General features: G+C 61.7%; 204 protein-coding genes, 1 other RNA gene and 1 pseudogene (2 of these 206 running past the window's edge). 130 read left to right on the top strand and 76 right to left on the bottom strand.

The genetic code is table 11. The features are described from left to right. On the top strand, positions 1–1,125 hold the 3' end of the coding sequence (gene ppk1, locus OZ911_RS27875; RefSeq protein WP_016489759.1) for a polyphosphate kinase 1. The gene continues 1,137 nt to the left of window position 1, outside the view; 1,125 of the gene's 2,262 nt are visible here — the last part of the coding sequence; its start codon lies off the left edge, out of view; its stop codon occupies positions 1,123–1,125. On the opposite strand, the gene ppx is transcribed toward ppk1, so the two are convergent. Then, entirely contained in the window at positions 1,112–2,614 is a 1,503-nt protein-coding gene (gene ppx, locus OZ911_RS27870) for an exopolyphosphatase (RefSeq protein WP_016489758.1), read from the bottom strand. The genes ppk1 and ppx overlap by 14 nt on opposite strands. Before the next feature lie 254 nt (positions 2,615–2,868). Between ppx and trxA the strand changes: the two genes are divergently transcribed. The 7 genes from trxA to OZ911_RS27835 all read left to right on the top strand — a co-directional run bounded on the left by trxA (position 2,869) and on the right by OZ911_RS27835 (position 8,985). Continuing rightward, on the top strand, positions 2,869–3,198 hold the full coding sequence (gene trxA / locus OZ911_RS27865; protein WP_016489757.1) for a thioredoxin TrxA: 330 nt from the start codon (positions 2,869–2,871) through the stop codon (positions 3,196–3,198). Positions 3,199–3,425: 227 nt separating this feature from the next. Beyond that, entirely contained in the window at positions 3,426–4,685 is a 1,260-nt protein-coding gene (gene rho / locus OZ911_RS27860) for a transcription termination factor Rho (protein WP_003253661.1), read from the top strand. Positions 4,686–4,898: 213 nt separating this feature from the next. Next, complete coding sequence (locus tag OZ911_RS29145; RefSeq protein ID WP_023048872.1) at positions 4,899–5,093, top strand: type II toxin-antitoxin system RelE/ParE family toxin; 195 nt, start codon at positions 4,899–4,901, stop codon at positions 5,091–5,093. A gap of 122 nt (positions 5,094–5,215) precedes the next feature. Next, positions 5,216–5,530 carry an addiction module antidote protein gene (locus tag OZ911_RS27850; RefSeq protein WP_023048873.1) on the top strand — a complete coding sequence of 105 codons (315 nt, stop codon included), beginning with the start codon at positions 5,216–5,218 and terminating at the stop codon, positions 5,528–5,530. A gap of 123 nt (positions 5,531–5,653) precedes the next feature. Further along, the gene (gene ubiD / locus OZ911_RS27845) at positions 5,654–7,120 is read left to right on the top strand and encodes a 4-hydroxy-3-polyprenylbenzoate decarboxylase (protein WP_016489755.1); all 1,467 of its coding nucleotides are present in this window, start codon (positions 5,654–5,656) and stop codon (positions 7,118–7,120) included. Further along, entirely contained in the window at positions 7,120–8,088 is a 969-nt protein-coding gene (locus tag OZ911_RS27840) for a CDP-6-deoxy-delta-3,4-glucoseen reductase (RefSeq protein WP_016489754.1), read from the top strand. The genes ubiD and OZ911_RS27840 overlap by 1 nt, the downstream gene beginning before the upstream one ends. 246 nt (positions 8,089–8,334) lie before the next feature. Beyond that, a complete protein-coding gene (locus OZ911_RS27835; protein WP_016489753.1) occupies positions 8,335–8,985 on the top strand; it encodes a gamma-glutamylcyclotransferase in 651 nt (216 codons plus the stop codon). Between the two features lie 33 nt (positions 8,986–9,018). Here OZ911_RS27835 and OZ911_RS27830 read toward each other — a convergent pair whose 3' ends face one another. Beyond that, a complete protein-coding gene (locus tag OZ911_RS27830; protein WP_023048874.1) occupies positions 9,019–9,996 on the bottom strand; it encodes an NADPH:quinone oxidoreductase family protein in 978 nt (325 codons plus the stop codon). A 157-nt stretch (positions 9,997–10,153) separates the two neighbouring features. Between OZ911_RS27830 and OZ911_RS27825 the strand changes: the two genes are divergently transcribed. After that, positions 10,154–10,558, top strand: coding sequence for a flagellar basal body-associated protein FliL (locus OZ911_RS27825; RefSeq protein ID WP_016489751.1), 405 nt, complete (start codon positions 10,154–10,156; stop codon positions 10,556–10,558). Positions 10,559–10,672: 114 nt separating this feature from the next. Here the strand turns inward: OZ911_RS27825 and OZ911_RS27820 are convergent, their stop codons facing one another. The 4 genes from OZ911_RS27820 to OZ911_RS27805 form a co-directional block, all read right to left on the bottom strand. Further along, positions 10,673–11,785 (bottom strand): ABC transporter permease, encoded by a 1,113-nt coding sequence (locus OZ911_RS27820; protein WP_023048875.1) that lies wholly within the window; start codon positions 11,783–11,785, stop codon positions 10,673–10,675. 1 nt (position 11,786) lies between these two features. After that, positions 11,787–14,507: a ribosome-associated ATPase/putative transporter RbbA gene (gene rbbA / locus OZ911_RS27815; RefSeq protein WP_023048876.1), complete on the bottom strand. Its 2,721-nt coding sequence runs from the start codon at positions 14,505–14,507 to the stop codon at positions 11,787–11,789. Further along, positions 14,504–15,463 carry an HlyD family secretion protein gene (locus OZ911_RS27810; RefSeq protein WP_016489749.1) on the bottom strand — a complete coding sequence of 320 codons (960 nt, stop codon included), beginning with the start codon at positions 15,461–15,463 and terminating at the stop codon, positions 14,504–14,506. The genes rbbA and OZ911_RS27810 overlap by 4 nt, the downstream gene beginning before the upstream one ends. A 95-nt stretch (positions 15,464–15,558) precedes the next feature. Then, positions 15,559–16,008 (bottom strand): EVE domain-containing protein, encoded by a 450-nt coding sequence (locus tag OZ911_RS27805; protein WP_016489748.1) that lies wholly within the window; start codon positions 16,006–16,008, stop codon positions 15,559–15,561. Between the two features lie 179 nt (positions 16,009–16,187). Between OZ911_RS27805 and OZ911_RS27800 the strand changes: the two genes are divergently transcribed. Further along, positions 16,188–16,340 (top strand): hypothetical protein, encoded by a 153-nt coding sequence (locus OZ911_RS27800; protein WP_016489747.1) that lies wholly within the window; start codon positions 16,188–16,190, stop codon positions 16,338–16,340. Between the two features lie 19 nt (positions 16,341–16,359). Here OZ911_RS27800 and OZ911_RS27795 read toward each other — a convergent pair whose 3' ends face one another. From OZ911_RS27795 to OZ911_RS27780, 4 genes are all read right to left on the bottom strand, one after another. Beyond that, the gene (locus OZ911_RS27795; protein ID WP_024718086.1) at positions 16,360–16,968 is read right to left on the bottom strand and encodes a 5-formyltetrahydrofolate cyclo-ligase; all 609 of its coding nucleotides are present in this window, start codon (positions 16,966–16,968) and stop codon (positions 16,360–16,362) included. A gap of 86 nt (positions 16,969–17,054) precedes the next feature. Next, a non-coding RNA gene (ssrS, locus tag OZ911_RS27790) (6S RNA) lies at positions 17,055–17,234 on the bottom strand. Positions 17,235–17,251: 17 nt separating this feature from the next. After that, positions 17,252–17,572, bottom strand: coding sequence for a cell division protein ZapA (locus OZ911_RS27785; protein WP_016489745.1), 321 nt, complete (start codon positions 17,570–17,572; stop codon positions 17,252–17,254). Next, the gene (locus tag OZ911_RS27780; RefSeq protein WP_029886233.1) at positions 17,569–17,751 is read right to left on the bottom strand and encodes a TIGR02449 family protein; all 183 of its coding nucleotides are present in this window, start codon (positions 17,749–17,751) and stop codon (positions 17,569–17,571) included. The genes OZ911_RS27785 and OZ911_RS27780 overlap by 4 nt, the downstream gene beginning before the upstream one ends. A gap of 181 nt (positions 17,752–17,932) precedes the next feature. On the opposite strand from OZ911_RS27780, the gene OZ911_RS27775 reads away from it, so the two are divergent. From OZ911_RS27775 to gcvP, 10 genes are all read left to right on the top strand, one after another. Next, the gene (locus OZ911_RS27775) at positions 17,933–18,487 is read left to right on the top strand and encodes a YecA/YgfB family protein (protein ID WP_016489744.1); all 555 of its coding nucleotides are present in this window, start codon (positions 17,933–17,935) and stop codon (positions 18,485–18,487) included. Between the two features lie 21 nt (positions 18,488–18,508). Further along, the gene (gene pepP, locus OZ911_RS27770; protein ID WP_016489743.1) at positions 18,509–19,843 is read left to right on the top strand and encodes a Xaa-Pro aminopeptidase; all 1,335 of its coding nucleotides are present in this window, start codon (positions 18,509–18,511) and stop codon (positions 19,841–19,843) included. Further along, entirely contained in the window at positions 19,840–21,039 is a 1,200-nt protein-coding gene (gene ubiH, locus OZ911_RS27765; RefSeq protein ID WP_070086380.1) for a 2-octaprenyl-6-methoxyphenyl hydroxylase, read from the top strand. The genes pepP and ubiH overlap by 4 nt, the downstream gene beginning before the upstream one ends. Further along, on the top strand, positions 21,036–21,518 hold the full coding sequence (locus OZ911_RS27760) for a DUF4442 domain-containing protein (protein WP_016489741.1): 483 nt from the start codon (positions 21,036–21,038) through the stop codon (positions 21,516–21,518). Before ubiH ends, OZ911_RS27760 begins: the two co-directional genes overlap by 4 nt. A 3-nt stretch (positions 21,519–21,521) precedes the next feature. Beyond that, positions 21,522–22,745 (top strand): 2-octaprenyl-3-methyl-6-methoxy-1,4-benzoquinol hydroxylase, encoded by a 1,224-nt coding sequence (locus OZ911_RS27755; RefSeq protein WP_016489740.1) that lies wholly within the window; start codon positions 21,522–21,524, stop codon positions 22,743–22,745. Positions 22,746–22,865: 120 nt separating this feature from the next. Further along, a complete protein-coding gene (locus OZ911_RS27750) occupies positions 22,866–23,867 on the top strand; it encodes an extracellular solute-binding protein (RefSeq protein ID WP_016489739.1) in 1,002 nt (333 codons plus the stop codon). Between the two features lie 162 nt (positions 23,868–24,029). After that, the gene (locus OZ911_RS27745) at positions 24,030–25,652 is read left to right on the top strand and encodes an ABC transporter permease (RefSeq protein ID WP_070086388.1); all 1,623 of its coding nucleotides are present in this window, start codon (positions 24,030–24,032) and stop codon (positions 25,650–25,652) included. Between the two features lie 123 nt (positions 25,653–25,775). Beyond that, complete coding sequence (gcvT, locus tag OZ911_RS27740; RefSeq protein ID WP_016489737.1) at positions 25,776–26,858, top strand: glycine cleavage system aminomethyltransferase GcvT; 1,083 nt, start codon at positions 25,776–25,778, stop codon at positions 26,856–26,858. Between the two features lie 51 nt (positions 26,859–26,909). After that, positions 26,910–27,293, top strand: a complete 384-nt coding sequence (gene gcvH / locus OZ911_RS27735; protein ID WP_016489736.1) for a glycine cleavage system protein GcvH — start codon at positions 26,910–26,912, stop codon at positions 27,291–27,293. Positions 27,294–27,422: 129 nt separating this feature from the next. Next, positions 27,423–30,296, top strand: a complete 2,874-nt coding sequence (gene gcvP, locus OZ911_RS27730; RefSeq protein ID WP_268968535.1) for an aminomethyl-transferring glycine dehydrogenase — start codon at positions 27,423–27,425, stop codon at positions 30,294–30,296. Positions 30,297–30,406: 110 nt separating this feature from the next. On the opposite strand, the gene OZ911_RS27725 is transcribed toward gcvP, so the two are convergent. The 3 genes from OZ911_RS27725 to OZ911_RS27715 all read right to left on the bottom strand — a co-directional run bounded on the left by OZ911_RS27725 (position 30,407) and on the right by OZ911_RS27715 (position 32,910). Continuing rightward, the gene (locus OZ911_RS27725) at positions 30,407–30,721 is read right to left on the bottom strand and encodes a DUF2388 domain-containing protein (RefSeq protein WP_024718088.1); all 315 of its coding nucleotides are present in this window, start codon (positions 30,719–30,721) and stop codon (positions 30,407–30,409) included. Positions 30,722–30,809: 88 nt separating this feature from the next. Next, positions 30,810–32,483 carry a GspE/PulE family protein gene (locus tag OZ911_RS27720; RefSeq protein WP_070086381.1) on the bottom strand — a complete coding sequence of 558 codons (1,674 nt, stop codon included), beginning with the start codon at positions 32,481–32,483 and terminating at the stop codon, positions 30,810–30,812. A gap of 121 nt (positions 32,484–32,604) precedes the next feature. Further along, a complete protein-coding gene (locus OZ911_RS27715; RefSeq protein WP_016489732.1) occupies positions 32,605–32,910 on the bottom strand; it encodes an ACT-like domain-containing protein in 306 nt (101 codons plus the stop codon). A 126-nt stretch (positions 32,911–33,036) separates the two neighbouring features. Between OZ911_RS27715 and OZ911_RS27710 the strand changes: the two genes are divergently transcribed. Further along, positions 33,037–33,507, top strand: coding sequence for an Lrp/AsnC family transcriptional regulator (locus OZ911_RS27710; RefSeq protein ID WP_003253717.1), 471 nt, complete (start codon positions 33,037–33,039; stop codon positions 33,505–33,507). A 43-nt stretch (positions 33,508–33,550) separates the two neighbouring features. On the opposite strand, the gene OZ911_RS27705 is transcribed toward OZ911_RS27710, so the two are convergent. Continuing rightward, positions 33,551–34,918, bottom strand: coding sequence for a CYTH domain-containing protein (locus tag OZ911_RS27705; protein WP_070086382.1), 1,368 nt, complete (start codon positions 34,916–34,918; stop codon positions 33,551–33,553). 115 nt (positions 34,919–35,033) lie between these two features. Between OZ911_RS27705 and argE the strand changes: the two genes are divergently transcribed. Both argE and argA read left to right on the top strand, forming a co-directional pair. After that, complete coding sequence (argE, locus tag OZ911_RS27700) at positions 35,034–36,176, top strand: acetylornithine deacetylase (RefSeq protein WP_016489730.1); 1,143 nt, start codon at positions 35,034–35,036, stop codon at positions 36,174–36,176. Positions 36,177–36,300: 124 nt separating this feature from the next. Beyond that, the gene (gene argA, locus OZ911_RS27695) at positions 36,301–37,599 is read left to right on the top strand and encodes an amino-acid N-acetyltransferase (protein WP_060516824.1); all 1,299 of its coding nucleotides are present in this window, start codon (positions 36,301–36,303) and stop codon (positions 37,597–37,599) included. A 136-nt stretch (positions 37,600–37,735) separates the two neighbouring features. On the opposite strand, the gene OZ911_RS27690 is transcribed toward argA, so the two are convergent. Beyond that, positions 37,736–39,112, bottom strand: coding sequence for a glutamine synthetase family protein (locus OZ911_RS27690; RefSeq protein ID WP_016489728.1), 1,377 nt, complete (start codon positions 39,110–39,112; stop codon positions 37,736–37,738). Positions 39,113–39,686: 574 nt separating this feature from the next. Here OZ911_RS27690 and OZ911_RS27685 point away from each other — a divergent pair. The 7 genes from OZ911_RS27685 to OZ911_RS27655 all read left to right on the top strand — a co-directional run bounded on the left by OZ911_RS27685 (position 39,687) and on the right by OZ911_RS27655 (position 47,984). Further along, the gene (locus OZ911_RS27685) at positions 39,687–41,045 is read left to right on the top strand and encodes a glutamine synthetase family protein (RefSeq protein ID WP_016489727.1); all 1,359 of its coding nucleotides are present in this window, start codon (positions 39,687–39,689) and stop codon (positions 41,043–41,045) included. A 48-nt stretch (positions 41,046–41,093) separates the two neighbouring features. Beyond that, positions 41,094–42,455: an aspartate aminotransferase family protein gene (locus tag OZ911_RS27680; RefSeq protein ID WP_016489726.1), complete on the top strand. Its 1,362-nt coding sequence runs from the start codon at positions 41,094–41,096 to the stop codon at positions 42,453–42,455. 169 nt (positions 42,456–42,624) lie between these two features. Then, positions 42,625–43,722 carry a polyamine ABC transporter substrate-binding protein gene (locus tag OZ911_RS27675; RefSeq protein ID WP_016489725.1) on the top strand — a complete coding sequence of 366 codons (1,098 nt, stop codon included), beginning with the start codon at positions 42,625–42,627 and terminating at the stop codon, positions 43,720–43,722. 158 nt (positions 43,723–43,880) lie between these two features. Beyond that, on the top strand, positions 43,881–44,975 hold the full coding sequence (locus OZ911_RS27670) for a polyamine ABC transporter substrate-binding protein (protein ID WP_016489724.1): 1,095 nt from the start codon (positions 43,881–43,883) through the stop codon (positions 44,973–44,975). A 59-nt stretch (positions 44,976–45,034) separates the two neighbouring features. Beyond that, positions 45,035–46,177, top strand: coding sequence for a polyamine ABC transporter ATP-binding protein (gene potA / locus OZ911_RS27665; RefSeq protein ID WP_016489723.1), 1,143 nt, complete (start codon positions 45,035–45,037; stop codon positions 46,175–46,177). After that, complete coding sequence (locus OZ911_RS27660; RefSeq protein WP_016489722.1) at positions 46,174–47,094, top strand: ABC transporter permease subunit; 921 nt, start codon at positions 46,174–46,176, stop codon at positions 47,092–47,094. Before potA ends, OZ911_RS27660 begins: the two co-directional genes overlap by 4 nt. Further along, positions 47,091–47,984 carry an ABC transporter permease subunit gene (locus OZ911_RS27655; protein WP_016489721.1) on the top strand — a complete coding sequence of 298 codons (894 nt, stop codon included), beginning with the start codon at positions 47,091–47,093 and terminating at the stop codon, positions 47,982–47,984. Before OZ911_RS27660 ends, OZ911_RS27655 begins: the two co-directional genes overlap by 4 nt. A 64-nt stretch (positions 47,985–48,048) precedes the next feature. On the opposite strand, the gene OZ911_RS27650 is transcribed toward OZ911_RS27655, so the two are convergent. After that, a complete protein-coding gene (locus OZ911_RS27650; protein ID WP_023047984.1) occupies positions 48,049–48,504 on the bottom strand; it encodes an REP-associated tyrosine transposase in 456 nt (151 codons plus the stop codon). A 297-nt stretch (positions 48,505–48,801) separates the two neighbouring features. On the opposite strand from OZ911_RS27650, the gene OZ911_RS27645 reads away from it, so the two are divergent. The 18 genes from OZ911_RS27645 to OZ911_RS27560 all read left to right on the top strand — a co-directional run bounded on the left by OZ911_RS27645 (position 48,802) and on the right by OZ911_RS27560 (position 66,617). Then, on the top strand, positions 48,802–49,890 hold the full coding sequence (locus OZ911_RS27645; RefSeq protein WP_016489719.1) for an efflux RND transporter periplasmic adaptor subunit: 1,089 nt from the start codon (positions 48,802–48,804) through the stop codon (positions 49,888–49,890). Continuing rightward, positions 49,887–50,954 carry an efflux RND transporter periplasmic adaptor subunit gene (locus OZ911_RS27640; protein ID WP_070086383.1) on the top strand — a complete coding sequence of 356 codons (1,068 nt, stop codon included), beginning with the start codon at positions 49,887–49,889 and terminating at the stop codon, positions 50,952–50,954. The genes OZ911_RS27645 and OZ911_RS27640 overlap by 4 nt, the downstream gene beginning before the upstream one ends. Then, positions 50,951–54,004: an efflux RND transporter permease subunit gene (locus OZ911_RS27635; RefSeq protein ID WP_023047983.1), complete on the top strand. Its 3,054-nt coding sequence runs from the start codon at positions 50,951–50,953 to the stop codon at positions 54,002–54,004. Before OZ911_RS27640 ends, OZ911_RS27635 begins: the two co-directional genes overlap by 4 nt. A 249-nt stretch (positions 54,005–54,253) precedes the next feature. Beyond that, the gene (oscA, locus tag OZ911_RS27630; RefSeq protein ID WP_016489716.1) at positions 54,254–54,436 is read left to right on the top strand and encodes a sulfur starvation response protein OscA; all 183 of its coding nucleotides are present in this window, start codon (positions 54,254–54,256) and stop codon (positions 54,434–54,436) included. Between the two features lie 48 nt (positions 54,437–54,484). Continuing rightward, positions 54,485–55,492 carry a sulfate ABC transporter substrate-binding protein gene (locus OZ911_RS27625; RefSeq protein ID WP_016489715.1) on the top strand — a complete coding sequence of 336 codons (1,008 nt, stop codon included), beginning with the start codon at positions 54,485–54,487 and terminating at the stop codon, positions 55,490–55,492. Positions 55,493–55,695: 203 nt separating this feature from the next. Then, on the top strand, positions 55,696–56,514 hold the full coding sequence (gene cysT / locus OZ911_RS27620) for a sulfate ABC transporter permease subunit CysT (protein WP_012274724.1): 819 nt from the start codon (positions 55,696–55,698) through the stop codon (positions 56,512–56,514). 11 nt (positions 56,515–56,525) lie between these two features. Continuing rightward, a complete protein-coding gene (cysW, locus tag OZ911_RS27615; protein WP_023047982.1) occupies positions 56,526–57,398 on the top strand; it encodes a sulfate ABC transporter permease subunit CysW in 873 nt (290 codons plus the stop codon). 3 nt (positions 57,399–57,401) lie between these two features. Continuing rightward, entirely contained in the window at positions 57,402–58,391 is a 990-nt protein-coding gene (locus OZ911_RS27610; RefSeq protein ID WP_016489713.1) for a sulfate/molybdate ABC transporter ATP-binding protein, read from the top strand. A 383-nt stretch (positions 58,392–58,774) separates the two neighbouring features. Then, positions 58,775–59,575 (top strand): energy transducer TonB, encoded by an 801-nt coding sequence (locus OZ911_RS27605; protein ID WP_070086384.1) that lies wholly within the window; start codon positions 58,775–58,777, stop codon positions 59,573–59,575. 30 nt (positions 59,576–59,605) lie between these two features. Beyond that, positions 59,606–60,325 (top strand): MotA/TolQ/ExbB proton channel family protein, encoded by a 720-nt coding sequence (locus OZ911_RS27600; protein ID WP_016489712.1) that lies wholly within the window; start codon positions 59,606–59,608, stop codon positions 60,323–60,325. A 1-nt stretch (position 60,326) separates the two neighbouring features. Then, positions 60,327–60,728, top strand: coding sequence for an ExbD/TolR family protein (locus OZ911_RS27595; RefSeq protein WP_016489711.1), 402 nt, complete (start codon positions 60,327–60,329; stop codon positions 60,726–60,728). A 295-nt stretch (positions 60,729–61,023) separates the two neighbouring features. Continuing rightward, positions 61,024–61,605 carry an alpha/beta hydrolase gene (locus tag OZ911_RS27590; RefSeq protein ID WP_016489710.1) on the top strand — a complete coding sequence of 194 codons (582 nt, stop codon included), beginning with the start codon at positions 61,024–61,026 and terminating at the stop codon, positions 61,603–61,605. Positions 61,606–61,669: 64 nt separating this feature from the next. After that, positions 61,670–62,500, top strand: a complete 831-nt coding sequence (locus OZ911_RS27585; RefSeq protein ID WP_268968534.1) for a sigma 54-interacting transcriptional regulator — start codon at positions 61,670–61,672, stop codon at positions 62,498–62,500. Positions 62,501–62,675: 175 nt separating this feature from the next. Beyond that, on the top strand, positions 62,676–63,461 hold the full coding sequence (locus OZ911_RS27580) for a MetQ/NlpA family ABC transporter substrate-binding protein (RefSeq protein ID WP_016489708.1): 786 nt from the start codon (positions 62,676–62,678) through the stop codon (positions 63,459–63,461). Between the two features lie 211 nt (positions 63,462–63,672). Next, a complete protein-coding gene (locus OZ911_RS27575; protein ID WP_016489707.1) occupies positions 63,673–64,338 on the top strand; it encodes an amino acid ABC transporter permease in 666 nt (221 codons plus the stop codon). Next, positions 64,319–64,978: an amino acid ABC transporter permease gene (locus tag OZ911_RS27570; RefSeq protein ID WP_016489706.1), complete on the top strand. Its 660-nt coding sequence runs from the start codon at positions 64,319–64,321 to the stop codon at positions 64,976–64,978. Before OZ911_RS27575 ends, OZ911_RS27570 begins: the two co-directional genes overlap by 20 nt. After that, a complete protein-coding gene (locus tag OZ911_RS27565; protein WP_016489705.1) occupies positions 64,975–65,748 on the top strand; it encodes an amino acid ABC transporter ATP-binding protein in 774 nt (257 codons plus the stop codon). Before OZ911_RS27570 ends, OZ911_RS27565 begins: the two co-directional genes overlap by 4 nt. Beyond that, a complete protein-coding gene (locus OZ911_RS27560) occupies positions 65,745–66,617 on the top strand; it encodes a transporter substrate-binding domain-containing protein (RefSeq protein WP_023049187.1) in 873 nt (290 codons plus the stop codon). The genes OZ911_RS27565 and OZ911_RS27560 overlap by 4 nt, the downstream gene beginning before the upstream one ends. Positions 66,618–66,651: 34 nt before the next feature. Here OZ911_RS27560 and OZ911_RS27555 read toward each other — a convergent pair whose 3' ends face one another. Beyond that, on the bottom strand, positions 66,652–69,015 hold the full coding sequence (locus OZ911_RS27555; RefSeq protein WP_023049186.1) for a penicillin acylase family protein: 2,364 nt from the start codon (positions 69,013–69,015) through the stop codon (positions 66,652–66,654). Between the two features lie 87 nt (positions 69,016–69,102). On the opposite strand from OZ911_RS27555, the gene OZ911_RS27550 reads away from it, so the two are divergent. After that, complete coding sequence (locus tag OZ911_RS27550; RefSeq protein WP_023049185.1) at positions 69,103–69,669, top strand: sugar O-acetyltransferase; 567 nt, start codon at positions 69,103–69,105, stop codon at positions 69,667–69,669. On the opposite strand, the gene OZ911_RS27545 is transcribed toward OZ911_RS27550, so the two are convergent. Continuing rightward, positions 69,648–70,217: a DUF6436 domain-containing protein gene (locus tag OZ911_RS27545; RefSeq protein WP_070086385.1), complete on the bottom strand. Its 570-nt coding sequence runs from the start codon at positions 70,215–70,217 to the stop codon at positions 69,648–69,650. The two genes, OZ911_RS27550 and OZ911_RS27545, sit on opposite strands and share 22 nt — an antisense overlap. Positions 70,218–70,446: 229 nt before the next feature. On the opposite strand from OZ911_RS27545, the gene bipL reads away from it, so the two are divergent. Beyond that, a complete protein-coding gene (gene bipL, locus OZ911_RS27540; RefSeq protein WP_060516813.1) occupies positions 70,447–71,373 on the top strand; it encodes a phospholipase BipL in 927 nt (308 codons plus the stop codon). Here the strand turns inward: bipL and OZ911_RS27535 are convergent, their stop codons facing one another. Further along, positions 71,374–72,126: a DUF2059 domain-containing protein gene (locus tag OZ911_RS27535; protein WP_023047251.1), complete on the bottom strand. Its 753-nt coding sequence runs from the start codon at positions 72,124–72,126 to the stop codon at positions 71,374–71,376. It abuts the gene before it with no gap. A 113-nt stretch (positions 72,127–72,239) separates the two neighbouring features. On the opposite strand from OZ911_RS27535, the gene OZ911_RS27530 reads away from it, so the two are divergent. Together OZ911_RS27530 and OZ911_RS27525 are read left to right on the top strand one after the other, a co-directional pair. Continuing rightward, a complete protein-coding gene (locus OZ911_RS27530) occupies positions 72,240–72,872 on the top strand; it encodes a 2OG-Fe(II) oxygenase (RefSeq protein ID WP_024718090.1) in 633 nt (210 codons plus the stop codon). Next, positions 72,859–73,350 (top strand): 2-thiouracil desulfurase family protein, encoded by a 492-nt coding sequence (locus OZ911_RS27525; RefSeq protein WP_023047250.1) that lies wholly within the window; start codon positions 72,859–72,861, stop codon positions 73,348–73,350. Before OZ911_RS27530 ends, OZ911_RS27525 begins: the two co-directional genes overlap by 14 nt. Before the next feature lie 50 nt (positions 73,351–73,400). On the opposite strand, the gene OZ911_RS27520 is transcribed toward OZ911_RS27525, so the two are convergent. Then, complete coding sequence (locus tag OZ911_RS27520) at positions 73,401–73,889, bottom strand: transporter substrate-binding domain-containing protein (protein WP_016489696.1); 489 nt, start codon at positions 73,887–73,889, stop codon at positions 73,401–73,403. A 223-nt stretch (positions 73,890–74,112) separates the two neighbouring features. On the opposite strand from OZ911_RS27520, the gene OZ911_RS27515 reads away from it, so the two are divergent. Beyond that, positions 74,113–74,589 carry a DUF4399 domain-containing protein gene (locus OZ911_RS27515; RefSeq protein WP_016489695.1) on the top strand — a complete coding sequence of 159 codons (477 nt, stop codon included), beginning with the start codon at positions 74,113–74,115 and terminating at the stop codon, positions 74,587–74,589. Between the two features lie 50 nt (positions 74,590–74,639). Here the strand turns inward: OZ911_RS27515 and serA are convergent, their stop codons facing one another. Further along, positions 74,640–75,869, bottom strand: coding sequence for a phosphoglycerate dehydrogenase (gene serA / locus OZ911_RS27510; protein WP_016489694.1), 1,230 nt, complete (start codon positions 75,867–75,869; stop codon positions 74,640–74,642). Positions 75,870–76,040: 171 nt separating this feature from the next. Here serA and OZ911_RS27505 point away from each other — a divergent pair, with 171 nt between their 5' ends. From OZ911_RS27505 to OZ911_RS27490, 4 genes are all read left to right on the top strand, one after another. Continuing rightward, positions 76,041–77,438 carry a D-2-hydroxyglutarate dehydrogenase gene (locus OZ911_RS27505; protein ID WP_023047249.1) on the top strand — a complete coding sequence of 466 codons (1,398 nt, stop codon included), beginning with the start codon at positions 76,041–76,043 and terminating at the stop codon, positions 77,436–77,438. Positions 77,439–77,463: 25 nt separating this feature from the next. Next, positions 77,464–78,129 (top strand): fumarylacetoacetate hydrolase family protein, encoded by a 666-nt coding sequence (locus OZ911_RS27500; protein ID WP_023047248.1) that lies wholly within the window; start codon positions 77,464–77,466, stop codon positions 78,127–78,129. A 180-nt stretch (positions 78,130–78,309) separates the two neighbouring features. Then, on the top strand, positions 78,310–79,230 hold the full coding sequence (locus tag OZ911_RS27495) for an SdiA-regulated domain-containing protein (RefSeq protein WP_016489691.1): 921 nt from the start codon (positions 78,310–78,312) through the stop codon (positions 79,228–79,230). Positions 79,231–79,319: 89 nt separating this feature from the next. Continuing rightward, positions 79,320–80,222, top strand: coding sequence for an SdiA-regulated domain-containing protein (locus OZ911_RS27490; RefSeq protein ID WP_070086386.1), 903 nt, complete (start codon positions 79,320–79,322; stop codon positions 80,220–80,222). A 115-nt stretch (positions 80,223–80,337) separates the two neighbouring features. On the opposite strand, the gene rpiA is transcribed toward OZ911_RS27490, so the two are convergent. Then, a complete protein-coding gene (gene rpiA, locus OZ911_RS27485; RefSeq protein ID WP_012274697.1) occupies positions 80,338–81,012 on the bottom strand; it encodes a ribose-5-phosphate isomerase RpiA in 675 nt (224 codons plus the stop codon). A gap of 134 nt (positions 81,013–81,146) precedes the next feature. Here rpiA and ilvA point away from each other — a divergent pair, with 134 nt between their 5' ends. After that, positions 81,147–82,661, top strand: coding sequence for a threonine ammonia-lyase, biosynthetic (gene ilvA, locus OZ911_RS27480; RefSeq protein ID WP_268968533.1), 1,515 nt, complete (start codon positions 81,147–81,149; stop codon positions 82,659–82,661). A 38-nt stretch (positions 82,662–82,699) separates the two neighbouring features. Then, positions 82,700–83,125, top strand: a complete 426-nt coding sequence (locus OZ911_RS27475) for a DUF2269 domain-containing protein (RefSeq protein WP_023047245.1) — start codon at positions 82,700–82,702, stop codon at positions 83,123–83,125. A 129-nt stretch (positions 83,126–83,254) separates the two neighbouring features. Here OZ911_RS27475 and OZ911_RS27470 read toward each other — a convergent pair whose 3' ends face one another. Beyond that, the gene (locus OZ911_RS27470; RefSeq protein ID WP_016489686.1) at positions 83,255–83,911 is read right to left on the bottom strand and encodes a histidinol-phosphatase; all 657 of its coding nucleotides are present in this window, start codon (positions 83,909–83,911) and stop codon (positions 83,255–83,257) included. Positions 83,912–84,052: 141 nt separating this feature from the next. Here OZ911_RS27470 and OZ911_RS27465 point away from each other — a divergent pair, with 141 nt between their 5' ends. Further along, positions 84,053–84,532, top strand: a complete 480-nt coding sequence (locus OZ911_RS27465) for an RNA pyrophosphohydrolase (protein ID WP_003249017.1) — start codon at positions 84,053–84,055, stop codon at positions 84,530–84,532. A 22-nt stretch (positions 84,533–84,554) separates the two neighbouring features. Beyond that, positions 84,555–86,834, top strand: coding sequence for a phosphoenolpyruvate--protein phosphotransferase (gene ptsP / locus OZ911_RS27460; protein WP_016489684.1), 2,280 nt, complete (start codon positions 84,555–84,557; stop codon positions 86,832–86,834). 368 nt (positions 86,835–87,202) lie between these two features. Here ptsP and OZ911_RS27455 read toward each other — a convergent pair whose 3' ends face one another. Continuing rightward, positions 87,203–87,949 (bottom strand): NRDE family protein, encoded by a 747-nt coding sequence (locus OZ911_RS27455; RefSeq protein ID WP_023047243.1) that lies wholly within the window; start codon positions 87,947–87,949, stop codon positions 87,203–87,205. A gap of 129 nt (positions 87,950–88,078) precedes the next feature. Here OZ911_RS27455 and OZ911_RS27450 point away from each other — a divergent pair, with 129 nt between their 5' ends. The 8 genes and pseudogenes from OZ911_RS27450 to OZ911_RS27415 all read left to right on the top strand — a co-directional run bounded on the left by OZ911_RS27450 (position 88,079) and on the right by OZ911_RS27415 (position 97,588). Continuing rightward, complete coding sequence (locus tag OZ911_RS27450) at positions 88,079–88,861, top strand: sulfite exporter TauE/SafE family protein (RefSeq protein WP_016489682.1); 783 nt, start codon at positions 88,079–88,081, stop codon at positions 88,859–88,861. Between the two features lie 16 nt (positions 88,862–88,877). After that, positions 88,878–89,687, top strand: a complete 810-nt coding sequence (gene lgt, locus OZ911_RS27445; protein ID WP_016489681.1) for a prolipoprotein diacylglyceryl transferase — start codon at positions 88,878–88,880, stop codon at positions 89,685–89,687. A 48-nt stretch (positions 89,688–89,735) separates the two neighbouring features. Beyond that, positions 89,736–90,395: pseudogene (locus OZ911_RS27440) on the top strand (thymidylate synthase); the annotation flags it as partial. A gap of 133 nt (positions 90,396–90,528) precedes the next feature. Further along, positions 90,529–91,314 (top strand): site-specific integrase, encoded by a 786-nt coding sequence (locus OZ911_RS27435; RefSeq protein ID WP_256549396.1) that lies wholly within the window; start codon positions 90,529–90,531, stop codon positions 91,312–91,314. 446 nt (positions 91,315–91,760) lie between these two features. After that, positions 91,761–94,154, top strand: a complete 2,394-nt coding sequence (locus OZ911_RS27430) for a tyrosine-type recombinase/integrase (RefSeq protein ID WP_268968532.1) — start codon at positions 91,761–91,763, stop codon at positions 94,152–94,154. Positions 94,155–94,157: 3 nt separating this feature from the next. After that, positions 94,158–96,245 (top strand): site-specific integrase, encoded by a 2,088-nt coding sequence (locus OZ911_RS27425; protein WP_023047239.1) that lies wholly within the window; start codon positions 94,158–94,160, stop codon positions 96,243–96,245. Further along, positions 96,246–96,758: a helix-turn-helix domain-containing protein gene (locus OZ911_RS27420; protein WP_023047238.1), complete on the top strand. Its 513-nt coding sequence runs from the start codon at positions 96,246–96,248 to the stop codon at positions 96,756–96,758. After that, positions 96,755–97,588: a thymidylate synthase gene (locus OZ911_RS27415; RefSeq protein WP_023047237.1), complete on the top strand. Its 834-nt coding sequence runs from the start codon at positions 96,755–96,757 to the stop codon at positions 97,586–97,588. Before OZ911_RS27420 ends, OZ911_RS27415 begins: the two co-directional genes overlap by 4 nt. A 106-nt stretch (positions 97,589–97,694) precedes the next feature. Here the strand turns inward: OZ911_RS27415 and OZ911_RS27410 are convergent, their stop codons facing one another. Continuing rightward, positions 97,695–98,180 carry a helix-turn-helix domain-containing protein gene (locus tag OZ911_RS27410; protein ID WP_031311738.1) on the bottom strand — a complete coding sequence of 162 codons (486 nt, stop codon included), beginning with the start codon at positions 98,178–98,180 and terminating at the stop codon, positions 97,695–97,697. Positions 98,181–98,406: 226 nt separating this feature from the next. Between OZ911_RS27410 and OZ911_RS27405 the strand changes: the two genes are divergently transcribed. From OZ911_RS27405 to OZ911_RS27370, 8 genes are all read left to right on the top strand, one after another. Next, a complete protein-coding gene (locus tag OZ911_RS27405; RefSeq protein ID WP_023047235.1) occupies positions 98,407–98,784 on the top strand; it encodes a hypothetical protein in 378 nt (125 codons plus the stop codon). A 224-nt stretch (positions 98,785–99,008) separates the two neighbouring features. Beyond that, the gene (locus OZ911_RS27400) at positions 99,009–99,572 is read left to right on the top strand and encodes a hypothetical protein (RefSeq protein ID WP_023047234.1); all 564 of its coding nucleotides are present in this window, start codon (positions 99,009–99,011) and stop codon (positions 99,570–99,572) included. A gap of 59 nt (positions 99,573–99,631) precedes the next feature. After that, positions 99,632–99,871 (top strand): antitoxin VbhA family protein, encoded by a 240-nt coding sequence (locus OZ911_RS27395; protein WP_023047233.1) that lies wholly within the window; start codon positions 99,632–99,634, stop codon positions 99,869–99,871. 125 nt (positions 99,872–99,996) lie between these two features. Continuing rightward, the gene (locus tag OZ911_RS27390) at positions 99,997–100,725 is read left to right on the top strand and encodes a metallophosphoesterase (RefSeq protein WP_023047232.1); all 729 of its coding nucleotides are present in this window, start codon (positions 99,997–99,999) and stop codon (positions 100,723–100,725) included. Between the two features lie 758 nt (positions 100,726–101,483). Continuing rightward, a complete protein-coding gene (locus OZ911_RS27385) occupies positions 101,484–102,494 on the top strand; it encodes a type II toxin-antitoxin system PemK/MazF family toxin (protein ID WP_031311736.1) in 1,011 nt (336 codons plus the stop codon). A gap of 1,243 nt (positions 102,495–103,737) precedes the next feature. Continuing rightward, complete coding sequence (locus OZ911_RS27380; RefSeq protein WP_175444038.1) at positions 103,738–104,424, top strand: hypothetical protein; 687 nt, start codon at positions 103,738–103,740, stop codon at positions 104,422–104,424. 473 nt (positions 104,425–104,897) lie between these two features. Further along, complete coding sequence (locus OZ911_RS27375; protein WP_023047225.1) at positions 104,898–105,770, top strand: restriction endonuclease; 873 nt, start codon at positions 104,898–104,900, stop codon at positions 105,768–105,770. Between the two features lie 78 nt (positions 105,771–105,848). Continuing rightward, positions 105,849–106,214: a histone-like nucleoid-structuring protein, MvaT/MvaU family gene (locus OZ911_RS27370; protein WP_023047224.1), complete on the top strand. Its 366-nt coding sequence runs from the start codon at positions 105,849–105,851 to the stop codon at positions 106,212–106,214. A gap of 70 nt (positions 106,215–106,284) precedes the next feature. Here OZ911_RS27370 and OZ911_RS27365 read toward each other — a convergent pair whose 3' ends face one another. Then, positions 106,285–107,121, bottom strand: coding sequence for a hypothetical protein (locus tag OZ911_RS27365; protein WP_158002879.1), 837 nt, complete (start codon positions 107,119–107,121; stop codon positions 106,285–106,287). 763 nt (positions 107,122–107,884) lie between these two features. On the opposite strand from OZ911_RS27365, the gene OZ911_RS27355 reads away from it, so the two are divergent. Continuing rightward, positions 107,885–108,340: a hypothetical protein gene (locus OZ911_RS27355; protein WP_134792746.1), complete on the top strand. Its 456-nt coding sequence runs from the start codon at positions 107,885–107,887 to the stop codon at positions 108,338–108,340. Positions 108,341–108,575: 235 nt separating this feature from the next. Further along, the gene (locus OZ911_RS27350; protein WP_023047220.1) at positions 108,576–109,067 is read left to right on the top strand and encodes a GIY-YIG nuclease family protein; all 492 of its coding nucleotides are present in this window, start codon (positions 108,576–108,578) and stop codon (positions 109,065–109,067) included. Between the two features lie 260 nt (positions 109,068–109,327). Here the strand turns inward: OZ911_RS27350 and OZ911_RS27345 are convergent, their stop codons facing one another. Beyond that, positions 109,328–110,194 (bottom strand): DNA adenine methylase, encoded by an 867-nt coding sequence (locus OZ911_RS27345; RefSeq protein WP_070086859.1) that lies wholly within the window; start codon positions 110,192–110,194, stop codon positions 109,328–109,330. A 62-nt stretch (positions 110,195–110,256) separates the two neighbouring features. Next, positions 110,257–111,945, bottom strand: coding sequence for a hypothetical protein (locus tag OZ911_RS27340; RefSeq protein WP_139138822.1), 1,689 nt, complete (start codon positions 111,943–111,945; stop codon positions 110,257–110,259). A 147-nt stretch (positions 111,946–112,092) separates the two neighbouring features. Between OZ911_RS27340 and OZ911_RS27335 the strand changes: the two genes are divergently transcribed. Continuing rightward, complete coding sequence (locus OZ911_RS27335) at positions 112,093–112,491, top strand: thymidylate synthase (protein ID WP_256550266.1); 399 nt, start codon at positions 112,093–112,095, stop codon at positions 112,489–112,491. Between the two features lie 56 nt (positions 112,492–112,547). On the opposite strand, the gene cadR is transcribed toward OZ911_RS27335, so the two are convergent. Further along, positions 112,548–112,991 (bottom strand): cadmium resistance transcriptional regulator CadR, encoded by a 444-nt coding sequence (cadR, locus tag OZ911_RS27330; protein WP_023047216.1) that lies wholly within the window; start codon positions 112,989–112,991, stop codon positions 112,548–112,550. Positions 112,992–113,074: 83 nt separating this feature from the next. Here cadR and OZ911_RS27325 point away from each other — a divergent pair, with 83 nt between their 5' ends. The 5 genes from OZ911_RS27325 (at position 113,075) to OZ911_RS27305 (ending at position 120,191) form a co-directional block, all read left to right on the top strand. After that, positions 113,075–115,327: a heavy metal translocating P-type ATPase gene (locus OZ911_RS27325; protein WP_070086860.1), complete on the top strand. Its 2,253-nt coding sequence runs from the start codon at positions 113,075–113,077 to the stop codon at positions 115,325–115,327. Positions 115,328–115,336: 9 nt separating this feature from the next. Then, entirely contained in the window at positions 115,337–116,206 is an 870-nt protein-coding gene (locus tag OZ911_RS27320) for a LysR family transcriptional regulator (RefSeq protein WP_023047215.1), read from the top strand. 156 nt (positions 116,207–116,362) lie between these two features. Next, positions 116,363–117,421: a putative 2-aminoethylphosphonate ABC transporter ATP-binding protein gene (locus tag OZ911_RS27315; RefSeq protein ID WP_023047214.1), complete on the top strand. Its 1,059-nt coding sequence runs from the start codon at positions 116,363–116,365 to the stop codon at positions 117,419–117,421. 1 nt (position 117,422) lies between these two features. Then, the gene (locus OZ911_RS27310; RefSeq protein WP_023047213.1) at positions 117,423–119,147 is read left to right on the top strand and encodes a putative 2-aminoethylphosphonate ABC transporter permease subunit; all 1,725 of its coding nucleotides are present in this window, start codon (positions 117,423–117,425) and stop codon (positions 119,145–119,147) included. An 18-nt stretch (positions 119,148–119,165) separates the two neighbouring features. Then, positions 119,166–120,191: a putative 2-aminoethylphosphonate ABC transporter substrate-binding protein gene (locus OZ911_RS27305; RefSeq protein WP_023047212.1), complete on the top strand. Its 1,026-nt coding sequence runs from the start codon at positions 119,166–119,168 to the stop codon at positions 120,189–120,191. Between the two features lie 456 nt (positions 120,192–120,647). Here the strand turns inward: OZ911_RS27305 and OZ911_RS27300 are convergent, their stop codons facing one another. Further along, a complete protein-coding gene (locus OZ911_RS27300; protein ID WP_070086925.1) occupies positions 120,648–122,012 on the bottom strand; it encodes a GTPase/DUF3482 domain-containing protein in 1,365 nt (454 codons plus the stop codon). Then, positions 122,005–123,396, bottom strand: coding sequence for a DUF2868 domain-containing protein (locus OZ911_RS27295; RefSeq protein ID WP_070086926.1), 1,392 nt, complete (start codon positions 123,394–123,396; stop codon positions 122,005–122,007). The genes OZ911_RS27300 and OZ911_RS27295 overlap by 8 nt, the downstream gene beginning before the upstream one ends. Positions 123,397–123,449: 53 nt before the next feature. On the opposite strand from OZ911_RS27295, the gene OZ911_RS27290 reads away from it, so the two are divergent. Further along, the gene (locus OZ911_RS27290) at positions 123,450–123,965 is read left to right on the top strand and encodes a dihydrofolate reductase (protein WP_023048386.1); all 516 of its coding nucleotides are present in this window, start codon (positions 123,450–123,452) and stop codon (positions 123,963–123,965) included. Positions 123,966–123,999: 34 nt separating this feature from the next. On the opposite strand, the gene OZ911_RS27285 is transcribed toward OZ911_RS27290, so the two are convergent. Continuing rightward, a complete protein-coding gene (locus tag OZ911_RS27285) occupies positions 124,000–125,391 on the bottom strand; it encodes an L-cystine transporter (protein ID WP_023048385.1) in 1,392 nt (463 codons plus the stop codon). 245 nt (positions 125,392–125,636) lie between these two features. Here OZ911_RS27285 and OZ911_RS27280 point away from each other — a divergent pair, with 245 nt between their 5' ends. Beyond that, positions 125,637–126,692 (top strand): HAD family hydrolase, encoded by a 1,056-nt coding sequence (locus OZ911_RS27280; protein ID WP_016489669.1) that lies wholly within the window; start codon positions 125,637–125,639, stop codon positions 126,690–126,692. 111 nt (positions 126,693–126,803) lie between these two features. Here OZ911_RS27280 and ilvD read toward each other — a convergent pair whose 3' ends face one another. The 3 genes from ilvD to OZ911_RS27265 form a co-directional block, all read right to left on the bottom strand. After that, positions 126,804–128,645 (bottom strand): dihydroxy-acid dehydratase, encoded by a 1,842-nt coding sequence (ilvD, locus tag OZ911_RS27275; RefSeq protein WP_016489668.1) that lies wholly within the window; start codon positions 128,643–128,645, stop codon positions 126,804–126,806. A gap of 371 nt (positions 128,646–129,016) precedes the next feature. Then, on the bottom strand, positions 129,017–130,009 hold the full coding sequence (locus OZ911_RS27270) for a hypothetical protein (protein WP_023048383.1): 993 nt from the start codon (positions 130,007–130,009) through the stop codon (positions 129,017–129,019). Positions 130,010–130,203: 194 nt separating this feature from the next. Then, positions 130,204–131,400 (bottom strand): class I SAM-dependent rRNA methyltransferase, encoded by a 1,197-nt coding sequence (locus tag OZ911_RS27265; RefSeq protein ID WP_016489666.1) that lies wholly within the window; start codon positions 131,398–131,400, stop codon positions 130,204–130,206. Positions 131,401–131,633: 233 nt separating this feature from the next. Here OZ911_RS27265 and OZ911_RS27260 point away from each other — a divergent pair, with 233 nt between their 5' ends. Continuing rightward, the gene (locus OZ911_RS27260) at positions 131,634–132,452 is read left to right on the top strand and encodes an HDOD domain-containing protein (RefSeq protein WP_172455958.1); all 819 of its coding nucleotides are present in this window, start codon (positions 131,634–131,636) and stop codon (positions 132,450–132,452) included. Positions 132,453–132,455: 3 nt separating this feature from the next. After that, positions 132,456–133,268 carry a bifunctional DNA-formamidopyrimidine glycosylase/DNA-(apurinic or apyrimidinic site) lyase gene (mutM, locus tag OZ911_RS27255; RefSeq protein WP_016489664.1) on the top strand — a complete coding sequence of 271 codons (813 nt, stop codon included), beginning with the start codon at positions 132,456–132,458 and terminating at the stop codon, positions 133,266–133,268. A 161-nt stretch (positions 133,269–133,429) separates the two neighbouring features. On the opposite strand, the gene OZ911_RS27250 is transcribed toward mutM, so the two are convergent. The 3 genes from OZ911_RS27250 to OZ911_RS27240 form a co-directional block, all read right to left on the bottom strand. Further along, the gene (locus OZ911_RS27250) at positions 133,430–133,681 is read right to left on the bottom strand and encodes a YfhL family 4Fe-4S dicluster ferredoxin (protein ID WP_016489663.1); all 252 of its coding nucleotides are present in this window, start codon (positions 133,679–133,681) and stop codon (positions 133,430–133,432) included. Positions 133,682–133,789: 108 nt separating this feature from the next. After that, positions 133,790–134,269 carry a pantetheine-phosphate adenylyltransferase gene (coaD, locus tag OZ911_RS27245; RefSeq protein WP_016489662.1) on the bottom strand — a complete coding sequence of 160 codons (480 nt, stop codon included), beginning with the start codon at positions 134,267–134,269 and terminating at the stop codon, positions 133,790–133,792. A gap of 189 nt (positions 134,270–134,458) precedes the next feature. Further along, positions 134,459–135,889 (bottom strand): coniferyl aldehyde dehydrogenase, encoded by a 1,431-nt coding sequence (locus OZ911_RS27240; protein ID WP_070086927.1) that lies wholly within the window; start codon positions 135,887–135,889, stop codon positions 134,459–134,461. Between the two features lie 150 nt (positions 135,890–136,039). Between OZ911_RS27240 and OZ911_RS27235 the strand changes: the two genes are divergently transcribed. Further along, positions 136,040–136,705 carry a TetR/AcrR family transcriptional regulator gene (locus tag OZ911_RS27235; RefSeq protein WP_016489660.1) on the top strand — a complete coding sequence of 222 codons (666 nt, stop codon included), beginning with the start codon at positions 136,040–136,042 and terminating at the stop codon, positions 136,703–136,705. Between the two features lie 35 nt (positions 136,706–136,740). Further along, complete coding sequence (locus OZ911_RS27230; protein ID WP_268968531.1) at positions 136,741–137,595, top strand: sulfurtransferase; 855 nt, start codon at positions 136,741–136,743, stop codon at positions 137,593–137,595. A 46-nt stretch (positions 137,596–137,641) separates the two neighbouring features. Here OZ911_RS27230 and OZ911_RS27225 read toward each other — a convergent pair whose 3' ends face one another. The 6 genes from OZ911_RS27225 to OZ911_RS27200 form a co-directional block, all read right to left on the bottom strand. After that, a complete protein-coding gene (locus OZ911_RS27225; RefSeq protein WP_023048382.1) occupies positions 137,642–138,634 on the bottom strand; it encodes a hydrolase in 993 nt (330 codons plus the stop codon). A 60-nt stretch (positions 138,635–138,694) separates the two neighbouring features. Then, entirely contained in the window at positions 138,695–140,068 is a 1,374-nt protein-coding gene (locus OZ911_RS27220; protein ID WP_268968530.1) for a M16 family metallopeptidase, read from the bottom strand. After that, on the bottom strand, positions 140,061–141,362 hold the full coding sequence (locus tag OZ911_RS27215) for a M16 family metallopeptidase (RefSeq protein WP_016489656.1): 1,302 nt from the start codon (positions 141,360–141,362) through the stop codon (positions 140,061–140,063). The genes OZ911_RS27220 and OZ911_RS27215 overlap by 8 nt, the downstream gene beginning before the upstream one ends. A 94-nt stretch (positions 141,363–141,456) precedes the next feature. Continuing rightward, positions 141,457–142,059, bottom strand: a complete 603-nt coding sequence (gene rsmD, locus OZ911_RS27210; protein WP_016489655.1) for a 16S rRNA (guanine(966)-N(2))-methyltransferase RsmD — start codon at positions 142,057–142,059, stop codon at positions 141,457–141,459. Beyond that, on the bottom strand, positions 142,059–143,549 hold the full coding sequence (locus tag OZ911_RS27205) for a M16 family metallopeptidase (protein WP_016489654.1): 1,491 nt from the start codon (positions 143,547–143,549) through the stop codon (positions 142,059–142,061). Before OZ911_RS27205 ends, rsmD begins: the two co-directional genes overlap by 1 nt. Then, positions 143,542–144,897, bottom strand: coding sequence for a M16 family metallopeptidase (locus tag OZ911_RS27200; protein WP_023048333.1), 1,356 nt, complete (start codon positions 144,895–144,897; stop codon positions 143,542–143,544). Before OZ911_RS27200 ends, OZ911_RS27205 begins: the two co-directional genes overlap by 8 nt. 231 nt (positions 144,898–145,128) lie before the next feature. On the opposite strand from OZ911_RS27200, the gene ftsY reads away from it, so the two are divergent. The 4 genes from ftsY (at position 145,129) to rpoH (ending at position 149,335) form a co-directional block, all read left to right on the top strand. Continuing rightward, on the top strand, positions 145,129–146,673 hold the full coding sequence (gene ftsY / locus OZ911_RS27195) for a signal recognition particle-docking protein FtsY (RefSeq protein WP_023048332.1): 1,545 nt from the start codon (positions 145,129–145,131) through the stop codon (positions 146,671–146,673). Between the two features lie 2 nt (positions 146,674–146,675). Continuing rightward, on the top strand, positions 146,676–147,347 hold the full coding sequence (gene ftsE, locus OZ911_RS27190) for a cell division ATP-binding protein FtsE (RefSeq protein ID WP_009684915.1): 672 nt from the start codon (positions 146,676–146,678) through the stop codon (positions 147,345–147,347). After that, positions 147,344–148,369: a permease-like cell division protein FtsX gene (gene ftsX / locus OZ911_RS27185; protein WP_016489651.1), complete on the top strand. Its 1,026-nt coding sequence runs from the start codon at positions 147,344–147,346 to the stop codon at positions 148,367–148,369. Before ftsE ends, ftsX begins: the two co-directional genes overlap by 4 nt. A 111-nt stretch (positions 148,370–148,480) precedes the next feature. After that, positions 148,481–149,335, top strand: coding sequence for an RNA polymerase sigma factor RpoH (gene rpoH, locus OZ911_RS27180; protein ID WP_003249083.1), 855 nt, complete (start codon positions 148,481–148,483; stop codon positions 149,333–149,335). Between the two features lie 134 nt (positions 149,336–149,469). Here rpoH and mtgA read toward each other — a convergent pair whose 3' ends face one another. Continuing rightward, positions 149,470–150,180: a monofunctional biosynthetic peptidoglycan transglycosylase gene (gene mtgA / locus OZ911_RS27175; RefSeq protein WP_024717568.1), complete on the bottom strand. Its 711-nt coding sequence runs from the start codon at positions 150,178–150,180 to the stop codon at positions 149,470–149,472. A gap of 64 nt (positions 150,181–150,244) precedes the next feature. On the opposite strand from mtgA, the gene OZ911_RS27170 reads away from it, so the two are divergent. From OZ911_RS27170 to trmB, 4 genes are all read left to right on the top strand, one after another. Further along, entirely contained in the window at positions 150,245–150,616 is a 372-nt protein-coding gene (locus tag OZ911_RS27170) for a DUF423 domain-containing protein (protein ID WP_016489649.1), read from the top strand. 102 nt (positions 150,617–150,718) lie between these two features. Then, positions 150,719–150,919, top strand: a complete 201-nt coding sequence (thiS, locus tag OZ911_RS27165; RefSeq protein ID WP_012274654.1) for a sulfur carrier protein ThiS — start codon at positions 150,719–150,721, stop codon at positions 150,917–150,919. Positions 150,920–150,973: 54 nt separating this feature from the next. Beyond that, positions 150,974–151,786 (top strand): thiazole synthase, encoded by an 813-nt coding sequence (locus OZ911_RS27160; RefSeq protein ID WP_016489647.1) that lies wholly within the window; start codon positions 150,974–150,976, stop codon positions 151,784–151,786. A 9-nt stretch (positions 151,787–151,795) separates the two neighbouring features. After that, on the top strand, positions 151,796–152,518 hold the full coding sequence (gene trmB / locus OZ911_RS27155; protein ID WP_060516925.1) for a tRNA (guanosine(46)-N7)-methyltransferase TrmB: 723 nt from the start codon (positions 151,796–151,798) through the stop codon (positions 152,516–152,518). A gap of 204 nt (positions 152,519–152,722) precedes the next feature. Here the strand turns inward: trmB and OZ911_RS27150 are convergent, their stop codons facing one another. From OZ911_RS27150 to OZ911_RS27110, 9 genes are all read right to left on the bottom strand, one after another. After that, on the bottom strand, positions 152,723–153,049 hold the full coding sequence (locus tag OZ911_RS27150) for a DUF3392 family protein (RefSeq protein WP_016489645.1): 327 nt from the start codon (positions 153,047–153,049) through the stop codon (positions 152,723–152,725). A 9-nt stretch (positions 153,050–153,058) separates the two neighbouring features. Then, the gene (gene hemW, locus OZ911_RS27145) at positions 153,059–154,234 is read right to left on the bottom strand and encodes a radical SAM family heme chaperone HemW (RefSeq protein ID WP_016489644.1); all 1,176 of its coding nucleotides are present in this window, start codon (positions 154,232–154,234) and stop codon (positions 153,059–153,061) included. Further along, positions 154,231–154,827 carry an RdgB/HAM1 family non-canonical purine NTP pyrophosphatase gene (rdgB, locus tag OZ911_RS27140; protein ID WP_019097207.1) on the bottom strand — a complete coding sequence of 199 codons (597 nt, stop codon included), beginning with the start codon at positions 154,825–154,827 and terminating at the stop codon, positions 154,231–154,233. Before rdgB ends, hemW begins: the two co-directional genes overlap by 4 nt. Next, a complete protein-coding gene (locus OZ911_RS27135; RefSeq protein WP_016489642.1) occupies positions 154,824–155,258 on the bottom strand; it encodes a DUF4426 domain-containing protein in 435 nt (144 codons plus the stop codon). Before OZ911_RS27135 ends, rdgB begins: the two co-directional genes overlap by 4 nt. Positions 155,259–155,280: 22 nt before the next feature. Then, positions 155,281–155,901: a methionine biosynthesis protein MetW gene (metW, locus tag OZ911_RS27130; protein ID WP_016489641.1), complete on the bottom strand. Its 621-nt coding sequence runs from the start codon at positions 155,899–155,901 to the stop codon at positions 155,281–155,283. A 7-nt stretch (positions 155,902–155,908) separates the two neighbouring features. Further along, positions 155,909–157,048: a homoserine O-succinyltransferase MetX gene (gene metX / locus OZ911_RS27125; RefSeq protein ID WP_016489640.1), complete on the bottom strand. Its 1,140-nt coding sequence runs from the start codon at positions 157,046–157,048 to the stop codon at positions 155,909–155,911. 88 nt (positions 157,049–157,136) lie between these two features. Next, the gene (locus OZ911_RS27120; RefSeq protein WP_016489639.1) at positions 157,137–157,727 is read right to left on the bottom strand and encodes a YggT family protein; all 591 of its coding nucleotides are present in this window, start codon (positions 157,725–157,727) and stop codon (positions 157,137–157,139) included. A 10-nt stretch (positions 157,728–157,737) separates the two neighbouring features. Continuing rightward, entirely contained in the window at positions 157,738–158,556 is an 819-nt protein-coding gene (gene proC / locus OZ911_RS27115; protein WP_016489638.1) for a pyrroline-5-carboxylate reductase, read from the bottom strand. A gap of 38 nt (positions 158,557–158,594) precedes the next feature. Next, complete coding sequence (locus OZ911_RS27110) at positions 158,595–159,281, bottom strand: YggS family pyridoxal phosphate-dependent enzyme (RefSeq protein ID WP_070086783.1); 687 nt, start codon at positions 159,279–159,281, stop codon at positions 158,595–158,597. A gap of 65 nt (positions 159,282–159,346) precedes the next feature. Between OZ911_RS27110 and OZ911_RS27105 the strand changes: the two genes are divergently transcribed. Beyond that, entirely contained in the window at positions 159,347–160,342 is a 996-nt protein-coding gene (locus OZ911_RS27105) for a type IV pilus twitching motility protein PilT (protein ID WP_016489636.1), read from the top strand. A gap of 53 nt (positions 160,343–160,395) precedes the next feature. On the opposite strand, the gene OZ911_RS27100 is transcribed toward OZ911_RS27105, so the two are convergent. Continuing rightward, positions 160,396–161,022, bottom strand: coding sequence for a C40 family peptidase (locus OZ911_RS27100; protein ID WP_016489635.1), 627 nt, complete (start codon positions 161,020–161,022; stop codon positions 160,396–160,398). 166 nt (positions 161,023–161,188) lie between these two features. On the opposite strand from OZ911_RS27100, the gene OZ911_RS27095 reads away from it, so the two are divergent. Then, positions 161,189–161,605, top strand: a complete 417-nt coding sequence (locus OZ911_RS27095) for an NINE protein (RefSeq protein WP_016489634.1) — start codon at positions 161,189–161,191, stop codon at positions 161,603–161,605. 66 nt (positions 161,606–161,671) lie between these two features. Here OZ911_RS27095 and OZ911_RS27090 read toward each other — a convergent pair whose 3' ends face one another. The 3 genes from OZ911_RS27090 to OZ911_RS27080 all read right to left on the bottom strand — a co-directional run bounded on the left by OZ911_RS27090 (position 161,672) and on the right by OZ911_RS27080 (position 166,448). Further along, positions 161,672–162,370 (bottom strand): SPOR domain-containing protein, encoded by a 699-nt coding sequence (locus OZ911_RS27090; RefSeq protein WP_016489633.1) that lies wholly within the window; start codon positions 162,368–162,370, stop codon positions 161,672–161,674. 1 nt (position 162,371) lies between these two features. Continuing rightward, positions 162,372–164,108, bottom strand: coding sequence for an arginine--tRNA ligase (gene argS / locus OZ911_RS27085; RefSeq protein ID WP_016489632.1), 1,737 nt, complete (start codon positions 164,106–164,108; stop codon positions 162,372–162,374). 120 nt (positions 164,109–164,228) lie between these two features. Next, entirely contained in the window at positions 164,229–166,448 is a 2,220-nt protein-coding gene (locus tag OZ911_RS27080) for a primosomal protein N' (protein WP_070086782.1), read from the bottom strand. A 167-nt stretch (positions 166,449–166,615) separates the two neighbouring features. On the opposite strand from OZ911_RS27080, the gene rpmE reads away from it, so the two are divergent. The 3 genes from rpmE (at position 166,616) to OZ911_RS27065 (ending at position 169,102) form a co-directional block, all read left to right on the top strand. After that, on the top strand, positions 166,616–166,831 hold the full coding sequence (gene rpmE / locus OZ911_RS27075) for a 50S ribosomal protein L31 (protein ID WP_016489630.1): 216 nt from the start codon (positions 166,616–166,618) through the stop codon (positions 166,829–166,831). Positions 166,832–166,833: 2 nt separating this feature from the next. Next, positions 166,834–167,655, top strand: coding sequence for a thermonuclease family protein (locus tag OZ911_RS27070; RefSeq protein WP_023048610.1), 822 nt, complete (start codon positions 166,834–166,836; stop codon positions 167,653–167,655). Positions 167,656–167,833: 178 nt separating this feature from the next. Further along, entirely contained in the window at positions 167,834–169,102 is a 1,269-nt protein-coding gene (locus OZ911_RS27065) for a malic enzyme-like NAD(P)-binding protein (protein ID WP_024717569.1), read from the top strand. Positions 169,103–169,511: 409 nt separating this feature from the next. On the opposite strand, the gene OZ911_RS27060 is transcribed toward OZ911_RS27065, so the two are convergent. After that, positions 169,512–171,962 carry a penicillin-binding protein 1A gene (locus tag OZ911_RS27060; RefSeq protein WP_371918298.1) on the bottom strand — a complete coding sequence of 817 codons (2,451 nt, stop codon included), beginning with the start codon at positions 171,960–171,962 and terminating at the stop codon, positions 169,512–169,514. Positions 171,963–172,156: 194 nt separating this feature from the next. Here OZ911_RS27060 and pilM point away from each other — a divergent pair, with 194 nt between their 5' ends. The 12 genes from pilM to OZ911_RS27000 all read left to right on the top strand — a co-directional run bounded on the left by pilM (position 172,157) and on the right by OZ911_RS27000 (position 187,190). Next, positions 172,157–173,038, top strand: a complete 882-nt coding sequence (pilM, locus tag OZ911_RS27055) for a type IV pilus biogenesis protein PilM (protein ID WP_023048611.1) — start codon at positions 172,157–172,159, stop codon at positions 173,036–173,038. Beyond that, a complete protein-coding gene (locus OZ911_RS27050) occupies positions 173,035–173,571 on the top strand; it encodes a PilN domain-containing protein (protein WP_016489625.1) in 537 nt (178 codons plus the stop codon). Before pilM ends, OZ911_RS27050 begins: the two co-directional genes overlap by 4 nt. Continuing rightward, positions 173,568–174,584 (top strand): pilus assembly protein PilP, encoded by a 1,017-nt coding sequence (locus OZ911_RS27045; protein WP_070086874.1) that lies wholly within the window; start codon positions 173,568–173,570, stop codon positions 174,582–174,584. Before OZ911_RS27050 ends, OZ911_RS27045 begins: the two co-directional genes overlap by 4 nt. Continuing rightward, on the top strand, positions 174,508–175,770 hold the full coding sequence (locus tag OZ911_RS27040; RefSeq protein WP_016489623.1) for a type IV pilus secretin PilQ: 1,263 nt from the start codon (positions 174,508–174,510) through the stop codon (positions 175,768–175,770). Before OZ911_RS27045 ends, OZ911_RS27040 begins: the two co-directional genes overlap by 77 nt. 4 nt (positions 175,771–175,774) lie before the next feature. Then, on the top strand, positions 175,775–176,293 hold the full coding sequence (gene aroK, locus OZ911_RS27035; RefSeq protein ID WP_024717571.1) for a shikimate kinase AroK: 519 nt from the start codon (positions 175,775–175,777) through the stop codon (positions 176,291–176,293). A 96-nt stretch (positions 176,294–176,389) separates the two neighbouring features. Next, positions 176,390–177,487 (top strand): 3-dehydroquinate synthase, encoded by a 1,098-nt coding sequence (gene aroB, locus OZ911_RS27030; RefSeq protein ID WP_070086873.1) that lies wholly within the window; start codon positions 176,390–176,392, stop codon positions 177,485–177,487. A 15-nt stretch (positions 177,488–177,502) separates the two neighbouring features. Continuing rightward, positions 177,503–179,107 (top strand): SPOR domain-containing protein, encoded by a 1,605-nt coding sequence (locus tag OZ911_RS27025; RefSeq protein ID WP_060516914.1) that lies wholly within the window; start codon positions 177,503–177,505, stop codon positions 179,105–179,107. Between the two features lie 129 nt (positions 179,108–179,236). Further along, a complete protein-coding gene (locus OZ911_RS27020) occupies positions 179,237–179,461 on the top strand; it encodes a hypothetical protein (protein WP_132844974.1) in 225 nt (74 codons plus the stop codon). Positions 179,462–179,480: 19 nt separating this feature from the next. After that, positions 179,481–183,926: a glutamate synthase large subunit gene (gene gltB / locus OZ911_RS27015; RefSeq protein ID WP_016489619.1), complete on the top strand. Its 4,446-nt coding sequence runs from the start codon at positions 179,481–179,483 to the stop codon at positions 183,924–183,926. 123 nt (positions 183,927–184,049) lie between these two features. Beyond that, the gene (locus OZ911_RS27010) at positions 184,050–185,468 is read left to right on the top strand and encodes a glutamate synthase small subunit GltD family protein (protein ID WP_016489618.1); all 1,419 of its coding nucleotides are present in this window, start codon (positions 184,050–184,052) and stop codon (positions 185,466–185,468) included. Between the two features lie 194 nt (positions 185,469–185,662). Next, on the top strand, positions 185,663–186,727 hold the full coding sequence (gene hemE / locus OZ911_RS27005) for a uroporphyrinogen decarboxylase (protein WP_016489617.1): 1,065 nt from the start codon (positions 185,663–185,665) through the stop codon (positions 186,725–186,727). Positions 186,728–186,842: 115 nt separating this feature from the next. Further along, positions 186,843–187,190 carry a YgiW/YdeI family stress tolerance OB fold protein gene (locus OZ911_RS27000; protein ID WP_016489616.1) on the top strand — a complete coding sequence of 116 codons (348 nt, stop codon included), beginning with the start codon at positions 186,843–186,845 and terminating at the stop codon, positions 187,188–187,190. A gap of 81 nt (positions 187,191–187,271) precedes the next feature. Here OZ911_RS27000 and OZ911_RS26995 read toward each other — a convergent pair whose 3' ends face one another. Beyond that, on the bottom strand, positions 187,272–188,459 hold the full coding sequence (locus tag OZ911_RS26995; protein ID WP_224372599.1) for an MFS transporter: 1,188 nt from the start codon (positions 188,457–188,459) through the stop codon (positions 187,272–187,274). Between the two features lie 165 nt (positions 188,460–188,624). Here OZ911_RS26995 and OZ911_RS26990 point away from each other — a divergent pair, with 165 nt between their 5' ends. Then, positions 188,625–189,524 carry a LysR family transcriptional regulator gene (locus tag OZ911_RS26990; RefSeq protein ID WP_016489614.1) on the top strand — a complete coding sequence of 300 codons (900 nt, stop codon included), beginning with the start codon at positions 188,625–188,627 and terminating at the stop codon, positions 189,522–189,524. Between the two features lie 76 nt (positions 189,525–189,600). Then, entirely contained in the window at positions 189,601–190,374 is a 774-nt protein-coding gene (locus OZ911_RS26985; protein ID WP_016489613.1) for a ParA family protein, read from the top strand. A gap of 353 nt (positions 190,375–190,727) precedes the next feature. Here OZ911_RS26985 and trxC read toward each other — a convergent pair whose 3' ends face one another. From trxC to OZ911_RS26965, 4 genes are all read right to left on the bottom strand, one after another. Continuing rightward, positions 190,728–191,162, bottom strand: coding sequence for a thioredoxin TrxC (gene trxC / locus OZ911_RS26980; RefSeq protein WP_016489611.1), 435 nt, complete (start codon positions 191,160–191,162; stop codon positions 190,728–190,730). 136 nt (positions 191,163–191,298) lie between these two features. After that, positions 191,299–192,759 (bottom strand): protein adenylyltransferase SelO, encoded by a 1,461-nt coding sequence (gene selO, locus OZ911_RS26975; protein ID WP_023046998.1) that lies wholly within the window; start codon positions 192,757–192,759, stop codon positions 191,299–191,301. 45 nt (positions 192,760–192,804) lie between these two features. Further along, positions 192,805–196,113: a mechanosensitive channel MscK gene (mscK, locus tag OZ911_RS26970; RefSeq protein WP_023046999.1), complete on the bottom strand. Its 3,309-nt coding sequence runs from the start codon at positions 196,111–196,113 to the stop codon at positions 192,805–192,807. 35 nt (positions 196,114–196,148) lie between these two features. Further along, complete coding sequence (locus OZ911_RS26965) at positions 196,149–197,891, bottom strand: potassium/proton antiporter (RefSeq protein WP_016489608.1); 1,743 nt, start codon at positions 197,889–197,891, stop codon at positions 196,149–196,151. A gap of 179 nt (positions 197,892–198,070) precedes the next feature. Here OZ911_RS26965 and OZ911_RS26960 point away from each other — a divergent pair, with 179 nt between their 5' ends. Further along, positions 198,071–200,221 carry a dermonecrotic toxin domain-containing protein gene (locus tag OZ911_RS26960; protein WP_268968528.1) on the top strand — a complete coding sequence of 717 codons (2,151 nt, stop codon included), beginning with the start codon at positions 198,071–198,073 and terminating at the stop codon, positions 200,219–200,221. A gap of 45 nt (positions 200,222–200,266) precedes the next feature. Here OZ911_RS26960 and betA read toward each other — a convergent pair whose 3' ends face one another. The 3 genes from betA to betI all read right to left on the bottom strand — a co-directional run bounded on the left by betA (position 200,267) and on the right by betI (position 204,210). Next, a complete protein-coding gene (gene betA / locus OZ911_RS26955; protein WP_016489606.1) occupies positions 200,267–201,964 on the bottom strand; it encodes a choline dehydrogenase in 1,698 nt (565 codons plus the stop codon). 77 nt (positions 201,965–202,041) lie between these two features. Further along, a complete protein-coding gene (gene betB / locus OZ911_RS26950; protein WP_016489605.1) occupies positions 202,042–203,514 on the bottom strand; it encodes a betaine-aldehyde dehydrogenase in 1,473 nt (490 codons plus the stop codon). A 39-nt stretch (positions 203,515–203,553) separates the two neighbouring features. Next, the gene (betI, locus tag OZ911_RS26945) at positions 203,554–204,210 is read right to left on the bottom strand and encodes a transcriptional regulator BetI (RefSeq protein WP_016489604.1); all 657 of its coding nucleotides are present in this window, start codon (positions 204,208–204,210) and stop codon (positions 203,554–203,556) included. A gap of 531 nt (positions 204,211–204,741) precedes the next feature. Between betI and OZ911_RS26940 the strand changes: the two genes are divergently transcribed. Further along, positions 204,742–206,688 carry a BCCT family transporter gene (locus OZ911_RS26940; protein ID WP_224372596.1) on the top strand — a complete coding sequence of 649 codons (1,947 nt, stop codon included), beginning with the start codon at positions 204,742–204,744 and terminating at the stop codon, positions 206,686–206,688. A 111-nt stretch (positions 206,689–206,799) separates the two neighbouring features. Here OZ911_RS26940 and OZ911_RS26935 read toward each other — a convergent pair whose 3' ends face one another. From OZ911_RS26935 to gpmI, 4 genes are all read right to left on the bottom strand, one after another. Then, positions 206,800–207,567 (bottom strand): divergent polysaccharide deacetylase family protein, encoded by a 768-nt coding sequence (locus OZ911_RS26935; protein ID WP_268968527.1) that lies wholly within the window; start codon positions 207,565–207,567, stop codon positions 206,800–206,802. An 8-nt stretch (positions 207,568–207,575) separates the two neighbouring features. After that, the gene (locus OZ911_RS26930; protein WP_070087043.1) at positions 207,576–208,892 is read right to left on the bottom strand and encodes a S41 family peptidase; all 1,317 of its coding nucleotides are present in this window, start codon (positions 208,890–208,892) and stop codon (positions 207,576–207,578) included. A gap of 78 nt (positions 208,893–208,970) precedes the next feature. Further along, positions 208,971–210,278, bottom strand: a complete 1,308-nt coding sequence (locus tag OZ911_RS26925) for a murein hydrolase activator EnvC family protein (protein ID WP_016489600.1) — start codon at positions 210,276–210,278, stop codon at positions 208,971–208,973. Positions 210,279–210,486: 208 nt separating this feature from the next. Further along, entirely contained in the window at positions 210,487–212,022 is a 1,536-nt protein-coding gene (gpmI, locus tag OZ911_RS26920; RefSeq protein WP_060516906.1) for a 2,3-bisphosphoglycerate-independent phosphoglycerate mutase, read from the bottom strand. 206 nt (positions 212,023–212,228) lie between these two features. Between gpmI and OZ911_RS26915 the strand changes: the two genes are divergently transcribed. From OZ911_RS26915 to secB, 3 genes are read left to right on the top strand one after another with little or no spacing between them, the layout of a single operon-like run. Next, a complete protein-coding gene (locus OZ911_RS26915) occupies positions 212,229–212,642 on the top strand; it encodes a rhodanese-like domain-containing protein (RefSeq protein WP_016489598.1) in 414 nt (137 codons plus the stop codon). Between the two features lies 1 nt (position 212,643). Continuing rightward, positions 212,644–212,898, top strand: a complete 255-nt coding sequence (gene grxC / locus OZ911_RS26910; RefSeq protein WP_016489597.1) for a glutaredoxin 3 — start codon at positions 212,644–212,646, stop codon at positions 212,896–212,898. A 39-nt stretch (positions 212,899–212,937) separates the two neighbouring features. Continuing rightward, on the top strand, positions 212,938–213,423 hold the full coding sequence (gene secB, locus OZ911_RS26905) for a protein-export chaperone SecB (RefSeq protein ID WP_016489596.1): 486 nt from the start codon (positions 212,938–212,940) through the stop codon (positions 213,421–213,423). Positions 213,424–213,578: 155 nt separating this feature from the next. Here secB and trmL read toward each other — a convergent pair whose 3' ends face one another. Then, a complete protein-coding gene (gene trmL, locus OZ911_RS26900) occupies positions 213,579–214,040 on the bottom strand; it encodes a tRNA (uridine(34)/cytosine(34)/5-carboxymethylaminomethyluridine(34)-2'-O)-methyltransferase TrmL (RefSeq protein ID WP_023048246.1) in 462 nt (153 codons plus the stop codon). Between trmL and OZ911_RS26895 the strand changes: the two genes are divergently transcribed. Continuing rightward, positions 214,039–214,476 (top strand): hypothetical protein, encoded by a 438-nt coding sequence (locus OZ911_RS26895; protein ID WP_016489595.1) that lies wholly within the window; start codon positions 214,039–214,041, stop codon positions 214,474–214,476. The two genes, trmL and OZ911_RS26895, sit on opposite strands and share 2 nt — an antisense overlap. A 442-nt stretch (positions 214,477–214,918) precedes the next feature. Here the strand turns inward: OZ911_RS26895 and ntrC are convergent, their stop codons facing one another. The 3 genes from ntrC to glnA form a co-directional block, all read right to left on the bottom strand. After that, positions 214,919–216,355 carry a nitrogen regulation protein NR(I) gene (gene ntrC / locus OZ911_RS26890; RefSeq protein WP_016489594.1) on the bottom strand — a complete coding sequence of 479 codons (1,437 nt, stop codon included), beginning with the start codon at positions 216,353–216,355 and terminating at the stop codon, positions 214,919–214,921. Then, positions 216,352–217,437, bottom strand: coding sequence for a nitrogen regulation protein NR(II) (gene glnL / locus OZ911_RS26885; protein WP_016489593.1), 1,086 nt, complete (start codon positions 217,435–217,437; stop codon positions 216,352–216,354). The genes ntrC and glnL overlap by 4 nt, the downstream gene beginning before the upstream one ends. A 356-nt stretch (positions 217,438–217,793) precedes the next feature. After that, on the bottom strand, positions 217,794–219,200 hold the full coding sequence (glnA, locus tag OZ911_RS26880) for a type I glutamate--ammonia ligase (protein ID WP_016489592.1): 1,407 nt from the start codon (positions 219,198–219,200) through the stop codon (positions 217,794–217,796). Positions 219,201–219,669: 469 nt separating this feature from the next. On the opposite strand from glnA, the gene thiI reads away from it, so the two are divergent. Both thiI and typA read left to right on the top strand, forming a co-directional pair. After that, positions 219,670–221,124, top strand: a complete 1,455-nt coding sequence (gene thiI, locus OZ911_RS26875; protein WP_016489591.1) for a tRNA uracil 4-sulfurtransferase ThiI — start codon at positions 219,670–219,672, stop codon at positions 221,122–221,124. Positions 221,125–221,252: 128 nt separating this feature from the next. Next, on the top strand, positions 221,253–223,076 hold the full coding sequence (gene typA, locus OZ911_RS26870; RefSeq protein ID WP_016489590.1) for a translational GTPase TypA: 1,824 nt from the start codon (positions 221,253–221,255) through the stop codon (positions 223,074–223,076). Positions 223,077–223,198: 122 nt separating this feature from the next. Here typA and OZ911_RS26865 read toward each other — a convergent pair whose 3' ends face one another. Continuing rightward, on the bottom strand, positions 223,199–223,603 hold the full coding sequence (locus tag OZ911_RS26865) for a YkgJ family cysteine cluster protein (RefSeq protein ID WP_049870388.1): 405 nt from the start codon (positions 223,601–223,603) through the stop codon (positions 223,199–223,201). A 184-nt stretch (positions 223,604–223,787) separates the two neighbouring features. On the opposite strand from OZ911_RS26865, the gene OZ911_RS26860 reads away from it, so the two are divergent. From OZ911_RS26860 to bamE, 4 genes are all read left to right on the top strand, one after another. Further along, positions 223,788–226,238: a glycogen/starch/alpha-glucan phosphorylase gene (locus tag OZ911_RS26860; RefSeq protein ID WP_016489588.1), complete on the top strand. Its 2,451-nt coding sequence runs from the start codon at positions 223,788–223,790 to the stop codon at positions 226,236–226,238. Positions 226,239–226,507: 269 nt separating this feature from the next. After that, entirely contained in the window at positions 226,508–227,518 is a 1,011-nt protein-coding gene (locus tag OZ911_RS26855) for a class 1 fructose-bisphosphatase (protein ID WP_012274595.1), read from the top strand. A gap of 3 nt (positions 227,519–227,521) precedes the next feature. Continuing rightward, positions 227,522–228,118 carry a DUF924 family protein gene (locus OZ911_RS26850; RefSeq protein ID WP_016489587.1) on the top strand — a complete coding sequence of 199 codons (597 nt, stop codon included), beginning with the start codon at positions 227,522–227,524 and terminating at the stop codon, positions 228,116–228,118. A 227-nt stretch (positions 228,119–228,345) separates the two neighbouring features. Beyond that, on the top strand, positions 228,346–228,505 hold the 5' portion of the coding sequence (gene bamE, locus OZ911_RS26845) for an outer membrane protein assembly factor BamE domain-containing protein (RefSeq protein ID WP_003249234.1). Its footprint extends 95 nt past the window's final position; the window shows 160 of its 255 coding nt (coding positions 1–160); the start codon lies at positions 228,346–228,348; its stop codon lies beyond the right edge, outside the window.

Genomic DNA, 228,505 nt, shown 5'->3' with positions numbered 1-228,505 from the left:
CCGTTCACCCCGGCGATCCCCAAGCTGCTGGTGAACGCCGACAACATTTTCAGCGTGATCAGCAAGCAGGACATCCTGCTGATGCACCCGTTCGAGTCCTTCACCCCGGTGGTCGACCTGCTGCGCCAGGCCGCCAAGGACCCGCATGTGCTTGCCGTGCGCCAGACGTTGTACCGTTCCGGGGCCAACTCGGAAATTGTCGATGCCCTGGTGGACGCGGCGCGTAACGGCAAGGAGGTCACTGCGGTGATCGAATTGCGCGCGCGCTTCGACGAAGAGTCCAACCTGCAGATGGCCAGCCGCCTGCAAGCGGCCGGTGCGGTGGTGATCTACGGCGTGGTCGGCTTCAAGACCCACGCCAAGATGATGTTGATCCTGCGCCGCGAGCAGGGCGAAATCGTGCGTTATGCCCACCTGGGCACTGGCAACTACCACGCCGGCAACGCCCGCCTGTACACCGACTACAGCCTGCTGACCTCTGACGACGCTCTTACCGAGGACGTGGGCAAGCTGTTCAGCCAGCTGATCGGGATGGGCAAGACGCTGCGCATGAAAAAGCTGCTGCACGCGCCGTTCACCCTGAAGAAGGGCATGCTCGACATGATCGCGCGGGAAACCCAGTTCGCCCTCGAAGGCAAGCCGGCGCACATCATTGCCAAGTTCAACTCGCTGACCGACGCCAAGGTCATCAAGGCGCTGTACAAGGCCAGCCAATCGGGTGTGAAAATCGACCTGGTGGTGCGTGGCATGTGCTGCCTGCGCCCAGGTATTCCGGGGGTTTCACACAATATCCAGGTGCGCTCGATCATTGGCCGCTTCCTTGAGCACACGCGGGTGTTCTACTTCCTCAACGGCGGCGAGGAGCAGATTTATCTGTCCAGTGCCGACTGGATGGAGCGCAACCTCGACAAGCGCGTCGAGACCTGCTTCCCGGTGGAAGGCAAGAAGTTGTTGCTGCGGGTGAAGAAGGAGCTGGAAAGCTACCTGACCGACAACACCCACGCCTGGACCTTGCAGCCAGACGGGCGCTACGTGCGCAGCACCCCTACCGGCAACCAGAACCCGCGCAGTGCCCAGGCGACCCTGCTGGAGCGCCTGAGCAACCCGGTCCTCAACGTACGCTGAGGACGAAGCCGACCCGGGCCAGCCACTCCGCCTCGTTGGCGAAGTCGGCCTGGGTCAGCTGGTTCTGCTCCAGCCAGCCCTCAGGGAAGGCGACATCCAGGCTGTTGTCCCCACCGTTCAGTACCACCTTCGGCATCTGCTGGTTGCCCCGGATATGGTGGAACAGAATGGCGAAGCGCAGCAGCACGCACAGGCGCAGCAGCTTGATACCCTCTTCACCCAGCTCGGCGAACTTGTCCTTGGGGATGTTGCGGCGATGGCCGCGCACCAGCAGGGCCATCATCTGCTGGTCTTCGCGAGAGAAGCCCGACAGGTCGGAGTGCTCGATCAGGTAGGCGCCGTGCTTGTGGTAGTGGTAATGGGCGATATCGAGGCCGACTTCGTGCACTTTCGCCGCCCAACCCAGCAGATCGCGCCAGTTTCCATCTTTCAGCTCCCAGGCGTCGGCCACTTGGTCGAAGGCATGCAGTGCCTTGCGTTCCACGCGTGCAGCCTGGCCCTGGTCCACGTGGTAACGCTCCATCAGCGAATTGAGGGTGCGCTCACGTACGTCTTCGTGGTGGTGGCGGCCAAGCAGGTCGAACAGCACGCCTTCACGCAGGGCGCCGTCACAGTGGTCCATGCGCTGCAGTTCCAGCGCGTCGAAGATCGCTTCGAGAATGGCCATGCCCGCCGGGAAGATGGTGCGCCGGTCCGGCTTGATGCCGTCGAAGTCGATCTTGTCGACTTCGCCCAGCTTGAACAGCTTGCGCTTGACCCAGGCCAGGCCCTCGGCGTTGACCTCGCCATTGCCCAAGCCGCCGGCCTTGATGGCGGCGCCGATGGCGCGGATGGTGCCGGACGAGCCAATGGCCTCGTCCCAGGTCAGGCGATGCAGGGCATGCTCGATGCTCATCAGTTCCAGGCGCGCGGCGGTGTAGGCCTGGGCGTAGCGGGCCGGGGTAATCTTGCCGTCACGGAAGTAGCGCTGGGTGAAGCTGACGCAGCCCATTTGCAGGCTTTCGCGCAGCAGCGGCTCGAAGCGCTGGCCGATGATGAACTCGGTACTGCCGCCGCCGATGTCCGCCACCAGGCGCTTGCCGGGTGTGTCGGCCAGGGTGTGCGACACGCCCAGGTAAATGAGGCGCGCCTCTTCACGGCCGGAGATGACCTCCACCGGGTGGCCGAGGATGGCTTCGGCGCGCTGGATGAACTCGTTACGGTTGCGCGCTTCGCGCAAGGCGTTGGTACCGACGATACGCACGGAGCCTGCCGGCATGCCGTTGATCAGCTGGGAAAAGCGCTTGAGGCAATCCAGGCCTCGTTCCATTGCCTCTTCACTGAGCTTGCGCTCTTCGTCGATGCCGGCGGCAAGCTGAACCTTCTCGCCGAGCCGCTCGAGAATGCGGATTTCTGTATGGTGGGCCTTGGCCACGACCATGTGAAAACTGTTGGAGCCAAGGTCGATGGCGGCGATCAGGGACAGGTTCTTCGCGATGGTATGCGGCATGATCTGGTTGTTCTCGGTCGTTAACCCGGCAATCGTGCCACGATAGCAGGCTGTCGCCAACGCGTGACACGCAGCCGATGTGCTGGCCTTGATGCAAGGCAATGTGCCATTCGATTCTATGACGGCTGTATGACAGTTTCGATTCGCGGCGTCTTGCACAACTATAGTTACACTCAATCGTCCGCGGCTTCCTGTAGGCGGCGGGTGCGGCTATGATGGGCAACGTTTTTTTGCTTACGACCCTGGAGATATCCATGAGCAGCGATCTGATCAAACATGTCACCGACGCCACCTTCGAGGCCGAAGTCCTGAAAGCCCAAGGCCCGGTGCTGGTCGACTACTGGGCTGAATGGTGCGGCCCATGCAAGATGATCGCGCCAGTCCTGGACGACATCGCTACCACCTACGATGGCAAGCTGACCGTCGCCAAGCTGAACATCGACGAAAACCAGGAAACCCCGGCCAAGCACGGCGTGCGTGGTATCCCGACGCTGATGCTGTTCAAGAACGGCAACGTCGAAGCCACCAAGGTGGGCGCTCTGTCCAAGTCGCAGCTGGCCGCGTTCCTCGACGCTCACCTGTGATGTGAAAAAGCCCCGCAATTGCGGGGTTTTTCTTTTTCAGAGCACTAGACGCAGAAAAAAGCAAGTGTTACATTCGGCCTCGCACTGCTTTTTCAGTGCCCTCTACATGCCGTCGCCGAAGCATCCCTAATTCGAATCAGTACGCGATCCTGTCGCCATCTAGCGGCGCGGCCTCATTAAGCCAGAAGCTTAATTCTCCCTTCTTACATGATTACGTCACTCCCCTTATGAACCTGACTGAACTCAAGCAAAAGCCGATTACCGATCTTTTGGAAATGGCCGAACAGATGGGCATCGAGAACATGGCCCGTTCGCGCAAACAGGACGTGATTTTCGCCCTGCTGAAGAAGCATGCGAAGAGCGGCGAAGAGATTTCGGGTGACGGCGTGCTGGAGATTCTCCAGGATGGTTTCGGTTTCCTGCGCTCGGCTGATGCGTCCTACCTGGCCGGCCCGGACGATATCTACGTCTCGCCCAGCCAGATCCGCCGTTTCAACCTGCGTACCGGCGACACCATCGTCGGCAAGATCCGCCCGCCAAAGGAAGGGGAGCGTTACTTCGCTCTGCTGAAGGTTGATACCATCAACTTCGACCGTCCGGAAAACGCGAAGAACAAGATCCTGTTCGAAAACCTGACGCCGCTGTTCCCGAACAAGCGCCTGAAGATGGAAGCTGGTAACGGCTCCACCGAGGACTTGACCGGTCGCGTCATCGACCTGTGCGCCCCGATCGGCAAAGGCCAGCGTGGCCTGATCGTCGCCCCGCCAAAAGCGGGCAAGACCATCATGCTGCAGAACATCGCGGCCAACATCACCCGTAACAACCCCGAGTGCCATCTGATCGTCCTGCTGATCGACGAGCGCCCGGAAGAAGTAACCGAAATGCAGCGCACCGTGCGCGGCGAAGTGGTTGCCTCCACCTTCGACGAGCCGCCAACCCGCCACGTGCAGGTTGCCGAAATGGTGATCGAGAAGGCCAAGCGCCTGGTCGAGCACAAGAAGGACGTGGTCATCCTGCTGGACTCCATCACCCGCCTGGCGCGTGCCTACAACACCGTGATCCCGAGCTCCGGCAAGGTGCTGACCGGTGGTGTTGACGCCCATGCCCTGGAGAAGCCAAAGCGCTTCTTCGGCGCCGCGCGTAACATCGAAGAGGGCGGTTCGCTGACCATCATCGCCACCGCGCTGGTCGAAACCGGCTCGAAGATGGACGAAGTGATCTACGAAGAGTTCAAGGGCACCGGCAACATGGAGCTGCCACTGGACCGCCGCATCGCTGAGAAGCGCGTGTTCCCGGCCATCAACATCAACCGTTCCGGTACCCGCCGCGAAGAGCTGCTGACCGCCGACGACGAACTGCAGCGCATGTGGATCTTGCGCAAGCTGCTGCACCCGATGGACGAAATCGCCGCCATCGAGTTCCTGGTCGACAAGCTCAAGCAGACCAAGACCAACGACGAGTTCTTCTTGTCGATGAAGCGCAAGTAAGCTTCGCAGGCATCACGCAAAAGCCGGGGAAACCCGGCTTTTTGCTGTTTGTCATAAAAGACCGTTCGCCAGCACGCCGAACGAAGGCCAACATGCTGCTTGTGGCGTGGGGGCCTGCCTGATCCAGGCATTTGCCTCCTGCCTCCCGAAGACCAGCGAAGCCGGGCTGGTTGATGAATCGTCACATGGATGTCTCTTATAAGGTACACTTGGATGTACGCAGTTCATCACGTTCTATCCGCTAATGATGTGGATGTTTACCAGGCATGGCTGAACACCATTCGTGACACAAGGGTGAAGGCGCGAATCACTACAAGGGTCGACCGGGCGGCGCAGGGCCATTTTGGCGTGACCGAGCCAGTGGGTGATGGCGTGTTCGAGATGAAACTGGACTTCGGGCCAGGCTAGCGCGTCTATTACGCCATCTCCGGGCGGAAGATCATTTTCCTGCTCGGAGGTGGCACGAAAGACCGGCAGCAGGCGGATATTGATCAAGCCAGATCTCTGTGGCAGAGGCACAAGGTAGCGCTATGACCGGCACACGCTCGCATGAAGAAAGTGTTCTCGAAATGCTCCGCAAGGATGAGTCTTTCGCCATCGATTATCTTGCCGTTGCGCTTGAAGAAATAGATGAGCCTGTTGGCGCCGCAGGTTTTCTGACGGCGGTTCGACGCGTAGCGGAAGCGCGTGGTGGGATGGGTAATCTGTCCCAGGCCACGGGGCTTGCGCGTCCAAACCTCTATCGAGCCTTGGCTGCTGATGGGGACCCAAGATTATCGACTGTATTGAAGGTGCTGCAGGCCCTTGGAATCGGGTTGTCAAAGGTTGTATCGCATAATCGGTGAGGCGCAAGGTAAGCGTCCCGACCAAGGCGTGAAGCGGCCACCAATGCATTTTTGCCCCCAAACAATGCCCGAACGGCGCTACACTCTGCACCCCGACCGATACGGCCAACACGAGGCTTTTGCATGCAGTATCGCGACTTGCGCGACTTCATCCGTGGCCTGGAACAGCGCGGCGAGCTCAAGCGCATCCAGGTTCCGATCTCCCCCGTCCTGGAAATGACCGAGGTCTGCGACCGCACCCTGCGTGCGAAGGGCCCGGCATTGCTGTTCGAAAAGCCCACCGGCTTCGACATCCCGGTGCTGGGCAACCTGTTCGGCACCCCTGAGCGCGTGGCCATGGGCATGGGCGCCGAGTCGGTCGATGAACTGCGCGAAATCGGCAAGCTGCTGGCCTTCCTCAAGGAGCCCGAGCCCCCCAAGGGCCTGAAGGACGCCTGGTCGAAGCTGCCGATCTTCAAGAAAGTCGTGTCGATGGCGCCGAAAGTGGTCAAGGACGCGGTGTGCCAGGAAGTGGTGGTCGAGGGTGACGATGTCGACCTCGGCGCACTGCCGATCCAGCACTGCTGGCCAGGCGACGTGGCGCCGCTGATCACCTGGGGCCTTACCGTTACCCGTGGCCCGAACAAGGACCGCCAGAACCTGGGCATCTACCGCCAGCAGGTCATCGGCCGCAACAAGGTCATCATGCGCTGGCTCAGCCACCGTGGTGGTGCCCTCGATTACCGTGAGTGGTGCGAGAAAAACCCCGGCCAGCCGTTCCCGGTTGCCGTGGCCCTGGGGGCTGACCCGGCGACCATCCTGGGTGCCGTGACCCCGGTGCCGGACACCCTCTCCGAGTATGCCTTCGCCGGCCTGCTGCGCGGCAACCGCACCGAGCTGGTCAAGTGCCGTGGCAGCAACCTGCAAGTACCGGCCACCGCCGAGATCATCCTGGAAGGGGTGATCCACCCGGGCGAAATGGCACCGGAAGGCCCGTACGGCGACCACACGGGCTACTACAACGAGGTGGACAGCTTCCCGGTGTTCACCGTCGAGCGCATCACCCACCGGCAGAAGCCGATCTACCACAGCACCTATACCGGCCGCCCGCCTGATGAGCCTGCCATTCTCGGTGTGGCGCTGAACGAAGTGTTCGTGCCGATCTTGCAGAAGCAGTTCCCGGAAATCACCGACTTCTACCTGCCGCCTGAAGGCTGCTCGTACCGCATGGCGGTGGTGACCATGAAGAAGCAGTACCCAGGTCACGCAAAGCGCGTGATGCTGGGTGTATGGTCGTTCCTGCGACAGTTCATGTACACCAAGTTCGTTATTGTCACCGATGACGATATCAACGCCCGTGACTGGAACGATGTGATCTGGGCCATCACCACGCGCATGGACCCCAAGCGTGATACGGTGATGATCGACAACACGCCGATCGACTACCTGGACTTCGCGTCGCCGGTATCGGGGCTGGGGTCGAAGATGGGCCTGGATGCCACGCACAAGTGGCCGGGCGAGACTACACGCGAATGGGGACGGGTCATCGTCAAGGATGAAGCCGTCACCCGCCGTATCGATGAGCTGTGGGATCAGTTGGGAATAGATTGATGCAGGTAACGTTGCAGCCGTCCGGGGCGGTGCTGGCGCTGGAACCCGGGGAACGGATCCTGGATGGAGCGCGGCGGTTGGGCTATGACTGCCCGAATAGCTGCCGCAATGGCAATTGCCATGTCTGCGCCGCGTTGTTGGTCGAAGGGCGGGTACGCCAGGGCGGCGAAGTCCGTGACCATGGCGAGCTGTTTACCTGTATTGCCGAGCCGCTGGAGGACTGTGTGTTGCTCTGGGATGGTGTGCTCGCCTTGGGCGAGCTGCCGGTGCGCAAACTGGCGTGCAGCGTCACTGAATGCGTCGAGGTGGGTGGCGATGTCTGGCGGGTGCGCCTGCGTGCGCCTGCTGGCAAGCCCTTGCGTTACCACGCCGGGCAGTACCTGATGATCGAGCGCGAGGGCGGCAAGCCTGCCGCGTTCTCGCTGGCCTCAGCACCTCACGCCGGCCGTGAGCTGGAGCTGCACGTGCTGGCGCGGGAACCCAGCGCATTGCAACTGATCGAGCAGCTCAGGCGTGACGGGCTGGCGCGCATCGAAATGCCGTTTGGCGACACCCACCTGGCTGAGCTGCCCGACGGCCCGTTGGTCTTGATTGCCGCCGGCACCGGCATGGGCCAGATGCACAGCCTGCTCGAGCACTGCCGAGCCAACGGTTTCAAGCACCCGGTACACCTGTACTGGGGGGTGCGCCGGCCCGAAGACTTCTACCAGATCGAGCACTGGGACGAATGGCAGCGCTTGCCCAACCTGTTCCTGCACCAGGTCGTCAGTGACCTGTGCGGTTGGGAGGGGCGCTGCGGCATGTTGCATGAGGCGGTCTGCGAGGACATCGCCGACCTCAACACCGTGCATGTCTATGCGAGCGGCTCACCGAACATGATCTACGCCACCCTCGACGCCCTGGTCGACGCCGGCATGGATGCACATCGCATGCGTGCGGATGTGTTTGCCTACGCGCCACGCGGTTAATAACCGAAGTTGGAACAAGTGGGTATAAGGCGGTAATTGTTACCGCCTTGGCCAATAACTTTCACCGTTGCTGAAACAGTACTTACCCAGTCGTCGGAACCGCGCATTAAAGTCTTGCTCAAGGGCTTGAGTATTCCTCTATTTCTGTCCTATGGTTAGTGCAAGGCCCTTGGCACAAGGCTTGGGGCCGCACCTTGATCGCACCTCGCTACATCCGTAGTTCACAGGGATAAATGGCGGCAGCTTATGTCGGCACTTGAAAGTATGTCTTGGCAAGTTTCGTATCCTCCGGCACTCGACTTCGGTCAGCAACATACTCGCGACCAGTTGTTCAACTCCATGAAGACGACCATGTCTCGGCATCAGGGCGGGCCGGTGTGGCTGTTTGCCTATGGTTCGCTGATCTGGCGCCCGGAGTGCAATTCAGTGGAGCGCCAGCGTGCACGGGTGCATGGCTATCACCGTGGCTTGTACCTGTGGTCGCACGAACATCGCGGTACACCGGAAACCCCCGGCCTGGTGTTTGGCCTGGACCGCGGTGGTTCCTGCAGCGGTTTTGCCTACCGGCTGGATGAGAGCAACCTGGACGATTCGCTGATGGCCCTGTGGCAACGCGAGATGCCGTACCCGGCCTATCGGCCGCACTGGCTCAATTGCCGGCTGGGCGACGGCAGCAAGGTGCAGGCCTTGGGCTTTGTGCTGGAACGGCATTTGCCGTGCTATGCCGGCAACCTGCCGGACACCTTGCTCAGCCAGATCCTGGCCAGTGCCAAAGGGCGTTATGGCACCACCCGCGACTATGTCGAGCAGACCTTGAACGCATTGCGCAGCCACCAGATGCCTGATCGCAACCTGGAGGCGCGGTTCAGGCGTTGCCATAACCTGCGTGAAGTTTGAATTTTTGGGGCCGCTGTGCGGCCCCAGAAAAAATCAATGCATCAGCACCACCAACTTACCCACAGCCTGCCGCTGCCCCAGTTTCTCGATGGCAGCCCCAGCCTCGGCCAGTGGATAAGTCTGCGACACCAGCGGCTTCAACTTACCTTCGGCATGCCAGGCAAACAGCTGCTTGAAATTGGCCGCATTATCCTCGGGCTGGCGCTGTGCGAACGCGCCCCAGAACACCCCCAGCACCGCCGCGCCTTTGAGCAGCACCAGGTTGGTCGCCAGTTGTGGAATGCTGCCGCTGGCAAACCCCACCACCAGCAGCCGGCCATTCCATGCCAGCCCGCGCACTGCCTGTTCGAACAGCTCGCCGCCGACCGGGTCGTAGATCACGTCCACACCCTGGCCGCCGGTCAGGCGCTTGATTTCCTCGCGCAGGCTGGCCTGGCTGTAATCGATCAGTTCATCTGCCCCGGCAGCCTTGGCCACGGCCAATTTTTCGGCACTGCTGGCCGCCGCGATCACCCGCGCACCCATGGCCTTGCCGATTTCCACCGCCGCCAGACCGACCCCGCCGGATGCGCCCAGTACCAGCAGCGTCTCGCCTGCTTGCAGTTGGCCGCGCTGGCGCAGGGCGTGCATCGAGGTGCCATAAGTCATGCCAAACGCCGCAGCGGTGGTGAAGTCCATGCTCGCCGGGATCGGCAGCACGTTGTAGAACGGTACTGCCACCTGCTCGGCGAACGAACCCCAGCCGGTGAGTGCCATGACCCGGTCGCCGACCTTGAACGCGCCGGCTTTTTCGCCCACTGCTGCCACCACGCCCGCAGCTTCGCCGCCGGGGGAAAACGGTAGCGGTGGCTGAAATTGGTATTTGCCCTCGATGATCAGGGTGTCGGGAAAGTTGACACCGGCGGCCTGCACATCCAGCAGGATCTCGGTTTTCTTCGGCAGCGGGCTGGCCACGTCTTCCAGTACCAGATCGCGCGCCGGACCCAGGGTTTTGCACAACACAGCTTTCATCGGGGCTATTCCTTTGCGGGTAGTGGCCGATAAGTGTAGGAGGGCCGCTTGCCGGGTCAACGAGCATGGCCCGCCCTGATGAGCCGGCATAAGCCCGGGCTTGGGTTTGAGCGGCGTGCTGGGTAAGCTGGCGCCAACTGTATTGAGGAGCGAATTCGTGAAAGCGTGGATCTTGATGGTGCTGGCGCTGCTGTTGCCGGCTGCGGCCATGGCCGAAGAAGCCAAGGAAGGGGCGCCCAAGGTTGCCTACATCAGCCTGAGCCCACCCTTTGTGGGCAACTATGCCCTCGACGGCGGCCCACGGCTGCGCGTGTACAAGGCCGATGTGGCCCTGCGCGTGACCGGCGACGAAGCGGCCAAGGCGGTAAAGCACCACGAACCGCTGATCCGCAACCAGCTGGTGGCACTGTTCACCCAGCAGACCGTGGACAACATGAGCAATGTCGAGGCCAAGGAACACCTTCGCCAGGAGGCGCTGAAGCAGGTGCAGCAGGTGCTGGAAGCGGAAGAAGGCAAGCCGATCGTCGAGGACCTGCTGTTCAACAACCTGATCGTGCAGTGATCAATGTGGGAGCGGGCGAGCCCGCGAAGCAGGCGGCGCGGTGAATGGCACCGGCTTCGCCGGTGTTCGCGGGCTTGCCCGCTCCCACAGTTGCCGACCATAGATCCTGAGGTGTCATGAGGCCAGGCTACGGCGAAACCGCGCCAGGGCGACGCTGAAAAACACCAGGCCTATCAGCGCCAGCGCCAGGATATCCGGCCACACGACTGTCCACCCGGCATCCCGGAACAGGATCGCGGTACCCAGGCTGACGAAGTGCGTCGACGGCGACCCCTGCATCACCCATTGCAACCACTGCGGCATGCTGTCCAGGGGTGTGCTGCCGCCAGACAACAACAGCATCGGGATGATCACCGGGATCGCCAGCAGGCCGAACTGCGGCGTCGAGCGTGCCAGGGTGGCCAGGAAGATGCCCAGCGCGGTACTGGCAAACAGGTAAAGCGTAGTCACGGCCAGGAACAGCCCCATCGAGCCGGACAGTGGCACGCCCAGTGCGCCTTTCACCACCACCACCAGCGAAACCCACGTGCAGATCACCACCACCAGCGCGTTGCTGCCGATCTTCGCCAGCATGATTTCCAGTGCGGTGAGCGGCAGCACCAGCAGGTGGTCGAGGGTGCCATGTTCACGCTCGCGCAGCAGTGCGGTGCCAGTGAGGATGATCGCCAGGATGGTGATGTTGTTGACGATCTGGATCACCGCCAGGAACCAGCCCCCCTCAAGGTTGGGGTTGAACAGCGCCTTGGGGTTGATCAGCACCGGGCTTTGCACGTTGCCACGCTGGGTGTAGTCGAGCAGTTCACGCTCGAAGATGCGCCCGATGTAGCCGGCGCCCATGAATGCCTGGCTCATGGCCGTGGCGTCGACGTTGATCTGCAGCTCCGGCGAGCGCCCGGCCAGCAGGTCGCTCTGGAAGTTCACCGGCACATTGATCACGAAGGTGTACTCGCCGCTGTCCATGGCCTGGTCCAGGCGTTCTGCGGGCAGCGGTACGGCGGGCTGGAACTCGGGCGGTTGCAGGGCTTCGGCCAGTTTGCGCGACAGCTGGCTGTGGTCTTCGTCGACGACCGCTACGCTGGCGTTGTGTACGCCAATCACCGAGCCGGCCGCCGGCATGTAGATCGCCACGCTAAAGGCATACAGCAGGAACAGCAGCAGTACGCTGTCATGGCGCAGGCTGGTCAGTTCTTTCAGGCCCAGGCGCAGGGTGTGGTTCAGGCGCGACATGTCAGGCCTCCTGCTTCTTCAGCATGGCCAGGCTCAGGCCGGTAAACACCGCGAAGAAGCCCAGCAGGATCAGGCACTGCGGCCATAGCTCGCGCAGCCCCAGCGCCTTGGTGAAGGTGCCGACCGCGATATCGAGAAAGTAGCCCGCCGGGAACAGCTGACCCATCACCGCCGCTGCGCCGTCCAGTGACGAGCGCGGCACGATCAGCCCGGAAAACTGGATGGTCGGCAGGCTGGTGATGATCATGGTGCCCAGGATGGCTGCGATCTGGGTGCGGGTGAAGGCCGAGATCAGCAGGCCCAGGCTGGTGGTGGCCAGCAGGTAGGCCACGCCACCACAGGCCAGGGCCAGCACACTGCCTTTGAGCGGCACGGCGAACAGCCAGCGGTTCATTGCCACCAACAGCGCCAGGTTGACCAGGCTCACGGCCAGGTAAGGCACCTGCTTGCCAAGCAGGAACTCCAGGCGGGTGAGGGGTGTGGCGTAGAAGTTGGTGATGGAGCCGAGTTCTTTTTCGCGGACAATGCCCAGCGCGGTGAGCATGGCCGGAATAAAGGCCAAAATCAGCGCCATCACGCCCGGGCCGATGGCATTTACGCTGACCACGTCCTGGTTGTAGCGAAAACGCGTTTCCAGGCGCACCAGGTCCTGGCGCGGCTGCGGCTGGGGGCTGGCCTTTGCCAGTTGCTCAAGGTTGGCCTGGTGCACGGCTTCCACGTAGTTGCGGCTGGTTTCTGCACGGAACGGCATGCCGCCGTCGAGCCAGGCCGCCACCACCGGTTGGCGCCCGGCGTACAGGTCGCGGCCAAAGCCGGGCGGGATCTCCAGCGCCAGTTTGATTTCCGAACGTTGCAGGCGTTGATGCATCTCGCGGCTGTCACGAATCGGCGCCTGTTCGGCAAAATAGCGTGAGCCACGGAAAGCTTCGAGGTAGGCCCGGCTTTGTGGGCTCTGGTCCTGATCGTGCACGGCGAAGGCAAGGTTTTCCACATCCAGCGAAATGCCGTAGCCGAAGATCACCATCATGAACAGCGCGCCCAGCAGGGCGAAGGCCAGGCGCACCTTGTCACGCAGCAGCTCCTTGCCCTCACGGCTGGCCACCGCCAGCAGGCGGCGCAGGCTGAAGCCCTGACGCAGTGGCGGGGCGGCCGTGGCTGCCTGCTCCAGCACGGCGTTATCTGCGGCTTGCGGCACGAGCTCCTGGGCCTGCTCCAGGCAGCGCACGAACGCATCCTCCAGGGTGTCGCCCTGGTACTGGCGCTGCAGGGCATCGGGCGTGTCGCAGGCCAGTACCCGGCCGGCATGCATCAACGAGATGCGGTCGCAGCGCTGGGCTTCGTTCATGAAATGGGTTGAGAGGAAAATGGTTACGCCCTGTTCGCGTGATAGTTCAACCAGCAGGCGCCAGAAGTCGTCCCGAGCGGCGGGATCGACGCCGGAGGTTGGTTCGTCGAGAATCAACACTTCCGGGCGGTGCAGCACCGCCACCGCCAACGACAGGCGCTGGCGCAGGCCAAGGGGCAGGGCGCCGGAAGGTTGATCAGCGATAGCAGCGAGGTCGAAGCGCGCGATCAGCTCATCGATGCGCGGGGTGCTCTCGGCTTTGGGCAAGTCGAACAGGCGGGCATGCAGGGCCAGGTTCTGTCGGGTGCTGAGCTCGCCATAAAGCGAGAAACTCTGCGACATGAAACCGACCCGCTTACGCGTGGCCAGGTCACTGGCGTCCACCGGGCGCCCCAGCAGGCTGGCGCTGCCCTCGCTGGCCGGCATCAAGCCGGTGAGCACCTTCATGGTGGTGGTCTTGCCGCAGCCGTTGGAACCGAGAAAGCCGAAGATCTCGCCACGGCCAATGGCGAAACTGACCTTGTCTACCGCCGTGAAATCGCCAAAGCGCAGGGTCAGGTCGTGGGCCTCGATGGCGACCGGGCTGTCTGTGGCCGGGCGCGGTGGGATGCGCAAAGGTTGATGCTGCGCCTTGCCCGCGCCCTGGTAGTGGGTGAAGGCGTCGTCCAGCTTGCCGCTTGGGGTGACGGCAGCCAGTTCGTGGCTCGGGCCTGCGGCCAGCAGGTGGCCGCCATCGAGCATCAGGCAATGCTCGAACTGTTCGGCCTCTTCCATGTAGGCGGTAGCCACCAGCAGGGTCAGCTGCGGGCGCTGTGCGCGAACCTGTTCGACCAGCTCCCAGAAGCGCCGACGCGACAGCGGGTCCACGCCGGTGGTGGGTTCGTCGAGGATCAGCAGGTCCGGCTCGTGGATCAGCGCGCAGCACAGCCCCAGCTTCTGCTTCATGCCACCCGACAGCTTGCCGGCCGGCCGCTTGGCAAAGCGTTGCAGGTCGGTGGCCTGCAGCAGGTTGGCCATGCGCTGTTCGCACTCGCGGCGGCCCAGCCCGAACAGGGTGGCGAAAAAGCGAATGTTCTCGCTGATCGACAGCTCCGGGTACAAATTGTTACCCAGCCCCTGTGGCATGAACGCCACTTTCGGGTACAGCGCCGCGCGATGACGCTGCTGGCGGATCGAGCCACCCAGCACCTGCAGTTCGCCCTGTTGCAGGCGTTTGACGCCTGCAATCAACCCCAGCAAGGTTGATTTACCGGCGCCATCAGGGCCGATAAGCGCGCAGCGGGTGCCTGCAGGCAGGCTGAAATCGAGGGTGTGCAGGGCCACCAGGTCGCCGTAGCGGTGGCTGATGCCCTCGGCCAGCAGTGCCGGGGCGTTCATTGCAGGTTGGCCGGCCAGTCCACCTCAGCCGTGCGCACATACCCAGCGCCGGGCATGCCCGGTTTGGCCTGCGGCACGGCGCCTGGGTCGGTCAGGCGAAGCTTGACCCGGAACACCAGCTTTTGCCGCTCGTCGCGGGTTTCTACCTGTTTGGGGGTGAACTGGGCCTTGGCGGCGACAAAGGCCACCTTGGCCGGCAAGGCACGTTCGGGCAGGGCGTCCAGCACGATGCGCGCCTGGTCACCTACGGTCAGCTGGCCGCTGGTGGACGCTGGGAGGTACAGGTTCATGTACTGGTCGCTGGGGTCGATCAGCATCAGCACGCGGCCGCCGGCACCCAGCACTTCACCGGGCTCGGCCAGGCGCAGCTGGATAATGCCGTTGATGGGCGCACGCAAGCTGCTGTCGTCGATTTCGCTGGTGAGCTGCGCCACCTGTGCCTCGGCGGCACCGATGGCAGCCTTGATCGCTGCCAGTTGGGCGCGGGCGGCGACCACGGCGGCGTTGGCAGTGTCAAAGCGTGCCTGTTGCTGGTCGAGTAACTGCTGGCTCGCGTATTTGCGCTGGAAAATTTCGCGCACGCGCTTGAGCTCCTGGCTGGCCAGCAACAGCTCGCTTTGACGCAGTTGCACGCTGGCCTGGGCGGCGGCGTAGTTTTCCCGGGCGCGCAGCACTTCGGCTTCGGCCTGGCTGCGCTGGGCTTGCATGGTGCGGGTGTCGATGCGCGCCAGCAACTGGCCGCGGGTAACCTTGTCACCTTCGTCGACCAGCACTTCTGCCAGGCGACCGGGGACTTTACTGGCAATCTGGACTTCGGTGGCTTCGAGGCGGCCGTTGCCCATACTCAGTCCTTCGGGCAACTGGTCGTGGAGCGACTTCCAGTACCCCAGCCCTCCGGCTGCAGCGAGCAGGGCGATCAGCGCGGTGGCGAAGATTCTGGGGGCGTATCGGTTCATCGTTCTGCATCCTTGCGCTCATGCACACCACATCATGGCGCGGGGCCACGCGTGGCGTGTTGATATCGGTCAAACCCTTGACCTTAGCCACGGATTCAACGAAGCGCGACAATTACCGCCCATTGTTCGGGGGTTACCGGCATGACCGACAGCCGGCTGCCCTTTTGTACTAGCGGCAACTCGGCCAGACCGGACTGCTGCTTCAGCCTGCCCAGTTCCAGTACCCGCGGCAGGGTTTGCACATGGGCCACATCCACTGCACTCCATGGGTTCTTGTCGGCCGTGGCCTTGGCGTCGTAGTAGTGGCTTTGTGGGTCCAGCGCGGTGGGGTCGGGATAAGCCGCGCGGATGATTCTGGCAATGCCGGCAATGCCCGGTTGCGGGCAACTGGAGTGGTAGAAGAAAAATTCGTCACCTACGTTCATGGCCCGCAGGAAATTCCGCGCTTGATAATTGCGCACGCCGTCCCAGCGCGCTTCGCCCAGGCGGCCCAAGCCTTCGATGGACAGTTCGTCGGGCTCGGATTTCATCAGCCAGTAGGCCATGGATACTGCTCCTGAAAAGGTTTGAAATAACCTGTTGCACGAAACCGACAGCCGGTTGGCGTCAAGGTTTGCTTGCGGACGCAGGTTGTCGGAAAATGCGCCCCGTTTAAAGCGCGATCCGCTGGCGATACTCAGAAAATCGCCAAGCACTGAACAGTTTGCCTGGGGGGCAATCTTCGATGAATCAACGCAAAAAGCCGGATCTGCTGTGGATTCTGGTGTTCATTTTTGGCCTGGGTGTGGTCACTACCGGTTATGCGCAGGGTTTGTGGGAGCGCAAGCTGGACAGCGCCTATCAAATGCCGGTTGACGCCAGCCAGCCACAACGTTGATGCCCTCCGCTGGCGCCGCTCAACGCGGCGCCAGGTACCAGTCACGGTCCGAGACCGTCCCTTGCAGCGGTACATCCCAACTGGCTTGCGCCAGCCGCTCGACCTTCTGGCATTCGTGCGCCAGCCCCAGCAGCAATGGTTTTTTCCAGGTTTGCCGACGTGCCTGGTAGGCCAGGCTGCGATCATAGAACCCACCCCCCATGCCCAGGCGCCCGCCCACTTCGTCAAAACCGACCAGCGGTAGCAGGATCAGGTCCAGCGCCCAGACCGGCCGCTGGCGCCTGCGGTCCGTGAGCGGCTCGGGAATGCGGAAACGATTGGGCTTGAGCTTTTCGCCCTGCTCGAACCGTTGGAACACCATGCGCGTGCGCGGCCAGGCGTGCAGCACCGGCAGGTAGGTGCGTTTGCCGCGACGCTGGGCTTCGCGCATCAACAGGCAAGGGTCGATTTCGCCGTCGTTGGGCAGATACAAGGCAATGTGCCGGGCCCGGCGGAACAACGGATGCTGTGCCAGCTGGCGATACAGGCCGAGGGTGGCCTGGCGTTGCTGGGCAGGGGTGAGGGCACGGCGGGCATTGCGAAGCAGGCGACGGAGCTGGGGGCGGGTGAGCGGCGCGGTGTCGGTCATGGCACGAGCGATCCCAGGAGGGCTGGCCGACACTGCAAGGTCGACCAAAGCGAATCGCCCGCCTTGAGAGGCGGGCAACAGAATTCAGGCTCCCCGGTCAGACCGCTGTCGGTGTAGCCCTTGAACCCGAAAGTTCAAGGTGGAGATTGCAGGGGGCGTTAAGGCTTTCCGTCGGGCGGACATGCACACCGGCCCCAGCGTGCAACCCCCGTGGTTGTGCGTATCGGCTCAGGGACATAACCGACTGGCGCATCCACCAGGGAGTGGCGCCAGTATACCAATCTCAACCGATTTTGGTATCCGTGTCGTCGGACAATGCCTTATCTACCCGATCCAGCAGGTCGCGCACCTGTTCGCGATTGGTGCTGCTGGCCGGGGCTTCGGTGCGGTCTTCCTGGCGGTGCAGCATTTCGTGGGTAATGTTCAATGCCGCCATGACCGCGATGCGGTCGGCGCCAATCACCTTGCCGCTGCTGCGGATCTCGCGCATCTTGCCGTCCAGGTAGCGCGCGGCGCTGACCAGGTTGTTGCGCTCTTCCGGCGGGCAGATGATCGAGTATTCTTTGTCGAGGATCTGCACGGTGACGCTATTGCTTGAACTCATGAGTCTTGCTCCAGAGCCTTGAGGCGTAAGATCATCGACTCGACCTTGCGCTTGGCGATCTCGTTCTTTTCGATGAGGTGGGCGCGCTCTTCGCGCCAGGATTTTTCCTGAGCTACTAGGAGTGCATTTTGCCGTTTTAGTTGCTCGACGCGTTCGATCAGCAACTCGAATCGGCTCATCAGTGCCTGAAGGTCGTTCTCTTGCGTGGGTTGCACTCGATTCGCTCCGTCGTTGAGTCACCTGGCGATGATGCCTCTCCCTGGGCGGCGACGGCCAGTGCCGATGGTCTTGGCGCGCCTGCCGGTGCTAGGATACAAGGCCTCCATTCTAGTCATTGCGCCGTCTGGCGCCTAGCTGCCCATGCCCAATACCCAATCGCCTTACATCGCCTTCGCCATGCTGCTCTCGAGCAATGGTCATCCTGTCACCCCGGCCGAACTGCACGGCCTGCTGATCGGCCGCAGCTGCGCCGGTGCCGGTTTCGATGCCGATGCCTGGCTGGCCGATGCCGCCCAGTTGCTGGAAACCGAGCCCGGTGACACCGTGCGCAACGCCCTGATCGGCCTGCAGGAAATGGTCAAGGGTGAGCTGACCAGCGACGATATGGCCATCGTCCTGCTGCTGCCTTCCGACGACGCCGCCCTCAGCGACCGCGCCACCGCGCTGGGCCAGTGGTGCCAAGGGTTCATTACCGGTTTCGGCCTGAATGCCGGGGGCAAGGACCTGTCCGACGAAGCCAAGGATGTGCTGCAGGACCTGGTGGCCATTTCCCAGGTACAGGAAGCCCTCGAAGAGTCTGAAGACGGCGAGAGCGACTACATGGAAGTCATGGAATACCTGCGCGTGGCGCCTCTGCTGCTGTTCTCGGAGCTGGCCAAGCCGGCCGCACCCGCGCCCAAGCCATCGCTGCACTGATCAACCGGGGGTAGTCTGCCCATGAGCCACATTCCCAAGGCCGAGTATGCCCGCCGGCGCAAGGCGCTGATGGCGCAGATGGTCCCCAACAGCATCGCCATCCTGCCTGCCGCCGCAGTTGCCATCCGCAACCGCGACGTCGAGCACGTATACCGCCAGGACAGCGACTTTCAGTACCTCAGCGGCTTTCCGGAGCCTGAGGCGGTCATTGCGCTGATCCCGGGGCGTGAGCATGGCGAGTACGTGCTGTTCTGCCGTGAGCGTAACCCGGAGCGCGAGCTGTGGGACGGGCTTCGGGCCGGCCAGGAAGGCGCAGTGCGCGATTTCGGCGCCGACGATGCCTTCCCCATCACTGACATCGACGAGATCCTGCCGGGCCTGATCGAAGGCCGCGAGCGGGTATACAGCGCCATGGGCAGCAACCCCGAGTTCGACCGGCGGCTGATGGACTGGATCAACGTGATCCGCTCCAAGGCCCGCCTGGGCGCGCAGCCGCCGAACGAGTTCGTTGCGCTGGATCATCTGCTGCACGACATGCGCCTGTATAAATCGGCTGCGGAAGTGAAGGTGATGCGGGCTGCCGCAGCCATCTCGGCGCGGGCACATGTGCGTGCCATGCAGGCCTGCCGGGCCGGGCTGCACGAATACAGCCTGGAAGCCGAACTGGATTACGAGTTCCGCAAGGGCGGCGCGAAGATGCCTGCCTACGGCTCGATTGTCGCGGCCGGGCGTAATGGCTGCATCCTGCACTATCAGCAGAATGACGCCCTGCTCAAGGATGGCGACCTGGTGCTGATCGACGCCGGTTGCGAAATCGACTGCTACGCCAGCGACATCACCCGCACCTTCCCGGTCAGCGGGCGCTTTTCGCCCGAGCAGAAGGCCATTTACGAGCTGGTGCTCAAGGCACAGGCCGCGGCGTTTGCCGAAATCGCCCCGGGCAAGCACTGGAACCACGCCCACGAGGCGACCGTGAAGGTCATTACCGAAGGCCTGGTGGAGCTGGGCCTGCTCACCGGCGAGGTGCAGGCGCTGATCGACAGCGAGGCCTATCGCGCCTTCTACATGCACCGTGCCGGCCATTGGCTGGGAATGGATGTGCACGATGTGGGCGAGTACAAGGTGGGCGGCGAATGGCGTGTGCTGGAACCCGGCATGGCGCTGACCGTCGAGCCGGGCATCTACATAGGTGCCGACAATCAGGCAGTGGCCAAAAAATGGCGCGGCATTGGTGTAAGGATCGAGGACGACGTGGTGGTGACCAGGCAAGGTTGTGAAATCCTGACTTCAGGCGTGCCGCGTACGGTTGCCGAGATCGAGGCGCTGATGCAGGCCGCCCGCAAGGACGCCGCATGAGCCGCGTGAACCTGGCAATCATTGGCGGTGGCCTGGTGGGCGCAAGCCTGGCGTTGACCCTGCAGGCCGGGGCCAAGGCGCGCGGCTGGAAGATCCTCCTGATCGAGCCGTTCGCACCCGGCGACAGCTTCCAGCCCAGCTACGATGCGCGCTCTTCGGCGTTGTCGTTCGGTACTCAGCAGATCTACCAGCAGCAGGGCCTTTGGCAGGCCATTGGCCGGCGTGCCGAGCCCATCCGGCAAATTCACGTGTCTGACCGTGGCCGCTTCGGCGCCACCCGCCTGGATGCCCAGGAAGAGGGTGTGCCGGCACTGGGCTACGTGGTGGAAAACGCCTGGCTTGGCCAATGCCTGTGGCAAGGGCTGGACAGCGACGTGGTGAGTTGGCGCTGCCCGGCAGAAGTGACCTCGATGCAGGCGATCGAAGGCGGTTACCGCCTGGGGTTGAATGACGACACCCAGCTGGAATGCGACCTGGCGGTACTGGCTGACGGCGGCCGTTCCGGGCTGCGCGAGCAGTTGGGTATTCACGTGCGTCATACGCCGTACCAGCAGAGCGCATTGATCGCCAACATCACCCCGGGTGAGGCCCACGGCGGCCAGGCGTTCGAGCGCTTCACCGAAGAAGGCCCCATGGCCCTGCTGCCGCTGCCGGAAAACCGCTGTGCACTGGTGTGGACACGCCAGGGCATGGATGCGCGGCGCCTGGCCGACATCGACGAGCGCAGCTTCCTGCGCGAGCTGCAAGGCGTGTTTGGCTATCGTCTGGGCACGCTGCGCCAGGTCGGCGCACGGCACCTTTACCCCCTGTCACTGATCGAGGCCCAGGAACAGGTGCGGCCGCACCTGGTGGTACTGGGCAATGCCGCGCACAGCCTGCACCCCATCGCTGGCCAGGGCTTCAACCTGTCGCTGCGCGATGTGCAGTCGCTGGCCGACGCGTTGCTGACCGGCCCGCAGCAGCCTGGCGACCTGGCCACGCTGCAGGCTTATGCCCAGCGCCAGCGTCTGGACCAGGCCATGACCATTGGCTTTTCCGACCAGGTCACCCGCCTGTTTGGCAGCAATCAGCCGTTGCTGGCCGCCGGTCGTAACCTCGGCCTGCTGGGGCTCGACCTGTTGCCGCCGGCCAAAAGCTGGTTCGCCCGCCAGGCCATGGGCCTTGGCACCCGCCCCGATCCGCGAGGGCAGGCATGAGCAACCCGCGTAAACTGGCACGTCGTGCACGCATGTTGCGCTGGATGCTGAACCTCTACCCGCCGTACCTGGGTGCTGGTATCCGCGTGCAGTCCATCAGCCCGGACCTGCGCAGCGTCAAAGTGGCGATGAAGCTGACCCGCTGGAACCGCAACTATGTCGGTACCCAGTTCGGTGGCAGCCTGTATTCGATGGTCGACCCTTTCTACATGTTGCTGCTGATCGAGCAACTGGGCCGCGACTACATCGTCTGGGACAAGGCCGCCAGCATCGATTTCATCTCGCCGGGCAAAGGCCCGGTGTATGCCGAATTTCACGTTGATGACGCGCTGCTGGACGACATTCGCCAGCAGACCGCCACCGGCAAGAAGTGCCTGCCGCGATTGCAGGTCGATATCCGCGATGGTGCCGGCGAACTGGTGGCGCGGGTCGATAAAACCCTATACGTGCGGCTCAAGCCGCAAGCGAGGCTGGCGTAAGGCATGGAAACGCGCGCAGATCTGTTGATTGTCGGTGCCGGTATGGTCGGCAGCGCACTGGCCCTGGCGTTGCGCCACAGTGGCTTGCAAATCCTCTTGCTCGATGGCGGCCCGCTGACGGTCAAGCCCTTCGACGCCCAGGCACCCTTCGAGCCACGTGTCAGCGCGCTGTCGGCGGCCAGCCAGCGCATCCTCGAGCGCCTTGGCGCGTGGGACGGCATTGCCCAGCGGCGTGCCACGCCGTATTCCGACATGCATGTGTGGGACGGCAGCGGCACTGGGCAGATTCATTTCTCGGCCGCCAGCGTGCACGCCCACGTGCTTGGCCATATCGTCGAGAACCGGGTGGTGCAGGATGGCCTGCTGGAGCGCCTGCACGACAGCGACATCGGCCTGCTGCCCAACGCGCGGATGGAGCAGTTGCGTCGCTCGGGAGACGAGTGGTTGCTGACCCTGGCCGATGGCCGGCAGCTGCGTGCACCGCTGGTGGTTGCCGCCGACGGTGCCCAATCAGCGGTGCGGCGCCTGGCGGGCTGCGAAACCCGCGAATGGGATTACCTTCACCATGCCATCGTCACCAGTGTGCGTTGCAGTGCCGGGCACCAGGGCACGGCCTGGCAGCGTTTCACCGATGAGGGGCCGTTGGCTTTCCTGCCGTTGACCCGTGATGGCCAGCAGGACTGGTGCTCGATTGTATGGTCGACCACCCCGGAGCATGCCGAGCAGCTGATGGCACTGGATGAAGCTGCCTTCCTGCAGGCCCTGGAGCGGGCCTTCGAGGGGCGCCTGGGGGAGGTGCTGCAGGCCGACCCGCGGGTATGCGTGCCGCTGCGCCAGCGCCACGCCAAGCGCTATGTGGATGAAGGCCTGGCCTTGATCGGCGATGCTGCGCACACCATCCACCCGCTGGCGGGGCAGGGTGTAAACCTGGGCTTCCTCGATGCCGCAGTACTGGCCGAAGTGCTGGTCAACGCTTGCGAGCGCGGTGAGCGGCTGGCGGATGTGAAGGTATTGAGCCGTTACGAGCGGCGGCGCATGCCGCACAACCTGGCGCTGATGGCAGCAATGGAGGGCTTCGAGCGCTTGTTCCAGGCCAACCCGCTGCCGTTGCGCTGGTTGCGTAACAGCGGGTTGAAACTGGTGGAGCAGATGCCGGAGGCCAAGGCGCTGTTTGTACGCCAGGCGCTGGGTTTGAGTGGTGATCTGCCGGATCTGGCCAAAGCCTGAGGGTTGCTCCTGCAATGGGCGGTGCAAGCTCTGCAACATCCGGTAACTGCTAGGTAGATGAGCCAGAAAATGGGATTCACTACCATTCGCACCTCTCAAACGATCCGAGGAGTGCTTCACATGTTGCCACGCAAGCCCCTACTGGCCGCCCTGGCCCTGACCCTGTTCGGCGGCACAGCCCAAGCGGCGGATGAAGTGGTGGTGTACTCCTCGCGCATCGACGAGCTGATCAAGCCGGTGTTCGATGCCTACACCGCCAAGACCGGGGTCAAGATCAAGTTCATCACCGACAAGGAAGCCCCGCTGATGCAGCGCATCAAGGCCGAGGGCGACAACGGCGTGGCCGACCTGCTGTTGACCGTCGATGCCGGCAACCTGTGGCAAGCCGAGCAGATGGGCATCCTGCAGCCGATCAAGTCCGACATCATCGACCAGAACATTCCGCCGCAGTACCGCGCCTCGTCCCATGACTGGACGGGCCTGAGCCTGCGCGCCCGCACCATCATCTACTCCACCGAGCGGGTCAAGCCCGAGGAGTTGAGCACCTACGAAGCCTTGGCCGACAAACAGTGGGAAGGCCGCCTGTGCCTGCGCACGGCAAAGAAGGTGTACAACCAGTCGCTCACCGCCACCCTGATCGAGACACATGGCGAGGCGAAAACGGAGCAAATCGTCAAAGGCTGGGTCAACAACCTGTCCACCGACGTGTTCTCCGACGACAACGCGGTAATCCAGGCCATCGAGGCCGGCCAGTGTGACGTGGGCGTGGTCAACACCTACTACTACGGCCGCCTGCACAAGCAAAACCCGAACCTGCCGGTGAAGATCTTCTGGCCCAACCAGGGTGACCGTGGCGTGCACGTCAACCTGTCGGGTATTGGCCTGACCAAGCATGCGCCACACCCGGAAGCGGCGAAAAAGCTGGTGGAGTGGATGACAGGTGAAGACGCGCAAAAGCTGTTCGCCGACATCAACCAGGAGTTCCCGGCCAACCCGAAGGTCAAGCCTTCCGAGGAAGTGGCGGCATGGGGCAGCTTCAAGGCTGACAGCATTCCGGTGGAAATTGCCGGCAAGCGCCAGGCCGAAGCCATTCGTTTGATGGATCGCGCTGGCTACAACTAAGCGCCAGGCCGTATCCTTCCGGGGCCTTCAGAGGCCCCTTCGCGGGACAAGCCCGCTCCCACAGTACCTTCACAGGACCGATGCCTTGTGCAGTCCCTGTGGGAGCGGGCTTGTCCCGCGAACGACCGCGCAGCGGTCGCCATCGCAACCGAGAATCAAGCCTTGCCCCACACCCCCCAACGCCGCTGGTACCTCCCGGTCTCCCTGATCGCCGCCCTCGTGCTGCTGCCCTTGAGCGTCCTGCTGTTGTCCTGGCAGTCGATCGATATGCAGATCTGGTCGCACCTGCTCGACACCCAGATGAACCGCCTGTTGGGCAATACCCTGACGCTGGTGGTGGGCGTGGGTATCGGCGTCACTGTACTGGGCGTCAGCCTCGCCTGGCTCACCAGCCTCTGCGAGTTCCCCGGCCGGCGCTGGCTGGACTGGGCGCTGATGCTGCCGTTCGCCATCCCGGCCTATGTGCTGGCGTTCGTCTTCGTCGGCCTGCTGGACTTCGCCGGCCCGGTGCAAAGCGCCCTGCGTGAGGTGTTCGGGCCGATGCGCCTGCCGCGGGTGCGCTCCACCGGCGGGGTGATCATCGTGCTGGTGCTGGTGTTCTACCCCTATGTCTATCTGCTGGCGCGCACGGCCTTCCTGGCCCAGGGCAAAGGCCTGATGGAAGCGGCGCGCGTACTCGGGCTATCGCCCCTGCAGGCTTTCTGGCGTGTGGCCTTGCCGATGGCACGGCCGGCCATCGGTGCCGGCATTGCCCTGGCCTTGATGGAAACCCTGGCCGACTTCGGCGCGGTGGCCGTGTTCAATTTCGACACCTTCACCACCGCCATCTACAAGACCTGGTACGGCTTCTTCAGCCTGTCCAGCGCCGCCCAGCTGGCCAGCCTGTTGTTGCTGGCAGTGATGCTGGTGCTGTACGGCGAGCGCCGTGCCCGTGGGGCCAGCCGCAGCGGCAACGAGCGGCCGCGGGCGCAGGCGCTGTACCACCTGCGCGGGGTCAAGGCGCTGCTGGCCAGTGGCTGGTGCCTGCTGGTGTTTGCCTGCGCCTTCGTCATCCCGCTGCTGCAGCTGCTGGCGTGGTTCTGGCAACGCGGCCGGCATGACCTGGACGAGCGCTATGTCGGCCTGGTGTTGCACACCCTGTACCTGGGCAGCATGGCGGCACTGGTCACGGTGAGCGTGGCGCTGGTGCTGGCCTTTGCCCGGCGGCAGGCGCCGACGGGGGCTATCCGCGCCGGGGTCGGCCTGGCCAATCTGGGCTATGCCTTGCCCGGCTCGGTGCTGGCAGTGTCGATCATGCTGGCGTTCAGTTACCTCGACAACCACTTGGTGATTCCGCTGTCCAGCTGGCTGGGCGGGGCAGGCAAGCCGCTGTTGCTGGGCAGCCTGGCCGCCCTGCTGCTGGCCTACCTGGTGCGTTTCATCGCCGTGGCCTACGGGCCGCTGGAAAGCAGCCTGGAGCGTATCCGCCCGTCACTGCCCGAGGCCTCCCGTAGCCTGGGCGTGGGTGGGCCCAGATTGTTTTTCAAGGTGTATCTGCCGCTGCTGGTGCCCGGTGCCCTCAGCGCCGCCCTGCTGGTGTTCGTCGATGTGCTCAAGGAGATGCCGGCCACCTTGCTGATGCGACCGTTCGGCTGGGACACCTTGGCGGTACGGGTGTTCGAGATGACCAGCGAGGGCGAATGGGCGCGTGCCTCGCTGCCCGCATTGACGCTGGTACTGGTGGGCCTGCTGCCGGTCATCGGCCTGATCCGCCGTTCGGCACATCGGCCCGGTCACAGTCACTGAGGGTGTCAGCCTGCGTCCTTGCGGCTACAATGCGCGGCATTCGCGCGGTGGGTCCTACAAGAAGAGCTGACGATCAAACGTCATCGACCGCCGCCGCTTCGCCACGCCCGGAAGGAGAAACCCATGGGACAGCGCACGCTTTTGTATGACCTGCACCTGGCGCTTGGCGCCAAAACGGTCGATTTCGGTGGCTGGGACATGCCCCTGCACTATGGCTCGCAGGTCGAGGAGCACCACCAGGTGCGCAGCGATTGCGGGGTTTTCGATGTTTCCCACATGACCGTGATCGATGTCGATGGCAGCGACGCAACTGCCTGGCTGCAACGTTTGCTGGCCAACGACGTGGCCCGCCTCAAGGCTACCGGCAAGGCGCTGTACAGCCCGCTGCTCCAGGAGCAGGGCGGGGTGATCGACGACTTGATCGTCTACCGCACGGAAACCGGCTACCGCCTGGTCACCAACGCCGCTACCCGGGCGAGAGTGCTCGATTGGCTAGAACGCCAGCGGGCCGGTTTTACTGTGAAATTCCAGGTCCGCCCCGACCTGGCCATTCTCGCCATCCAGGGCCCACGTGCCCGCGAAAAGGTCGCAGCACTGCTCAGCCAGGCGCGTGCGGCGCTGATTCGCGATCTGCGACCGTTCGAAGGTGTCGCCGACGGTGACTGGTTCATTGCCCGCACCGGGTATACCGGTGAGGACGGCCTGGAGATCATCTTCCCGGGCGATCAGGCGGTGGCATTCTTCAATGATTTAGTCGGCGCCGGCATCGCCCCCAGTGGCCTGGGTGCCCGCGATACACTGCGCCTGGAAGCCGGCATGAACCTGTACGGCCAGGACATCGACGAAGCCCATACCCCGCTGACCTCCAACCTGGGCTGGAGCATCGCCTGGGAGCCAGCCGAGCGTGACTTCATCGGCCGCGCCGGCCTGCTGACGGAAATCGAACAGGGTGTGCAGGAAAAGCTGGTCGGCCTGGTGCTGGAAGAGCGCGGCGTGCTGCGTGCCCACCAGGTGGTGCGTGTGGCCGGGATTGGCGAAGGGGAGATCACCAGTGGTAGTTTCTCTCCTACGCTGAGCAAGTCCATTGCCCTTGCGCGCGTACCCATGGCCACCGGTGACCGCGCCGAGGTGGAAATCCGCGGCAAATGGTACCCGGTGCGAGTGGTCAAACCGACCTTCGTGCGCCACGGCAAGATCCTGATCTGAACATTTATCAACCGGCGGGCGTACCGCTGAGCCAATCGAGGAATTCAAGACATGAGCAATATCCCCGCCGACCTGCGTTTTGCCGAAAGCCACGAGTGGGCGCGCCTGGAAGCCGACGGCAGCGTGACCGTGGGTATCAGTGACCACGCCCAGCAAGCCCTGGGTGACGTGGTATTCGTCGAGCTGGCCGAAGTCGGCAAGGTATTCGCCGCTGGCGACGCTGCCGGTGTGGTCGAGTCGGTCAAGGCCGCTTCGGACATTTACGCCCCGATCGGCGGCGAAGTGATCGCAGTCAACGAAGAACTGGCCGATAGCCCGGAGCAGCTCAACGAAGAACCCTACACAGCGTGGATCTTCAAACTGAAGCCAAGCAACCCGGCCGAGCTGGAAAAGCTGCTGGATGCTGCCGGCTATGCAGCTGCCATCGGCGAGTAACTGATAGATCTTGGGGCGCAACGCGCCCCCGGCTTTCGCCAGGCCAAAGCAAGTTTCCCCGCAGAATCGGCAATCCCTTCCTAGACTTGTAAGTCTCCATGAGACTTGGTCTAGGAAGAGAGCGTCGTCATGTCCCAGTCGCCATCCCTGCATCAACTGCAAGAGCTCAACCCTTTCCTGCATCGCCACCTGGGCCCCGATGGCGCAGAACAGCAGGCCATGCTCAACGTGCTGGGTGTCGCCAGCCGCAGCGAGCTGATCGAGCAGACCGTACCGCCAGGCATCCGCCTCAATCGCCCACTTGACCTGCCAGCGGCGCTGGATGAGCAGGCCGCGCTGGCCAAACTCGCCGGCTACGCCGCACAGAACCAGGTCTGGACCAGCCTGATCGGCATGGGCTACCACGGCACCATCACCCCCACGGTCATCCTGCGCAATGTGCTGGAAAACCCCGGCTGGTACACCGCCTATACGCCGTATCAACCCGAAATCGCCCAAGGCCGCCTGGAGGCGCTGCTGAACTTCCAGCAAATGGTCATCGACCTCACCGGGCTGGCGCTGGCCAATGCCTCGCTGCTCGATGAAGCCACCGCCGCCGCCGAGGCCATGGCCCTGGCCAAGCGGATGGCGCGCAACAAGAGCAATGCCTTCTTTGCTGACGAGCACTGCCACCCGCAGACGCTGTCGGTACTCAAGACCCGCGCCGAGGGCTTTGGCTTCGAATTGATCGTCGACGCTGTGGATAACCTTGGCAATCACGCGGTATTTGGCGCTTTGCTGCAGTATCCCGACACCCACGGCGAGGTGCGTGACCTGCGCCCGCTGATCGACCAGTTGCACAGCCAGCAGGCACTGGCCTGCGTGGCTGCCGACCTGCTCAGCCTGGTGGTGCTGACGCCCCCCGGCGAGCTGGGGGCCGATGTGGTACTGGGTTCGACCCAGCGCTTTGGTGTGCCGATGGGCTACGGCGGCCCCCACGCGGCCTATTTCGCCTGCCGCGACGACTACAAGCGTGCCATGCCGGGGCGCATCATTGGCGTGTCGCGCGATGCCCGTGGCAACACTGCGCTGCGCATGGCCCTGCAAACCCGCGAGCAGCATATCCGCCGCGAGAAGGCCAACTCCAACATCTGCACGGCCCAGGTGCTATTGGCCAACATTGCCGGCTTCTACGCGGTGTATCACGGCCCTGAAGGCCTGCAGCGCATCGCCCAGCGTGTGCACCGGCTGACCGTCATCCTGGCTGCTGGCCTTGAAGCCAAAGGCATCCAGCGGCTCAACCGGCATTTCTTCGACACCCTTACCCTGGATGTCGGCGGCACCCAGGCGGCCATCATCGAAAGCGCCGAAGCCGCGCACATCAACGTGCGCATTCTTGGGCGCGGGCACCTGGGCGTGAGCCTGGACGAAACCTGTGACGAGCACACGGTGCTGCGCCTGTTCGATATCTTCCTGGGTGTGGACCACGGCCTGGAGATCGCAGCCCTCGACCAGCTGGCCCTGCCCCAAGGCATCCCGGCCGGGCTGGTGCGGCGCACGCCGTTTCTCGCTCACCCGGTGTTCAACCTGCACCACAGCGAAACCGAGATGCTGCGCTACCTCAAGCAGCTGGAGAACAAGGACCTGGCCCTGAACCAGTCGATGATCCCGCTGGGCTCGTGCACCATGAAACTCAACGCCACCAGTGAAATGATCCCCATCACCTGGCCCGGCTTTGCCCACATGCACCCCTTTGCGCCGGCGGCCCAGGCCACGGGTTACAAGGCGATGATCGACGAACTGGAAAGCTGGCTGTGCGCAATCACCGGCTTCGACGCCATCTGCATGCAGCCCAACTCCGGTGCCCAGGGCGAGTACGCAGGCCTGATGGCCATCACCCGCTACCATCGCAGCCGCCACCAGCCCCAGCGCACGCTGTGCCTGATTCCCTCGTCAGCCCACGGCACCAACCCGGCGTCGGCGCAAATGGCGGGCATGGAGGTGGTGATCGTGGATTGCGACGACCACGGCAACGTCGACTTGAACGATCTCAAGGCCAAAGCCCACGCGGCCGGGGAGCGCTTGTCGTGCCTGATGGTCACCTATCCGTCCACCCACGGTGTGTACGAAGAGGGCATCCGCGAAATCTGCGAAGTGGTCCATCAGCACGGCGGCCAGGTGTACATGGATGGCGCCAACCTCAATGCCCAGGTGGGCCTGGCGCGGCCGGCCGACATGGGGGCCGATGTTTCGCACATGAACCTGCACAAGACTTTCTGCATCCCTCACGGCGGTGGTGGCCCGGGCATGGGGCCGATTGGTATCCGCGCGCACCTCACGCCGTTCGTTGCCAGCCACCCGGTGGTACCTGTGCCCGGCCTGGACCCGAACAACAGCGCGGTCAGCGCCGCACCCTGGGGCAGCGCGAGCATCCTGCCGATCAGCTGGATGTACATTGCCATGATGGGGCCGCAGCTGGCCGATGCCAGCGAGGTGGCAATCCTGTCGGCCAACTACCTGGCCAGCCAGTTGGGCGGCGCCTTCCCGGTGCTTTACCGCGGGCGCAACCAGCGGGTGGCGCATGAGTGCATCTTCGACTTGCGGCCGTTGAAAGCACAGACGGGCATCAGCGAGGAGGACGTGGCCAAGCGTTTGATGGACTATGGTTTCCACGCCCCGACCATGTCATTCCCGGTGCCGGGCACGCTGATGGTGGAGCCGACCGAAAGTGAGTCCAAAGCCGAGCTGGACCGGTTTGTCGAGGCGATGCTGGCGATTCGTGCAGAAATTGGCGAGGTGCAGGACGGCAACTGGCCGGCAGAGAACAACCCCCTCAAGCATGCGCCGCATACCCTGGCTGATGTACTGGGGGTGTGGGACAGGCCGTATAGCCTGGAGCAGGCGGTGGCACCCAGTGCGCACGTGCGCCAGCACAAGTACTGGCCGGCGGTGAACCGGGTGGACAACGTGTATGGGGGCAGAAACCTGTTCTGCGCGTGTGTGCCGGTGGAGGCTTACCGCTGAGATTAGTGCTGGGTTTTTCGCGGGCTTGCCCGCTCCCACAGGAATTGCACCAGATTCAGCCTTGTGCGGTCCCTGTGGGAGCGGGCAGGCCCGCGAAGCAGGCGACGCGGTTACTCGGCTACTGCATTCTTGGCCAGGATGGCATTGGCCAGTTCCATGTCGGAAGCTTGCATCCCTGGGTGCTCTGCCCGTGCCTGGCGCATGGCCGCTTCCAGGAACGGCCCGCGGATTGCGCCTTCGCTGGCGACGAAGCTGCTGGCGTCATCCTGCGCGGCTACTACCAGTTTGTGATCCCGCGAGGTCAGGTAGCTCGATCCAGTGGTTGCACCGGAAGTCATCACGTTACGCCAGAAGGTATCGGCCATGGCCGAGCCAATGGGCAGCGAAAGCAAGGCAGCGGCAGCGATGGCGGTTTTGAGACGCATGTTGAAACACCTCGAAGGGTGAGGGTTAAAGATGCGCGGTTGGATCTTTTCTGCCAGGGCAAGTTCCTTGAATACAAAGGACTTTTCGTCAGTTGCAGACACGCAGTACTTCCTCGGTACGGGTCTGCCCGCTAGCCACTTTGGCCTCGCCGCAACGGCGCAGGTCAACCAGGCCATCGGCCAGCGCCTGACGCCGTAAATGGGTCAGATCGGTGTTCGGGCCAATCAAAGCACGCAGGCTCTCACTGGGCTGCAGCAGTTCGAACAACCCCGTGCGCCCATGAAAACCGGTGCCTCGGCAGGTCCGGCAGGTGTCTGAAGGATTCGCTCCACAGTCCGGGCACAACGTACGCACCAGGCGCTGGGCCATGACCCCGACCAGTGTGGCCTTGATCAGGTAGTCGGCCACACCCAGCTCTTGCAGGCGCGTGATTGCCGCGCAGGCGTCGTTGGTATGCAGGGTCGACAGGACCAGGTGCCCGGTCAGGGCCGCCTGTACCGCCACCAGGGCCGTTTCGCGGTCGCGGATTTCGCCGATCATGATGATGTCCGGGTCCTGGCGCAGCATGGCCCGCACGGCGCTGGCAAAACCCAGGTCCAGCGCGGGCTGCACCTGTAGCTGGTTGAAGGCCGGTTCCAGGCGTTCGATCGGGTCTTCGATGGTGCACACGTTTACCTGCGGCGTGGCCAGCAGTGTGAGGCTGGTGTACAGCGTGCTGGTCTTGCCGGAACCGGTGGGGCCGGTGACCAGGATGATGCCCTGGCGCTGGCGCAGCAGGCTTTGCCACTGAGCCAGCTGCGGCCCCTCCAGGCCGAGGTGGTCGAAGCCCTCGTGCAGTTGGTGTGGGTCGAACACGCGCAGTACCAGCTTTTCGCCGAACGGGGTCGGCAGCGTCGACAGCCGTAGTTCCACTTCACCACCACCCGGTAGCCGGCTTTGCAGGCGGCCGTCCTGGGGCCGACGCTTTTCTGCAACGTCCATGCGGCCAAGGTGTTTCAGGCGGCTGACCAGCGCCAGGGTGACCCCGGCGGGGAAGGCATACACGGTGTGCAGCAGGCCATCGATGCGGTAGCGCAACTGGCCCTGGTCGCGTCGTGGCTCCAGGTGGATATCGCTGGCGCGCTGCTCAATGGCGTATTGCAGCAGCCAGTCGACGATATGCACGATGTGCGCGTCGTCTGCGCTGGCCTCGGTCTGGCGCATGCCCAGTTCCAGCCACTGTTCGAGGTCGCCCAGGCTGGACGATTGCTGGTGCTGCGCGCCCTTTACCGACTGGGCCAAGTGGTGAAACGACTGCTCTGACTGGCGGATTTGTGTGGGGCTGGCCAGCACGCGGCGGATCGGCCGACCCAGGCTGCGGGCCAGGTCTGCCTGCCAGTCGTTCTGGTAGGGCTGGGCGCTGGCGACGGTGATGCCGGAGGGGTCGTCGGCGACGATGAGGATGCCGTGGCGCTGGGCAAAAGCAGGGGATACCAGGCCGGCGACTTGCGGCAGGTCGAGTTGCATGGGGTCGATACGCAGGTAGGGCTGACCGACCTTGCCGGCCAGCCATTGGCAGAGGTAGTCCACGTCCAGCAGCCGGCCTGGTTGCCGGCGGTCTTCCAGGCAGCAGGCGGCGATGTGTTCCAGCGGGTGGCCGGCGGGCTGTGCGGCGGCGTGTTCGAGTACTTGCAGGGTGTCGTTGGCGTGTAGGTACTGATCGGTGAGCAGGGCCTGAAGCACGCGCTTCAGATCGAGTTCCAGGTTGTCGGGGGTGTGCATGGTTGGCGTCCGTGCCTGATGGGGAAGTGCTGATCAAGGCTAGCCGGGCGGCGGAAGAGCATCGGAGGTGAAGGGTTTCAGGAATTTGCTATTTCTGTGCCGGCGATAGCGCCGCAAATATTCATACAACCGCCAGCTCCACCCGGTGCATGTTGGTCAGGCTCACTTCACCCACACACACCAGGTTACGCAGTTTCTGCGCAATCACCTCGGCCCGGTGCCAGCTCAGGCCGCCAATGCCGACTTCGATGTCCAGCCAGTCATCCTGCTGGCTGACGTGCACGCTGTGCGGGGTCAGGAACTGCAGGGCAAACAGGTTGAGCACGCGGCACAGGCTGTCGGGCTCGGCATCTGCTTGCAGGCGGTAGTGCACGGTGCTGTGGGCGTTGCTGGCGGCCCAGGCGTCGGTACGGGGCTGTGCGTTCATGCTGGTCTCCGCGAATGTGGGAGAAATTCTTGCACGTCAGGCGCGGCATTTTTTCGCTATCATTTGATCATTTTGCCTATTTGATGAATTGATCAATTCAGATAATGCCAATCATGAGATTGAACAATGCATAGTGAGCTGGACGCCTACGACCGCCGCATTCTCGAATTGCTGCAAGAGGACGCTTCGCTGTCCAGCGCGCAGATCGCCGAGCGCGTGGGGCTGTCGCAATCGCCGTGCTGGCGGCGCATACAGCGCTTGAAGGAAGAGGGGGTGATTCGCGGGCAGGTGACCTTGCTGGACCGCAAGAAAGTCGGCCTGAACACGCAAATTTTCGCCGAGGTGAAGCTCAATGCTCACGGGCGCTCCAACTTCACCGAGTTTACCGAGGCGATCCGCGGGTTTCCGGAGGTGCTGGAGTGTTATGTGCTGATGGGGGCAGTGGACTTTCTACTGCGCATCGTCACGTCGGATATCGAGGCCTACGAACGGTTCTTCTTCGAAAAACTGTCGAACGTGCCGGGTATCCAGGAAGTGAACTCTATTGTGGCGCTGTCCGAGATCAAGTCCACCACCAGCCTGCCGCTGTCGCGGTGAGGCCATTCGCGGCGCCGAACCGCCGCGAAATGGCGACGCGGTATCAAGCCTTGATCAGGTGCTTCCAGCCGCGACTCTGATCCACTGCCCGAGCCTGTTCGATACGTGCGTCCAGCACTTCATCACTGATTGGCAGTTCGGCCAGCTCGTGCAGCTTCTTCAGGTCGCCATACAGGCGGTCCATCTGCGGCGCTTCCAGCACCTGGCGAGCATGGTGTAGCCAGGCCAGCAGTTGCTCGATACGTGGCAGCTGCTCGGCCAGGTCTTCTGGGCGCTGGGTGTACAGCGGCAGCTTCAACGCGCGGCCTTCTTCGCCCAGCAGGTGTGCCAGCCAGCTGGCCAGCTGCGCCTTGCCCTGGCGTTCGCCACGGCCTTTGCGCTCCACGGTCCAGGAACGGGCCAGCAGCCAGCGCGAGGTTTCCAGCGAGAACTGGCCCCAGCGCACGTCTTCCAGTTCTTCGGCGAACTGCTCGGGGGCAGCGCGGCGGATGTCTTCGTCATCGTTGCCGGCCTGCACCAGCGGGCGCCAGTCTTCCAGCAGGGCGTCGAGGCTGCTGCGCAGCTCACGGGTGCTCGCGCGTGGCGCGGCCTGGCCAAGGCTGGCGGTGAGGGCGCGCAGCTCGCTCAGGCACTCGACCCAGTCCTGCAGCAGGCGCCAGTGGCCGTTGTGGCGGTACTGCTCGGCCAGGCGCTGGCTGCTGCCCAGCAGTTGCCAGGCCAATGCGGCGTAAGCGTCGTCCAGGGCCATCTCGGCGTCCAGCTCGCTGTGCGGCAGGCCCAACTCGTAGCTGTCCGGCTCCAGCAGGCGGTAGCCACGCTCGGCTTTGCTGATGTCGCAGGGCATCAGCGGCAGGCTGGCGGCCAGCTCGGCGGCAAGCTCCAGCAGTGCTTGCGGGTCACCTTCGCGCAGTTCCAGCTCCAGCTCGCAGATCTCTTCCTTGCGCTTGCCGGCGATCACGAAGCCCTGGTCCAGCGCGGCTTCGATCACCACTTTGCTCTTGCCACGGCCCCAGGCGATTTCGGCGTATTCACGGCTGAAGTCGGTGGTGAACAGCGGCTTGATGGTTTTCTTGTCCAGGTCTGCCAGTTGCTCGGGCCAGCAGGTGGCGTCCAGCTTCTTCAGGTCGAGCTTGACCTTGTCCAGGTTCCATTCGTACTCGTTGCGCTCGGACAGGCCGGCCACGCTGGTGCCGCGGCATTTGAGGGTCTGGATGACGGCATCGCCATCGCGGCGCAGGCGCAGAGCGACACGGGCGGCGGACAGCTCACGCTCGGGGGTGTCGAAGTACTGGTTGAGCAGTTCACGGGTCTGCCAGCCGGACTTGTTGCGCTTTTTCAGCAGAGGGTGCTCGCGCAGGGCGGCAAGGGTCTCGCGGCTGGCGCGGAGCTTCAGTTCGGTTTCTTTGTGCATCACAGACTCGAAAGAGGGGCGTGGTTGGCGGAGAGTCTACAGCAGTCAGCCACCAACGGTTTATTCCAGACAGCGGATAGTCCTATGATGGGCAACGCTTCCGAGGAGTATGTGCATGCCGTTGCCGACGCTGAAAGACCAGTTTGCCGCCTTGATCGCCGCGCCTTCGGTCAGTTGCACCCAACCTGCGCTGGACCAGTCCAACCGCCACGTGATCGACCTGCTGGCGGGGTGGCTGGGCGACCTGGGGTTCAAATGCGACATCCAGCAGGTCACTGCGGGCAAGTTCAACCTGCTGGCCAGCCGCGGCAGCGGCCCGGGTGGCCTGGTGCTGGCTGGGCACAGCGATACCGTCCCCTATGACGAACAACTGTGGGCCAGCGACCCGCTGAAGCTGACCGAGGTCGATGGCCGCTGGGTCGGCCTGGGCAGCTGTGACATGAAGGGCTTTTTCGCCTTGGTCATCGAAGCCGTCATCCCGCTGTTGGAGCACGACTTCAAGCAGCCACTGCTGATCCTCGCCACCTGCGACGAAGAAAGCTCCATGTCCGGTGCCCGCGCCCTGGCTGAGGCCGGCCAGCCCCTGGGCCGTGCTGCGGTCATCGGCGAGCCTACCGGGCTGCGGCCGATCCGCATGCACAAGGGCATTCTCATGGACCGCATCGACATCCTCGGGCGCAGCGGCCATTCGTCGGACCCAAGCCTGGGCCGCAGCGCCCTGGAGGCCATGCACGCGGTGATGGCCGAGCTGATGGGCTTGCGCCAGCAATGGCAGCAAACCTACCGCAACCCGCAGTTCACCGTGCCGACCCCGACCCTGAACTTCGGCTGCATCCACGGCGGCGACAACCCCAACCGCATCTGTGGCCAGTGTGCGCTCGAATTCGACCTGCGGCCGCTGCCGGGCATGGATGTGGAGCAATTGCGCGCAGCCATACGCGAAAAGCTGGTGCCCGTGGCCGAGCGCCATGATGTGCGCATTGACTACGCACCGTTGTTCCCGGAGGTGCCGCCGTTCGAGCAGGCTGCCGATGCCGAGCTGGTGCAAGTGGCGGAACGCCTGACCGGCCATCGCGCCGAAGCGGTGGCGTTTGGCACCGAAGCGCCTTATCTTCAGCAGCTGGGCTGCCAGACCATCGTGCTGGGCCCTGGCGACATCGCCTGTGCCCACCAGCCCGGCGAATACCTTGAAATGTCACGAATCGAGCCTACCGTGCGTCTATTGCGTGACCTGATCCGGCACTATTGCCTGCACTAAACGTCAATCGAGTTGATTCGTTCCTGCCTAGAGGAGACCGCGCGTGACCGCAAGCCTGTTCCGACGATGATCTTGAACGCCCCTTGTATCGCCGTTCTCCGTCCACTTATCCACAGGCCCTGTCATGCCCGACTACGTCAACTGGCTGCGTCACGCCTCCCCGTACATCAATGCCCATCGCGACTGCACCTTCGTGGTCATGCTCCCCGGCGATGGGGTGGAACACCCTAATTTCGGCAACATCGTCCACGACCTGGTGTTGCTGCACAGCCTTGGCGTGCGCCTGGTGCTGGTGCATGGCTCGCGCCCGCAGATCGAAAGCCGATTGGCCGAGCGCGGGCTGACCCCGCACTACCACCATGGCCTGCGTATCACCGATGCCGCCACCCTGGACTGCGTGATCGATGCCGTTGGCGCCCTGCGCCTGGCCATCGAGGCACGCCTGTCGATGGACATCGCCGCGTCGCCGATGCAAGGCTCGCGCCTGCGGGTGGCGTCTGGCAACCTGGTTACCGCACGGCCGATCGGCGTGCTCGAAGGGGTGGACTACCACCACACCGGTGAAGTGCGCCGGGTCGACCGCAAGGGCATCAGCCGCCTGCTCGACGAGCGCTCCATCGTGCTGTTGTCGCCGCTGGGCTACTCGCCCACCGGCGAAATCTTCAACCTGGCCTGTGAAGATGTGGCCACCCGTGCCGCCATCGAACTGGGGGCCGACAAGTTGCTGCTATTCGGCGCCGAGCCGGGCCTGCTGGACGCCGACGGCAAGCTGGTGCGGGAACTGCGCCCGCAGCAGGTTGCCCCGCACCTGCAGCGTCTGGGCAGCGACTACCAGGGCGAACTGCTGGACGCCGCCGCCGAGGCCTGCAAGGGCGGCGTGGCGCGCAGCCACATTGTCAGTTATGCCGAGGACGGCGCACTGCTGACCGAGCTGTTCACCCGGGGTGGTGGCGGTACGCTCGTGTCGCAGGAGCAGTTCGAAGTGGTGCGCGAGGCAACCATCGAGGATGTGGGCGGCTTGCTGGAACTGATCAGCCCGCTGGAAGAGCAGGGCATTCTGGTGCGCCGCTCGCGTGAAGTGCTGGAGCGGGAGATCGAGCAGTTCAGCGTGGTCGAGCGCGAGGGCATGATCATCGCCTGTGCGGCGTTGTACCCGATTGCCGACTCCGAGGCAGGGGAACTGGCATGCCTGGCGGTGAACCCGGAATACCGCCACGGCGGGCGCGGAGATGAATTGCTGGAGCGCATCGAGAGCCGGGCGCGGCAGATGGGGTTGAATACCCTGTTCGTGCTCACGACGCGTACGGCGCACTGGTTCCGTGAGCGCGGTTTTGCACCCAGCGGTGTGGAGCGGCTGCCATCGGCGCGGGCTTCGCTGTACAACTACCAGCGCAATTCGAAGATTTTCGAGAAACCGCTTTAAGCCTGTACCGGCCTCTTCGCGGGACAAGCCCGCTCCCACAGGGTAATCTCCAGTGCTGAAGCTTGTGGCTTACCTGCGGAAGCGGGCGACACCGGTCTCAAACAAGAACGCCGCCCTTGAGGGGCGGCGTTTTTGTTTACACGGTATGCAGGTACCAGTTGTACTCGAGGTCGGAGATCGAGTGCTCGAACTCCTCCAGCTCGCTTTCCTTGCACGCGACGAAGATGTCGATGTACTTCGGATCGATGTACTTGTTGAGGATCTCGCTGTCGTCCAGCTCGCGCAAGGCATCGCGCAGGTTGTTCGGCAGGCTCTGCTCCAGCTGCTCGTACGAGTTGCCTTCGATTGGCTTGCCCGGCTCGATCTTGTTGGTCAGGCCGTGGTGCACGCCTGCCAGCACGGCCGCCATCATCAGGTACGGGTTGGCGTCGGCGCCGGCGACCCGGTGCTCGAGGCGCACGGCATCTGCCGAGCCTGTTGGCACCCGCAGCGCTACGGTGCGGTTGTCCAGGCCCCAGCTTGGCGCGTTCGGAACATAGAACTGCGCGCCAAAGCGGCGGTACGAGTTGACGTTCGGGCAAAGGAACGCCATGGACGCGGGCAGGGTCTCGAGCACACCGCCGACAGCGTGACGTAGCGCGGCGTTCTGCTCGGGATCCTCGCTGGTGAAGATGTTGTGGCCATCTTTGTCCAGCACGGAAATGTGTACATGCAGGCCGTTGCCTGCCTGGCCCGGGTAGGGCTTGGCCATGAAGGTGGTATCCATTTCATGGTCGTACGCAATGTTCTTGATCAACCGCTTGAGCAGTACTGCGTAGTCACAGGCCTTGAGCGGGTCGGGGACGTGGTGCAGGTTGACTTCGAACTGCGCCGGGGCGCTTTCCTTGACGATGGCGTCGGCCGGGATGCCTTGTTCTTTCGCGCCTTCGAGGATGTCCTGCAGGCAGTCGGCATATTCGTCGAGGTCGTCGATCAGGTACACCTGGGTCGACTGCGGGCGTTTGCCCGAAATTGGCGAGCGCGGCGGCTGCGGGCGGCCGTTCACGTTCTCCTGGTCGATCAGGTAGAACTCCAGTTCGAATGCAGCGCAAATGGTGAGGCCCATCTCGTCGAACTTGCTCACCACCTGACGCAGCACTTCACGAGGGTCGGCGAAGAACGGCTCGCCTTCGATCTCGTGCATGGTCATCAGCAGTTGGGCAGTGGGGCGCTTTTGCCACGGCTCGTTACAGAGCGTGTCGGGGATCGGGTAGCAGATGCGGTCAGCATCGCCAATGTCCAGGCCAAGCCCGGTACTTTCGACGGTGGAACCGTTGATGTCCAGGGCGAAGAGGGAGGCCGGCAGGTTGATGCCTTTCTCGTAAACCTTGTGGAGGCTGGTGCGCTCAATGCGCTTGCCGCGCACCACACCATTCATATCTGCAATCAGAAGGTCAACGTAGAGAACCTCAGGATGTTCCTTAAGGAACGCGTTCGCTTCGTTAAGCTGAACGGCACGCGGGGGTACCGACATGATGCAACACCTTTGTTGTTAAAAATATCAATCAAGGGGGGCTTGCAGGACCAGTCAATCGAAAAGCCATACTGATGTCAAGCCAACCCCATGATGCCCTGAAATGGCACATCTACGGCAGATTTGCTGCAAATCGGGGCGTGCCATTATCCGCTATTTCACCTGCAAAGGGGTATCTCAAGCGTGCCGTCTTTTATTTTTTACGCGGGTGTTGTGTAAAAAAATGAACAAGGCTAAGCTCGGTCACAACCCAGAACACAATAATACGAGGGTCACATGGTCCGCTTGCCGCGACCTGAAAGCACTGCCTGCGCAGTGCCAACGGGTACCTCTGTCGTTTTTGCAAGCTTCGTCAATGGCGTGGTCGCCCTGGCCGCAATAATTGACGTTTGGCGTCTACGGTCCTGGCCTCGAAGCGGCTTGCCGCCTTTCACTTCGTCTTCCTGCCCTTCCAACTCATTATGGACACACTTGTTTTCAGTGTATCCACTGCGGCGCTGCGCGGGGGTTTTTGCTTTAGCAATCTACTCCATCCAGAATCAACGTGCGGCCCACCTTACCTCCTGAGGTATTTATGAGTAACAACCTCGACCAGCTCACCGATTGGTTGAAAGAGCACAAGATCACCGAAGTCGAATGCATGATCAGTGACCTGACCGGCATCACGCGCGGCAAGATTTCGCCCACCAACAAATTCATCGCTGAAAAAGGCATGCGCCTGCCCGAGAGCGTGCTGCTGCAGACCGTGACTGGCGACTACGTCGACGACGACATCTATTACGAACTGCTCGACCCGGCCGACATCGACATGATCTGCCGCCCCGACGAGAACGCCGTGTTCCTGGTGCCGTGGGCCATCGAGCCGACAGCGCAGGTGATCCACGACACCTACGACAAGAAGGGCAACCCGGTCGAACTGTCGCCGCGCAACGTGTTGAAGAAAGTCCTCAAGCTCTACGCCGACAAGGGCTGGCAGCCGATTGTCGCGCCCGAGATGGAGTTCTACCTGACCAAGCGCAGCGAAGACCCGGACTTCCCGTTGCAGCCCCCGGTAGGCCGTTCGGGCCGCCCGGAAACCGGCCGCCAGTCGTTCTCGATCGAAGCCGCCAACGAATTCGACCCGCTGTTCGAAGACGTGTACGACTGGTGCGAACTGCAGCAGCTGGACCTGGACACGCTGATTCACGAAGACGGCACGGCGCAGATGGAAATCAACTTCCGTCACGGCAACGCCCTGCACCTGGCCGACCAGATCCTGGTGTTCAAGCGCACCATGCGCGAGGCTGCACTCAAGCACAACGTGGCCGCCACCTTCATGGCCAAGCCCATGACCGGCGAGCCGGGCAGTGCCATGCACCTGCACCAGAGCGTGGTCGACCTGGCCACTGGCAAGAACATCTTCAGCAATGAAGACGGCAGCATGAGCGAGCTGTTCCTCAACCACATCGGTGGCTTGCAGAAGTTCATCCCCGAGGCGCTGCCGCTGTTCGCCCCCAACGTCAACTCGTTCCGCCGCTTCCTGCCCGACACGTCGGCGCCGGTGAACGTGGAGTGGGGCGAAGAAAACCGCACCGTCGGCCTGCGCGTACCGGATGCCGGCCCGCAAAGCCGCCGGGTCGAGAACCGCCTGCCGGGCGCTGACGCCAACCCTTACCTGGCCATTGCCGCCAGCCTGCTGTGTGGCTACATCGGCATGGTCGAAGGCATCGAGGCCAGCGCGCCGGTGCAGGGCCGTGGCTACGAACGCCGCAACCTGCGCCTGCCGCTGACCATCGAAGATGCCCTGGAGCGCATGGAAAACAGCCGAGCGTTGGTGCAGTACCTGGGCAAGAAATTCATTACCGGCTACGTCGCCACCAAGCGCGCCGAGCACGAGAACTTCAAACGCGTCATCAGTTCCTGGGAGCGTGAGTTCCTGCTGTTCGCTGTCTGATAAACCCTGGGGCCGCTGGAGCGCGGCTGTCGAACAACGGAGAAGCACATGAGCGTCAACAACCCGCAAACCCGTGAATGGCAAACCCTGAGCGGGGAGCACCATCTCGCACCTTTCAGTGACTACAAGCAGCTGAAGGAGAAGGGGCCGCGCATTATCACCAAGGCCCAGGGCGTGCATTTGTGGGACAGCGAGGGGCACAAGATCCTCGACGGCATGGCGGGCCTGTGGTGCGTGGCGGTCGGTTACGGCCGTGAAGAGCTGGTGCAGGCGGCAGAAAAGCAGATGCGCGAGCTGCCGTACTACAACTTGTTCTTCCAGACTGCTCACCCGCCTGCGCTGGAACTGGCCAAGGCGATCACCGATGTGGCGCCCGAAGGCATGACCCATGTGTTCTTCACCGGCTCCGGCTCAGAAGGCAACGACACCGTGCTGCGCATGGTGCGTCACTACTGGGCGCTGAAGGGCAAACCGCACAAGCAGACCATCATCGGCCGTATCAACGGCTATCACGGCTCCACCTTCGCCGGTGCTTGCCTGGGCGGCATGAGCGGCATGCACGAGCAGGGCGGCCTGCCGATCCCGGGCATCGTGCACATCCCGCAGCCGTACTGGTTCGGCGAAGGCGGTGACATGACCCCGGATGCGTTCGGTGTCTGGGCGGCCGAGCAGCTGGAGAAGAAAATCCTCGAAGTGGGCGAAGACAACGTCGCCGCCTTCATCGCCGAGCCTATCCAGGGCGCAGGCGGCGTGATCATCCCGCCAGAAACCTATTGGCCGAAGGTGAAGGAGATTCTTGCCAAGTACGACATCCTGTTCGTTGCCGACGAAGTCATCTGCGGTTTCGGCCGTACCGGCGAATGGTTCGGCTCTGACTATTACGACCTCAAGCCCGACCTTATGACCATCGCCAAGGGCCTGACCTCCGGTTACATCCCCATGGGCGGTGTGATCGTGCGTGACAAAGTGGCCAAGGTCATCAGCGAAGGCGGTGACTTCAACCACGGTTTCACCTATTCGGGTCATCCGGTCGCGGCCGCGGTGGGCCTGGAAAACCTGCGCATCCTGCGCGACGAGAAAATTGTCGAGAAGGCGCGCACTGAAGCGGCACCGTATTTGCAAAAGCGTTTGCGTGAGCTGCAGGACCACCCACTGGTGGGTGAAGTCCGTGGCCTTGGCATGCTCGGCGCGATCGAGCTGGTCAAGGACAAGGCCACCCGCAGCCGTTACGAGGGCAAGGGTGTGGGCATGATCTGCCGCAACTTCTGCTTCGAAAATGGCCTGATCATGCGCGCGGTGGGTGACACCATGATCATCGCGCCGCCGCTGGTGATCAGCCATGCGGAGATCGACGAGCTGGTGGAAAAGGCGCGCAAATGCCTGGACCTGACGCTCCAGGCGATCAACTGAGCACCTGCTAGGCTAGCGATGTGACATTAAGTCGTTACAACGCCCTGCTTTCCTTGATACAGGGCCTTGTAACTTGCCAGACTAGCGACTGTTTCAGTCGCCGCGCGCTCTGCACCGTGGGTCCTGGCTGCTGAACGGAAGGCTAAACAAAAATTCTGGAGCATTACGCATGAAGAAAATGGGCAAGACGTTGCTGGCCGCCGCCCTTATGGGTGCCATGGCCTCCGCTGTTCAGGCTGAAGACAAGGTGTTGAACGTCTACAACTGGTCGGACTACATCGCGCCGGACACCATCGCCAAGTTCGAGAAGCAGACCGGTATCAAGGTCAAGTACGACGTCTTCGACAGCAACGAAACCCTCGAAGCCAAGCTGCTGGCAGGCAAGTCGGGCTACGACATCGTGGTGCCGTCCAACAACTTCCTGGCCAAGCAGATCAAGGCGGGTGTTTACGAGGAGCTGGACCGTTCCAAGCTGCCGAACTGGAAGAACCTCGACCCCGACCTGCTCAAAGCCGTTGGCGATGCCAGCGACAAGGACAACAAGCACGCCTTCCCGTACATGTGGGGCTCGATCGGCATCGGCTACAACCCGGAGAAGGTCAAGGCCGCGCTGGGCGTGGACAAGATCGACTCGTGGGACGTGGTGTTCAAGCCTGAGAACATCGCCAAGCTCAAAAGCTGCGGTGTGAGCTTCCTCGATGCACCGACCGAAATGATCCCGGCCGCGCTGCACTACCTGGGCCTGCCGAGCAACAGCACCAAAAAAGAAGACCTGAAGGCCGCCGAGGACCTGTTCCTCAAGATTCGTCCTTCGATCACCTACTTCCACTCGTCCAAGTACATCGGCGACATGGCCAACGGCAACATCTGCGTGGCGGTCGGTTACTCGGGTGACCTGGAGCAGTCCAAGGCCCGCGCCCACGAAGCTGGCGACAAGGTGAAAGTGGACTACGTCATTCCGAAAGAAGGCGCCGGTACCTTCTATGACATGGTCGCCATCCCCAAAGATGCCGAGCATAAAGACGCCGCCTATCAGTTCATGGACTTCCTGATGCAGCCGGAAATCATGGCCGAGATCACCAACGCCGTGCGCTTCCCGAACGGCAACCAGGCTGCCACTGCGCTCGTGAACAAAGACATCAGCGGTGACCCGAGCATCTACCCGCCTGCCGAAGTGAAGAAGCAGCTGTACGCGATCGCTGCGCCTGACGCTTCTGTGCAGCGTGTAATCACCCGCAGCTGGACCAAGATCAAATCGGGCAAATAAGCCCTATGCGACACCTCTGGGCCGGGCTTTACCGGCCCAGAGCCAGTGAAAGGCAATTGTTGATTGCGGCATCGAAGCTGCGAAGGTAAGTTGCGCGCCGGTTTTGCGTGTGCGGCAGCATTGTCGCGACCCAGGCACTGATTGTGAGGAGCACCCACTTGTCTATTTCTGTATACCGCAAGGCCTTGATGGCTGGTGCGGGCCTGACGCTGGCATGCAGCGTCCAAGCGGCGCCTACGGTGCACTTCTACAACTGGTCCGACTATATCGGCCCGACCACACTCGCGGACTTCGAGAAAGCAACGGGCATCAAGCCCGTGCAGGACGTGTTCGATTCCAACGAAACCCTGGAAGGCAAGCTGCTGGCCGGTAATACCGGCTATGACGTGGTGGTGCCGTCCAACCATTTCCTCGGCAAGCAGATCAAGGCGGGCGCGTTCCAGAAGCTCGACAAGAACCTGCTGCCCAATTATTCCAACCTGGACCCTGGGTTGATGAAGCGCCTGGAAAAGAACGACCCGGGCAACCAGTACGCCGTGCCTTACCTGTGGGGCACCAACGGCATCGGTTACAACGTCGACAAGGTGAAGGCCGCGCTGGGCGTGGACACCATCGACTCCTGGGCCGTGCTGTTCGAACCCGAGAACATGAAGAAGCTCTCCAAGTGCGGCGTGGCCTTCCTCGACTCGGCGGACGAAATGCTGCCGGCGGTACTCAACTACATGGGGCTCAACCCCAACAGCACCGACCCCAAGGATTATGCAAAAGCGGAGCAGAAGCTGCTGGCCGTGCGCCCGTACGTGACCTACTTCCACTCGTCCAAGTACATCACCGACCTGGCCAACGGCGACATCTGCGTCGCGGCAGGCTTCTCCGGAGATGTGTTCCAGGCCAAGGCCCGCGCTGAAGAAGCGAAGAAGGGTGTGAACCTGGCCTATGCCATTCCCAAGGAAGGCGGCAACCTCTGGTTCGACGTGCTGGCGATCCCCAAGGATGCCAAGAACGTCAAAGAGGCCCACGCCTTCATCAACTATTTGCTGAAACCTGAGGTTATCGCCCAGGTCAGTGATTACGTCGGTTACGCCAACCCGAACCCCAAGGCTGGCGACCTGATGGACCAGGCCGTGAGGACTGACGCCGCGGTATACCCACCGCAGGAAGTGCTGGACAAGATGTTCGTCAACAGTGAGTTGCCACCCAAGGTGCAACGTTTGATGACCCGCAGCTGGACCAAGGTCAAGTCGGGCAAGTAACAATCCAGGCCCGCCGCAAAGCAGGGGCGGGCACACAAATCTTGTTGGGAGTTTCACTCATGGCAGTTGCCTCCGGTGCCTATAAGAAAGCCCTCGAGGGTGGCCAGCAACCCAAGCAGGTGCTGGTCAAGATCGACCGGGTCACGAAAAAATTCGACGAAACCATCGCCGTAGACGATGTGTCGCTGGAAATCCGCAAAGGCGAGATCTTTGCCCTGCTGGGTGGCTCCGGTTCTGGCAAATCGACCTTGCTGCGCATGCTGGCCGGCTTCGAGCGCCCGACCGAAGGGCGAATCTTCCTCGATGGCGTCGACATCACCGACATGCCGCCCTACGAGCGGCCGATCAACATGATGTTCCAGTCTTATGCGCTGTTCCCGCACATGACCGTGGCGCAGAACATCGCCTTTGGCCTGCAGCAGGACAAGATGCCCAAGGCCGAGATCGATGCCCGCGTGGAGGAGATGCTCAAGCTGGTGCACATGACCCAGTACGCCAAGCGCAAGCCGCACCAGTTATCCGGTGGCCAGCGTCAGCGTGTGGCCCTGGCCCGCTCGCTGGCCAAGCGCCCCAAGCTGCTGCTGCTCGACGAGCCGATGGGGGCGCTGGACAAGAAACTGCGTTCGCAGATGCAGCTGGAACTGGTGGAGATCATCGAGCGGGTGGGCGTGACCTGCGTGATGGTGACCCACGACCAGGAAGAGGCCATGACCATGGCCCAGCGCATTGCCATCATGCACCTGGGCTGGATTGCCCAGATCGGCTCGCCCGTGGACATTTACGAAACGCCGACCAGCCGCCTGGTGTGCGAGTTCATCGGTAACGTCAACCTCTTCGAAGGTGATGTGGTCGATGATGCCGAAGGCTACGCGATCATTGCCAGCCCGGAGCTTGAGCGCAAGATCTACGTGGGCCATGGCATCACCACCTCGGTGGAAGACAAGCACATCACCTACGCCCTGCGCCCGGAAAAGCTGCTGGTAACCACCAAGCAGCCGGATTTCGAGCACAACTGGTCGCGCGGCAAGGTGCATGACATCGCCTACCTGGGTGGCCACTCGGTGTTCTACGTGGAGTTGCCGAGCGGCAAGGTTGTGCAGTCGTTCGTCGCCAACGCCGAGCGCCAGGGTACCCGCCCGACCTGGGGCGATGAAGTGTACGTGTGGTGGGAAGACGACAGCGGCGTGGTACTGCGGTCATGAAACTGCGCAAGCTCAAGCGAGCCTTCCAGCGCCTCACCCCGCGGGGGCGGCACGTGGTGATCGGCGTGCCGTTCATCTGGCTGTTCCTGTTCTTCATGCTGCCGTTCTTCATCGTGCTGAAGATCAGCTTCGCCGAAGCCGACGTGGCGATCCCGCCGTATACCGAGATCTACAGCTACGTCGAAGACAAGATCCAGTTGGTGCTCAACCTGGCCAACTATGGCTTGTTGACCGAGGATGAGCTGTACCTCTCGGCTTACCTGGGCTCGTTGAAGATGGCTTTCTTCAGCACCCTGCTGTGCCTGCTGATCGGCTTCCCGATGGCCTACGCCATTGCCAACGCCAAGAAGGAAACCCAGACCGTCCTGCTGCTGTTGATCATGATGCCGACATGGACCGCGATCCTGATCCGCGTCTATGCCTGGATGGGTATCCTGAGCAACAACGGCCTGCTCAACGGCTTCCTGATGTGGACCGGGTTGATCGACCAGCCGCTGCAGATCCTCAACACCAACCTGGCGGTGTACATCGGCGTGGTCTATTCGTACCTGCCGTTCATGATCCTGCCGCTGTTCGCCAACCTGGTGAAGCATGACCCGAGCCTGCTCGAGGCTGCATCCGACCTGGGCTCGAGCACTTTCAACAGCTTCTGGAAGATTACCGTTCCGCTGTCGAAGAACGGCATCATCGCCGGCTGCATGCTGGTGTTCATCCCGGTGGTGGGCGAGTTCGTGATCCCAGAACTGCTCGGCGGCCCGGAAACCCTGATGATCGGCAAGGTGCTGTGGCAAGAGTTCTTCAACAACCGTGACTGGCCGGTAGCTTCTGCGCTGGCGGTAGTGATGCTGGCGATCCTGATCGTGCCGATCCTGCTGTTCAACCGCAGCCAGGCCAAAGAAATGGAGGGCCGCGCATGAAACGCTTCAGTTTCTCCAAGCTGATGCTGGTGCTTGGCTTGCTGTTCATCTACCTGCCGATGCTGATCCTGGTGATCTACTCGTTCAACGCCTCCAAGCTGGTGACGGTGTGGGGGGGCTGGTCGATCAAGTGGTACGTCGGCCTGCTCGACAACACCCAGCTGATGGGTTCGGTGATGCGCTCGCTGGAAATCGCCTGCTACACGGCGGTGGCAGCGGTGGCGCTGGGTACCCTGGCGGCCTTTGTGCTGACCCGGGTCACCCGCTTCAAGGGCCGCACGCTGTTCGGTGGCCTGGTCACTGCGCCGCTGGTAATGCCTGAAGTGATCACCGGTCTGTCGCTGTTGCTGCTGTTCGTGGCCATGGCGCAGATGATCGGCTGGCCCCAGGAGCGCGGCATCGTCACCATCTGGATTGCCCACACCACGTTCTGTGCAGCGTATGTGGCGGTAGTGGTGTCGGCACGCCTGCGTGAGCTGGACCTGTCGATCGAAGAAGCGGCGATGGACCTGGGTGCCAAGCCGTGGAAGGTGTTCTTCCTGATCACCATCCCGATGATCGCGCCATCGCTGGCAGCAGGCGGCATGATGTCGTTCGCGCTGTCGCTGGACGACCTGGTGCTGGCCAGCTTCGTGTCCGGCCCGGGCTCGACCACCTTGCCGATGGAGGTGTTCTCGGCAGTGCGCCTGGGCGTGAAGCCGGAGATCAACGCCGTGGCCAGCCTGATCCTGCTGTCGGTGTCGCTGGTGACCTTCTTTGTCTGGTACTTCAGCCGCCGCAGCGAAGAGCGTCGTCGCAAGGCGATTCAGCAGGCGATCGAGGAAGGCGCTGCGGCCAACGCTTCGCAGCCGCAGGTCAAGCGCCCGACACAGGTGGCTGCGTCGGCCTGACCCGGCCCTTTCGCGGCGGTTCGGCCCTTTCGCGCCGAACCGCCGCGAAGGCTCCAGCATCGAATCAAAGCCATACTGCATCCCAGTGTGGATATTCCCGGACACTTCTGACCAATCCAGCCCTCAATGGATTGGCAACAATGTACCGGGCTACATGCACCATGCTTTCCTCCCTTCTCAATGACCGGTCCTGATACCCAGGCTGCCATACCGGGTCATGCTTAACCCCTGCCTGATGTAATGCGAGACTGGAGCGGGACTTGAACCTGCGCATCAGGGTAGCCAGTGTTGTTCCTTTCAGCTCGATCAGCCAATGCAGATGGTCTGGCATCAGCACCCACGCCAGTGAGCGGCAGGCGTGCTCTTGATCGGCTTGCCGCAATTGGTGAATGACTAACCGGGCATGGTGGAAGTCATCGAATAGCGGCTTGCGCTGATGGGTAACAGTGGTCAGCAGATACAGCCTGCCAAGTTCTGAATAGCGACCACGACGAAGCAGATGGGATTGGGCCCTGGGCATCAGGTTCTTCCTTGAATAGAGATCAACATCCCAAGGTAGTGGCTGTGTTGCACCCCCAGGGAAGCAGATGATTTCTGGATATGGCAGGACCGGCCCTTTCGCGGGTGAACCCGCTCCCACAGGTACTGCACAGGATTCAGCCTATGCACGATCTCTGTGGGAGCGGGTTCACCCGCGAAGAGGCCGGCACAGGCTGTGAAAATGCCGGAGTGATGCGCGTCAGTGATGTTTATCGAACCCTGAACTACGCTCACAGTCGCATTCCACAAATCATTTGTGCACAAGCAAGGAGCCAGCATGGCGTTGATACGTCCGTTGTCGGTCGTCTGCCTGGGGCTGCTTTACATGCTCACTGGCTGTAGCAAGGAAGAGGTCCCCGAGACGCTGCCTCGGGTTGGTGTGCAGCAGGTCCAGCCCACCGACTTCGCTGCCCGGGTTACCCTGACCGGCGACGTACAGGCGCGGGTGCAGACCGACCTGTCATTCCGGGTTGGCGGCAAGATCATTTCGCGCAGCGTGGACGTGGGCGATCACGTGAAGGCCAACCAGGTGCTGGCCCGGCTGGACCCGAAAGACCTGCAGAACAACGTCAACTCGGCCAAGGCCGAGGTGTTTGCCGCGCAGGCGCGGGTTACCCAGACCAGCGCGGCCTTTGTGCGCCAGCAAAAACTGTTGCCCAAGGGCTACACCAGCCAGAGCGAGTACGATTCCGCCGAAGCCGCGCTGCGCAGTAACCAGAGCGCGCTCAAGGCCGCCCAGGCGCAACTGGCTAACGCCAACGAACAACTCAGCTATACCGCACTGGTCTCCGAGGCCGCCGGGGTCATCACCGAGCGCCAGGCCGAGGTTGGCCAGGTGGTGCAGGCGACCATGCCAATCTTCAGCCTGGCCACTGACGGCGACCGCGATGCAGTGTTCAACGTCTACGAATCACTGCTGGTAGCGCCGCCCAGCGATGCGGGGGTGATCGTCAGCCTGCTGGACGACCCCAAGGTCCAGGCGCATGGCTTCGTGCGCGAGATCACGCCCACGGTGTCTGCGCAAAGCGGCACGGTGCAGGTCAAGGTAGGCCTGAAGGACGTACCAGCAGGTATGCAACTGGGCGCACCCGTGACCGCCACCACCAATGCTCAGGGCCGGCCCAGCATCGAGCTGCCGTGGTCGGCACTGACCAAGGCCCTGCATGACCCCGCCGTGTGGGTGGTGGGCGAGGGCGACAAGGTGGAATTGCGCAAAGTCGAAGTCAGCCGTTACCTCACCGGCAAGATTGTGGTCGCCAGTGGCCTGAAGGGTGGTGAAACCGTGGTGGTCACGGGTGGGCAGCTGCTGCACCCCGGCATGCAGGTGCAAAAGGTCGACGCCAAGGCCCAAGGGGGTGAGCTATGAAGCGCCTGCTGCTGATGCTGTCGGCCGGCGTATTGCTGGCTGGCTGCAGTAGCGAGGAAGAGGCCCCCGAGCCGGTTCGGCCGGTGCTGTCGGTCAAGGTCGAACCCCAGGTACAGGCGCAACTGGGCCGCTTCGCCGGCAGTATCCAGGCGCGTTTCGAAAGCACCCTGGGCTTCCGGGTTTCCGGGCGCATTGCCCGGCGCTGGCTGGATGTGGGCGCCCAGGTGAAGCCCGGCGACACCTTGGCCACCCTCGACCCCACCGACCAGCAGAACCAGCTGCGCGCCGCCGAAGGCGACCTGGCCAAGGTGCAGGCGCAGTGGATCAACGCCCAGGCCGATGCCCGTCGCCAGCAACAGCTGTATGACCGTGGCGTTGGTGCCCAGGCCCAGCTGGATATCGCCCAGACCAACCTGAAAACCACCAGTGCGGCGCTGGAGCAGGCGCGCTCTGCGCTCAGCCAGGCTCGCGACCAGCTCGACTACAGCACCTTGCGCACCGACCACGCCGCCGTGATCACCGCATGGCAGGCCGAAGCCGGGCAAACCGTTACGGCCGGCCAAGCGGTGGTGACCTTGGCCCGACCGGATGTGAAAGAAGCGGTAATCGACCTGCCGATCGGGCTGGCTGAGCAGTTGAGCAAAGGCCTGACCTTCACCGTTGCCTCGCAACTCGACCCGACCATCAGCACCACGGCCAGCCTGCGCGAACTGGAACCCCAGGCCGACGCCACCACCCGTACCCGCCGCGCCCGCCTGACGCTGGCCGGCACGCCAGCGGCGTTCCACCTGGGCACTGCCATCAGCGTGACCCTGAGTTCTGAAGTGACGCCTCGTAGCGAGCTGCCCTTGAGCGCGTTGCTGGAGCGTGACGGCAAGACCCAGGTGTGGGTGATCGATACGCAGCAGAAGACCGTGGCAACCCGTGACGTGGAGCTGATCGAGCGTACCGCCGACAGCATCGTGCTGACGTCAGGCGTGCAGCCCGGCGAGCGCGTGGTTACCGCGGGTGTGAACAGCCTCAAGCCTGGCCAGAAGGTCACCTTCGACGAGGATGCGCAATGAAAGGAAGCTTCAACCTCTCCGAATGGGCGCTCAAGCACCAGTCATTCGTGTGGTATCTGATGTTCGTTGGCCTGCTGATGGGGATTTTTTCGTACTTCAACCTCGGGCGCGAGGAAGACCCGTCATTCACCATCAAGACCATGGTCATCCAGACCCGCTGGCCCGGTGCGACCCAGGACGAAACCCTGTACCAGGTCACCGACCGCATCGAGAAAAAGCTCGAAGAACTCGACTCGCTCGACTACACGAAGAGCTACACCCGCCCCGGTGAATCCACGGTCTACGTCTACCTGCGCGACACCACCAAGGCCAAGGACATTCCGGATATCTGGTACCAGGTGCGCAAGAAGATCCAGGACATTCGTGGCGAATTCCCGGCGGGTATCCAGGGCCCGGGTTTCAACGACGAATTCGGTGATGTATTCGGCTCGATCTACGCCTTTACCGCCGACGGCCTGACCTTGCGCCAACTGCGTGACTACGTGGAACAGGCCCGGGCCGAGGTGCGCGATGTGCCCAACATCGGCAAGATCGAGCTGGTCGGCACTCAGGACGAAGTGCTGTACCTGAACTTCTCCACCCGCAAGCTGGCCGCCCTGGGCATTGACCAGCGCCAGGTGATGCAGGCCCTGCAATCGCAGAACGCGGTGACCCCGGCTGGCGTCATCGAGGCCGGCCCGGAACGTATTTCGGTGCGTACCTCCGGCCAGTTTGCCTCGGAAAAGGACCTGCAAACCGTCAACCTGAGGATCAACGACCGCTTCTTCCGCCTGGCCGACATCGCCGACATCGAGCGCGGATACGTCGACCCGCCTTCACCGATGTTCCGCTACAACGGCCAGACGGCGTTGGGCCTGGCCATCGGCATGAAGGCCGGTGGCAATATCCAGGTGTTCGGTGAGGCGCTGAAAAAGCGCATGGACAAAGTGGTCCAGGACTTGCCGATAGGTGTCGGCGTACACACCGTGTCGGACCAGTCCGTGGTGGTCAAGCAAGCGGTCGGCGGCTTTACCAGTGCGCTGTTCGAGGCAGTGGTGATTGTGTTGGCCGTCAGTTTTGTCAGCCTCGGCGTGCGTGCGGGCCTGGTGGTGGCCTGTTCGATCCCGCTGGTGCTGGCCATGGTGTTCGTGTTCATGGAGTACAGCGGCATCACCATGCAGCGGATTTCGCTGGGGGCGTTGATCATTGCGCTTGGCCTGCTGGTGGACGATGCGATGATTACCGTGGAGGTGATGGTCACGCGGCTGGAAATGGGCGAAAGCAAGGAGCAGGCGGCGACATTCGCCTACACCTCCACAGCCTTTCCCATGCTGACCGGCACCTTGGTGACCGTGGCGGGTTTTGTGCCTATCGGCCTGAACGCCAGCTCCGCGGGTGAATACACCTTCACCCTGTTCGCGGTGATCGCCGTTGCCCTGCTCGTGTCTTGGGTGGTGGCAGTGTTCTTTGCGCCGGTGCTAGGGGTGCATATTCTCAAGAGCGACAAGGTCAAGGCCCATGAGGCCGAGCCTGGCCGTGTCGGGCGGGCATTTGAAGGCGGGTTGCTGTGGTGCATGCGCAACCGCTGGTTGACCATCATCGGTACCGTGGTGCTGTTCGCGCTGGCGCTCTTTTGCATGCGCTTCGTGCAGAACCAGTTCTTCCCGTCCTCGGACCGCCCGGAAATTCTCGTCGACCTCAACCTGCCACAGAACGCCTCGATCGAGGAAACGCGCAAGGTGGTCGACCGCTTCGAGGCGCGGATCAAGGACGACCCGGACCTGGTGCACTGGAGCACTTACATTGGTCAGGGTGCGGTCCGCTTCTACCTGCCCCTCGACCAGCAGTTGCAGAACCCTTACTACGCACAGCTGGTGATTGTCAGCAAAGGCTTCGAAGAGCGCCAGGGCATGATGGAGCGTTTGCAGAAGATCCTGCATGAAGAGTTCGTCGGCATTGGCTCCAATGTGCAGTCGCTGGAAATGGGCCCGCCTGTAGGGCGGCCGATCCAGTACCGGGTCAGTGGTCCTGATATCGATCAGGTGCGCAAGCACGCGATCGAACTGGCCACCTTGCTTGACCAGAACAAGCACATCGGCGAGATGATCTACGACTGGAACGAGCCGGGTAAGGTGCTGCGGGTGGAAATCGCCCAGGACAAGGCACGCCAGCTGGGGCTGTCGTCGGAAGACGTGGCCAATGTGATGAACAGCATCGTCAGTGGCGTGCAGATCACCCAGGTCAACGACAACATCTACCTGGTGGACGTGGTCGCTCGCGCCGAAGACAGTGAGCGCGGCTCGCCCGATACCCTGCAGAACCTGCAGATTCTCACCCCCAATGGTACTTCGATCCCGCTGCTGTCATTCGCTACCGTGCGCTACGAGCTGGAGCAGCCGCTGGTGTGGCGCCGGGATCGCAAGCCGACCATCACCCTCAAGGCTTCGGTCACTGGCGAGATCCAGCCCACCGACCTGGTGGCGCAGCTCAAGCCGAAGATCGATGAGTTCGCCAGCCAGCTGCCGGTCGGTTACGAAGTGGCCACTGGCGGTACGGTGGAGGAGAGCAGCAAGGCCCAGGGCCCGATCGCCAAGGTCATTCCGCTGATGCTGTTCCTGATGGCGACCTTCCTGATGATCCAGCTGCACAGCGTGCAGAAGCTGTTCCTGGTGGTCAGCGTGGCGCCGCTGGGGTTGATCGGTGTAGTGCTGGCGTTGGTGCCCACCGGTACCCCGATGGGCTTCGTGGCGATCCTCGGCATCCTGGCGCTGGCGGGCATCATCATTCGTAACTCGGTGATTCTGGTGACCCAGATCGACGAGTTCGAAGCCCAGGGCTTCTCGCCTTGGGATGCGGTAGTGGAAGCCACCAACCATCGTCGGCGGCCGATCCTGCTGACTGCGGCGGCGGCGAGCCTGGGCATGATCCCGATCGCCCGCGAGGTGTTCTGGGGGCCGATGGCCTACGCCATGATTGGCGGGATCATCGTGGCAACGCTGCTGACGCTGCTGTTCCTGCCGGCGCTGTATGTGGCCTGGTACAAGATTCGCGAGCCGCAGAAACAAAACTGAAGCCTTGTACGGACCCTGTGGGAGCGGGTTCACCCGCGAATGCGACGGTAGCTCCAGCCTCGCATTCGCGGGTGAACCCACTCCCACAGGGCTTTGCGTCGGCTGCTGAATCGCGATTTTTATTTGGTTATATAAACATTCTTAAACAGTATTTTTAAGAATAACTCCGCCTCACTACTATTGCCCTCAAGCCAGGCGCAAATCCCCTTCAAACCTCTGCCCGGCACCCTCACTCCAAGGAGAACGAGCATGAGTGCATCTCTGCGTAGCATCGACGGTCAGGACGAAGCCACCATTCTGCGTGAAATCCAGAGCGCTTTGCGCGACCTGCGGTTTGGTGCGGTGGAGATCACTGTGCACAACGCTCAGGTCGTACAGATCGAGCGCAAGGAGAAGTTCCGCCTGCAACAGCCCGGCAACAAGTCCGGCTGAGCACGCCCTACATCCAAAATTAGAAAAATGCCAATCGGGAGCTTCACCATGTCCATCCGCCGTTATGCGCTCGCCGCCCTGGCCAGTGCTGTTTTTGCCGGTTCCGCCATCGCCAAGGACTACGAACTGCTGAACGTGTCCTACGACCCGACCCGCGAGCTGTATCAGCAGTACAACGCCGAGTTCATCAAGCACTGGCAGCAGGCCCACCCGGGCGACAAGGTGAAGATCCAGCAATCCCATGGCGGCTCGGGCAAGCAGGCCCGTGCGGTGATCGACGGCTTGCGCGCCGACGTGGTGACCCTGGCCCTGGCCGGCGACATCGACGAAGTTGCCAAGCTTGGCAAGACCCTGCCGGACAACTGGCAGACCCGTCTGCCGGACGCCAGCACCCCGTACACCTCGACCATCGTGTTCCTGGTGCGCAAGGGCAACCCGAAAGGTATCAAGGACTGGGGCGACCTGATCAAGAAGGACGTTTCGGTCATCACCCCCAACCCGAAGACTTCCGGCGGTGCGCGCTGGAACTTCCTGGCCGCCTGGGCCTATGGCCTGAAGACCGGTGGTAGCGAAGACAAGGCCAAGGCCTACGTGCAGGAGCTGTTCAAGCACGTACCGGTGCTGGATACCGGCGCCCGTGGCTCGACCATCACCTTCGTCAACAACGGCCAGGGCGACGTGTTGCTGGCCTGGGAAAACGAAGCGTTCCTGGCGCTGAAGGAAGACGGTGGCGCCGACAAGTTCGACATCGTCGTACCTTCGCTGTCGATCCTGGCCGAGCCGCCAGTGGCGGTGGTGGACAAGAACGCCGAGAAGAAGGGCAATACCGAAATTGCCACCGAATACCTCAAGCACCTGTACAGCCCGGCCGGCCAGAAGATTGCCGCCGAAAACTTCTATCGCCCGCGTGACGAGAAGGTCGCTGCCGAGTTCGGCAAGCAATTCCCGAAACTGGACCTGGTAACCATCGACAAGGACTTCGGTGGCTGGAAAACTGCACAACCCAAATTCTTCAATGATGGCGGTGTGTTCGACCAGATCTATCAGGCACAGTAAACGCCAAGGAAAAGCGGGGGCCGCCTTGCGGCCCATTCGCGGCACAAGGCCGCTCCCACAAAGAGCCGCGATCCCCTGTGGAACCGCGATCCCTGTGGGAGCGGCCTTGTGCCGCGAATGGGCTGCAACGCAGCCCCAGGATTCAAAAGCTTGCACCGGCCCGGGGTTGATTCCGGGCTTAGTGCGTTCAACCAGGGATACTTATGTCACGTCGTATTTCCCCCGTCATACCCGGCTTCGGGCTGACGCTGGGCTACACCTTGGTGTACCTCAGCCTGATCGTGCTGATACCGCTGGCCGCCATGTTCATTCATGCCTCGCAGCTGACCTGGGAGCAGTTCTGGAACATCATCAGTGCGCCGCGGGTGATCGCCGCACTCAAGCTGAGTTTCGGCACCGCCCTGTTCGCCGCCATCATCAACGGGGTGATCGGCACCCTGCTGGCCTGGGTGCTGGTGCGCTACACCTTCCCGGGGCGCAAGATCATCGACGCGATGATCGACCTGCCGTTCGCCCTGCCCACCGCCGTTGCCGGTATCGCCCTGACCGCCCTGTACGCGCCTGCGGGCTGGGTTGGCCAGTTTGCGACCGACCTTGGCTTCAAGATTGCCTACACCCCGTTGGGCATCACCCTGGCGCTGACCTTCGTCACCTTGCCGTTCGTGGTGCGCACGGTGCAGCCGGTGCTGGCCGACATCCCGCGTGAAGTGGAAGAGGCCGCTGCCTGCCTGGGGGCCAAACCGCTGCAGGTGTTCCGCCATATACTGGCGCCAGCGCTGCTGCCGGCCTGGCTCACCGGCTTTGCCCTGGCCTTCGCCCGCGGTGTGGGCGAGTATGGTTCGGTGATCTTCATTGCCGGCAACATGCCGATGAAGACCGAGATCCTGCCGCTGCTGATCATGGTCAAGCTCGACCAGTACGACTACACCGGCGCGACCGCCATCGGCGTGCTGATGCTGGTGGTTTCCTTCATCCTGCTGCTGCTGATCAACCTGCTGCAGCGCCGCATCGAAACCCCTTGAAGGAGGCCGGCATGTCCAGTTCATCCCTGAGTGCAAGCGCCGCCGCCAACGCCGCCCGCCGTGGCAGTGCTACGTCGCGGCGCATTCTTATCGGCCTTGGCTGGCTGGTGTTCGCCCTGTTCCTGCTGCTGCCGCTGGTGATCGTGGTGTCGCAGGCGCTGAAGAACGGTTTTGGCACCTTCTTCGAGGCGATCTTCGAGCCTGACGCCTTGTCGGCGCTGAGGCTGACCCTGCTCGCTGTAGCCATTTCGGTACCGTTGAACCTGGTGTTCGGTGTCAGCGCCGCCTGGTGCGTCAGCAAGTACACGTTCCGTGGCAAAAGTATCCTGGTCACCCTGATCGACCTGCCGTTCTCGGTATCGCCGGTAATCGCCGGCCTGGTCTACGTGCTGATGTTCGGCGCGCAGGGCCTGGTCGGGCCTTGGCTGCAGGACCATGACATCCAGATCGTCTTCGCCCTGCCGGGCATCGTCCTGGCGACCATCTTCGTCACCGTGCCGTTTGTGGCCCGTGAGCTGATCCCGCTGATGCAGGAGCAGGGCACGCAAGAAGAGGAGGCTGCGCGCCTGCTGGGCGCCAATGGCTGGCAGATGTTCTGGCACGTGACCTTGCCCAACATCAAATGGGGCCTGATCTATGGCGTGGTGCTGTGTACTGCACGGGCCATGGGCGAGTTTGGCGCGGTGTCGGTGGTGTCGGGCCACATTCGTGGCGTGACCAATACCTTGCCGCTGCATGTGGAGATCCTCTACAACGAGTACAACCACGTCGCGGCCTTCAGCGTGGCCAGCCTGTTGCTGATCCTGGCGCTCTTCATCCTGCTGCTCAAGCAGTGGAGCGAGAACCGTATTAACCGCCTGCGCCACAGCGCCGCGGAGGAATGATTCATGTCGATCGAAGTTCGTAATGTCAGCAAGCGCTTCAACAGCTTCCAGGCCCTGAACAACATCAACCTGGACATCAACAGCGGCGAGCTGGTGGCGCTGCTTGGCCCGTCCGGCTGTGGCAAGACCACCCTGCTGCGCATCATTGCCGGCCTGGAAACCCCGGACCAGGGCAACATCGTGTTCCATGGCGAGGATGTGTCCGGCCACGACGTGCGTGACCGCAACGTCGGTTTCGTGTTCCAGCACTACGCGCTGTTCCGCCACATGAGCGTGTTCGACAACGTCGCCTTCGGCCTGCGCATGAAGCCCAAGGGCGAGCGCCCGAGCGAGAGCAAGATCGCCGAGAAAGTGCACGAGTTGCTGAACATGGTTCAGCTGGACTGGTTGTCCGACCGCTACCCGGAGCAGTTGTCTGGCGGCCAGCGTCAGCGTATTGCCCTGGCCCGCGCCTTGGCAGTGGAGCCCAAGGTGCTGCTGCTGGACGAGCCGTTCGGTGCGCTGGACGCCAAGGTGCGCAAGGAGCTGCGGCGTTGGCTGGCGCGGCTGCACGAGGACATCAACCTGACGTCGGTGTTCGTCACCCACGACCAGGAAGAGGCCATGGAAGTGGCTGACCGCATCGTGGTCATGAACAAGGGCGTGATCGAGCAGATCGGCTCGCCGGGCGAGGTGTACGAGCAGCCGGCCAACGATTTTGTCTACCACTTCCTGGGCGACTCCAACCGCCTGGCGCTGAGCGAAGGGCACCATGTGTTGTTCCGCCCGCATGAGGTGTCGTTGTCACGGCATGAGACCGAAGGGCACCATGCTGCCGAGGTGCGGGATATCCGGCCGTTGGGCGCTACCACGCGGGTAACGTTGAAGGTGGAAGGGCAGAGCGAGCTGATCGAGGCCGAGGTGGTCAAGGACCATGACAGCCTGACCGGGTTGGCGCGGGGAGAGACGTTGTTCTTCCGGCCGAAGGTTTGGCAGAAGGTGGCGGATATCTGATCTGCCCTTGATGATGAGAAGCCCGGGCTTGGTCTCGGGCTTTTTTATGCCTGTCGGATTGCCGGGGCTGCTCCGCAGCCCATCGCGACACAAGGCCGCTCCCACAGGGAGCTGCAATTTCCTGTGGGAGCGGCCTTGCGTCGCGATCGAGGGCGCAGCCCTCGCGGCAATCTCATGCCTTACGCGAATATTTTGCATGCCCCCAATGCATAGCCTTTAGCCATGAAAGCCGCAGCCCACGCAATCCGTGGCTTTCACGGCCCCCCTCAAAAACAATATTCAATTCAGTTATAACCATAATTTTAAACATTACTTTAAGAGATAAGCCTCTGGCCCCGATGATTCAGCCACACACCTGAATCGAGACCCCAGGAGTTTGATCAATGGGTAATGTCCAGTCGGCCGTCAGGGCCTACGACCAGCCATGGCGCCCGGCCCCGGGTGACCTGGTCGAGCTTGGACGCACGCTTCGCCTCCCGCTTGGCCAGCTGCGCCTGCAACGCACGCCCGTCAGCGGTCTCAAGCGCCGCGACAAGCTGGTGTTGGGCCTGCTGGTGCTGGCCCTGCATGGCGCCGCAGCATACTGGGTCAGCCAGGCGCCAACGCCCGAACTGCCGGTGGTGCCGCCACAGGTGCCGCCCATGACTATCGAATTTGCTGCGCCTGCACCGCCTGTGGTCGAGCCTCCGCCGCCAGCGCCCGCGCCGCCCGTGGTCGAGCCACCACCGCCACCACCGGTAGTCGACGAACTGGCCGCCAAGCCCAAACCCAAGCCAAAGCCCGTGCCTAAGCCTGTGGTCAAGCAAGCGCCCAAGCCATCGCCCAAGCCGGTCGAGGCACCACCGCCAGCGCCGGTGGCCGCCCCCGCACCGCCTGCGCCTGCGCCACCCGCGCCGGCCCCGATAACCCCGGCATCGGCCAACGCCGCGTACTTGAAGAACCCGGCACCGGAATACCCGCAAATGGCCCAGCGCCGTGGTTGGGAAGGCACCGTGCTGTTGCGCGTAGAGGTGCTGCCCAGCGGCAAGCCCGGGCAGATCCAGGTACAGAAAAGCAGTGGCCGTGACGCCCTCGACGCTGCCGCGCTGGCCGCGGTCAAGCGCTGGAGCTTCGTACCCGCCAAGCAGGGCGATGTAGCCCAGACCGGCTGGGTCAGCGTGCCGATCGATTTCAAGCTTCGCTAACTATTTCGCAGAACACAGGAAGACATCATCATGAGCCTGCTGGCATCCCCTCTCGAATCCGTTGAAAGCGCAGTCATCTGGCTGCTGGTCGGTTTTTCTGTCGTCACTTGGGGCCTGGCCCTGGTCAAGGTTGCGCAGTTCGTGCGGCTTAAAAACCAGGACAAGCGCTTTCACAAGCAGTTCTGGGCTGCCTCCAGCCTGGACTCGGCCGCTGAACTCAGCCATGAGCTGCCCGGGCCGGCTGCTCGCGTTGCCCAGTCCGGCTACGCCGCGATTGCCGTTGGCGATACCCAGGCCAACGACCTGAGCCACGCTATCAACCACCAGGACCGCCTGGAGCGCGCCTTGCGCCAGCAGATCGTGCGTGAGCGCCGCTCGCTGGAAACCGGCCTGGCGGTGGTCGCCAGTATCGGCAGCACCTCGCCCTTCATCGGCCTGTTCGGCACCGTGTGGGGCATCATGGAAGCGCTCAAGGGCATCAGTGCGGCCGGCTCCGCCAGCCTGGAAACCGTCGCCGGGCCCATCGGTGCGGCACTGGTGGCTACCGGGGTGGGCATCGCCGTCGCGGTGCCTGCGGTGCTGGTGTACAACTACTTCCTGCGTCGCCTCAAGCTGACCGCCGCCGACCTGGATGACTTCGCCCACGACTTCTACAGCCTGGCGCAGAAGAGTGCCTTCCGCGTGCTGGTGCACCCCGCTGTGCAAAAACCCCAGGCTGGTTTCACCCAGCCGGTAAAGGAGGCGTCCTGATATGGCCTTTTCGACCCAGGACAGCGACGAAGTCCTCAGTGAAATCAACGTCACGCCCTTGGTAGACGTCATGCTGGTGTTGCTGGTGGTGTTCATCGTCACCGCGCCGCTGCTGACCAATGCCATCCCCATCAACTTGCCCAAGACCGAGGCCGTTGCCCCGGTGGAGCAGAAGGACCCACTGGTGGTCAGCATCGACGGCGAGGGCAAGCTGTTCATCAACAAGGACCAGATCCAGCCCGACCTGCTGGAGACCAACCTCAAGGCCGCCAAGGACAAGGACGCGAACGTTCGCGTGCAACTGCAGGCCGATGACGGCGTGAACTACGGCGAAGTGGCGCGGGCCATGGCAGCCATCGAACGTGCGGGGATCAGCAAACTGGCGGTGATCACCGCGCGCTGATGGCTGCAAAACTTCTTCAGGCAAGTGACTCACGCAAGTGCGTTGGGGCCATATCTCTTGGCAGGGGTAGGCCCTTTTTTTTGCCTGTGAGGGCCCTGTCACCGGCAAGCCAGCGCCCCCAGGTATTGTGCTGCCCTCAGGCTTTGTGCAGTCCCTGTGAGAGCTGGCTTGCCGACGATAGGGCTATCGGCATAAATTACATATAGTTATTAATAAATAGCTTCTTATTCCTTTACGAATATAACTCCCTCCCTATACTTGTCTCCAAGCACGCAAACTTACTGGAGGCGTCCCCATGCGCAATGAGTCTATTCGTTACCTGATTGTGCCGGGCTGGCAAGGATCGCCAGACAACCATTGGCAGAGTCACTGGCAGCGTACCCTGCCCAACAGTGCGCGGGTCGAGCAGCACGACTGGCTCACCCCGCAACGTCAGGACTGGGTGCGGGCGCTGGAGCAGGCGGTTGCCGCCGAGCGTGCGCCGGTGATCCTGATTGCCCACAGCCTTGGCTGCATCACTGTCGCCCATTGGGCCGCGCAGGCCAGCCCGGCCTTGCTGCGCAGGGTGCGTGGTGCACTGCTGGTGGCGCCGGCAGACGTCGAGCGCCCCACCTGCGCGCCAGCCCTGCGTAACTTTGCGCCGATCCCTGGCGAAGCGCTGCCGTTTCCCAGCCAGGTAGTCAGCTCGGACAACGATCCGGCCGTGAGCGTGCCGCGGGCGCTGTACCTGGCCCAGGCATGGGGCGCCGAAGCGGGGTTGCTGAGCAATGCCGGGCACATCAACGTCAAGTCCGGGCATGAGCGCTGGGAACAAGGCTTCGCCTACTTGTATCGCTTGCAGAGCCGGGTTGAGCAGCGCGCACTGCGTCGCGCCTGACACCCCTTGCTGTTTACCGTTTACCTGACGCCCGGCCATTGCAGGCCTGGGGCGGGAGTTCGTCATGACGCTTCAACACCCGTTTGGCCAGCCACTGCTGACCTTCCCTGAGCTGGACAAAAGCCCGCTGAGCATCCGTGCCAAGGCCTTGGTGTTCATCGACCCGCGTTCGCAGCAGTTGCGTGAAGACCTTGAGCGTCTGGCACCGCAACCCTTGCCCGTGCTGATCCGGGGCGAAACCGGCACCGGCAAGGAACTGTTGGCCCGGCAGATCCATCGTGCCAGCGACCGTGGAGGGCTATTCGTGTCGGTCAACTGTGCGGCCATCAGCCCCACTTACGCCGATGCCGAGCTGTTCGGCTATAGCGCCGGCAGCCATGGCGGTACGGCCAGCAGCCGCGCCGGCTGGTTCGGTTCGGCCAACGGCGGCACGCTGTACCTGGATGAGATTGCCGACTTGCCGCTGGCCATCCAGGGCAAGCTGCTGGCGGCCCTGGAAAACCGCGAGGTCACCCGGGTGGGCGCACAGCAGCCACAGCCGGTGGATGTGCGCCTGGTCGCCGCCACCAGCATCGACCTGGCGCGCGTGGTACGTGCGGGGCGTTTCAACGAGCGCCTGTACCAGTACCTGCGCGAGGGTGCGCTGGAACTGCCGCCACTGCGCGAGCGGCCGGGCGATATCCTGCCGCTGGCCGAGTATTTTGTGGGCATCTACAGCGCGCGTCTGCAGCGGCCTGTGCCATTGGTAAGCGAGGCTGCGCAGCAGGTGCTGGAAGCGCATTTCTGGCCTGGCAATACCCGCGAACTGGAGAACGTCATTCACTTTGCCTTGCTGGTGAATGACGGCGCGGAGATCCAGCCTGAGAACCTCGACTTGCCCAACACCGCGGGCTAGACATCGCTCATAAGCAAAGTGGCTGGTGGCATGTTGTTTTTGGAATAAGCAGCTAAATAAAAGATATTGTTACGGAATAAAAAATCTAGGTATTGTCCGCCTCATGCCCGCTGGTGAACCGGTTGGGCACCCGATTCGCCATCGCCGATGGCCCAGATTCAGAACAAGGACCACCATGAAGAAGACCCTGCTGACCACCGCCCTGGCCGCTGCCCTGTCGTTCTCAGGCCTGGCCGCCGCCGCCGAGAAACTGGTGGTTGCCGCTACCCCGGTACCCCACGCCGAGATTCTTGAGCTGATCAAGCCTGCTCTGGCCAAGGAAGGCGTGGACCTGGAAATCAAGGTCTTCACCGACTACGTGCAGCCGAACGTGCAGGTGGACCAGAAGCGCCTTGACGCCAACTACTTCCAGACCCTGCCTTACCTGAAGAGTTTCAACGAAGGTAAGGGCACGCACCTGGAAACGGTGATCGGCGTACACGTCGAACCCTTCGGTGGCTACTCGAAGAAGATCAAGAACCTGTCTGAGCTGAAGGAAGGCGCTACTGTGGCCATCCCTAACGAAGGCAGCAACAGCGGCCGCGCCCTGATCCTGCTGCAGAAGGCTGGCCTGATCACCCTGAAAGACCCGAAGAATGCCCTGGCCACCCCCAAGGACATTGCCGAAAACCCGAAAAAGCTGAAGTTCCGCGAGCTTGAGTCGGCCATGCTGCCGCGTGTGCTGGACCAGGTCGACCTGGACATGATCAACACCAACTACGCGCTGGAAGCCGGCCTGAACCCGGCCAAGGATGCGCTGGTGATCGAAGGCGCTGACTCGCCATACGTGAACTTCCTGGTTGCCCGCCCGGACAACAAGGACAGCGAAGCCATCCAGAAACTGGCCAAGGCCCTGACCAGCCCGGAAGTGAAGGAATTCATTGCCAAGAAGTATCAGGGGGCTGTGCTGCCGGCGTTCTGATTCGCTTGCGATACCCTGCATAACCCAACGCCGACACCCCTGTGTCGGCGTTTTTGTTTCTGTATCTTGGGCTGCAAAGCAGCCCCAGGATGTATGCCCGGTGAAAAATGCTTGGTGATATGCATATGCAATAAAGGTATTTATTAAAAATTTTTTAGATCATTAGAGTCTAGCAATCGTGCCCCGCGCACCCTGCAGACTTGCTCTACCCATGACCCTCGACACCGCATTCATCCTCAGCACGTTACCCGCCTTCCTCAAGGCCGTGGGCGTGACCTTGCAGGTAGGCCTGATCGCCATTGCCACCTCGCTACTGGTCGCCCTGGTCAATGCCACGCTGCTGGTACTACGCACCCCCTACCTGTGGCGACTGGTCAAAGCCTACGTGGAGCTGGCGCGCAACACGCCGCTGCTGATCCAGCTGTTCTTCGTCTACTTCGCCTTGCCGAGCCTGGGGCTGAAAATTTCCGGTTTCAGCGCAGCGATCATCACCATGACCTTCATGGGCGGTGCCTATCTTACCGAGGTGTTGCGGGCCGGCATCGAGGCCGTGCCGCGCGCCCAGCTCGAATCCGGGCGCTCCATCGGCCTGTCCGAGGGCCAGCTACTGCGCCATGTGGTGCTGCCCCAGGCCACTATCCTCAGCTTGCCGGCACTGTTTGCCAATTTCATCTTCCTGCTCAAGGAAACCACCGTGGTGTCGGCGGTGGCCGTGCCGGAAATCCTCTATACCACCAAGAACTACATCGCGCTGTACTACAAGACCTACGAAATGCTCACCGTGCTGACCTTGCTCTGCGTGCTGCTGTTCCTGCCGCTGTCGTTGCTGCTGCGCTACGTGGAAAGGAGGCTGCAACATGGCCAGTTCGGCATCTGAACTGTTGCTGCAGGCGTTGCCGCAGCTGGCTGGCGGCGCCGCGCAGACCTTGGCCATCTCGGCGCTGGGCATCCTGTTCGCAACGCTGGGTGGCGTGCTGTACGGCGTGCTGGCAACCGTGGGCAACCGTGCCCTGAACATCGTCTTGCAGGTGTACCTGGAGCTGTTCCGCGCCATCCCGGTGCTGGTCTGGCTGTACCTGGTGTTCTTTGGCCTGCCGATCTTCTTTGCCCTGAGCATCCCCAGCTTCTGGTGCGCCGTGCTGGTTTTGGCCCTGTGGGGCGCCAGCGAGGTGGGCGAGGTAGTGCGCGGTGCATTGGCATCGCTGCCACGTGGCCAGCGCGAGGCCGGGCTGTCGATCGGCCTGGCCGGCTGGCAGCTGTATGGCTACGTGTTGCTGCCCCAGGCACTCAAGCGCATGACCCCGCCGACCATCAACATCTACACGCGGATCATCAAGACCAGCTCGCTGGCGGTGCTGATCGGCGTGGTCGAGGTGATCAAGGCCGGCCAGCAGATCATCGAACGCACCTACGAATCGGTGCTGATCTACGGCGCCTTGTTCCTGTTCTTCTTCATCATCTGTTATCCGCTGTCCGCCGCTTCGCGCGTGCTGGAACGCCGCTGGGCACACTCATGAGCGCATTGATCGAATTCCAGGGTTTCAACAAGTTTTTTGCCGAGCACCAGGTGCTCAAGGACGTCGACCTCAAGGTGGCGGCCGGCGAAGTGGTGGTCATCCTCGGCCCCAGCGGTTGCGGCAAGAGCACGCTGCTGCGCTGCCTGAACGGCCTGGAGCAGGCCCACAGTGGCCACCTGCGGCTGGGCGGGCTAGAGCTGCTTGACCCGCGCACCGACTGGCGCCACGTCCGCCAGCGGGTGGGCATGGTGTTCCAGAGCTATCACCTGTTCGGCCACATGAGCGTGATCGACAACCTGCTGCTTGGCCCGCTCAAGGTACAAAAACGCGAACGCGCCGAGGCCCAGGCCCAGGCCGAGGCGCTGCTGGCGCGGGTCGGCCTGCTGGACAAACGCGACGCCTTCCCCCGGCAATTGTCCGGCGGCCAGCAACAGCGCATCGCCATCGTGCGCTCACTGTGCATGAACCCCGAGGTGATGCTGTTCGACGAGGTTACCGCCGCCCTCGACCCGGAAATGGTCAAGGAGGTGCTGCAAGTGATCCAGGGCCTGGCCCGCGACGGCATGACCTTGCTCATCGTTACCCACGAAATGGCCTTCGCTCGCGCGGTGGCCGACCGCATCGTGTTCATGGAGGCCGGCAGGATCCTTGAACAAGGCGACCCCGAGAGCTTCTTCACCAAACCGCAGACCGCACGCGCGCAGCAGTTCCTGGAGAAATTCTCCTTCGTAGAAAGCCTGCCAAAGACACTGCACAAGGAACTGTCATGAAAACTGCCAACCTCACCAAACTGCTGGCGCCGTTGTTCGGCCTGGCCCTGCTCGCCGGTTGCAACAAGGCCGAAGAACCGCCCAAGCCGGCAGCGGCGTCGCCAGCCACCAGCTACCTGGAAACCATCAAGGCCCGCGACAAGCTGATTGTCGGGGTGTTCACCGACAAACCGCCGTTTGGCTTCGTCGATGAAAAAGGCCGCTATGTGGGCTTTGACACTGACATCGGCCGGCGCCTGGCCAAGGACCTGCTGGGTGATGAAAACAAGGTCGAGTTCGTTGCCGTGGAACCGGCCAGCCGTATTCCGTTCCTGCAGAGCGACAAGGTCGATCTGATCCTCGCCAACATGACCGTCACCCCGGAGCGCAAGGAAGCGGTGGACTTCACCAACCCCAACCTGCGCGTTGCCGTGCAGGCCATTGTTGCAGATGGCAGCCCGGTGCAGAAGCTTGACGACCTGGCCGACAAAACCATCATCGTCATCACCGGCACCACGGCCGACATCTGGCTGACCAAGCACCACCCTGAGTGGAAACTGCTCAAGTTCGAGAAGAACAGCGAGTCGCTGCAAGCCCTGGCCACTGGCCGTGGCGATGCCTATGCCCAGGACAACCTGATCCTGTTCAGCTGGGCCAAGCAGAACCCGGGCTACCGCGTGCTGCCGCAGCTGCTGGGTGACGAAGCGCCGATTGCGCCAGCGGTCAAGAAGGGCAATACCGAGCTGCGTGACTGGGTGAATGCCGAGCTGGCCAAGTTGGGGGAAGAGAAGTTTCTGCTGAAACTGTATGACCAGTATGTGCGCAAGGAACTGAGCGATGACACCAAGCCGGAAAGCGTGATTGTCGAAGGGGGCAAGTGGCAGGGCTGACCGTGTAATTGGGGCCGCTTTGCGGCCCCATCGATCACCCACCCGGTACCAGCCTCAGGGTACTCTGCGCCGGAATCACCCCCATCTGCGCCCGCTCATACTGCCCCTGCACATACCCCTTGGCCTGGTCTGCATAATGCCTGTCGAACAGCACGCCACTCTGCCCGACCGGGTTGATGGTCAGTGCCTGCCCGGCATCGGCAAAGTCGATCAGCCGCCGCGTCGACGGCCCATAGGTCACCGGCCATGGCGCCGGGCCGATCTTCGCCGAGAGGTTGTTGGGCACTTCATGGGTACCGGGTGCGGCGAACGGCCCGACGTTGAACAGCAGGTTCAGCGGCTTCTTTACCCCCAGCGGGTGGTTGTGGGTCAGGGTATGCGCCTTGCCCCATTGCCAGCGGGCCGGGTCGCTGCCCAAGGCGTCACGCAAGTGCTTCAAGCTGCTCTGCCAAGCCGTGCGCACGACTGCGGTACGGTCGGTACGCTGGTTGCCACCGCGGGTGTTCCACCAGGGTGAGTCGGCATCCGCGGCCAGGCGTGGCAAGGCAGCGTCGATGGCGCGGGTGCTGATCAGTACCGGGAACCACGTGTCGCCCAGTTCGTCATGCAGGGCCGCGAATGCCAGTTCGTAGAGGAACTGGTTGAACAACGTGGCGCTGGTCGAGTCCAGCGGGTAGTCGCCGCGCCAGGCAGCCAGCTGCTCGACCAGCTCCTTTTCTTCGTCACCTTCGGCCACCGCGCGCAGCGTTGCCAGTAGCGGTGCAAGGGTGCGTGGACCGTGATCGCTGGCCGAGTCCAGCTGCAGTGCCTGGCTGTTCTGCGTATCCCATTTCACATCAGGGTTGGCCAGCTGTCGGTCGAGTTGGCGGCCACGGTCGGGCAGGTTGTAGTAACCCGGTATCGGCACCGCTGCCGGCGGCTGGTAGTTGGCCGAGACGATATAGCCGCGGGCCGGGTTTTCCTGCTGCGGGTTAACGTTGAAAGGGTAGAAACCGAGCTTGTCGGCCTGCGCGCTGGCACCGTCGAGGATGAATGCCGGGTCGACGCCGTCGGGGCGGATTGGCAGCTTTGCCGCCGCCCACCAACCGATATCGCCACCCGCATTGGCCCAGACAAAGTTAAGCCCCGGCGCGTGAACCTTGGCAGCGGCATCGCGCATCTTGCCCAGGGTATCGGCACGGTTGAGCTGGTAGAAACCTTCGAGGATCGGGTTTTCGGTTTCCAGAAACGCCCACCACATGGCGATTGGCGTTGACCCGGCCGAGGCGCCCAGCACGTCGTTGACGATCGGGCCATGGGGCGAGCGGCGCAGGCTGAGGGTCACCGGCGCTTCGCCTTTCACCGCGATCTGCTGTTCGGTCTTTTGCAACGCCTGCCATTTGCCGTCGACCATGACCTGGTTGGGGTCGGCAGGGTTGGTGCGCTCGGCGATCAGGTCGAGGTCGTCGTTCTGGAACATGGTCAGGCTCCAGCCGAAGTCGCGGTTATGGCCCAGCAAGGCGAACGGGTTGAGCGCCTGGAAGTAGCCATACAGGTTGAAGCCGGGTGCTGACAGTTCGGCCTCGTACCACACCGCGGGCACCGCGAAGCCGATATGCGGGTCGCCGGCCAGCAGCGGCTTGCCACTGCGGGTATGGCTGCCGGCCACTGCCCAGGCGTTGCTGCCTTCGAACTGCGGGATACCGGCCTCGCCCAGTGCGTCATGGCTGAGCCGGGCGAGGGCCTCCAGGCTTTGCCAATCGGCAGCGGCCAGTGGTGTGCCGAGGGCGCCTTCGGGCTGCCAACCGAGGTCGAAGATGTTCAGGTATTCAGGCCCCAGCTGGTCGCGGATGTAGGTCAGTGCGGGCTCGGTGCGAAACGCGGCCGCGAAGCTGTAGGCCAGGTAACCGGCGATGCTCAGAGTGTCTTCGGCGGTGAACGGACGCGGCGTGATGCCGAGCAGGTCGAACTCCATGGGCTTGGGATGGCTGGCCTGCCAGCTGTTGACCCCGTCGAGGTAGGCTTGCAGGGCCTGCCAGGCAGGTGACTGCGGGTCCTGACGGCTGGCCATCAGGGCGGCCTGCTCGCGAATGCGCAGGCTGCGGAACAGGGTGTCGGTGGGTAGCAGCTTGTCGCCAAGCACCTCGGCCAGTTCGCCACGGGCCAGGCGCCGCATTATCTCCATCTGGAACAGCCGGTCCTGGGCATGCACATAGCCCAGGGCGCGATACAGGTCTGGCTCGCTCTGCGCTTGCAGGTGCGGCACGCCGCGGGCGTCGTAGCGCACGCTGACCGGCGCTTGCAGGCCGGCCATGGCCACCTCGCCCTCGCGCTGTGGCAGTTTGCCCTGCACGTACCAGTAACCGACGCCAGCGGCTACGGCCACAACCACGGCCAACAGGGTCAGGCTGCGCTTCATGCAGACTCCTTGTGCGTTCAAGCAGAAAATGTGGTCCGATCATCGGTGGATTCGCGAACAGAGCATAGCCCCCAGGAAGGAGTTTCCATGTCCCTCAGCGAAAAACAGAAAATGCTCACAGGCCAGCTCTACCACGCTGGCTGCCCTGAGCTGCAAGCCGAGCAGATCGCCAACAAGCACTGGATGCACCGTTACAACAGCAGTGTCGAATTGCTCAACGATGCACGTCATGGGTTGCTGGTGGAGCACTTTGCCCACGTTGGCGAAGGCACGGTGATCCGCCCGCCGTTCTATTGCGACTACGGCTACAACATCAGTATTGGCCGCAATACCTTCATGAACTTCAACTGCGTGATCCTCGATGTGGTGCCGGTGCGTATCGGCGATGACTGCCAGATCGGCCCCAACGTCCAGATCTACGCCGCCGACCATCCGCTCGACCCCGAAGTGCGGCGCAGCGGGCTGGAGAGCGGGCGGCCGGTGACCATTGGCAACAACGTGTGGATCGGCGGCGCGGCGATCATCCTGCCGGGGGTGACCATTGGCGACAATGCCGTGGTGGGTGCCGGTAGTGTGGTGACCCGGGATGTGCCGGCGGGTGCGACGGTGGTGGGTAACCCGGCGCGGGTGCGTCAGCCCGCCCAGGGGCAGTAGCAGCCCACTGCCAGTGTATTGGAGGCGCTGACCTGGCGGCCGTCGAGCAGGGCCTTGAGCATTGGCTCGACGAAACTGTTGCTGGCATTGCACACCGCACCCTCGCTGTAGGGGCCGAAGTAGGCCAGGCGGCCTTGTCGGTCCCAGATGGCCACGGCCGGGGAGGCGGGCAGGTGCTCGCTGCCGGGCAGGTTGGCGATGGGCTTCAGGGCGGTGAGGTTGGCGGGCAGTTGGCCGTGGCTGCCGGGCTTTTGCAGCACGTGGAAGGTAACGCCGCGGCCTGCGAACTGGCTGACCAGGTCGCCCAGGTGCTGCTGGTTGCCGACATTGCACGGGCACGCGGGGTCCCAGAAATGCACCACACGAACCGGGCCGTGGCCGGCCAGCTCGGCCGGTAGTTGCAGCTGGCTGCCGTCGAACAGCGTGGCCTGGTTGTCGAACGGGCGCAGGTAGCGGGCCTGGAAGGTGGTGTAGGCCTGCCAGAGTATGACGGCGCTGACCAATAAGGCGATTACCGTGCACAGCGGTTTGATGATTCGGCTATTCATGACGACTCGGTGACCCTTTGTGGGGGCGGGCTTGTCCCGCGAAGCAGGCGACGCGGTGGATGGCACCGGCGTTGCCGGTGTTCGCGGGACAAGCCCGCTCCCACAGTGATCGCGCCAGCTTTCAGGCTTTGTGCAAGACAGTGGTTGTTCAAAGGTGAGCAAGCTTGCCATGACGCCGGCCAGAGCTGAAGATTCCAGATCAATACTTGCATCAATGTGGATGTGCTCGATGCCCGCTGCTTTTCACCCCGACCTCCTGCGCACCCACCTGGCGCCGTTGGCCGCTCGCCAGCCGTTAACGACCGAGGCGCAGGGCTACCAGCGCTTCTACGGCCTGAACCTGCCGGTACACAGCTGGCTGGGCGGTTTCCAGGCGGCGGGCTTCGACCTGGTCGGGCAGGCCTGGTTGCCCGACCAGCCCACCGCGACGCTGTTCTTGCTGCACGGCTACTACGACCACATGGGCCTCTACCGGCATGTGATCGAGTGGGCACTCAAGCAGGGTTTCGCCGTGATCAGCTGCGACCTGCCCGGCCACGGCCTGTCCAGTGGTGAGCGGGCCAGCATCAGTGATTTCGCAGTGTACCAGCAGGTGCTGGACGCCCTGTTCGAACAGGCGCGCCTGCTGCAACTGCCGCGCCTTTGGCACCTGTGCGGGCAGAGCACGGGCGGCGCCATTGCCGTGGACCACCTGCTGCACCAGGGCGCACGCAGCCCGATCAATGGCCAGGTCATCCTGTTGGCACCGCTGGTGCGGCCGTGCTCCTGGCGTTGGTCGAAGTTCAGCTATCGGGTGCTGCGGCATTTCGTCAACGGCATCGAACGACGCTTCAGCGAGAACACCAACGACCCGGCCTTCCTGCCGTTCCTGGAAGCCGACCCGCTGCAACCGCGCCGCTTGCCAACCGCCTGGGTGGGTGCACTGATCGCCTGGGTCAAACGCATCGAGGCCGCGCCACGCAGCACGCGGCGGCCGTTGATCGTGCAGGGGGAGGCCGATGGTACGGTGGACTGGCCTTACAACCTCGCAGTGCTCAAGGCCAAGTTTGCCGAGCCGCAGATCCTGATGTTGCCCGAAGCCCGTCACCACTTGGCCAACGAGCTACCGGGCATCCGCCAGCGCTACTTCGACTTCATCGACCAGCGGCTGGGCTGATCATTGCAGGTCGTTGGCGCTCTGGCCAACCGCCAGGCCAGCGCGGACAGCGGCCAACGCCGCCTGGTAGTAGGCCTTGCCGTCCGGCGACTCGGCAAAGGTGGCGAACTCTTCCAGCTCGGCATCGGACAAGTCGCGGTAGACGTACAGCAGCGTGTTGTTGAGGTCTTCGCCAATCTGCCCCATCAGCCGTTGGCGCTGGCCGTCTAGCAGGCCCTGGGCCTGGCCGCCGCCGAACAGGCCGGGGATCATCGAACTGAGGCTATCGGCCGCCACACCGGCGATGGCCAGGCTCACTTCGGCGCCGGCTTCACGCGCTGGCAGGGCCTGGGCCAGGTGGCCGATGACCAGCAGGCGGTCGTCGCTGGCCTGGATCTTCGGCAGGCCCTTGGCGTTCTTGGCCAGCTCGTCCTTGCGGGTGGCCTTGAGTTCGGCTGCTACCACCTTGCGCCCTAGCGGTGACTGGAAGAACGCCAGGGCCGGAGCCGGGTTGGCCAAGGTGGCGCGCAGCTTTGCCTGGGCGCGGCGGTCCACCGCCTGGGCCTGGAAGCGCTGGTTGCTGTTGTTGACCAGCGCCTGGTAAACGGCGGGTGGCAAACTGTTGCGGTAGCGTTCCTGGGCGGCGCTCAGGGCATCGTTGAAGTGGGCGCGCTGGTCGGGCCAGCCGGCGGCCTTGTACAGTTGATCCAGGTTGTCTGCCCAGACAGGCACGGTGCAGATCATCAGCAGAATCAGGGAAAACAGACGGCGCATTCAGGACTCCTGTCGGCAGGTGGCTATTGTCCTTGGCCCGGCGCCGGTTTGTCGAGATATCAGCGTGTTTCTCGGCCAAGTGGCGCTGTGCGCCGACAGGGCGAATGGATATGATGCGCGCCATGCACATATCCCCTGAACACCCGATGCTTGCGGCCGTCGTCGACGATCTGGCCACCCATGGCTGGTCCCAGCAGGCACTCTTTCTGCCTGCCGAACTGGTGCGCGCGCTGGCAGCCGAGTGCCGTCGCCGTGATGCCGAGGGCGAGCTCAACCCGGCGGGGGTGGGGCGCGGTGCTACCCAGGAGGTGCGCGAAGCCATTCGCGGTGACCAGATCCAGTGGATCGACCCCGGGCAGGCAGAATCCTGCGACCAGTACCTGACGGCCATGGACCAGTTGCGTCTGGCAATCAATCAGGGCCTGTTCCTGGGCCTGGAAGACTTTGAGTGCCATTTTGCCCTGTACCCTCCGGGCGCCTTCTATCGCCGGCACCTGGACCGCTTTCGCGACGATGACCGGCGCATGGTGTCGGCTGTGTTGTACCTGAATGAAGGCTGGCAGCCGCAGGACGGTGGCCAGTTGCGCATGTTCCTGGCCGGCGACGTAGAGCATGACGTGGAGCCTGTGGCGGGCTGCCTGGTGGTGTTCCTGTCGGGTGAAGTGCCTCACGAAGTGCTGCCGGCCGGGCGTGAGCGGTTGTCGTTGACCGGTTGGTTCAGGCGCCGTGGCAATGACCTGTTCTGACCTGCCCAAAGTGCTGGTCAGCGCCTGTCTGCTCGGCCAGCCGGTACGCTATGACGGCCGGGCCAGCGGGCATCCGGACCTGTTGCAGCAGTGGCAGGCCGAAGGGCGCGTTGTACCGTTGTGCCCGGAGGTAGCCGGTGGCTTGCCCACCCCGCGCCCGCCAGCGGAGATTCCGGGCGGACAGGGCGGTGCAGTACTCGACGGCAGCACGCAGGTGCTGACGGTGACGGGCGAAGATGTAACTGCCGAGTTTGTGGCCGGGGCGCAACTGGCGCTGGCACTGGTGCGCCGGCATGGCATTGGCGTGGCGGTGCTGAAGGCGGGTAGCCCTTCGTGTGGTAACCGGTTGACCTATGACGGCACGTTCAGTGGTGTGAAAGTGGCGGGGGAAGGGGTGACCACGGCGCTGTTGCGGCGGGCTGGGGTGCAGGTGTTCAGCGAGCTGGAGCTGGAACAGGCGCAGCGGGCTTTGGGGTAAACCTGTACCGACCTCTTCGCAGCACAAGGCCGGTACAGGCAATACAAATCTTATTGCCCGGCTGCAGTCTCCTGCACACCCTTGAACCACTTCTGCTCAAGCTCGGCCGTGCGGCCACTGTCTTTCAAGCGCTGCAGCGCATTGTTCACGGCACTTTCGAACGCCGGGTTGTCCTTCTGGAACGGGATCACCAGTTTCTTGTCGCCAAATGGCAGGCTCACATCCAGCGGGCCGTCGCCTTTGGGCGCATTACTCGATGGGGTAAGTGCGATGTCATATTTGCCACTCTCGACACCGCTCATTACTTCTTCGGCCGGGGCTTCGACAAACTCGGCGCGCAAGTCCAGTTCCCTGGCCAGGTCCTGGCCAAATTCGATGTCGAAACCGGTCAGGTGGTCATCTTGTTTGAAGGCGTACGGCGAGTTGTCGGCCTGTACGGCAATACGCAGTTCGCCCCGGTCGGCGATTTCGTCGATCAGCTCCGCCTGGGCCAATGGACTGATCAGTACTGCCAGCAGTACCCCTATGGTCGAACGCATGATTGCCCCTTTTCTTTTAACTGATGAAAAACCTTCGCCACGGCTTTCTTCCTCGCCGTGATCGAGCGCAGCCTATGACCTTGAAGCCTCGGCATTGTTTAACCCTGACTGAAATATTTCTGTCAGGCAATGTGAACACCTTGCCGATTATTTCAACTAAGGTGAACTACCGTCGTCGGCAGATGAATGGCGGCGGTCAATAAGTGAATCACAGGAGAAGTGAATGAACAGCCTATTTTCGCGCGCTGCCGTTGCCGGTCTGCTGATGGGAGTGTCGGTTTTCGCCGGTGCTGCGGACGCCCTGAAGAGCCAGGAGCCGCCCAAGGATGCCAAGGTCTTCATCGTTTCCCCCGCCGATGGTGCCACGGTCGACAAGACCTTCACCGTCAAGTTCGGCATCGAGGGTATGGCGCTCAAGCCAGCGGGTGACCAGACCCCTCACAGCGGCCACCACCACCTGCTGGTGGACGTGGATAAAGAACCCGTCGCCGATATGCCGCTGCCGACCAGCCTGATGCCAGAGGCCGGCACCGCACTGCCGGCGGGCCCGCAGGTGCTGCACTTCGGCAAGGCGCAGACTGAAACCAGCATCACCCTGACGCCGGGTAAGCACACCCTGCAACTGATCCTGGGTGACCAGTACCACGTGCCGTTCAAGCCAAGCGTCGAATCGAAGAAGATCACTGTTGAAGTGAAATAAAAAAAAGGGAGGCCACAATGGCCTCCCTTTTTTTCATGCTGCAAGCAAACTTAGAACAGGACGCGGGAACGGATGGTGCCCTTGACCTGTTGCAGTTTCTCTTGCGCCAGGTCCGAGTACTCGGCGTCGACGTCGATCACCACGTAACCGACTTTCTCGTTGGTCTGCAGGAACTGACCGGAGATGTTGATGCCGTTCTCGGCGAAGACCTTGTTGATCTCGCTGAGCACGCCCGGGATGTTTTCGTGGATGTGGAGCAGGCGGTGCTTGCCAGGGTGGGCAGGCAGGGCCACTTCCGGGAAGTTGACCGAGGACACCGAGGTACCGTTGTCGCTGTACTTGACCAGCTTCTCGGCCACTTCGAGGCCGATGTTGGCCTGGGCTTCGGCAGTGGAGCCGCCGATGTGCGGGGTCAGGATCACGTTGTCCAGGCCGCGCAGCGGGCTTTCGAACTCTTCGTCGTTGGAGCGTGGCTCGACCGGGAACACGTCGATGGCGGCGCCGATCAGGTGCTTGTCCTTGATGGCGGCGGCCAGGTGGTCCAGCTCGACCACGGTGCCACGGGCGGCGTTGATCAGGATCGCGCCCTTCTTCATCGCGCGGATTTCCTTCTCGCCGATCATCCACTGGGTGGATGGCAGCTCAGGCACGTGCAGCGAGACGATGTCGGCCAGGCCCAGCAGCTCGTTCAGGCTGGTGACCTGCACGGCGTTGCCCAGTGGCAGCTTGGTCAGTGGGTCGTAGAAGTACACCTGCATGCCCAGGTTCTCGGCCAGTACCGACAGCTGGGTCCCGATCGAGCCGTAGCCGACGATGCCCAGTTTTTTGCCGCGGATTTCGAACGAGTTGGCCGCGCTCTTGATCCAGCCGCCACGGTGGCAGGAAGCGTTCTTCTCAGGGATGCCGCGCAGCAGCAGGATGGCCTCGGCCAGTACCAGCTCGGCCACCGAACGGGTGTTGGAGTACGGTGCGTTGAACACGGCGATACCGCGCTCGCGGGCAGCTTCCAGGTCGACCTGGTTGGTGCCGATGCAGAAGCAGCCAACAGCGACCAGTTTCTTGGCGCAGTCGAAGATCTCTTCGGTGAGCTGGGTGCGCGAACGGATGCCGATAAAGTGGGCATCGGCGATCTTTTCCTTCAGCTCGGCTTCCGGCAACGAACCAGTGAGGTATTCGATGTTGGTGTAGCCGGCGGCCTTGAGGGTATCGACCGCGTTCTGGTGCACACCTTCAAGAAGAAGGAACCGGATCTTGCTCTTGTCGAGAGAAGTCTTGCTCATCTGCGTAAACCTGTATCCCGGAGAAAAAATGGCGAGGGGTGATGCCAGGCGCGAGGGCAGCCTTAGCATGAACAGCGGGAGGGCTATGCTAGCATACGCGACACAATCTGAGCTTATCCCGACAGGTGAAGAGTGCTCAGGGTGACTATGAATAAGTCGAGAGTTCCAGCGATGACCCACCCCGCTGTAATTGATGAACTGAAGACCCTTGTCGACCCTGGCAAGGTCCTGACCGACGCGGCTTCCCTCGAAGCGTATGGCAAGGATTGGACCAAGCATTACCCCCCGGCGCCCAGCGCCATCGTCTTTCCCAAGACAGTAGAACAGGTGCAGGCCATTGTGCGCTGGGCCAATGCGCACAAGGTGGCCCTGGTGCCATCGGGCGGGCGCACCGGGCTTTCTGCCGGGGCCGTGGCGGCCAATGGCGAGGTTGTCGTTTCCTTCGACTACATGAACCAGATTCTCGGCTTCAATGCCTTCGACCGCACCGTGGTCTGCCAGCCGGGGGTAATCACCCGGCAGCTGCAAACCTACGCCGAAGAGCAGGGCCTGTATTACCCGGTGGACTTCGCTTCCAGCGGCTCCAGCCAGATTGGCGGCAACATCGGCACCAACGCTGGCGGCATCAAGGTGATTCGCTACGGCATGACCCGCAACTGGGTGGCCGGGCTGAAAGTGGTTACCGGCAAGGGCGAGTTGCTGGAGCTGAACAAAGACCTGATCAAGAACGCCACCGGCTATGACCTGCGTCAGCTGTTCATTGGCGCCGAAGGCACGCTGGGCTTCGTGGTCGAGGCCACCCTGCGCCTGGACCGTACCCCGCGCAACCTCACTGCCATGGTGCTTGGCACACCGGATTTCGACTCGATCATGCCGGTGCTGCACGCCTTCCAGGGGAAGCTGGACCTCACAGCCTTCGAGTTCTTCTCCGACAAGGGCCTGGCCAAGATCCTCGCGCGCGGCGATGTACCCGCCCCGTTCGCGACCGACTGCCCGTTCTATGCGCTTCTGGAGTTCGAAGCCAGCACTGAAGAAGTCGCCAACGAAGCGTTGGCCACCTTCGAGCATTGCGTCGAGCAGGGCTGGGTGCTGGACGGGGTGATGAGCCAGAGCGACACCCAGCTTAAAAACTTGTGGAAGCTGCGCGAGTACCTGTCGGAAACCATCTCGCACTGGACACCCTACAAGAACGACATTTCCGTCACCGTGTCGAAAGTGCCCGCGTTCCTGCGTGATATCGACGCCATCGTCGCGGAGCACTACCCGGATTACGAAGTCGTGTGGTACGGCCACATCGGCGATGGCAACCTGCACCTGAACATCCTCAAGCCCGAACACATGAGCAAGGACGACTTCTTTGCCTCATGCACCAAGGTCAACAAATGGGTGTTCGATATCGTCAAGCGCTACAACGGCTCGATCTCCGCCGAGCACGGCGTGGGCATGACCAAGCGCGACTACCTGGGCTACAGCCGCTCGCCGGAAGAAATCGCCTGCATGAAGGCAATAAAGGCCGTCTTCGACCCTAACGGCATCATGAATCCGGGTAAGATCTTCGCACCTGAATAAAAAGCAGTACCCAGAGGAGTCGGCCATGAGTTACCAGCACCAGTACGTAGACGGCACGCGCATTCACTTCCCGCTGGGCAAGGTGGTGTGCATCGGCCGTAACTATGCCGAGCATGCCAAGGAACTGGACAACCCGATCCCCACCGAGCCGCTGCTGTTCATCAAGCCGGGCAGTTGCGTGGTGCCGACCGAGGGCGGCTTCAAGATCCCGGCCGACCGGGGTTCGGTGCACTATGAGGCCGAAATTGCCGTGTTGCTGGGCAAGCCGCTGTCGACCCACCCGAGCGAGGAAGAGGTGCTGGACGCCATTTCCGGTTATGCCCCGGCGCTGGACCTGACCCTGCGCGACGTGCAGGCCAAGCTGAAAGAGAAGGGCCTGCCGTGGGAGCTGGCCAAGTGTTTTGACGGCGCCTGCGTACTGCCGCCGTTCGTCTCTGCTGCCAGCTTCGAAGACGTCACCGACATCCCGGTGCGCCTGACCGTCAACGGCGAAGTGCGACAGGATGGCAACAGCGCGATGATGCTGAACCCGATCGTGCCGATGATCCAGTACATGGCGGCGCATTTCTCGCTGCAGGCCGGGGATGTGATCCTCACCGGTACACCGGCGGGTGTGGGACCGTTCAATGTTGGTGACGAGCTGGTGCTGGAGCTGCCGGGCGTGAGCCGCTTCGAAAGCCGGGTGCTTTAACTCGAAGCCGCGTCGCCCTCTTCGCGGGTAAACCGCCCCCACGGGTACTGCACAGGCCTTGAATACTGTGCTGAACCTGTGGGAGCGGGTTTACCCGCGAAGAGGCCGGCCCTGTTTACCCTTTTTTCACACCCTATCCGGATAATGCGCTGACCTACGCCCATTCCCCAGGAAGCCCGCATGCCATCACCCTCCAGCGCCCCGGTAACTCCCAAGCGTCGCTTCTACCGGCGCTGGCCTTTCGGCCTTGCCGTGGCGGCGGTGATCGGCTACGGCGTCGCAGTGGCGATGCACTGGGATGACCGCGGCGCGCTGTGGGTGAAAGAGCGCTTCGAAAGCACCGGCGAGCGCAGCGAAAGCGTGTGGTTGCCAGACTATCAGGTCGACATCGATGCCAAACCGTTACCAGGCATGGACGATGACGAAGCCTCGGACGTGGCCTTCAACCCGCATACCCGCACCCTGTTCGCGGTCATGGGCAAGAACCCGATCCTGGTCGAGCTGAGCCTGGAGGGCGATGTACTGCGCAAGATCCCCCTCAACGGCTGGAACAACCCGGAAGGCGTTGCGGTGCTGGAAGACGGCAATCTGGCCATCACCGACGAGCGCCTGCATGACCTGACCGTGGTCAAGGTGGACGCGCAGACCACCGCGCTGAACCACGACGACTTTCAGAGCCACGACCTGGGCCCGTCGGTGAAGAGCAACAAGGGCTTCGAGGCGGTCGCTTGGGACCCGCTGCGTCAGCGCCTGATCATCGGCGAGGAGCGCCCGCCCAAGCTGTACACCTGGAACACCGATGGCCGTAGCCCGCTCAAGGGCGAGAAGCAGCCGTTACCCAGCGAGGAACTCGACCTGCGTAACCTGTCTGCACTGGCGGTCGACCCGCGCACTGGTCACCTGCTGGTGCTCTCGGCCGATTCCAACATGCTGCTGGAGCTGGACGAGCAAGGCCAGCAGGTCAGCTTCATGACCTTGCTGGGAGGCTTCAACGGCCTTGAAGACACCATTCCAAGGGCTGAAGGGGTGGCCATGGATGACAAGGGAAACCTGTATATGGTCAGCGAGCCGGCTTTGTTCTATCGCTTCAGAAAGAACTGACCCCAACATCCGATGTTTCTGATGCTGGCATTAAGCTTTGTTTCAGTTGTACATGGTTAGATTCGCCACCCCCATGTCGAGTCTACCCCATGCGTCATCTTGTTCGCCTGTTTCTTGTCCCGGTCGTTATCGGTCTGCTCCTGCTCGGCTGGGCCGGGCAGGAATTTCGCCTGTTCGAGCGGGGCTGGTTCAACCTCAAGACGTGGTGGCAGCCCGCCGAGCAGAGCATCGGCCTTGACCGCTACCGTGTGGTGGTGGAGGCGCAGCCGGTCGAGGGGCTGGATGATGATATTTCGGCGCTGACCTACGACCCGGACCGAAAAACCCTGTTCACCGTCACCAACGCCCGCTCGGAGCTGATCGAGCTGTCGCTGGACGGCCGTATCCTGCGTCGCATACCGCTGACGGGGTTCGGCGACCCAGAGGCGGTGGAGTATGTCGGGCCCAACAGCTATGTCATCACCGACGAGCGTCAACAACGGTTGATTCGTGTACGGCTGGAAGACGACACGATGTTCCTCGACGCCGGTGATGCCGAACAGCTCAGCCTGGGCATCGGCCTGAATGGCAACAAAGGGTTTGAGGGGCTGGCTTACGATTCGGCGGGCAAGCGGCTGTTCGTGGCAAAGGAACGCGACCCGATGCTGATCTATGAGGTTCATGGCTTTCCCCATGACAACCCGGAAAAGCCTTACGCCGTGCATGTGGTGCAAGACCGCAAGCGTGATTCACGGCTGTTTGTGCGGGACTTGTCGAGCTTGCAGTTCGATGAGCGCAGTGGGCATTTGCTGGCGCTTTCGGATGAGTCACGGCTGGTGCTGGAGCTGGATCTGGAAGGCGTGCCCTTGAGTACCTTGTCGTTGCGCAAGGGCTTTCAGGGGTTGCAGGCGACGGTGCCGCAGGCGGAGGGGATTGCAATGGACGAGGCGGGGACCATCTATCTGGTCAGTGAGCCTAACCTGTTCTATGTGTTCAAGCAGCCGGCGGAGTGAGCAGGTAGGGCTGCTTTGCAGCCCATTCGCAGCGCAAGGCTGCTCCTACAGGAAATCGCGTAGCCCTGTAGGTGCAGCCTTGGCTGCGAATCGAGGGCAAAGCCCTCGCCGAAGATTACTCGGCCTTCAGGCTCTTGACGCCTTCAGAGGTACCCAGCAGCAGCAAGTCTGCCGGCCGCGCCGCGAACAGGCCATTGGTCACCACGCCAACGATGGCGTTGATTTGCGCTTCCAGCTCCACCGGGTTGGTGATCTGCAGGTTGTGCACATCGAGGATCACGTTGCCGTTGTCGGTGACCACGCCTTCGCGGTACACCGGGTCGCCGCCCAGCTTGACCAATTGACGGGCCACATGGCTGCGCGCCATCGGGATCACTTCGACCGGCAGCGGGAAAGCGCCCAGTACCGGCACCAGCTTGCTGCCATCGGCGATGCAGATGAAGGTCTTGGCCACAGCGGCGACGATCTTCTCGCGGGTCAGGGCCGCGCCGCCACCCTTGATCAGGTTCAGGTGCGCGTCGCTCTCGTCGGCGCCGTCCACGTAGAATTCCAGCTCGCTGACACTGTTCAGCTCGTAGACCGGGATGCCATGGCCCTTCAGACGCTGGGCAGTGGCTTCGGAGCTGGCGACTGCGCCGTCGAAGGCGGTCTTGTGCTGAGCCAGGGCGTCGATGAAGAAGTTGGCAGTCGAACCGGTACCGACGCCGACGACGCTCTTTTCATCCAGCTTGGGCAGAATGAAGTCGACAGCGGCCTGGGCGACGGCCTGTTTGAGTTGGTCCTGGGTCATGCGGGCTCCGAAAGGGGCAGGGCGGTTTTCAAAGTTGCCTAGTATAACGGCTTGGGCGGCTTTGCTGTGGTCGCCCGACGTAGCGCTGGGGTAGACTCGCAGCCCTTGTCCCGCGGCCCAGTGATGCTTTCCCGATGCTCGAACAGTACGTCAAGAAGATCCTCACCTCGCGCGTCTATGACGTTGCCGTCGAAACCCCGTTGCAGAACGCCGGGCAGCTGAGCAAGCGCCTGGGCAACCAGATCTTGCTCAAGCGTGAAGACCTGCAGCCGGTGTTCTCGTTCAAGATCCGCGGGGCCTATAACAAGCTGGCGCAGCTGACGGCCGAAGAGCTGGCCCGTGGCGTGGTCACTGCCTCGGCCGGCAATCATGCCCAGGGCCTGGCCCTGGCTGCGCGCGAGATGGGCATCAAGGCCACTATCGTAATGCCTAAAACCACCCCGGAGATCAAGATCGAAGGTGTGCGCTCGCGCGGTGGCAAGGTCGTGCTGCATGGCGACTCGTTCCCCGAGGCGCTGGCCTATTCGCTGAAACTGGTCGAGGAGAAGGGCTTTGTCTATGTTCACCCTTACGACGACCCGCACACCATCGCCGGGCAAGGCACTGTGGCCATGGAAATCCTGCGCCAGCACCCTGGGCAGCTGGACGCCATCTTTGTACCCGTGGGCGGTGGCGGCCTCATTGCTGGCATTGCTGCCTATGTGAAGTACCTGCGCCCGGAAATCAAGGTGATCGGTGTCGAGCCGGACGATTCCAATTGCCTCCAGGCGGCGATGGCTGCCGGTGAGCGTGTGGTGCTGCCTCAGGTTGGGTTATTTGCCGACGGCGTGGCGGTGGCGCAGATCGGCCAGCATACATTCGATATCTGCCGCCACCATGTGGATGAAGTGGTGACGGTCAGCACCGACGAGATCTGCGCGGCTATCAAGGATATCTACGACGATACCCGCTCGATCACCGAGCCTGCCGGCGCCTTGGGCGTGGCGGGTATCAAGAAGTATGTCGAGCTTTATGGCGTGACCGGGCAGACGCTGGTGGCTATCGACTCCGGCGCCAACGTCAACTTCGACCGCCTGCGCCATGTGGCCGAGCGTGCCGAGCTGGGTGAAAAGCGCGAAGCGATCATCGCCGTGACCATCCCGGAACGCCCGGGCAGCTTCAAGGCCTTCTGCGAGGCGATCGGCAAGCGCCAGATCACCGAATTCAACTACCGCAAGCACACCTCCGACGAAGCGCACATCTTCGTTGGCGTACAGACCCACCCGGAAAACGACCCACGGGCGGCGCTGGTGCAGCATCTGACCGATCAGGGCTTCCCGGTTACCGACCTGACCGACAACGAACTGGCCAAGCTGCACATTCGCCACATGGTTGGCGGCCATTCGGCCGGTGCCAGCGATGAAATGGTGTTGCGCTTCGAATTCCCCGAGCGGCCGGGGGCGTTGTTCAACTTCCTCAACAAGCTGGGCGGGCGCTGGAATATCTCGATGTTCCATTACCGCAACCATGGCGCGGCTGACGGGCGCGTGGTGGCGGGGCTGCAGGTGCCGGAGGACGAGCGCCACCTGGTGCCGGCAGCGCTGGCCAAGATTGGTTACCCATACTGGGACGAGACCGAGAACCCGGCTTACAAGCTGTTCCTGGGTTGAGCGGCTAAGCTTGGCTTATCGCTCAAGGATGTGAAGACATGGAACACCTGACCACCCTCAAGACCTTGCACATCATCGCCACCGCACTGCTGTTTCTGGCCGCCCTGGGCCTTGCGGTGTGGACGGTGCGCGCCCGTCGACAGGGCGATGCCGAGGCCTATGCCAAACTGCTGCGCCGGCCGCTGGTATTTGTGTGGCTGGTGATGGGCCTGTGCCTGGTGAGCATGCCGTTTACCGGCTGGTGGCTGGTGCACCTGGTGGGTTGGCCGCTGGGGCAGGCCTGGGTGCTGGCGTCCAGCGTCATCTATACCTTCGGCGCGCTGGCCGTGTGGTGGCTGCTGGTGCGGCTGAACCGGCTACGCAAGGCTGAAGTGGTGGGGTTGCGGTTTACCCTGGCGCTGGCGGTGTTCAGCGGGGTTTGCTTCCTGTCCATTGCCGGGCTGATGGGCGCCAAGCCAGTCTGACAGCCTTGGGTTGCCTGTGCCGGCCTCTTCGCGGGTGAACCCGCTCCCACAGGTACGGCGCAGCCCTCAGGCCTGATACGGTCCCTGTGGGAGCGGCTTTAGCCGCGAAGAGGCCAGCACAGGAAAACCTCAATCGCGCAACGAAACCACCGGCCACCCGCGCTTCTCGGCCTCGGCCCGCAGGTTCGGGTCGGGGTCCACCGCCACCGCATGCGTCACCCGCTGCAACAACGGCAAATCGTTCATCGAGTCGCTATAGAAGTAGCTGTCCTCAAGGTCAAAGCCGTTCTCCAGCATCCAGCGCTCCAGCCGCGTCACTTTGCCTTCACGGAAACACGGTATATCGGTACTGCGCCCGGTATAGCGGCCGTCGCGCATCTCGCATTCGGTCGCCAGCAATACTCGCACCCCAAGGCGCCGGGCAATCGGTGCGGTTACAAAACGGTTGGTAGCGGTGATGATCACCAGCTGGTCGCCCGCCTCGCGGTGCTGCTGCAGCAAGGCCAGGGCTTTGGGCAGGATGATCGGCTCGATGCAGTCGCGCATGAAGTCGCGGTGCCATTCGTCGAGCTGGGCCACAGGCGTTGCCGCCAGAATCTCCATGGAAAAGGCCAGGTAGGCCTGCAGGTCCAGGGTGCCGTTGAGGTAGTCCTGGTAGAAGCCATCGTTGCGTTGCTTGTAGGCGACCGGGTCGAGAATGCCGCGCTCGCAAAGGTAATCACCCCAGGCATGGTCGCTGTCGCCACCGAGGAGGGTATTGTCCAGGTCGAATAAAGCCAGGCGCATCGCGGTCACTCGCATCAGCCACAGGGGAGGCCCGCAGAATACGGAGTTTTCACGCTGCTGCACATAAGCTTGGCAGGCGCGTTGCTGCGCTCGCAAGCTTTGTGGAACAATGCGGTGACATGCGTTTGCGAGGTTGCTGCCGTGATCGACCCGGATGGTTTTCGCCCCAATGTCGGGATCATTCTCACGAATGATGCCGGGCAGGTGCTATGGGCTCGACGGATCAACCAGGATGCCTGGCAATTTCCCCAGGGTGGTATCAACCCTGACGAGACGCCGGAAGATGCCCTGTACCGCGAGCTGAACGAAGAAGTTGGCCTTGAACGCGACGATGTGGAAATTCTTGCCTGCACCCGTGGCTGGTTGCGTTATCGTTTACCCCAGCGACTGGTACGTACCCACAGCCAGCCGCTGTGCATCGGCCAGAAGCAGAAGTGGTTCCTGCTAAGGCTGGTCAGCAATGAACAGCGGGTGCGGATGGACCTGACCGGCAAGCCGGAGTTCGACGGCTGGCGCTGGGTGAGCTATTGGTATCCGCTGGGCCAGGTTGTGACATTCAAGCGCGAGGTGTACCGGCGCGCCCTGAAAGAGCTAGCACCGCGTCTGCTGACGCGCGACTGACGACGGAGTTCGACCCCGAGCCATGCTCAATACGCTGCGCAAGATCGTCCAGGAAGTAAACTCCGCCAAAGATCTCAAGTCGGCGTTGGGGATCATCGTCTTGCGCGTCAAGGAGGCCATGGGCAGCCAGGTCTGCTCAGTCTACCTGCTTGACCCGGAAACCAACCGCTTCGTGCTGATGGCCAGCGAAGGCCTGAACAAGCGCTCCATCGGCAAGGTCAGCATGGCCCCCAACGAGGGCCTTGTTGGCCTGGTGGGTACCCGGGAAGAGCCGCTGAACCTGGAAAACGCCGCCGACCACCCGCGTTACCGCTACTTTGCCGAAACCGGTGAAGAAAAATTCGCCTCCTTCCTGGGTGCGCCGATCATTCACCACCGCCGCGTGGTCGGGGTGCTGGTCATCCAGCAAAAGGAGCGCCGCCAGTTCGACGAGGGCGAAGAAGCCTTCCTGGTCACCATGAGCGCCCAGCTCGCCGGGGTAATCGCCCACGCTGAAGCCACTGGGTCGATCCGTGGCCTTGGCCGCCAAGGCAAGGGTATCCAGGAGGCGCGCTTCGTCGGCGTGCCTGGCTCGCCTGGCGCTGCCGTGGGGCGCGCGGTGGTAATGCTGCCGCCAGCCGACCTGGAAGTGGTGCCGGACAAGGCCGTCGATGACATCGACGCTGAACTCAAGCTGTTCCAGAACGCCCTTGAAGGCGTACGTGCTGACATGCGCAAGCTGTCGGCCAAGCTGGCCACCCAGCTACGGCCTGAAGAGCGCGCGTTGTTCGATGTGTACCTGATGATGCTCGAAGATGCAGCCCTGGGCGGCGAGGTGACCGAAGTCATCAAGACCGGCCAGTGGGCGCAGGGCGCCCTGCGCCAGGTGGTCGGCGAGCACGTCAGCCGCTTCGAGCTGATGGACGATGACTACCTGCGTGAGCGGGCCTCCGACGTCAAGGACCTGGGCCGGCGCCTGCTGGCCTACCTGCAGGAAGCCCGCTCGCAGTCGCTGGTGTATGCCGACAACACCATCCTGGTCAGTGAGGAGCTGACACCGGCCATGCTCGGCGAAGTGCCGGAAGGCAAGCTGGTCGGCCTGGTCTCGGTACTGGGTTCGGGCAACTCCCACGTCGCCATCCTCGCCCGCGCGATGGGCATCCCCACGGTGATGGGCCTGGTTGACCTGCCGTACTCCAAGGTCGACGGTATCGAACTGATTGTCGACGGGTACAAGGGCGAGGTGTTCACCAACCCCAGCGAAGTGCTGCGCAAGCAATACAGCGAAGTGGTTGAGGAAGAGCGCCAGCTGGCCCAGGGCCTGGATGCCCTGCGCGAACTGCCATGCGTTACCCCCGACGGCCACCGCATGCCGCTGTGGGTCAACACCGGCTTGCTGGCCGACGTGGCCCGTGCCCAGCAGCGCGGCGCCGAAGGGGTAGGCCTGTACCGCACCGAAGTGCCGTTCATGATCAACCAGCGCTTCCCCAGCGAGAAAGAACAGCTGGCCATCTACCGCGAGCAGTTGGCCGCCTTCCACCCGCTGCCGGTGACCATGCGTACCCTCGATATCGGCGGTGACAAAGCGCTGTCGTACTTCCCGATCAAGGAAGAAAACCCGTTCCTGGGTTGGCGCGGCATCCGCGTCACCCTCGACCACCCGGAAATTTTCCTGGTGCAGACCCGCGCCATGCTCAAGGCCAGCGAGGGCCTGAACAACCTGCGTATCCTGCTGCCAATGATTTCTGGCATCCACGAGCTGGAAGAAGCGCTGCACCTGATCCACCGCGCCTGGGGCGAGGTGCGTGACGAAGGCACCGACGTGCCGATGCCCCCGGTGGGCGTGATGGTAGAAATCCCCGCGGCGGTGTACCAGACCAAGGAGCTGGCACGCCAAGTCGACTTCCTGTCGGTGGGCTCCAACGACCTGACCCAGTACCTGCTGGCGGTGGACCGCAACAACCCACGGGTTGCCGACCTGTACGACTACCTGCATCCGGCGGTGCTGCAAGCGCTGAATACGGTAGTGCGCGACGCTCATGGCGAAGGCAAGCCGGTAAGCATCTGCGGTGAGATGGCGGGTGACCCGGCGGCGGCCATCCTGTTGATGGCGATGGGCTTCGACAGCCTTTCGATGAACGCCACCAACCTGCCGAAGGTGAAGTGGATGTTGCGCCAGGTGAACATGAGCAAGGCCAAGGAGTTGCTGGCCGACGCCTTGAGCCATGACAACCCGCAGGTTATCCACAGCTCGCTGCAGCTGGCCCTGAAGAACCTCGGGTTGGCGCGGATGATCGGGCCAGGGGCCAACAAAACCCTCTGAGCGTTAGGTTGCCTGTTACGGCCTCTTCGCGGGACAAGCCCGCTCCCACAGGGGTTGCGCAGATCCTGAAGACCCCGCGGTAGCTGTGGGAGCGGGCTTGTCCCGCGAAGAGGCCCGCACAGGCAGCATCAAATGACCAGACCCGCACTTCAACCTCACCCAGATGAGGTTGCGCAGATCCTGAAGACCCCCGCGGTACCTGTGGGAGCGGGCTTGACCCGCGAAGAGGCCCGCACAGGCAGCATCAAATGATCAGACCCGCACTTCAACCTCACCCAGATGAGGTTGCGCAGATCCTGAAGACCCCCGCGGTAGCTGTGGGAGCGGGCTTGTCCCGCGAAGAGGCCCGCACAGGCAGCATCAAATGATCAGACCCGCACTTCAACCTCACCCAGATGCCCACCAAAGGGCCCGAAACTGCGCTCGATCAGCCGCCTTCGTCCCTGATCATCCATGATCAGCACGGTACTCGCCCGGGTCCCGTAGTTCTGGCTGGCGATGAACACGCTCGACAGCAATTTCTCGGTCGCCAACCCGACACCTGTCTCGGGCAGGTCGCCATCCGCCGCCGTTTCGTTATCCGCCAGCAAAGCCAGCAGCCGATCCGGCTCCGGCGTTTCCAACAGGCCCTCCAGCCCGCTACGTGCCTTCACCAGCTTTGGCCACGGCGTATCCAACCCTGCGTTGGATAACCCGTACACCCCGGCGTCCAGCAGGCACGGCGTGGCGTCACGGGCGTGCAGGTAACCCAGCTGTCGCCCATCACCCACCAGCAGGTTGAACCCCGAATACTGCCCACTGCGGCTGGCTACCTGATCCAGGTAAGCCTCGACCCCAAGCTCCCCCTGCAGGTAGGCCGCCACCAGTTCCCCCCGCGAGCGCGGCCCCGGTGCCTGGCCCGGATCGCGGATATTGGTCAGCGCGGCAAAGCGCCCCTGCGGGCCTACGCCCAGCCAGGTACCACCGGCCTCCAGGTCACGCCCGGCGTGCACCCCAGGCGAATCCTCCCAGGCCGCCAGGGGCTGGGTAGGGCGGGCATAGAACTCGTCGCGGTTGGCTGCCACGATCAGCGGCAGGGTGTGCCCCGGCCGCCACGCAAATACGATCAGGCACATCGGTTTGGCCTCTGTGTTTTTTGTCACTGTACCCACAGCAGTCGGGCGGATCCATCCTGACACAGAGTTCACTAGAGCCTCGAGCCCGGCTTCCGTTACCATGCCGGATTGATTTTTCGGGGAAGCCGAATGGAATTCGTGCTCTATCTGCTGTTGGGCGCTTGTGCCGGAGTGCTGGCCGGGCTGTTCGGCGTGGGCGGCGGCATCATCATCGTGCCGGTGCTGGTATTCAGCTTCACCTTGCAGGGCTTCGACGCCTCGGTGCTGACCCACCTGGCAGTCGGCACATCGCTGGCAACCATAGTATTCACTTCGATCAATGCCGTGCTTGAGCACCACCGCAAGGGTGCGGTGCAATGGCCGATCTTCGCCTGGATGACGCTCGGCATCCTCCTTGGGGCAGGTGTCGGCGCCAAGACCGCTTCACTGATCCAGGGCCCGCTGCTGCAGAAGATCATCGGCGTGTTCGCCCTGGTCATCGCCGCGCAGATGGCGCTGGACCTCAGGCCCAAGGCCAGCCGCGGCATCCCCGGCAAACCCTCATTGATCGGCGCAGGCGGTGTGATCGGCTGGGCTTCGGCGATTTTTGGCATCGGCGGTGGTTCGCTGACCGTGCCGTTCCTGACCTGGCGCAGCCTGCCCATGCAGCAGGCGGTGGCCACGTCCTCGGCCTGTGGCCTGCCGATTGCGGTGGCCAGCGCCCTGAGCTTCATGCTGCTGGGCTGGCACGAGGAGCACCTGCCGGCCCACAGCCTGGGTTACGTATACCTGCCGGCGATGGTCGGCATTGCCGTGACCAGCATGTTTTTCGCCCGCTTTGGCGCGCGTCTGGCGCACAAGCTTTCGCCCCGTTTGTTGAAACGCCTGTTCGCAGCGCTGCTGTTCTGTGTCGGCCTCAGCTTTTTGATTTGAATCGAGAGGAAGTTCCATGCTGCCTTACCCGCAGATAGACCCCGTGGCCCTGGCCATCGGGCCGCTGAAAATCCATTGGTACGGGCTGATGTACCTGATCGGCATCGGCGGCGCCTGGCTGCTGGCCTCGCGCCGGCTGAACCGCTTCGACCCCACCTGGTCGCGTGAGAAGCTTTCCGACCTGGTGTTCTGGCTGTCGATGGGGGTGATCGTCGGTGGCCGCCTGGGTTACGTGCTGTTCTACGACCTGCATGCCTACCTGGCCAACCCGACGCTGATCTTCGAGGTGTGGAAGGGCGGCATGTCGTTCCACGGCGGGTTCATCGGCGTGATGCTGGCGGCCTTGTGGTTCGGCAAGCGCAACAACAAGTCGTTCTTCGAGCTGATGGACTTCGTTGCCCCGCTGGTGCCGATCGGCCTGGGTGCCGGGCGTATCGGCAACTTCATCAACGCCGAGTTGTGGGGCAAGGCGACCGACGTGCCGTGGGCGATGGTGTTCCCGCCGTTCAGCGACCCTGCCCAGTTGCCCCGTCATCCGTCGCAGCTGTACCAGTTTGCCCTGGAAGGTGTGGCATTATTCGTGATTCTCTGGTTGTACTCGCGCAAACCGCGCCCGACCATGGCCGTTTCCGGCATGTTCGCGCTGTTCTACGGCATTTTCCGCTTTATCGTGGAGTTTGTGCGGGTGCCTGATGCTCAGCTTGGCTATATCGCATTCGGCTGGTTGACCATGGGTCAGTTGCTCTGCGTGCCAATGATCGTTGGCGGCATCTTCTTGATCTGGTTGGCCTACAACCGCAAACCTACGGCAAAACCAGCCGTATGATTTTCACGGCAGGGGTGATCCTCCTGCCGTTCTTGTTACAGGAAAGTCATGAAACAGTATCTAGATCTGGTCCGTGAAGTCATCGAGAACGGTACGTTGCAAGGCAATCGCACCGGCATCCGTACCATCAGCATGCCGGGCGCCATGCTGCGCTTCGACCTGCAGAAGGGCTTCCCGGCCATCACCACGCGCAAGCTGGCGTTCAAGTCGGCGATCGGCGAAATGGTCGGTTTCCTGCGTGGCGTGAAGAACGCCGGTGAATTCCGTGAGCTGGGCTGCAAGGTCTGGGACCAGAACGCTAACGAAAACGCCCAGTGGCTGGCCAACCCGTTCCGCCAGGGCCATGACGACCTGGGCGAGATCTACGGCGTGCAATGGCGTCAGTGGCCAGGCTACAAGCGCATCCCGCTTAGCAACCCGGCCGCTATCGAAATGGCCGAGAAGGCAGGCTTTCGCCGTATCGCCCAGGACGAAGAGGACGGCGTCGCCTTCGTCATTCTGTACAAGGCCATCGACCAGGTGCGCCAGTGCCTGGACACCATCGCCAACGACCCGGGCAGCCGCCGCATCCTGTTCCACGGCTGGAACTGCGCGCAGCTGGACGAAATGGCCTTGCCGCCGTGCCACCTGCTGTACCAGTTCCACCCGAATGTAGAGACCAAGGAAATTTCCCTGACCCTTTACATCCGCTCCAACGACCTGGGCCTTTTATATGACGCAGCCAATAACGCACAGTACGTGCTAGCAGCGTAAAAAAATTTGTCTTTCTCCCGACTTTATCTTGACCTTGACAAGCTGCACATTCTGCATAGGATGAGCGGCCTTCAAAAGGGGGTAGTCGGTGAAGGTTGTAGTCACACAAAATCAAATGATCGACCTGGGCGGGTCGATGCTCAACGAGGACGGGCCACACGCAGCAGGCCTGGCATCTGTGACGGCGGTGGGGCTTTTTGACTCAGAAGAGAGGCTCGTTCCGCTTGTAAGTGAGTACCTCACCCAAGCTATTAAAACCGCGAATCTCTCCTTTCCTTCTGCTCAAACATATGGGCGGAACATCGGATACTTGCTCGAAAACCTTAAAGGAACTACCACGTTCCACAATTCATCTTGGGATGAAATCCTCCTCAATGTAAGCCAGCAGGGAATCGCCAGATACTTCATTCATCTGCGCGAGGTTGAAGGTTTGTCGTCGGTAACTATCCGGAACAGAGATGGTTGTTACGCTGCCCTATTCAACGACTTCTTGTGTGTTGGCCGTAATCATCAACCCGCTCTGCGAGAAGATAATCCGTATGCAGCTGGATTCATTTCCCCTCCGCCGAAGAGAAAACTGATTTCACCCTGTTCGCTCAAAGATCTGAAGTCCCTCATTTTGAGCACTGATAGTGAGCGAGAACGGGTTCTCTTGCAGTCAATTTTTGACGCTGGTCTTCGTCGAAGCGAAGTTGGCAGGATTACTCTTAGTGCGGTGAGCAAGGCCCTCGATTTCTCTCGCGCTAACTTCATCGGCGAAAATGATATTGAGTGGATACATCCCGATTATTGCCCACTTCTCATCGCGGGCAGTAAAGGGCGTGGGCAAGAGCTGAAAGAGCGATATGCGATCGTGAGTAAGTCTACGCTTTAACGTATTAAGCGCTATCACGTAACTCCGTTGTACCGAAAATACGCGAGACAGTATGAGTCCGCCGATGTTACTCCCTGTTTTTTCAACTCAGAGGGATCTCCATTTAACGCAGATGCGGTCAGCAAATTGCTTGAGCGGGTCTCGGAGCGCGCACTAAAAAGCAAGCGGCTAGATCGCAGTATCTCTCCGCATAAGCTTCGGCACGGACATGGGTACGAAATCATGACTAGCCCAGATTTGGGTGAGACCTATTTGGATAATCTGGTCGCGGCTCAGTTGTCCTTGGGGCATAGCAGCAGTACCACTACCGAACGGCACTACCTACAGCTTCCTCAAGAAGTGTTCCGCATCTGCCATTCTTCTAATGGGAAGGTTGCAACTAAGGCAAGTAGCATGGCTGCTCTCGTTGCCGAGACTGCGCTCAAGATTCGTTTGGGAGATAAGAAGTGAGTATTTATGAGCGCGCCATCGGAAGCTCACGGATTTACAGCTGGCTTAAAGAACTGGAAGAGAACCCGCACGGTTACTACGAGGTTGAACTCAGTGACAGTGACAGCGGGATGTACGCGCCGCTCATGCTGAGCGCCTCCTATATTGCCAGCAAAGATTTTGACCCGTCGTTTGAGGTCTTCGAGCTAGCGGAGCAGAAGGTCACATTGGATATGTGCATCAGTGGCGCAATCCATCGTGGAGAGTCTGCCGCTGGGTGCAATTGGCGCCTCAAAGTTTTAGGTTGGTACAAGAGCCTCCCAGAGGAAGATAAGCGCAAGCTCCCTATTTTCGGCAACAAGCTGAGCATTCGTCGCGGTCTCACATTGGTGCCAGGCTTGGAGGGCGTTGAATCCCATCTGAATCGCTACTCAAGCGTCGCCGATGCTTATGATGAAATCAACGAAGATCTGCGGCGCCTGGGAGTAATCTCCAGCGACTACCAAACCGTCAAAGAGCGGCGCGAGAACAAAGAAGAATACATTCCTCAGGAACCTATTCTCGTTGATTTCAAGCGGCTGCGAATGAAAGAGTTCGTGACATTGGCCGACCTTGAGGCAGCCTCAGAGGGTAAGCCTTTCAATGATCTTAAGCATGCATTTGCAATTGCTTCGTTGAAAACGACGAGCGATTCGGGCGTGCGGAACTACCTCGATGCATTCAACCAAGTATCGCGTTTTTTCCTCGAGCGTGGACTCACCGGAAGCGAGCCCATTGCTGTCACCTTAGATGCGTTCATCCTTCCTCGTATCTACAGCCATCTGGAGCAGATGATTGTCCGTGGCGAATGCTCCCCAATCTTTGCCAATACCTTGCTCAGTGCGCTCCGCAAAACGCTCACCGCCATCAAGAACCTTAAGGGCTATGCCGGCCCTGACTTCGTCAACTGTCAGGGATTTGATGCTGACCGAGTAACGGATCAGTATCGTCCGTACACAAGTTCCGAGCGTCGGCGGATCGCTGCATGTGTAGATGAAGACATTTTGCGCAACAACGCGCTCGCGCAGCCCTATCAGTTATCCGGTGTCGGTGAAGATCCAGTCGGTTCCAACGGCCAAGTGAAAAAAGGGTTTAGTACGCTCGAGAATGCCCGATGGATATTTGAAAACAAACTTAACTGCAGTGTGGTTGGAACGAGGATTTACTCGAGGTCTAGCGGTGATATTTATATCGATGGGTTTTGGAGGATCGTTAACCGTTCTGGTATAGGTCTCCGTGAGGTCTTAGAAGGCTGGGGTCACCACTATGTCGTCGATGCCCAAGTTATCGCACCCTATGCGATTAAATTGGGGCAAATAACGGGTCTAAATGCGGACTCGCTAAAATATCTGAATTTAGACGACTTTGAGCCGCAGCATGAGCTGACCGGGCGTGCCTGCTTGAAATATTGGAAGGAGCGGTCAGGCGGCGGAAAGGTGATGCCCGTTGATCTCTTTGATGCGGATATCACATGGCTCACCACTTCTCAGGCTGAAGCGGTAGCGAAGATCTTCAAGGACGTGGAGGCACTCACCGCAGCGTTCCGTGACGATGCCCCCGAGAAAGCGAGGAATAGCCTGTTCATCTGGCAGTCGAGCGCATCCAAAGCTTTCCTCCAGGTTAAGTCGTTTGCCACAGGTAAGGACGGGTTCGTAACGACAGTCTTCAACAGCTATGCGCAGCGTAAAGGCATCGTCGGTGATGATGGCGCGCCCCTCAATCTCACCCCCGCACGACTACGTCCGAGCTTCATCAGCGAGCTTGTAGAGCGTGGTGTACCGATTCGTGAGATCCAGCTGATCCTGGGTCACAAACACATCAAGACCACCCAGGCATACCTCGATCGCATGGACTTCAACACCTTCGCGCGTGCCAAGCTCGATGTAGCGTTACGGGAGCTCCACGATCGTGCCCTTGAGGCGGCAGATCTGGCTCTTGCGTCCGAGCAGCACGAGACACAATCCGAAAATCTCATCGAGGTAGTACAGATCGATGCGCCAGTGGTGGTATTCAAGACGCCATTGGCAAGCTGCAAGAACATCTTCAATCCTCCAGATTTCATCAAGAGGTTGAGCACTTACGTACCTGGGCGGCCGTGCTCCATGTACAACATGTGTCTAGGTTGTGAGAACGTCCTACTAACCTCGTCAAACCTACCTGAGCTATTTGCTATGGAGCGGGATTATCGAAAACTTGCTGATGTCAGCCGAGTGATGGATACCCCTTATGGCCATGTAGTACATGAGAGTTTGTCGTTGCTGGAAAGTATCCTCGGTGATAAATCTGATTTTACTGCTGAAGAACTTGCCGAGGGCCGTCGTCTCGCTGAGTTTGTAGATACAACTATTCTTATTGATGGCGTAGGGTTGTAATAAATGGAACAAGTCAGTTTTGCAACTCTGCTATCCTTTGCGAAATACCGCGAAGCCGTCTCCGCTACCTTGCTTCAGTTAAAATCGGGCGATGATAGTGTTTCTTCTAGTGATGCCCTTAGCTTTTTGAGTTATCTCCAGTCATTACAGGTCTCCAAGCTTTCCGCCTTTATTTCACCGATCTGGGACTTTAACGATGACTATCCGAATGCATCGCGGCATACTCGCGGTGCGAAGCATCGGATGGACTTCACCAAATACCCAAATATCCCTGAGTTTGCGATGCTTGAATTGCGAGCTGCCTTCATGCTTATTTTGAAGGGGATTAGTGGAATGCCGGAGCAAGGAACACTTGTACGAGTATCCAAGGTGATTCCAAAGCCTAATACAGTGATCCCTAAGTTTGAAGCCGGGTTGCGCTTCTTGGATAAAATGTATTGGGCTGCTATCCAAGAGCTGGGAAAGGAACATGTTGAGCGTGAATTGCTTTCGGTTCACATGTTGCCTTTCCACTTGTATGTGGAGACTGCGAAAGATTTTGAGTATGTTTTTGATCAGTCTCTGGAAGGCTTTTTCAAAGGACTTCGCTCTGGATATCTGGTAGAAAATGTATTCGGTACAGGCTTGCCCGTTGTAAATCTTTCAACTCTGAAATGGAAAGCCCTCGGTAAAGCCAAGCGTCCTAAAAAAGATAATAAAGCGAAGCGACAAGTGCTTCCAAATGAGGTGTTTGAGGTGGCCTCGCTCGCTTCCTCGCTGGCCGTCGTAGATTTTTTGGATGCTATGGGCGAGGAAGTTATTGATACTGCAACCCTTAATCGGCGAAACAGTAAAGGTGTTTACCTTGCAAAAGAGCAAGGCACCTGTCGGCTGAAGTTTAATTTGTACGTCTACAAGCGGCTTGAGCAGAAAGGCTTTCCTAAACACGAGATTTCAAAAATAATTGCTTGTGATGACTTTAGGGTAAGTCGTTATTTTAGCGTGGTAGCACCTTATGCTCTTAATCTTTATTTGGCGGACACAGGCTCCCCCATTAATGATGATTTCAGGCGTTATTTGAATTATGTGAACTACGCATGCTTGTATATCATTGGGCAGTATACCGGTATGCGTCCTTCGGAGTATACCGAGCTTTTGGCTAGTTCGTGCCTTGTTTTTGATGGTTCGTATTGGGTTTTGAGGAGTAATGTCAGCAAGCACGAAGATAACCTTGTCGAGCTTTTCGATGACTTCTGGTTAGCTATCCCGATAGTTCGAGATGCTGTGCGTGTTGCACAACTGCTTGCCAAATATAAGAATAACGATTTTATCTTCTCGAACGTAGATACGGTTCTCTTTGGCACGCAGGGTCAGCCGCTGAGTAGTGTGGGAACCAAGGCTACACTCGACAAATTTTTCGAAAGAGTTCTGACTGCTGAGCAGTTTTCAGATCTTGAATTCAATGCTTATATGATGCGGCACACGCTCGCCTATCAGCTGTACCGTGCGGATGTGGGCCTTCCCTTCATCTCTCACCAGCTGAAGCACTTTGGCGAAATCGTAGGGGTTGGACATTCCGAACGGGGCTTCAGTAAGACGACCCTGGGGTACGGGGAAATCGCTGAAATGTTGACGAAAAGTGGCGGTAGGGGCGTAAGCGGCAAGTCCTTCCGCCATGACGCCGAGGTTGAGAGCATCAAGCAGCGATTCGATCCTGATGGCAGTTATGCCGGTGTGAACGCTGCAGCGCACAAGGAGCGTTTGCAGAGGGTATTCAAAGGGTACATGGCATCCGGGCACACCAAGGACGATATCTTCGAGGCCATGGCTGAACAGCACATCGCTGTCATCAGCGTGGGCCAGGGCTTCTGCTACGGCGGCGGGCCCATGGAGTTCGATGAATCGATCCCCTGCATCGGTGGGCTTCGCTGCAACCCTAACCGCTGCCAAAATGCTGTCGTCAGCAAGGCCAACGCCCCTGCCTGGCGCGATGTGTATTACCAAAACAAGAAGCTGTTGGGGAACCCGGAGTACTCCCACCTGCATGCGCAAAGCAAAGCTGCAATGGAAGAGGCCTACGGTGTTCTTGAGCTGCTGGGTGAGGAACTCTAAATGACTGACTCCCACGCTTTCGACCAGAAAAACAAAGAAGATTTTGATCGGTATTCTGAGCTGCTTGCTCAAGCGCTTCTGGATATCGCGGCAAATGACTCACTGAAAGCCACAGCAGCTGAATTGAGCCGGCTAACGGGTATTCACCGCAATACTATCAGGCAGCGTGTATGGCCTTTGGAGCGGCTTGAGACCATCAAAGAAAATCGGCGCATTGAAGTTCTACGTCAACAGGTAACAAAAAAGAAACCAGTTGATCCTGTTACGCTCCTGACTGAGAAGTTGGAGAACGCAAGGCTTGAAGTTTTGCATTGGTTTACCAAAGCCAAGGATGCTGAAAAAGAGCATCAAAATAGTGAAGTAAAGTATATTAACATGATGAAATCCCGTGATACTTATCAGAACCTTCTAGCGGATGCTAACCGGCGGGTCTTGGACTCGCAGAAGGAAATTGATAGACTCAAGCAGGTGATCAGTATCCTGGAAGCTGCCCAGGCGGAGAAAATTTCATGAAAAGCTACCTGGAACTACTGACTGATGTTCTAGAAAATGGTGCGATCAAAGGTGATCGTACTGGCACTGGTACTGTGAGTGTTTTTGGCCGTCAGTTTCGCCATGACTTGTCCAAAGGCTTTCCTTTACTTACAACTAAAAAGCTGCACTTCAAAAGTATTGTTAATGAGCTGATTTGGTTCCTTAATGGTGATACCAATATCAAGTGGCTCAATGAAAATGGTGTCAAGATCTGGAATGAGTGGGCCACTGAAGACGGTGACCTCGGCCCGGTCTATGGCAAGCAGTGGACAGCCTGGCCTACCAAAGACGGCAAAACGATCAACCAGATCGACTATGTCGTTAATGCCTTGAAGACGAACCCTAACAGTCGTCGAATCTTGTTCCATGGGTGGAATGTTGAGTTCCTGCCTGATGAGAAGGTGAGCCCGAAAGAGAACGCCAAAAACGGCAAGATGGCGCTTCCACCGTGCCACCTGCTGTATCAGTTCTATGTTGTGAACAACAAGCTGTCCTCGCACCTATTCATCCGTTCGTCCGACAGCTTCCTCGGGCTGCCCTACAATACGGCGTCCTTGGCGTGCCTGACCCATATGCTGGCTCAGCAGTGTGACTTAGATGTAGGCGAGATTGTGATCTCGTTGAGTGACGTCCACATCTACTCCAATCACATGGAGCAGGTGAAAACTCAAATCGCTCGTGAACCTCGGCAGTTGCCTGAGTTGAAGCTGCTGCGCAAGCCTGCATCGATTTATGACTACAAGTTCGAAGATTTCGAGCTCGTTGGCTACGACCCACACCCGCACATTGCAGCAGCAGTCTCTGTCTGATTGATCTGACAGACGATCACAAGACCGGCCCCTGGGCCGGTTTTTTGCTTGATTCCCCTCTAAGCCGAAGGTTTTCTTCAATTTAACCGAATCACGTATCCAGGCTTTAGCGATCTCCAGCAGGCATATGCCAGATCTTGTGCACTGTAGATGCCGGGATGCCCAGCTTGACTGAAGTCGCTTTCTGGGTGAGCCCCTCGGCCTTGCAGGTGAGCACCGCTCTGATCTTTTCGGCAGCAATTGGCGGCTTACCAGCTTTCGCAGCAATCAATTCGCCATTAGAAAACTGTGTAGGTATGTTTTCAAGAACATGCATATCGCGCAGCTTTTCAAGCTCTCCCCAGAGATATGCCATGAACTCTTCAAGCGATTCTTTGCGGTCATAGCTGGAGGCGGCAGCGAGTAGAGCTACAACATCAATATCTAGGCGTTCGCTGATGCCTTGGAGCATTTCTAGGGTGGCGTTGGATTTCGCGTGCTCGATGTTATGCAGATGGCGGGCTTCCAGTGTGCTTCCTAGCTGCTCCTGGGAGAGGCCGCGAGCGGCACGCGTGGTGCGAAGGACTGCCGCCAGGGTGTATCGCGATGGCATGAGGGCTTCCCGCAAAGGGAAGGATAAGGCCATACTGGCAAATTCTCATCCATGAAATATAGTGCTCGAATGTGAATTAGTGGTATGGTGGCTCCACCCGTTCCAGTAGACGGAATTTGGGAGTAGAGACAATTGCGGGCGTCAGCTTTTTTGTCAATTTATGGGTTTGGTTATTGAGGCTTGCTAGTTGGATTGTGTGAGTCTGACCTAGGAAGGAACGTAATTTTTGTTGTTCACAAATCGAGCCGAGCTTCAAGGCCAGTTTGCCGCTGTCGACGATGTCCGATTGCTGTGGAGGTCAGCGGGCCTGAATCCAGACAGCTACTACTTCGTCGTCGAAGGGTGTGGCGTGGTTGATGGCTGCTTTGGGCCATGGGTGCGCATCGTGTCGAACGTTGAAGAGGTCGACTCGCTTTGCAAAGGGAGCAGGCCTGAGGCGCTGAGCGTCAATAAGATCCAGCTGGTGGCTCCGCCTTCCATGACGCGCCGTTCAGAATTTTCAATGCAGCTCCTCTCGGAGATCCGGATCAAGGAAGGTAGTGAGCCCCGCCCGATCTATGAGTTCGTCACTCACGATGGTCAAGTCTATTCGAGCGCACGATGAGCCTGGCGAACCCGGGGCGTGCATACGAATTTTGGGATCTTGCATGACCGCTATGTCATCGCCGGAGCTCGAATGATCACCTCCGTGTTAGCGAGAGATGGGTTAAGGAAGCAAGCTGTCGTCAGTATTTTTTGTTTATCGCGTAGCTGATTCAGCACATCGACGCACAGTGCTTTCGAAGCATTGGGGCCAGCTGCGCGCTCTTAAAATTGCAGGAGCATGTTTTGATCAAATTTGATTGCCGTCAGGTCACGGGTGTGATCGATAAACCACGTGTCACCGCCACCGAGCCGGGGGCAGTCATGGCCCGGATCGTCATTGATGGGCAGGTGCTACCGGAGGTTCTGCTGCCCGGAAAAATTTACGAAGAGATCGAGGCAGGAGAGCGTGTGACCCTGTACGGCATCTTCACCAAGAATAAGGACAAGATGAAGAACAAGGCCACCATCTATGCCATGAAGGGGCCGAACGACAAGCTGGTAGCTGCCAGGCAGTATCAGATCAAGGTGCCGGTGATGTTAATGGTCTATGCAGTGCCCTTGATGATCTTGGCGTTCATTGCCGGATGCTTCCTTTCTCCTTATCCGATCCACCTACTCACCGGAAGCGTCGATCCTGATTACCTTGTTCGAACCACCTTTGTTTGGGCGTTCTGGGAAGGGATTCTGGCTGGGTTGGTCATGGTGGGGGTGGCGCTCAACTGGATCAGGTTGAGTAATGATCCTGAGAGCTGGGCTGCGATTGACGCGGCATCGCTCTCTCAGCGCTTCAGTAAAGCCTTCAAGTAGTGTTGATAGCCAGTTTTCCGTTCCTAGCGGAGGCTTCGACTAACCGACGTGGAGTGCACATGGAAATTGATGAGGTCGAGCGCGAACGCCGTCGTGATGCTGTGGCAGCAGAAATCGCTTGTCTAGCTCTGGACGGAGGGCGGCTTGCAGCTGAGCGCTTGGCACAGTTGCAGCGCTACGTGGATGGCCAAGTTAGCCTCCAAGAGCTTCGAGCAGAGCTGATTGAACGTCTGCGATTAGATGATGAGGGAATCGCAGATGAAGACGAAATGCGGCGAGCCTGGGGTGACCTTGAGTGATTCGAGTCTCTAGACCTTAGGCGGCTGAAGCCGAATGACCGAGGTCTCGATCTTGATTTTGATTGGCTGCCCCATGTGGATGCTCCAGAGATACGATCAGCGTCGAACAGGAACCTGCTGACCCGATGAAAATTTTGATTTACTCAGATCTGCACCTGGAGTTCGCCGACTTCCAGCCTCCTGCGGTAGAGGCTGACTTGGTCGTGTTGGCCGGCGACATTTCGGTGCGTAGTCGAGGGGTGCTGTGGGCCAACGAAACCTTCAGCTGTCCGGTGATTTATGCCTGCGGCAATCACGAGTTCTACAAGGGCCACCTCTCCAAGACGCTGATCAAGATGCAGGGCGCGGCAGCAGAGCATGTGCATGTTCTCGACAACCAAACCCTCATTATCGGCGACACCAGGTTTTTGGTAGCAACAGCCTGGACAGATTTCACCGCGACTGGCGACTACAAGGCTGCGATGAGGGTCTGTGCCGAGGGGATGACTGACTTTAAACGGATTCGGATTGGGGAGGGTTACAGCAAGCTTCGACCTGTTGATCTCATAGCTCGAAACATCGCCACACGTGACTTCTTGGAGGCAGAACTGGGGAAGGGTTTCGATGGTAAGACTGTCGTCATCACCCACCATTGCCCCATTCAGGATGTCGCCGGCGATGGGCATGAAGGCCATCTCGGTGCAGCGTATTTCAATCAGTGGCATGACCTCGTTTCTCAGGCTGATGTCTGGATCTTTGGTCACACTCATCATGCAGTCGATACGCTCGTTTCAGGCTGTCGGGTGGTTTCAAACCCGCGAGGCTATCCGGGTGAACGCACTGGCTTCTCGTCGGATTTCACCATCGAGATTTAACCATACCTGTAGACGTCGCTTAGGCGGCCATCACCAATATCATAGAGGTGGTGCGGTTTTGGAAGTTGGAGCAGGAACAACGAATGTCAGATCAAGTCGTCATCGAATACCACAGCAAAGAGCTATCGGATTTACATGGTTAAACGTCGAACGCCGCTTTCCACATCCAAAATCGTCGATGTCTCGCCATCAGCCATTCCCATCACGGTAGCCAAGGCCATGCAGACTGAATTCGATTTGGAGATCACGGCATACCTGTCTTCGGTCGAGTATAGGCCGCAGGAGTCATTCCTGAGAGGCCTTGTTTTCGGTGACCGGGAGCGGCGTTTTAACAATGGTGATCCTATTTGCACTTCCAATATCGTCTCCTACGAAGAGCTCCAGGGCTTTTTAGTGGCACGCACACTCAACAGCACATACGTTGTCTGCGATTGGGCTGCAGGGGGTGCGAGAGGGGGCTCGAAGACTCAGCACTGAGTCTGTGGGCTGAGCACTGTATTTGATTAAGCGCTTCAACGCGCAGCAGCTGATAGCTTAACCAAAGCAAGGGTTCGGAAGGCTTAGCTGCCAACCTGGATGACCGGTACGCTAGCCGCCTTGCCAAAAAAACCTCCCCCACTGCGGCGCTGGCTTCTACTACTGGTCTATTTTTAGCTGGCCGTTTTAGGCATTGGCCTGAAATGGCGCCTCATCCCTCTTCCCATCCACTACTGGAAACGGTCAAAATGGCTGGCTTTGTAGCTAGCCTAGGGAAGCGCATGCAGACGATCATAATTCGATACCTCGAATCTGGCGTCGATGCCGCTGGAGAAGTCTCGCACACCCTTTTGGGTACCGAGGTTTATGAAGGTTTCAAGGAAGCCCTCATCCCGGCTATGGCCCGTCCAAAACCTGGGAAACCACCGTACCCAGTGTTTTTGACGAAATGCTTTATGAATATAGAGCATCACGTCTGGCGACTTGAGAATATCACTGTAGAGTTGACCGAGGGTGCGATTCCAGCGGTATATAGCATATACATCAAGCGGCATGACATTTCCAAAGAAGAGTTTCTCTATCAAACCCTGAAGAAAAACCCGGCAATTTCGATAAGCAAACTGATCAGGCAGGGCACGCTGGTTGAGGTTGATTATGGATTTGTACAGCAGACCGCTAGGCACACTGCGGAGTTAAAGACAAATAAGCGTTATGTTGATACGCTGCTAGAAGCAGAAATGCATAAGCGACGCCTAGCTGTCGTAGTTAAAGTGATTTCGCGAAATCTCATCCAGGTTGCTCCGATCACTTCTCAAGAGTCGGCTGATGGAGATCGTACAATATTCAAGCTCGATCAGGAAACCCTGGATAAAATGCCAAGATATAAACATAGCGGTAAAAACAGCTATGTGATTTGCGGCATGCTTGAAAGTGTTTCGATTCAACGAGTCCTACCACCTACTAGCTATTTCAAAAGTGGTACAGGCCGGAACCCGAATTACAGTATTGCGCTTAGCAGACCACAGATCAAAACACTGAAGGAGTCTCTGGTTCACGCGGTCGGCGCATCGGACTACGTACCGTTCCATGAAGTGTTCAAGCTTCAGAAAGTCATAGAAGAGATGCAGGCAAGTGTAGGCCAGATGGCGGAGCAGCTCGCGGCTGGCGAAACCAGGCTCAACGACCTCCAGGCTTCCCACCGTTTGGCGGCACGCTGGTCTGAAGAAATGGGACGGGATTTCGCCGAAGAAATCGAATTCCAGAGAGAGCTCGACATCGAAAATGGAGCTTGAATGAGGCTAGAACCCCGTTTTTGCTGCCTTCCGCTACCCAGAAAGGGTTAACAAAACGGTTGACATAGTGACGGCCTATTTCTATCATTCTCCCCACATGGTCGGGCAAAGAGAGCAGGACTCTACCCCGGCGACACGGCTAATACCGTTTCCTGTGAAAGTAAAGTGTCAAAGAAGCCGCCCTCAAAGGCGGCTTTTTTGTGCCCCTGATTTGGCTTCCCAACAGCTCACAGCAGCTGAATCTCCCCCTTAGCCCGGTAGTTACCCTCTCTGGCTTAGCCAGAGGCCTCTTTTAGCCAAGATATTGGCTTCTCTGTACCAGCCCCCTGGCCCGGCATTGAAAAGCCCTCAGAGGTCACGAGAGGCGCTGGTAGAGGCCGGCAATTTGGCGTGCATCAAGCAAGGCATGGCGGTGGCAAAGCCGGGACTGATGCACCAACCTCTGCATCCGAGTGCTTGAGCAGCTGAATCAGATCAATCGGTTGCCTCGCAACGTGGTCAGGCCATGCCTGCTCTACGCACACCAGCTGACAGAAGAAATTCCAATCCCGCTGCGGCGCATCTGAGCACACCTCTAGCTGTTCGTTGAAGCTATTCAGGAATTGTCAAAGTGATACTTGAGCATCGGTCAGCGAGGAACCATAGCGTTGCAGATCAAGCTGTGGAAGCACGTGCTGGATGACGAAATCGCTGCAGTCTTCGAGTTGGTATCCCTCGGCTCGACGTAAAACTCCTGACCGGTCTCAGCTACTAGCGCCAGGGAAATGAGCTTGGCGCTCAGATTGAGCTGCGTTAATTCGCAGCCTAGGAAAAGCTTCATCCCTCGCTTCCTTTTCGCGGTGCTGAATTGCCACCGAAATTAGCACAATCCACCTCCAGTCGGCCGTCCGGACTCCCCAGTGCTCCAAAAATAGCAGCGCCAATTCAGGCTTCAGGGGGGGAATCAGGCCCCCTCTTTACAATCACCCCTACAGCACGGGAGTACCCGAGAACGCGAGTACATCGAGCACGGGAGCACACGGAATCACGCTGGAGCCCAATGAATATGGGGGGCTTGGCGAAAATTTTGCGCTAAATAGCCGCTACTCATGTGACTGAGTTGGGCTATATAGACTAGACATAGTCCTGCGAGGCATGCATCTCAGTGACACGAAATTGCGCTTAAGAATGCTAAATGACGGTTGGTTTTTTGTCTCTGCATAGTAGATATTTGCTGGCATCTACAACTTAAACCGAGACGGGCATGACAAACGTTAAGCAATCCAAGGCACGGGCAATGAAGATGTCCGAGAAAGCAGCAGCCATCATGGAAGTGCACTTTCCAGGCTTCCCGGAGGCATGGCTATGGCACCGTAAGAAAAACCATGGGTACAGCACAATCCCACGCACTCTGCCGATAGCTATGCAGGCACTCAATGAGATCAAGGGTCATCCAGCTGGGCACCCACTATTTTGTCTCTGGGCGCGCTCCCCCGATCACCCTTTCTTGATCATTGAGAACCAAGCCACATTCGCAGCTGAGGCAGGCTTCACCGGTGCGCGGGCAGTGGACACCTGGCGCCGGCGGATGAAGGTCTTGAAGAAGTACGATTTCATCGCAACGAAAAAAGGGTCTTCTGGTGAGTTTCACTACGTACTCCTTCTGAATCCGAACGCCGCCGTAGAGAAATTGCGCAGATTGAATCTGGTTACTGATGACCTGTATTCAAGGTTTCTAGAGCGTTTGGCCGACATCGGCGGCAGCAACGACATCGCTGAAATCAGGAAGCTTTGGGATCTCCAGGACGCCGCTGCGAAAGAGAAAGCTGAGGCAGAGGCCGCCGCTAAAGCGAAAGCTGAGGCTGAAGGAGCGCCGAAACCTAAAGCGCCTAAACCTCCAAGAAAAAAAGCAGGTGCTACCGCGCCTGAATCGAAAGGTGAGCCATCATGATGAAAATCATTGCTGAGCTGTTTATGGAAGTCCTGGTTCAAGTCATAGCAATGGTGGTACTCCAACTCATGGATAAGATCGCACCAGCCCCTTGGCTCTGAGATCGCAGAGGAGATTTTTTCAGTGGCTGACTCCAGTGACCGTTGCGCAGATCAAAAGCAAATTTGGCGAGTTGCACATCTTTTACGATGGCGGGGATGCGTACTGCCGGGGTGCGGTGGATGTAGCCACCGAGCTATCCCTGAAGACTTGCTCGTTCTCTGTCTCCCCTGGAAAGCAGGTGGGTACAAAGTGGGGGAGCACGCTCTGCTCCACGCATAGCAGCATTGCCTCCCTCTCCTCCGAGTAGAACTCGCTCATAAGACCGATCTGAGTGTCGCTGCCGGCTGTGGTCGATGAGCGCAATGGCCCGTTGGGTCTTTCGCAGCGATGTCGTATGCTCGGTTCGCTGTGCTTGATCAAGGACGCGTGGCATGCCCAAGATAAAAGCGTTTGATATGAAGCTTCTGGATCTCCTCTTCGAAATGGAAGGGGGGTACGTTTTGGATTTTTCGAACGCTACCTTCAGCCGGTTCTTCCTCGGGGAGTTGGAGATCGACATTGATGATCAACTCTTCACCGCCGATGGTACGTCCAAGGCCAAGCGTTTCCGCAGCTTCCTAAACCTTGCAGATACCCAGACGTGTGTACGAGCTTTGAGGGCTGTGTGGGCACATCGACAGGCTCGCCTGTTACACGAAGGTCGAGATGATCCCGTTGCGAATGCCGAGGGGCGTTTTCTAACCCTGATCCAGGATTTGGAATCGGGCACCTCCAGTAGCGGCGTTGCAGGCGATCCATTTGCGGCAGTTCGCAAAGTCAGCATTGATCAGGTGGTCAAGCTGAAACAGGACTTGATGAGTATTCATAAGCTAGAGCCTCAAGCACGTGGATACGCATTTGAGACGTTCCTGCAGCAGCTGTTTGAGGCCTCTAATCTGCAACCTCGTGCCCCTTTCCGTAACACCGGGGAACAGATCGATGGGAGCTTCCTCTGTCGCGGTGATATCTATCTCGTCGAGGCGAAGTGGGTGACTAATCCAGTAGGAGTGGCTGAACTTCACATCCTTCAGGGCAAGATCAGCGAAAAGGCGACCTGGACACGGGGCGTTTTCATTAGCTACTACGGCTTCACTGACGTTGGGTTGCAAGCTTTCGGTCGCGGGAAAAGCCTGGTATGCATCTCCGGCAAGGATATCCGCGATGCCCTCGATAAGCAGATACCGTTTGGCGACGTTATCGACCGCAAGGTGAGGGCAGCTGCTGAAACGGGCTCGGTGTTTGTTGAGGTGAATAGCTTGTTCTAGCTGGGATTTCCAGCCTAGGTAGCCGCTTGCACCCGTCAAAATGTACTCTTACCCGACCAACCCTCTAGGATGCCAACAATGTCACGCCTCGCAGAATTCCGCCGTCTCGAACAGCAACTTGCTCAGCAATTGGCCGAGCTGGAAGCCATGAAAAGTGATGGCTCCATTCAAGCCGAAATGGAGTTCGAGAACAAACTGCGTGCCCTGCTCACGGACTACGGCTTCAACCTGAAGGACGTCATCTACATCCTCGACCCGCAAGCAGGTACTCGCCATCATGCTCCCCAGGCTCAGGAGAAGACCGCTCGCAAGCCACGCGAAGCCAAGGTCTACAGAAACCCGCACAACGGTGAGGTCGTGCAGACCAAGGGCGGTAACCACGCTGTTTTGAAGGCATGGAAAGCTGAGCATGGTGCTGAGGTTGTCGAATCTTGGCGTGCGTGAGTTAGCAGGGCTTCGGTTACACGTAATTTGGAGTGCGGCATCACTCGCTGCCGATTGGGGCGGCGAATGGTCAGACGGCGAGAATCAGTTTTCTACTGGGATCTGCTTGCATGAAGAGCAGGATATCGAAAACTCGACCTGGTGCCGCCTTCAGCTCTTTCCGCAAGCTTTTTTCAATCCCTTTCTGAAAGTCTTCCCGATGTAAGCTCCAGCAATTCCCCAAGTAGAAAGGCAGTTCACAAATTCTTCGATCTCCAGCGTATTTAGTATTCGTTGGTAGATGATGAGGATTGTTGAAGCCTGTTTTTCCTGCTCGTTTTAGTCCATCGGTAACCTGGCTATCGAATGCCGGCATCAGGCCAGTGATCAGCAGTAGCGCCTTCATCGGGTAAGTGGCGCGTGTACAGCTTAGGAACAGCAGCTCTGCAAGGTTGTTCAGCAGCGCTATAAGTCCTATGTCAAAAGCTCGTACATCCTGTACTGGGCTGCTGGTACGCAGAATCCGCGAATTGTCAGAATCTAGGTTGAATGCCTCCAGATCGTGACGACCAAGCTCGGCCAGGCGGGTATGCATCTGCTTGTCCGCCAGCCCATCGCTTATGTGCTGGATGGAGTGAAGTCGGGGGCTTCTCCTCATGCATGCACTCCAGTGGCAAAGTGCAGTTGCGAGTGCCACAGCCAGTGCTGTTGAGTTTTCAGGAGTCGGATCGCCGTTCAGATAGGGGCGAGCGACCCGTTGAACGTTCGCAAAATCTTCATGGTATGAAGGTCTGAAAGCATTGATGGCCGAAGTGATGTCGTCCGAGGTGCCGACCAGTCGAAGCATATTTTTCGTCGTTGTTGGGAAAGGGTAGGGAACTTCAGTCTGTTCCATCTGCACGGTCAAGCCATAGGTGTCCTTGTGCACGATGCGACCAGAGTTGAGGGATCAACGCGGCCCTGACGGCATGCTTAGGACGGATGCGATTGCGGAGGCTTTACTGGAGTCTACATCAACAGCACCGCAGTGCCTGGACGCTTGACCTTGACCTGAGGCCCTGGAGTGAGAAATTGTGATCCGGTCACTCTCTTTGGGACGGAACGTGGTGAGCCCCTATCTGCAAGAAGTCAAAGACCTCCATGTGTTGATCGCGGCGCTCTTTGCCAGAGGAGAGGGCCAGGTTGAGGCGATGATCGAGCGGTTCGCCTCCGGAGTTCTCCATTGTCACGCCTTCCGGTATCCAGGTCTCCCTGCAGGGGCGCGCGGCCCTGTTCGCGCAAGGCGCAGGTGGCCAGCCTGGGTTGGCCATAGAGCTAGCCGAGCTGGAAACCTTAGCTCAGTGGTCGGAGGGGGCGCTGATCAGTTATCGAGAGATACATCGGATACCCGGCAACGATGTGAACACACGTATCTCGACCGCCCTTTTCAAGCTTCAAGGTGAGCGTATTCTATGGCGTCATCTGCATGATACTTGGGGAGCGTGATCATTCGTACTCACGCACAGATGAGCGTGTGACGATCAAGGGGGAAGAATGGATCGACCTAAGCGTGAGCGAAAGAAGCCGCGAGGCACTGCATTAACGTTGCAGATCGGCCCGCGGGTGCTGTATGTGTAGAGAAGGAGCTGCCCGCAGGAAAGCCCGAAATTGAGCTGCACTTCGCTCAGATGTTCTGCACGGATAATCAAGGGATGCGGCCTCATTTCAAGCGATTTGGGCGCTTTGAAAATCTGCGTGCTCAAGAGGAAAACGATCTCGATTTCACAGTGGAAACTGACTTGGGGTTGAAATGGCTTGAGCTCGCCGAATTTGCTCCCATAAAGGAGGTCGGGCACTACAAAGATTCCACCGGTAGCTGGAACGCCGCTGAACTGGCAGATCTGTTCAAGAAACTGGTCAAGAAGAAGAACGGCAAGCTTTATGGTGGCAGCGTTATTCTCATGGTGTACGCGACTCACGATCATTTCTGGGTTCCACCACCCATTATCAGAATGATGCCGTCGATGCTCCAAGGCGAAGGGCTTACCTTGGAAGCTGTTTATATGGTCTCCCCGCATGGAACGACCACGGAGGCGTGGCCAGGGGATCCCAGCGATGAGGGCCCACGTGGGCTAGGAAACGTTCGCCTCGGTATTACGCTCGGGTAGCTCCCGCCTTCGGCAGGCTCCTCTGACGGGCTACTGGCCTTTCGACTGTCAGCCTGTCCGGGAGGTCAATGAGGGATGTTGTGGATGGCGTTCTCGGTGTCGAGTCGTATCAATATGAATGATATCTGCTCACCATCAGGTACGCGGGAGGATGATGAGCGAGAGCTCTACCACAAAGATGGGCGAACTCTGGATGGCCTAAGGTAAGTACCTAGAACGGTAGAGGTGCACAGGGATGATCTATTTCTTCATCGAAGACACGAACGAGAGCGTGAAAATTGGCCGGGCCAAGGACGTTGAGCAGCGGAGAAAAGCTCTTCAAACGGGCAACCCCAGAAAGCTCCTCGTGCTGGGCTGGATTCATACGGAGGAAGGCGCCGATGCATCTCTGGAGAAGTCCCTTCACAAGGAGTTCTCGCAGCAGCGAGGCTCCGGCGAATGGTTCGACCTCGACCCAGCGGACGTTTTGCCAATTTTGGCGCGGCATGGCATTGATGGCTTCGCAGGGCTCTCTGGTAAATCCTTCGAGATCATCGGCCATGACCAAGACGGAATCCCTGAGTATCACGGCGTCTGGGATTGGGGAGATCTGGAGCATTATGAGTGCTGCCCGTTCTGCGGAAGTTTCTGTGGGATGCAGTATCGAGAGGCGTCCAGCATGTACCACTGCCTGAGCTGCGATGAGCTCACCACGTTCGAATCCCTGGGGCATCAGGAGGAAGATTGACGAGCGCGGCCAAGAATGCTTTCGCAGACAAAAGAAAGCCCGCTGCTAGGCGGGCAATGGAGCTTCTATCACACATAGGGATAGCTGACTGTCTCGCATGCCATGTGAAAAGGATGTGAACAGAAAGTCAGCTAAATGCTTACGATAGGGGATGACATCAACGACCGAGAGCCCAATCCTTTCAGTCCACATGCCTGCTGAGCGAGAACCCCTGACAATTCAGGATATGGTTCGCTATCTCATACTGTCCTATTGCCGTTCTAGGACGCCTTGCGGTTTAGGCCGCTCTCCGGGGCGGTGATCCCAGGCCCGTAAATCATCACTTCCGAACCCTTCCTCTTTTCTTGAGCGGTATAGCTCAGGAAATACTCGTCTTGCCTGTAATCGGCATAAATCTCTTTGATCTCGTCCACATTGTCGTAGGAAACAATCCACGGCTTATCGATGCCGCCAAGTGCCTTGGCGATCTTGACGTGGTCGTCATGAACGTAGAAGTTTCGATACAGGCCGGAGCCCTTGATGTAGTAAGGCGGGTCGAGATAAGTGAGGGATTTCTTGGGGAGGGTGGGGATTACATTATTAATGAAGTTTAGTGCGTCTTCATTATAGATTTTGATTCGATTCTTGAATTTTCCGATCAGCTCGATGCGTTTGATAAGTTCTGGTTTATTAAATCGTACATCGAGTTTCCATTTGCCTGCTTGCTCCTGTCCGCCAATGACTCCAGCCTTCAATATGCCAGATCGATTAGTGCGATTGAGGAAGAAGGTGGCCATGGCGAGATCAACGACAGAGCAGTCTTGAGGATTGGCCAGCACAGCTTTGAACTTGTGCCAGTTTTCCATTGTGACTGGAGTGTCACTGATGACTTTGCTGATCTCATCGGTGTGATGAACTACCGACTGCCAGAAGGCATGGATGGCTGGGTCTAAGTCGTTGATGTGAATAACGGAAACATACTCATGGAACATTAACTCCAAAGCAACTCCGGCGCCGCCTGCATATGGCTCGGCGTAATGGCCGTCCAGCAAGTTGTTCACTTCAAACATGCGTTTAATGAAGTGAGCAAATTTTCCTTTACCACCAGGGTAGCGTAGCGGAGTGGAAAATACCTTAGAAGCGCCCATGAATCCGATCCCAGCCTATCAAGCCGCACATGAGAACACATAATACGGTATTTTCCAATGCCTCATCTCCAGATGGCTTCAAGCATTGGGCGATATTCTTCCGCAATGTCCTTCAGTTCTGATGGCAAAGGGATACTATGCGCCCCGTGAACGAATAGGTTGAAGTGGTCTATAGACCCTGGCTGATCATAGGAGCTAGCACGTTTGAAGATGGCTTTAGCTGCCGGTGCGGGCATACGTTTTTCCGCCTCTAGATGTTTAACGACCGACTGAACCTTCAGAACCAGTTTGTCGCCATTGCCGCCACCTCTTAGTTCTTGGTTAGTATCCCAGCGTTTGATTGGCGTGCCTGCATCTTTCTGAAGCTGGATGTACTCATCGCACGTCGTTTCCATAAACACTCGGAACGTAATTGCGGTCGCATTTGGGCACTCGTCAACGCGCAGTACAGTGCGCAGCTCATTGTAGATCGAGTTAATTCTCGAGTTGGTGATCTTCAAGGAGAATGGGGTCAAAAACTTTCGAGCGCGAACTTGTGGCTTTGCACGGATTCCAGGCTCTTTCTGGGGCTCAGGAACAGGTTGGGGTTTTCCGTCCTGCATACCTCCGGCTGCGCCGCCATCCGGAACTTGTGGTGCTTGAGATACGCCTGGCTGTGCAGGTGGTGTGTTGGTATCTATACCATCATTTCCATTCTTCTGCTCGGCGCCTTTACCTTCAGTAGGCTCGCCAATATTAGGGGGAATAACTTGGTTGCTACCTCCGTTGGGCTCACTCGGGGTGCCCTCAGGAGTCGGGCCATTGACATCTAGAGTGCCCTGTTTGGTCGCTTCGGTAGTTGGATTTACTTCGGGCTTTGTTGGTTCTGGAGTTGGCTTGGGTGATGGGGTGGGTTTAACTTTTGCAGCTTCCGCCAGCTTGTGTGGCAAAATCTCAGGTGGGATGTGGCCAAGTGTGATTACTTGGTTCTCATGTTTGCGAACATCGTTCACGTTGTATCCATGGGACACAAACATATCCAGCAAAAACTCCAGGGATGGAGCGATATGCTCGAGTGGGAGCTGTGGCACAAGCAGCTTATTCTCGACTTTCAAGCGGAAAGTGTTTTGCCCCAGGCTGGAAGAAAAAATACGTGTAAGGGTTGTAACGTCGACCTCGAACACGTCGAGTTCCGCTTTGCTGGAGAAGATGTGTTGGTTTTCAGTAATCAAGTTACGAACTTGACGGCCGATGGATTCAATACCGGTAGTACGGGCCCGTCGCTCGTCTCTGATGTCACTATCCCAGCCTACTCGGCCTACACCACGATTCTCGCCGGTATGTTTCAGCTCAATCCACATGTCGCCATCGACACGCGATGCTACAACGCTGCACTGCAAGCCTTCAGGAACACCATTCGCCAGAGAGTTATGGGCTTTCAGGAAGCCTTTATAGCCGCGATCTGAAGGGCAGAGGTCAGGCCGTTGCAGAAGCTTCAGTGCCGTGAGGCGGCGGTTGCCTTCCAGAACAATGAAGTTGCCATCATCATCGGGGGTCACGAGCTGGAGTTCAGTCGGATCCAGGCCGTGCTCAGCGATGTGTTCGGCTAGGCGAAGCAGCTTCTTCGCATCCTCCGGCGCGGACAGCATGAGCTTGATCGCCTCGCGCTGGTTCTGCGCGACGTCGTTGCCGAAGCGGACGTTCTCTTGGTCAAGCTTGATTTTGTCCAGAGGGATGACTCGGATGTCCCTCATCATTACGTCAATTTTCATCATTTGTACCGTTACGCAATCCAGTGCTGGCACGATGATAATACAAACTGGCCAGCGAAGCGGCCTAAGCCCAGACGAGCTGCGGTCTGAAAGATCTAACCCGCTGACTTATTGAGAGAAATGTAGACAGTCTGTTGCGAAGTGTGCATGATTATAAATGCACACAGGGTGTTCTCCCGTGCAGCCCACGAATTGCGGCTGCTGGTGCAAAAAAGACGTCGGAGGAAGGGCCTGGGGACACCGTTCAACCTCACCGAAGGCGCGGCGCTGCTGTCGCTGTTCGGCCGCCTGACCGGTTACACCCCACGCTGGTTCACCTACTTCATTGGCGATGCCCATGTGTATGAAAACCACCTGGACATGCTGAACGAGCAGCTCAAGCGCGAGCCGCTGGAAGCGCCGAAGCTGGTGATCAGCGACCGCGTGCCGGCGTTTGCCGAGACGGGCAAGTATGAGCCGGAGTGGCTGGAGAAGATCGAGCCGAGTGATTTCTGGCTGGAAGGCTATGAGCACCATGCGCCGATGACAGCGCCGATGGCGGTCTGATAGATCTCCATTGTTTGAACTGGCCTCTTCGCGGGTTCACCCGCGAAGCTTTTGGCTCAATGCCCGTGACTGCGCCCCACATGCGAATGCTCGGTGTCCGGCACCGATACCGCCCCGTTCGTCTCCAGTTGCTGCAAGATCGCGCATTCGCTCCCCTGCGCGTTGCAGCGCCGCCGCAGTTCCACCAGCTGCTCCTGCAAAGCCACCAAGCCATCGATCCGCGCCTGCACATGCTCGATATGTTCGTCGATCAGCGCATTGACGCTGCCGCACGAGTCGTCGGGGCTGTCGCGCAGGCGTAGCAGGCTGCGGATTTCGTCCAGGGTCATGTCCAGGGTGCGGCAGTTGCGGATGAAGGTCAGCCGTTCCACGTGGGCCTGGGTATACAGCCGGTAGTTGCCTTCTGTACGGGCAGGCTGGGGCAGCAGGTTTTCACGCTCGTAGTAGCGAATGGTTTCCACCGCGCAGTCGGTGGCTTTGGCCAGTTCTCCGATCTTCATCACGAAATCTCCAGCAAGTGGCTTGACCCTATAGTGGCTACAGGGTGTTCACTTGGCAACAGGCTCACTTTAAGGACGACCCCATGAACCAGCCTGTCAGCCACGAACACAAGCATCCGCACGATGACGCCCATGGCGATGACGACCATGGGCACGCCGCCCACGGCCACAGCTGCTGCGGGGCCAAAGCCGCGCCGGCGCTGGTGCAGCTGACTGAAACGGCCAGTGCCCAGGCACAGCTCAGCCGCTTCCGCATCGACGCCATGGACTGCCCGACCGAGCAGACCCTGATTCAGGACAAGCTGGGCAAGCTGGCCGGTATCGAGCAGCTGGAATTCAACCTGATCAACCGCGTACTGGGCGTGCGCCATACATTGGACGGCACTGGCGACATCGAGCGTGCCATCGACAGCCTGGGCATGAAGGCCGAGCCGCTTGGTGCCGAAGGCGACAGTACCGCCGCCGCGCCCCAACCGGCCAAGACCCGCTGGTGGCCGCTGGCATTGTCGGGTGTTGCCGCCATCGCCGCCGAAATCGTGCACTTTGCGTCGCTGGCGCCGGAGTGGCTGGTGGCGGCATTGGCGCTGGCAGCCATTCTTGGTTGCGGCCTGGGCACCTACAAGAAGGGCTGGATTGCCCTGAAAAACCGCAACCTCAACATCAACGCGCTGATGAGCATCGCCGTCACCGGTGCTGTGCTGATCGGCCAGTGGCCGGAAGCGGCCATGGTGATGGTGCTGTTTACCGTTGCCGAGCTGATCGAAGCACGCTCGCTGGACCGCGCACGCAATGCCATCAGCGGGCTGATGCAGCTGACCCCGGACATGGCCACGGTGCAGCAGGCAGATGGCCAATGGCGCGAAGTGGAAGTGCGCGAAGTGGCCGTCGGCGCGTTGGTGCGGGTGCGCCCCGGCGAGCGCATCGGCCTGGATGGCGAAGTGACCAGTGGGCAATCCAGCGTCGATCAGGCGCCGATCACCGGCGAAAGCTTGCCTGTGGAGAAGGCCGTAGGCGACAAACTGTTCGCCGGCACCATCAACCAGGCGGGTGCGCTGGAGTTTCGCGTTACCGCTGGCGCGGGCCAATCGACCCTGGCGCGGATCATCAAGGCCGTGGAGGAAGCGCAAGGCGCGCGGGCGCCTACCCAGCGCTTCGTCGACCAGTTTTCGCGTATCTATACCCCGGTGGTGTTTGCCATCGCCCTGGCCGTGGCGGTGATCCCGCCGCTGTTCATGGCCGCAAGCTGGTTCGACTGGGTGTACCGCGCCCTGGTGCTGCTGGTGGTCGCGTGCCCGTGCGCCCTGGTCATCTCGACCCCGGTGACCATCGTCAGCGGGCTGGCCGCTGCTGCGCGCAAAGGCATCCTGATCAAGGGCGGTGTGTACCTGGAAGGCGGCCGCCACCTGGATTACCTGGCCCTGGACAAGACCGGCACCATCACCCACGGCAAGCCGGTACAGACCGACGCCAAAGTACTGGAGCCGGTGTTCGAAGGCCGTGCGCAAGCCCTGGCTGCTAGCTTGGGCGAACGTTCGGACCACCCGGTTTCCCGCGCCATTGCCCAGTTCGGCAAGGCGCAAGGCCTGGCCTTGAGCGAGGTCGATGACTTCGCTGCCCTGGCCGGGCGCGGCGTGCGTGGCACCATCGCTGGCGAGGTCTACCACCTGGGCAACCACCGCCTGGTGGAAGAACTGGGGCTGTGCTCACCCGAGCTGGAAGCCCAGCTGGATGCGCTGGAGCGCCAGGGCAAGACCGTGGTCCTGCTGCTTGACCGCAGTGGCCCGCTGGCCCTTTTTGCAGTGGCCGATACGGTCAAGGACAGCAGCCGCCAGGCCATTGCCGAGCTGCATGAGCTGGGCATCAAGACTGTCATGCTGACCGGTGATAATCCGCATACCGCGCAGGCCATCGCCGCCGTGGTGGGTATCGACCGCGCGGAGGGCAACCTGCTGCCTGCCGACAAACTGAAAACCATCGAAGCCTTGTACGCACAGGGCCATCGGGTGGGCATGGTCGGTGACGGCATCAACGATGCCCCGGCCCTGGCCCGTGCCGAGATCGGTTTTGCCATGGCCGCTGCCGGCACCGACACCGCCATCGAAACCGCCGATGTGGCACTGATGGACGACGACTTGCGGAAAATCCCGGCCTTCGTCAGGCTGTCGCGCCAAAGTGCGGCGATCCTCATGCAGAACATCGTTCTGGCGTTGGGCGTCAAGGCGATATTCCTGGCGATTACCTTTGCCGGCATGGCCACCCTGTGGATGGCGGTGTTCGCCGACCTGGGCGTGAGCCTGCTGGTGGTGTTCAACGGCTTGCGCCTTTTGCGCAAATAGAGGACGTGCATGCTGAGTTCGGAGCTTAAAGCCTTTTACATGGTGGCCCGCCTGGGCAGCATCACCCTGGCGGCAAAGAAGCTCGGGCTCAGCCAGCCCACGGTGACCACGCAGATCCGCAACCTGGAAAGCCACTACACGGTCGAGCTGTTCTACCGTGGCGGGCGGCGCTTGGTGTTGAGCGAAGAGGGCGTGCGACTGCTGCCGATGGTCAAGGCGCTGTTGCAACAGGAGGCCGACATCGAGTTCGAGCTGCGCAACAGCGGCCAGGCCCAAGGCAGCTTGCGCATCGCCGCCACGGCGCCTTACTACATTCTCGACCTGGTGAAGATCTACCGCGAGCGCTTGCCGCAGGTGGATGTAGCGGTGGAGATCGGCAACTCGCAGCAGGTGCTGGAAATGCTCGAAGACTACCGGGTGGATATCGCCGCTTCGTCGCAGCTGCTGGAGGACGCCCGGCTGGTGCGGCGGGTGCTGGGCACCGATCCGCTGGTGGTAGCGGTGCACCGCAACCACCCGTTGGCCCACCGCCAGACCGTGTCCATCGATGTGGTGGCCGGGCATTGCCTGTTGATGCGCGAAAAGGGCTCGACCACGCGCAAGCTGACCGAGCAGATGATGCAGGAGGCCGGGGTGACGGCCGGGGCCTTGCTGGAAATCGGCAGCCGCGAGTCGATCCGCGAAGCGGTGCTGCGCAACATCGGCATCAGCGTGATTGCCCGCCATGAGGTGCCGCACAACCCCGAACTGCGGGTGCTCGTGCTGGAGAATGCGCCGGTGATGCATGAATACCTGTATTGCCTGAAGGAACGGCGCCAGGCCAGGTTGCCGGCCGCGTTCCTGGGTGTAGCGCAAGAAGTGGCCGGTTCGCATTTCTAGACCTGTGTTGGCTTCTTCGCGGGCAAGCCCGCGAAGAGGCCCCCACAGGCCAATACAAAATCTGCCTATACCACTATCACCGGCTTTTGCCTCAAAGCCACAGAACCTTCGCACAGCCTTCCTAGCATGGCCCCATCTCTTCGATGAGGCCCTGCCATGAACCACACCACCCCCGGCGCACAGATGAAAGTGCGCAACATCCACAAGCGCTTCGGTGCCTTTACGGCGCTCAACGATGTCTCGCTGGACATCGCCGCCGGCGAACTGGTGTGCCTGCTCGGCCCGTCCGGCTGTGGCAAGACCACGCTGTTGCGCTGCATCGCCGGCCTGGAGCGCCAGGACCGCGGCACGCTGTATATCGGCGAGCGCGATATCTCCGAGCTGCCGCCCCAGGCCCGTGACTACGGCATCCTGTTCCAGTCCTACGCGCTGTTCCCCAACCTGACCGTCGAAGCCAACATCGCCTACGGCCTGACCGGCAGTGGCCGCGAGCAGGCCCGCCAGCGGGTGGCTGAAATGCTCGAACTGGTAGGCCTTTCTGGCAGCGAGAAGAAATACCCTGGCCAGCTCTCTGGTGGCCAGCAGCAACGTGTGGCCCTGGCCCGTGCGCTGGCGCCGTCGCCATCCCTGCTACTGCTCGACGAGCCGATGTCGGCGCTGGACGCCCGGGTGCGTGAGCACCTGTGCACCGAGCTGCGCCAGCTGCAACGCCAGCTGGGCATCACCACCTTGATGGTGACCCACAACCAGGACGAAGCCATGCTGATGGCCGACCGCATTGCGGTGATGAACAACGGCCAGGTCGAGCAGTACGCCACCCCGCAGGAAATCTACGACCAGCCGGCCACGCCGTTCGTTGCCGAGTTCGTCGGCCAGGGCAACTGGCTGCCGTTCCAGCGCAGCGGCGACAGCCATGCCCAGGTTGGCGGCATGAACATGCGCCTGGCGCCGGGGTCGGCCCAGGCCAGCAGCGGCCGGCTGTTCTGTCGCCCGGAGGCGATCACGGTCAACCCGGTGGTACACGAAGAAAACCTGTTCCCGGCTATGGTCCGCGAAATCACCTTTCTCGGTAACCGCTGCCGCATGAGTTTTGAACTCAAGGCCCTGCCAGGCCATGCCCTGCTGGCCGAGCTGGCCCCCGAGGCCATGCCGCGCCTGGGTTCGCAGGACATCTGGGTGGCATTGCCACCGCAGAGCCTGCAGGTGTTTGCCTGAGATGGCCGCGCCAATGTCCTTGCCGCTGAGCCAGGCCAAAGCCGCGCCGCGTGCTGGCGTTGCCTTGGGCGACCGGTTGTTCGTCGTCGGCGGCAAGAGCCTGCTGCTGATCCTGTTGGTGCTGGCCGTGCTGATGCCGCTGCTGGCGATCTTCTGGCGTGGCTTCAGCGCGGACGCGGGCCAGGGTGGCGGCTTGTTGGCAGCCCGGGAGCTGTTCGCCAGCGACAACTTCCACTGGTTGCTCGGCAACAGCCTGTCGGTGGCTTTCACCGTTGCGGCCATCGTGGTGCCGTTGGCCTACCTGTTTGCCTATGCCCTGCAACGTACGCTGATCCCGGCCAAGGGCCTGTGGCGGGGGATTTCGCTGCTGCCGCTGCTTGCCCCGTCGATGCTGCCGGCCATCGCTTTGGTCTACCTGTTCGGTAACCAAGGGCTGCTACGCGGGTTGCTCAGCGACAACATCTACGGCTTCTGGGGCATCGTGCTGGGGGAGGCCATCTACACCTTCCCGCATGCGCTGATGATCCTGCTGTCGGCGCTGTCGCTGGCCGATGCTCGGCTGTTCGATGCTGCCTCCAGCATGGGCGCCGGCCCAGGTCGGGCGTTCACCAGCATCACCTGGCCGGCCACGCGCCAGGCGGTGTTTGCGGCGTTCTGCCTGGTGTTCACCCTGACCATCACCGACTTCGGTGTGCCGGTGGTGGTCGGTGGCGACTATCAGGTGCTGGCGCTGGAGGCCTACAAGGCGGTGGTCGGCCAGCAACAGTTCGGCCGTGGTGCGCTAATCGGCATGGTGCTGCTGTTGCCGGCCCTGTTCAGCTTCAGCGTCGACGCCTGGCTGCGCCGGCGCCAGGGCGACGCCATGAGCGGCCGCGCCCAGGTGTTCGAACCCAAGCCATCGCGTGGCCGCGATGCCTGCTTCCTGGCCCTCGTGCTGCTGGTGTGTGCGGCATTGCTGCTGATGATCGGCATGGCGGTGTATTCGTCGCTGGTCACTTTCTGGCCATACAACCTTTCGTTGTCGCTGCGTCACTACATGTTCGAAGACACCGCCGGTGGCGGCTGGCTGGCCTACCGCAACAGCGTGACCATGGCCATCGGCACCGCGCTGATCGGCAGCATCGTGATTTTCACCGGTGCCTACCTGATGGAGAAGACCCAAGGGCAGCGCCTGCTCAACCAGGTGCTGCGCCTGCTCAGTTTTATCCCCATGGCCGTGCCGGGCCTGGTGCTGGGCCTGGGCTACGTCTTCTTCTTCAACCTGAACGGCAACCCGCTGCATGTGCTGTACGGCAGCATGGGGCTGTTGGTGGTGTGCACCATCGCCCATTACCTGACCACCGCGCAGATGACCGCAACCACCGCGCTGCGCCAGCTTGATGGCGAGTTCGAGGCCGCGGCGCTCTCGTTGAAGGCGCCGCTGTACAAGCACTTCGTGCGGGTCACAGTGCCTATCTGCCTGCCAGCGCTGCTGGACATCATCCGCTACCTGTTCGTTTCGGCGATGACCACGGTGTCTGCGGCGATCTTCCTGTACAGCCCCGACACCATCCTGGCTGCCGTTGCCGTGCTGAATATGGACGATGCCGGCAACGTTGGCGGTGCTGCTGCCATGTCCACCCTGATCCTGCTGACCAGTGCCGGCGCTTCACTGCTGCTGGCCGCAGCCTCACGCGGCCTGCTGCGCCGCTCCCAAGCCTGGCGCCAACGCGCCGCGACCGTCTGACCTGTAAGGAACCTATCCATGTACAAGCACCTTGCACTTGCCGCTGCTGTTTGCAGCGTGTTCAGCCTGCAGGCTTCGGCCGCCGGTACCCAGCTGACGGTCTACACCGCACTGGAAGCCGAGCAGTTGAAGAGCTACAAGCAGGCCTTCGAGAAGGCCAACCCGGACATCGAGATCAAGTGGGTACGCGATTCCACCGGCATCATCACTGCCAAGCTGCTGGCCGAGAAAGACCGCCCGCAAGCCGACGCGGTATGGGGCCTGGCAGCGTCCAGCCTGGCCATTCTCGACCAGAACGGCATGCTTGAAGCCTACGCACCCAAGGACCTGGGCAAGATCTCCGGCAACTACCGGGACGCTGCCAACCCGCCGGCGTGGGTGGGCATGGACGTGTGGGCCGCAACCATCTGCTTTAATACCATCGAGGCCGAGAAGCAGGGCCTGAGCAAGCCGGTGAGCTGGCAGGACCTGACCAAGCCTGAGTACAAGGGCAAGATCGTCATGCCGAACCCGGCCTCGTCGGGTACCGGCTTCCTTGATGTGAGTGCCTGGTTGCAGACCTTTGGTGAGCCGCAAGGCTGGGCCTACATGGACGCACTGCACCAGAATATCGGCCAGTATGTTCACTCCGGCTCCAAGCCATGCAAGCTGGCGGCTGCGGGCGAGTTCCCGATCGGTATCTCGTTCGAATACCCGGCTGTGCAACTGAAGCGCCAGGGCGCGCCGCTGGACATCGTGTTGCCGAAGGAAGGCCTGGGCTGGGAGATCGAGGCGACTGCTGTGATCAAAGGCTCGCCCAAGGCGGATGCGGCCAAGCGCCTGGCTGATTTCTCGGCCAGCCCGGCGGCGATGGAGCTGTACAAGGAAAACTTCGCCGTGCTGGCCGCGCCGGGTATTGCCAAGCCACAGACCGAGCTACCGGCGGACTATGAACAGCGCCTGATCAAGAACGACTTTGCCTGGGCATCGAAGAACCGTGACCAGATTCTGGCCGAGTGGCGCAAGCGCTACGACGGCAAGTCGGAGAAGGTGGCCCAGCAGTGATTGAGTGAGGGCTGGCAGGGGTATGGCTTGTGTGGTGTGGCGCCTATGAGATCGAGCGCCGCCCGCGCGGCGCTTCGCGGGGCAAGCCCGCTCCCACATTTGTTGCAACGTGGCCATGCCTGTGGAAGCGGCGTTGTCAGCCTTGGTGCATGTCTTGAAACAGGGCGGGGCGGCGGCGGCGGCAGCCAAGTAATCGCGTCAAGCCAACAAGGCTTACAACTATGGCCTGATAGGTTTGGCACGTTGCAACAAATGTGGGAGCGGGCTTGCCCCGCGAAGCGCCGCGCGGGCGGCGCTCGATCTCACAGGCGATGGAAATGCATAGGCAAACGCCTGGCGGCCCTAATGCAATTTGCCAGAAACCATAGAATCTCCCACAGAGACCGCACACGCCTAAAAAACTGCGCTATCCCTGTGGAAGCGAGCTTGCCCGCGAAGAGGCCAGACCCTGCGGGCTCAGATCTGTGAAACCAATGCCTCCAACTGTTCCTGCCGCTCAGCCTGATTCAGCTTCGCCCCGGGGTTGAGGGTGGACCACTGTGGGTGCGCCCGCGCCTTCACCAGTGCTTCTGGCAACTTGCCCTCGCGCCATGCCTTTTCATCCAGCTCACCCAGCCTGATGCTGTCTTGCGCCGCATGCCCGCGGTTATCCAGCGCCATCATCAACTGCTGCTGACGCAAAGCCAGCAGGCGCAATACCGTGTCGTCCACGGTCAGCTCGCGTTTGCCCTTGAGCTTGCCCATCAACCGTGAGCCATAGTTACGCGCCGTCTGCAGCGCACCACCGGCAATCGCCCCGGCCAGCGCTGCCGCGCCGAGGGTAAGCCCGCCGACCAGCAGATCGACCCCGGCGCCGGCTGCAGCGCCGGCCGCCACGCCGCTGCCCAGGCGCACGCCCAGCAGCTTCAGGGTTTCAGGATTGAACAGGTCATCGCCCCAGCGGCCATCGAGCAACGGCAGGTCGCTGGCATGGGCATCCTCGCGGCGGAAGGCATACAGCTTGAGCAGGGCTTCGACGCAACGCTGTTCACGTTGGCGTATGTCCTGGCGCAGTGCCTCTATGGCCTTGGCTTCGGCCGCTGGCTCGGCCTCGACGCTACGCCGGCAGGCGGCGCAGTCCAGCAGCAACTCGGCAATCAGCCGCTTGCCACTGTGCTGGCGGGCCAGGCGCTGTGCCTGCTGGTCGTCGATCAGCCGCTGCAGGGCCGGGCGAGCATCCTCCAGCAGCAGGGCCAGGCTTTCATATAAGCGGCGCTCGCCATCCTCGGGCGGGGCCACGCTGTCGAACCGCACCAACGCGTGAAGCCCAAGCCGGGCAAGGGCTTCACGCCATTGCGGCTCGCGGTGCTGGTGGCTGGCGACGAAGTTGAGCACCGGCAGCAACGGCTTGCCGCAGCTGGCCAGCACTTCCAGTTCGTCGCGGTACTTGGCCAGCACCGGCTCGCGGGCGTCGATTACATATAGGCCGGCATCGCTGGCCAGCAACTGGCGCAGCACCTTGGCCTCCTGCTCGAAGCGCTGGCGCGCCTCGCTGCCTTGCAGAAAGCGCTCCAGGCGGGCCGGGCCGTCCAGGCGCTCGCCCGGGCGCTCCAGCCGCTCCAGGTAGTCGAGCAGGGCAATGGCGTCCTCCAGGCCCGGGGTGTCGTACAACTCCAGCAAGGGTTCGCCGTCCACCGACAAGCGCGCACCTTCTACATGGCGGGTGGTGCTGGGGCGGTGGGACACTTCGCCAAAGCTTACGTCGCGGGTCAGCGTGCGCAGCAGCGAGGTCTTGCCGACGTTGGTATGGCCGACCACGGCCAGTTTCAGTGGCTCAGTCATGGCCATGCTCCAGCCAGGTCAGTGGTGAGGTGTCGGCGTGCTGCAGGCCAAGGCGGTCGAGGGCTTCGTGCCAATCGCCCAGGCGCTGGGCATCAACAGCCTGGCCGGGTGCGGACTGCAGTAGCCAGATACGGGTTGCGCCGGCATTGCGCGCCAGTTCGGCGAGCAACGCCAGGCTGCCGCGGTCGGGCGAGCGCCGGGGGTCGCAGGCGATGGCCAGGCGTGCCGGGGGGAAGCGGCTGAGTTGTTCGAGCAGCCTGTTGCGCGATTCGCGGCTGTCGAGCACGCCAGCATCGATCACGCTGTTCGGCAGGGCGGGCGGCCAGGGGCGCTGGTCGTCCAGTTCCAGGCCCACCAGCAGGGCACCGCTGCTGCCGCTTTCCAGCTGGCCGGCGGGAAACTGTGGCAGGGCCTCGGGCGCGGCATCCTGCACGCCGATGCGTTCGCTGCGCGGCATCAGTGCATCACGCAGTTGCGCGTAGCCGGGCAGGCTCAAGTCCAGTGCCAGGCGCTCGCGGCCTTGGCGCCAGCGCCACAGGCACAATGCAGCCAGTACCAGGCGTGGTAACAGGCCATACACCAGCACCACCCCCAGCAACCAGCTGGCCCAGGCCTGTCGGGCTTGCTCCAGGGCCGGCAAGGTGTCGCCGCTGGCGCGGATCATGGCTTCGTCAGGCACGGCAAAGCCCAGCAGCGAAGGCAGGGCGCCCAGGGCTTGGGTCAGGTGGATGAACGGGTCGGCGGCAAGCAGCGTGGTTTCCCAGACAAAGCCATAGCGCCGGGTCGCCAGCAAGGCCAGCAGCATGCCCAGGGCGGTGAGCATGGCCAGCAGCCACAGGCCATGCACCAGCAGGCCGAGCAGCCAGCGGTTCAGGCGTTGGCGTTGCAGCAGCACAAGCAGCGCAGGTGCCAGGTGTGCGGCCTTGGCATCGCGAGCAAAGCGTTCACTCAGCCATAGCCACAAGCGGCCCAGCCCTGCGCCATGCTCGCCGCTTACGGCAAAACCGATGGCCCAGCCCAGCAGCATCAGCAGGTTCAGCCCGAGCAGGCTGCCCAGGGCCCAGAACACGTTCACCGGCCGCTGCCCGTCGCCCAGGGCGGCCAGGGCCAGGCCCGCGCCGCTGAGCACGGCCATCAGCAGCAAGGCCAGCAGCGCCAGGCGCGCGCCTTGCTTCCAGTGGCGCAGGGCGGTGCTCATGCCATCGCGTTCGGCCAGGAACAGTGCACGGGTTTCGATGCGGGCCGCCAGGTCGCCGCCCAATTGGCGGGCGCGACGGTTGGCTTCCTGGTCCTCCAGGGGGCCGGCGTGTTCCTCGCGCAGGCGTACCGCTTCGGTGAGCCAGCGCTTGTCCAGTGGAGTCGGTCCAGTCACAAGGTCTTCCATTGCACGGTTCAGGGCAGAAGCATAACCCACCGCGGGTTTGCTATCCTCGCTGCATGACGACTTCACTCCCCCTCAGCCTGATTGCGGCGCTCGCCGAGAACCGCGTGATAGGCATCGACAATTCCATGCCCTGGCATTTGCCGGGGGATTTCAAGTACTTCAAGGCCACCACCCTGGGCAAGCCAATCATCATGGGCCGCAAGACCTGGGACTCCCTGGGCCGACCGCTGCTGGGGCGTTTGAATATCGTGGTCAGCCGCCAACCGGGCCTGGAACTGGCGGGTGCCGAGGTTTTCGCCTCGCTGGAAGACGCGATTGTGCGCGCCGGGCAGTGGGCACGCGAGCAGGGCGTGGATGAGCTGATGCTGATCGGCGGCGCGCAGTTGTATGCACAGGCGCTGGAGAAAGGCTTGGTGAGCCGCATGTACCTGACCCGGGTGGAGCTTGAGCCGGAAGGTGATGCGTGGTTCCCCGAGTTCGACAAAGGGGAGTGGCAACTGGCGTCGAGTGAAGCGCAGGCAGAGGCGGACAAGCCTGCGTATCACTTCGAGGTGTGGAACAAGGTGTGATGATTCTGGGGCCGCATTAGCGGCCCCAGCCGTTTCAGGAGTGGCTCAACTCGGCGTGCTCATCGTCAGCCAGCACATCCTTGTCTGTCTCCTTGAGCAGTTGGCTGGTCACCACGCCTGCGGTCATCGAGCCATTGACGTTCAACGCCGTGCGGCCCATGTCGATCAGCGGCTCCACCGAAATCAGCAACGCCACCAGCTCCACCGGCAAGCCCATGGCTGGGAGCACGATCAGCGCGGCAAAGGTGGCCCCGCCACCCACGCCGGCAACCCCTGCAGAACTCAGCGTGACGATGGCCACCAGGGTAGCGATCCACAGCGGGTCGAAGGTATCGATGCCCACCGCCGGTGCCACCATCACCGCCAGCATGGCGGGATAGAGGCCAGCGCAGCCGTTCTGGCCAATGGTGGTGCCGAACGATGCGCTGAAGCTGGCAATCGACTGCGGCACACCCAGACGGCGGGTTTGCGCTTCGATGTTCAGCGGAATGCTGGCGGCGCTGGAGCGGCTGGTGAAGGCGAAGGTCAGCACCGGCCACACCTTGCGGAAGAAGCGCAGCGGGCTCACACCGGTCGCCGCCAGGATGAGGGCATGCACCACGAACATCAGCCCCAGGCCCAGGTACGACACCACCACGAAGCTGCCCAGCTTGAGGATGTCTTCCATGTTCGAGCTGGCAACCACCTTGGTCATCAACGCCAGCACGCCATACGGGGTCAGTTTCATTACCACCCGCACCAGGCGCATCACCCAGGCTTGCAGGGTGTCGATGGCCGACAGGGCGCGCTCGCCTTTCTCGGCATCGTCCTTGATCAGCTGCAGCGCGGCCAGGCCGACGAACACGGCGAAGATCACCACGCTGATGATCGACGTCGGCTTGGCCCGCGCCAGGTCACCCACCGGGTTGCTGGGGATGAACGACAGCAGCAGCTGCGGGATGTTGAGGTCGGCGACCTTGCCAGCGTAGTCGCTGTGGATAACCTGCATGCGGGCGCTTTCCTGCACACCGGCCACCAGGCCTTCGGCACTCAGGCCGAACAGGTTGGTCAGCACGATGCCGATCAGCGCGGCAATGGCGGTGGTCAGCAGCAGGGTGCCGATGCTCAGCACGCTGATGCGGCCCAGCGACGAGGCATTGTGCAGGCGCGCCACGGCGCTGAGGATCGAGGCGAAGATCAGCGGCATGACAATCATCTGCAGCAGGCCCACATAGCCGTTGCCGACCAGGTCAAGCCAGGCGATGGTGGCCTTGAGCACGGGGTGGCCAGCGCCGTAGATCGTGTGCAGGGCCAGGCCGAAGACGACGCCCAGCACCAGGCCCAGCAGTACCTTCTTGGCCAGGCTCCAGTCGGTGCGGCGGGTTTGTGCCAGGCCCAGCAACAGGGCCAGGAACGCCAGCAGGTTTAGGGACAGCGGCAGGTTCATTGAAGCTCCAGCAGAAAAAGGCAGAATTGGCATCGCCTCTGTGAGCGATTGCGAACGGAAATGCTAACAGCCTGAAAACAAACGAATTTATACCCAAATGGAATTTGCATAGTCGTTTATGGAATAACGAAGTGTCGCGTATTGCAATGAACACGGCGTTTACGGCTGTCTGGAGGTCGTTATCGAGGGTTGCCAGGGGTGATTGTTGCACTAGCGTTTCTGGGTCACTTTCAGGAGATTCGTACATGAAATCCGCTGTGAAAGCTGCCGCCATCGGCCTGTCCCTGCTGTTCAGTATCGAAACCTTCGCCACCGAGCTCCAACATTGGCCTGCCGAAGCGGCCAGGCAGCTCGACAGCATGATCGCCGCCAATGCCAATAAAGGTAACTACGCGGTGTTCGACATGGACAACACCAGTTACCGTTATGACCTGGAAGAAGCCTTGCTGCCCTTCATGGAAAACAAAGGCCTGCTGAGCCGCGACAAGCTCGACCCTTCGCTGAAACTGATGCCGTTCAAGGACACTGCCGAGCACAAGGAAAGCCTGTTCAGCTACTACTACCGGTTGTGCGAAGTCGACGATATGGTCTGCTACCCGTGGGTGGCCCAGGTGTTTTCCGGTTTTACCCTGAAGGAGTTGAAGGTGCAGGTGGATGAGCTGATGGCTTCGACCAAGCCCATCCCCAGCACTTATTACGAAGGTGACCAGGTCAAGGCCATCGAAGTACAGCCCCCCAAGGTCTTCAGGGGCCAGGCCGAGCTGTACAACAAACTGATGGAGAACGGCATCGAGGTCTATGTGATTTCTGCTGCCTCCGAGGAACTGGTGCGCATGGTCGCATCAGATCCCAAGTACGGCTACAACGTGAAGCCGCAGAACGTGATTGGCGTGAGTCTGCTGTTAAAGGACCGCAGCAATGGCCAACTGACCACGGCGCGCAAGCAGATCAGTGCCGGCCATTACGATGCCAAGGCCAATGAAGGGCTGGAGCTGACCCCGTATCTGTGGACCCCGGCTACCTGGATGGCGGGCAAGCAGGCGGCCATCCTGACCTACATCGATGAATGGAAGAAGCCGGTGCTGGTGGGCGGCGACACGCCGACCAGCGATGGCTACATGCAGTTCCACGGGGTGGATGTGGGCAAAGGTGGCATCCACCTGTGGATAAACCGCAAGGCCAAGTACATGGACCAGCTCAACGGCATGATTACCAGGAATGCGGCGGCGCAGGCCAAGGAAGGGTTGCCGGTGACGGCGGACAAGAACTGGGTGATCGTGACGCCGGAGCAAATCCAGTAGTTGTTGCGTTGTCTGCTCCGGCCTCTTCGCGGGCGTGCCCGCGAAGAGGCCGGAACAGGCATAAAAAAACCGGCGCCCAGGGCGCCGGTTCTTCTTTCACGCTAAAAAGGCTCAGAGCCCTTCCAGCATCGCCTTGTTGCGCACCGCACCCTTGTCGGCACTGGTCGCCAGCAGGGCATAGGCCTTCAGCGCGGTGGTCACCTTGCGTGGGCGTACTTCAGCGGGTTTCCAGCCCTTCTTGTCCTGCTCGATGCGGCGCTCGGCCAGCGCTTCGTCGCTGACCAGCAGGTTGATCGAACGGTTAGGGATGTCGATCAATACCTTGTCGCCATCACGGACCAGGCCGATGGCGCCGCCAGCAGCAGCTTCTGGCGAGGCGTGGCCGATCGACAGGCCCGAGGTGCCGCCCGAGAAGCGGCCGTCGGTGAGCAGGGCGCAGGCCTTGCCCAGGCCTTTGGACTTCAGGTACGAGGTCGGGTACAGCATTTCCTGCATGCCCGGGCCGCCTTTCGGGCCTTCGTAGCGGATGATCACGATGTCGCCGGCCTTCACCTCGTCGGCGAGGATGCCGCGCACGGCGCTGTCCTGGCTCTCGAAGATCTTGGCGTTGCCCTCGAACACGTGGATCGACTCGTCGACACCGGCGGTTTTCACCACGCAACCGTCGACCGCGATGTTGCCGTACAGCACGGCCAGCCCGCCTTCTTGCGAGTAGGCGTGCTCGAAGCTGCGGATGCAGCCGTTTTCACGGTCGTCATCAAGGGTTTCCCAACGGGTCGACTGGCTGAATGCGGTCTGGGTCGGGATACCGGCAGGGCCGGCCTTGAAGAAGGTGTGCACGGCTTCGTCATCGGTCTGGGTGATGTCCCATTTGGCGATGGCTTCTTCCATGCTGCGGCTGTGCACGGTCGGCAGGTCGGTGTGCAGCAGGCCGCCACGGGCCAGCGAACCGAGGATGCTGAAGATGCCGCCGGCGCGGTGCACGTCTTCCATGTGGTACTTCTGGATGTTCGGCGCCACTTTGCACAACTGCGGCACTTTACGCGACAGGCGGTCGATGTCACGCAGGTCGAACGCGACTTCGCCTTCCTGGGCTGCGGCCAGCAGGTGCAGGATGGTGTTGGTCGAGCCGCCCATCGCGATGTCGAGCATCATGGCGTTTTCAAACGCCTTGAAGTTGGCGATGCTGCGGGGCAGCACCGACTCGTCGTTCTCGCCGTAGTAGCGCTTGCACAGCTCGACGATGGTGCGGCCGGCAGTGAGGAACAGCTGCTCGCGGTCGGCGTGGGTGGCCAGGGTCGAGCCATTGCCCGGCAAGGCCAGGCCCAGGGCTTCGGTCAGGCAGTTCATCGAGTTGGCGGTGAACATGCCGGAGCACGAACCGCACGTCGGGCAGGCACTGCGCTCGTATTCGGCGACTTTTTCATCGGAGGCCGAGGCATCGGCGGCGATGACCATGGCGTCGACCAGGTCCAGGCCGTGGCTGGCCAGCTTGGTCTTGCCGGCTTCCATCGGGCCGCCGGAAACGAAGATCACCGGGATGTTCAGGCGCAGGGCGGCCATCAGCATGCCGGGGGTGATCTTGTCGCAGTTGGAGATGCACACGATGGCGTCGGCGCAGTGGGCGTTGACCATGTATTCCACGGCGTCGGCAATGATCTCGCGGCTTGGCAGCGAGTACAGCATGCCGTCGTGGCCCATGGCGATGCCGTCATCGACCGCGATGGTGTTGAATTCCTTGGCCACGCCACCGGCGCGCTCGATCTCGCGGGCGACCAGCTGGCCCAGGTCCTTCAGGTGCACGTGGCCCGGGACGAACTGGGTGAACGAGTTGGCGATGGCGATGATCGGTTTCTTGAAGTCTTCGTCTTTCATCCCGGTGGCACGCCACAAGGCACGGGCGCCGGCCATGTTGCGGCCTTGGGTGGAAGTCTTGGAACGATAATCAGGCATGAAGCACTCCTGGCGGCTTAATCAGGTCACAAAAAGGGGAGTGAGCTTCTCTTTTCCTATGCGCCTTAGGCCGGTTGCCACTGGCACGGATGGGGCCGAAGACAGCACGGGATCGCCGCGTGCTCGACCAGAGCTCATAAACCCGCCGGGGATGACTGGCGATGAATAGCCCGATTCTACACCGCTGGCGCGGCGAGGGAATGGCGATGTGTCTGGGCGGTGGCATCGGGCGCGCGATGGGCGTTTTTGCAGGACCGTTCTGAAACCCGCCCCGTGGCGCTGACAAGCAGTGCACTCCAAGCCTTAAGCTGCCTTGAAAGGCCAGCTGCTATCGGCTTGCCACGAACCCATAGCTGCAGCTGAATGCGGTGTTAAGCGCTTTTTATAACGATTGAGCGCGTGTGAGATGAGCAGGTGGCTGCTGGGGTGCGTACCAGTGCCACTAGTTTAAAACTTGACATGTAATCAAGGTTGGGTTTTGAAAGCGTGTGCTCTACCGTTTCTGTGGGCTCACTTATTTTTTTGTGAGCAATTTCATTTTTATGCGAAGCACTGTTCAGGGCCAGTAAAAAAACTTCATCGCCCGCTATCAGCTCGGCGCTCAATGCTGTGGTAAAAGCATATTTCCCTGGGCTGCTCTCAACAGCACTCATCTGGGCGGGGGAGTAGGCGTCCTCCGCGTACATGTGGGTCGGGTTCGGAGCCAATACCTGAGCTTCGCTCCAGAAGCTGACAGAGGGGGAAGTGCGTGCCTCGCCGTCACGGACGACTTGATAAATAATGTGCACTTCGCCGCCGTTGGTGGGGAACGTCAATTCTTTTCCAATGGCTATTTCGAGTGGTTGCCCCACGTCGCCGAATTGTTCTTCAAGTATTCCACTGGCGAGAGGGTGGGACCCTACAAAGAACAGCCGAATGGTATCGGATGGTGTGGCGCCAGGGTACACGGGTATCGTAACGCTGAACCCATTTTTTACAGCGTCCCAAGGCAGCACGCCTTCTACGATGTCTTTTCCAACAGGATGATAGAGCTCTGCACCGAAATCATACGTGGTGGTCGGTGATGTATTGCCAGTTCTAACGATTATGTAATTTAACGTGACGCGGCGCCCATGCTGCTCATTCAGCCGTTCGCCGGATATGAAATGTTCGATTGTTTCCCCGGGCGCTTCACAATCTAATAATATAAAGCTGCTTATCTGGCCCACGTTTATGACGATGTGGTCGCCTTTCTGGAATACGCTCGACCCTGGAATCAGGATGGTTATGCCTTGGTTTAGTGTTTCAAACGGTAAGAAGTTATCGCTGTTGGCTTCTTTAATGGTTGGGGCTTCCAGCCCTTGGTGGTGATGGTTATTCCTCATTGCCGTTTTCTCCAATTTTCCCGGGTGGCTGGGCTTATTGGAATCCGGTGAGGGGGCGAAGACAACTGGCAGAAATGCCAGGCGTAGGCCGTTAATCGACACTGCTGTACGAAATATGGGAAGGGCCTCGGCTGTGCAGGCCGAGGCCGTAATCGTCGTTTCGGGAAACTAAACGGAATTCCCGGAACCCTTACTTAACTGTTGGGCAGCAACCGGCAGGTGATGCTCTTGATGTAGCGGGTTTCTGCAATGGCCGGGTGTACCGGATGGTCCGGGCCTTGGCCACCGCGCTCGAGCAGCTGCATGTTGCGGTCCAGGTGGCGGGCGCTGGTGAGCAGGATGTTGTTCAGGTCGTCCTCGGGCAAGTGCATCGAGCACGAAGCGCTGACCAGAATGCCATCTTTGTTCAGCATGCGCATGGCCTGTTCGTTCAGGCGGCGGTAGGCCGCTTCGCCGTTTTTCAGGTCCTTCTTGCGTTTGATGAAGGCGGGTGGGTCGGCAATGATCACGTCAAAGCGCTCTTCGGCAGCCTTGAGCTCGCGCAGGGCTTCGAACACGTCGCCTTCGATGCAGGTCAGCTTCTCGCTGATGCCGTTCAGTGCAGCGTTACGCTCCACGCCATCCAGGGCAAAACCCGAGGCATCGACACAGAATACTTCGCTGGCGCCGAAGGCACCGGCCTGCACGCCCCAGCCACCGATGTAGCTGAACAGGTCGAGTACACGCTTGCCCTTCACGTACGGCGCCAGGCGCGCGCGGTTCATGCGGTGGTCGTAGAACCAGCCGGTCTTCTGGCCTTCACGCACCGGGGCTTCGAACTTGACGCCGTTCTCTTCCAGCGGCACCCAGTCCGGCACCTCGCCGTAGACGGTCTCGACATAGCGCTGCAAGCCTTCGGCATCACGCGCAGCGGAGTCGTTCTTGAACAGGATGCCGCTGGGCTTGAGCACCTGCACCAAGGCAGCGATCACGTCGTCCTTGTGCGCTTCCATGGTGGCCGAGGCCAATTGCACCACGAGGATATCGAAGAAGCGGTCGACCACCAGGCCCGGCAGCAGGTCGGAATCGCCGTAGACCAGGCGGTAGCATGGTTGATCGAACAGGCGCTCGCGCAGCGACAGGGCGACGTTCAGGCGGTGTACCAGCAGCGACTTGTCCAGCGGCAGCTTGATGTCGCGCGACAGCAGGCGGGCGCAGATCAGGTTGTTCGGGCTGAGTGCGACGATGCCCAGCGGTTTGCCGTTGGCTGCCTCGAGAACGGCCTGCTGACCGGCCTGAAAGCCTTGCAGCGGGGTCGCGGTGACGTCGACTTCGTTGCTGTAGACCCACAGGTGGCCGGCGCGCAGGCGGCGGTCGGCGTTGGCTTTGAGGCGAAGGCTGGGCAGGGACATGACGTCGCTCCGGGAAAAAAGAGCGGGAGTATAGCGTGTCTGCGGTGCTTTCGCCTTTAGAGGTGCAGCGCCTGGGAGATCGAGCGCCGCGCGGGTGGCGCTCAATCTCGCAGCCGCTGCACCTGTCACGGCGAGCGCAGAGAGGGTTAAAATCCCCGGTCCTAAACGAGTGTGCACGTATGTCCCAAGAACTCAGCGCCGAACAGATCCAGCAAGCCTTGCAAGGCATCACCATTCCGCCGCAACCGCAGATCATGGTCGACCTGCAGTTCGAGCAATACATGCCTGACCCGGATCTGGAAACCATTGCCAAGCTGATTTCCCAGGACCCGGGGCTCTCGGGCGCCTTGCTCAAGCTGGTCAACTCCCCGCACTTCGGCCTTTCCAACAAGATCGGCTCGATCCAGCGCGCAGTGAACCTGCTGGGCAGCCGTTCGATCATCAACCTGATCAACGCCCAGTCGATCAAGGGCGAGATGAGCGACGAGACCATCGTCACCCTCAACCGCTTCTGGGATACCGCCCAGGACGTGGCGATGACCTGCCTGACGCTGGCCAAGCGCACCGGTGTCCAGGCCGCGGACGAGGCTTACACCCTGGGCCTGTTCCATGACTGTGGCGTGCCGCTGATGCTCAAGCGCTTCCCCGACTACATGGATGTGCTGGTGCAGGCCTATGCTCAGGCCAGCGCGCAAACGCGGGTCGTCGACACCGAAAACCGCGTGTTCAACACCAACCATTCGGTAGTCGGATATTTCACCGCCAAGTCGTGGCGCCTGCCTGAGCACCTCACGGCAGCCATCGCCAACCATCACAATGCCCTGGCCGTGTTCCGTGATGAGAGCTCGCGCAATACCCAGAGCCAGTTGAAAAACCTGCTGGCGGTACTGAAGATGGCCGAGCACATCTGCGCGTCCTACCGGGTGCTGGGCAACCAGGCGGTGGACCACGAATGGAACGCGGTCGGCCCGCTGGTGCTCGATTACATTGGCTTGTCGGAATACGATTTCGAAAACCTCAAACAGAACATTCGCGAGCTGAGCGGGCACTGACACATGCCGGAATTGCCAGAAGTAGAAACCACCCGGCGCGGTATCGCGCCCCACCTGGAAGGCCAGCGTGTCAGCCGCGTGGTGGTGCGTGACCGGCGCTTGCGTTGGCCAATCCCGGAAGACCTGGACGTGCGCCTGTCGGGGCAGCGCATTGTCAGTGTCGAGCGGCGCGCCAAATACCTGTTGATCAATGCCGAGGTGGGTACGCTGATCAGCCACCTGGGCATGTCGGGCAACTTGCGGCTGGTCGAACTGGGTTTGCCGGCGGCCCGGCATGAACATGTCGACATCGAGCTGGAGTCGGGGCTGATGCTGCGCTACACCGACCCGCGCCGCTTCGGGGCCATGCTGTGGAGCCTGGACCCGCTGAACCACGAGCTATTGCTGCGCCTCGGGCCAGAGCCGCTGACTGATCTGTTTGACGGTGAGCGCCTGTTCCAGCTGTCGCGCGGGCGGTCGATGGCGGTCAAGCCGTTCATCATGGACAACGCGGTGGTGGTGGGGGTGGGCAACATCTACGCCACTGAAGCGCTGTTTGCTGCAGGTATCGACCCGCGTCGGGAGGCGGGCGGGATTTCACGGGCGCGTTACCTGAAGCTGGCGATCGAGATCAAGCGGGTGCTGGCGGCGGCGATCGAGCGCGGCGGTACCACCCTGCGCGACTTCATCGGGGGCGATGGGCAGCCGGGTTACTTCCAGCAGGAACTGTTTGCGTACGGCCGTGGCGGGCAGCCGTGCAAGGTGTGCGGCACGGAGTTGCGCGAGGTGAAGCTGGGGCAGCGGGCGAGCGTGTATTGCCCGCGCTGCCAGCGCTAAGGTGTATCGCTGTCCCCTGTGGGAGCGGCCTTGTGTCGCGATGGGGCGCGAAGCGGCCCCATTGGTTTAGCTTCGCAGCAAAAATTGCCGGGGCCGCTGTGCGGCCCATCGCGACGCAAGGCCGCTCCCACAAGGACCGCACAGAGGCGAGCAGGCAGTGATCAGTCCTTGCCGGTAATCCGACGGTACTTGGCCATCAGCTGTTCTTCGGTTTCCGGGTGCGCTTCATCCAGCGGAATGCAGTCGACCGGGCAGACTTGCTGGCACTGCGGCTCGTCGTAATGGCCCACACACTGGGTGCACAGGTTAGGGTCGATCACGTAGATCTCTTCGCCTTGGGAGATGGCCTCGTTCGGGCACTCGGGTTCGCAGACGTCGCAATTGATGCAATCGTCGGTGATTATCAGGGACATGGGGACTCCGGCCGGGGCTCAGTGCCCGGGCATGTTCAACGCAATGGGCACAATTGTGCCGCATTCGCGCCCGCAGTGCACGCGGGCGCGATAATCAGGCGATTGGGCTTACTTCTTGAAGCGTTCAGTCAGCGCTTCGGCCACCACCGGGTGGACGAACTTGCTGATATCACCACCCAGTGCGGCGATTTCCCGGACCAGGGTCGAGGAAATGAACGAATACCGCTCCGAAGGCGTCAGGAACAGGCTCTCGACATCGGGGGCCAGTTGCCTGTTCATGTTCGCCAGCTGGAACTCGTACTCGAAGTCGGACACCGCACGCAGGCCACGGAGGAAGACGTTGGCGCCCTGTTCCTTGGCGAAATGCGCCAACAGGGAGGAGAAGCCGATGACTTCGACATTGGGCAGGTGCTTGGTGACCTCACGCGCTAGCGCCACCCGCTGCTCCAGTGGGAACAGGGGGTTTTTCTTCGGGCTGGCCGCCACCGCGATGATCACGTGGTCGAACAGCCGCGAGGCGCGCTCGACCAGGTCGCCATGGCCTTTGGTAATGGGGTCGAAAGTACCCGGGTACAACACTCGGTTCATCGCGTCATCCTGGCTGGAGTGCGTTGGGGAGTCGGATGGTAGCGCAGCGACTGCGCCCGGCCAAGTCATGCGGCCAGCTGATGGCACTATAGACAGGGGCCGCAATCGTTGTCATGCACTGTGTGCCAGGCGGGCAATCAGGGCCTCGGTGAGCCTGGCACTGATGGCATACGGTGCACAGGCAGGCGCTCAGCGGATGAAAAGCTTGTAGACCAGGCGCTGCAAAGTTTTGCCGTAAGGCGGGTAGATCAGCCGTGCGGCGTTGAAGCGGTGCTTGGCGAGTATCGCCTTGGCCTTGCTGAAGGTCAGGAAACCGTCGTGGCCATGGTAGTGGCCCATGCCGGAAGGGCCGATGCCGCCGAAAGGCAGATCGTCCTGGGCTACATGCAGCAGGGTGTCGTTCAGGCAAACCCCGCCAGAGTGGGTGTGGCGCAGCACATGTTCCTGGGCGGCCCGGTCATGACCGAAGTAGTAAAGCGCCAGAGGGCGCGGGCGTTGGTTGATGTAGGCCAGCGCCTGGTCGAGGCTGTCGTAGGGCACCAGTGGCAGCAGCGGGCCGAAGATTTCGTCCTGCATTATCTGCATGCTGTCGTTGACGTCCAGCAGCAGGTGGGGTGGCAAGCGCCGGCCCTGGCGGGTTTCAGCGGGGTACAGGTCCAGTACCTGCGCACCTTTGTCGCGGGCATCGTCCAGCAGGTGCTGCAAGCGCTGAAGCTGGCGGGGGTTGATGATGGCGGTGTAGTCGGGGTTGTCGGCGATGCGTGGGTACATACGCTGCACGGCCTGCTGATAGGCGTCGCTGAAGGCTGATAGCCGTTCGCGTGGCACCAGCACATAGTCGGGGGCGACGCAGGTCTGGCCGGCGTTGAGGGTCTTGCCGAAGGCGATGCGCTCGGCGGCGCTGTCCAGCGGCACATCGGCCGACACGATGGCCGGTGACTTGCCGCCCAGCTCCAGGGTGACCGGGGTCAGGTTCTGCGCGGCAGCCAGCATGACCTGTCGGCCTACGCTGGTGGCGCCGGTGAACAGCAGATGGTCGAAGGGCAAGCGGGCGAAGGCCTGGCCCACCTCTACCTCGCCCAGCACAACGCTGACCAGGTCGGCAGGAAACACTTGCTCCAGCAATTGTTTCAAGGCTTGGGCACTGGCGGGTGTAGCTTCACTGAGTTTGAGCATGACTCTGTTGCCGGCGGCCAGGGCGCAGGTCAGCGGGCCGATGGCGAGGAACAGCGGGTAGTTCCACGGCACGATGACACCGACCACCCCCAGCGGCTGATAACGTACTTGAGCGCTGGCCGGCTGGAAGGCCAGGCCGACCCGTCGCCGGCTGGCGCGCATCCAGCGATGCAGGTGCCTTTCGGCGTGACGCAGGCCCTGTATCGAGGGCAGCAGCTCGGCCAGCAGGGTTTCGTCGGCGCTACGCCCGCCAAAGTCCTCGCTGATGGCCTCGATCAATCCGGCCTGGCCGGCCAGCAGGGCTTCGCGCAGGCTTCTCAGCCATTGCAGGCGCTGGGCAGCCGGCGGCAGGGGGGTGCCGGCAAATGCCTGGCGCTGGGCAGCGAACATCGCTGCGAGGTCGAGGTCGGATTGCACTGAGGACAAGGCACTGGGCGCGTTCATGGCGGCTTCGGATCCGGGCAGTGAGTGCCTAGAGCCTATACTCTAATCTGCACGATGGTGCGAATTTTTCCGTGGCGTCGAACGGTGCTTCCACCAGCAATACGCCGTAAGATGATCCTTTGATGAAGGCCCGCAGACTGGGAGCTGAGCATGGCCCCGCGCATGAAGACCCGAGAGCGCATCGTGCAGAACAGCCTGGAGTTGTTCAACGAGCAGGGCGAACGCAGCGTCAGTACCAACCACATTGCCGCGCACATGGAAATCTCGCCCGGCAATCTGTATTACCACTTCCCCAACAAGCAGGCGATCATTGCCCTGTTGTTCAGCCAGTATGAAGAACTGGTCGACAGCTTCCTGCGCCCGCCCCAAGGCCGCAAGGCCACCGTGGAGGACAAGCGCTTCTACCTCAAGGCCTTGTTGGCGGCGATGTGGAACTACCGCTTCCTGCACCGCGACCTGGAGCACCTGCTGGACAGTGACGCGGAACTTGCCGCCCGTTACCGGCGTTTTTCCGAGCGCTGCCTGCGCCAGGGCCAGGCGATCTACCGTGGCTTTGTCGACGCGGGGATCCTGGCCATGGTACCGGCGCAGATCGAATCGCTGACCATCAATGCCTGGATCGTGCTGACGTCCTGGGTTCGTTTTCTCAGCACCACGCGTGAGCATTCCGCGCATCTGGGTGAAGAAGCCTTCAAGCGGGGCGTCTATCAGGTGCTGGTGCTGGAACTGGGCTTCGTCACCGACAACGCCCGCGCCGCCGTGGACGCCCTGTGCCAGGAATTCCATGTACCGTTCAACCAGGCTCTGGAGCGCTAGCCCAGGGCCCTAGTGCCATCGATCAGGAGATTGTCATGCCCCTTGCGCAATTGATCACCCCGCAGCAGTTGGCCGAGCGATTGGGCTCGCCCAAGTTGGTGGTCCTCGACTGTCGCTTTGCCCTCGAGGATGTGGACTATGGCCAACGCAGCTATGCCCAAGGGCATATTGCCGGGGCGCATTTTGCCGACCTGGACCGCGACCTGAGCGGGCCGGTGAGCAAGGGGCGCACCGGGCGTCATCCACTGCCAGATGCGCAGCGGCTGGTCGCGCGCCTGCGTGAGTGGGGCCTGGACAACGACAGCGAGGTGGTGCTGTACGACGATGGCCCGGGTGCCTTTGCCGCCCGGGCCTGGTGGCTGCTGGTCTGGCTGGGCAAGCGCAACGGTGTGGCGATCCTCGACGGTGGCCTGAAGGCCTGGCATGCGGCGCACATGCCGTTGAGCCTGGACTCACCGCCCAAACGCGAAGGCACCTTCAGTGGTGAGCCGGATGCCAAGCTGCTGATCGATGCCGACCACTTGGGCAAGCGTCTCGGGAGCACAGACCTGACCTTGATCGACGCGCGAGCCGTGCCGCGTTTTCGCGGTGAGGTGGAGCCGATCGACCCGGTGGCGGGGCATATTCCCGGGGCCCAGTGCGCGGCGTTTACCGACAACCTGGGGGCTGATGGGCGCTTCTTGCCTGTGGATCAACTCAAGCAGCGCTTTGCCGAAAAGCTGGCCGGGCGGGCACCGGAGCAGTTGGTATCTTACTGCGGGTCTGGGGTGACGGCTTGCCATAACCTGTTTGCGATGGCGCTGGCGGGGTACCCGCTGGGCAAGCTGTACGCCGGGTCGTGGAGCGAGTGGATCAACAACCCGCAGCGTGCCGTAGCTACCGGCGAGTAAGCAGGCCCGGCGATCAGGCCGGTATTGCCAATGAAAACTGCGGTGCTTACTGGCCTTCGACCAGCCACTGCGGAATCCGCCGCTCCAGGTAATACCCTGGGTGACGCAGGCTGCCATCGACGAAGCCCACATGGCCACCGCGGCTGTGCAGTTCGAAGCGTGTTTGGGGTGCCAGTTCACGGGCCGTAGGCAGGCTATGGGCGGACACGAACGGGTCATCGCTGGAATGGATGATCAGCGTCGGCGTGCGGTTGTGGCTGAGAAAGAAGTGGCTCGATGAGCGACGATAATAATCGTGCACATCTCGAAACCCGTTGAGTGGGGCAGTGACTTTGCCGTCGAAGTCCCAGAATGTGCGCAGGTTGCTCAATTGCCCCAGCCGCTCCAGCGCCGCCAGCCGTTCATGCTGGCCCTGGTCGTGGAAGTGCCGCTGCTTGAGCTGAACGTACGCCAGCATCTCGCGCATGAAATGCGCCTGATACACCTTGGAGAACCCCTGGCCGATACGGTCGGCACAGTGGTCCAGGCGAAATGGCACCGACACTGCAACTGCCGCCTCCAGCTGGCTGGCAACGCCGCTTTCGCCCAGGTATTTCAACAGCACATTACCACCCAATGAGTAACCCACGGCATACAGCGGGGCCAACGGGCGCTGGGCGCGCAGGTGACTGACAATTTCCGCCAGGTCTTCGCTGGCACCGGAGTGGTAGCTGCGTGGCAACAGGTTGGGCTCGCCTGAGCAACCACGCCAGTTCACCGCCACGCTGGCCCAGTTGCGACGTTGCAACGCTTGCTGCAAGCCTTTTACATAAGGTGATTGAGACGATCCGGTCAGGCCATGCAGCACGAGTACCAGTGGCGCTTGTGGCTGATGCGGGCCGTGCCAGTCGAGGTCGATGAAGTCGCCGTCGGCCAGCCACAAGCGCTCGCGGTTGCGCTGCAGGTCTGGCAGTTTGCGCCACAGCGGCCCCCACAGCGTTTGCAGGTGGGGGTTGGACAGGCCGATGGCCGGACGGAAGGTGGCGCTTTGGCTGGGCATGCTGGGCAACTCGTGATGTGCCTGCCTAGAGTGCCATGAAAAAGCGCCACTGTACCTGCGCTATTGGTCGGTGGCTGGCAGCGGCTGTTGCTCGGCGCGTGGGCCGACACTGACACGTACTGCGTTGCTCAGATCCAGCCGACGCTGCATGACGGCGCTGACGTCTTCTGGTGTCAGCCTGGCGAGGCGCTCGATGCGGGTGGCGAGATAATCGGCGGGCTGGCGTTGATAGGTGATCTGCGTGAGCAAGGCTGCCAGGTGCTTGTTCTGTGCCACATCGCGCAGCAGTTGTCCTGCCAGCTGTTTACGCGCCACTTGCAGCTCGGCCTGGGTTGGCCCTTGGTCGATGAACTCGCGCAGCAAGGTCACCACCAGTTCTTGAGAGCCTTCGACATACGCGGGCGTGATGTCCCATTCGGCGCTGAACAGGCCACCCGCGCTCAATGCATTTACCCGGGTATGGATGCCATACGTCAACCCGCGGCGGTGCCGCAGTTCATTCATCAAGCGGGATGCGATTCCCGACCCTAGCACCTCGTTGGCCAGCACCATGGCCTGATATTCCGGATGATGGGCGGGTATGCCCATGGGTAACGCAATCAGGACGGCACTGCTCGCGCCAGGCTGTTCGACGTTGAGCGTGGTGCCGGCTGCCGGGGCAGCCGTCGGCAGCTCGATTGCGGACCAGCCTTGGGGTAGGGCCTGACTGATCCGTTGTGCAATGGCCTGGGCCTGTGCAACGGAAACGTCACCCACTATCACGATGTCCAGGTTGCTTGCGCAGTAGGCACGTTGGTGGAAGCGCTTCAGATCCTCAGGCGTAGTCTGGTCTATCCCTTGCTGAGTGCTCCCCAGTGGGTTGCCACATTGATGCCCACTGAACAAATGACGAAAGGCTTCGCTGCGCGCCCTAAGGCGGGGGTATTGCTCACGAGATGCATTGTGCCGCAGCAGTTGGCATTTTATCTTGGCTAACGCGTCGGCGGTGAAGGCAGGGCGTGCGACGAGGTCAGTGAAAAGCGCCAGCGCCGGGTCGAACAGCGCATGGGTGCTCAGGCTTCGCAGGCTCAGGGTCGCGTGCTCCAGGCGTATCTGTTTCTCCAAAACAGCCCCCAGGCGCTCCAGTTGCTCTGCTTGCTGGGTGGCGGTGTGCAGCTGGCTGCCTTCGTCGAGCATGTACAACACCAGGGATGCCAGGCCGGGGAGTGCGGTGTCCTGAGTCGTGCCGGCCTTGAATCGCAGCACGATATCGACAATTGGCAGCCCTCGGGCTTCGACGAATTTCACACCTGTGCCGTTATCTGTGGTCCACGCTTGCACCTGCGTATCAATGGGTTCCAAGCGGTCAAGATCAACCCCCTGGGCCGAAACCAGGCCACCATGAACTGGACTGATCGCAGCAGGACGCTGTGGGTTTGAGCTCAAGTCATTCATCAGCGCTTGCCTTCTGGTACGTAAAGGTAATGGTGGTCCGGGATTCGGTCAGGAAGTCATAGGCAGCCAGGCCTACCTGCTCGGCTGTCACGGCTTCGATGGCTTGCCGTTCATCCTCCAGTGCAACAGGGTCCAGGCCACAGGCGGCCTGCTTGCCAATGGCATCTGCCTGGTGACTGATATCGTCCCTGTCGAATAATTGCCCGGCCAGAAGCCGTGCCTTGGCGCGCTGGAGGTCTTCTTTGCCGGGCGCTGACTGGCGGAACGCTTCGATCTCCATCAGCAGCCGTTCTGCCGCCGCCTCGGGTGCCACTTGCGGGCTGCAGAACGCGTAAATGATGAGCAGGCTGTCCCCACGCTGCCAGGGCTCGTACTTCGCCCCCACACCTTGCAGTAGCGGTTCATCGTGCACCAGCAGGCGCTGGAGGATGCTGGCTTGGCCTTGGGCAAGAATCTGGGGTAGCAGGCGCAGTGCATATGCTTGTGACTCAGACTGGGCGGTGCATTGACTGGGTAGGTTGAAACTGATGATCACACCCGTGCGCAGGCCTTGCTGGCGCAGGGTTTGGACGCGCCGAGCCAGCGAGGAGGGCTCTGCAGGTATTTGCCGGGCTGGCAGGCGATGCGCGGGGATCGCTGCAAAATGTCGCGTTACCAGCGTTTGCAGTTGCGCCAGGGTAATGGCGCCGGCCACTGCAAGCGTCGCGTTGTTGGGGTGATACCAGGTCTGGTACCAGGTGCGTGCCGCCGCAGGCGTCATGTGGCCAAGGTCGGTCTTGTGGCCGATCACAGGCGTACCATAGCCGCTGTTGCCATAGGCCAGCAGCAGATGATGCTCCAGAGCCAATGCCCACGGGTTGTTATCGACATCCTCGCGTCGTTCGGCCATGACAACCGCCAGTTCGCGGGCAAAGGGTGCATCGCTGAGGGTGGCACTGGCCATGATATCGGCCATGGCTTCCAGGGCGATCTCCAGGCGGCTGGCTGGCAACGTCAGCGGGAAGGCCGTGGCATCCGTGAGGGTGAATGCATTTGCCTCACCACCCAACTGGGTCATGAGGGCGGAGTATTGGCCGCCAGCCAGTTTGCTGCTGCCTTCGAACAACAAATGTTCAAGGGCATGCGAAAGGCCGGTATGGCCTTCGGGCTCGTAGCTGGAACCCACGTGATACCAAAGCTGCACGCTGACCAGAGGTGCGCGGTGGTCTTCACGCAGACAGACGCGCAGGCCATTGGCGAGGGTAAAAGCACTTACCCGGCTAGCCGGTGTGGGCGGGGAGGGGTGTTCGGTCATGGTTGAAGTGCTCCTTCAAGAAACAAAGGAGCAGCTTCAGCCACGCAGGCGGCGGGAATGCGGTAACTAAGTAAGCCAAACCCGGTTTACCGGGTCATCCTCGCTGCCAGAGCGCGTAATGCACCTGGCCGGTTTTCTTCTCGCGGTGCAGGCGCCAGTTGCCGGGCATCGGCAGTGTTGACGGCGCCGCTTCGCTTTCGGTGTAGATCAGCGCCTGTTCGCCCAGCCACTGGTTCTGCTCCAGCAGGTTGCAGGTGTTGGCCAGCAGGTCCTTGTGGAACGGCGGGTCGAGGAACACCACGTCGAACTGCTGCTTGGCCGGGCCTTGCAGGTAGCGCAGGGCATCGGTTTGCAGAATTTGCCCGCGCGGGCAACGAAGGATCTCGAGGTTGTTCTTCAGGTTGCCGATCGCCGCGGGGTTGCTGTCCAGTGCCACGGCATCCTTGGCGCCGCGAGACAGGGCTTCGAGCACCAGGGCACCGCTGCCGGTGAAGGCATCCAGTATGCGGGCACCCTCGATGTGCGGCGCCAGCCAGTTGAACAAGGTTTCGCGCACGCGGTCTGGCGTTGGCCGCAGGCCTTCACCTTCCGGTACCGCCAGGCGGCGGCTACGCCACTCGCCGGCGATGATGCGCAGGTGGCCCTGGCCCTTGCTTTGGCCCGATTGCGGGCGGGCGGGAGGGGTGGATCTTGGCATTAGTGCTCCGGTACCCCGAGCGCTTGCTCGGAGGGCTTTTCAGTAGGTGCTGGCAGGGGTTTCTGTGGCACTTTCGGGCCCACGGTGACGATCACCAGTTTATCGGCTGACAGGTGTTTGTTCATGGCTGCCTTGACCTGCTCGACGGTGAGGGCCTGGGACTGCTGCATGAAGTCTTCCAGCCAGGTCAGCGGCAGATTGTAGAAACCGATTGCACCCAATTGGCCGACGATGCTGGCGTTGCTGGCATTGGACAGCGGGAAGCTGCCGGCCAGTTCGCGCTTGGCATCGTCAAGCTCTTGCTGGGTGGGGCCTGTCGAGAGGTAGTCGGCAAGTATGCCCTGCACCAGCTTGAGCGTGCCTTCACTGAGCTCGGCACGGGTCTGCAGGTTGATCATGAACGGGCCACGCACCTGCATGGGGCTGAACACCGAGTACACGCCGTAGGTCAGGCCACGCTTTTCACGCACTTCGCTCATCAGCCGGGTACCGAAGGCACCACCGCCGAGGATCTGGTTGCCCAGCGACAAGGCTGGCCAATCCGGGTCTTGGCGGTCGATACCCAGTTCTGCCAGCATCAGGTGGGTCTGTTTGGACGGGAAGTCGATGTGGGTCAGGCCAGCCTTGGCTTCGCTGGGCTGGGCCGGCGCGGCAAGCGCCGGGCCCTTGGGCAGGCCTGCCGAAACCTGGGCAGCGATGGCTTCGGCCTCGGCCCGGCTGAGGTCGCCGACCAGTGCGATCACCGCGTTGCCACCGGTATAAGCCTTGGCGTGGAAGGCACGCAATTGTTCCAGGGTAATGCCGTTGATGGTTTCTGCGGTGCCATCGCTTGGGTGGGCGTAGGGGTGGTCACCATAAAGGTTGCCGAACAGGGCCTTGCCCGCGATCTTGCCGGGGTTCTGCTTTTCGTATTCAAAGCCGGCCAGCATCTGGTTCTTGATGCGCTTGAGGGCGTCCTCGGGGAAGGTCGGCTTGCCTGCCACTTCGGTGAACAGTTTGAGCGCAGGCTCACGTTTGTCCTTGGCGCTGAGGCTGCGCAGCGACGCCACAGCCATGTCGCGGTAGGAGCCGTTGCCAAAGTCTGCGCCCAGGCCTTCAAAACCTTCGGCGATGGCGGTTACGTCCTTACCGGCCACACCCTCGTTGAGCATGGCGTTGGTCAGCGCCGCCACGCCGGGTGTTCCACCGTCCTGGCTGCTGCCGGCGGCGAAGGTGACGCGCAGGTCGAACATCGGCAGTTCGCGGGCTTCGACGAACAGCACCCGGGCACCCTCAGCGGTGCTCCAGTGCTGAATGTTCAGCTGGCGCCGGCTGGGGGCCTTGCCATCCAGCTCGGCCAGCGACTGCAACGTGTTGGCCGGCCGGGCGGCGCTGTTGTCAGCCTTGGCGGAGTTGTCGGCCATGGCCGGTGCGGCCAGCACTGCCGCCAGCGCCAGGGCGCGGATGCCGGTGGCCAGCAGGGTTGGGCGTGGTGCGCGACGATCACTCATGAGCGGACTCCTCGGGCAGTACATGGGCAACGCTCAGGCGTTCACGGGTGAAATAGGTGCGCGCGGCGTTCTGGATGTCCTGCGGGGTGACTTGCTTGAGCTCGTCCAGCTCGCTGTCGATCAGTTTCCAGGACAGGCCGACGGTTTCCAGCTGGCCGATGGTGGTGGCCTGGCTGCTGATGGAGTCACGGTCGTAGACCAGGCCCGCAATGACTTGAGCGCGCACGCGTTCGAGCTCTTCGGCGCTGGGCGGGGTGGTCTTGAGTTCTTCAAGCAATTGCCAGATGCCTTTTTCCACATCGTCGAGGGTTTTCTGCTTCTGCACATTCGGCGTGGCCGAGATCAGGAACAGGCTGTCGCCGCGGGTGAAGGCGTTGTAGCTGGACGAGGCGCCGGCGACCAGCTCCTGGCCACGCTCCAGGCGTGCCGGCATGCGCGCGCTGTAACCGCCGTCGAGCAGTGCCGAGATCAGGCGCAGGGCATGCACGGTGCGCGGATCTTTGGCGGTGGGCAGGCCGGGCACGTTGAAGCCATAGATCAGGCTGGGCAGTTGGGTGCGTACGTGCAGGGTCAGCTGGCGCTGGCCAGGTTCGGCCAGCTCCAGGGGCAGTTTGGCTGGCGGTACGGCACGCTTGGGAATGCTGCCGAAGTACTTCTGCGCCAGGCCCTTGACCTCGTCGGCGGTGACATCGCCGACCACCACCAGAGTGGCATTGTTGGGGGCGTACCAGGATTCGTACCAGTGGCGCAGCTCTTCGACCTTCATGCGCTCCAGGTCGGCCATCCAGCCGATGGTCGGCGTGTGGTAGCCGCTGGCCGGATAGGCCATGGCGCGGAACAGCTCGAACGCCTTGGAATTGGGCTGATCGTCGGTGCGCAGGCGGCGCTCTTCCTTGATCACCTCGATTTCGCGGCTGAATTCGTCGGCCGGCAGGCGCAGGCTGGCCAAGCGGTCGGCCTCCAGCTCCAGGGCGACCGGCAATCGGTCACGGGCCAGTACTTGGTAATAGGCGGTGTAGTCGTCGCTGGTAAAGGCGTTTTCTTCGGCGCCCAGGTCACGCAGGATGCGTGAAGCTTCGCCGGGGCCGACCTTGGCGCTGCCCTTGAACATCATGTGTTCCAGCGCATGAGACAAGCCGGTCTGGCCGGGGGTTTCGTAGCTGGAGCCGACCTTGTACCAGATCTGCGAGACCACCACCGGCGCGCGATGGTCTTCGCGCACGACCACCTTCAGGCCATTGTCGAGGATGAATTCGTGGGTGGGCTGCACATCGGCGGCGAAGGCGGCCAGTGGCAGGCACAGCGTGCCGAGCAACAGGCCAGCGGCGCGGCGGGCTAGAGCATTCATAAGGTGTTTAACCTGTTCGGCGGCCCGCTGGGTTTAGCGTCGACGGGCCAGGAGGTGCTAGGATACTGATCCGGTTGCCTGGCGACCATGCCTGTCGCCGTTCTGGCCCACAGGACACTACGACAAAACGTTGCGCATGAACCAGCCGGCTTCAAGATAGTCTGTTCTGCGTAGAGAGAATTCCCGATGTGCCATTGCTGGCTCATCGCTACCCTGAGATAGCCGTCCTCCATGTTTGGTTCCAACGACGACAAAAAAGCGCCGGCCGAGGCTGGCGAGAAGAAAGGCCTGTTCAGCTGGTTTCGCAAGAAGCCGCAGCAACCTGTCGCCGAACAGCCACAAGTCCCTGAATCCCAGGCTGCAGAGCCTGTAGCGCCGCCGTCTGCCGTCGAGCACCCTGAAGCTGCTCCGGTCGAGCCGGTGGTTGCTGAAGCACCCGCAACTGCAACTGAGGCCCCTCGGGCTGCTGAGCCAGCTCCTGCCCCGGTGGCTGCCCCGGTTCCTGAGCCAGTACCTGCCCCGGTGGTTGCACCGGTCCCTGAGCCAGCACCTGCCCTGGTGGTTACCCCAGCTCCTGAGCCGGCCCCCGCCCCTGTGGGAGCGGGCGTGCCCGCGAATGCGGAACCTGCGGCCCCGCAGCTCGAAACCCCTGCGCCAGTTGCAGCCCCGGCCCATCAGGCTGTCGAACCCCCGGTCAGCAACCTGGTCCTGCCCGTTGCCGAGGAGCCCGTCGCGCTCGTCCCTGACCTGGAGCCTAAGGCCCCGCCAGCGATTCCCGAGCGTCCGGTAACAGAGCCCGTGCAGGCAGAGCCCGAGCCTGTCGCTGCCGCAACCGTTGCCGAACAAGCCAAGCCCGGCTTCTTTGCCCGCCTCAAGCAGGGCTTGTCCAAGACCAGCGCCAGCATCGGCGAAGGCATGGCCAGCCTGTTCCTCGGCAAGAAGGTCATCGACGATGACCTGCTCGACGAAATCGAGACGCGCCTGCTGACCGCCGACGTCGGTGTAGAAGCCACCTCGGCCATCGTCCAGAACCTGACCCAGAAGGTCGCACGCAAGCAGCTGGCCGACGCCGACGCGCTGTACAAGTCGCTGCAGGAAGAACTGGCCGCGTTGCTGCGCCCGGTCGAGCAGCCGCTGAAAGTGCAGGCGCAGAACAAACCCTATGTGATCCTGGTGGTCGGCGTGAACGGCGCCGGCAAGACCACCACCATCGGCAAACTGGCGAAAAAACTGCAGCTCGAAGGCAAGAAAGTGATGCTGGCTGCCGGTGACACCTTCCGTGCTGCGGCGGTCGAGCAGTTGCAGGTGTGGGGCGAGCGTAATCAGATTCCGGTGATTGCCCAGCATACCGGCGCCGACTCTGCGTCGGTGATCTTCGACGCAGTGCAGGCCGCCAAGGCCCGTGGCGCCGACGTGCTGATCGCCGACACTGCCGGCCGCCTGCACACCAAAGACAACCTGATGGAGGAGCTGAAAAAGGTCCGCCGGGTCATCGGCAAGCTGGACGCCGACGCACCGCACGAGGTGTTGCTGGTACTCGATGCCGGCACCGGCCAGAACGCCATCAGCCAGGCCAAGTACTTCAACCAGAGCGTCGAACTGACCGGTCTGGCCCTGACCAAGCTGGACGGCACTGCCAAAGGCGGGGTGATCTTCGCCCTGGCCAAGCAGTTCAACATCCCGATTCGCTTCATCGGTGTCGGTGAAGGTATCGATGACCTGCGCACCTTCGAAGCCGAGCCGTTCGTGAAGGCTCTGTTCGCCGAGCGAGACTGACCATGATCCGATTCGAACAGGTTGCCAAGCGCTATCCCAACGGTCATGTGGGTTTGCATGAGCTGAGTTTCCGGGCGCGCCGGGGCGAATTCCTGTTCGTCACCGGCCACTCGGGCGCTGGCAAGAGCACCTTGCTGCGTCTGTTGCTGGCCATGGAGCGCCCGACCAGCGGCAAGCTCATGCTGGCAGGGCAGGACCTGGGCCAGATCAGCAATGCGCAGATCCCGTTCCTGCGTCGGCAGATCGGCGTGGTGTTCCAGAACCACCAATTGTTGTTCGACCGCACCGTGTTCAACAACATCGCCTTGCCCCTGCAGATTCTTGGCCTGTCCAAGGCCGAGATCGCCAAACGTGTGGACTCGGCCCTGGAGCGTGTCTCGCTGGCCGACAAGGGCGAGCTGTTCCCGGCCGACCTGTCTACCGGGCAGCAGCAGCGGGTGGGTATCGCCCGCGCCATCGTTCACCAGCCGGCCCTGCTGCTGGCCGACGAACCCACCGGTAACCTCGACCCGCGCCTGGCAGCAGAGATCATGGGTGTGTTCGAGGACATCAACCGCCTGGGGACCACGGTATTGATCGCCAGCCACGATCTGGCACTGATTGCGCGCATGCGCCACCGCATGCTGACCTTGCAGCGCGGCCGCTTGATCGGCGATGGGGAGGCCGGGCAATGAGCACTACACGTACGCCGAAGGTTTCCGAGCGGGTTGCGCCAAAGCCTGCCGACCCGCAGCCGACGAAGAAAAAGCGCGGCGAAGACGATGACGGCCCGGATTTCCGTACGCTGCTGCATGCCTGGCTGGAAAGCCACCGTGCCAGCATGGCCGACAGCCTGCGCCGCCTGGGCAAGCAGCCGATCGGCAGCTTTTTCACCTGCCTGGTGATGGCGGTGGCGCTGAGCATGCCCATGGGCCTGTCGTTGCTGCTGAAGAACGTCGAGCAGCTTGGCGGTTCGTGGCAGCGCGCTGCGCAAATATCGCTGTACCTCAAGCTCGATGCTGGCAGCCGCGATGGCGAAGCGCTGCGCGACGAGATCAAGGGCATGCCGGGTGTGGCGGACGCGCAATTCGTCAGCCGCGAGCAGGCACTGGAAGAATTCCAGCAGCAGTCCGGTCTGGGCGAGGCCCTGCGCGAACTGCCCGACAACCCGCTACCAGGGGTGGTGGTAGTGACCCCGACCGAGGTCGACAAGCCGGCCCTGGACGCCTTGCGTCAGCGCCTGTCGGAGCTGCCGCGGGTGGAAGTGGCGCAACTGGACCTGGTGTGGGTCGAGCGCCTGGCGGCAATCCTCAAACTGGGTGACCGCTTTGTCTTCGGCCTGGCCGTGATGCTGATTTCTGCGCTTCTGTTAGTAATCGGTAACACAATTCGTCTACACATTGAAAACCGCCGTGTGGAAATCGAAGTGATCAAGCTGGTAGGCGGCACTGACGCCTACGTGCGCCGGCCTTTCCTGTACATGGGCGCCCTGTATGGCCTGGGTGCGGGCCTGCTGGCTTGGGGTATCCTGGCGTTTGGCCTGAACTGGCTCAACGACGCGGTGGTAGGGCTTTCCGGGCTGTACGGCAGTGACTTCGCCCTGGGTGGGGTGCCGGCGTCCGATGGTCTGTCGCTCTTGATCGGAGCGGTGTTGTTGGGGTATATCGGTGCATGGATTGCCGTCGCCCGCCACTTGAACGAGCTGGCGCCGCGATAGTTTTTACGTGCCAGCATTGACATTTTCTTCACTACGGAACTTGTACCGTCGTTCCAGGTCAATGTTGGCAGTGCCCACAAGGCGCGAGTTTAGTAAGTCGGAGGTTCTTGAATGACCACATCGTTGCAACCTGCCTATGCCCTGGTACCCGGTGCAAACCTGGAAGCCTATGTGCACACGGTCAACAGCATTCCGCTGCTGACGGTCGAGCAGGAGCGTGATCTGGGCGAGCGTCTCTATTATGAGCAGGATGTCGAGGCCGCTCGTCAAATGGTGATGGCCCACCTGCGTTTCGTCGTACATATCGCCCGTAGCTATGCAGGCTACGGGCTGGCCCAGGCCGACCTGATCCAGGAAGGCAACGTCGGCCTGATGAAAGCCGTCAAGCGCTTCAACCCGGAGATGGGCGTGCGCCTGGTGTCGTTCGCCGTGCACTGGATCAAGGCAGAAATCCACGAGTTCATCCTGCGCAACTGGCGCATCGTCAAGGTGGCCACCACCAAGGCCCAGCGCAAGCTGTTTTTCAACCTGCGCAGCCAGAAGAAGCGTCTTGCCTGGCTGAACAACGACGAAGTGCATCGCGTGGCAGAAAGCCTTGGTGTCGAGCCGCGTGAAGTGCGCGAGATGGAAAGCCGCCTCAGTGGCCAGGACATGGCCTTCGACCCGGCAGCAGAAGCTGACGACGACAGCGCCTTCCAGTCGCCTGCGCATTACCTGGAAGACCACCGTTACGACCCGGCGGTGCAGTTGGAAGATGCCGATTGGAGCGACAACTCCACCAGCAACCTGCACGAGGCACTGCAAGGTCTGGACGAACGTAGCCGCGATATTCTCTACCAGCGCTGGCTGGCGGAAGAGAAGGCCACGTTGCATGAGCTGGCCGACAAGTACAGCGTATCGGCTGAGCGGATTCGCCAGCTGGAGAAGAATGCGATGAACAAGGTCAAGGCACTGATCGCAGCCTGATCGAGCCTTGGTTGTAGAGAAAGCCGCTGGCCCCGATGGGGCGAGCGGCTTTTTTGTGCTCGGCGTGAATGTTGTGACGCCCGTGAGATCGAGCGCCGCGCGGGCGGCGCTCGATTTGCGCATCACCGCAAAACTCAAAGCTTGCGCGATGTATCCAGCTGCATCAGGTAACCGGGCCCGCCCAACTGGCTCATTTGCCGGCGAATCCAGCCAGCCCGGCTGGCCACGTAGGTACTTGGCCTGCTGGCACTCCACTTGATCGGGCTTGGCAGCACCGCAGCCAGTTGTGCGGCCTGCTGGCGGCTGAGTCGGCTGGCATCGACACCAAAGTGATAGCGCGCCGCCGCCTGCGCACCAAACACGCCCTTGCCCCATTCGGCACTGTTCAGGTAAACCTCGAGAATGCGCTCTTTCGACCAGAACAGCTCAATCAGCGCGGTGAACCAGGCCTCTAGCCCTTTACGGAACCAACTGCGCCCGGACCACAGGAACAGGTTCTTGGCCACTTGCTGGGTCAGGGTGCTGGCCCCGCGCACATTGCCGCCACGCTCGTTGTAGGCCAGCGCCGCCTGGATGGCCGGGATGTCGAACCCCCAGTGAGTGGCGAATTTTTGGTCCTCGCCAGCAATGACCGCGACCTTGAGCTCATCGGAGATGTTCTCCCACGGCTCCCAGTCGCGCTGCAGGTCGATCGGCTCGCCATTAACCCAGGACTGGACCTTTCGCTCGACCATCAGCGCCGTGCCGGGCGGTGGCACCCAGCGGAACACCAGTACCAGCACGACGCTGCCGGCAGCGAACCAGAGCAGGGCGCGGAAGAGGCGACGGATAAAGGTTGGCAGCATGGCGATGGCTTGGCCGTACGGGTGGAAGGGGCCATTATACAGACCCGATACAAGGAGTCGTCCCATGCTTCGCAGCTTCCTGATGCTTGCCGCCTTTTTCGGCTTTACCGGGGTCGCCCTGGGTGCCTTCGCCGCCCATGGCCTGAAAAGCCGGCTGACGGCAGACTACCTGGCGATCTTCCACACTGGCGTGACCTACCAGCTGGTGCATGCCCTGGCGATCTTCGGTGTCGCCGTGCTCTCGGCGCACCTGCCCGGGCGCCTGGTTGGCTGGGCTGGCGGCCTGTTTGCGCTAGGGATAGTGCTGTTTTCCGGCAGCCTGTACCTGCTGACCCTCAGCGGGGTGGGCAAGCTGGGCATGATCACCCCGATTGGCGGCCTGTGCTTCCTGGCCGGCTGGCTGTGCCTGGGCCTGGCAGCTTGGCGACTGGGCTGACCGAGTGGTCCACAATCGCGACTAATGGCGTGCACCGGCCTTGGGTTGCAGGCCGGTTCGGCGCTAGAATGCGGGCCCCAAAGAACAATGGTGGCCGTGCGCATGCGCATTCAACTGAACGGTGAACCTTACGAACTGCCTGCTGGCGAAAGCGTTGCAGCCCTGCTGACGCGCCTGGAGCTGGCCGGGCGCCGTGTGGCAGTGGAACTGAACCTGGATATCGTGCCGCGTAGCCAGCACGACAGCACGCTGCTGAACGACGGCGACCAGGTCGAAGTGGTCCACGCCATCGGTGGCGGCTGACAGCAGCCCGGCGGTTTACAAGCAAGCCCAGCAACCTTTTCCCGAGGAACAACGATGAGCAACGTTCGTAGCGACAAGCCCTTCACCCTGGCCGGGCGTACTTTTCAGTCGCGCCTGCTGGTCGGTACCGGCAAGTACCGTGACATGGAAGAAACCCGCCTGGCCACCGAGGCCTCGGGTGCCGAAATCGTCACCGTCGCCGTGCGCCGCACCAACCTTGGTCAGAATGCGGGCGAGCCGAACCTGCTCGACGTACTGTCGCCCGACAAGTACACCATCCTGCCGAACACTGCAGGCTGCTTTGACGCGGTAGAAGCGGTACGTACCTGCCGTCTGGCCCGCGAACTGCTCGACGGGCGCAAATCGCACGAGTCCCGGACGCTGGTAAAGCTGGAAGTGCTGGCCGACCAGAAAACCCTGTTCCCCAATGTGATCGAAACCCTCAAGGCCGCCGAAGTGCTGGTCAAGGAAGGTTTCGACGTGATGGTGTACACCAGCGACGACCCGATCATCGCCCGCCAGCTGGCTGAAGCCGGCTGCATCGCGGTCATGCCGCTGGCTGGCCTGATTGGCACTGGCCTGGGTATCTGCAACCCCTACAACCTGCAGATCATTCTGGAAGAGTCCAAGGTGCCGGTGCTGGTCGATGCCGGCGTAGGTACTGCTTCCGACGCCACCATCGCAATGGAAATGGGTTGCGAGGCGGTGCTGATGAACTCGGCCATCGCCCACGCCCAGCAGCCGGTGCTGATGGCCGAAGCCATGAAGCACGCCATTGTCGCCGGTCGCATGGCCTACCTGGCCGGCCGTATGCCGAAGAAACTCTATGCCAGCGCCTCTTCGCCGCTGGATGGTCTGATCAAGTAAGAGCTCCTGATGACTGAATCGCACGATACGCCGATCACTCCCGACGGCGAAGCCCGCCCACACCGCCGCATCAAGAGCTTCGTGATGCGCGCCGGGCGCATGACCGAAGGCCAGCAACGCGGCCTGGATCAGGGCGGCCCGCTGTACATCCTGCCGCTGGCCGACAGCCCGGTGGACTATGACCAGGTATTCGGCCGGTCGGCGCCGCGCACCCTGGAGATCGGCTTCGGCATGGGCCATTCCTTGCTGGAAATGGCTGCTGCCGCACCTGAGCAGGACTTCATCGGTGTGGAAGTGCACCGCCCGGGTGTAGGTGCGCTGCTCAACGGCGTACTGACCCAGGGGCTTAAGAACCTGCGTGTATACGACTGCGATGCCATCGAAGTGCTGAACCGCTGTGTGGCGGACAACAGCCTCGACCGCCTGATGCTGTTCTTCCCCGACCCTTGGCACAAGGCGCGCCACCACAAGCGCCGCATCGTACAGCTTGAGTTTGCCGAGCTGGTCCGTCGCAAGCTCAAGCCTGGTGGCGTGTTCCACATGGCCACCGACTGGGAACCGTATGCCGAGTACATGCTGGAAGTGATGAGCGCCGCCCCGGGCTACCGCAACCGTGCGGCTGACGGCACCTACGTGCCACGCCCGGAAGAGCGCCCGATCACCAAATTCGAGCGCCGCGGTGAGCGGCTGGGGCATGGGGTGTGGGATTTGAAGTTCGAGAAGGCGGATTGATCGGCTGATCTGGCCTTTCGATGTGCTGGTGCTTGCAGAAATGCAGGCGAAAAAAACCGCCTTGAGAAAGGCGGTTTTTTTGTGAGCGCCAGGACTGAGTATCCTTGGCTCTGAGACTTCACCTCAAACATCCCCACAGAAATTACGCAACCGTCAAGATTTTGAGCAAGGCAGTGGCCCTTGCAAGGGCCTTTGTAGATGGAATCAACCCCTGCGATCAGCCACCACGCCAATCAAGACCAGCACCACCAGCAACACCGGCGCCAGCGCGTAGTTGTTGAACTGGCCCAACCCCTTCACTACCCACGGCGTGGCATAGATTAGCGCTGCACCGCTGCCGACCACCACCATCAGCGCCATGAACGGCACCCGCAGTGCGCCCGCCAGCCCACCCAGGCGTTGCTCGGCCCAGGCTTTGACATCGGTGCCGAACAGCACCAGCAGGCAGCCTACCAAGGCCAGTGAAATCTCCGACAGGTTGCTGCGGCTCCAGCGGGAAACCGTCGCGAGCAGATCAAGTACCAGATCCATGGGTCATCCTTAGGTCAAGAAATACTGCAGCAGGTCATTGAGAAACAACTGGCCCCTTGGCGTGGCTGCCAGTCGATCCGGTTCGACCTGTAAAAGGCCCTTTTGTTCGGCGGCGCGGCGTGCCTCGCGCAGCTGTGCCAGCGGCAATCCCGTGCGCTGGGTGAACAGTTCGGCCTCCACGCCATCGGTAAGCCGCAGGGCGTTCATCAGGAATTCGAACGGCAGCTCGTCGACCGGCAGCAGCTTCTCGCCGGCCTTGAACGGTTTGGCCAGGTTAAGGTAGTCCTTGGGCAGGCGGGTTTTCCAGGTGCGCAGGATGCGCCCGTCGGCGAAGGTCAGTTTGCCGTGGGCACCGGCACCAATACCTATGAAGTCGCCGAAACGCCAGTAGTTGAGGTTGTGTTGCGCAGCACGGCCCGCCTGGGCGTAGGCCGAGACTTCGTACTGGCGGAACCCGTGCTTGGCCATCAATGCCTGGCCGGCTTCCTGGATGTCCCAGAGGATGTCGTCTTCGGGCAGCTCTGGCGGCTGGTTCCAGAACACCGTGTTCGGCTCCACGGTCAGCTGGTACCAAGACAGGTGCGTCGGCCCAAGGTCGATGGCCTGTCGCAGGTCGCCCAGTGCGTCATCCAGTGATTGGTCGGGCAGGCCATGCATCAGGTCCATGTTGAAGTTGTCGAAGCCCGCGGCACGCGCCATGCCGGCGGCACGGACTGCTTCGTCACCATTGTGTATGCGCCCCAGTGCCTCCAGCTTGGCGGCCTGGAAGCTCTGTACGCCGATGGACAGGCGGTTGATGCCGGTTTGCCGGTAGGCCTTGAACTTGTCCTGCTCGAACGTGCCCGGGTTGGCCTCCAGCGTGATTTCGATGTCTGGGGCAAACGGGATGCGTTGTTCCACGCCGCGTAGCAGCCGGCCCAAGGCGTTGGCACTGAACAGGCTGGGCGTACCGCCACCAAAGAAGATCGAGCTGATCGGGCGGCCCTGTACCGCGGCCTGCTCCTGGTCCAGGTCGTCCAGCAGGGCTGTGACGTAGGCGTCTTCGGGCAGTTCAGGCCCGGCAGCGTGGGAGTTGAAGTCGCAATATGGGCATTTGCGCACGCACCACGGTATGTGGATGTACAGCGCCAGCGGCGGCAGGCTGGTAAAGCCCGCCGCGCCGGGTGAAGACAGCGTTGCGATCATGCCAGGCCCAGACGTTGGCGCAGCAGGGCCATGGCACGGGCGCGGTGGCTGAGCTGGTTTTTATCCACAGGGGCCAGGTCGGCGCTGGAGCAGTTGCGCTCCGGTACCCAGAACAGCGGGTCATAGCCAAAGCCGTGCTCACCGCTGGCCTCGAACAGGATGCTGCCGTGCCACAGGCCTTCGCACAGGATCGGCAGCGGGTCGTCGGCATGGCGCACCAGCGCCAGGACGCAGACGAACTGTGCGCCGCGTTCGGCCTCGGGCACGTCTTTCAGGGCCTCGAGCAGTTTGGCGTTGTTCGCCGCGTCACCCTTGCCGTCGGCATAGCGTGCCGAGTAAATGCCCGGCGCCCCACCGAGGAAGTCCACGGCCAGGCCGGAATCGTCGGCCAAGGCGGGCAGGCCGGAAATACGCGCGGCATTGCGTGCCTTGAGGATGGCGTTCTCGACGAACGACAGGCCGGTTTCTTCGGGCTCGACCTGGCTGAACTCACCAATCGAGCGCAGCTGGACGGACTGGCCGAGCATGGCCTGGAGTTCCTTGAGTTTGCCGGCGTTATGGCTGGCCAATACGAGTTGCTGGAAATTCATCATTCGCCTGGGAAAACTTCCTGATTGAAACTGAGGGAGTTGCTGATGCCGCCGGTTTCGATGTTCAGGTCGAAGGTGACGGTTTCTGGCTGTTCGATCTTGAACTGAGCGATGTAGTACACCGCGCCCTGTTCGGTAACCTGCTTGAATGACAGCGGGCTGCTGCGCCCGGTCAGGTCCTTGACTGTGCCGCTGACCAGCGCCGGGGCGGGCTTGCCGGCCTTGAGCACGGCAATGTTGAGCACGCCCTGGTTCTTGCTGCGCACCAGGCCGGTGGCTGCGGCCACCTCGGGTGTGAGCATGCTTGATGTGAATGCGCTGTAGTGCACCGTCACGTCGCCAAACACTTCCTTGCGCTCGGGCCGGGCGGCATCGGCAGCCAGTACCGGCAATGCCAGGCACAGGCTGAACAGGAACAGGGCTAGGCGACGCATGGTGCGATTCCTCCAGTGGGCGTCAGACGGCGAGCTGATGTTCTTGCAGGGCCGGGCTGCTGACGCGATAGATGCCGATTTCACCTAGAAGATTAGGCCATAGCCGGCCACCCCACCCGTTGCGGTGCAAGTGATCGACGGCCAGGCGGTCTAGTACCTTGGCCCTGCGTTCGTGCACCAGTTCTTCGAAGTCGGCGAAGGTGCAGAAGTGGATGTTCGGCGTGTTGTACCAGGTATACGGCATGAAGTCCGATACTGGCATGCGGCCTTTGGTCGCCAGGTACCAGCGGCAGCGCCAGTGGCCGAAGTTGGGGAAGGTGATGATGCACTGGCGGCCCACGCGCAGCATCTCGTCGAGGATGCGGTCGGGGTACTCCACGGCCTGCAGGGCCTGGGTCATGATCACGACGTCGAAGCTGTTGCTGGCAAAGTTGCCCAGACCCTTGTCCAGGTCCTGCTCGATAACGTTGACGCCTTTGGCCACGCAGGCGGCGATGTTGTCGGCGTCGATTTCCAGGCCATAGCCGGTGACCTGTTTACGGTCACGCAGCGAGGCCAGCAGTTCGCCGCTGCCGCAGCCCAGGTCAAGTACCCGGCTGCCGGCGGGGATCCAGTCGTGGATGATTTCCAGATCGGCTCTCATGCTGTCCTCAGATGACAATGCGGTTCATGTAGTTCGAGAAGCCCTGCATATAGCGAGGTGTAGGGATCAGGAAGGCATCGTGCCCGTAAGGCGAGTCGATCTCCAGGTAGCAGACGTTCTTGCGTGCAGCCATCAGGGCGTCGACGATCTCGCGCGAACGGGCCGGCGAGAAGCGCCAGTCGGTGGTGAACGACATGATGCAGTAATCCGCTTTGACGTGGGCCAGGGTAGCGGCCAGGTCGCCGCCTTGGGCTGCGGCCGGGTCGAAATAGTCCAGCGCCTTGGTCATCAGCAGGTAGGTGTTGGCATCGAAACGGCCGGAAAACTCCTCGCCCTGGTAGCGCAGGTAGCTTTCGACCTGGAACTCGACGCTGTGGAAGTCGTAGTTGAGCTTGTCGCTCTTCAGCTCGCGGCCGAATTTTTCGCCCATCGAGTCGTCGGACAGGTAGGTGATATGGCCGACCATGCGTGCCAGCATCAGGCCGCGTTTGGGAATCACGCCCTGGTCCTGGAACGAACCGCCGTGGAATTCGGGGTCGGTGAGGATTGCCTGGCGAGCCACTTCGTTGAAGGCGATGTTCTGCGCCGACAGCTTGGGGGCCGAGGCGATGTCGACGCAATGGCGCACACGCTCCGGGTAGCTGATGGTCCATTGCAGTGCCTGCATGCCGCCCAGGCTGCCGCCGACCACAGCGGCCCATTGCTGGATGCCCAGGCGCTCGCCCAGGCGCACCTGGCTGTGCACCCAGTCCTCTACGGTCAGTACCGGGAAGTCGGCGCCATAAGGCTTGCCGGTGGCCGGGTTGACGCTGCTGGGGCCGGTGCTGCCGTTGCAGCCGCCAAGGTTGTTCAGGCTGACGACGAAGAAGCGGTTGGTGTCGATCGGTTTGCCAGGGCCAATGCAGCTGTCCCACCAGCCTGGTTTGCGGTCGGTGGCGGCATGATAGCCAGCGGCATGGTGGTGGCCGGACAGGGCATGGCAGATGAGCACGGCGTTGCTCGCGCTGGCGTTCAGGGTGCCATAGGTCTCGTAGACCAGCTCGTAACTGGCCAGGGAGCGGCCACAAGCCAGTGCCAGCGGTTCATCGAACCGGGCGGTTTGCGGTACTACCAGACCGACGGAATCTTCGGGAAAGACAGTGGACATCGACCCTGCTCACGCTTGACGGAGGCGTAAGTCTAAAGAGCGCTACCCCCAGCGGCAAGCAAAGGCTTGCCGCTGGAAGCAACCAGGGTCAGATCATGCGCCACAGTTCTTGTGGCATGCCTGCGTAGGCGGCCAGCGGGGGCATGACGAACGACTGGATTACCTGGATCGCCAGGAAGGCGAAGATCGGCGAGATGTCCATGCCGCCCAGGTTGGGCACGATGCGGCGGAACGGTGCCAGCACCGGTTCGCTGATCTGGTAGGCCAGTTCCGCTGCCGGGTTGTGACTGTTGGGGGCAACCCAGGACACGATCACCATGACAATCATCGCCACCCAGAAAATTTTCAGGAACAGCGAGGTGATGCCAATGATCGCCCACATCAGCAGGTGCAGGACGTCACCGAAGGTGCCGTAGGTGACCATCAGCACAAAGCCCATCAGCAGCGCCTGGATTACGATCGCCAGCAACAGCGACGAGGTGTCCAGCCCGCCGATGCTGGGGATGATCCGGCGGATCGGCTTGAGCAGCGGCTGCGTGGCACGCACAGCGAACTGGCACAGCGGGTTATAGAAGTTGGCTTTGACCAGTTGCAGGACAAAACGCAGCAGGACGATCACCAGGTAGAGGCTGACCAGGGTTTGCACCACGAAGATCGCGGCGCCAGACAGTGCATTCATCTAAAGCTCCTTATTTGCCCAGTTGTTCGGCCAGCTCGGCGGAGCGCGTGGCCGCAGCCTGCAGTGCCTGCTCGACGATGGCTTCGAAGCCGCTGGCCTGGAACGACTTGATGGCCGCTTCGGTGGTGCCGGCGGGCGAGGTGACGCGGCGGCGCAGCTCGGCGGCATCGACATCGCTTGCAACCGCCATGCGGGCAGCACCAAGGGCAGTCTGCAAGGTCAGCTGGGAGGCGGTTTCACGTGGCAGGCCGAGTTTTTCGCCCGCTGCCGTCATGGCCTCAATCAGCAGGAAGAAATACGCAGGGCCGCTGCCGGATACAGCGGTCACAGCGTCCAGTTGTTGTTCCTGCTCCAGCCACAGGGCAGTGCCGACGGCCGACAGCAGCTGTTCGGCCTGCTGGCGCTGCGCGTCGGACACTTCAGCGGTGGCGTACAGGCCGCTTACGCCCTGGCGCAGCAGCGCTGGGGTATTGGGCATGCAGCGCACCACCGGGCGAGCGCCCACCCAGCTTTGCAGGCTGGCACAGGTGATGCCGGCGGCGATGGAAACGATCAGCTGGCCATCCTGCAGGTGGGGTTGCAGGGCCTGGCACACGGTTTTCATGACCTGCGGCTTGACCGCCAGCACGATGACGTCAGCGCCGTCGATGGCCTGGGCGTTGTGCTCGAAGGTTTCGATGCCGTGCTCGGCCTGGATACGGGTGCGGGTCTCGACGCCCGGGTCGCTGGCGCGGATCTGCGAGGCGTCCAGGCCCTGGGCACGCAAACCACCGATCAGGCTGGCGGCCATGTTGCCGGCGCCGATAAAGGCAATACGTGTCTTGCTCATGTCAGGTCCTTGTGGGGAAGAGTGAGTAAAGCATGGAGTCAGTGTTGGCCGTAGTCGCGGGCGCCGAACAGGGCGGTACCAATGCGTACCCAGGTCGCACCCTGTGCAATAGCCGCTTCAAGGTCGTGGCTCATGCCCATGGAGAGCGTGTCCAGGCCAAGGCCCAGGCTTTCCTGCAGCTGGCGCAAGCGGGCGAACGCTGCCTCTTGGGCGGCGCGGTCGTCGGTGGGCTCGGGGATTGCCATCAGCCCACGCAAGCGCAGGTTGGGCAGCCCGGCCACTGCCTGGGCCAGGGCCGGAAGGTCAGCGGGGGCGCAGCCAGACTTGCTGTCTTCGCCGCTCACGTTCACTTGCAGGCAGAGATTCAGTGGCGCCAGGCCGGCAGGGCGCTGCTCGCACAGGCGTTGGGCAATTTTCAGGCGGTCCACGGAATGCACCCAGTCGAAATGCTCGGCGATGGCTTTGGTCTTGTTCGACTGAATGGGGCCGATGAAGTGCCAGATCAAGGGCAGGTCGCTTAGCGCCTGCTGCTTTGTCAGCGCTTCTTGTAGGTAATTTTCCCCGACATCGCGCACGCCAGCGGCGTGGATTTCGCGAATGGCGCTGGCGGGCTTGGTCTTGCTCACGGCCAGCAACTGGACGCTGGCCGGATCGCGCCCGGCAGCCTGGGCAGCGCTGGCAATACGGGCGGAAATAGCGGAAAGGTTGTCTGCTAGGGTGGACATGGACGGATGCCGACGGCTGTAGGGTCTGCGGCATTCTACCTACTTGAAGGCCTTTGGGGAGTCTCATGGATGTGACCGACCTGTTGGCCCGTGCTGTGGATGCAGGGGCTTCGGACCTGCACCTGGCGGCGGGTCAGATCCCGATGCTGCGCCTTGAGGGCGACTTGCAGCGCCTGGACATGCCGGCGTTGGTGCCGGCAGACCTGGCCGACGGCATGGCGGCCTTGCTGGCTGAACGCCAACGGCGGCAATGGGCAGAGGGCGATGAGTTGGACCTGGCGCTGCAGCTGCCCGCCCTGGGCCGTTTTCGGCTGAACCTGTTTCGCCAGTTGAACGGCCCTGCGGTTACCTTCCGGTTGATCCCGGGGCGGATCGCCACGGTCGGTGAACTCGACCTAGGGGATGTGTATCAAGCTGTTGCGCAGTGCACTGATGGCCTGGTCCTGGTAGGTGGGCCTACGGGCAGTGGCAAGTCCAGCACCCTGGCGACCTTGCTCGACCAACTGAACCGCGACCGGGCGCTGCATATCATCACCCTCGAAGACCCCGTCGAAGTTATCCACAGCAGCCAGCGCAGCCTGATCAATCAGCGTGAGATTGGCCGCCATAGCGGCGGGTTCGCCCAGGGTCTGCGCAGTGCGCTGCGCCAGGACCCTGATGTGATCATGATCGGTGAGCTACGGGACCTGGAATCCGTTCGCCTGGCCTTGCGCGCCGCCGAGACCGGGCACCTGGTGCTGGCGACCGTGCATACGCGCTCGGCGGCCAGCAGCATTGACCGATTGGTGGAGGTATTTGCTGCCGAGGAAAAACCGTTGGTGCGGGCAATGCTGGCCGAATCGTTACGCCTCGTGGTGGTGCAGACGCTGGTCCGGCGTGTGGACGGTGGGCGGGTGGCGGCGCGGGAAGTGCTGGTGGCGACGCCGGCGGTGCGCAACCTGGTTCGGGAGGGGCGAATGGCGCAGTTATGTTCGGTGATGCAGGGCGGGGCGTCGCAGGGGATGCGGACGATGGAAGGGGCGATGCGGGGGCTTAAGGAGAGCGGACTGATCAGAGGGTGATAGTGCATGCTCAGGCCTCTTCGCGGGCGTGCCCGCGAAGAGGCCGGGCGCTGTTAGCGCTTGGCCAGGTTCAGCTGCTGCTGTTCCTTCGGCAGCACCCGCTTGGCCACTACGTAGTGCTTCTGCCAGTACGGCTTGCTCAGGTTGTCGATGCTTACCCGCTTGCCACGCCGGGGTGCGTGGATGAAGCGGTCGTTGCCCAGGTAGATGGCAACATGGTTTACGCGGCGGCTCTTGATGTTGAAGAAGATCAGGTCACCAGGCTTCAGGTCACCCTTGGCTACCTTGACGCCGTGGCCCTGGGCCATGGCATTGGAGGTGCGCGGCAGGTCGACGTCAGCGACATCGTTGAAGGCGTATTTAACCAGCCCGCTGCAGTCAAAGCCTTTTTTCGGGCTGCTGCCACCCCAAACATAAGGGGTGCCGAGCACATTCACCGCACGGCTAAGCACATCGCTGCTCTGCTTCGGCGACATGGCAGCGACAGGCAAGCCGCGGTTGCTGGCGGCATTGCCTGGTCGCGTGCGCAGGGAGGTCTGTTTGACCGGCGCGTGTTTCACCGAGGCATTGGAGGTATAGCCGGTGAAACCATTAGGAAGACGTTGCTCACGATTGGTGGCGTGGGCGGCCAGGGGCAATAATAGGCAGAGGGTCAGCCATGTCTTGATCAAAGGCGGCATAGATGAAGCTCTTATGAATAGTTATGTGTTGGACGCGCAACTTTATAACAGCTTTTTGATCAATCTTTGATCCGTTGGTCGATTGCCCAGGTGCCGTACGTCGGCCTGCAACGAGAAAGTCACATTTTTTTTTAGAAAATTTTCGGATAACCCACGAGGGCTATGCATGAACAGTTATCAACAGGGGGCGCCCTTTCACGACACCCATAGCAAGACCATCGGTTACCTGCTGTGGATTTTCGGCTTCACCGGGTCGCATCGGTTCTATTACGGCAAGCCGATTACCGGAACCCTCTGGTTCTTTACATTCGGCCTGCTGGGCATCGGTTGGCTGATCGACCTGTTTCTGATCCCGTCCATGGACCGTGAAGCCGATCTGCGGTTCCAGTCTGGTCGCATCGATTACAACATCGCCTGGGTTCTGCTGACCTTCCTTGGGGTGTTCGGCCTGCACCGGCTGTACCAAGGCAAATGGATCACCGCGATCATTTACTTCTTTACTGGCGGCTTGTTCCTGGTGGGGGTGCTGTACGACTTCTGGACATTGAACAGCCAGGTGTCCGAGCGCAACGCCTTGCGTTGAAATGCTTTGCGGGTAATGAAAAAGGCCTTGTCGCACCGAAGCGGCAAGGCCTTTTTTGTTGCTGGGTTACTGCCGGGTCTGCCGTTGTTGCAGCAGCAGGTTGGTGAACCCGGCCCCGGCCAGTTGCTTCTGCGCGCCGGTCAGTTGCTCGCGGTTGCTGAAGGGCCCGACCAGTACGCGGTACCAGGTCTCGTCCTTGACCGTACCCGACTCCACCTTCACCGACTGGCCCAGCAGGATGATCTGCGCGCGGACCTTGTCGGCATCGGCCTGCTTGCGGAACGAGCCGGCCTGCAGGAAATACTGGGTGGTCGCTGCCGGCTTGATCACCGGCGGGGGCGGTGGCGGGGTCTGGCCCAGCAATGCCGCCTGCGCGCGCGCGGTGTCGATCTTCGCAGCTTCTGCCGGCGTTACCGGGGTCACCGGCTGGGCGGGTACCGGTGGTGTCTTCTCGGGCACGGCCTCCGGTGGCACGATCACCTCGGACTCTGGCAGCAGCGTGTAGAAGTCATACTTCGGCTTCACGGGCTGCTGTGGGGTGGCCTGCGCAGGCTTGCTGGCTTCGGCCGCTTTCTCCACCTTCTGTTGCTCGGGCTTGGCGCGCTTGATGTCTTCGCCGCCTGGCTCGAGCTTCATCAGGAACACGATAAACGCGCCGACGGTGAGGCCGACGGCCATCCATACCCAACCAGGGATCGGCTGTTTGGCCGGCGCCGTCTGGCGGCTGGCGCCGCGTTTGGGGGCGGGTTTTTTCTTGGCAGCCAACTTACATGCGCTCCAGGGTTTCCAGGCCGAGCAGTTCCAGACCTTGTTTGAGGGTGCGGCCGGTCAGGGCGGCCAGACGCAGGCGGCTCTGCTGTTGTTCCGGGGTTTCGGCGGCCAGGATCGGGCAGTTCTCGTAGAAGCTGGAGAACAGGCCGGCCAGGTCGTACAGGTAGCTGCACAGCACATGCGGCGTGCCTTTTTCGGCGACGCTGTTGAGGGTTTCGCCAAACTGGGCCAGGCGCGCAGCCAGGTCCTGCTCGTGGGGGGCCTGCAGCACGATCTTGCCGTCGACTTCGTCAAAGCCCTTGCCCAGCTTGCGGAACACGCCGGCTACGCGGGTGTAGGCGTACAGCAGGTATGGAGCGGTGTTGCCTTCGAAGTTGAGCATCAGCTCGAAGTTGAAGCTGTAGTCGCTGGTGCGGTGCTTGGACAGGTCGGCGTACTTCACTGCGCCAATGCCCACCACTTCGCCGATGTGGCGCAGATCTTCGTCGGCCAGGCTCGGGTTCTTTTCCTTGACCAGCGCGTAGGCACGCTCCTTGGCCTCGGTGAGCAGGTCGATCAGCTTGACGGTGCCGCCGTCGCGGGTCTTGAACGGGCGGCCGTCGGCGCCGTTCATGGTGCCGAAGCCCATGTGCTCCATCTGCATCGGGTGGCCGACAAAGCCTGCGCGGCGGGCGACTTCGAACACCTGGTTAAAATGCAGGGCCTGACGCTGGTCGACAAAGTACAGGGCGCGATCAGCGTGGAGTACGTTGCTGCGGTAGCGCACGGCGGCCAGGTCGGTGGTGGCGTACAGGTAGCCGCCGTCGGCTTTCTGCACGATCACCGGCAGAGGTTCGCCTTCGCTGTTCTTGAATTCCTCGAGGAACACGCATTGGGCGCCTTGGTCCTCGACCAACAGGCCCTTGGCCTTGAGCTCGGCTACCACGTTAGCCAGGTCGTCGTTGTACGCGCTTTCGCCCATCACGTCGGCCATGGTCAGCTTGACGTTGAGCAGCTCGTAGGTCTTCTGGCAGTGCGACAGCGAAATGTCCTTGAAGCGTGTCCACAGGGCCAGGCACTCGGGGTCGCCGGCCTGCAGCTTGACCACCAGGCCACGGGCGCGATTGGCGAACTCTTCCGATTCGTCGAAGCGTTTCTTCGCCGCCCGGTAGAAGTTTTCCAGGTCTGACAGCTCGTCACTGGTGATCGGGTTTTCCTGCAGGTAGGCCATCAGCATGCCGAACTGGGTACCCCAGTCGCCGACGTGGTTCTGGCGAATGACGTTGTCACCCAAAAATTCCAGCACGCGTGCGACGCTGTCACCGATGATGGTCGAGCGCAGGTGGCCGACGTGCATCTCTTTGGCCAGGTTTGGCGCCGACATGTCGATGACGACCTTTTCGCTCGGGCCGGCCTTGCGCACGCCCAGGTGGTCATCGGCCAGGGCAGCATCCAGGCGGTTGGCCAAGGCGTCGGTGTTCTGGAAGAAGTTGAGGAAGCCGGGGCCAGCGATTTCCACCTTGCTGATGTCGGCGCTGGCCGGCAGGGCGGCGATCAGTTTTTCGGCCAGGTCGCGTGGCTTCATGCCTGCCTGCTTGGCCAGCATCATGGCGATGTTGCTGGCGAAGTCGCCGTGGGTCTTGTCCCGGGCGTTTTCCACCTGGATCGCCGGCGACAGCCCTTCAGGCAGCACACCGTCGGTGACGAGTTGGGTGAGGGCTTGCTGGATCAGCTGGCGAATGGTGTCTTTCATGGGGATCTCTTTTCGACCGCAAGCGCGGTGAGCGCCTGGATGCGCAGGTGGAAAAACTGGGCATTATCCGTTGCCGGGAGCGGGTTGCCAACCTTTGGGGCTGCAAAGCAGCGCCAGACGTCAATACAGGTCGACCGGGTCGACGTCCAGCGACCAACGTACCTGGCGCCCGCTGGGCATCTGCTCCAACACTAGCAACCAGGCGCTGATGAGTCGATGCAAAGGCGCCCGGGTATTGGCCTGTATCAACAGTTGCGCGCGGAAGCGCCCGGCGCGGCGCTCCATGGGCGCCGGCACCGGGCCCAGCAGTTCGATGCCCGGCAGGTGTTGCTCGGCGACCAGGCGCTCGGCGGCGGCGCAGGCTTCGTCGAGAAAGCCTTCGGCCTGCCCCGGCTTGTGCGCTTCGGCGCGTAGCAGGGCCAGGTGGGAGTAGGGCGGCAGCCCGGCGGCGCGGCGTTCGTCCAGGGCCTGTTCGGCAAAGGCGAAGTAGCCCTGCTCGGTAAGCTGCACCAACAGCGGGTGGTCGGCCAGGTGGGTCTGGATGATGACCTTGCCTGGCTCTTCGGCCCGCCCGGCCCTGCCGGCCACCTGCACGATCAGCTGCGCCATGCGCTCACTGGCGCGAAAATCACCCGAGAACAGCCCGCCATCGGCATCGAGGATGGCCACCAGGGTCACCCGGGGGAAATGGTGACCCTTGGCAAGCATCTGCGTACCGACAAGGATGCTCGGCTGGCCCCGCTGAATAGTCGTGAACAGGTTGTGCATGGCGTCTTTGCGCGCTGTGCTGTCGCGGTCCACCCGCAGGATCGGGTAGTCCGGAAACAGCACTTTCAGGCGCTCTTCGGCCCGCTCGGTGCCTGCGCCGACCGGGCGCAGGTCCACGTGGTTGCACTGCGGGCACTGGTGCGGCAGGCGTTCGTCATAGCCGCAGTGGTGGCAGCGCAGCACGCCAGAACGCTGGTGCACGGTCATGCGTGCATCACAGCGCGGGCACTCGGACAGCCAGCCACAATCGTGGCACAGCAAGGTCGGGGCGAAGCCGCGGCGGTTGAGGAACACCAGCACTTGCTGGCCTGCTTCCAGGGTCTGGCGGATGGCTTGTTGCAACGGGCCGCTGATGCCGCTGTCCAGTGGCAGGCTCTTTACATCCAGGCGCAACATGCGCGGCGGGCGGGCTCCGCCAGCGCGCTGGTTCATGCGCAGCAGGCGGTAACGGCCGGTAAGGGCGTTGTGCAGGGTTTCCAGCGACGGCGTGGCAGAGCCGAGCAGGATCGGGATGTTTTCCTGGTGGGCGCGCACCAGTGCCAGGTCGCGGGCGTGGTAGCGCAGCCCTTCCTGCTGTTTATAGGAGCCGTCGTGCTCCTCGTCGATGATGATCAGGCCGGGGTTTTTCATCGGTGTGAACAATGCCGAGCGGGTGCCGATGATGATGTCGGCTTCGCCGTCCCGGGCAGCCAGCCAGGCGTCCAGGCGCTCGCGGTCGTTCACTGCCGAATGCAGCAGGGCGATGCGGGCGTTGAAGCGTTGCTCGAAGCGCGCCAGGGTCTGTGGGCCGAGGTTGATCTCCGGAATCAGCACCAGCGCCTGTTTGCCGGCTTCCAGGGTTTCACGAATCAGCTGCAGGTAGACCTCGGTCTTGCCGCTACCGGTAACGCCCGCCAGCAGGAACGCGCCAAAGCCTCCGAAGCCTTCGCGCACAGCATCAAAGGCGTCGCGTTGCTCCTCGTTGAGCGGCAATTCCGGCTGCGCCAGCCAGTGTTCGTGGCGTAGCCCCGGCAGGTGCCGGCGTACTTCAATCTGTACCAGTTCCTTGGCCAACAGCAGGTCGAGGCTGTCCTTGTTCAGGTTGAGCTTGGCCAGCAGGCTGTGGGCCACGCCGTGCGGGTGCTGGGCCAGGGTCTTGAGCGCGTCGCGCTGGCGTGGCGCGCGGGCGATGCGCGGGTCTTCCAGGCGGGCGCCGGGGGCGACGTGCCAGAAGCGCTCCTGGCGCATCTCGGCGGGCTCGCCTTGGCGCAATAATGTCGGCAGGGCCCAGCTCAGGGTGTCGCCCAGGCTGTGCTGGTAGTACTGGGCGGTCCACAGGCACAGCTTGAACAGCGATGGCGGGATCGGTGATACCGGATCGAGCAGGGCGCTGGCCGGCTTGAGCTTGTCGGCGGGCACCTCGCTTTGCGCGCATACCTCCACCAGCACGCCGATCATTTCGCGGCGGCCGAATGGCACGCGAATGCGCATGCCCGGGGTCAAGGCCTGGCGCGCCATGCTCGCGGGTGCCTTGTAGTCGAACAGGCGACGCAGCGGGGAGGGCAGGGCAAGGCGCAGGATGACGTCGGGCACGCGGAAGGTCTCGGAGGGCGTATCAAAGACTGGCGAGCCTAGCAGACGACGGCCGGTGCAAGCGACAACTTGCACTGACGCAGCGCTCTGGTATTATTTGCCGCCTAATTACGTGCGGTATTCAACAATTGGTGTTGGATGGCGGCACGCAGCTCGAGGAAGCGACCATGAAAGAAGGTATCCACCCGAACTATGAAGTAGTTGCAGTCACCTGCAGCTGCGGCAACAAGTTCGAAAGCCGTTCGACCCTGGGCAACACCCTGTCGATCGACGTTTGCAACCTGTGCCACCCGTTCTACACCGGTAAGCAGAAAGTCCTGGACACCGGTGGTCGCGTACAGAAGTTCGCCGATCGCTTCGGCATGTTCGGTGCCAAGAAGTAATCATGCGCATGGCGAACCCCTCGGGTTTCGCATTGCTGCACAAAAAAGCGTCCCTTGTGGGCGCTTTTTTTATGGGCGTCATCTGGCATTTCCCGGCGCTGGCGTTCTGCCCGCTGCCGCAGCAGGCGCAGCAAGTGGTTGTGCGCCAGGTAGTGGATGGCGATACCTTGCGCCTGGTTGATGGCCGCAGCGTGCGGCTGATCGGCATCAATGCTCCGGAAATTGGCCGCAAAGGGCGCACCAGCGAGCCCTATGCCGAGGCTGCCAGGCGGCGCCTCCAAGCATTGGTCAACGCCAGTGACGGGCGCATCGGGCTGGTACCGGGCGTTGAGGAAAAAGACAAGTATGGCCGCACACTGGCGCATATCTACGGCATCAGTGGGGACAATATTGAAGCACGGTTGCTCAGCGAGGGTTTGGGCTACCGGGTGGCAGTTGCCCCCAATGTAAGCCTCAGCGGCTGCCAGCAGGTTGCCGAGCAAGCAGCGCGCAAGGCCGGCAATGGTGTGTGGCGGCGCTCGCCTGTGGTGGCTGCAGCCGATGTCAGGCAGTCGGGTTTCGCGGTGGTCAGTGGCCGCATCAGGGGTGTCGAGCGCAACCGTGGCGGGGTCTGGTTGACCCTGGACGAGGCTGTTGTGCTACAGGTTCCCACTCGTCTGCAACGCAACTTCCCCGCCAGCTTCTTCGATAATCTCAAGGGACGCCAGGTCGAAGCGCGTGGCTGGGTGCTGGATCGTTCCCGCAAGGGCGGCCTCAAGCCTGGGCAGCGACGCTGGGTATTGCCATTGACCGATCCGAGCATGTTGGAGCGTGTTTCAGGCTAAAAGATGTAGACATTTCGCTATTGGATTGTACACACTGTGAGCCGTATGCCCCCGTGGGTTATAGCGTAAAGTCGTAGGCTAAAGGCCTTGACACAAGTGACCGACCAGTCTTGTGACTCCCCGGCTCTTTGCGTATCCTCGGCGGTCCGTCAGAACAGTAAATAGCGGAATGCCCACCATGTCAGACCTGAAAACCGCCGCTCTCGAATATCACGCTCACCCTCGTCCGGGGAAACTGAGCGTCGAACTCTCCAAGCCCACTGCCACCGCCCGTGATCTCGCCCTGGCCTACAGCCCAGGTGTTGCTGAGCCCGTGCGTGAAATTGGCCGTGATCCAGAGCTGGCTTACAAATACACCGGTAAAGGTAACCTGGTTGCGGTGATTTCCGATGGCACCGCCATCCTCGGTCTGGGTGACCTCGGCCCACTGGCTTCCAAGCCGGTCATGGAAGGCAAGGGTGTTCTGTTCAAGCGTTTCGCGGGTATTGACGTGTTCGACATCGAAGTCGAATCGGAAAGCCCACAAGCGTTCATCGACACTGTCCGCCGCATCTCGATCACCTTCGGTGGCATCAACCTTGAAGACATCAAGGCGCCAGAGTGCTTCGAAATCGAGCGCACCCTGATTGAACAGTGCGACATCCCGGTGTTCCACGATGACCAGCACGGTACCGCCATCGTTACCGCGGCCGGCATGATCAACGCCCTGGAAATCGCCGGCAAAAAGCTCGAAGACGCCAAGATCGTCTGCCTGGGTGCCGGTGCTGCCGCCATCTCCTGCATGAAGCTGCTGGTGAGCATGGGTGGCAAGGTCGAAAACATCTTCATGATCGACCGCAGCGGTGTCATCCACGCTGGCCGTGACGACCTGAACCAGTACAAGGCACAGTTCGCTCACGCTACCGACAAGCGCACCCTGGCTGACGCACTCGACGGTGCGGACGTGTTCGTAGGCCTGTCCGGCCCGAACCTGCTCAGCCCGGAAGGCCTGAAGTCGATGGCTGCCAACCCGATCGTGTTCGCCTGCTCGAACCCGGACCCGGAAATTTCGCCAGAGCTGGCGCACGCCACTCGCAGCGACGTGATCATGGCTACCGGTCGTTCCGACTACCCGAACCAGGTCAACAACGTACTGGGCTTCCCGTTCATTTTCCGTGGTGCTCTGGACGTTCGTGCCAAGCGTATCAACGAAGAAATGAAGATCGCCGCGGCCATCGCCCTGAAAGACCTGGCCAAGCTGCCAGTGCCGAAGGAAGTGTGCGAAGCCTACGGTGTCGAAGGCCTGGAGTTCGGTCGTGAGTACATCATTCCGAAGCCGCTGGACGCACGCCTGATCACTGTCGTTTCCGACGCTGTGGCCAAGGCCGCTATCGAATCCGGTGTGGCTACCCTGCCGTATCCGAAGCACTACCCGCTCACCAGCGTGGATGACGTGTTCAAGGGCTGATTACCCCACCCCTGTCGCGACACAAAAAGCCCCGGCTCGCATGAGCCGGGGCTTTTTGTTGGGCCGTTGGAATGCGTCAGGGCTGCCAGGTGTTCGTCAGGGTACTTGTGGCGCCTATGAGACCGAGCGCCGCCCGCGCGGCGCATCGCGACGCAAGGCCGCTCCCACATTTGTTGCAACGTGGCCATGTCTGTGAGGCCATGGTTGTCAGCCTTGCTGGCATGACTGGATTTGGAGGTGGGCACTGATGCCGCCCTGCCTGTCTCAAGGCATGCACCCAGGCGGGCAACCATGGCTTGGCAGGTTCGGCACGTTGCAACAGATGTGGGAGCGGCCTTGCGTCGCGATGCGCCGCGCGGGCGGCGCTCGATTCACGCGCCCACGCAAAACCTGAGTCAGGCGCCCTGCCTTAAAACAGGTCCATCGGCGCCGCTTCATCGGCCGGCAGCGGGCTGCCCGGTGCTGCGCCATTGCCCAGTTCGTCCACCGAGGGTGGCGAATCTTCGGCCTTGAACAGCTCGAAGAAGGCATTCGGCGTGCTCGGGGAGGCAGCACGGCCGCTGACCGGGTCGACGCGCAAGCTGAGGATGCCTTCAGGTTCTGCTGGCGCATGCGCCGGCTTGTCCTTGAGTGCCGCGCCCATGAAGCTCATCCAGATCGGCAGCGCCGCCGTGCCACCGTACTCGCGGCGGCCGAGGGTTTCCGGCTGATCGAAACCGACCCATACCGTGGTCACATAATCGGCGTTGTAGCCGGAGAACCAGGCATCTTTGGACTCGTTGGTAGTGCCCGTCTTGCCTGCCAGGTCGGTGCGGCCCAGGGCCAGCGCCCGGCGCCCGGTACCGCGTTTGATCACGTCTTGCAGCATGCTGGTGAGGATATAGGTGGTGCGCCCGTCGATGATCTGTTCGGCCACAGCCGGCGCTTGCGGTGCGGCGGCCACCTGGTTGAAGGCAGAAGGTGCCTCACCTGGCATGGCCGCGGTGCTGATCGGCTGCTCGGGAGCCGCCAGGCCAGCCTGATCCTGGGCCCCTTGGGGGACGCGGGCCGGGTTGGCGGTGAACAGTGTTTCGCCGCTGCGGCTTTCGATGCGCTCGATCAGGTATGGGCTGATCTTGTAGCCGCCGTTGGCGAAGGTGCTCCAGCCTGTGGCGATTTCCATAGGGGTCAGGGTGGCGGTGCCCAAGGCCAGCGACAGGTTGCGCGGCAGGTCCTGCTTGTTGAAACCGAACTTGGCGATGTAGTCGATGGTGCGGTCTACACCCATGGCCTGCAGCAGGCGAATCGACACCAGGTTGCGCGACTTGTACAGGGCTTCGCGCATGCGGATCGGGCCGAGGAAGGTGTTGGTGTCGTTCTTCGGTCGCCATACTTTGTCCACGGATTCGTCGACGAACACGATCGGCGCATCGTTGACCAGAGTGGATGCGGTGTAGCCGCTGTCCAGTGCGGCGCTGTAGATGAACGGCTTGAAGCTCGAACCCGGCTGACGCTTGGCCTGCATGGCGCGGTTGTAGTTGCTCTGCTCGAACGAGAAGCCGCCAACCAGTGCACGAATGGCACCGTTGTAAGGGTCGAGGGTGACCAGCGCACTTTGCGCGCCAGGCACCTGGCTGAACTTGAGCTTGCCGTCTTCCAGGCGCTGCAGGCGTACCAGGTCACCGACCTGTGCCACGTCGGCCGGCGATTGTGGTGCGCGGCCCTGGGCGTTGCTGTTGATGAACGGGCGCGCCCACTTCATGGTGTCCCAGGCCACTTCGGCTTGCTGGCCGTCCCGGGTCAGTACCTGGAGGCCGGTTTTATCGACATGGGTAACGATGGCCGGTTCCAGGCCACCCAAGGTGCGCTGCTTGCCCAGTTCCTGTAGCCAGGCTGCCTGGGTACGCCCCGGAAAGCGTGCTTCGGGGCCGCGGTAGCCGTGGCGCTCATCGTAGTCGGACAGGCCTTTGAGGATGGCCTTGTTGGCCATTTCCTGCATGTCGCTGGGCACCGTGGTGGTAACGCGGAAACCTTCGGTGTAGGCCTCGCTGCCGTAGCGCCCGACCATTTCGGCGCGGGCCATTTCGGCGATGTAAGGCGCATTCACCTCAGGCGTCGGCACGTGGTAGCTGGCATTGAGCGGCTCAGCCAGGGCCGCCTGGTAGCTGGCCTGGTCGATCTTGCCCAGCTTGTACATGCGGCCGAGGATCCAGTCGCGGCGCTCCTTGGCGCGCACCGGGTTGGCCAGCGGGTTGAAGCGTGACGGTGCCTTGGGCAGGCCGGCGATCATCGCCATCTGCGCCAGGCTCACGTCGCGGATCGATTTGCCGTAGTACACCTGCGCGGCGGCGTCGATGCCGTAGGCGCGGTTGCCCAGGTAGATCTTGTTCACGTAAAGCTCAAGGATTTCGTCCTTGGTCAGCTCACGTTCGATCTGCAGTGCCAGCAGGATTTCGTTGGTCTTGCGCGAGAAGCTGCGTTCGCTGGTGAGGAAGAAGTTTTTCGCCACCTGCATGGTGATGGTGCTGCCGCCGGTCTGGATATGCCCGGTTTTCACCAGCTGGGTCGCCGCGCGCATCAGGCTGCTGGGGTCGACACCATAGTGATTGAGGAAATTGTCGTCCTCGGCTGACAGAAGCGCCTGAATGAACTGTGGCGGAATTTCTGCGAAGCGGATCGGCGAACGACGCATTTCGCCGAACTCGGCAATCAGCTTGCCGTCGCTGCTGTACACCCTGAGGGGGATCTGCAACTGGATGCTTCTGAGGGACTCGACCGAGGGCAGGCTGGGGCTAAGATACAGAAACGCACCGCTCACACCGAGTACGAGCGCGCAAATGACGGCGACGGAAGACCACCAGAAGAACTTCAGCAGGCGTATCAAGGCTTTTCGGTGTCCAGGTTGGGAGTGAGTTGCACGCAGGTCCGGCGGACCAGAAAACGCTGGGCATTATAAGCATTTTTTCGCCCCTCCGGGTTACCGGCCAGGCTGTCCGTCGCCTCGATGGGCAGGCCGGGCCTGGTGTTGACGCGGGGTTGCGACAGACCGCTGCACCACGCAGCAAGGAAGCCGCGATGCTAGGACGCTTCGGCAAGGATGCCAGTTCAATCGTGGGGGTGGAAATCGCCCCTGACGCTGTTCGTGTTGTGCAACTGCAGCGGCGCAGTCGGCGCTACAGGGTACTTGCATCGGCACAAGAACCATTTGAATCCGCAGCTGGCAAGGATTGGGTCGCAGAGCCCGATGCCGTGGTGGCTGCCTTGCGCCGTGCCTACCTGCGTAGCGGCCTCAGGCAGCACCGGATAGCGTTGGCGTTACCGGCCAGCCAGGTGATCTGCAAGCGGTGCCATGTGCCGATGGAGCAGGTCGGGGCTGAACTGGAGACGCAATTGCTGGCCGATGCCGAGCGGCTGTTTCCATTTCCATTGGAGGACCTGGCCTTGGACTTTCAGGTCTTGGGGGCATCCGGAACGCAACCGGGGTGCGCCGAACTGATGGTGGCCGCGTGTCGGCAAAGTGCCTTGGCGTCACTGGATGCCATCGTCGAGGCGGCCGGGTTGCAACTGGAGGCCATCGAGGTCGACAACATTGCCTTGTGCCGCATGTTGCCCGTGGGCTGCCTTGAAGGTTCGGCGCTGCTGCGGGTCGAAGCGCACAGCGCAGTGCTTTATGACTGGCAGCCTGGCCGGCCTTACCAGCGTCGTGAACTAAACATGCAGGGGCTGAAGGGCATGGCGCAGTTGCCGGAGCACCTGCACGCGCTGCTTGCCGATGCGCAGTTGCCGGCGGGCCTGTGGATTACCAGTGGCTCATCGGTGGAGCCTGGCGTGTTGCAAAACCTTGGCCGCCAGCTGAATACGCCGTGCAGGCACTTGCCTGGCCTGAAAGGGTTGGAGCACGTTGACGGCACGATGGTCCTGGCGTGCGCCCTGGCACTTGGAGGGTTGCACCCATGATACGGCTTAACCTGCTGCCTTGGCGGGAGCGGCAGCGCGAGGCGGCGCTCAGGCGCTTTCGCACCCAGCTGGTTGCCGGCGCACTGCTAGCGCTGTGTGCCGTGACCCTGGTCGACCAGTTGGCCCGACAGCGCGGTCAGCAGCAGGCGCTGGTCAATGCCCAGCACCAGGCCGCCCTTGAGGTGCTGGCCGAGCAACTGCAGCCGCTGGCAGATGTGCGTGCGCAGCATGATGCACTCAATGCCCGTGCAGCTGCACTCGAAAGCTTGCGCGCCCAGCAGGGGGTGCTGGGTAATGTGTTCGCTGAGATCGAAGGGGCGCTGCCGGTCGGGGTCCAGCTACTCGACCTCAGCTTTGAAAACGGCCATCTGCAGGTGACTGGGCTGGCTGCCTCTGGCGCCTTGGTTGCGCAGTTCATGCGCGATCTGGAGCGATCGGGTGTGCTGCTCGATCTGACGCTCAAGCGTGTCAGGAGCATGCCGGCTGGCGATGAGTTTCTGCTGGCTACGCGTGTTGCGGCGTTCTGGTCGTGAAAGCAGCGCAGGTCTTTGCCTGGTGGGCGGTTGCCGAACGTTCCAGAAGCATCAGGCTCATCGCGCCAGTGCTGGTGGCCGGGATGGTGTTCGGCCTGGGTTGCGCGCTTCGCCTGCCGGCAGGGTTGCAGCAGCAGGCACAGGAAGCGGCCCGGCAGGCCACATTGAACGAGCAGCAAGCAGCCAGTGCGGCAAAGCTGGAGGAGCTGCAGCGATTGCGGGCGTCTCTGGCTTTTGCCGAACGGCGGTTGCTGGAGGCTCACTGGCACTTGGCCGCCGGGGAAGGCATGAGTGAGCTGGTTGACCGCCTGGCGGCTTCGGGGCATGCACATGGCTTGCTGGTTGAGCGGTTCGACGTGCAGGAAGTCGAGCAACAGGCAGGCTATTGGAAAGTGCCGTTGCAGGTGCAGGTGGTGGGCCGGTACATGGATTTGCGCCAGTGGCTGGGTGACTGGCTGGGCCAGGCACGCCTGCTGCGCAGCGGTGACATGAAACTGGCCGCCGTCGCGGGGCAGCCCGGGCTTTTGCGTCTGCAACTGCAGGTAGATGCGTTTCAGGCCTCCGCGCCCGTACCGACACCTGAGGTGCTTGCGCTTATGCCGGCCAAGGCCGCCACGCCAGTGCCTGGGGTCGATCCCTTCGCCCGTGGGGCGATACGAGTGGCCGGTTCCGGGCTGGGCAGCGTGCCACTGGCACAGCTGGAAATGGTCGGCAGCCTGTCGCGAGGGGCGGCCCATGAGGCGCTGCTGATGGCGGCTGGCAGGCTCTACCGCGTGCGGGCGGGTGAGCGCTTGGGGCGTAACCACGGAGTGGTGGCGCGGGTCGATCAAGGTCAGGTCGAAGTGCGAGAACGGTTATTCATGGCGGGGGTGTGGCATGAGCGTACGGCGTTCATCACCCTGGCAAAGCGCCCGGGCAAGGAGGCCCCGAACCAGAATGAAGAACGTGATGAAATGGGTGTTGGCGGCCCTGCTGCCGATCCCGCTGGTGTGGGCGACGCCGTATCAGGGTGAGCCACTTTCTTTGAATTTCCAGGATGTAGAGGTTCGCTCGGTGCTGCAGGTGCTGGCCGATTACGCGGGCATCAATCTGGTTGCCAGCGATGACGTGCAGGGCAACGTGACCTTGCGTTTGCAGGACGTGCCCTGGGATCAGGCGCTTGACCTGGTGCTGCGCAGCAAGGGCCTGGCACAGCGGCACGAAGGCAATGTGTTGCTGGTGGCCCCTGCGGCAGCGTTTGCCCCGCAGCCGTTCGATGCCCATCCGGTGCCGGATGCGCAGATGCAGCCGTTACGCCGTGAACTGATACCGATCCATCATGCCAAGGCGGCGGAGCTGGTTGAGTTGTTGCTGACCAGCCTGGCGGATGACAGCACCTTCACCGTTCGTGGCAGCCTGGGTGTCGATGAGCGCACCAATACCCTGGTGGCGCATCAGCCGGCCGATCGCCTGGCCGAATTGCGGCAACTGGTTACGCAGCTGGACGTGCCGGTGCGCCAGGTGGCGATCGAGGCGCGTATCGTCGAGGCCAACGTCGACTACGAGAAAAGCCTGGGGGTGCGCTGGGGCGGGCCGCTGTACGGGGAAAGCCTGCGCCCGGGCAAGGAACTGTTCGTCGACCTCGGCGTGGAGCGGGCGGGCAGCAGCGTCGGCCTGGGCCTGCTGCGTGGCGACGTGTTGCTCGACCTGGAACTCAGCGCCATGGAAAAAAGCGGCAACGGCGAGATCATCTCGCAGCCCAAGGTGGTCACGGCCGACAAGGAAACGGCCAGGATCCTCAAGGGCACCGAGGTGCCCTACCAGGAAACCAGCCAGAGTGGCGCCACCTCGGTCGCCTTCCGCGAAGCCTCGCTTTCGCTGGAGGTGACCCCGCAGATTACACCTGACAACAAGGTAATCATGGCTGTCAGGGTGACCAAGGACGAGCCTGATTACGTCAATGCCGTGAACAACGTACCGCCGATCCGCAAGAACGAGGTCAATGCCAAGGTTCGTGTGGCTGACGGCGAAACGATCGTGATCGGTGGCGTGTACTCGACTTCGCAAAACAATGTGGTCGACAAGGTGCCATTTTTTGGCGATCTGCCGTATGTTGGGCGGCTGTTTCGACGCGATGTATTACAAGAGAAAAAATCCGAGCTGCTGGTCTTCCTGACTCCGCGTATCATGAGTGACCAGGCGATTGCTGTGAGTCGTTGATTCTGTGCGAAATTTGATACTTGTGGGACCCATGGGCGCTGGTAAAAGCACCATTGGACGCCTATTGGCCAAAGAGCTGCGCCTGCTGTTCAAGGATTCCGACAAGGAAATCGAACTGCGATGCGGCGCCAACATCCCGTGGATTTTCGACAAGGAAGGCGAGCCAGGTTTCCGTGAGCGCGAGCAGGCGATGATCGCCGAACTGTGCGCACTCGACGGCGTGGTTCTGGCGACCGGCGGTGGCGCGGTGATGCGCGAAGCCAACCGCCAGGCATTGCGCCGGGGTGGTCGGGTTATCTACCTGCATGCTTCGGTGGAGCAGCAGGTTGGCCGTACCGCGCGTGATCGCAATCGCCCGCTCCTGCGCACCGCCAACCCCGAGGCCACCCTGCGCGCCCTGCTGGAAGCCCGCGACCCGCTCTACCGCGAGATCGCCGACGTGGTGGTGGAAACCGACGAGCGGCCGCCCCGCATGGTGGTGATCGATATTCTCGAGCGCTTGCAGCAGTTGCCGCCCCGTTAGCCCGGGTCTATTCTCGGCCACCAGCGCCGAGGCGAGGTTCAACGTTAGCGCGTGGTTGCCCGAACGGCGCCGCGCCCAAGTACATTGTGGGGATACATGCAGACACTTAAGGTCGACCTGGGCGAGCGCAGCTACCCGATCTACATTGGCGAAGGCCTGCTGGGCCAGCCCGAGCTGCTGGCGCCGCACATTGCCGGCCGGCAAGTCGCCATCGTTTCCAACGAGACCGTCGCACCCCTGTATCTCGAACGCCTGAGCAACACCCTCGGCGCCTACTCGGTGCTGCCGGTGATATTGCCCGATGGCGAAGCCCACAAGAACTGGGAAACCCTGCAACTGATCTTCGATGGCCTGCTGACAGCTCGCCATGATCGTCGCACAACCGTGGTTGCCCTGGGCGGCGGCGTGATCGGTGACATGGCCGGCTTCGCTGCCGCCTGCTACCAGCGCGGTGTCGACTTCATCCAGGTGCCGACCACCCTGCTTTCCCAGGTTGACTCTTCGGTGGGCGGCAAGACCGGTATCAACCACCCGTTGGGCAAGAACATGGTCGGTGCCTTCTATCAGCCCAATGCGGTGCTGATCGATACAACCAGCCTTAAAACCCTGCCAGCGCGTGAACTGTCGGCCGGCCTGGCGGAAGTGATCAAGTACGGTCTGATCTGCGACAAGCCGTTTCTCGCCTGGCTCGAAGATAATATGCAAGCCCTGCGCGCCCTCGACTCGGCAGCCCTGACCGAGGCCATCCGCCGCTCGTGCGCGGCCAAGGCCGCAGTGGTGGGTGCCGATGAGCGTGAGTCCGGCGTGCGGGCCACGCTGAACCTGGGGCATACCTTCGGGCATGCCATCGAGACCCATATGGGCTACGGCGTCTGGCTGCACGGCGAAGCCGTGGCGGCGGGCACGGTGATGGCCCTGGAAATGTCCATGCGCCTTGGCTGGATCGACCAGGCCGAGCGTGATCGCGGGATCCGCCTGTTGCAGGACGCAGGTTTGCCGGTGGTGCCACCACAGGAAATGACCCCGGCGCATTTCATGGAGCACATGGCGGTCGACAAGAAAGTGATCGACGGACGCTTGCGTCTGGTGCTGTTGCGCCAGATGGGCGAGGCCGTTGTGACCGACGACTATCCGAAAGAGATTCTTCAGGCCACGCTGTCGGCGGATTACCGCGCGATCGTGGCCCAGCTTTGAGGTTGTGACAGCGCAATGACCAGTTTGCATGCCGATGAGGCCTTTCTCGACCATTACCAGTTGAGCCACGATCCGTTCGCGCCCCGTGTGCCCGGCTTCAAGTTCTTCCCGGCGCAGCGCAAGCCCGTGCTTGGCCAGCTGCACCACCTGGCGCGCTACAGCCAGTTGATGCTGGTGGTCAGCGGCCCGCTGGGCAGCGGCAAGTCGCTGCTGCGCCAGGCCCTGGTGGCCAGCACCAACAAGCAGGCTGTGCAGAGTGTGGTGGTGTCTGCCCGCAGTGCCAGCGATGCTTCCAGCATGCTTGCCCAGGTCGCTCAAGACCTGGGTGTGGCCCAGCCCGAAGTGCAGGCGATCCTGTCCAAGGTGGTGCAACTGGCACTGACCGGGCAGGAAGTGTATTTGCTGGTGGACGATGCGGAACAACTCGACGAGTCGGCACTCCAAGCGTTGCTGGAGTTGGCGGCGGGGGTACCGGAAGGGCGCCCGCACGTGTTCCTGTTCGGTGAGCCTTCACTGATTGCCGGGCTGGACGAGCTCAATGTCGAGGAAGAACGCTTCCACATCATCGAGCTTGCCCCCTACAGTGAAGAAGAAACCCGCGAGTACCTGGAGCAGCGCCTGGAAGGGGCTGGCCGGGGCATCGAGGTGTTCAGCCGTGAACAGATCGTCGATATCCATGAACACTCCGACGGCTGGCCTGGCAACATCAACCAGGTCGCCCGTGACACTTTGATCGAAGCCATGATCGCCAGCCGTTCGACGGTCAAGCGACCATCAATGGGGTTCAAGATGCCTAAAAAACATGTGCTCGCGCTGTCCGCTGTGGTCGTGGTCGCTGTCGCGGCCGCTGTGTTGATGCCCAAGAAAGGCGACAAGCCACCCGCTGAGGCGCCGGCCGCCCAGGCCCAGTTGCCGCTTGGCGACGGCAAGCAGGGTGCCAATATCGAGTTTTCCGGGTCTTCCCAGCCGATGCCGCTGCCGCTGGTTGGCCAGTCCCAGCCTGTAATGCGCGAGCCGCTGGCCCAGGCCGCGGGCATGGGGGAGGGTGAAGAAGGCAGCCCGGCGGGTGACACTGCCCTGCAGCCTGGCAACCCGCCGCCAACCGTGACCACCATTGCGCCGCCGCAAGGCGTGCCGGCTGGCCCGGCACCTGTGCCCGCACAGCCTGTGGCTACTGCGCCGGTACAGCCGGTTGCGCCTGCGCCCAAGCCTGTCGCAACCCAGCCTGCGAAGCCGGTTGCACCTGCCAAGCCTACGCCTGCGCCTACCCAGGTCGCCGTGGCCAAGCCGGCCGCCAAGCCTGCCGAGAAACCTGCCGCCACTGGCAGCGGCAACAGCGGCTGGTACGCCGGGCAGAAGCCGGGCAATTACGTGGTGCAGATCCTGGGCACCAGCTCCGAGGCCTCGGCCCAGGCGTTCGTCAAGAGCCAGGGTGGCGACTATCGCTACTTCAAGAAAAACCTGCAGGGCAAGCCGCTGTACGTAGTCACCTACGGCAGCTTCGCCAACCGTGATGCAGCGGTTGCGGCAATCAAGAACTTGCCAGAGAAGGTCCAGGCTGGTAAACCTTGGCCACGTACCGTCGGCAGCGTCCAACAAGAGCTGGCCACGGCCCGCTGATACCTTCCGGGCGGCATCACCCCGCCGCCCAGTTGCTGAGCGATTACTGACTTTCGAATAGCCTGCTGCGTTTCAACGCGGCAGGCTTTTCTGTCCCAGACTGCCGGCCACAAGCCCCTAGTTGCAGTCATGGCTGAAACGCTTCAGACTCACGCCAAGCCGTTATCACGGCGCATGGCGCAAAAACATTCAAAATTGCGACATAAATTTTCAATGGTGAGACATGAAAATTTGTGGGCGTCGCTGTCGCTGTGCAACAATGGTTTTCCATGGCCACCGCAAAAAAGCTGGCGTTTGATCGGCGTGGATGGTAAGTGGTTGTTAAAAAAGAGATTTACCTCCGTTGAGAGGTGAACCTGGTGAGAATGTGTCTATGAAAACAGGTCTGTACCATCCCGAAGAATTCAAGGACAACTGTGGTTTTGGCCTGATCGCCCATATGACGGGCGAACCGAGCCACCACCTTCTGCAAACCGCCATGCAGGCGCTGACCTGCATGACCCACCGTGGCGGTATCAACGCCGACGGCAAGACCGGTGACGGTTGCGGTCTGCTCATGCAGAAGCCCGATCAATTCCTGCGAGCCGTGGCCCAGGAACACTTCGCCGTCGAGCTGCCCAAGCAGTACGCCGTCGGCATGGTGTTCTTCAACCAGGACCCGGTCAAAGCCGAAGCGGCCCGCGCCAACATGGACCGCGAGATCCTCGCCGCTGGCCTGAAACTGGTCGGCTGGCGCAAGGTACCGATCGACACCAGCGTACTCGGCCGCCTGGCCCTGGAGCGCCTGCCGCAGATCGAACAGGTGTTCATCGGTGGCGAAGGCCTGAGTGACCAGGAATTCGCCATCAAGCTGTTCAGTGCCCGTCGCCGTTCGTCGGTGGCTAACGCCCACGACAGCGACCACTACATCTGCAGCTTCTCGCACAAGACCATCATCTACAAAGGCCTGATGATGCCGCGCGATCTCGCGGCGTTTTATCCAGACCTGGGTGACGAGCGCCTGCAAACCGCGATCTGCGTGTTCCACCAGCGCTTCTCCACCAACACCCTGCCGAAATGGCCGCTGGCGCAGCCGTTCCGCTTCCTCGCCCACAACGGCGAGATCAACACCATCACCGGCAACCGCAACTGGGCCATGGCCCGTCGCACCAAGTTCGCCAATGACCAGATCCCCGACCTCGAAGAGCTCGGTCCGCTGGTCAACCGTGTCGGTTCCGACTCGTCGAGCATGGACAACATGCTGGAACTGATGGTGACCGGTGGCATCGACCTGTTCCGCGGCGTGCGCATGCTGGTACCGCCAGCCTGGCAGAACGTCGAGACCATGGACGCCGACCTGCGTGCCTTCTACGAATACAACTCCATGCACATGGAGCCGTGGGATGGCCCGGCCGGTATCGTCATGACCGAAGGCCGCCACGCGGTGTGCCTGCTGGACCGCAACGGCCTGCGCCCGGCGCGCTGGGTGACCACCACCAACGGCTACATCACCATCGCCTCGGAAATTGGCGTGTGGGGTTACCAGCCTGAGGAAGTGTTGGCCAAGGGCCGTGTCGGCCCGGGCCAGATCCTGGCGGTGGACACCGAAACCGGCCAGATCCTCGACACGGACGCCATCGACAACCGCCTGAAGTCGCGCCACCCGTACAAGCGCTGGCTGCGTCAGCACGCCACCCGTATCCAGGCGACGCTGACCGACGACCAGGGCGCGGCCAGCTACGACGCTGACCAGCTCAAGCAATACATGAAGATGTTCCAGGTCACCTTCGAAGAGCGTGACCAGGTACTGCGCCCATTGGGTGAGCAGGGCCAGGAAGCCGTTGGTTCGATGGGTGACGACACGCCGATGGCCGTGCTGTCGCAGCGTGTGCGTTCGCCTTACGACTTCTTCCGCCAGCAGTTCGCCCAGGTGACCAACCCGCCGATCGACCCGCTGCGCGAAGCCATCGTGATGTCGCTGGAGATCTGCCTGGGCGCCGAGCGCAACATCTTCCAGGAGTCCCCGGAGCACGCTTCGCGGGTCATCCTCAGCTCCCCGGTCATTTCGCCCGCCAAGTGGCGTTCGCTGATGAACCTGGAGCGCGAAGGTTTCGACCGTCAGCTGATCGACCTCAACTATGAACAGGGCGTCGGTCTGGAAGCGGCCATTCGCAACATCGCCGACCAGGCTGAAGAAGCCGTGCGCGCTGGCAAGACCCAGCTGGTGCTGAGCGATCGCTACATCGCCCCGGGCAAGCTGCCGGTGCACGCTTCGCTGGCCGTTGGCGCGGTACACCACCGCCTGACCGAACAGGGCCTGCGTTGCGACAGCAACATCCTGGTGGAAACCGCTACCGCCCGCGACCCGCACCACTTTGCCGTGCTGCTGGGCTTCGGTGCCTCGGCCGTCTACCCGTACCTGGCGTATGAAGTACTGGCTGACCTGATTCGTACCGGCGAAGTGCTGGGCGACCTGGACGAAGTGTTCAAGTACTACCGCAAGGGCATCTCCAAGGGCCTGCTGAAGATCCTGTCGAAGATGGGTATCTCCACCATCGCCTCATACCGCGGTGCGCAGCTGTTCGAAGCCATCGGCCTGGCCGAAGAAGTGGTCGGCCTGAGCTTCAAGGGCGTGTCCAGCCGCATCAAGGGGGCGCGCTTCGTAGACCTTGAAAGCGACCAGAAGCTGCTGGCGGCCGAAGCCTGGAGCGCGCGCAAGCCGATCCAGCAAGGTGGCCTGCTGAAGTTCGTCCACGGTGGTGAATACCACGCCTACAACCCGGACGTGGTCAACACCCTGCAAGCCGCCGTGCAGCAGGGCGACTATGCCAAGTTCAAGGAATACACCACGCTGGTCGACCAGCGTCCGGTATCGATGATCCGCGACCTGCTGAAAGTGAAGGTGGCCGACCAGCCACTGGCGCTGGAGCAGATCGAACCGCTGGAGGCCATTCTCAAGCGGTTCGACTCGGCCGGTATCTCGCTGGGCGCACTGTCGCCGGAAGCCCACGAGGCGCTGGCCGAGGCCATGAACCGCCTGGGCGCGCGTTCCAACTCTGGTGAAGGCGGTGAAGACCCGTCGCGCTACGGCACCATCAAGAGTTCGAAGATCAAGCAGGTGGCCACCGGCCGCTTTGGTGTGACCCCTGAATACCTGGTCAATGCCGAGGTGCTGCAGATCAAGGTTGCCCAGGGCGCCAAGCCTGGTGAGGGCGGCCAGCTGCCGGGCGGCAAGGTCAACGGCCTGATCGCCAAGCTGCGTTATGCGGTACCGGGCGTGACCCTCATCTCGCCGCCGCCGCACCATGACATCTACTCGATCGAAGACCTGGCCCAGCTGATCTACGACCTCAAGCAGGTCAACCCGCAGGCCCTGGTGTCCGTGAAGCTGGTGGCAGAAGCCGGCGTGGGCACCATCGCCGCTGGCGTGGCCAAGGCCTATGCCGACCTGATCACCATCTCCGGTTATGACGGTGGTACCGGTGCTTCGCCGCTGACCTCGATCAAGTACGCCGGCGCCCCGTGGGAACTGGGCCTGGCCGAAACCCACCAGACCCTGCGTGGCAACGACCTGCGCGGCAAGGTGCGGGTACAGACCGACGGCGGCCTGAAAACCGGCCTGGACGTGATCAAGGCGGCCATCCTTGGCGCCGAAAGCTTCGGCTTCGGTACCGCGCCAATGATCGCCCTGGGCTGCAAGTACCTGCGCATCTGCCACCTGAACAACTGCGCCACCGGCGTAGCCACGCAGAACGACAAGCTGCGCAAGGACCACTACATCGGCACCGTCGACATGGTGATCAACTTCTTCACCTTCGTCGCTGAAGAAACCCGTGAGTGGCTGGCCAAGCTGGGCGTGCGCAGCCTGGGCGAGCTGATCGGCCGTACCGACCTGCTCGAAATGCTGCCAGGCGATACCGAGCGCCAGCAGTACCTGGATCTGTCGCCGCTGCTGGGCAGCTCGCACATTCCGGCAGACAAGCCGCAGTTCTGCGAAGTCGACAAGAACCCGCCGTTCGACAAAGGCGAGCTGGCCGAGAAGATGGTGGACATGGCCCTGCCGGCGATCCGCGACCAGGCCGGTGGCGAGTTCAACCTCGACATCTGCAACTGCGACCGCTCCATCGGTGCCCGCATCTCTGGCGAAATCGCCAAGCTGTACGGCAACCAGGGCATGGCTGCCAACCCGATCACCTTCCGCTTCAAGGGTACTGCGGGCCAGAGCTTTGGCGTGTGGAACGCCGGTGGCTTGAACCTGCACCTGCAGGGTGATGCAAACGACTACGTCGGCAAGGGCATGACCGGTGGCAAGGTCACCATCGTGCCGCCAGCCGGCAGCCCGTTCGAAACCCAGCACAGCGCCATCGTCGGCAACACCTGCCTGTACGGTGCCACTGGCGGCAAGCTGTTTGCCGCGGGCACTGCGGGCGAGCGCTTCGCTGTGCGTAACTCCGGCGCCCACGCTGTTGTCGAGGGTACTGGCGATCACTGCTGTGAGTACATGACCGGCGGCTTTGTCTGCGTCCTGGGCAAGACCGGTTACAACTTCGGTTCTGGCATGACTGGCGGCTTCGCCTACGTGCTCGACATGGACAATAGCTTCGTCGACAAGCTGAACCACGAGCTGGTGGAAATCCAGCGTATCAGTGGTGAAGCGATGGAAGCCTACCGCAGCCACCTGGCGCGGGTACTTGGCGAGTATGTGGAAGAAACCGGCAGCGAGTGGGGGCGTGAGCTCTCGGAGAACCTGGACGACTACGTGCGGCGCTTCTGGCTGGTGAAGCCGAAGGCAGCCAACCTGAAGCAACTGTTGTCCAGCACACGTGCCAACCCGCAGTAAAAACAGCTGCAAGTGGCAAGCCTCAAGCTGCACCTGAAGGCAGTACGAGGTTTGCCCGGCTTAAGTGATCGTCTTGCGGCTTGCAGCGTGTAGCTTGCAGCTGCTGTAAAGAGGTTTTGAAAAATGGCTGAACGTCTGAACAACGACTTCCAGTTCATCGAAGTGGGCCGCAAGGACCCTAAGAAAAAGCTGCTGCGCCAGCGCAAGAAGGAGTTCGTGGAAATCTACGAACCGTTCAAGCCGCAGCAGTCAGTAGACCAGGCGCACCGCTGCCTGGGCTGCGGTAACCCGTATTGCGAATGGAAGTGCCCGGTGCACAACTTCATCCCTAACTGGTTGAAGCTGGTGTCCGAAGGCAACATCCTGGCGGCGGCTGAGCTGTCGCACCAGACCAACACCCTGCCGGAAGTGTGCGGCCGTGTGTGCCCGCAAGACCGTTTGTGTGAAGGTGCCTGCACCCTGAACGACGGCTTCGGCGCGGTGACCATCGGTTCGGTGGAGAAGTACATCACCGACACCGCCTTTGCCATGGGCTGGCGCCCGGACATGTCAAAGGTCAAACCAACCGGCAAGCGCGTCGCCATCATCGGTGCCGGCCCTGCTGGCCTGGGCTGCGCCGACGTGCTGGTGCGCGCTGGCGTAACCCCGGTTGTGTTCGACAAGAACCCGGAAATCGGTGGCTTGCTGACCTTCGGCATTCCAGAGTTCAAGCTGGAAAAGACCGTGCTCAGCAACCGCCGCGAAGTGTTCACCGGCATGGGCATCGAGTTTCGCCTGAATACCGAGGTGGGCAAGGACGTGACCATGGAACAGCTGCTCGCCGAGTACGACGCAGTGTTCATGGGCATGGGTACCTACACCTACATGAAGGGCGGCTTCCCGGGCGAAGACCTGCCGGGCGTGCATGACGCACTGGATTTCCTGATCGCCAACGTCAACCGCAACCTGGGCTTCGAGAAGTCCCCGGAAGACTTCGTCGACATGCAAGGCAAGAAGGTGGTGGTACTGGGCGGTGGTGACACCGCGATGGACTGCAACCGCACCTCGATCCGCCAGGGCGCCAAAGCGGTGACCTGCGCCTATCGCCGTGACGAAGCCAACATGCCGGGTTCGCGCAAAGAGGTGAAGAACGCCAAGGAAGAAGGCGTGAAGTTCCTTTACAACCGCCAGCCTATCGCCATTGTCGGCGAGGACAAGGTCGAAGGCGTGAAGGTGGTCGAGACCCGTCTCGGCGAGCCGGATGCCCGTGGCCGCCGCAGCCCTGAGCCGATCCCGGGCTCCGAGGAGATCCTGCCAGCCGATGCCGTGGTGATCGCCTTCGGCTTCCGCCCAAGCCCGGCGCCGTGGTTCGAGCAGCATGGTATCCAGCTGGACAGCCAAGGCCGTGTAGTAGCCCCGGAGAAAGGCAAGTTCAAGCACCAGACCAGCAACCCGAAAGTGTTCGCCGGTGGCGACATGGTGCGTGGTTCGGACCTGGTGGTGACGGCGATCTTCGAAGGGCGTACGGCTGCGGAAGGTATCCTGGACTACCTCGAAGTCTGATTTTCGACCTATTCGCGGGCATGCCCGCTCTCACAGGGTTAAGCGCAGAACCTGTGGGTGCGGGCATGCCCGCGAAGCTTTTGTATACAAAAACGCTTGATCTATAGCATCCAATAGACAAAACGCATGGCCATGGCCGTGCCTTTTGCGCTGGCGTCTGAGAAAATGCCCGCACTATTTTTCCGGATGCCGACATGACTGCCCTGAAGAACGATCGTTTCCTGCGTGCGCTGCTCAAGCAACCCGTAGACGTCACCCCGGTGTGGATGATGCGCCAGGCCGGCCGCTACCTGCCGGAGTACCGCGCCAGCCGCGCCAAGGCCGGCGACTTCATGAGCCTGTGCATGAACCCGCAGTTTGCCTGCGAAGTTACCCTGCAGCCGCTGGACCGCTACCCGCTGGACGCGGCGATCCTGTTCTCGGACATCCTCACCATCCCTGACGCCATGGGCCTGGGCCTGTACTTCGAAACCGGCGAAGGCCCGCGTTTCAAGAAGGTCATCAGCACCCCGGCCGACATCGAAGCGCTGCCGATCCCCGATCCGCAGAAAGACCTGGGCTATGTCATGGACGCGGTCAGCACCATTCGTCGTGAGCTCAATGGCCGTGTGCCCTTGATCGGCTTCTCCGGCAGCCCGTGGACCTTGGCCACCTACATGGTCGAAGGCGGCTCGTCGAAGGACTTCCGCAAGACCAAGGCCATGGCCTACGACAACCCGCAAGCCCTGCACCTGCTGCTGGACAAACTGGCCCAGTCGGTCACCAGCTACCTGAACGGCCAGATCCTGGCCGGTGCCCAGGCTGTGCAGATCTTCGACACGTGGGGCGGTAACCTGTCGGCGGCGGCCTACCAGGAGTTCTCCCTGGCCTACATGCGCAAGATCGTCAGCGGGCTGATCCGCGAGCACGAAGGGCGCAAGGTGCCGGTGATCCTGTTCACCAAGAACGGTGGCTTGTGGCTGGAAAGCATTGCCGAAGCCGGCGCCGACGCACTGGGCCTGGACTGGACCTGCGACATCGGCGATGCCCGCCGCCGTGTGGGTGACAAGGTGGCGCTGCAAGGCAACATGGACCCGACCGTGCTGTACGCCAAGCCTGAGGCCATCCGCCAGGAAGTGGCGCGCATTCTGGCCAGCTATGGTCACGGCACCGGCCACGTGTTCAACCTTGGCCATGGCATTACCCCGGAAGTCGACCCGGAGCATGCGGGCGTGTTCATCAATGCCGTGCACGAGCTTTCGGCGCAGTACCATCAGTGATCTGAGCGCTGAAAGCAAAGCCCGGCCCTGTGCCGGGCTTTTTGTTGCATTAAGTTTGGATTCAGCGAACGTCGCTAATCTGGTCCCATCGAAACCTAAACAGGACCCGATCCTCATGAAAGCACGTTATCTCGCCCTTATCTTTGCCCCGCTGTTCAGCACTGCTGCACTGGCCGCCAGCTATACCGGCCCCGGCGCCCAGTCGGTCACCACCGTGGCAGCTGCCAACGACGCTGCCGATGACACGCCCGTGGTGCTGCAGGGGTATGTGACCAAGAAGATCAACAACGACGACAAGTACGAGTTCAAGGACAACACCGGCACCATCACTGTTGAAATCGACGATGAAGACCTGCCGCCGACGCCGTTCAACGACAAGACCAAGGTGAAGCTGACCGGTGAGGTGGAGAAGCACCTGATGAGCCGGGAAGTGGATGTGGATATCGTAGAGATCATCAACTGACCTGATGGCCTCTTCGCGGGCACGCCCGCTCCCACAGGGATTGCACTGAACCCTGTGGGAGCGGGCGTGCCCGCGAATGTTTCACACCGATTTGGGCGGTAACTTGCTCAGGTGCAACGCCACCAGCAACGCAACCGCCAGCAAGCTGCCAATGAACAGCCCGATGCCGTTCCAGCCCCACTGGTGCCAGAATACCCCGCCCGCCGTACCGGCCACGCTGGACCCTGCGTAATAGCTGAACAGGTACAGCGACGATGCCTGCCCCTTGGCTTTGAGCGCCCGGCGGCCAATCCAGCTGCTGGCCACCGAGTGTGCGCCAAAAAAGCCGAAAGTGAACACCAGCATGCCCACGATCACCATCGCCAGCGGGCTGGCCAGGGTCATCAGCAAGCCACCGGCCATCACCACGATACTGGCCCAGAACACTTTGCGCCGGCCTAGCTTGTCTGCCAGGGCACCGACTTGCGCCGAGCTGTAGATCCCGGACAGGTACACTACCGACAGCAAACCGACCAGCGCCTGGTTCATGTGGTAGGGCTCGGCCAGCAAGCGGTAGCCGATGTAGTTGAACAGGGTGACGAAAGCCCCCATCAGCAGGAAGGCTTCCAGGAACAGCCAAGGCAGCCCGGCATCTTTGAAGTGCATGACAAAACCGTCCAGCAGGCTGCGCGGGCTCATCATCTGCGGGCGGAAGTTGCGCGATTCGGGCAGCACCTTCCAGAACACCAGTGCGGCGACCAGGGCCAGGCCACCGATGGTCAGCATGGCCGTGTGCCAGCTGACGAAGTCGATCAGCACGCCGGTAATCAGCCGCCCGCTCATGCCGCCAATCGCGTTGCCGCCGATGTACAGGCCCATGGCCAGGCCGATGTGCTGTGGGTGGATCTCTTCGCTCAGGTAGGTCATGGCCACAGCGGCCAAACCGCTCAGGGACAGGCCAACCAGGGCGCGGGTGGCCAGTACCAGTTCCCAGCTTGGCATTACCGCGCTGGCCAGGGTGGAGAGGGCGGCGCAAACCAGGGCAAAGACCATCACCGGCTTGCGCCCGATGCGGTCAGAGATGGGGCCGGTGATCAGCAGGCCGAACGCCAGCATGGCGGTGGAAACCGACAGCACCAGGCTGCTCTGCGCCGCGTTGATGGCAAATTCTTTCGACAATAGCGGCATCATCGGCTGCACGCAGTACAGCAGGGCAAAGGTGGCGAAGCCGCCGCTGAACAGTGCCAGCACGGTCTTCATGAAGGCGGGGGTGCCTTTTTCAATCCACATTTCGTTCAGGGAGGCAGGCTCTGGTTCGGCAGGAAGGGGAGCTACAGCAGTTTTCACGGGCGGGTACCTCTGGCGCAATGAAAAAAGCATATAGCTGGCTAATGATTAGATCCAATATATTGTTCGACCTATTTAAGACGTTTTTCGACTCATTAGGAGCTGGTCATGGAACTGCGTCACCTGCGCTACTTCATTGCTGTGGCTGAAGAGCTGCACTTTGGCCGCGCCGCCCAGCAACTGGGCATTTCCCAGCCGCCCCTGAGCCAGCAGATCCAGGCCCTGGAGCAGGAACTGGGAGCGCGGCTGTTCGAGCGTACCAACCGTCGGGTCGAGCTGAGCGAGGCGGGGCGACTGTTCCTTGAGGAAGCGCGGCAGGTGCTGGCGCAAGTGGAGAAGGCCGCAGATGTGGCGCGGCGGGCGCAGTTGGGTGAATTGGGCGAAATGAAGATTGGCTTTACCTCGTCTGCGCCATTCACCTCGAAGATCCCCAAGGCCATCCATGCTTTTCGCCAGCGCTTCCCGGCTGTGCACCTGAACTTAAAAGAAATGAGCAGCCGTGATATCGCCGAAGCAGTGTTCGACGAGTCCATCGAAGTAGGGCTGATGCGGCCGATGCCTTTGCCGGAAGGCTTGCTGGCCACCGAATTGTTCCGCGAGCCGCTGGTGGCGGTGATCAACGCATCGCATCCGCTGGCTGAAGGCACGGAACAAGGGGTGCACATGGCGGCGCTGGCCCATGAGCCGTTTGTGTTCTTCCCGCGCAGTTATGGCAGCGGCCTGCATGCACAGTTGCTCAGCCTGGCGCGGCAGGCGGGCTTCAGCCCGCACTTTGCCCAGGAGGCTGGGGAGGCAATGACCATCATCGGCCTGGTCTCGGCGGGGTTGGGGGTATCGGTGTTGCCAGCGTCGTTCCAGCGTATGCGCATCGAAGGGGTGGTGTACCGCACGCTGCTGGATGAAGGGGCGATGTCGGCGGTGTGGCTGGTGCAGCGCGAGCGGGGCAATTCGGTAATGGCCAAGGCGTTTGCCGAGCTGTTGACCGGGCAGGTGGTCGGCCAGGGCTAATGTTGGCCAAATGGCGCTGGCCATTGCCGCAGTACCGCCACATACTCGGGCATTCGTTGAAACACGGAGGTCAATCATGCGTCGCGTGGTGTTCAATCAGAAAGGTGGGGTGGGCAAGTCGAGCATCGCCTGCAACCTGGCGGCGGTCAGTGCCAATGAAGGCTACCGGACCCTTTTGATCGACCTGGATGCCCAGGCGAACTCGACCCAGTACCTCACCGGCCTGACCGGCGAGGATATCCCGATGGGTATTGCCGACTTCTTCAAGCAAAGCCTGTCCAGCGGGCCGTTCAGCAAGAAGAACAAAGTCGATATCTACGAAACCCCGTTCGACAACCTGCACGTGGTCACTGCCACTGCCGAGTTGGCCGACCTGCAGCCCAAGCTTGAGGCCAAGCACAAGATCAACAAGCTGCGAAAGTTGCTCGACGAGCTGGACGAGGACTACGAGCGTATCTACATCGATACCCCGCCAGCGCTGAACTTCTATGCCGTTTCTGCGTTGATCGCCGCAGATCGCGTGCTGATTCCCTTCGACTGTGACAGCTTTTCGCGCCAGGCCCTGTATGGCCTGCTGGCGGAGATCGAAGACCTCAAGGAAGACCACAACGAAGACTTGATGGTCGAAGGCATCGTGGTCAACCAGTTCCAGTCCCGTGCCAGCCTGCCGCAGCAGATGCTCGACGAGCTGCTGGAAGAAGGCCTGCCGGTGCTACCGGTGTACCTGGGCAGCTCGGTGAAGATGCGCGAATCGCACCACGCCAGCCTGCCGCTGATTCACCTGGAGCCCAAGCACAAGCTGACCCAGCAGTTTGTCGAGTTGCATGATCTGCTGGAGGAGAGAGGTTAGACGTCTGGTAGGTATCAAGGCTGCCAGGTGCCTGGCGCAGCATTTTCGGCGCCTGTGACATCGAGCGCCGCCCGCGCGGCGCTTCGCGGGACAAGCCCGCTCCCACATTCGTTTTGGGCCAGTCCCTCCTGTGAGTTGACCGCTGTCCGGCTTGTTTGTTCCATTCGATATCAAAGGTTACGCAGCTACCCTTCACCCATCTTTCGCCATATACCAAGGGTGCGCGCGCCTATGGCACAGGAGTAATTGGCCAGAAACAAATGTGGGAGCGGGCTTGTCCCGCGAAGCGCCGCGCGGGCGGCGCTCGATCTCACAGGCGCCATCCTGCTAACGGCATGCACCAGAAAACACACCTAAACCCCTTGGCTACGCACCCACTCCAGCAACGACTGGAGTGGAAATGCTCCGGCCTGGCGGCTGACTTCGCGGCCGTTCTTGAACAGCAGCAGGCTGGGGATCGAGCGGATGCCCAGTTGCCCGGCCAGGTTGCGGTTGGCTTCGCTGTCGAGCTTGGCCAGGCGGCAGCGGCCGGCCAGTTGGCGGGCGGCTTGTTCGAAGGTGGGAGCGAAGGATTTGCAGGGGCCGCACCAGTCGGCCCAGATGTCGACCAGCAGCGGCAGGTCGCCTTTGATCTGGCTGGCGTAGCTGGCTTCGGTGAGCTCGAAGGGGGTGCTCAACAGCACCTCCTGTTTGCAGCGGCCGCATTTCGGCGCGTCGCCCAGGCGCTCGGCGGGCAGGCGGTTGAGGCCGTTGCAGTGGGGACAGGGGATTACCAGTGGGTCGGACATATCAATTCCTTGTGTTGTTTGTTCGGGCCCTATCGCCGGCAAGCCAGCTCCCACAGGGGGACCGCTTGCCTCAGGTCTGGCACGTTACCTGTGGGAGCTGGCTTGCCGGCGACAGGGCCGGTAGAGCAATCATCAATCAGGAAGAGCAGCTGATTTCCAGGTGCTTGCCCCATTCCGGCGGCCGCTGGGCGTAGGCCTGCATCCCGGGCTGTTCCTCGAAGGGGCGGGTCAGTACCTGGTGCAATTGCCGTACTTCACTGTAATCCCCCGCCTCAGCCGCTTCGATGGCCTTTTGCGCCAGGTAGTTGCGCAGCACATACAGCGGGTTCACCGCATGCATCCGTTCACGGCGGCCTTCGGTATTGCCGGGTTCGCGTTCACAGCGGGCCAGGTAGTCTGCACCCCAGGCATCGAAGCCGGCCAGGTCGATAAAGTCGTCGCGCACCACCTTCAGCGCCTGTGCCGCAGGCTGTTCACCCAGCTTGCGGAAGAACAGGCTGTAGTCCACGCCACCACGCTGCATGCACTGCAGCAGGCGCTCGACCAGTGCCATATCGTCGTCTTCGGCAGTGGTCAGGCCCAGGCGCCGGCGCATCAGGTCCAGGTAATGCGCCTGGTACAGCGGCAGGAACAGCCCCAATGCTTCCTTCAGTGGCTCAACCTCGATGACAGTGGTCAGGGCCTGAGCCAGCGCGCTGAGGTTCCAGTGGGCGATGGGCACCTGGTTGGCGTAGCTGTAGCGGCCACGGTCGTCGGAGTGGTTGCAGATGAAGTTGGCGTCGAAGTCGTCGAGGAAGGCGTACGGGCCGAAGTCGAAGGTGATGCCCAGGATCGACATGTTGTCGGTGTTCATCACCCCGTGGCAGAAGCCATAGGCCTGCCAGCGGGCGATCAGTTCGGCGTTGCGCTCGACGATGGTACGGAACATGGCCAGGTAAGGTTGTTCGGCGTCACGGCATTCGGGGTAGTGCTGCTCCAGCACATGGTCGATCAGCACACGCTGCTGTTCGGGCTGCTTGGTGTAGTAGAAATACTCGAAATGGCCGAAACGTACATGGCTCTGCGCCAGGCGGGTGAGCATGGCGGCGCTTTCACGGGTTTCGCGCCACACCACGGTGCTGGAGCCGATCACGCACAGCGCCCGGCTGCTGGGGATGCCGAGGGCGTGCAGGGCTTCGGAAGCAAGGAATTCGCGGATCGACGAGCGCAGCACGGCGCGGCCGTCGCCCATGCGTGAATACGGGGTCTGGCCGGCGCCCTTGAGGTGCAGGTCCCAGTGCTCGCCTTTGTCGTTGAGGACTTCGGCCAGCAGCAGGCCGCGGCCATCGCCCAGGCGTGGGTTGTACGAGCCGAACTGGTGCCCGGAATAGACCATCGCCCGTGGGTCGGCTTCTTCCCACAACTTATGGCCGCTGAACAGCTCGGCGAACACTGGCAGGTCGGCTTGCGCGGGGTCGAGCTCGAGCAAGGTCATGGCCGACTCGCTGGCTACCACCAGGCGCGGGTCTGCAATGGGCTCGGGCAGCACCTGGGTGGAGAACGCATCGCCCAGGCGGGCGAAGCGGTTGTCGAAGGTGAGTTGGTCGAGGGCTTTCACGGGCTGCTCCTGAGATTCAGCACAGAATAAAGCATTCGAGCCCACTCAGGCCGGTGCAGTGCCATCCGGTTTAGGTTGCTCCAGCGGAATCAACTGCTGCTTGCCGCCCTTCTGGTCCATCAGGAACACCTCCACCTGGCGTACCGAGATCTTGATGTTGTGGGCCTTGAACTCGCGGTTGATGTAGCGGTTGATCTCGTCCAGCGTCGGGTTGCGGTCGCCCAGGTCGCGCACGTGCATGCGCAACTCATGGTCGAGCGAGCTTTCACCGAAGTTGAGGAAGTACACGATCGGCTCCGGGTCCTTGAGCACGCGCGGGTTTTCGTGTGCGCCCTTGAGCAGCAGGTCGCGTACCAGGTCCAGGTCGGAGCCGTAGTCGATGCCCAGCTTCAGCGTCACCCGGGTGACCGTGTCGGTCAGCGACCAGTTGATCAGCTGGCCGGTGATGAAGGTCTTGTTAGGGACGATGATGTCCTTGCGGTCGAAATCGGTGATGGTGGTGGCGCGGATGCGTATCTTGCTCACCGTGCCCGACAGGTTGCCGATGGTGATGGTGTCGCCGATCCGTACCGGGCGCTCGAACAGAATCATGATGCCGGAAATGAAGTTGGCGAAAATTTCCTGCATGCCGAAGCCCAAGCCCACCGACAACGCGGCCACCAGCCATTGCAGCTTGTCCCAGCTCACCCCCAGGGTCGACAGGGTGCTGACGATACCGATGCCGACAATGGTGTACGACAGCAAGGTGGTGGTGGCATAGGCACTGCCTTGGGCCAGGTTCAGGCGTGAAAGCACCAGCACCTCGAGCAGGCCTGGCAAGTTGCCCGCCAGGGCGAAGGTGATGCCGACGATCACCAGCGCACCCAGCAGGTCGCCGAGGCTGATCGGCACCATACTGGCGGCCGTGCCGGTGCCGCTGGTGTATTCGTACAGGACGAAGTTGTTGAGGTAGGCGAACACTGAGATCAGGTCTGCCCACACCCAGTACAGGCCGGCGATGAAGCCGCCGAGCAGGGCCAGGCGGATCAGGCGCAGCGATTGCTGGTTGACCTGCTCGATGTCCAGCGTCGGCTCTTCGGTAATGACTTCGCCATCCAGCCCTTCCTTGGCCGCAGCCCGTTTGCTGAGCGCGCGTTGGTAAGCCAGGCGCCGTGCCGCCACTGACAGGCCGCGCACGAATGCCGCTTCGATCACCAGCCAGAACATTAGCAGGTACAGGGTGTAGATCAGCCGGTCGGTGAGTTTAAGCGCGGTGTAGTAGTAGCCGAAGCACACAGCGACGAACAGGGCGATGGGCAGCGCGGTGAACGCGACGCCCACGGCCTTGCGGAACAGAGAGGTATTGCGGTGCGCGGGGCTGCTGAGCAGCAGGCGGCTGAGCAGCCAGGCCATCAGTGCGTAGCAGGTCAGCACCACGCCGATACCCAGCACGTCGTCGGCCAACGCCGAAGGCTGGTGTTCGGCCACCGCCACCACACCGACCAGTGCCAGCACCACGGTGCCCAGGCGCCGCACCCAGCCACGCAGGAACTCGACCTGCGGTTTGTGCCAGCGGAAGTGGATTTCTGCCACGCCACCGGGGGCGAGGATGCGGTAGGCGGTGTAGAACACCAGCCAGGCCTGGGCCAGCTGCCAGAGTGCGGCGCCCAGGTTGGCGTTTTGCCCGCGGGCGTCGATCTGCAAGGCGTAGCTGCACAGCGCCAGGCCAAGGCTGACCGGCATCGCCAGGAGGATGTTGATAAGGATCGCCTGGGGCGTGTGCCATTGGCTGTCACGGCGGAAGTGGCCGATGTCCTGGTGCACCTTGCCTAGCCGTTGGTACAGGTACTTGCGCCGCCACAACAGCGCGCCGATGACCAGCAACAGTGGCAAGAACAGCAGCGGACGCTGGCTCAGGCCGTCGGCCAGCTCTTTCAGGCCCGAGCCCCACGGCAGGTTGGCGACCTGGTCGGCCAGGCGCTCGGGTACATAGCTCAGCCAGTCCCAGTCCAGCGGCTTGTTGCTGGGGATCCAGAACATCTGCTCGTCCAGGGTGGTGCGCAGGTTCTGCGCGGTGCCCAGCAGCTGCTTCTGGTTGAGCTGCAGGGTGATCGATTCGTTGAGCAGCGCCGACAGTTCGCGGTTCAGCCGCTCCAGCAGGTCACTGCGGGTGATCGCCACTTCCAGCAACGCCTTGCGCAGCTGGGGAGTCACGTCTTCCTGCGGTTGGGCGGCCAGCAGCTTGTCGACGTAGGTGACCGGGTTGCTCATCTGCTCGCGTTGCTGGTTGACCTCGAACTGGTACAGCCGGGTGTCGGCGATCTGGTCGGCCAGGTCGCGGTCGACTTTCAGGTGCGGCAGGGTCTGCTTCTGCTTGTAGAGGATCTTTGACAGCAGCAAGCTGCCCTTGAGCACGTTGATCTGCTCGTCCAGCGCCTGGTCGGCCTGGGTCAGGCTGTCCAGCTGCTGCTTGGTGCGCAGGTTCTGCTGGGTCAGCTCGTTGAGGCGGTCGGTGCTTTTCAGCAGGTAGTCGGAGAGCTTGAGGTTGATCGCGCTTTCGGTCGCCAGCAGGCTGCTGCCACCGGCCTTCTGGGCCTCGATCGACTGTTGGGTAACCGCTTCCTGGGACTGGGCCAGGCGCTTTTCGTTGATCAGGGTCTGCAGGTCCTGGATTTCCTGCTCCAGGCGCGCGGCGCGCTCGATCAGCAAATCATGACGAGCATTGCCGAGATCTTGCAGCAGGGTGTTGCCGGCCAGTTCCTGGCGGCGCAACAGGGTCAGCGCGTTGAGCGAGGCAAGTTCGGCGTTGAGCTGGTTGCGCTGGTCGGCGTTGATCGATTTGCCGCCGTCCTTGCCGGTTTTAAGGATGGTGTTGATCTGCTGGGCGCGGGCCTGGCTGTTGCTGATTTCGGCCTGGGCGCGTTCCGGGCGGGTTTGCGAATTGATGATCAGGCTGTTGGCTTCGGACAGCGCCTTCTGCAGCTCGCCCTGCTGGGTGTTGCGTTCGCTGAGCATTTGCTCGAGCTGCGGCACGGTGAGTGCGGCGTACCGTTGAGCGACGGGCAGCGCCTTGCTTTGCTTGAGCCTGGCGAGCTCCTTCTGGCTGTCACTGGTTTCCTTGGGCGCACTGGTCAACTGCTGCTTGAGCGCGGCGAGCTTCTTTTCGTTGTCTTCCTTGCTGGCAAGCAGGCTCAGCGTTTGCTCGAGCACTTGCTGCAGTGCCTTCTGGTCAGCCTCGGGCAGTTTGCGCTCGGCGATCTTGTCGAGGCTATTCTGGATGCTGGCGGTGGTCGGGGCTTCTGCCGCGGTGGCGGCAAAGGAAAGGGACAGGCACAGCCCGAGCAGGGCTGTGCGAAGGTACGCGCGCAGGGACATAGGCAGACTACTTGTGGATCCGGCAGAAACGAAGTTTAGAGGAACAATCCTGGTCCGGGTCGCGTTCCTTCGGGGAATCTGACGCCTACTTTCTGAATCTTGTTCCCGTCCATGGTCGCCACGGTCCAGATCGTGCCATGCCAATCGACCTGGTCACCTACTACTGGAGCGCCTCCGACCTTCTGTCGGATGAACTGCGCCAGCGGCATTTTCGCGTCCAGGCCATCGAGTTTCAGGCCGTAAAGCGCTGCAACGGCTCCCAGTTCGGCATCGCCTTCGAGCACGAAGTCGCCAAAGAAACGCAGGTCCAGGCCGCGTTGTGGCGCTTGGCTGAACAACTTGCCCAGGGCAGGCAGGTTGTGCTCATGACCGATCACGCAGAGCATGTCGTCAACTTGCAGCACGGTACTGCCTGAGGGGTGCAGCAGTTGTTCGCCCCGGAACAGCGCGGCAATCCGCGTGCCTTCGGGCATTTTCAGCTCGCGCAGGGCGGCCCCGATGCACCATTTTTCGGCGCCCAGGCGGTAGACGAACATTTCCCACTCGCTGGTGATGTGCACTTCCAGGGCAGAGCGGGAGATTGGCGCCGGGTCTGGCGGTACGGTCACTTTTAGCAGTTTGGCCACCCACGGCAGGCTGGTGCCTTGCACCAGCAGTGATACCAGCACGATGAAGAACGCCAGGTTGAAGAACAGCTGAGCGTCTGGCAGGCCGGCCATCAGCGGGAACACCGCCAGAATGATCGGCACCGCGCCGCGCAGGCCTACCCAGGAGATAAAGCCTTTTTCGCGGCCATGGAAGGCCTTGAACGGCAGCAGTGCCGCGACCACCGACAGCGGCCGCGCCACCAGGATCATCCACAATGCCAGGCCTAGCGCCGGCAAGGCGATGGGCAGCAGGTCGTGAGGTGTGACCAGCAGCCCCAGCACCAGGAACATGCCGATCTGGGCCAGCCATGCCATGCCGTCGAGCATGTGCAGGATGCCATGGCGGCTGCGGATAGGCTTGTTGCCCAGCACCAGGCCGCACAGGTATACGGCGAGGAAGCCGCTACCGTGCAGGGCGTTGGTCAGCGAGAACACCACCAGGCCGCCGGCTACTACCAGGATCGGGTACAGGCCACCGGCCAGGTTGATGCGGTTTACCAGTTGCAGCATCAGCCAGCCGCCACCCAGGCCCAGCAGCCCGCCGATGCCGAATTCGCGCAACAGGTGGCCCAGCAGGCTCCAGTGCAGGCCGGTCTGGCCGCTGGCGATCATGTCGATCAGGGTGACCGTGAGGAACACGGCCATTGGGTCGTTGCTGCCCGACTCGATCTCCAGGGTGGCGGTAACCCGTTCGTTCAGGCCTTTGCCGCCCAGCAGCGAGAACACCGCAGCCGCATCGGTAGAGCCCACGATGGCGCCGATCAGCAGGCCCTGGATCAGGCTCAGGTTGAACAGCCAGGCGGCGACCAGGCCGGTGAGGGCGGTGGTGATCATTACCCCGACCGTGGCCAGCGACAGCGCCGGCCACAGCGCTACGCGAAAGCTTGCCACCCGCGTGCGCAAGCCACCGTCGAGCAGGATCACGGCCAGTGCCAGGTTGCCCACCAGGTAGGCGGTCGGGTAGTTGTTGAAGATGATGCCGCCACCATCGACACCGGCGACCATGCCGACGGCGAGGATGATGACCAGAATGGGGATGCCCAGGCGCGAAGACAGCGAGCTGACCAGAATACTTGCACCCACCAGCAATGCGCCGATCAAGAACAGGCTGTTGATGGTGCTTGCATCCAAAGGCAGGTACTCCGAGACAGCGGCGGGAAGGGACGTGGTAGCGCGTTGTTCAGCAAAAGCTAGCAGGTCGCGTGCCAATCGATTCTAACCTGAGGCCGATGCGGGCTGTAAAGCGATACCGCATCGTTACTGCGGCTTGCCTGTGTAGTGGAACGCCTTGTCCCAGGTAGCCAAGATCCATGAACGATCAAGAAACCTTGTCACTCGCCCAGCTGGCCCAACGCATGCTGGGGCATTTCCCTGATTTGCACAGGATGGCGCGTCAAGCGGCCGGCCATGTGCTGCACCAGCAACTAGGGTACTGGGTGGATCCGGACAGGCTCTATTGGCACGAATTCCACGCCGCAGCAACGAGCTCGCGCAGCTACACCGGCTGGTGCCACAGCGGGCCGCCTTGGCGCTCCCTGAGCCTGACCGAGCTGGTGATCCAGCGCTTCAGCCCACAGCAGCAGGACAGTGCAGATGAATTAAGCGTTTACGGTGGCTTCTACCGGGTGGACGCCAGCCACATTGACTATGACGAGCGCAACGAAGTGCGGCTTGACCCACAGCACGTGCTGAAGGCGTTCTGGCAACTGGATTTTGCGGGGCGCTATACCGAGGCTCTGAGCAGGTTCCGGTCGCTGCATGGCGAAGATTATTGCGTGCTGGCCCGCGCCCGTTTCCTTGCCGCCGTGGGCCAATCGACGCTCAGCGAGCCAGAGCGGCGGGAGCTGATGGTGGCGACGTTTGCGGTACCCGCACTGCCGATCAGTGTGCAAGGTCTGCGACAGACCCGGCCAGTGAATGCCCAGCGGGGTTGGAGCACGCTTGCCATCGGCGGTATCAGCGCCAGGCTGCTGTTCCAGCATAAGCTGAAGACTGGCAAGTTGTGCCTCTATCTTGCCGATGCGCAGGCTGTTGTGCAGGTATTCGACAATCGCCACGTACTTACAGCATGGCTTGCTGATCAGGCCGACACGCCTGAGGGGCGGGAGCGCCTGGTCAGGCTGTTCGTCGGGGATGGAGTACTGGCACAGCCGCTACGCCTGCGCATAAGCACATACCTCAAGTGGCTTGCCCAGTCACGGGGCGATATCACGATTGCCGGGCAGGCGATTGCAGGGGACCTGTTCGTCCACCTGCGCGAAGCGGTCATGGATGATCTGACCAGCGATGCCCACGAGCGGCTGACCACCAACGCACAACTGCGCAAGGCCAACTGGTTGGCGGGCTTACAAGCTGCCAGTCTGGTCATTGCACCGATGGCGCCGTTTGGCTGGCCAGTATTATTGACCTCGCTGGGGCTTGGCACCGCGAGCCTGGCGCTGCACCTGGACCGGGCACTCAATGGCAAACGGGCCTGGCGCACGGCAGCATGGTGGGCAGTAGTGACGGATATCCTTTTCATCCTGCTTGATGCAGCAATGATGCGTGCCGGTGACCTGTTCAGCGATAGCCGCGTACCCCCGCGCAATGTTGGCCAGGTGCAAACCGCGGTTGCCAAGGTCGATTGGGAGCTTTACATGGCGCCGGCGGCAGACGAATTGCTGGCTGTGTCGGACGGGGCGCTGGCCCGCCAGGAAGCCCTGATGGGCGCGGTGCCGTGGGCTGACCTGGATGCCTTGGGCGCCCGCGGTGAGTATCTGGATGCATTCAGTGAGCCCTTTCCCGTCTATCGCGATGAGCACGGCTTTGGCTCGCCCGCCATTGCCGAGTCCACCAGCTCACCAGAGCGCTACAACAACCTGTGGCGGGGGCTGCCCCTCGAGGGTACTCACGCCGAGAATATCCAGCGCAGTCACGACCTTGCCCGTGCCCTTGGGGAGATAGGCGTAAGCAACCAGGTACGGCTGTACCGTGCTGCGTCGGGCTTGCGGGGTTCCGGTATACCGGCGTTCGGCGATGGCGCCATTGAGGTGGGGGACGTGCTGGTGACCACCGACTTCACGTCTTTCACGGAAAACCGTTATGCGCTCTGGGAGGTTTTCAACGACCCGCAGACCCAGGTCAGTGGCAGAGGGGCGTTTGATGACAACGCGTTGGTGTACGTGCTGGAACCGGGCGAGGACATGCAGGCCACGCCTATCGGGCCTTTCTCAAGGCGACCGGATGAGGCAGAGTCGCTGATGTTGCCAGGGCGCTACCTGCAAGTGGAAAAGATGACGGCCGTTCAGGGCCACGATTATCGCTTCATGGAGGTGTGCCTGAAGGCACTGGCGCAAGCGCCAAGCGGGGTGACAGTGCGGGAGATGCGCACGGGGGTATTGTTCGATCGCCAGGCACTGGCTGAGCGGTTGGGCACAGAGGATGACGCGTTGATGCGCACCTTCTTTGCGCTGCCCACCTGACTGGAAGGCGTAAGAGGGGCCGCAGCGCGGCCCCTGATCAGGGTGTCAGCCCTGCTTCACTTCACGCATCGGCTTGCCTTTCACCGGCGCATCCCCTGCCACATAGTACTTGGCGGTGCTGCGCGGCAGCGGCTTGCGACCACGGATCTTGTCCGAGATCTTCTCGGCGATCATGATCGTGGTGGCGTTGAGGTTGCCGGTGATGATCAGCGGCATGATCGACGCATCGACCACGCGCAGGCCCTTCATGCCATGCACACGGCCTTCGCCGTCAACCACTGCCATGTCGTCGGTGCCCATCTTGCACGAGCACGACGGGTGGAAGGCGGTTTCGGCGTGCTCGCGGATGAACTTGTCCAGCTGTTCGTCTGTTTGCACGTCGGCGCCCGGGCTGATCTCGCGGCCACGGTATGGGTCCAGTGCCGGCTGGGCCATGATTTCGCGGGTCAGGCGGATGCCGTCACGGAACTCCTGCCAGTCCTGCTCGGTGGACATGTAGTTGAACAGGATGCTCGGGTGCTGGCGCGGGTCTTTCGACTTGGCCTGGATGCGGCCACGGGCAGGCGAGCGCATGGAGCCCATGTGCGCCTGGAAGCCGTGTTCCTTCACGCCATTGGAGCCGTTGTAGTTAATGGCCACCGGCAGGAAGTGGTACTGAATGTTCGGCCACTTGAATTCAGGGCGCGTACGGATGAAGCCACCAGCCTCGAACTGGTTGCTGGCGCCGATACCGGTGCCGTTGAACAACCACTCGGCGCCGATGGCCGGCTGGTTCCACCACAGCAGCGATGGGTACAGCGACACCGGCTGGGTGCAGGCGTACTGCAGGTACAGCTCAAGGTGGTCCTGCAGGTTTTCGCCAACGCCCGGCAGGTCGTGCACAACCGGGATGTCGAGGCTTTCCAGCAGTGCGCGCGGGCCCACGCCAGAGCGCTGCAGCAGCTGCGGAGAAGCGATGGCGCCGGAGCTTACGATCACCTCCTTGCGGGCACGGGCTTCAACACGCTCTTCGCTGTCGCCGACCAGGTAGGTCACGCCAACGGCGCGTTTGCCGTCGAACAGTACGCGGTCGCTCAGGGCGTGGGTGACGATGGTCAGGTTCGGGCGCTTCTTGGCTTGGTCCAGATAGCCACGGGCGGTGCTGGAGCGGCGGCCGTTTTTAGTGACCGAACGGTCCATCGGGCCGAAGCCTTCCTGCTGGTAGCCGTTGAGGTCTTCGGTGCGCGGGTAACCGGCTTGTACGCCGGCCTCGACCATGGCGTGGAACAGCGGGTTGTTGCCGGCCTTTGGCGTGGCAACGCTGACCGGGCCTTCACCACCGTGGTAATCGTTCGGGCCGATGTCACGGGTTTCGGCTTTACGGAAGTACGGCAGGCAATCCAGGTAGGTCCAGTCTTCCAGGCCTGGCAGTTCTGCCCAGCCGTCGAAGTCCATGGCGTTGCCGCGGATGTAGCACATGCCGTTGATCAGCGACGAGCCACCCAGGCCCTTGCCACGGCCACACTCCATGCGGCGGCCGTCCATGTGCGGCTCCGGGTCGGTCTCGTAGGCCCAGTTGTAGCGGCGGCCCTGCAGCGGGAAAGCCAGGGCGGCTGGCATCTGGGTGCGGAAGTCGAAGCGGTAGTCAGGGCCACCGGCTTCGAGCAGCAGCACGGTGACGCCGGCGTCTTCGGTCAGGCGGGTGGCCAGGGTGTTACCGGCCGAACCGGCACCGACGATGATGTAATCGAATTCTTGGGACATGAAAGTACCCTCGTGTTGGCGGTGATCAGGGAGCGGGAACGCCCGTGCACAGCGGCACGGGCGTGGCTAGACAGGGCTTAGAAAACCGAGTTGTAGCCGCCCAGCTCGACCTGGACCGACTTGATGCGAGTGTATTGAGCCAGCGAGCTGACGCCGTTCTCACGGCCGACGCCCGACTGCTTGTAGCCACCGACCGGCATTTCGGCCGGCGATTCACCCCAGGCGTTGATCCAGCAGATACCGGCTTCCAGCTTGTGGATGATGCGGTGGGCGCGGGTGATGTCGTTGGTGCACACACCGGCGGCCAGGCCGTACTCGGTGTCGTTGGCACGGCGGATCACTTCTTCCTCGGTCTCGTAGGACAGGATGCTCATGACCGGGCCGAAGATTTCTTCCTTGACGATGGTCATGTCGTCGGTGCAGTCGGTGAACACGGTCGGGGCCACGAAGGCGCCCTTGGCGAAGTCACCTTCGGTCAGACGCTCGCCGCCGCACAGTACGCGGGCACCTTCTTCTTTACCCTTGGCGATGTAGCCCAGCACGTTTTCCATGTGAGCGAAGCTGACCAGCGGGCCGAAGTTGGTGTTTTCGTCTTCCGGGTTGCCAACGCGGATGCGCGCAACACGCTCGGCGATCTTGGCTTCGAACGCCGCCTTCATTTCAGCCGGGATGAACACGCGGGTGCCGTTGGTGCACACCTGGCCCGAGCTGTAGAAGTTGGCCATCATGGCGATGTCGGCGGCCTTGTCCAGGTCGGCGTCGGCGCAGATGATCAGTGGCGACTTGCCGCCCAGCTCCATGGTGACTTCCTTCAGCGAGGAGCTGGAGGCGCTGGCCATGACTTTCTTGCCGGTGGTGGTGCCGCCGGTGAAGGAGACTTTTTCGATGCGCGGGTGCTCGGTCAACCAGGTGCCAACTTCGCGGCCGCTGCCGGTCAGCACGTTGAACACGCCATTCGGCAGGCCGGCTTCGGTGTAGATCTCGGCCAGTTTCAGGGTGGTCAGCGAGGTGACTTCCGATGGCTTGAAGATCATCGCGTTGCCGGCGGCCAGGGCCGGGGCGGATTTCCACAAGGCGATCTGGATCGGGTAGTTCCAGGCGCCGATACCTGCGGTCACGCCCAGCGGCTCGCGGCGGGTGTAGACGAAGGACGATTCACGCAGCGGAATCTGCTCGCCTTCGATGGCCGGTACCAGGCCTGCGTAGTATTCCAGCACGTCGGCGCCGGTGACGATGTCGACGTAGCGGGTTTCGGAATACGACTTGCCGGTGTCCAGGGTTTCCAGCTGGGCCAGTTCATCGTTGCGCTCGCGCAGAATTTCGACGGCACGGCGCAGGATGCGCGAACGCTGCATGGCGGTCATCGCAGCCCAGACTTTCTGGCCACGCTCGGCGCTTTCCACGGCCTTCTCGACATCGGCCTCGGTGGCACGTTGTACGTGGGCGAGGACTTCGCCGGTGGCCGGGTTGATGGCTTCGAAGGTGGCATCGCTGCCAGCGTCGACGTAAGCGCCATCAATGTAGAGTTTTTGCGTTCCGAAACGGGCCATAGTGTCCTCGCAAGTGCAGTGTGTGGTTTGGCTTGCGCGTCACGCTCCTGCCGGGTTGGCAAGGGCCGTGCGTGCTGGTTCGGCAGCCTGGTCGTTTGTGCCCAGGGTGTGCTGTTTAGCCAGTTGTAGATCCATGTATTCGTAAGCAATCCGTATCGCCTGGTCGGTGTCGAATGCATCACCCGACAGGGCGCCACGCAGCCACAAACCGTCGATCAGGGCTGCCAGGCCGCGGGCTGCCTTGCGCGCATGGTAGAGCGGCAGGGCGCGGCGGAACTGGCAGCACAGGTTGGAATACAAGCGGTGGTCGTTGATCCGCTGCAACCTGTGCAAATCGGGCTGGTGCATGCTGGAAGCCCAGAAGGCCAACCAGGTTTTCATTGCCGGGCCGTTCACCTGGCTGGCATCGAAGTTGCCTTCGATGATCACTTTCAGATGAGCGCGCGGGCTGTCATCCGCCAGGGCCTGTCGGCGTGCTCTGACACCTTCGTTGAGCATGCTCATGATGTAACCCATCGTCGCTGCGATCAGGCCGTTCTTATCCCGAAAGTAGTGACTGATGATGCCGTTTGACACACCGGCCAAGCGGGCAATCAGCGCAATGCTGGCGTCCCCCAGACCGACCTGATCGACCGCCTGCAATGTGGCTTCGATCAACTGCTGGCGGCGGATGGGTTGCATACCGACCTTGGGCATCTTGCTATCTCCTCAGGTCTGCGAGCAGGCGACGGGCGGCTGACTCGGCGAAGACCAGTCTATTTTGTTTTGATTGAACGTTCAATCAATAAAGAATAAGCTCTGCGACAATTTGTGCCATTGACAGCTTTCAGGGCGGTCGAGAAGGCACGGATTGACACCCTAGGAAATCGTGTAACCCCCGGAATACAAGGCGTTGACGGGCATGAGCGATGCGAAATACAGATTCTGCCGCACGGCCCCTGGCCCTGCGACAGGCCCTTGGAGCGGGCGAGGTAGTCTGTGACGAATGCGCGCACCCCTGCGGATGCTTGGCATTTTTCAGCAGCCCAGTCTGTTTTTTTGCAACGTATCGATTCGGGATCACGGTTTCCAAGGTGCTTTTATAACACCTGACGCAGTGGGGATATTCCACCAATTGCTCGGGAAAGACTGATTAGCCTCCACAGCCGTACTGCCCGGAGCATTCGTGCAATGAGTTCTGCCTCACTTACCAAGCCCCCCGCCGAGAGGGTACGGGTCAACCGCGTGGTGTTCTTCACCTCCGCGCTGATGATCCTTGTTCTGACTGCCTTGCTGATCGCTGTACCCGATACCGCTGGCCAGGTGCTGGGCGTGGCCCAGAAATGGCTGACGCGCACCTTTGGCTGGTACTACATGCTGGTGATCTGCGGTTACCTGCTGTTCGTCGTCTACCTGGCCTTCTCCGATTACGGCAAGCTCAAGCTTGGCGGCAAGGACGACCAGCCTGACTTCAGCTACGGCGCCTGGGCCGGCATGCTGTTCTCTTCCGGTATTGGCATTTCGCTGCTGTACTTCGGCGCTTCCGAGCCGCTGGACCATTACTTCAACCCACCGGAAGGCACCCCGGCCAGCCTCGAAGCTGCGCGCCAGGGCCTGCAGCTGACCTTCCTGCACTGGGGCCTGCATGGCTGGGCGATCTACGCCTTGGTCGGCCTGGCTGTGGGTTACTTCGCCTACCGTCACAACCAGCCGCTGGCATTGCGCTCAGCGCTGTACCCGCTGGTGGGCGAGCGTTGGGTCAAGGGCGCTGCCGGCAACGCGGTGGACATCTTCGGCATGTTCGTCACCCTGCTGGGCCTGGTGACCAACCTGGGGATCGGCTCGATGCAGGTGTCCTCGGGCCTTGAATACCTGTTCGGCATGGAGCACAGCCAGACCAACCTGCTGGTGGTGATCCTGGTCATGGCCGGCGTGGCCACCGTGGCGGCGGTATCGGGCGTGGAAAACGGCATTCGCCGCTTGTCCAACCTGAACATCCTGCTGTTCAGCGGCCTGCTGCTGTTCGTGCTGCTGGCGGGCAACACGCTGCACCTGTTCAACGGCTTTGTGCAGAACGTTGGCGACTACCTGAACGGTATCGTGTTGAAAACCTTCGACCTTTACGTGTACGAAGGCGAAGCCGGCAAGTCCGAGCGCTGGTTGGGCCTGTGGACCGTGTTCTACTGGGCCTGGTGGATTTCCTGGGGCCCGTTCGTCGGCATGTTCATTGCCCGTATCTCCAAGGGCCGTACCGTGCGCCAACTGGTCAGCGGCGTGCTGTTGATCCCGCTGGGCTTCACCTTGGCCTGGCTGTCGATCTTCGGCAACACCGCACTGGACCTGGTGATCAACCAAGGGGCGGTGGAGCTGGGCAAGACTGCGCTGGAACAGCCGTCAATGTCGATCTACCAACTGCTGGAATACTTCCCGGCGGCGAAGATCGTGATTGGTGTGGCGGTATTTGTCGGCTTTGTACTGTTCCTCACCCCGGCCGATTCCGGCGCGGTGATGATGGCCAACCTGTCGTGCAAAGGCGGCAAGGTGGATGAAGACGCCCCGCACTGGATGGTGGTGTTCTGGTCGGTTGTCATTACCCTGGTCACCATCGGCCTGCTGTTTGCCGGTAACTTCGAAGCCATGCAAACCATGGTCGTGCTGGCAGGCCTGCCGTTCTCGGTGGTGCTGGTGCTGTTCATGTTCGGCCTGTACAAGGCCATGAAGCAGGACGTGGCGGTCGAACAGGAGCGCGCCGAACTGGCGGCCCGTGGTCGTCGTGGCTTCAGCGAGCGCCTGACCCAGCTGGAGCTGCAGCCCACCCAGGCTGTGGTGCAGCGCTTCATGGACAAGCAGGTCAGCCCGGCGCTGAAAGAAGCGGCCGCGCAGTTGCAGACTCTGGGCTTTGAGGTGGAAACCCGCGTTGGCCAGTCGCGCAACATGATGGGCCTGCGGGTGATGATGGACGAGGGTAACCCGTTCGTTTACGAAGTGAGCCTGGACGGCTACATGGCCGCGCCGAGCGAGGCGCCGGTTGAAGGCGAACCGGAAGTGCGTCAGCGCTACTATCGCGCCGAGGTGTACCTGCACGATGGCAGCCAGGAGTATGACCTGATGGGCTTTGCGCCCGAGCAGATCGTGCGTGATGTGCTGGATCAGTTCGAAAGCCACCGCCAGCTGCTGGGGCGTGTGTACAGCTGATTGCTGTTGATGCAAACAAAACCCCGCTCACTGAGCGGGGTTTTTTATTGGGGTCGCTTTGCGGCCCTTCGCGGGCATGCCCGCGAAGGGCTGCAAAGCAGCCCCAGCTTCTCAGCGATTGGTGTAGCGGCCATTCTTGCCATGCCCAGGCATCGCCTGGTTGCTGCGCACGGCAATCATCTGGCTGAGCCTGATCAGTTCGATGCCCTGGCCCTTGAGCTGTGGCTGTGCCCGTTCCAGCACGTCGAGGGTTTGTGGGTAAGGATGCCCGATCAGCACCGCAGACCCTTGCTTGCGCGCCAGGGCGATGCCTTGCTGCAACTGCCCGGTGATCGCCTCGGTTGTGCGCACATCGTCGAGGAACACATCCCGCGAAACGTGGGCCAGGCTGATGCGCTGGGCCTCGGCTGCGGCCACGGTGGCGGCGCTGGTGCGGCTGTCGACGAAGAACAGGTGGCGTTGCTGCAGTTCACCCATCAACCAGGCCATGGGTTCACGCTGTGCCGTCATGCGGCTGCCCATGTGGTTGTTGATGCCGGCGGCGTAGGGCACTTTCGCCAAGGCCGCATCCAGGCGCTGCGCCAGCGCTTCGATGGCTATGCCCGGGTGCCAGGCATAGGGCCCGGTGGCCGGGTCCATGGGCATGTGCAGGATCACCGTTTTGCCGGCCTTGTGGGCCTGGCGGGCGAAGTCAGTGGCATGCGGGGTATCGGGCATGATCGCCATGGTCACCGGGCCGGGAAGGGCGAGGGTGCGGCTGTCACGCTCGGTGCTTTGGCCCAGGTCGTCGATGATGATGCTCATGTAGGCCTTGCTGACCGGCGCCGCGTGCGCGACACCGGCCATCAGGGAGAACAGCAGACACAGCAGGTAACGCATCGTGTGGATCATTTGCCCGAAGTGATGTTCAGCCCCTTGAGCAGGCTCAGGGCCTGGCTCAGCTGGAAGTCATCGTCCTGCGGGCGTTCCTTGCGTTTGCTGCTGCCGGTCGGGCGGTCGGCGCCGCCGTTGCCGTTGCCCAGGTGGCCCTGCAGGTCGGCTTCCTTGAAATTGTCGGTATCGACTTCGGCGGTAAGTTTGGCCGGGCGCACTTCGATATCGGGGACGATGCCCTGGGCCTGGATCGAGCGGCCATTCGGCGTGTAGTACAGCGCGGTAGTCAGCTTCAGGGCGCGGTCGTTGGCCAGCGGCAGCACGGTCTGCACCGAGCCTTTGCCGAAGCTGTCGGTACCCATCAGTACGGCGCGCTTCTGGTCCTGCAGGGCGCCTGCGACAATTTCCGAGGCCGAGGCACTGCCGCCGTTGATCAGCACCACCAGTGACACGCCATCGCTGGCGTCGGCCGGGTCGGCAGAGAAACGCAGTTCGGAGTTGGCGATGCGGCCCTTGGTGTAGACGATCAGGCCCTTGGTCAGGAAGTGGTCGGCCACTTCCACCGCCGACTGCAACACGCCGCCCGGGTTGTTGCGCAGGTCCAGCACTACCCCGCGCAACTTCTTGCCGTTGTCTTTGCGCAGCTTGGCCAGCGCCTTGCCCACTTCGTCGCCGGTCTTGACCTGGAACTGGGTGATGCGGATGTAGCCGTAATCGTTCTCCAGCAGCTGGCTCTTCACGCTCTTGACCTGGATAACCGCGCGGGCCAGTGTCACGTCGAACGGATTGCCGCCGTCACGCACCAGGGTCAGGGTGATCTTCTCGCCGATCTTGCCGCGCATCTTGTCGACCGCTTCGGTCATGGTCTGGCCACGGGTCGGGGCGCCGTTGATCTTGACGATCAGGTCGCCTGCCTGCACGCCGGCACGCGAAGCCGGGGTGTCGTCGATTGGCGACACCACCTTGATAAAGCCGTCTTCCTGGCCAACCTCGATGCCCAGCCCGCCGAACTCGCCGCTGGTGCTTTCCTGCAGCTCCTGGAAGTCCTCCGGGCCGAGGTAGGCGGAGTGCGGGTCGAGGTTGCTGAGCATGCCCTTGATGGCGTTTTCCAGCAGGGTCTTGTCATCCACCGGTTCGACGTAGGCAGCCTTGATGCGGTCCATGACCTCGGCGAAGGTGCGCAGCTCTTCCAGCGGCAGCGGCGCCTTGGCGGTTACCTCGGTGGCTGGCACTGCGGCGGCCTTGGCCGGCTCTGCGGCAGTGGCCAGGGGCGCGCCGACCGCCAGGGCGATGGACAGGGCCAGCTGGGTGAGACGAGGCGAGTGCAGCATGTCGAACGAACTCCTGATCCTGTAAGTGCTCCCTGGGGAGCATCGGCGCAGCTCTCAGTCTACGCCGTATAAATTTGACTAGCCCCGGCACCATTGCGAAGGGTCGGTAGGCCGGCCCTGCTGGCGGATGGCGAAGTACAAGCCTGCCGCGTCCTGGCCACCGCTGTCACCAACGGTGGAAATGGCTTCACCGGCCTTGACGATATCACCGGCGTTTTTGAGCAGGCTCTGGTTGTGACCGTACAGGCTCAGGTAACCATTGCCATGGTCGAGAATGACCAGAAGCCCCGCGCCGCGCAACCAGTCGGCGAACACCACGCGCCCGCCGTGCACCGCACGGACCTGGGTGCCCGGGTTGGCACTGATCATCACCCCATCCCACTTGGCACGGGCGTCGCTGCCGCGGGCATCACCGAAGCGTGCCAGCAATCGACCGTTCACCGGCCATGGAAGTTTTCCCCGTGCCGAAGAAAATGCACCGCCGTAGCTTGCGCCGTCGGTGGAAACCATCGGGCCGAGCGTGGTGCGGGCCTTTTTCGGTGGTTCCACAGGTTCCTGGGCCTGCTCGCGGGCAGCGGCGGCGGCCAGCGCCTCCTGCTGACGGCGTTTTTCCGCTTCCTGCTGGGCCAGCAAGGCTTTCTTGCGCGCCTCTTCAGCTTCGCGGGCCTGCCGGGCCAGGGTTTCCTCGATGGTCTTGAGGACTTTGGACAGGTCGGCCTGGTCCTGCTCGCGGGCTTGCAACTTCTGATCGCGGTCCTTCATGTCGCCATTGAGCTTGGCCAGCACCTGCTGGCGCTTGCCGCGTTCGGCTTCCAGCGCCTGGCGGCGGCTGTCGAGGTCGGCGCGCTGGGTCAGCAACTGTTGCTGCTGGCCGGCAATTTCCTGCTCGACGTTGGCCAGTTGGCGCAAGGTCTCGTTGAAGGTGCGCAATTGCTCCAGGCGCGCTTTGCTGAGGTAGTCGTAGTACGTCAGGGTGCGGGCGAACTTCTCGGGGTTCTGCTGGTTGAGCAGCAGTTTGAGGTATTCCTCGCGGCCGTTGTTCTGGTAGGCCGAGCGGGCCTGTATGGCAATCAGCCGTTGTTGTTCAACGCGGGCGCTCTGGAGTTTTTTTTTCTCGGTATCAAGGCGCTCCAGATCGCCCTCGGTCTTTTTTAGTTCTTGCTGCAGTGCCTCCACCTGCTTTTCGAGGTTGCCGATGTCGGTCTCGGTGGCTTTGAGGTCCTTTTGCACACCGGCCTTTTCTTCCTGGAGCTTGCCCAGCGTCTTCTTGAGCTCGGCAATATCCTGGCGGGTGGCGTCCAGTTGCTGCTGGGTCTGGGCACGCTCATCGGCAAAGGCCGGGCTGAGCAGGCAAGACAGGGCGAGTAGGATCAGGGCGCGAAGCATGGGGTTTGGCGTACCAAGGATGGAGACCGGCCTAGTATGCCCGCCCGGGCAGGCAAAAAAAACGCCTCGCTGCGGGTGCAGTGGGGCGTTGGTCTGGAAGTCATGTGCGATCGGGGCCGCTTTGCGGCCCATTCGCGGGGCAAGCCCGCTCCCACAGGTACCCACGCAGTGCGTTGTGGGAGCGGGCTTGTCCCGCGAATGGCGCCAATCAGGCGTCGATCAGGATCGACGTCCCGGTCATTTCCACCGGCTTTTCCAGCCCCAGCAGCTTCAGCATGGTCGGTGCCACATCGGCCAGCACACCGCCTTCGCGTACCTTGACGTTGCGCTTGCCCACATAGATGAACGGCACCGGCTCGGTGGTGTGCGCGGTGTGCGCCTGGCCGGTGCATTCGTCTTCCATCTGCTCGACGTTGCCATGGTCGGCGGTAATCAGCGCTTCGCCGTCTACCTTCTCCAGTGCTTCGACAATGCGCCCTACACAGGTATCCAGCGCTTCGACCGCCTTGACCGCTGCCTCGAACACGCCTGTGTGGCCAACCATGTCACCGTTGGCGTAGTTGACCACGATCACATCGTAACGCTGCTGCTCAATGGCTTCGACAATGCGATCGGTCACTTGCGGCGCGTTCATCTCCGGCTGCAGGTCGTAGGTGGCGACCTTCGGCGACGGGATCAGAATGCGTTCTTCACCTTCAAACGGCTCTTCACGCCCGCCCGAGAAGAAGAAGGTAACGTGGGCGTACTTCTCGGTCTCGGCGATGCGCAGCTGGGTCTTGCCGTTCTTGGCCAGGTACTCGCCCAGCACATTGTTCAGGCTGGAGGGTGCAAAAGCCGCCGGGGCCGGGATCTTGGCCGAATACTGGGTCAGGCCGATGTAGGCCGCCAGTTTTGGCAGGCGGGCGCGTGGGAACTCGCTGAAGTCGGTTTCCACAAACGCACGCGACAGCTCGCGGGCGCGGTCGGCGCGGAAGTTCATGAAGATCACGGCGTCGCCATCTTCAACCTTGACCGCCTCGCCAATGCGCGTGGCCTTGACGAACTCGTCGCTCTCGTCACGGGCATAGGCCGCTTCCAGGCCGGCCTGGGCGGTGTCGGCGGTGTACTCGGCGGTGCTGTCGACGATCAGGTTGTAGGCGGCGCTGACACGGTCCCAGCGGTTGTCGCGGTCCATGGCAAAGTAGCGGCCGATCAGGCTGGCGATGCGGCCCTTGCCCAGCCTGGCGAAGGTGGCGTCGATCAGTTCGATGGACGACTGGGCGCTGCGTGGCGGGGTGTCGCGGCCATCGAGGAAGGCGTGCAGGTAGATCTTTTCTGCCCCGCGCTGCGCAGCCAGTTCCGCCATGGCAACCAGGTGGTCCTGGTGGCTGTGCACGCCGCCATCAGACAGCAGGCCGAGAATGTGAACGGCCTTGCCGGCACTGGTTGCCTTGTCCACGGCGCCAGTGAGCACCGGGTTCTCGAAGAACTCGCCATCGCGGATGGCTTTGGTGACGCGGGTGAAGTCCTGGTAGACGACGCGGCCGGCCCCCAGGTTCATGTGACCGACTTCGGAGTTGCCCATCTGCCCGTCCGGCAGGCCGACATCCATGCCCGAGCCGGAAATGAGCCCATGCGGCCGGGTGGCGCGCAGGCGATCATAAACCGGCGTATTGGCGGCAAAGATGGCGTTGTGTTCGGGGATTTCACTGTGGCCGAAGCCATCCAGGATGATCAGGACCAGGGGTTTGGGCGTACTCGTCATCAATCAAACTCACGGTTGTTCAAAGATGATAAAGACACGCATTTTAGGGCAAATACGCCACCTGCGGCGAATATTCGTCCTGTTCCCTGACCAGCGCGGCCAATGCGGCAACATGAAGGTACCTTTGCAGCCCGCCCGTCGGGCTTTGGTGGTACTGGGGGGCTGTGTATACTGGCCGGCATTTTCAATCGCCTGGAACACCGCTGATGGTTGCTCACCTGATTCAATTCGCGACAGATCACTACATCCTGGTTGCGATTTTCGTTGTTCTGCTGGTCCTGCTGCTGCTCAACGAAATCCGCCGCGGCGGCCAGAGCCTGAGCAATGGCCAACTGACCGCCCTGGTCAACGCCGACAAGGGCCTGGTCATCGACATCCGTACTGCCAAGGAATACGCCGCTGGCCACATCGTCGGTGCCATCAACATTCCGCAGGACAAGCTGGCCGCTCGCATGAGCGAGCTGGAAAAGCACAAAGAGAAGACCCTGATCGTTGTCGACGCAATGGGCCAGCAGTCCGGCACCCACTGCCGCGAACTGCTCAAGGCTGGCTACACCGCTGCCAAACTGAGCGGTGGCGTTTCCAGCTGGAAAGCCGATAACCTGCCCCTGGTGAAGTGATATGAAGCCCGTCATCGTCTATTCCAGCGACTACTGCCCCTACTGCATGCGCGCCAAGTACCTGCTCGAGAGCAAGGGCGTGGCCTTCCAGGAAATCAAGGTCGACGGCAAGCCGCAGGTTCGCGCCGAGATGAGCCAGAAGGCCGGCCGTACGTCGGTGCCGCAGATCTGGATCGGCAGCACCCACGTCGGTGGATGCGATGACCTCTATGCCCTGGAGCGCGCTGGCAAGCTCGACGCGCTGCTGGCGGCCTGATTTGCACTGCATTCAAAAACATTAGGATAAGGACCTGCCATGACTGACCAACAGACCAACGGCGCTGCTGCAGAAGACAACAGCCCTCAGTTCTCCCTGCAGCGCATCTATGTGCGCGACCTGTCGTTCGAGGCCCCGAAAAGCCCGCAGATCTTCCGTCAGACCTGGGAACCAAGCGTTGCGCTGGACTTGAACACCAAGCAGAAGGCTCTGGAAGGTGACTTTCACGAAGTGGTGCTGACCCTGTCGGTTACCGTCAAGAACGGTGACGAAGTGGCCTTCATTGCTGAAGTGCAGCAGGCCGGTATCTTCCTGATCGCCAACCTGGATGCGGCTTCGATGAGCCACACCCTGGGTGCGTTCTGCCCGAACATCCTGTTCCCTTACGCCCGTGAGACCCTGGACAGCCTGGTGACCCGCGGTTCGTTCCCGGCCCTGATGCTGTCGCCGGTCAACTTCGACGCACTGTACGCGCAAGAAATGCAGCGCATGCAGGAAGCGGGCGAAGTGCCGACTGTGCAGTAATCACTGCCGGTATCAAGAAAGCGCCTCTCGGGGCGCTTTTTTTGTTGCCTGTTCCGGCCTCTTCGCGGGGCAAGCCCGCTCCCACGTTGAACTGTGTACGCCCAACCCTTGTGGGAGCGGGCTTGCCCCGCGAAGAGGCCGCCCCTGCCAATGCATCAGCTACCGGCAAACCCGTTCTGCCGCCAGGCCTCATACACCGTCACCGCCACGGTATTGGACAGGTTCAGGCTACGGCACCCCGGCCGCATTGGCAGGCGCAGGCGTTGTTCGGCCGGCAGGCTGTCCAGCACCTCGGCCGGCAACCCGCGGCTCTCTGGCCCGAACAGGAAGGCATCGCCCGGCTGATAGCCCACTTCATGGAACGGGTGCGAGCCTTTGGTGGTAAAGGCGAACAGCCTGGGATTACCCAGGCTTTCCAGGCATCCGGCCAGGCTCTCGTGGCGCTTGAGCGTGGCATACTCATGGTAATCCAGCCCCGCGCGACGCAGGCGCTTGTCATCCAGTTCGAAGCTGATGGGTTCGATCAGGTGCAGGTCGCAGCCGCTGTTGGCGCACAGGCGAATGATGTTGCCGGTATTCGGCGGAATTTCTGGTTGAAAAAGGATGACGTGAAACATGCACGGCTCCAAGCGTGAAGATGACGGGCATTCTACCCCTGAACCGGACGTGCGTTCGAAGGCCTTCCCACGGGTAATGCTGTCACTGGCGATTGTCGGCTTGATGGTAGGGCTGATGATCGGCCGCCTGACCGCGCCCGACGAGCGTGAGCTGCAGCAGGTGGAGGTGGTGCAGGATGGCCTGACGCTGTGGTTCAACGAAGAACCCAAGCTGCATGGCGAGAATGTGGAAGGCACGGTTGCGCTGCTGTTCCAGGCTCAGGGCAAGGCTCAGCAGGGGCAATTGAGCCTGCAGGGCAAACCGGTCAGTTGGCGGGTACAGAAGAGTCAGGAAGGGTTGTTGCTGACGGTGATTGCCGCGCGTCCCCTGCACGGCGAGTGGGCCGGTGCAGAGGACGATGGGCGTTGGCGGGTACAGGTGAAACTGCACGAATAAAAGAGGGGATATCCCGGCCTGCCTGTACCAGGGTCCCCAAAAGGGGTTACTGCGTATAAAGGGGGGATGACCCGGCCTGCCTGTACCGAGGTCCCCAAAACGGGCGGTGCTGCGAATAAAAGAGGGGTTCACCCGGCCTGCCTGTACCAGGGCCCCCGAAACTGGGTATGTATTAGCTATTGCAGGGGGCGTGCCAATTTTGCAAAGCCCGTGAATGTTGGGCTTTGAGGGGGATTTGGCCGAGTTTTGAGGGGGTTTGTGCCTTCCAGCGGTGCATCGGGCACAGGATCGGTGCATCGGGGCTGAAATAGCCGGGGCCGCTTTGCGGCCCTTTCGCGGCACAAGGCCGCTCCTACAGGAGAACGCGAACCCCTGTGGGAGCGGCCTTGTGCCGCGAAAGGGCTGCAAAGCAGCCCCGGGAGATTACGGGTTTACCGATAAGTCAGTGCTCGTCACCTTCCTCGTCATCCCCACCCGCCACGTTCATCCCCAGCTCCTTGATCTTGCGCGTCAGGGTATTACGCCCCCAACCCAGCAACAGCGCCGCATCCCGGCGCCGTCCGGCGGTGTGCTTGAGCGCCGTCTCGATCATGATCCGTTCAAAACTCGGCACCGCGCTGTCCAGCAGGTTCGACTGCCCGCGTGCCAGCGCCTGGTCGGCCCACTGGCGCAGGGCCTGCTCCCAGTTGGTGACCGGTGCAGCATCCTGTGGCAGGTTCAGCAGCTCGGGGGGCAGGTCGCCAATCAGCACCTCGCGGCTGGAGGCCATCACGGTGATCCAGCGGCAGGTGTTTTCCATCTGCCGCACATTGCCCGGCCATGGCAGGTTGCGGATGAACTCTTCGGTTTCCGGTTTCAGAATCTTCGGCTCGACGGCCAGCTCCTGAGCGGCCCGGGCAAGGAAGTGGCGGGCGAGGGCAGGGATATCCTCGCGACGGTCGGCCAGCCGCGGAATGTGGATGCGGATCACGTTCAGGCGGTGGAACAAGTCCTCACGGAACTTGCCCGCCTGCACCAGCGACTCCAGGTTCTGGTGAGTCGCAGCAATGATGCGCACGTCGACCTTGACCGGCACATGCCCGCCAACGCGATAGAACTCGCCATCGGCCAGTACCCGCAGCAGGCGGGTCTGGGTGTCGGCAGGCATGTCACCGATTTCGTCGAGGAACAAGGTGCCGCCATCGGCCTGTTCAAAGCGGCCCCGGCGCAGGTTGGCAGCACCGGTGAAAGCCCCTTTTTCATGGCCGAACAGCTCGGACTCCATCAAGTCCTTGGGGATGGCCGCCATGTTCAGGGCAATGAACGGCGACGCCGCACGCGGGCTGTGACGATGCAGGGCATGGGCGACCAGCTCTTTGCCGGTGCCGGACTCGCCGTTGATCAGTACGGTGATGTTGGAATGGCTAAGGCGGCCGATGGCGCGGAACACCTCTTGCATTGCCGGGGCTTCACCGATGATCTCCGGGGTGCGTGCCAGATTTTGTGGCACATCCAGGCCTTGCTGCTCTTGGGCATGCTGGTTGGCGCGCTTGACGAGCGAGACGGCCTCGTCCACATCGAACGGCTTGGGCAGGTACTCGAAAGCACCGCCCTGGTACGACGCCACGGCGCTGTCGAGGTCGGAATGGGCGGTCATGATGATGACCGGCAGGCGCGGGTGGTGTTCGCGGATCTGTGCCAGCAGGTCAAGACCGCTGGCGCCCGGCATGCGGATGTCGGAAATGATCACGTCCGGCTGCTGGCGTGCCAGGCGGCCCATCACGCCATCTGCGCTGTCGAAGCTCTGGGTGGTCATGCCTTCTTGTTGCAGGGCTTTTTCCAGGACCCAGCGGATGGAGCGATCATCGTCGACGATCCATACGGTTTCACTTCGGCTCATGAGGCGGTGGCTCCTTGTTCCAGGGGCAGGTAGATCGAGAAGGCGGTGTGGCCTGCGTGGCTTTCGCACTCGATCAGGCCCTGGTGCTGGCTGATGATGTTCTGGGTAATGGCCAGGCCCAGCCCGGTACCGTCCGGGCGGCCACTGACCATGGGATAGAAGAGGGTGTCTTGCAGTTCCGGTGGAATGCCCGGGCCGTTATCGATGATCTCCACCCGCGCGACCAGGCGATGGCGAACATGGCCGATGGTGAACTGGCGCAAGGCGCGGCTGCGCAGGGTGATACGGCCCAGGCGCAGTTCGTTCTGCGAACTGATCGCCTGCATGGCGTTACGCACGATGTTGAGCACGGCCTGGATCATCTGCTCGCGGTCGATCAGCACGTCCGGCAGGCTTGGGTCGTAATCGCGCACCAAAGTGATGCAGCCCTGGCTTTCGGCGTCGACCAGGCTGCAGACCCGCTCCAGCACTTCGTGGATGTTGGTCATGGCCAGCGATGGCAGTTTGTTCGAGCCGAGCATGCGGTCGACCAGGTTGCGCAGGCGGTCGGCCTCTTCGATGATTACGTTGGTGTAGTCGCGCAGGCCTTCTTCGGGTAGCTCGCGGGCCAGCAACTGGGCCGCGCCGCGAATGCCGCCAAGGGGGTTCTTGATTTCGTGGGCCAGGCCGCGCACCAGCATCTTGGTGGTTTCCTGCTTGCTCAGTTGGGCCTCTTCCTTGGTAATGCGCAACAGCCGGTCGCGGGGGTGCACCTCCAGCAACAGCAGGGTCTGGCCCTGGTTGAGGATGGGCGTTACCGCATAGTCCACGGTGATGGTCTGCCCGGTCAGCGAGGTGAGCTGCGCTTCGCGCTTGGTGAACGGGTGCGCCTGCTCGACGGCCTGGCGCAACGAGCTGAGCGCCTCGGTCGATTCGGTAAACAGCTCGCTGATGAACTGCCCATGGCTACGTTGACCACTGACGGCCAGCAGCATTTCCGCGGCCGGGTTCATGTATTCCAGGCGCAGCTCGGCGTTGAGCAGCAACGTGGCGGTGGTCAGGTTGTCCAGAAGCAGACGGTGCTGCGCATCGCTGATGGTCATAAGGCGTCGTTGACCTCTTTTGGCGCTTGCCTGGCATTTCTTTGGCCAGGGCCGGGCTCGGGGTGCATCGGCTGATGCGTGTCTCTCCGCAGAAAAAATGCAAGAAACAAACCAAAGCTCCGAAAAGAAGCGGGATTTGCCGATAAAGGCCTGGATCTGCGCAAATTCGGATCAGAAAGTCTTGATGAAACGTTTAATGTGAACCAGATTGGGGAGCAAATCGGGGCACTGTACTCAATCTTGCACCAAGATAGAGCATAGCGTGGCGGGCGAGGGTTCTGCGTGTGGCGCAAACGAAAACGGCCTCCCGAAGGAGGCCGTCTTGATCATGTCATCGGCGCGAAGCGGCGATCAGATCAGCAGCTGTAGTACAGCTCGTATTCCAGCGGGTGCACGAAGGTACGGACCTTGATCTCTTCTTCCGACTTCAGTTCGATGAAGGCATCGATGAAGTCGTCGGAGAACACGCCGCCCTTGGTCAGGAACGCACGGCCTTTGTCCAGCTCTTCCAGGGCTTCTTTCAGGCTGCCGCAGACTTGCGGAATGTCCTTGGCCTCTTCTGGTGGCAGGTCGTACAGGTTCTTGTCGGCAGCATCGCCTGGGTGAATCTTGTTCTGGATGCCGTCCAGGCCGGCCATCAGCAGGGCCGCGAAGGCCAGGTACGGGTTGGCCGATGGGTCCGGGAAGCGTGCTTCGATACGGCGGGCTTTCGGGCTGCCGACGTAAGGAATACGGATCGAGGCGGAACGGTTGCGAGCCGAGTAGGCCAGCATTACCGGAGCTTCGAAGCCTGGGACCAGACGCTTGTAGGAGTTGGTCGACGGGTTGGTGAAGCCGTTCAGGGCCTTACCGTGCTTGATGATACCGCCGATGAAGTACAGGGCGGTGTCGGACAGGCCGGCATAGCCTTCACCCGAGAAGGTGTTCTTGCCGTCTTTCCAGATCGACATGTGCACGTGCATGCCCGAACCGTTGTCGCCGTACAGTGGCTTCGGCATGAAGGTAGCGGTACGGCCGTAAGCGTCGGCAACGTTGTGCACGACGTATTTCAGGGCCTGTACTTCGTCAGCTTTCTTCACCAGGGTGTTGAACTTGACGCCGATTTCGTTCTGGCCGGCAGTCGCCACTTCGTGGTGGTGAACTTCAACGGTCTGACCCATTTCTTCCAGTGCGTTGCACATGGCAGTACGGATTTCGTGGTCGTGGTCGAACGGCGGAACAGGGAAGTAGCCGCCTTTCACGCCTGGACGGTGGCCTTTGTTGCCGCCTTCCACGTCAGCGCCGGTCATCCACGAGCCTTGCTCGGAGAAGATCTTGAACATCGAGCCGGAGATGTCCGAGTGGAACTTCACTTCGTCGAAGATGAAGAACTCTGGCTCCGGGCCTGCGAATACGGTGTCACCGATGCCGGTGCTCTTCAGGTACTCTTCGGCGCGCTTGGCGATCGCACGTGGGTCGCGATCGTAGCCCTGCATGCTCGACGGGTCGACGATGTCGCAGGTGATGATCAGGGTTGGTTCTTCGGTGAACGGGTCCAGCACGGCGGTGTCGTCGACCGGCATCAGGATCATGTCGGACGCTTCGATGCCTTTCCAGCCAGCGATGGAGGAGCCGTCGAACATCTTGCCGACTTCGAAGAAGTCTTCGTCCAGCGCATCACGCGACGGCATGGTCACGTGGTGCTGAATGCCTTTGGTGTCCGTGAAACGCAGATCAATCCACTTGACGTCATGATCTTTGATGAGTTGAACCGACTTCGACATGTTGTCCTCCGGATGGTCTAGAGCGCGGTGGGCCGCTGCCCTGGAAAAAGGGTGTTGCCGGGCGCGGATAGTCGGCCAAGCTTACCTGCCTCACAAGGGAGCAAATTGCATGCCAGTGCCCGAAAATGGCGAGGGTGGGATAAAAGCAGGCGTTTGCGGGCATTTGGCGGTGGGTTGGCGGGGAAAAGTGCACCCTTACGATGCGGTTTTTGGCATCAACGCACCAATAGGGTGCATTGGTTGGCTGTGTGCTTCCTTTAAGGGCCTCATCGCCGGCAAGCCAGCTCCCACTGAGAGGGCGCATGTCTTGAGGCCCGCCGAAGTCCTGTGGGAGCTGGCTTGCCGGCGAGGAGGCCAGTACAGGCAATATAAATCCAACCTTCTGTACAAAAGTTGGTCAAATCCTGAGCAGTTTCCGCTATAATTCGCGCCCCACATTTTCGGCAGGCCCTGCGCGCGCTGTTAACCAATGAAACTTATCGTCAAAGTCTTCCCAGAAATCACCATCAAGAGCCGGCCGGTGCGCAAGCGCTTCATCCGTCAGCTCGCCAAGAACATCCGCAACGTGCTCAAGGACCTCGATCCTGAGCTCGCGGTCGATGGTGTCTGGGACAATCTCGAAGTGGTCACCCGCATCGAAGACGAAAAAGTCCAGCGCGAGATGATCGAACGCCTCACCTGCACCCCGGGTATCACCCATTTCCTGCAGGTAGAGGAATACCCGCTGGGTGACTTCGATGACATCGTTGCCAAGTGCAAGCAGCACTTCGGCCACCTGCTGGCCGGCAAGCACTTTGCCGTGCGCTGCAAGCGCGGGGGCCACCATGACTTCACCTCGATGGACGTCGACCGTTACGTCGGCAGCCAGCTGCGCCAACAGTGTGGCGCGGCCGGCATCGAGCTGAAGAAGCCTGAAGTGCTGGTGCGCATCGAAATCCGCAACCAGCGCCTGTACGTGATCCACAACCAGCACCAGGGGATCGGCGGCTACCCGCTGGGCGCCCTGGAGCAGACCTTGGTACTGATGTCCGGTGGCTTCGACTCCACCGTGGCAGCCTACCAGATGATGCGCCGTGGCCTGATGACCCACTTCTGCTTCTTCAACCTTGGCGGCCGTGCCCACGAGCTGGGCGTTATGGAAGTGGCCCACTACCTGTGGAAGAAGTACGGCAGCAGCCAGCGCGTGCTGTTCATCAGCGTGCCGTTCGAAGAAGTGGTCGGCGAGATCCTCAACAAGGTCGACAACAGCTACATGGGCGTGACCCTCAAGCGCATGATGCTGCGCGGTGCCGCGCACATGGCTGACCGCCTGGAAATCGATGCCCTGGTCACGGGCGAGGCCATTTCCCAGGTGTCCAGCCAGACCCTGCCGAACCTGTCGATCATCGACTCGGCCACCGACAAGCTGGTGCTGCGCCCGCTGCTGGCCAGCCACAAGCAGGACATCATCGACCAGGCCACCGAAATCGGCACCGCCGACTTCGCCAAGCACATGCCAGAATACTGCGGCGTGATTTCGGTAAACCCGACCACTCACGCCAAGCGCCATCGCATGGAGCATGAAGAGAAGCAGTTCGACATGGCCGTGCTGGAGCGCGCCCTGGAGCGCGCCAAGCTGATCTCCATCGACCATGTGATCGACGAGCTGGGCAAGGATGTCGAAATCGAGGAAGTGGCCGAGGCGCTGTCGGGCCAGATCGTCATCGACATTCGTCACCCCGATGCCCAGGAAGACGAACCCCTGGTGCTGGACGGTATCGAAGTCCAGGCCATGCCGTTTTATGCCATCAACAGCAAGTTCAAGCACCTGGACCCCACGCGCCAGTACTTGCTGTATTGCGACAAGGGTGTGATGAGCCGTTTGCACGCACACCATCTGCTCAGTGAGGGACATGCCAATGTGCGTGTTTATCGTCCGACATAAGACGCCGGGGCTGTATGGCGGCAGTATCCGCCATCGCCCTCCCGACCACCGGGCCCGCTGAGCCTTAAACAGTACATATTGGCCGCCTACACTGGGCGGCAACCGAATCCTCTGATCGAGATACACTTGTGATCGAAAATCTGCGTAACATCGCCATCATCGCCCACGTTGACCATGGTAAAACCACCCTGGTCGACAAACTCCTGCGTCAGTCCGGCACTCTGGAGCGTAACGAGCTCAACGACGAGCGCGTCATGGACTCCAACGACCAGGAAAAAGAGCGCGGTATTACCATTCTGGCGAAAAACACCGCCATCAACTGGAACGGCTACCACATCAACATCGTCGACACCCCCGGCCACGCCGACTTCGGTGGCGAGGTTGAGCGTGTAATGTCGATGGTCGATTCCGTGCTGCTGCTGGTCGACGCTCAAGACGGCCCTATGCCGCAAACCCGCTTCGTAACCAAGAAGGCTTTCGAAGCTGGCCTGAAGCCAATCGTCGTGATCAACAAGGTTGACCGCCCGGGCGCGCGTCCTGATTGGGTTCTGGACCAGATCTTCGACCTGTTCGACAACCTCGGCGCTACCGACGAGCAGCTGGACTTCAAAGTGGTCTACGCTTCGGCCCTGAACGGCATTGCCGGTCTGGACCACACCGAAATGGGCGAAGACATGACTGCCCTGTACCAGGCTGTCATCGACCACGTTCCAGCGCCAGCTGTTGACCGTGACGGCCCGTTCCAGATGCAGATCTCTGCACTGGACTACAACAGCTTCCTGGGTGTTATCGGCGTTGGCCGTATTGCCCGTGGCCGCATCAAGCCGAACACCCCGGTTGTCGCCATCGACGCTGACGGCAAAAAGCGTAACGGCCGTATCCTCAAGCTGATGGGTCACCACGGCCTGCACCGCGTCGACGTTGAAGAAGCCCAGGCTGGCGACATCGTTTGCATCAGCGGTTTCGACGAGCTGTTCATCTCCGACACCCTGTGCGACCCGACCGCCGTTGAGGCGATGAAGCCGCTGACCGTTGACGAGCCAACCGTTTCGATGACCTTCCAGGTCAACGACTCGCCGTTCTGCGGCAAGGAAGGCAAGTTCGTCACCAGCCGTAACATCAAGGACCGTCTGGACAAAGAGCTGCTGTACAACGTAGCCCTGCGCGTTGAAGAAACCGATTCCCCAGACAAGTTCAAGGTCTCGGGCCGTGGCGAGCTGCACCTGTCGGTACTGATCGAAACCATGCGTCGCGAAGGCTTCGAGCTGGCCCTGGGCCGCCCAGAAGTAATCATTCGTGAAGTAGACGGCGTCAAGCAAGAGCCGTTCGAAAACGTCACCATCGACATCCCTGAAGAATCCCAGGGCAAGGTCATGGAAGAAATGGGTCTGCGTAAAGGCGACCTGACCAACATGGTCCCGGATGGCAAGGGCCGTGTTCGCCTGGAATACAACATCCCGGCGCGTGGTCTGATCGGTTTCCGTAACCAGTTCCTGACCCTGACCAACGGTGCAGGCATCCTGACCTCGATCTTCGACCGCTATGACGCTGTGAAGTCCGGCCACATGTCCGGCCGTCAGAACGGCGTACTGGTTTCGGTCGAAACCGGCAAGGCGCTGACCTACTCGCTGGAAACCCTGCAGGCGCGTGGCAAGCTGTTTGTCGAGCACGGTCAGGAGATCTACAACGGTCAGATCATCGGCCAGAACAGCCGCGACAACGACCTGGGCGTCAACCCTACCAAGGGCAAGAAGCTCGACAACATGCGTGCTTCGGGTAAAGACGAAGTCATCGCCCTGGTTCCGCCTGTTCGCTTCACCCTGGAACAGGCTCTGGAATACATCCAGGAAGACGAGCTGTGCGAAGTAACGCCGAAGTCCATCCGTCTTCGCAAGAAGATCCTGGACGAAAGCGAGCGTACCCGCGCTGCCAAGAAAGCCAAGAACAGCTAAGTTAGCTTTGGCTGAATGAAAACGCCCCCGGTTGAAAGGCCGGGGGCGTTTTTTTATGCCTTCAGGATTTGTGTTGGCCCCTTTGCGGGCTTGCCCGCGAAGAGGCCCTTGAAGCCTGACGATCAGCGCCCGACCACCTTGGGCTTATAGGCGCAATACCCCGGCCGCGGCCCGACCTTGGGGTGGTTGCGGCAGGTATCCGGGCGCTTGTCATAAATGGTGCACAGCCGGCTTTTACGATCCAGATACATGCAGTCATCGTTGCTCATCCGGGTCAGGGTGAAGATCCCTGACTTCTGGTTGAAGCGCTCGATGATGCCTTCCTTCTGCAAGCGTTTAGCCACGTTTTTGGGGGGTTCGTCTTTCTCGAACTCGTCCACCACGCCGATACGGATCAGATCCTTGATCTTCACCTCTACCGGCAGGGTGCAGCAGGTCGAATGGCAGCCGTGGCACATGTGGCTGGCGTAGCGCTGCCAAGTCTCCAGGCGGTCGACTTCGGCGGCGGCGATCAGGGTCGTTTTCATCTTTATAGGGTGGATCACGGTCTTGGGGCGCGCGATGATACCGGAATTGCTCAATTTATGAACAACCTTTTGCCGGATTCGCAGAGTCGGCATGAAAACTGCGAACAGTCACTGTCACTCCCTGTCGAAGGGTCTAGTCTGATCAATCTCCCTCCGCTTTCGTCAACTTGCCAGAGGATGCCGCATGTCTCAGGAACCCAAAGCACGTGACGCCGAGGTGGCCGAATTTCGCGCCGCTGTACTGAACAAGCTGACCTACGCGGTCGGCAAGGACCCGGAACATGCGTTCGACCACGACTGGTTCGAGGCCATCGCTCTGGCCGCGCGCGACCACATGGTCGACCACTGGATGGACCACACCCGCCTGGCCTATCGTCGTAGCCAGAAGCGGGTCTATTACCTCTCCCTCGAGTTCCTAATCGGGCGCTTGCTGTACGACAGCCTGAGCAACCTGGGGCTGCTGGACGTCGCCCGTGATGCGCTGGAAGGGCTGGACGTGGACCTGGAGCGCATCCGCCTGCTCGAGCCCGACGCCGCCCTGGGTAACGGGGGTCTCGGCCGCCTGGCTGCGTGCTTCATGGAAAGCATGTCCACCCTGGGCATCGCCGCCCATGGTTACGGCATTCGCTACGAACATGGGTTGTTCCGTCAGGCTGTAGTCGATGGCTGGCAGCAGGAACAGACCGAAAACTGGCTGGACTTCGGTAACCCTTGGGAGTTCGAGCGTGCTGAGGTGATCTACCCGATCAGCTTCGGCGGCAGTGTCGAAACCGTCAACGATGCCAGTGGCAACCAGCGGCAAGTATGGTCGCCGGGCGAAACGGTGCGGGCGGTGGCCTACGACACGCCCGTGGTCGGCTGGCGTGGATCCAGCGTCAACACACTGCGCCTGTGGCGTGCGCGGGCGCTGGAAGAGCTGCACCTGGAGCGCTTCAATGCCGGTGACCACCTGGGGGCCGTGGCCGAAGTGGCGCGGGCCGAGAGCATTTCGCGCGTGCTGTACCCGGCCGACAGCACCGAGGCGGGGCAGGAACTGCGCCTGCGTCAGGAGTACTTCTTTGTGTCGGCTTCGCTGCAGGACTTGCTGCGCCGTCACCTGAACATGCACAAGGACCTGCTCAACCTGCCCGACGCGGCGGCCATCCAGCTCAACGACACACACCCTTCGATTGCCGTTGCCGAGTTGATGCGGCTGCTGGTGGACCAGCATGAAGTGCCCTGGGACAAGGCCTGGGAACTGACCGTTGGCACGCTCGCCTACACCAACCACACCCTGCTGCCCGAAGCCCTGGAAACCTGGCCGGTAGCCCTGATGGAGCGCATGCTGCCGCGGCACATGCAGATCATCTACCTGATCAACGCCTACCATATCGATGCATTGCGGGCCAAAGGCCTGCACGATTTCGACGTGCTGCGCGCGGTGTCGCTGATCGAGGAAGACAATGGGCGCCGGGTGCGCATGGGTAACCTGGCGTTTCTGGGCTCGCACAGCGTCAACGGTGTGTCCGCGCTGCACAGCAAGCTGATGAAGAGCACGGTGTTTTCCGAGCTGCACAAGCTCTACCCGCAACGGATCAACAACAAGACCAACGGCATTACCTTTCGCCGCTGGCTGTACCAGTCAAACCCTCAGCTGACCGAGATGCTGGTCGAAGCGCTCGGGCCGGAACTCAAGGACGACCCTGAAGGGCTTCTGGTTGGCCTGGTGCCATTTGCCGACAAGGCCAGTTTCCGCAAGCAGTTCGCTGCTCAACGGCTGCACAGCAAGCGTGCCCTGGCCAGCATCATCCAGGACCGCATTGGTGTCACGGTGAACCCTGAAGCGTTGTTCGATGTGCAGGTCAAGCGTATCCACGAGTACAAGCGCCAGCTGCTCAACCTGCTGCACACCGTGGCGCTGTATCAGGCCATTCGCAACGATCCCGGCACCAGCTGGGTGCCGCGGGTGAAGATCTTCGCCGGCAAGGCTGCGGCCAGTTACCACCAGGCCAAGCTGATCATCAAGCTGGCCAACGACATTGCCCGGGTGGTGAACAATGACCCGACCGTGCGCGGTCTGCTCAAGGTGGTGTTCCTGCCTAACTACAACGTCAGCCTGGCCGAAAGCATCATCCCGGCGGCCGACCTGTCCGAGCAGATTTCCACCGCAGGTTATGAAGCCTCCGGTACCAGCAACATGAAGTTCGGCCTGAACGGCGCGCTGACCATCGGCACCCTGGACGGTGCCAACGTGGAAATGTGCGAACAGGTGGGTGCCGACAACATGTTCATCTTTGGCCTGACTGCGCAGCAGGTCGAGGCGCGCAAGCGTGCCGGTGATTTTGGTGCAAACGCCGCCATAGCCGCTTCCAACCGCTTGAGCGACGTGTTGCAGGCGATTCGCAGTGGTGTGTTCTCGCCAGACGACCCATCACGCTATACCGGGTTGATCGACGGGCTGGTGGCCTATGACCGCTTCCTGGTGTGTGCCGACTTCGATGCCTACTGGGATGCCCAGCGGCGGGTCGAAGAACTGTGGCACACACCGCAGGAGTGGTGGCGTATGGCCGTGCTGAACACGGCGCGGATGGGCTGGTTCTCGTCGGACCGGACCATTCGCGAATATGCGACCGAGATCTGGAAGGCACTGGATTGAGCATGTGGGTCCGGGTTGCGGCCCATTCGCGGGGCAAGCTCGCTCCCACAGGATCTGCGTTGTCTTGAAGGCAGCGCAAACCTGTGGGAGCGGGCTTGCCCCGCGATTGGACTGTAAAGCAGCTTCACTCGACAGCCGGCCTGGCGCAGGCTGAACTAGCGACCTATTGTGCCGTCTGAGAGCCGTGGCGAGTCTCATTGCTCGCTAGCCTGCCACTCTCCCTGTAAACTGCGGGGGTTTTTACTCCCACAATCCTTTCGGAGCCATACATGTCCCGCGTTACCCTGAGTCGCTATCTGATTGAGCAGACCCGCAGCAACAATACCCCTGCCGATCTGCGCTTCCTGATCGAAGTGGTGGCGCGTGCGTGCAAGGAAATCAGCCATCACGTGTCCAAAGGCGCCCTCGGTGGCGTGCTGGGCAGCATGGGCACTGAAAACGTGCAGGGCGAAGTCCAGAAGAAACTGGACGTGATTTCCAACGATATCCTGCTGGAAGCCAACGAGTGGGGCGGCCACCTGGCCGGCATGGCCTCCGAAGAAATGGACAACGCCTACCAGATTCCGGGCAAGTACCCGAAAGGTGCGTACCTGCTGGTCTTCGACCCATTGGACGGTTCGTCGAACATCGACGTCAACGTCTCGGTCGGTACCATCTTCTCGGTGCTGCGTTGCCCTAACCAGTACCTGAGCCAGAACGAAAGCCTCAACGAAGAAGCCTTCCTGCAGCCAGGCACCGAGCAGGTCGCCGCCGGTTACGCCATCTACGGCCCGCAGACCATGCTGATCCTGACCTTGGGCAACGGCGTCAAGGGCTTCACCCTGGACCGTGAACTGGGCAGCTTCGTCCTGACCCACGAAAACATCCAGGTGCCGGCAACCACCGCCGAATTCGCCATCAACATGTCCAACCAGCGTCACTGGGAAGCCCCGGTACAACGCTACGTGGGCGAACTGCTGGCCGGCGAAACCGGCCCGCTGAAAAAGAACTACAACATGCGCTGGATCGCCTCGATGGTGGCCGATGTGCACCGCATCCTGACCCGTGGCGGTCTGTTCATGTACCCACGTGACGCCCGCGAGCCAAGCAAGCCGGGCAAGCTGCGCCTGATGTACGAAGCCAACCCGATGTCGTTCATTATCGAACAGGCAGGCGGCGCCTCTACCAACGGTTACGATCGCATCCTCGACATCAAGCCAGAGAGCCTGCACCAGCGCGTGTCGGTGATCCTTGGCTCGAAGGAAGAAGTAGAGCGCGTCACCGCCTACCACAAGGAGTAAGTCATGCTCGCACCTTGGCAGCCGTTGCTGGAATGGTGGTTCGGTTGGGGCACCAGTGCCCAGGCCGTGGCTGACGAGAAGAGCACGCTGTGGTTCGGCAAGCACCACGATGCCGATGCCCATGCGCTGTTTGGCGACCTGGTCGAGCACGCCTTGGCGGGCGGGCTCGATGAATGGCAGCAAAGCCCGCAGGGCTGGCTGGGCCTGTTGATCTTGCTGGACCAGTTGCCGCGCATGATCTACCGCGACACGCCGCGCGCCTTCGAGGGCGACCGGCGCGCCCAGGTGGTGGCGATGCAGGGCCTGCAGAAGGGCTGGGACTACCAGTTGCTGCCGATACAGCGTGTGTTCGTGCTGCTGGTGCTGGAGCATGCCGAGGTGCTGGACTGGCAGAACCTGTGTGTCGAGCGCTATCAGTTGTTGCTGGACGAGCAGCCCGAAGCCAGCCGGCGGCTGTTCGAAGGCTTCCTGGACTATGCCGAGCAGCACCAGCGGGTGATTGCCCGGTTTGGCCGCTTCCCGCACCGCAACCTGGTGCTTGAGCGGCCAAGCACCAGCGAAGAGATGGACTTTTTGCTGGAGCCTGGGTCCAGGTTCTGATGCCCACGGGGCCTGCTGCGCAGGCCATCGCGATGCGAGGCCGCACCTGCAAGGGTGCGGCCTTTTTATTGGGAAGTGATTAATGCTTTGTGATTAATCGCACAGTAGTGGCCATCCGACCAATGGTGTAGGGGTAAAGTGGGTAGGGCAGGGAACCTGGGAGGGATTTTCCCGTCGAAGGTCACTGCAGGCCACTCGCCTGTTTCCCCTCTTCAGGAGTGTCCTTCATGTCGTTGCGTTCCCTCGCCCTGTTGTCGCTGTGCGTCGTCCTGACTGCCTGCAGCAAGATCAACCAGGAAAACTATTCCAAGATCAAGGCCGGTATGAACAAGGCCGAGGTCGAGCAGTTGCTCGGTACGCCGACCGAGTGCTCTGGCGCGCTGGGCA

The sequence above is a fragment of the Pseudomonas fortuita genome, assembly GCF_026898135.2.
Lineage (GTDB): Bacteria > Pseudomonadota > Gammaproteobacteria > Pseudomonadales > Pseudomonadaceae > Aquipseudomonas > Aquipseudomonas fortuita.
This window is presented reverse-complemented; position numbering and strand designations above follow the sequence as displayed.

Excerpts from the sequence above, each read along its gene's own strand:
- glnA (WP_016489592.1), bottom strand. The coding sequence starts at position 219,200 with ATGTCGAAGTCGGTTCAACTCATCAAAGATCATGACGTCAAGTGGATT.
- OZ911_RS27105 (WP_016489636.1), top strand. The coding sequence starts at position 159,347 with ATGGATGTGACCGACCTGTTGGCCCGTGCTGTGGATGCAGGGGCTTCG.
- metW (WP_016489641.1), bottom strand. The coding sequence starts at position 155,901 with ATGAGAGCCGATCTGGAAATCATCCACGACTGGATCCCCGCCGGCAGC.
- OZ911_RS27410 (WP_031311738.1), bottom strand. The coding sequence starts at position 98,180 with ATGCCATCGCGATACACCCTGGCGGCAGTCCTTCGCACCACGCGTGCC.
- argE (WP_016489730.1), top strand. The coding sequence starts at position 35,034 with ATGCCGTTGCCGACGCTGAAAGACCAGTTTGCCGCCTTGATCGCCGCG.
- betB (WP_016489605.1), bottom strand. The coding sequence starts at position 203,514 with ATGGCCCGTTTCGGAACGCAAAAACTCTACATTGATGGCGCTTACGTC.
- OZ911_RS27350 (WP_023047220.1), top strand. The coding sequence starts at position 108,576 with ATGATCTATTTCTTCATCGAAGACACGAACGAGAGCGTGAAAATTGGC.
- rpoH (WP_003249083.1), top strand. The coding sequence starts at position 148,481 with ATGACCACATCGTTGCAACCTGCCTATGCCCTGGTACCCGGTGCAAAC.
- OZ911_RS27355 (WP_134792746.1), top strand. The coding sequence starts at position 107,885 with ATGCGGCCTCATTTCAAGCGATTTGGGCGCTTTGAAAATCTGCGTGCT.
- OZ911_RS27040 (WP_016489623.1), top strand. The coding sequence starts at position 174,508 with ATGAAGAACGTGATGAAATGGGTGTTGGCGGCCCTGCTGCCGATCCCG.
- mscK (WP_023046999.1), bottom strand. The coding sequence starts at position 196,113 with ATGTCCCTGCGCGCGTACCTTCGCACAGCCCTGCTCGGGCTGTGCCTG.
- OZ911_RS27820 (WP_023048875.1), bottom strand. The coding sequence starts at position 11,785 with ATGTCGCGCCTGAACCACACCCTGCGCCTGGGCCTGAAAGAACTGACC.
- OZ911_RS27635 (WP_023047983.1), top strand. The coding sequence starts at position 50,951 with ATGAAAGGAAGCTTCAACCTCTCCGAATGGGCGCTCAAGCACCAGTCA.
- OZ911_RS26935 (WP_268968527.1), bottom strand. The coding sequence starts at position 207,567 with ATGCGTTACCTGCTGTGTCTGCTGTTCTCCCTGATGGCCGGTGTCGCG.
- OZ911_RS26895 (WP_016489595.1), top strand. The coding sequence starts at position 214,039 with ATGCACGGCTCCAAGCGTGAAGATGACGGGCATTCTACCCCTGAACCG.
- OZ911_RS27650 (WP_023047984.1), bottom strand. The coding sequence starts at position 48,504 with ATGCCCAGGGCCCAATCCCATCTGCTTCGTCGTGGTCGCTATTCAGAA.
- bipL (WP_060516813.1), top strand. The coding sequence starts at position 70,447 with ATGCCCGCTGCTTTTCACCCCGACCTCCTGCGCACCCACCTGGCGCCG.
- OZ911_RS27475 (WP_023047245.1), top strand. The coding sequence starts at position 82,700 with ATGGAACACCTGACCACCCTCAAGACCTTGCACATCATCGCCACCGCA.
- OZ911_RS27835 (WP_016489753.1), top strand. The coding sequence starts at position 8,335 with ATGTCGGCACTTGAAAGTATGTCTTGGCAAGTTTCGTATCCTCCGGCA.
- OZ911_RS27295 (WP_070086926.1), bottom strand. The coding sequence starts at position 123,396 with ATGGAAGACCTTGTGACTGGACCGACTCCACTGGACAAGCGCTGGCTC.
- OZ911_RS26990 (WP_016489614.1), top strand. The coding sequence starts at position 188,625 with ATGGAACTGCGTCACCTGCGCTACTTCATTGCTGTGGCTGAAGAGCTG.
- OZ911_RS27170 (WP_016489649.1), top strand. The coding sequence starts at position 150,245 with ATGCTTCGCAGCTTCCTGATGCTTGCCGCCTTTTTCGGCTTTACCGGG.
- OZ911_RS26995 (WP_224372599.1), bottom strand. The coding sequence starts at position 188,459 with ATGTGGATTGAAAAAGGCACCCCCGCCTTCATGAAGACCGTGCTGGCA.
- OZ911_RS27625 (WP_016489715.1), top strand. The coding sequence starts at position 54,485 with ATGTCCATCCGCCGTTATGCGCTCGCCGCCCTGGCCAGTGCTGTTTTT.
- rsmD (WP_016489655.1), bottom strand. The coding sequence starts at position 142,059 with ATGCCAAGATCCACCCCTCCCGCCCGCCCGCAATCGGGCCAAAGCAAG.
- OZ911_RS27020 (WP_132844974.1), top strand. The coding sequence starts at position 179,237 with ATGGCTGAAACGCTTCAGACTCACGCCAAGCCGTTATCACGGCGCATG.
- trxC (WP_016489611.1), bottom strand. The coding sequence starts at position 191,162 with ATGTCCGACCCACTGGTAATCCCCTGTCCCCACTGCAACGGCCTCAAC.
- OZ911_RS27450 (WP_016489682.1), top strand. The coding sequence starts at position 88,079 with ATGGAATTCGTGCTCTATCTGCTGTTGGGCGCTTGTGCCGGAGTGCTG.
- OZ911_RS27420 (WP_023047238.1), top strand. The coding sequence starts at position 96,246 with ATGACTGACTCCCACGCTTTCGACCAGAAAAACAAAGAAGATTTTGAT.
- OZ911_RS27660 (WP_016489722.1), top strand. The coding sequence starts at position 46,174 with ATGAAACTGCGCAAGCTCAAGCGAGCCTTCCAGCGCCTCACCCCGCGG.
- mutM (WP_016489664.1), top strand. The coding sequence starts at position 132,456 with ATGCCGGAATTGCCAGAAGTAGAAACCACCCGGCGCGGTATCGCGCCC.
- OZ911_RS27050 (WP_016489625.1), top strand. The coding sequence starts at position 173,035 with ATGATACGGCTTAACCTGCTGCCTTGGCGGGAGCGGCAGCGCGAGGCG.
- OZ911_RS27720 (WP_070086381.1), bottom strand. The coding sequence starts at position 32,483 with ATGCACACCCCCGACAACCTGGAACTCGATCTGAAGCGCGTGCTTCAG.
- gcvT (WP_016489737.1), top strand. The coding sequence starts at position 25,776 with ATGGGACAGCGCACGCTTTTGTATGACCTGCACCTGGCGCTTGGCGCC.
- OZ911_RS27230 (WP_268968531.1), top strand. The coding sequence starts at position 136,741 with ATGCCCCTTGCGCAATTGATCACCCCGCAGCAGTTGGCCGAGCGATTG.
- OZ911_RS27805 (WP_016489748.1), bottom strand. The coding sequence starts at position 16,008 with ATGGCCTACTGGCTGATGAAATCCGAGCCCGACGAACTGTCCATCGAA.
- ubiH (WP_070086380.1), top strand. The coding sequence starts at position 19,840 with ATGAGCCGCGTGAACCTGGCAATCATTGGCGGTGGCCTGGTGGGCGCA.
- OZ911_RS27455 (WP_023047243.1), bottom strand. The coding sequence starts at position 87,949 with ATGTGCCTGATCGTATTTGCGTGGCGGCCGGGGCACACCCTGCCGCTG.
- OZ911_RS27220 (WP_268968530.1), bottom strand. The coding sequence starts at position 140,068 with ATGAATGACTTGAGCTCAAACCCACAGCGTCCTGCTGCGATCAGTCCA.
- OZ911_RS27500 (WP_023047248.1), top strand. The coding sequence starts at position 77,464 with ATGAGTTACCAGCACCAGTACGTAGACGGCACGCGCATTCACTTCCCG.
- rho (WP_003253661.1), top strand. The coding sequence starts at position 3,426 with ATGAACCTGACTGAACTCAAGCAAAAGCCGATTACCGATCTTTTGGAA.
- OZ911_RS27240 (WP_070086927.1), bottom strand. The coding sequence starts at position 135,889 with ATGAACGCGCCCAGTGCCTTGTCCTCAGTGCAATCCGACCTCGACCTC.
- OZ911_RS27225 (WP_023048382.1), bottom strand. The coding sequence starts at position 138,634 with ATGCCCAGCCAAAGCGCCACCTTCCGTCCGGCCATCGGCCTGTCCAAC.
- thiI (WP_016489591.1), top strand. The coding sequence starts at position 219,670 with ATGAAACTTATCGTCAAAGTCTTCCCAGAAATCACCATCAAGAGCCGG.
- metX (WP_016489640.1), bottom strand. The coding sequence starts at position 157,048 with ATGTCCACTGTCTTTCCCGAAGATTCCGTCGGTCTGGTAGTACCGCAA.
- OZ911_RS27750 (WP_016489739.1), top strand. The coding sequence starts at position 22,866 with ATGTTGCCACGCAAGCCCCTACTGGCCGCCCTGGCCCTGACCCTGTTC.
- OZ911_RS27690 (WP_016489728.1), bottom strand. The coding sequence starts at position 39,112 with ATGTCGGTACCCCCGCGTGCCGTTCAGCTTAACGAAGCGAACGCGTTC.
- rdgB (WP_019097207.1), bottom strand. The coding sequence starts at position 154,827 with ATGATGAATTTCCAGCAACTCGTATTGGCCAGCCATAACGCCGGCAAA.
- aroB (WP_070086873.1), top strand. The coding sequence starts at position 176,390 with ATGCAGACACTTAAGGTCGACCTGGGCGAGCGCAGCTACCCGATCTAC.
- OZ911_RS26865 (WP_049870388.1), bottom strand. The coding sequence starts at position 223,603 with ATGAAAACGACCCTGATCGCCGCCGCCGAAGTCGACCGCCTGGAGACT.
- pepP (WP_016489743.1), top strand. The coding sequence starts at position 18,509 with ATGAGCCACATTCCCAAGGCCGAGTATGCCCGCCGGCGCAAGGCGCTG.
- OZ911_RS27680 (WP_016489726.1), top strand. The coding sequence starts at position 41,094 with ATGAGCGTCAACAACCCGCAAACCCGTGAATGGCAAACCCTGAGCGGG.
- OZ911_RS27760 (WP_016489741.1), top strand. The coding sequence starts at position 21,036 with ATGAGCAACCCGCGTAAACTGGCACGTCGTGCACGCATGTTGCGCTGG.
- OZ911_RS27590 (WP_016489710.1), top strand. The coding sequence starts at position 61,024 with ATGCGCAATGAGTCTATTCGTTACCTGATTGTGCCGGGCTGGCAAGGA.
- OZ911_RS27270 (WP_023048383.1), bottom strand. The coding sequence starts at position 130,009 with ATGAGGAATAACCATCACCACCAAGGGCTGGAAGCCCCAACCATTAAA.
- OZ911_RS27200 (WP_023048333.1), bottom strand. The coding sequence starts at position 144,897 with ATGAATGCTCTAGCCCGCCGCGCCGCTGGCCTGTTGCTCGGCACGCTG.
- betA (WP_016489606.1), bottom strand. The coding sequence starts at position 201,964 with ATGTCCCAAGAATTCGATTACATCATCGTCGGTGCCGGTTCGGCCGGT.
- OZ911_RS27530 (WP_024718090.1), top strand. The coding sequence starts at position 72,240 with ATGCGCGCCATGCACATATCCCCTGAACACCCGATGCTTGCGGCCGTC.
- gcvP (WP_268968535.1), top strand. The coding sequence starts at position 27,423 with ATGTCCCAGTCGCCATCCCTGCATCAACTGCAAGAGCTCAACCCTTTC.
- OZ911_RS27395 (WP_023047233.1), top strand. The coding sequence starts at position 99,632 with ATGGAAATTGATGAGGTCGAGCGCGAACGCCGTCGTGATGCTGTGGCA.
- serA (WP_016489694.1), bottom strand. The coding sequence starts at position 75,869 with ATGAGCAAGACTTCTCTCGACAAGAGCAAGATCCGGTTCCTTCTTCTT.
- rpmE (WP_016489630.1), top strand. The coding sequence starts at position 166,616 with ATGAAAGAAGGTATCCACCCGAACTATGAAGTAGTTGCAGTCACCTGC.
- OZ911_RS26850 (WP_016489587.1), top strand. The coding sequence starts at position 227,522 with ATGCTCGCACCTTGGCAGCCGTTGCTGGAATGGTGGTTCGGTTGGGGC.
- OZ911_RS27580 (WP_016489708.1), top strand. The coding sequence starts at position 62,676 with ATGAAGAAGACCCTGCTGACCACCGCCCTGGCCGCTGCCCTGTCGTTC.
- OZ911_RS26855 (WP_012274595.1), top strand. The coding sequence starts at position 226,508 with ATGTCCCGCGTTACCCTGAGTCGCTATCTGATTGAGCAGACCCGCAGC.
- OZ911_RS27800 (WP_016489747.1), top strand. The coding sequence starts at position 16,188 with ATGAATCAACGCAAAAAGCCGGATCTGCTGTGGATTCTGGTGTTCATT.
- OZ911_RS27645 (WP_016489719.1), top strand. The coding sequence starts at position 48,802 with ATGGCGTTGATACGTCCGTTGTCGGTCGTCTGCCTGGGGCTGCTTTAC.
- OZ911_RS27160 (WP_016489647.1), top strand. The coding sequence starts at position 150,974 with ATGAGCAACGTTCGTAGCGACAAGCCCTTCACCCTGGCCGGGCGTACT.
- cadR (WP_023047216.1), bottom strand. The coding sequence starts at position 112,991 with ATGAAGATCGGAGAACTGGCCAAAGCCACCGACTGCGCGGTGGAAACC.
- ilvD (WP_016489668.1), bottom strand. The coding sequence starts at position 128,645 with ATGCCTGATTATCGTTCCAAGACTTCCACCCAAGGCCGCAACATGGCC.
- OZ911_RS27095 (WP_016489634.1), top strand. The coding sequence starts at position 161,189 with ATGAACAGTTATCAACAGGGGGCGCCCTTTCACGACACCCATAGCAAG.
- OZ911_RS27100 (WP_016489635.1), bottom strand. The coding sequence starts at position 161,022 with ATGCCGCCTTTGATCAAGACATGGCTGACCCTCTGCCTATTATTGCCC.
- oscA (WP_016489716.1), top strand. The coding sequence starts at position 54,254 with ATGAGTGCATCTCTGCGTAGCATCGACGGTCAGGACGAAGCCACCATT.
- OZ911_RS27755 (WP_016489740.1), top strand. The coding sequence starts at position 21,522 with ATGGAAACGCGCGCAGATCTGTTGATTGTCGGTGCCGGTATGGTCGGC.
- OZ911_RS27380 (WP_175444038.1), top strand. The coding sequence starts at position 103,738 with ATGACAAACGTTAAGCAATCCAAGGCACGGGCAATGAAGATGTCCGAG.
- OZ911_RS27600 (WP_016489712.1), top strand. The coding sequence starts at position 59,606 with ATGAGCCTGCTGGCATCCCCTCTCGAATCCGTTGAAAGCGCAGTCATC.
- OZ911_RS27505 (WP_023047249.1), top strand. The coding sequence starts at position 76,041 with ATGACCCACCCCGCTGTAATTGATGAACTGAAGACCCTTGTCGACCCT.
- grxC (WP_016489597.1), top strand. The coding sequence starts at position 212,644 with ATGAAGCCCGTCATCGTCTATTCCAGCGACTACTGCCCCTACTGCATG.
- OZ911_RS27135 (WP_016489642.1), bottom strand. The coding sequence starts at position 155,258 with ATGCGTCGCCTAGCCCTGTTCCTGTTCAGCCTGTGCCTGGCATTGCCG.
- OZ911_RS26930 (WP_070087043.1), bottom strand. The coding sequence starts at position 208,892 with ATGCTGCACTCGCCTCGTCTCACCCAGCTGGCCCTGTCCATCGCCCTG.
- OZ911_RS27120 (WP_016489639.1), bottom strand. The coding sequence starts at position 157,727 with ATGAATGCACTGTCTGGCGCCGCGATCTTCGTGGTGCAAACCCTGGTC.
- OZ911_RS27685 (WP_016489727.1), top strand. The coding sequence starts at position 39,687 with ATGAGTAACAACCTCGACCAGCTCACCGATTGGTTGAAAGAGCACAAG.
- gltB (WP_016489619.1), top strand. The coding sequence starts at position 179,481 with ATGAAAACAGGTCTGTACCATCCCGAAGAATTCAAGGACAACTGTGGT.
- OZ911_RS27565 (WP_016489705.1), top strand. The coding sequence starts at position 64,975 with ATGAGCGCATTGATCGAATTCCAGGGTTTCAACAAGTTTTTTGCCGAG.
- ppx (WP_016489758.1), bottom strand. The coding sequence starts at position 2,614 with ATGCCGCATACCATCGCGAAGAACCTGTCCCTGATCGCCGCCATCGAC.
- OZ911_RS26860 (WP_016489588.1), top strand. The coding sequence starts at position 223,788 with ATGTCTCAGGAACCCAAAGCACGTGACGCCGAGGTGGCCGAATTTCGC.
- trxA (WP_016489757.1), top strand. The coding sequence starts at position 2,869 with ATGAGCAGCGATCTGATCAAACATGTCACCGACGCCACCTTCGAGGCC.
- OZ911_RS27000 (WP_016489616.1), top strand. The coding sequence starts at position 186,843 with ATGAAAGCACGTTATCTCGCCCTTATCTTTGCCCCGCTGTTCAGCACT.
- OZ911_RS27265 (WP_016489666.1), bottom strand. The coding sequence starts at position 131,400 with ATGTCCCTGCCCAGCCTTCGCCTCAAAGCCAACGCCGACCGCCGCCTG.
- OZ911_RS27305 (WP_023047212.1), top strand. The coding sequence starts at position 119,166 with ATGTACAAGCACCTTGCACTTGCCGCTGCTGTTTGCAGCGTGTTCAGC.
- OZ911_RS27250 (WP_016489663.1), bottom strand. The coding sequence starts at position 133,681 with ATGTCCCTGATAATCACCGACGATTGCATCAATTGCGACGTCTGCGAA.
- OZ911_RS27610 (WP_016489713.1), top strand. The coding sequence starts at position 57,402 with ATGTCGATCGAAGTTCGTAATGTCAGCAAGCGCTTCAACAGCTTCCAG.
- OZ911_RS27325 (WP_070086860.1), top strand. The coding sequence starts at position 113,075 with ATGAACCAGCCTGTCAGCCACGAACACAAGCATCCGCACGATGACGCC.
- OZ911_RS26925 (WP_016489600.1), bottom strand. The coding sequence starts at position 210,278 with ATGCTTCGCGCCCTGATCCTACTCGCCCTGTCTTGCCTGCTCAGCCCG.
- OZ911_RS26985 (WP_016489613.1), top strand. The coding sequence starts at position 189,601 with ATGCGTCGCGTGGTGTTCAATCAGAAAGGTGGGGTGGGCAAGTCGAGC.
- ubiD (WP_016489755.1), top strand. The coding sequence starts at position 5,654 with ATGCAGTATCGCGACTTGCGCGACTTCATCCGTGGCCTGGAACAGCGC.
- trmL (WP_023048246.1), bottom strand. The coding sequence starts at position 214,040 with ATGTTTCACGTCATCCTTTTTCAACCAGAAATTCCGCCGAATACCGGC.
- OZ911_RS27725 (WP_024718088.1), bottom strand. The coding sequence starts at position 30,721 with ATGCGTCTCAAAACCGCCATCGCTGCCGCTGCCTTGCTTTCGCTGCCC.
- OZ911_RS27415 (WP_023047237.1), top strand. The coding sequence starts at position 96,755 with ATGAAAAGCTACCTGGAACTACTGACTGATGTTCTAGAAAATGGTGCG.
- OZ911_RS27715 (WP_016489732.1), bottom strand. The coding sequence starts at position 32,910 with ATGAACGCACAGCCCCGTACCGACGCCTGGGCCGCCAGCAACGCCCAC.
- OZ911_RS27470 (WP_016489686.1), bottom strand. The coding sequence starts at position 83,911 with ATGCGCCTGGCTTTATTCGACCTGGACAATACCCTCCTCGGTGGCGAC.
- OZ911_RS26960 (WP_268968528.1), top strand. The coding sequence starts at position 198,071 with ATGAACGATCAAGAAACCTTGTCACTCGCCCAGCTGGCCCAACGCATG.
- OZ911_RS27310 (WP_023047213.1), top strand. The coding sequence starts at position 117,423 with ATGGCCGCGCCAATGTCCTTGCCGCTGAGCCAGGCCAAAGCCGCGCCG.
- OZ911_RS27560 (WP_023049187.1), top strand. The coding sequence starts at position 65,745 with ATGAAAACTGCCAACCTCACCAAACTGCTGGCGCCGTTGTTCGGCCTG.
- OZ911_RS27320 (WP_023047215.1), top strand. The coding sequence starts at position 115,337 with ATGCTGAGTTCGGAGCTTAAAGCCTTTTACATGGTGGCCCGCCTGGGC.
- OZ911_RS27575 (WP_016489707.1), top strand. The coding sequence starts at position 63,673 with ATGACCCTCGACACCGCATTCATCCTCAGCACGTTACCCGCCTTCCTC.
- rbbA (WP_023048876.1), bottom strand. The coding sequence starts at position 14,507 with ATGAACGCCCCGGCACTGCTGGCCGAGGGCATCAGCCACCGCTACGGC.
- cysW (WP_023047982.1), top strand. The coding sequence starts at position 56,526 with ATGTCCAGTTCATCCCTGAGTGCAAGCGCCGCCGCCAACGCCGCCCGC.
- lgt (WP_016489681.1), top strand. The coding sequence starts at position 88,878 with ATGCTGCCTTACCCGCAGATAGACCCCGTGGCCCTGGCCATCGGGCCG.
- OZ911_RS27640 (WP_070086383.1), top strand. The coding sequence starts at position 49,887 with ATGAAGCGCCTGCTGCTGATGCTGTCGGCCGGCGTATTGCTGGCTGGC.
- OZ911_RS27285 (WP_023048385.1), bottom strand. The coding sequence starts at position 125,391 with ATGAACCTGCCGCTGTCCCTAAACCTGCTGGCGTTCCTGGCCCTGTTG.
- OZ911_RS27705 (WP_070086382.1), bottom strand. The coding sequence starts at position 34,918 with ATGCACAAAGAAACCGAACTGAAGCTCCGCGCCAGCCGCGAGACCCTT.
- OZ911_RS27315 (WP_023047214.1), top strand. The coding sequence starts at position 116,363 with ATGAACCACACCACCCCCGGCGCACAGATGAAAGTGCGCAACATCCAC.
- OZ911_RS27025 (WP_060516914.1), top strand. The coding sequence starts at position 177,503 with ATGACCAGTTTGCATGCCGATGAGGCCTTTCTCGACCATTACCAGTTG.
- hemE (WP_016489617.1), top strand. The coding sequence starts at position 185,663 with ATGACTGCCCTGAAGAACGATCGTTTCCTGCGTGCGCTGCTCAAGCAA.
- ntrC (WP_016489594.1), bottom strand. The coding sequence starts at position 216,355 with ATGAGCCGAAGTGAAACCGTATGGATCGTCGACGATGATCGCTCCATC.
- OZ911_RS27335 (WP_256550266.1), top strand. The coding sequence starts at position 112,093 with ATGATTATAAATGCACACAGGGTGTTCTCCCGTGCAGCCCACGAATTG.
- OZ911_RS27150 (WP_016489645.1), bottom strand. The coding sequence starts at position 153,049 with ATGGATCTGGTACTTGATCTGCTCGCGACGGTTTCCCGCTGGAGCCGC.
- ftsE (WP_009684915.1), top strand. The coding sequence starts at position 146,676 with ATGATCCGATTCGAACAGGTTGCCAAGCGCTATCCCAACGGTCATGTG.
- OZ911_RS27065 (WP_024717569.1), top strand. The coding sequence starts at position 167,834 with ATGTCAGACCTGAAAACCGCCGCTCTCGAATATCACGCTCACCCTCGT.
- OZ911_RS27490 (WP_070086386.1), top strand. The coding sequence starts at position 79,320 with ATGCGTCATCTTGTTCGCCTGTTTCTTGTCCCGGTCGTTATCGGTCTG.
- hemW (WP_016489644.1), bottom strand. The coding sequence starts at position 154,234 with ATGATCGCAACGCTGTCTTCACCCGGCGCGGCGGGCTTTACCAGCCTG.
- coaD (WP_016489662.1), bottom strand. The coding sequence starts at position 134,269 with ATGAACCGAGTGTTGTACCCGGGTACTTTCGACCCCATTACCAAAGGC.
- pilM (WP_023048611.1), top strand. The coding sequence starts at position 172,157 with ATGCTAGGACGCTTCGGCAAGGATGCCAGTTCAATCGTGGGGGTGGAA.
- OZ911_RS27830 (WP_023048874.1), bottom strand. The coding sequence starts at position 9,996 with ATGAAAGCTGTGTTGTGCAAAACCCTGGGTCCGGCGCGCGATCTGGTA.
- OZ911_RS27495 (WP_016489691.1), top strand. The coding sequence starts at position 78,310 with ATGCCATCACCCTCCAGCGCCCCGGTAACTCCCAAGCGTCGCTTCTAC.
- ilvA (WP_268968533.1), top strand. The coding sequence starts at position 81,147 with ATGCTCGAACAGTACGTCAAGAAGATCCTCACCTCGCGCGTCTATGAC.
- OZ911_RS27385 (WP_031311736.1), top strand. The coding sequence starts at position 101,484 with ATGCAGACGATCATAATTCGATACCTCGAATCTGGCGTCGATGCCGCT.
- cysT (WP_012274724.1), top strand. The coding sequence starts at position 55,696 with ATGTCACGTCGTATTTCCCCCGTCATACCCGGCTTCGGGCTGACGCTG.
- potA (WP_016489723.1), top strand. The coding sequence starts at position 45,035 with ATGGCAGTTGCCTCCGGTGCCTATAAGAAAGCCCTCGAGGGTGGCCAG.
- thiS (WP_012274654.1), top strand. The coding sequence starts at position 150,719 with ATGCGCATTCAACTGAACGGTGAACCTTACGAACTGCCTGCTGGCGAA.
- OZ911_RS27300 (WP_070086925.1), bottom strand. The coding sequence starts at position 122,012 with ATGACTGAGCCACTGAAACTGGCCGTGGTCGGCCATACCAACGTCGGC.
- OZ911_RS27070 (WP_023048610.1), top strand. The coding sequence starts at position 166,834 with ATGCGCATGGCGAACCCCTCGGGTTTCGCATTGCTGCACAAAAAAGCG.
- OZ911_RS27810 (WP_016489749.1), bottom strand. The coding sequence starts at position 15,463 with ATGAACCGATACGCCCCCAGAATCTTCGCCACCGCGCTGATCGCCCTG.
- OZ911_RS27535 (WP_023047251.1), bottom strand. The coding sequence starts at position 72,126 with ATGCGCCGTCTGTTTTCCCTGATTCTGCTGATGATCTGCACCGTGCCT.
- OZ911_RS27655 (WP_016489721.1), top strand. The coding sequence starts at position 47,091 with ATGAAACGCTTCAGTTTCTCCAAGCTGATGCTGGTGCTTGGCTTGCTG.
- OZ911_RS27545 (WP_070086385.1), bottom strand. The coding sequence starts at position 70,217 with ATGAATAGCCGAATCATCAAACCGCTGTGCACGGTAATCGCCTTATTG.
- OZ911_RS27340 (WP_139138822.1), bottom strand. The coding sequence starts at position 111,945 with ATGAAAATTGACGTAATGATGAGGGACATCCGAGTCATCCCTCTGGAC.
- ftsX (WP_016489651.1), top strand. The coding sequence starts at position 147,344 with ATGAGCACTACACGTACGCCGAAGGTTTCCGAGCGGGTTGCGCCAAAG.
- ptsP (WP_016489684.1), top strand. The coding sequence starts at position 84,555 with ATGCTCAATACGCTGCGCAAGATCGTCCAGGAAGTAAACTCCGCCAAA.
- OZ911_RS27585 (WP_268968534.1), top strand. The coding sequence starts at position 61,670 with ATGACGCTTCAACACCCGTTTGGCCAGCCACTGCTGACCTTCCCTGAG.
- OZ911_RS27010 (WP_016489618.1), top strand. The coding sequence starts at position 184,050 with ATGGCTGAACGTCTGAACAACGACTTCCAGTTCATCGAAGTGGGCCGC.
- rpiA (WP_012274697.1), bottom strand. The coding sequence starts at position 81,012 with ATGACCCAGGACCAACTCAAACAGGCCGTCGCCCAGGCCGCTGTCGAC.
- argS (WP_016489632.1), bottom strand. The coding sequence starts at position 164,108 with ATGAAAGACACCATTCGCCAGCTGATCCAGCAAGCCCTCACCCAACTC.
- OZ911_RS27675 (WP_016489725.1), top strand. The coding sequence starts at position 42,625 with ATGAAGAAAATGGGCAAGACGTTGCTGGCCGCCGCCCTTATGGGTGCC.
- mtgA (WP_024717568.1), bottom strand. The coding sequence starts at position 150,180 with ATGCTGCCAACCTTTATCCGTCGCCTCTTCCGCGCCCTGCTCTGGTTC.
- glnL (WP_016489593.1), bottom strand. The coding sequence starts at position 217,437 with ATGACCATCAGCGATGCGCAGCACCGTCTGCTTCTGGACAACCTGACC.
- OZ911_RS27425 (WP_023047239.1), top strand. The coding sequence starts at position 94,158 with ATGGAACAAGTCAGTTTTGCAACTCTGCTATCCTTTGCGAAATACCGC.
- OZ911_RS27205 (WP_016489654.1), bottom strand. The coding sequence starts at position 143,549 with ATGAGTGATCGTCGCGCACCACGCCCAACCCTGCTGGCCACCGGCATC.
- OZ911_RS27290 (WP_023048386.1), top strand. The coding sequence starts at position 123,450 with ATGACGACTTCACTCCCCCTCAGCCTGATTGCGGCGCTCGCCGAGAAC.
- OZ911_RS27775 (WP_016489744.1), top strand. The coding sequence starts at position 17,933 with ATGCCCAATACCCAATCGCCTTACATCGCCTTCGCCATGCTGCTCTCG.
- trmB (WP_060516925.1), top strand. The coding sequence starts at position 151,796 with ATGACTGAATCGCACGATACGCCGATCACTCCCGACGGCGAAGCCCGC.
- OZ911_RS27605 (WP_070086384.1), top strand. The coding sequence starts at position 58,775 with ATGGGTAATGTCCAGTCGGCCGTCAGGGCCTACGACCAGCCATGGCGC.
- betI (WP_016489604.1), bottom strand. The coding sequence starts at position 204,210 with ATGCCCAAGGTCGGTATGCAACCCATCCGCCGCCAGCAGTTGATCGAA.
- gpmI (WP_060516906.1), bottom strand. The coding sequence starts at position 212,022 with ATGACGAGTACGCCCAAACCCCTGGTCCTGATCATCCTGGATGGCTTC.
- OZ911_RS27520 (WP_016489696.1), bottom strand. The coding sequence starts at position 73,889 with ATGCGTTCGACCATAGGGGTACTGCTGGCAGTACTGATCAGTCCATTG.
- OZ911_RS29145 (WP_023048872.1), top strand. The coding sequence starts at position 4,899 with ATGTACGCAGTTCATCACGTTCTATCCGCTAATGATGTGGATGTTTAC.
- OZ911_RS27375 (WP_023047225.1), top strand. The coding sequence starts at position 104,898 with ATGCCCAAGATAAAAGCGTTTGATATGAAGCTTCTGGATCTCCTCTTC.
- OZ911_RS27550 (WP_023049185.1), top strand. The coding sequence starts at position 69,103 with ATGTCCCTCAGCGAAAAACAGAAAATGCTCACAGGCCAGCTCTACCAC.
- OZ911_RS27710 (WP_003253717.1), top strand. The coding sequence starts at position 33,037 with ATGCATAGTGAGCTGGACGCCTACGACCGCCGCATTCTCGAATTGCTG.
- secB (WP_016489596.1), top strand. The coding sequence starts at position 212,938 with ATGACTGACCAACAGACCAACGGCGCTGCTGCAGAAGACAACAGCCCT.
- OZ911_RS27525 (WP_023047250.1), top strand. The coding sequence starts at position 72,859 with ATGACCTGTTCTGACCTGCCCAAAGTGCTGGTCAGCGCCTGTCTGCTC.
- proC (WP_016489638.1), bottom strand. The coding sequence starts at position 158,556 with ATGAGCAAGACACGTATTGCCTTTATCGGCGCCGGCAACATGGCCGCC.
- OZ911_RS27570 (WP_016489706.1), top strand. The coding sequence starts at position 64,319 with ATGGCCAGTTCGGCATCTGAACTGTTGCTGCAGGCGTTGCCGCAGCTG.
- OZ911_RS26915 (WP_016489598.1), top strand. The coding sequence starts at position 212,229 with ATGGTTGCTCACCTGATTCAATTCGCGACAGATCACTACATCCTGGTT.
- OZ911_RS27850 (WP_023048873.1), top strand. The coding sequence starts at position 5,216 with ATGACCGGCACACGCTCGCATGAAGAAAGTGTTCTCGAAATGCTCCGC.
- OZ911_RS27840 (WP_016489754.1), top strand. The coding sequence starts at position 7,120 with ATGCAGGTAACGTTGCAGCCGTCCGGGGCGGTGCTGGCGCTGGAACCC.
- OZ911_RS27515 (WP_016489695.1), top strand. The coding sequence starts at position 74,113 with ATGAACAGCCTATTTTCGCGCGCTGCCGTTGCCGGTCTGCTGATGGGA.
- ftsY (WP_023048332.1), top strand. The coding sequence starts at position 145,129 with ATGTTTGGTTCCAACGACGACAAAAAAGCGCCGGCCGAGGCTGGCGAG.
- OZ911_RS27235 (WP_016489660.1), top strand. The coding sequence starts at position 136,040 with ATGGCCCCGCGCATGAAGACCCGAGAGCGCATCGTGCAGAACAGCCTG.
- OZ911_RS27595 (WP_016489711.1), top strand. The coding sequence starts at position 60,327 with ATGGCCTTTTCGACCCAGGACAGCGACGAAGTCCTCAGTGAAATCAAC.
- OZ911_RS27795 (WP_024718086.1), bottom strand. The coding sequence starts at position 16,968 with ATGACCGACACCGCGCCGCTCACCCGCCCCCAGCTCCGTCGCCTGCTT.
- OZ911_RS27370 (WP_023047224.1), top strand. The coding sequence starts at position 105,849 with ATGTCACGCCTCGCAGAATTCCGCCGTCTCGAACAGCAACTTGCTCAG.
- OZ911_RS27555 (WP_023049186.1), bottom strand. The coding sequence starts at position 69,015 with ATGAAGCGCAGCCTGACCCTGTTGGCCGTGGTTGTGGCCGTAGCCGCT.
- gcvH (WP_016489736.1), top strand. The coding sequence starts at position 26,910 with ATGAGCAATATCCCCGCCGACCTGCGTTTTGCCGAAAGCCACGAGTGG.
- OZ911_RS27215 (WP_016489656.1), bottom strand. The coding sequence starts at position 141,362 with ATGACCGAACACCCCTCCCCGCCCACACCGGCTAGCCGGGTAAGTGCT.
- argA (WP_060516824.1), top strand. The coding sequence starts at position 36,301 with ATGCCCGACTACGTCAACTGGCTGCGTCACGCCTCCCCGTACATCAAT.
- OZ911_RS27110 (WP_070086783.1), bottom strand. The coding sequence starts at position 159,281 with ATGTCCACCCTAGCAGACAACCTTTCCGCTATTTCCGCCCGTATTGCC.
- OZ911_RS27345 (WP_070086859.1), bottom strand. The coding sequence starts at position 110,194 with ATGGGCGCTTCTAAGGTATTTTCCACTCCGCTACGCTACCCTGGTGGT.
- OZ911_RS27785 (WP_016489745.1), bottom strand. The coding sequence starts at position 17,572 with ATGAGTTCAAGCAATAGCGTCACCGTGCAGATCCTCGACAAAGAATAC.
- OZ911_RS27780 (WP_029886233.1), bottom strand. The coding sequence starts at position 17,751 with ATGAGCCGATTCGAGTTGCTGATCGAACGCGTCGAGCAACTAAAACGG.
- OZ911_RS27280 (WP_016489669.1), top strand. The coding sequence starts at position 125,637 with ATGAAATCCGCTGTGAAAGCTGCCGCCATCGGCCTGTCCCTGCTGTTC.
- OZ911_RS27390 (WP_023047232.1), top strand. The coding sequence starts at position 99,997 with ATGAAAATTTTGATTTACTCAGATCTGCACCTGGAGTTCGCCGACTTC.